Here is a 230,686-nt window from a genome sequence, read left to right on the forward strand (position 1 = left end):
GGAGGTGAAGGACGTTTTCTGTACCCCGGAGTCAATATCCACCGTCGAAGGGAAAGGCTTTAATCCAAAGAATATCCATTCCTCAGAATTGGCGGATTTAAAGAAGATCTCACAGCTAAAATCGTCACCGGATATTATCGCAACAGTGCACATTCCCGAACATTCACTGTCGTGGGAAGAAATTGCCGGCGATTTGTGCCTGGCTCTCGACGGCGTTCAGGATCCGGGCAACCTGGGAACCATCATTCGACTGGCCGACTGGTTTGGTATCCGGAATATTCTCTGCTCGGAGGATACGGTTGATTTATATAATCCGAAAACCGTTCAGGCGACCATGGGCGCGATTGCCCGCATCAGGCTGCACTACGGAAATCTGCCCGATTATCTTCAACGCGCCAATGAAATGGAAATTCCGGTATACGGCACATTTCTCGAAGGCGAAAACATTTATTCCGCGCCTCTTTCCCCTAACGGGATTATTGTGATGGGCAACGAAGGAAAAGGTATTTCAGAAAGTGTCGAGCCACTGATTCGGCAGAAGATTCACATCCCTAATTTTCCGGCTAACCGGGAAACGTCCGAATCACTAAACGTGGCCATGGCTACTTCCATTACCTGTTCCGAGTTCAGACGCCGGATGATGTCCCGCAAATCTTAAGCACCGCTTCGGCACATCGTTCTCCGTCAATGGCGGACGAAACAATCCCTCCGGCGTAACCCGCACCTTCACCGCAAGGAAAGAGTCTTGGAACCTGTATGTGTTCCAGCGAAATTTTGTCTCGGGGAATTCGTACCGGCGATGATGTGCGCGATTCCACACCCAGGATGAGCGCATCATTTGTGAGGAATCCGTTGGCCTTTCGCCCGATTTGAGCAAATCCCTTTTGCAGTTTTTCACGAATGACTCCGGGCAACCAATCATGCATCGGCGACGACTGAATTCCCGGTCGGTAAGATGTCTCCGGTAAACCCGATGACAGTCTTCCTTTCACAAAATCATCCAACCGCTGGGCCGGTGCCAATTGCGAACGGCTAGCCTGCCGGAAACACTTCTGCTCCAAATCGGATTGAAAATGCAGGCCGGCCAGTTGTTCAAAACGCTTGTAATTTTTTGGAATGTCTTCCAATCGAATCTCCACGACAATTCCCGAGTTGGCATACCTTCCACCCCTTCCCGAAGGCGACATACCATTCACTACCAACTCTCCGGGAGCGGTCGCTGCGGGAACAATCACTCCGCCGGGACACATGCAAAAAGAGTAGACACCACGCTGTTCTACCTGCTCAACGAAAGAATAGCTGGCAGCCGGAAGAAATTCCCCCCTGGGCCTTCCATGATACTGAATCGAATCAATCAACTCCTGTGGATGTTCCACCCTTACGCCCATGGCAAAAGGCTTGCCTTCAATTGTAAGATGCTTGTCATGCAGCATTTGATATACATCGCGAGCCGAATGACCAGTAGCCAGGATAACCGCTTTCCCCGAAAGGGTTCGCCCATCCGCAAGCTTTACCCCGGTAGCCTTTCCGTTCTGCACCGTAATATCGGTTACACGGGAATGAAAATGAACTTCGCCACCAGCTTCGATGATGGCTTCGCGCATTGCGGTTACGACCCGGGGTAATACATTGGTTCCGATGTGCGGATGAGCATCAATCAGAATATCGTCCTGAGCACCGTGAAAATGTAAAATTTCCAGAATACGATTGACATCTCCGCGTTTTTTCGAGCGGGTGTACAGTTTTCCGTCAGAAAAAGTTCCGGCTCCACCTTCTCCAAATCCGTAATTGGAATCCGGATCGACTTGCTGATCGCGATGAATAGCGGCAATATCCCGTTTCCGTTCGCTGACACTTTTTCCCCGCTCCAGAATAACCGGCTTCATCCCCAGCTCAATGAGCCGAAGTGCGGCAAACAATCCGGCCGGACCGGCACCGACAATAATGACCGGTTCTGCTTTCGAAACATCAGGATAGATTTTTTCGGATGGCTTCAGGGGTTTCGGTTCTTCATCGACGAAAGCCAGGATGCCCAAATTGATGCGAATATCGCGACGGCGCGCATCTACCGAACGACGACGGATAACGATACCGCGAACGCGTTCCTCCTTCATTCGCAATTGCGAAGCCACGATTCGTGACAACTGCTTTTCATCCGCGGCCTGCTTTGGGCTAACGGAGATGTTGATCTCTTTCTGCAACTTACTTCTTTATATAAAGACTTACTATTCCTGAAAAAGGAATTTTCCGTTACAAAAATACAAACATTCGAGCCTTGCCTGACGAGGAATTATTCAAAATAGAAGATAAGGGAAAAGACATTGGAAGTTAGCCGCTCGACGGCAAATCCGTAGTAAGGAATGCGATTTTCATCCGTACCGATACTGTGATCGATTAAGTTATCGACGCCCAACGAAACGCGGAATTCAGTAGATAAACGGAAAAACTGCAGATAGGAATCCAGCCCCATTGCAAAATCGACGTACGCGCCGGTTTTGTACATATGCAACACGCGCTCGGCTGCACGTTTATTTTCGAGGTCGATACGATAGGTTCCGCCCAGGTAGATGTATGGGCGCAGGTTGCCATAGCGTTTTCCTTTCAGTCGCACTCCTACCGGGATGTCAATATAAGTAGAAGGAATATTGAGGTACGATTTCTCATCCAGACCATTTGTTCCCAAACCATTCAATATTTCCTGGTTGATGGTATCGTTGTAAACCAGCTGCCGGCTTCCAAAACTCATTCCCGGTGTAATGCGCAAATCGGCAAATTCGGTCAAACGAAAATTGGATACAATTCCTACGGAGAATCCGGGAGAAATCGGATCGACATCAGCGCGGATGGAACGCCCTCTGTAGTATTGTTCTGTCTTACTCTTAACTCCAGCATTTTCGGGAAGTTGTAGTACCGGATTCTGTGCAATCGGATCGGGATAAAACCGAAAACCAAAATCCATCGCGTTTACGCCCAGAAAGAAACCAAAATGAATGGGTCGATCATCAAAGCTTGATAAACTCTGCACTCTCCCAAACTGGGCATAAGTTATATTACCTGCCAGCATGAAGGCAAGTAAAAGAAGTAAATATCTGGAATTTTGGTAAATCATCTGTTTCCCGTTAAGGTATACCTTTTTTCTATGATCAATAACACGATTTTTAAGCGTTTATTGTTCACTCCGCTAAAATGTATTCCCAATTTGCTTTCAGGAATACTCCTGTTATTTATCGCCAAGATATATGGTCGCAATACCGAAAGTCAACCGGTACTCGCGCGTATTTTTAAAGCCGGCATTTCGCATGATGGCCAAAAAATCGGAACCATCGGGGAAAGCCTGCACCGATTCAGGCAAATAGCTGTAGGCCGTTTTGTCTTTCGAAAAAAAGCGCCCCCAGAAAGGAAGAATCCGGAACGAATAAAAATGGTACAGCTGCTTCATCGGAAAACTTCGCGGCTGCGAAAACTCCAGAACACATGTAACGCCACCGGGTTTCAAAACGCGATGCATTTCTTCCAGGCCTTTGCTTAGGTTCTCAAAGTTTCGAACACCAAATGCTACCGTGATGGCTTCAAAAGTTTCCTCTTCGAACGGGAGGTTTTCAGAATCGCCCTCCAGCAACTCAATTGTTCCATTGAGTCCCAAGCGCTCCATTTTTTTCCTTCCTTCGGCCAGCATCCCGGTCGAGATATCAACTCCGGTAACTTTATCCGGACTCAGCTTCAACGCTTCGATGGCAAAATCACCGGTCCCGGTAGCAATATCCAGCATCTGTTTCGGCTGATACGGCTTCAGTAACTTGATGGCTTTTCGCCGCCATCCTCTGTCAATACCAAATGAGAGGAAGTGATTCAAAAAATCATATCGGGCTGCTATACTATCGAACATAGCTGCCACCTGCACCTTTTTACTGGTGTCAGAATCTTTATAAGGAGTTACCACAAATTTCAGGTTTATTCCGTCTCTACATTTTCTGTCATCTTGTCCACAAACCCGTAGGAAGTGTCATCGATGCGAATCTCTCCGCGCGTAACGTGTCCTAACGTGAAAAAGGGCAATTTATGCTCACGAAGGTAGTCGACCAGTTCATCTTCTTTATCTTGCGAAACACAGGCGATTACACGTCCCATCGATTCACCGAACAGGAAAGCATCCTGACGGATTTCTGCATCGGTGGTGATATCAAAGCCCAGATCGTTGGGAAGCGAGGCTCTCAGCAACGTGAAGAACAAACCTCCGATTCCTACCGGACTCAATGACTCCACCAGGTTGCGTTCGGCCAGACCTTTTACCAAATTCATCAGCTGTTTCTCCAGATCGAGATTGAACTGCATCAACGGCCACTCTTTTATTTCGTGATAATGGTCGAGGTATTCCGATGCATTCACATCATCATACGATTTCCCGATGAGGAAAATATTGTTTCCCTTCTTTTTGAACTTTGGCGTAATTAACTGCGCATCCTTCTTCATTTTTCCCACCATGCTCACAATAAGCGTTGGCGGAATATTGGCTCGCTCGCGGGCATAATCGTAGAAGATTTTCCGATGCGAAATCTGCAAACCAAATGCTTCAGCCGCTTTCTCCAAACCACTCCGGGCCTCCTGAACCAACTGCTGATCCATCGGGTCCGACAGTTCCACATGGTTGAGCATCACACTCATGGCCACAGGCTCTGCGCCGTAACACACCAATCGTCTGACGGCTTTGGCTACCAGAATTTGAGAAGCGACTTCCGGTTCAACAATCATCCGCCGATGATCGGCATAAATGGTTAACGAGAACATCCGGTTTTCTCCGTCAATCTCAAAAATTCCCGCTTCACTGGTGTCATCTTTTCCCAATTGAGAAGGATCATCCACCATGGCAGAAAAATCGTTGAAGAAGTTCACCGGCGAAAGATGCGGTATGGCCACCATGGAATAAATAACACTTTGCAAGTTGTCCGGCTCGGGAACCAGATCAATGCTAAACGGCTTTTTTTCTTTTTCGTACATGTGCTTTGAAGGTTTGGTTATAGCCAAAGATTCTTCCTCAAAATTAGCGAACCGATCATTTTATCCTAAAAAATCGTCGTTATTTTTTAATTTCGGCACTAAAACTGAACATTATGAGAAAGATTGCCATCGTAACCGGAGCTACTTCCGGCATTGGTGAAGCAACAGCCAAAATACTGGCCCAAAATGGCTTTAACCTGATTATTACCGGCCGGAGAAGCGAAAAACTGAAAGCTGTTGAAGAAGAGTTGCTGAAGATTGACGATACGAAAGTCCTCAGCCTTGTCTTCGATGTACGAAATAACGATGAAGTGCAAAAAGCACTCTGCAACCTTCCGGCAGAATGGAGCAACGTTGATGTGTTGGTCAACAACGCAGGACTTGCGGTGGGTACCGAACCGGCACACGAAGCCGTTGTCGACGATTGGGAACGCATGATAGACACCAACGTGAAAGGCCTGTTGTATGTCAGCCGTTGTCTGACTCCGGGAATGGTAGAGCGCAAAAAAGGACACATTATTAATATATCTTCCATTGCCGGAAAAGAAGCGTATCCCGGAGGTTCGGTTTACTGCGGAACCAAGCATGCAGTAGGCGCTATTTCAAAAGCCATGCGAATCGAATTGGTACAACATGGAGTTAAGGTCAGTACGATAAGTCCCGGAATGGTGGAAACCGAGTTCTCCCTCGTTCGCTTCAAGGGTGATGAAAGCAAAGCTGACAATGTTTACAAAGGACTTACTCCTTTATACGCGCAGGATATCGCCGAAACCATCCTGTTCATGGTAACCCGTCCGGCCCACGTTAACCTCGACGATGTGTTGATTATGCCGACTGACCAGGCCAGTGCCCGCGATGCACGACGCGACCAATAAGCGGTAGCAATTTGTTGTTCAGAAAAATGCAGACGCCAGGAGCAAAATTCCGGCAAAAACATTTTTCGAGGTAAAGAAGATTAAATCCCGTACATTTGTCGGGTATAAAACATTCAATATTTAGATAATGAAAATTGAGGTTTCCAACGGAGAGATTGCAGATAAACTGACCATCATCGAAATTAAACTGGAACGAATTTCGGATGAAGCCAAACTGGTGAACCTGAGAAAAGAGTACGAAGTACTGGATGAAGCTGTTTCTCAAATCATCGACAAAAAAGACGCATTGTACAAGGAATTGTATGACATCAATTGTCAGCTTTGGGACATTGAAGATCGAATCCGCGACCTGGAGCGCAACAAGGATTTCGGGCAGGATTTCATCGAAACAGCGCGTGCCGTTTATTTCACCAACGACAAACGTTCGGACGTAAAAAGGCGCATCAACGAAAAAACAGGTTCCAACCTGATCGAAGAAAAAAGCTACGAAGACTATCAATAGTTTTTGTCCTGAAAATATCTCCCCGGCTTCATTCGTGTTGCAGGGGATTAAATTTATATGCCGGTGCAACGTATTTTAGTTTTCCGACTTTCCGCCATGGGTGATGTAGCCCTCACGGTTCCCGTTATTCGGGGAATGCTTGAGGAAAATCCGAACCTGTCCATCACTTTTGTTACCCGCCCGTTTTTTGCTCCCTTCTTTGAAGGAATTCCCAGACTTCAGCTCTACTTTCCCGACCTGAAAGGAAGACACAAAGGTTTTGGCGGTTTGTTCCGGCTTTTTCTCGACTTGCGGAAAGAAGGCCGGTTTGAAACGGTTATCGACCTGCACAATGTTCTTCGGACCAAACTGGTGAGAAGTTATTTTCGCGCGGCCGGTACGTCTGTTTTCCATATCGACAAAGGCAGAGAAGAAAAGAAAGAGCTGCTGAAAACAAAAGAGATCAAACAGCTAAAACACTCTTCGGAACGTTATTGCGATGTTTTCAGAAAAGCCGGCTTCAATGTTCAGATGTCACCAGTTCCTGCCATTGCATCTTCCGCGAAAGCGAGCGAAAAAATTCAGGAATACCTGAAAAGTCAAAAATTACCGGAACAAACGCTGAAGATCGGCTTTGCACCTTTCGCCACTCATGCAACAAAAATATGGGGATTGGAAAATGCCCGGCAATTGATGCATCTGATTAATGAAAAGTATCAGGCTCAGTTTTACTTGTTTGGCGGAGGACAAGAAGAAATAGAAAAATTACAAGCATTGTCAACCGACAATGACCACATTACATTGGTAGCCGGCCAAATGAACCTTTCGGAAGAAATTGCACTAATTAGCCGAATGGATTTCATGCTGTCGATGGACTCTTCCAATATGCACATTTCAGCGCTGACCGGAACCAAAACAATTTCCATTTGGGGAGCAACGCATCCGGCATTTGGATTTTATGCACTGGGACAACCGGAGGAATATAGCTTGCAAACTCCTGCAGACGAACTGGCATGCCGTCCCTGTTCGGTTTTCGGAAATAGACCATGTATTCACGAAACCATAAAATGCATGGAAATGCTAACTCCCAACATTGTGTTCCGTAAAATGGAACAACTTAATCTTTTTCAAATTCAGTAGCGGTGGCTATCTTTCTCACCAACGACCTCGACATGAAGAAGCTAATTATTATTACTCCAATAAAAGACTCGCTGGAAACGCTCCGTCATACTGTCAAAACATTGCGCTCCGGAGCGAACACCACACCTTATTATATATTCGATGATTTCAGTAATGAAGAAACCATTGGATGGCTGAACGAGAACCAGGAAAAGTACCAACTAAAAATCGTCCATCTCAGCGATCATACCAGTCACCCCTCTCCCAATTATCGGCTGACACTGAACATGGCCCGAAAAATGGCTATTGAAGAGGATGCTCATCTGGCTATTATCGAATCGGACGTGATTGCTCAGCCGGAAACGCTGGAAGCATTAGTTGAGTTGACGGAACAACTCCCGGATGCTGGTTTGGTTGGTTCGGTAACAACCGACAGTTACGGGAATATCAATTTCCCTTACAGTTACGTGAAGAAAAGCATGCCCGAAGTGTACCAGACACCGAGAAGTATGAGTTTCTGTTGCACGGTTCTGTCCAATGATTTGATGAAAGCTTTCGACTTTGCGGAATTAGATAGTAGCCGCGACTGGTACGATGTGTATATCACGAAAAGAGCCCGTCAATTGGGGTTCAACAATTACATCAGCCTGAAAAACCCGGTGATTCATAAACCACACGGAAGCCGTCCGTGGAAAATGCTGAAATACAAAAATCCGATTTTGTACTATCTCAAGAAATTTACTCAGAAGCGCGACCGAATTTGAACAGTTTCCGGAAAGTGCTTTTCCATTTCATTTTCCGGTGGCGGTAATTTTTGTTTTTCTGGTCTAAAGTCAACAGCTTTTTCATTGCCAAACCCGGATCTTTTTCGTTCAGCAGCGCATATTCAGTCGCCAATAATTCCAATGTTTGCCGGTCGGTATCGAGCTGCCGGAAATTCTGCAGGCCTTTTTCAAAATCGATTTTACCAAAATTCATCCGGTTCAAATCGATAAGGCTGAAGAAATATTCATCGCCATCGTGACGAATCAAGGTATTTCCGGGAGAATAGTCGAGGTGGAAAATGCCGTTCTTATGCAGTTTTTCATACGTGAAAGCCACCCACTGACGCAAAATCCGGTCACGTTCGCTGACCTGGTAATTCAGCACTTCCCGTAAGGTAAAATCGTATTTAAAGTGAAGCGAAACGTAAAAGCTCTCCTTTAACACACCGCCGCGAATGTACTCGGCATAAGCAACCGGTTGTGGAGTCGGAACACCCAGTTTCAGGAGTTTTTCCGCGTAAGCGAATGAACGGGCTGCTTTTGAACCTCTGAAATATACGTAGACAAACCGGTTGACCAGGTTGGGGAACTTAAACGACTTCACATTCAAAATCCTGTCGCCCTTCTCATATATCTTCACCTCGTTCCTCGACTTGAAAATCGTCTGCCCGGTTTGGGCAAACTCTTCCCGCAGGTTAGCAACCCAATTTTCAAGTTCCCGAAATTCCGGAGCTATCTGGTAATTGTTCTTTTCTTTCATGATGTTGGCGGAAGCTTTAACTTCCTTCACAACTGATTACTGATTCATAAAACCCTGCTCGCGGAGTACCTCCAGCAGCATATTAGAGAACGTTACATTGTCGGCTTTCTTGTATCGGATGTCTGTAAAAACCTGTGCCAACGATTCTTTATCGTTCTCAGTTACAAATCCTTTCGAATCTTCGCGCGCTTCCTTCTCTGCATACATCCGGTCGATATCTTCATCAGAGTAGTCGTGATACGTCTCATTATGAACAACGCTTTCCAGCGGAAGACGGTCTATCTGTTCCGGATCTTCAGCGGGCCAGCCAAGCGTAACCGTCGTGATTGGGACAACGCCTTTCGGAAGCTTCAGCACGTCGATGATATTTTTGGCCAGATACGTGGTGGTTCCGAGGTAACAAATTCCCATTCCCTCACTTTCGGCAGCAACGCAAACATTCTGGGCCACCAGCAACGCATCGATAGCCGCCGTAACAAAGGACAAGAAATTATCGTATCCCGGTTCAGCGTTTCTCAGCTCGCACCACCTATTAAACCGGTTGAAGTCCGCACAAAAGGTCAACACCACCGGAGCCTCTTTAATCATGGGCTGATTGAAGTGACATGGCGCCAGCTTGTCCTTCATTTTTTGGTCCTTCGACACAATAATACTGTAAACCTGCATGTTTCCAGTAGTAGAGGCCCGCGTTCCGGCTTCCAGTATTTTATTCAGCATCGGTTCATCTACCGGTTCTGAAGTATATTTTCGAATGGTACGATGGTTTAATAATGTATCTAAGAGTGCCATAACGTCAAAAGATAATGATTTTGAGATGCAAAGATAGGAAAAACGAAAGGGCAAAAATAATGACCAATTAAAGGTATCGCCGAAAATTAGCACTATTTTGCCGCAACGAAGCTTTTTCGCTACCTCCTGATAATAAACACGGAAAGTGACAGAGGGAGAGAATTATAAAGTAGAATGACAACAGAATTCAGACAAAAAACCATCTTAAACGACTCAATATGAAGAAAAAAAGCCTCCTCTTTATTGTGATTCTGGCAAGCGCCTTTTTATTCACTCAGTGTCGCTCATGTGGGTGTACCGGCTACACTGCAAAATCAAATAAACGGGTCGCCAAACAGGACCGTTCAATGTGGTATAAAAAGTAGTAAAAACTGTCAGATTTTCGGACATCTATATCCTCATTTTCAGACATAAACACATAGAACCGGGTAATATCAGAATTAACAAAAAGGTAAACAACAAAAATTTGATGTTTTTGAATATATATTGTTTCTTTGTGGGACTATTTAATTAGAGGTTCTAATTCATCCTATAAAACTTTAAAAGAATCAATTATGTCTAAAGTTAAGATTGGTATTAACGGTTTCGGTCGTATCGGACGTTTGGTTTTCCGTGCCGCCGCAAAAAGTAATGATGTTGAAGTTGTCGGTATCAACGACTTGATTGATGTTGATTACATGGCATATATGCTCAAATATGATTCTACTCACGGTCGTTTCGATGGCACTGTAGAAGTAAAAGACGGTAAACTGGTTGTTAACGGTAACGCAATCCGTGTTACTTCCGAGAGAAACCCTGCAGATCTGAAATGGGATGAAATTGGTGCAGAATATGTTGTTGAGTCAACTGGTCTGTTCCTGACCAAAGAAAAAGCTCAGGGCCACATCGACGCAGGTGCCAAGAAAGTTGTAATGTCAGCTCCTTCAAAAGACGATACTCCTATGTTCGTTATGGGTGTTAACCACAAAAAATACACCTCTGACATGACTTTCGTTTCTAACGCATCTTGTACTACCAACTGTCTGGCTCCTGTAACCAAAGTATTGAACGACAAGTTCGGCGTTGTTGAAGGTTTGATGACTACCGTTCACGCAACTACTGCTACTCAGAAAACTGTTGACGGTCCTTCACTGAAAGACTGGCGTGGTGGCCGTGGTGCTGGTCAGAACATTATCCCTTCTTCTACCGGTGCTGCTAAAGCTGTAGGTAAAGTAATTCCTGAGCTGAACGGAAAACTGACTGGTATGTCACTGCGTGTTCCTACTCCTGACGTATCTGTAGTTGACCTGACTTGCCGTCTGGAAAAAGCTGCTTCTTACGAAGCGATTTGCGCTGCCATGAAAGAAGCTTCAGAAGGCGAACTGAAAGGTATTCTGGGTTACACCGAAGATGCAGTTGTTTCAACTGACTTCGTTGGCGAAACCTGTACTTCAGTATTCGACGCTGGTGCTGGTATCGGCCTGAACGACAACTTCGTAAAAGTTGTTAGCTGGTACGATAACGAAATGGGTTACTCAACCAAGGTTGTTGAACTCATCAACCACATGGCAACTGTTGATCACAAGTAATCAATCAACGGTCATCGACCAAATCACAATATTGAACCCGGGTTTTGCCCGGGTTTTTTTATTTTCTTTCGCTGGGGTTCGCTTTCGCGGATAGCCAATCCATTTCTGCTTCCCAAAAACCACTGGTAAACCGTTTTTCAATCCGCTGCGCAGAAAAAAAAATTCCCTGCGCACTGCTTCAGCAACGGATGCGCACCCGAGCAAATTTTCCTGCGCAGGAAATGAAAAAGCAATGCGCACCCGATTGAAAGCAAATTCTTCTAAATCATTTCCCTTTTTGGAGAAACCAGAATAAAAATAGTTCTGGTCCACTGAAGTCACTGGGAACGAGGTTTAAGAATTTCCTCCTTCCAGCCATTGTTTAAACGACGAAACTTTCTCGCGACTGACCAGCACCGGTTCATCCGGTTCTTTTGCCAACTTCAGCCGAAGGCGGTTACCCGAATAAATCAGCACATCGCGGATGGCACTCAAGCTGACCAAAGCTCCCCGGTTGACCCGGAAAAATTGCTTCGGATCGAGTTCCTGCTCCAGTTGGTCGAGGGTGAAATCCAAATCGTAGCTTTTTCCTTCACGTGTTAACAGGAAAGTGGCCCGTTGTTGTGAATAAAAATAAACCACATCGGCAATGTCCAGTGGACGAAGATGCTCCCCTACCCTGATCAAAAAACGGTTCCGGTAGTTCTTCGTCATCATCCGGTAGATTTTGTCAATCGCCTCAACCGACACCTTTTCCTGGTTGCCGGTCTGCCTGAAAAGACGCTCATATTTTTCCACCGCCGAGTGAAGCTCCTCTTTCCCGATGGGCTTCAGCAGGTAATCGATGCTGTTTACTTTGAAAGCTTTCAACGCGTATTCATCGAATGCTGTGGTAAAAATCACCGGGCAGGAGACGTCGGCTTGTTCGAAAATCTCAAAACTCAATCCGTCGGCAAGCTGAATGTCGAAAAAGCCCAACTCCGGAGCACCATTCTTTTTCAGCCAGGCGACCGTCTGACGAATACTGTCGAACGGACCCGCCACATCGACTTCCGAAAGGTATTCCCGAATCAACGTTTCCAGCCTTTCAGCAGCCAGCGGCTCATCTTCCACGATCAGTATCTTCATGATAATTGCTTTTCTTCATTCCTGAACAAAGGGATACAGGCTACATAAAATTCTCCTTCCTGGCCAAACTCCGGGACTCGTTCTCCCATCAAACGATAACGTTCCTGTAAATTCTTCTGTCCCATCCGGGCTGACACCGGCAAGATTGACTTTAGTTGCAGATTATTCTTCACCACTACAAAATCATCTTCCCGCTTTACTTCAATATGCAATGGCTTTTCGTTGGATATTTCGTTGTGCTTAATGGCATTTTCCAGCATCAGCTGAAGCCCCATTCGCAGAATCTTCTCCGATTCGCTTCCGCTGAGAAGAAAATCCACCTTCAGCTTTTCACCGAACCGAAACTGCTCCAGCACCAGGTACGACCGGCAAAAGGCAACTTCTTCCGCAAGGGTAACCACATCGTCTTGCTCCAGCACGTAACGGTACACTTTCGAGAGATCACCAATAAACCGACTGGCCTTTCCGGCATCCACATAAACCAACGAATTGAGCGTATTCAGGCAATTGAAAAGAAAGTGCGGATTGACCTGATTTTGCAAAGCCGTAAGTTTTGATTCGATGTTGGCCTTTTCCATTTCGGCATGCTCCTGCAATAAGTTTCTCCAGTTTTTGAAGAAGATGGAGGTATAAATTATTCCGGCGATACCAATAGAAATAAGGAACTCAATCACGATAGTGAACTTGTAATATTTCATGAATTCGTAAGCCGGAATGTGATTCATGAGAATGGCCCAGAGAAAATTGAACAGAAATACAAAGAAAAGTGAGTACACAACAATCCCGGTCCACATCAATAAGTAGGTCCGCGAACGGTTGATTCTCCAGGGATACCAATGCTGTACCAGCGAAGTAACCCACTCGTTTCCTTTCCACAGGCCCATCCCAATAATTGTGTTATATAATAATATGTTCCAAAACGAATGAATCACTGAATTCAAATCATTCATGGTAAGGGTTACTCCAAACCCTACGCACAATACAATTATCAGATCGCGCAGATGTCTTTTCCAGGAGGTTGCTATCTTTTCCATTAGGTTAAAAGTAATGAAAAGCGTTGAAACATAATATTCGTACTACTTTTTGCACTCTTCCAGGAAATGCTCGTTGGTTTCTTTTCCCCATGCCGGTGCAAATGGCGACGACATCTTCTGTTTGGCAAATAGCTTTTCCGCTTTCTCGAACAATGGTAAAGCGTTGTCTTTTCCGCCGCCCCAAAACACAGGTGTGTGGTAAACATTCATGGCCATCAGGAACGTGGCGCGCGGATTATTGGCATCGACCGAAAGCGCTTTTTTAAGGGCACCGGCCGCTTTCTGCGAGAATTCCTGCCCTCTCGAACCATCAACACCAATACGTGCCTGGTACAAATAGCCCTGTAAAGCCATCACCTCGCTGTTTTCCGGTGAGCGTTCCAGTGCAGTATCAATAAACTTCTGCGCCTGGTCGAGCATCTGGTCGCGTTTTTCCTTCTCTTTTCCGGTGTAACTTCCGTTGATGAGTGACAAAGCGCCGTAGTATGCCGGTATCCATTTCGATGTTTCCACCTGGCTGACACGCTCGAAAATTTGTGATGCAGCGACATATTCAGAAGGTGTTTTTGCTGCGCCCATTTTAGCAAGAGCGTTCTGCATGGCACCCGCATAATTCTGGGCCCAAAGACTCGTCTCTGCAAAAACCATAACGACGATAATAGAAACTACTTTTTTCATGATGTTGCTTTTTTAGTTGTTATTTAATTTGAATGAAGACACCGAGGATGATGCTACGCAGCGTTTCGGCCTGCACGGGAATCCGCTCATATACACCGGAACTATTCGGCTTATCGGAATAACGGTAGGTGTAGGGCTTGTCTCGTCCCAACACATTACCGACAGAGCAGTAAAAAATGGTGTAGTTACCAAACAGGTAGGCCAGATGGGCGGCATTCAGACTAAAGTTGGAATAGGCCGGGGCTTTTCGATCCATAAATTCCGGCGTGTTCGGGTCGTCATACGGCCTTCCGCTGGCAGCTGTCAAGCTGAATCCAAACTGAGTATTCCAACCGGCAATCCAGTATTTTCCTACGATTGACAACGTATTCTTAGCCGCAAATCCGGGAGTTGCTTTCGACGGAAAATCGCGGTAGTCGCGTTTGGTATCGAGGTACGACCAGGCAATCCAATAATCGAGCAGTGGAATGCTTTTCCGATCACGGAAGAAAAGGTCGACTCCTTTTGAATAACCAGTTCCTGATGACGTATAGTGAGAAGGAGTATATTCGTTGGAAGTCTGGTTGAATTTCACCAGGTTATGGTAATCCTTGTAGTAGGTCTCAATCCGGAAATCCCGTTTATCGTAAGAATATTGGTAGTTCAGAATGAAATGCTTTGCTTCTTCGGCTTTCAGTTGGTGGTTGAACGCCAAAAATTCATCGGGCGCATTTTGGTAAAAGGTTCCGTAAGCCAGCGAGAGCTGACTGTGCTCACCTGTTTTTCGGGCCAACGAAAGTCTCGGAGCTACTTTTATCTTTTGCAGGAGATCGAAATATTCTGGTCGCAAGCCTAAACGAACAGCCCAGTTGTCGCCCAACTGAAACTCTCCCTCAGCATAGGTAGCGAGTGTTCGTTGTGTGAAGCCAGCTTTTTGTCCGGCCACATTCTCGTTGGAGCGTTCATTGTCGTGCCAGTTAGCATCCAACCCCATGTTGATTTTCACCTTTTCGGAAGGCAAGTATTTGAAACCGGCACGTCCCTGGGAATAGTGATCCACGATATGATAATTGCCTTCCTCCATTTTGATGTGAGCGTCGTAGTAATCGCCAGATATACCACCATAAACCATCCAGGCATCCGACAACATATTCCGGTAGGTACTATTCACATATTGGTTGGTAGAATTCAATGCCACATTCTCCCAATTCGTCGACGAAGTGGCGTACGGTGCAATCAGCTTGTGATGATTAAATGAGTAAAGAGTCTTCCACATTCCCTGCTTTCCCGACTTTACCTGTGCATGTACCAGGCCATTCATCTGAACCGGGTCTTCAGCGAAAGCTTTACGGGGCGGATTAATTTTGTTATTGAGGCCGAGGTTGTAATATTCTCCGGAAGCACTGACAGATGCCCGTTCGAAGCTCTTTGTGTAACCTCCCTGAAAGCCCACGTTCAACAAGCCGATGGACGTGAAAGATTCCTCCGGCAAATCGATGGTGCGCAAAATGAGCGCAGACGAAAGAGCCTGTCCATATTCAGCCGAATAACCTCCGGTACTGAACAGTGTTCCTTTGAACAGCTCGGGCGAAAACCGTCCGCGTGAAGGCAAATCGGGTGTGGAGCTACTGTACGGTTGCTGCATTTCCATACCATCGATGAACGTTTTGGTTTCGTAAGCTTCGCCTCCACGTACGAAAAGTCGTCCGTCTTCAGCTACTTGCTGTGTTCCAGGCAAGGTTCGCAAAGCGCCGTATACATCGCCTTCCGACGTGGGCGTAGTTAAAATATCGATGGCCTTCAGGGTGACCGTCTGTTCGTCATCGGCCGTGCCAAATGTACCCGCGGTAATAACCACCTCATCGACCTTGTTATTTTCAGGTTGCAGTTTAATCACCAGAGCGGTGTCGGCTTTCGCCGGAATGGCAACTGTGTAAGGAATGTATCCCAGGAAGGTCACTTTCAATCTCTGAGCCCCCGTCAATTCAGAAGTCAACTGAAAGACTCCGTCACTATCAGAGGTCGTTCCTTCATAAGTATTTTCAAAATAGATATTGGCACCCGGCAATGGATGATTTTGTGTGTCGACCACTTTCCCATGAATGGAAATCTGACCGAAGGTCGTAACCGAAAGCAAGGCAAACAGGAATATGAGCTGAATTTTTTTCATCGCAATTTTGGATATTGTGTACCCCAAAGTTGCGGTGTGTCAGAAAGAAAGGAAAAATGAACCGGATGAACTGTCAAATAATGCCGACGAATGGTTGTTGGGCAGGATGAATTGTAGACAGCATTTGGGAATAAATCTTATTCGTAGCGAAGTGATTCGATGGGATCGAGTTTAGCGGCCTGCATGGCGGGCATCAGTCCGGAAACCAAACTAACCAAAAGGCACAGGGCTACCCCGGAGAAAATCCAAAGCCACGGAACGATAAACGAACTTCCCACCAAAGCTGAAACACCATTACCGGCCAGAATTCCCAGGACAATTCCCAGCAATCCTCCCAGCTGTCCAATCACGATGGATTCAATCAGGAACTGTTGCCGGATGGTTCGGGAGTTGGCCCCCATCGCTTTCCGGACACCAATCTCGCGGGTTCGTTCCGAAACGGTGACCAGCATAATGTTCATCAAACCAACCGCCGCTCCCAGCAGTGTGATGAAACCAATAATCGTGGCAGCCAATGTAATATACTTGATATTCTCCAACAGAATATTCACGAGGTTATCGCTTTTCACAATATTGAAATCGGATTCGTCAGTCACGCTGAGGCCACGAACAACACGAAATACTCCTTCGGCCTCGCCCACCGCAATATCGAGCAACTGCGGTGATTTGGGCATTACCTCGATTTGAAAATTCATCTGCGGACGCGAGAAAACCTGGCGCACATTGGAATAGGGCAACAGTACTAACCGATCGCCGGATGCACCGAAACCGCTTCCTTTCTCGGCAAGAACACCCACCACGCGGTAACGCGCCGTTCCAATGGAAATAATCCGGCCGGTAGGATTGACAATCCCCGGAAAGAGTTTGCGAGCCAGGCCATTTCCCAATAAGGCAACATTGCTCCCCGAGTGTATTTCCTGCGAAGCAAAATTTCGCCCCTTACTAATATCATAACCGGCAGTTTGCAGATAATTGCCATCTACACCAATCACTCTCACATTGGGATTGCTTTTTTGCGATTCGTACCGAATCGTTGCGGTTCCTGTGGCAAAAACAGAAATGGACACATCAGCCGGAAAATTGAACTGGTTCTTGAATTCCCGCGCCTGGAAATAACTGATGTAACTGTAATTCTTACTGCGATACCGGTTTCCGCCCACCTGTACCCGCATGCCGCGACTCTGAATAGTGAAGGTGTTGGCGCCAAGCCGCGTAAATTCAGCCGTGATGGAGTTTTTGATAGAATCAATCGCCGTGAGGATACCCACCAACGCTGTAATTCCAACCGCAATAATCAGAATTGTCAAGACTGACCGCACCCAGTTTCCCCGGATGGATTGGATAGCCATAAAGACATTTTCGGTGGTAAGCGGATTGAACAGCATGAGCGATTTGGTTTGCTTCTCCAAGGTAGAAATATTTCAAACATTTTGAAACAATTCCCCCCTTACAAACCTTTAGGATTTGTATTCGTTTATGATTAATAAATGTTATTTTGCGACATATCTAAATAAATCGATTAAAAAATGGCATACGATGTTGAAATGATTCGTCAGGTGTACGAACGTTATCCTGAAAGAATCGCGCAAGCCCGTAAACTTCTTGGGCGTCCCATGACCCTTAGTGAAAAAATTCTTTACACTCACCTTTCCGGTGATCTTCCTAACGAACCGTTTAAACGTGGTGATTCTTACGTCAACTTTTCACCCGACCGCGTCGCTATGCAGGATGCCACTGCACAGATGGCCGTTCTCCAGTTTATGCAAGCCGGAAAAGATCAGGTATCTGTCCCTTCGACCGTTCACTGTGACCACCTGATCCTGGCAAAGGAAGGAGCAAAAGAGGACCTCACGAAAGCTGAACAGAACAACAAAGAAGTATACGATTTTCTGGCATCGGCCTCGAAAAAATATGGAATCGGTTTTTGGAAACCGGGAGCAGGAATTATCCACCAGGTGGTACTGGAAAATTACGCTTTCCCGGGTGGAATGATGATTGGAACCGACTCGCATACCCCGAATGCCGGCGGTATGGGAATGGTTGCCATTGGTGTAGGTGGAGCTGATGCCGTAGATGTAATGGCCGGACTGCCCTGGGAGCTGAAATTCCCGAAGCTGATTGGTGTGAAGCTGACCGGAAAACTCAGCGGATGGACCTCTCCGAAAGATGTGATTTTGAAAGTGGCCGGAATACTGAGTGTAAAAGGTGGAACCGGAGCCATCGTTGAATATTTTGGCCCCGGAGCTGAATCGATTTCCGGAACCGGAAAAGGTACCATCTGTAATATGGGTGCTGAAATCGGAGCGACAACCTCCACTTTCCCGTTCGACGAATCGATGAAAAAATACTTGCAAGCAACCGGTCGCACCGACGTGGCTGAGATGGCTTCCAAAATAGAAGAACACCTTCGCCCTGACGCGGAAGTAATGGAAAATCCGGAAGCTTATTACGATCAAATTATTGAAATCAACCTTTCGGAACTGGAACCGCATATCAATGGTCCGTTCACTCCGGATTTGGCAACTCCCGTTTCACAATTCGGTAAAGTAGCCAAAGAAAACGGCTGGCCGTTGAAAATGGAAGTTGGTTTGATTGGTTCGTGTACCAACTCATCGTACGAAGATATCAGCCGGGCTGCATCAGTAGCTAAACAGGCTCTCGATAAAGATTTGAAAGTAAAAGCGGAATTCACCGTTACTCCGGGTTCCGAGCAGGTTCGCTACACGGTTGACCGCGACGGTTACCTCGATACATTCGAGAAAATTGGTGGTGTGGTTCTGGCCAATGCTTGCGGACCCTGTATCGGACAATGGGCACGTCACAATGCCGAAAACCTGGATGAGAACTCCATCATGACTTCGTTCAACCGGAACTTCTCCAAGCGTAACGACGGTAACCCGAAAACTCACGGTTTTGTGGCTTCTCCCGAAATCGTAACAGCATTCTCGATTGCCGGTACACTCGATTTCAACCCGGCGACCGACTACCTGGAAAATGCCAAAGGAGAAAAGGTTAAACTGGAAGAACCGAAAGGTGACGATCTGCCAACCAAAGGTTTCGATGTGAAAGACCCGGGCTTCATTCCGCCTTCGTCTGAAAACAAAAATGTAGACGTCGTCGTGAAACCGGATTCAGAACGTCTCCAGCTGTTGACTCCGTTCGAGCCCTGGGATGGCAAAAACCTGACCGGCATGAAACTGCTGATTAAAGCAAAAGGAAAATGTACCACCGACCATATTTCGATGGCCGGACCTTGGCTCCGTTTCCGTGGACACCTCGACAACATTTCCAACAACATGTTGATTGGTGGCGTCAACTACTTTAACGAGCGCACGAATGCAGTGAAAAACCAGCTGACCGGTGAAATCGGTGAAGTGCCTGCAACTGCACGTGATTACAAGGCCAAAGGAATCGGCTCGGTTATCGTTGGCGACGAAAACTACGGCGAAGGTTCTTCCCGTGAGCACGCAGCTATGGAACCGCGTCATCTCGGCGTTCGGGTTGTACTCGTTCGTTCATTTGCCCGCATCCATGAAACGAACCTGAAAAAACAGGGTATGCTGGCATTGACATTCGACAATCCTGCCGATTACGACAAAGTACAGGAAGACGATACCATCGATGTATTGAAACTGACAGAATTTGCTCCAGGAAGTTCACTGATCGTTGTCCTCCATCATGCTGATGGCACAACCGACGAAATTGTTGCCAATCATACTTACAATGAAGCACAGATTGAATGGTTCAAAGCCGGTTCATGTCTCAATTTCATTAAAGAAAATCAATAAGCTTTCCATAAATGATAAAAAAAGCCGGTAGCAACCGGCTTTTTTTATACAATTTAAACTTTCCATCCTATTATTCTAAAATTTGTATATTATCAATCTCATTCCTTATATTTACACCAACTAACATTCAGAAAAACAAAGGTATGGAATCAGAAAACACGCAAAATGAGCAGACCAATCAAACAGGAGCTCCACACTCCTTTCAACATGAAATTCCTAATGCATCGGTCGTATTAATTCTCGGAATTATCGCCCTGATTATTTCATTTTTCAACAGTCTTGTAGGTATCGTTGCCGGCGTTGTCAGCCTGGTAATGGCCCGCAACGCGGAGCGCCTATACAACGAAACGCCAAGGCTTTACACTCTATCCTCTTTTTCTAATATCCGTAGCGGAAAGACCTGTGCCATCATTGGAATCGTCATCGCCGTTTTAAAAATTATTCTTATCGGAATCATCCTCGGATTGCTTGGAGCATTCATCCCGTGGGATCAAATTACACATGGAAGTATCCAATTATAAAAATAGTTTGATTCTACATTTTTTAACATTTTTTAATACAATTTCTAACCGATTTTAGAATTTCATCTTTTACTTTGAAATGCTGTTTATGAAAATAGTTCTTAAAAGAAAGTTTTAAACGAGTTTTAGTTTTTCTTTTTCAAGGACTTAAAAAACAGATCGCAAATTTGACAGTTGGGTTACTAGCCATCAGGTCATACTATAAAAAATAATCAGCCTTGTCGGAGGCGGCATCAGAAAATGAAAGCTGTCTGATGTTTTGAAAAGGATTGTGCTTAAAAAATAAAAACAGAAAACATTTTCCGATTAGATCTTAATTTATTGAACTAAATACGATTATCATGGAAAAGAACCTTAATGCACCGGAGGTTACCTTTAAGAAAAGCGTAGCCCCGTCTCAGTTCCTTGACGTCAAAACCAGAGAAAACGATTTACTTATGGAAACGGAATGGGATAACTTGGACGAGTACTCTGATTTCGGTGAATTGGAGGATCTGAATCAAATCTACGGAGACATCGACGAGATCTTATAACTGAAGGGGCTTTGGCCCCTTTTTTATTTCCGGCCCCCCTTACTACCTTTGCACAAAACCCGTGCAACCCATTCATGAAAAATACCCTTATTGTTTTGCTTGGTCCTACTGGTGTAGGAAAAACAGAGCTCAGCATTGAAATTGCCAAGCACCTCCACACCGAAATCATCTCCTGCGACTCTCGTCAGCTTTACAAAGAAATCAGAATTGGAACTGCTGTTCCGGAAGAAAAATACCTGCAGCAGGTTCCCCATCACATGATTCAAAACCTTTCTGTGGAAGATGAATATAACGCGGGCAAATTCGAATACGATGTGCTGAATGTGCTGGATAAGTTGTTCCAAAAACATCAAGCTGTTCTTATGACCGGCGGCTCCATGCTGTACATCGACGCGGTGTGCAAGGGAATCGATGACCTACCGACGGTCGATAAGGAACTGCGTCAAAAACTTCTCGACCGGTTCGATAAAGAAGGACTGGAACCTTTACGCACAGAATTGAAAAAGCTCGACCCGGACTATTATGAGCAGGTCGACCTGAAAAATCCCAAACGCATTCTCCATGCACTGGAGATTTATTACATGACCGGAAAACCTTATTCTTCCTTGCGGAGAGAAGAAGCCAAAAAACGACATTTCGATATCATCAAAATAGGGTTGAACCGCGACCGCACCGAATTGTACGACCGAATTAACCAGCGCGTGGAGCTGATGATTGAAGAAGGTTTAGTAGAAGAAGCCCGCGGTGTTTACAACAAGCGCCACCTGAACCCGTTGAATACTGTTGGCTACAAGGAACTCTTTGCCCATTTCGACGGAGATTTCACGCTGGAACATGCCATCGAACGAATCCAGGCGAATTCCAGGAAATATGCACGAAAACAGCTTACCTGGTTTCGGCGTGATAAAAACATTCGCTGGTTTCACCCTGATGAGGAAGAAAAGGTATTACAATATATTGACGAACAACTTTCGCAGAACGAGAAAGCATGAAAGGGGACTTCACCATACGGGTTTATGGATTGATTTTAAAAGGACGAAATGTGCTGCTGACCGACGAATTCCAGTTAGGACAACCAATGACCAAATTTCCCGGTGGTGGACTCGAATACGGCGAAGGAACCATCGAATGTCTGCGGCGGGAATTCAGGGAAGAAATGCAGCAGGAGATTAAAAACATTCAACACTTTTACACCACCGACTTTTTCCAACAAGCAAAGTTCTTCGAGGAAACTCAACTGATGAGCATCTATTACCGGGCTGACTTTGCCAACGAACTCTTCACCGATTTTCCGGTTTCCGCGGAACGAGATTATTCTAACCTGAATAAAAACGGCGATATGCATTTCCGGTGGTGTCCCATCGAAAATATCGGGCAACAGCTCAGTTTTCCGGTTGACAAAAAAGTAGGTGACATGTTGCAGCAAATGGACGATTCCTATTAACATAAAAAAGCAAAAACATCGATATGTGCTTCCGCTCAACTCATTATTTTCCTAAATCCGGTTGTATAATAATCGGAACTAATTATCAGCAGACTTCCGGGATGAATTAATAATCGTCTTCATCCTCTTCTTCATCACTCTCTTCGTCTGTTACGTCCTCAATTTCGTCAACGTCCTCGTCCGTTTCTTCCAGACCTTCCATCACGAAATCATCACGCAACGTTCCGTCATCATCATAGTCGTCGTCGTTTTCGATAATTTCGTACGCCTCATCACGAGTCATTCGGACCAGGTAGTAATATTCTTCCGCTTCAAAAGGCAAAGCCGAAACGATCTCACCCTTCGAATTGGTGTAGGTTACCAGATTGTCTGCAAATCCAAAGGGATACTGGATTTTTATCTGCGTCTGCGTATCGGTGGGTAGTTTATCGTAATCCTTTACAACCCGGGGTTTAGTTATTCTATCCATCTGCAAATCAATTTAGGTCTGAAATAATTCCGTTCGTTTTTTCCAATCTTGACTGCCAAACTGTTTCCGGCAGCATTTACTTCGTTTATATGGTCGAAAAATAGTAATTCAGGACATCTAAAAAACAACTTTGAGAAATTTATGAAAAAAAAATTTCCTAAATCCCGTTTTTGCTTTCAATCACCTGTTCTTCAACATATATCCTTCATGCTATATAACTGTTTTTCTTCCGAAAAATTGCCAAATCTCTTCGCGAACAAAGGGTTTGGGCTTTGGGGTGAAATTCTCTACATTTGTTGATTCTGAAAATAAGCTGAATTAAACATCGAAAAATGAAGCTATCATACACCTGGTTAAAGGATTATATTGACCTGGATTTAACTCCCGGGGAAGTGGCCGAAACCCTGACCCAACTTGGCCTCGAGGTAGGCAGCGTAGATGAGGTAGAAACCGTAAAAGGAGGTTTGAAAGGGATCGTCATTGGTGAAGTGAAAACCTGCGTTCCCCACCCCAATTCCGATCACCTGAGTTTGACTACGGTCGATTTAGGCAACGGAATAGAAAGTCCCATTGTTTGTGGTGCTCCCAATGTGGCGCAGGGACAAAAAGTAGTCGTAGCAACTGTTGGAACTACACTTTATGACGGAGATAAAGAATTTCTGATCAAGAAAGCGAAAATACGGGGCGAAGTTTCGGAAGGGATGATTTGCGCCGAAGACGAAATTGGCCTCGGAACCGACCACGCCGGTATTATGGTATTACCTTCCGAAGCAAAAGTTGGTATGCCCGCCAGTGACTATTTCAATGTAAAAAGTGATTATGTCATTGAGATTGATCTGACTCCAAACCGTATCGATGGTGCTTCACACATTGGTGTGGCCCGCGACCTGGCTGCTTATTTGAAACAGACCCGGAATATTGACTATCATATTCCCTCGGTAGAGCATTTTTCAGTGGACAATCATGACCTGCCAATTCCGGTAACGATTGAAAACAAAGAAGCCTGCCCACGTTATTCAGGTGTGACCATTTCCGGCATTACCGTGAAGGAATCACCCGAATGGCTCCAAAACCGACTGCGTTTAATTGGACTGAGTCCGATCAATAATATTGTCGATATTACCAACTACGTGTTGTTTGAAACCGGTCAGCCACTGCATGCTTTTGATGCAGCTGAAATCGCCGGCAATCAGGTGATCGTCAAAACGCTTTCGGCCGGGACGAAGTTCGTTACGCTCGACGAAGAAGAGCGCGAGCTCGATGCCAACGACCTGATGATTTGCAACGAATCGGAAGGAATGTGTATCGGTGGTGTTTTCGGTGGAATCAAATCAGGTGTTAAAGATTCAACCACTTCCATTTTCCTGGAAAGTGCGTATTTCAACCCGGTTTATATCCGGAAAACGGCCCGTCGCCACGGACTGAATACCGATGCTTCGTTCCGTTTTGAGCGTGGCGTCGATCCGAACAATGTGATTTACGCACTGAAAAGGGCAGCGCTGTTGATTAAAGAATTGGCCGGCGGAACCATCTCATCCGACATTGTCGATGTAGTAGCCGATTCTTCCATTCTAGATTATTTCCCGGTAACGGTTTCATATCAGCATATCAACCGCCTTATCGGGAAAGATATTCCGGCCGAAACCGTGAAAAGTATTCTTACGGCTCTCGAAATAAAAATTGAAGCAGACACTCCGGATAACCTCGATTTGCTGGTTCCACCATACCGTGTAGATGTACGCCGGGAAGCCGATGTGATTGAGGAAATTTTGCGGGTATACGGTTACAATAATGTAGAGCCCGAAAGTGCCGTAAAATCAACTATCCAGAATGCAGAGTTTCCTGATAAGATGAAACTCCAGAATTTGCTTTCGGAAATGTTGACAGCTAACGGATTCAACGAAATCATGTCGAACTCGCTGACCAAAGCCGGTTACTATGAAGAGCTCGAGAGTTTCAAAGCTGAAAATACCGTTGAGTTATATAATCCGCTGAGTTCCGATTTGAACGGTATGCGCCAAACCTTGATTTTTGGCGGCATGGAGGCAGTTGCCCGGAATACCAACTACCGGAATCCGGATTTGAAACTGTATGAATTCGGTAATGTATACAAGTTCAAAGGAAAGAAGTCGAACGATAATCCCGTAAAGAATTTCGCCGAGGAAGAGCACATTGGATTGTGGATTACCGGCGAAGATGAACCGGAGAACTGGACCACTCAGAGTCGTCCGACCACATTCTTTACCCTGAAAGCTTTCGTGGAAAATATGTTAACGCGACTGGGACTGGATGTGATGCAAGCCCAGGTAGACACGGTTGACGCTGATATTTTCTCTTCCGGACTGAAATACAAGTTCAATAACCAGTTGGTAGCACAAATCGGTTATGTCAGTTCGAAGGTGAAAAAGACAACCGATGTGGAAGCTGACGTTTTCTACGGCGACCTGAACTGGACCGCCATTCTGAAACTTTTGGACAAGAATGGTGTTTCTTATACTCCGCTTCCCAAATATCCGGAAGTGCGCCGCGACCTGGCTCTGTTACTCAACAGCGATGTAAAATTCAGCAGTGTAAAAGAAATTGCCTACAAGACGGAACGGAAACTATTGCGCAACGTCAGCATTTTTGACGTTTACGAAGGGAAAAACATTCCGGAAGGAAAGAAATCATACGCGGTGAGTTTCTTCCTGCGCGACGAGGAAAAAACACTGAAAGATAAGCAGATTGACAAAGTGATGAAAAAGTTGCTGAGTGCATTCGAACGTGAATTGAATGCTCAGTTACGATAAACATCATTAATAAAATAATTCGGGGCCAATTCGGATGTTCGGGTTGGCCCTTTCTTGATTGAAAACGCTAATGACGCCCAATACAACCAAAGGGGTTTTGCTGGCTATGACCACAGCCTTTTTATGGGGATTTCTGGCCATTGCACTGAAAGTAGCCTCAACCATGGTCGACTCGTACACCATCGTCTGGTTTCGTTTTACCATCGCTTTCCTGGCTTTGTTCTCCTTTTTTCTCTTCCGGAAACGGGAAATGTTGCGCATCCTCATCAAACCACCGTTTATTCTGGTGGTCGCAGCGCTGGCCCTTGGATGGAATTACCTCGGATTCATGCAGGGAGTTAGTTACACTTCGCCGGGAAACGCGCAGGTCATTATCCAGCTGGGACCGGTTTTGCTGGCGTTAGCCGGCATCATCATCTACAAAGAGAAACTTTCCAAAAGGCAAATTATCGGTTTTGTAGTTGCCTCGGTAGGATTTTTACTCTTCTATCGCCAGCAATTAATCACTATGCTGGGCAAAGAAGCCGATTTCAACACGGGCGTACTTTGGATTGTATCAGGAGCTTTTGCCTGGAGCATTTACGCTGTGTTTCAGAAAAAGCTGGTACAAACCCACAATGCGCAAGCGATGAACATGTTCATATACGGTTTGCCGGCCCTTCTGTTCATGCCCGCAGCCAAATTTGACCATTTGGCCACACTCACGCCTGGTTGGTGGTTTCTCCTAATTTTTCTTGCTGCCAACACATTAATCGCATATGGGACGCTGGGAGCTGCCTTCAAATATATCGAAGCGAACAAGATCAGCATTATTGTTGCGATGAATCCCATCATCACCTTCATTACCATGGCCATCCTATCGGAACAACATGTTTCCTGGATTCCACCGGAAAATATTTCCCCACAGGGTTATCTGGCTGCCATTCTTGTGCTTACCGGCGCGGTACTAGTCGTCAAGAGAAAACGAATAAAAGATTGATGACCATTCGTTGAGTTTAGGTGGCTAATTTTTTTTATTTTTTGCCAACCTAAACAAAACGAACTTATGAATCTTAGCTTTGCCAGACTAAACCGGGTCATGCTCGTGCTCATGGCCGCATCCTTATTTTCCTGTCAACACGACAAATCCAAAATAATGACCGTGACCGGCGAAATCCCGGCTTCGCAAATGGGTGTCACGCTTTCGCATGAACATATTCTGGTCGATTTTATCGGTGCCGACAGCATCAGCCCCGACCGGTACAATCGCGAAGAAGTCGTAAAACGGGTTCTTCCCTACCTGGAAGCGCTGAAACAGTACAATGTAAATACGTTTGTCGACGGAACGCCTCAGTTTCTGGGCCGTGACCCGGAATTGCTAAAAGAGTTGTCGGAAAAAACAGGCATGAATTTCATTACCAATACCGGCTGGTACGCTACCGGGAATTACAAGTATTTACCTCAGGAAGCTTTTGATTTAAGTGCCGAAGAAATTGCCGCACGCTGGATTGATGAAGCAAAAAACGGGATTGGGGACACCGGTATAAAACCCGGATTTATTAAGATTGGCGTGAATGATCCGATGACAGAGATGGATGTGAAAATTGTGAAAGCGGCCTGCATCACGCACCTGGCAACCGGACTGACTATCATGTCGCATACGGGACTGGCCGGACCGGCCTTTTCGCAGTTGAAAATTCTGGATGAATACGGAGTTGCACCGTCAGCTTTTATCTGGACACACGCCATGATAGAGCCGAAAATGGACAAGATCCTCACCGCTGCCGATATGGGCACCTGGGTTGCCTTCGACAATCTTACTCCCGAGTACAAAATGGTTAGCCGGATGTTGGATCTTCTCAAATACTTTAAGGCTGCCAGACGACTTGATCGGGTTCTGATTTCTCAGGATGCAGGTTGGTATTCTCCGGGTGAACCCAATGGAGGCGATTTCAGAGAATACTCCACCATTTTCGATACGTTGATGATATTGCTCGACAGAGGAGGTTATACCATGGATGAAATTAACCAAATCCTGGTGACCAATCCGGAAAACGCTTTCACTATCCGCGTAAGGAAACTACAGAAAGAGACTGACGAAACTTCGGATTAATCATTTCCGGCCAGTTCCTGTTCCTATTTTTGTAACTTCGTTATTGAATAAAAAAAGGGAACAGTTATGACGGATATTCGGGTTACCAAAGGAGATATCACGCAACTGAAGGTAGATGCGATTGTGAACGCGGCCAATAATTCATTGCTAGGCGGCGGTGGCGTCGATGGTGCCATTCACCGGGCAGCCGGCTCCGAACTGTTGGACGAATGTCTTACCCTGAACGGATGTGCGACAGGCGATGCAAAAATCACGAAAGGTTATCGTTTGCCGGCCAAACATGTGATTCATACAGTCGGCCCCGTTTGGTCGGGAGGTGGTTACAAAGAGAAAGAGCTGTTGGCATCGTGCTACCGACGCAGCCTGGAAATTGCGGTCGAGCATAAATTGAAATCCATTGCCTTTCCCAACATCAGCACTGGAGTATATCATTTTCCAAAAGAAGAGGCTGCCCGCATCGCTGTGGCGGAAGTGAAACAGTTTGTAGAAAATTCGCCATTACCTGAGGAAATCATCTTTTGCTGCTTCGACGACGAGAACTATTCGCTTTACCAGGAAGCTTTGCGTTGATCAGACCAAACAATTTTTTCTCTTTTTGCTATTTTCGTCACCATGAAAATTACCATGAAACCGGTCACCAGCCCCGACTCCATCGAATTAGTCGCCCGGCTGGCCGAAGAAATCTGGAACGAGCATTACGTGCCCATCATCGGGCAGGAACAAGTCGATTACATGATTGGGAAATACCAGTCGGTTCCGGCAATTACCGACCAGATTGACAGCGAAGGTTATATCTATTTCCTCATATATGCCCAAGAAAAAGCAGTAGGATACGTCGGAATACAAATCAGGGACGAGGAGTTGTTCCTGAGCAAATACTATGTGCACAGCTCGCAACGAGGGAAAGGTTACGGAAAAAAAGCGCTGGAATTCATCCGCCAGTATGCCGTCGAGCGAGAGTTGAAAGGTATTTCCCTTACGGTGAATAAATTCAACTCGAACAGCATTGCTGCCTACGAAAGAATGGGATTTCTCAATCTTGGGCCAACCGTCGCCGATATTGGCAACGGCTTCATCATGGATGACTACAAAATGCGCCTTCCGCTGGATAAATCCGGGAAACCGGATTAGGTAAACAGTTCGGCCAGACTACCGTAATAGTCTTCTTCCCAACCACTTTTCATGTTATCGAAAGCTTCGTCGGGAATGTTGGTCTGATGAACCTCCATGCTGGTTCCATGCTTGTCGGGATGCAGTTTAATGGTGACGACCGAATCTTCATCCTCCCCGAAATACCACTTCTGAACAATTTTTTTATCCTGTTCGAACTCTACATTCTCGCCCGAAATAGCTCCATCCCAAATGCTGAACTTCGAGCCCGGTTCGGTACTCATCACCGCCGGTTCTCCTGTCCAGATTTCCAGCATAACCGGGTTGACCAACGCATTATACACATCGGCTGGCGATGCTTTCAGCTTAAAATATTTCTTGAACTCTTTCATCGAAATTTCTTTTTTATTGGGATTATTCGGTCCAAAAATACGGAGAATATCCGGTGTGCATCATTTATCAGGCTCAATATAAAGCAAACTTTCTATTTTTGTCCATCGATTAATAAGAGAGTAACGATATTATGATAACGAAAGTACGAGATTACGCCAACCTGGTTAAATTCGAACATACCATTTTTGCCTTACCATTTGCACTTGTCGGTTTCACACTGGCTATTACCCAAACAGCATCTGTTTTTCGCTGGGAAGAATTGATTGCGGTTCTGCTTTGTATGGTTTTTGCCAGGAACACCGCCATGGGTTTCAACCGGTATCTCGATCGCGAAATTGATGCGGAAAATCCTCGCACAGCCCAGCGCGAAATTCCTGCCGGTATTGTTACCGCTCGCAATGCTGCCGTTTTTGTGGCCATCAACGCGATTCTGTTCATCGCCACAACGTGGTTTATTAATCAGCTGGTCTTTTTCCTTTCGCCAATCGCGTTGATTGTTGTGATGGGCTACAGTTACATGAAGCGTGTCACTCCGCTTTGCCATTTTGTGCTGAGTGCCGGACTAGCTTTGGCTCCCATCGGAGCGTATCTGGCGGTAACCGGAAAATTCGCACTGGTTCCTATCCTGTTTTCATTCATTGTTTTTTTCTGGGTTAGCGGATTCGACATTATTTATGCTTCGCAGGATGTGGAGTTCGACCGAAACAAAGGACTGAACAGTGTTCCGGTTTTACTGGGCGTGAAGAAAGCACTGCGTTTTTCAGCACTCGTGCACGTGCTGGCCGCCATTATGGTTGTATGGGCCGGCATCGATTTACATGCCAACTGGCTGTACTGGACCGGCGCCGCTATTTTCATCGGATTGCTTACGTACCAGCAAAGCATTGTAAAGCACGATGATTTGAGCAAAGTGGGACTGGCATTTGGTACCACCAACGGTGTCGCCAGTGTGATTTTCGCTATCTTCGTGATTACCTCACTTTACATCTAAACTCCGGAACTATTAGAATTGGTACGTAAATCCAATGGTGAAGAGTTCCTGGAACTGCCACTTTGCCCTCTTGCCAATTTGGTTTCCGGCAGCATCATACACCGGGAATTTGGTGTCATCGTCGTAAATCAGGTGTGTCATGACCCTAGTATTGATTGAACGCGTCACTTTCATGACCAGCGTTTGTTCCCAGTCGAAATCGAATTTGGTAAACGGATAGCGGTAGTTGACAAACATCTGACCGGCTGTTTCGTAGTGAATATTTTCAATGATATCCTTCTTGAACGTTGTTTTAACAATGAAACCTGGTTCCCATAATTTCTTTTCTCCGGGTTTCAATCCATAGTTTGTTGGATCGATCTCAGTTGTATCCCGAACATAGGTGGTTTTCGATGTCAGAGGCGAGATAAACAGCGAGAAATCGGCGTTCGGCTTGTAATCCAAACCGATGGAAAAAGTCACATAGCCCGGAGCCATGAAGGCAGAAATAGGCTTTTGATGGTCGGGGTCGGAATATCCTTTGGTCATCTGGGTCTTAAAGTCAAAATCTGCCGAATAATACCACCGGTTAAATGCTGAATATCCCAAACGTGATTGATATTCAATTTTATCATCGTTCTTCTGTAGCCCTTTGGTATCAGTCCGGTTCATCCCGTAACGAAGCTCAAAGTTGTTCTCCCATTTCATTTTCTTTTTCGAATAATTGACATGGTATTTGGCCACAGCCAAAGCAGACAGAGAGCTTTCACCTCCCTTGGCCCAGTTTTTCAACGTTGTTTGTGTGAATCCCAGCGACCCGTCGCCCCCCATTTCCCATGGTGATAACTTGGGGGTGATGGTCGGCATGGCTAGCAAATTGTCATCGGGCTGTTCCCGCTTGATGGTTATTTCCCGACGGTCGGTAGTTGTAAAGCGTTGGATCTGGACTCCATCATCAATAATGACGTCCACTTTCCCCTTGCCCCGGTTTTTCATGATAACGCCCAGTGAATCGTTCTGAGCATTTTTCAGATAAAACCGAATGGGCGGCATCGGGTGATTGGCGGTCCACATCGACTTTTGCTCCCCTGCCAGATTGGTAAAGCTCAACTTTACCGAATCGGCCGCGGCATATTGTGTCAGAAAACGCAGTGCCATCCGAAGCGAGTCATTCGTGGCGGCTACTGCTCCGTCATTGTAGTATGATAATTTATCGTAGTTGCTTTGCTCTACTTTCTTCCGGTAGGCCTGAGCTGCCGAATCGATATACTGTTGTATATATTTCGAACGATAATGAGCGATGACTGAATCGCGATAGCTGGTTAAAACCGAATCGTTGTAACGCAACCGGCACGATTCGACCACACTGCTCCGAATAGAATCGAAGGCCGCCGGTGAAATTGAATCGGTTACTCCGAGATTGGTAAAATGCCGGGTAAGACAGCGCCTAAAAGCTGCCGGCATTTGCTTCAGCGAGTCGCTCAGCAATCGCTGTGGATCCATTGCAGGAATGAGCCGTACCTCTTTCTCGACATTTTCCAGCAACGATTCCGGAACTTCAATCATACTGTTCTTCAGGCTGTCGGTCCACTGCTTCTGCAACGATTTTACCTGGCCATCCAGCTGAGCAGATGTTACATATCCGGGCACATTCTCCGGATGAGGAATATCCTGAGGTCTCCGATCGTAAATGTACACCACACCGTAATCGGCTAACAGCTTTTTCATCTCCACCACCGATGTATCAATAGGCTGATTTTCGGCGTAGTTTAATACACCTTTGATGGCTTTCTGGTATGTACGATCGGTCAGATACCACTCTCCTCCCGAGTACATGATCCGGTTCAAATAATTCACACTCCACTTTAACGTATCCATCGGATTTTCCGGCTGATCACGACGTTGATCCTTTTTCACAGAAGCAGAACCTTCTGTTTTGGCCCATACAGGACCGGCCAACATCGTAACGAATGCCAGCAATAAGACCGGAAATATTTTTGACATAATTACGTCCCCTGGTTTGGTTTGACACAAAAATAACGATTCAGGTCAGATTTATAAAAAGATTTAAAATCATTCCTCCCAACTTTATGTATATCCATTTTCGTGCCATTTTATTCCGGAAACCAAATAAAATCTTCATCTCAATTATCATTTCGAAATATTATATACAAAAAACCTTCCGGGAATAAGCTATCGGAATGACAACTCATCCGCCGGAAGGCGTTCGAAACATATGAAGGTATTCTATTTTATGCAGTTTTCCGGTAACGCATCACGGCCAGCGAGAACATAACGACGCCATATCCCAGCATGGAAAGAAACTCGTACTTCAGGTCGAAAAATCCAGAGCCTTTCAACACCACATTCCGAATCACTTTCATCATGTAATACAACGGATTCAGATGGTCGAGCAACTGGGCCCACTTCGGCATACTTTCCACGGGTGTAAACAATCCGCTCATCAGGATAAAAATCAACAGGAAAAAATAACTCAGGAAGAACACCTGTTGCTGCGTATCGGAAACAACCGAGATGAACAGCCCAAGCCCCATGACACCCAACAGGAAGACTGTTGTAAATCCGTAAAGAACCAGCAGATTTCCATGGAAAGGCAGGTTAAATACCAGTTTGGCTATCAGCAGTCCAAATGACAATACTACCAGTGCAATCACCAGGAAAGGAATCATCTTGGCTGCAATAAACTGGTACTTTTTAATGGGCGTTACATTGAGCTGCTCCATGGTGCCAATCTCCTTTTCCCGAACCAGGTTAACCGCCGACAGGAACATCCCGATTAGCGTCACCAGAATCACCAACACACCGGGTGCCATATAGAACGCATAAATCAGCGTGGGGTTATACCAGTACCGCGACGAAACATCGATTTTCTGCGGAGGATCGAATTTGGAAACTCCTATCCAACTCGCCCGGAGATTGTTGTTGTAATCCCTGATCAGTGAGTTCATATACGACCAGGTCAGCTCGGCGGACATGCTATTAATGGCGTCTACCCGCAACTGCAGCGATACTTTGTTATCCCGTCTCAAATCACGCTCAAAATTCTGAGGAATGTCGAGCACAACATTTGCCTTACCTTTTAATAATTGATCATCTGCATCGAAATCAGCATCGTTTACCCGGATTACCTTGAAAAACGGATTTCCTTCGAGCTTATTCACCAGCCGGCGCGATGCATCACTCATATCCTGATCGACCACCAAAACATCCGACTTTTTCAGTTCCAATGTGGCTGCATTCACCAGAATAAGCATCTGCACAATGGGCATCACAAAAATGATGGGCCACATCGATTTGTTCCGAATAATCTGGATGAATTCTTTTTGAAGAAGATATCGTAGTATTTTCATTTCTCGTTCTGTTTAAATTCGTTCTTCTACTCCAAACGCAGTTTGAACTTCTTCATACTGATGACCAAGAAAACGGCTGTCATCCCTGTCATTATCAGCAGTTGCTTCCAGATATAGCCGGCTCCAACTCCCTTCAGCATCACAGCCTTTACCGCTTCAATAAACCAACGGGCCGGCATAATATTCGACAGCACCTGCAGCACCACCGGCATATTATCGATTGGGTAAATAAAACCCGACAACAACATGGTCGGCAGCATTAGCGCCATAATGGAAACGAACATGGCCGAAAACTGACTGGCCGCAATGGTCGAGATTAAAATGCCCAGCGAGAGTGCCAGCATGATATACAGGATGACCACAAACATCAACAGTATCAGGCTACCCCTGACAGGAACACCGAAAACCAGGTTTCCCAGCACCACAATCGTTATTGCATTAATGACTGAAAGAATCAGGTACGGCGTGACTTTTCCAATAATGATATGATGCGATTTCAATGGCGAAACCAATAGTATCTCCATCGTTCCCATCTCCTTTTCCCGCACAATGGTAATCGAGGTCATCATAGCGGAGATGATGATCAGAATCAGCGCCATGGTTCCCGGAACATACATAAATGCGCCTTTCAAACTTTCGTTGAATAGCATCCGGACCTGTGGCTTTATCTCGTATAGAACCTGGTAATTGATAAATTTCTTCTGCAGGTAATCCTGTACAATAGCGTTTGTGTAATTGGAAAGCAACTGGGCGGTATTGGGATCCGATGCATCGGCAATTACCTGCACATCGGCCTTTCCGTCTCTTTCCAGTTTCTTACCGAAATCCTGTTGAAACACCACCACCTCCTTGATATTTCCCTGGCGAAAAATATTGTCAATCTGCCCGTCGTTGTCCAGCATGGCATCCAGCTTGAAGTAGCCCGACGACAGCAATTTATGGGTGATTTCCCGGGTCACTTCGTCGTTCGATTTATCCAGGATGGCAATGTGGGCATCCTTAATCTCGGTGGTAATTACGTAACCGAATAACAGGAGCTGCACGATCGGGATGCCGAACAGGATGATCATCGTTCGCGGATCACGAAAGATGTGGCGAAACTCTTTTTGTATAAAACCAAGTAATTGTTTCATCTCTTTTTGTATCTATCGAAATTCGTGAATGAACGGCTACTCATTCGAGCGGGCCAGTTTCAGGAATACGCCGTCCATGCTGGTGGCATCCCATTCCTTCTTCAGTGCTTCCGGCGTATCGAGTGCGACTATTTTTCCTGCCGACATGATGGCCACCCGGTCGCAATATTCCGCCTCATCCATATAGTGCGTTGTCACAAATACAGTGATTCCGTCGTGCGCTGCCTCGTAAATCAAATCCCAAAAACGGCGGCGGGTTACCGGGTCGACACCTCCCGACGGCTCGTCGAGAAAAACGATGGACGGGTCGTGAATAATGGCCAACGAAAAAGCCAGCTTCTGTTTCCATCCCAGCGGTAAATCGCGCACCAGTTTTTTTCGTGCCGAAGTGAGTTCCAGCTTTTCCAGCAACTCTTCCGTTTTTTCTCTCCGGACACGGGTTGGAATGCCGTAAATGCCCGCAAACAACCGGATGTTTTCATGCACCGTTAAATCTTCGTACAGCGAAAACTTCTGTGACATGTAACCGATGCGGCGTTTAATTGCCTCCCGTTGTTTGAATCCATCCAGACCTGCAACCGTCAACTCTCCCGATGTGGGTTCCAACAGTCCGCACAACATCCGGATGGCGGTGGTTTTTCCAGCTCCGTTGGCACCCAGAAAACCGAAAATCTCGCCTTTATAGACATCGAAACTCAGATGATCATCGGCCACAAAATGCCCGAACTTCTTCACCAAATCGCGTACCCGAATGACTGTATTTTCTTTTTCCATATCAGCTATCATGTTTTTGCATCAGGTCCATAAACACATCCTCGATGCCCGGTTCCGTCTCTTTTACTTCTACGCTGGCGTGTCCCAAATCGCTCAGGTATTTCTCCATTTCATCCGCCTGCATTTCCTGATTCTTCCATGTAACGTGCAGATATTCTCCAAAACCGAAAACGGATTCGGCTTCCGGATGCTCCCGCAAATGCCGGATACACAAGTACATGTTATCGGAGCGAATAGCCCACAGCTTATGAGCAAAACTCTGCGTCACCTTGTCCGGTGTATCGATGGTCAGAATATTTCCGTCCTGAATCAAGGCTACCCGATCACAAAGATTGGCTTCATCCATGTAGGGGGTCGAAACAAGAATGGTGATGCCCATTTTCTGCAACCGTTTCAACATTTCCCAGAACTCCTTCCGGGAAACCGCATCCACTCCGGTGGTTGGCTCATCGAGTATCAGCACTTTCGGGGCATGAATCAAGGCACAGGAAAGCGCCAGTTTTTGCTTCATTCCGCCAGACAATCTTCCTGCCAACCGCTCCTTGAAAGGTTCTATCTGTTGGTAAATGTCCTTCACCAAATCGTAATTCTCCTCGATGGTTGTGCCGAAAACCGTGGCAAAAAAGTTCATGTTTTCCTCAACGGACAGGTCGGGATAAAGAGAGAAACGTCCCGGCATATAACCGAGTTGCTTTCTCAGTTTCCTGAAATCGTCCACCACATCGAGTTGATTCAGGGTTGCACTTCCGGCATCGGGCTTCAGCAAAGTGACCAGTATCCTTATCAGCGAAGTTTTTCCGGCGCCGTCGGGACCAATCAGGCCAAACAGCTCTCCTTCCTTCACGTCAAGTGATACACCACGCAACGCCTTTACCTCACCGTAATTTTTTTCGATATTTTCGACTGATATCATCATCTCTTCAGTCATTTATGATTCGTAAGTTCCGGATATCTCCTCAGTAAATGTCGCCTTTACAGGGGGAAGTCGGATTTTTCCAACTTCCCCTCTTCATGGCTATTTTTGAGAATATAATAAAGGCCCGCGGGCTCGTGGAGACTTCCGGTTTTACTCGTTAATATCAGTTTTTATGATTGAAGCGAACCTCGCCCGGCATACCAATCTTCAGGCTGCCGTCGTTCGGAACTCTCACTTTCACGGCGTAAACCAACTTCACCCGTTCTTCTTTGGTCTGAATGATTTTCGGTGTAAACTCGGCCTGCGATGAAATCCAGGTAATGGTACCGGTCAATTTGGTATCGGTTGTCTTCGAGTCATCAATAAGTACCGTTACCTTCTCGCCCAGTTTTACGTGTGCCAACTGAGCGCCGCTGATATAAATCTTGAGATTCAGGTAGGACAAATCGGCAATTTTAAAGAGCGATTGTCCCGGCGTTACCAACTCTCCCATCTCTTTGTATTTCTCCAGTACGGTACCCGAAATAGGCGCCGTGATATGGCATTTCCCCAACTGGTCTTCTATTTGTGCCACCTGTGCATTCACCACATCAATCTCTTTTTTTAGGGAAACTTCCTGAGTACGGATGTTGGCAATTTGCCTGTTAAATACATCAATCTGCCCCGTAATGTCATCCATCTGTTTTTGCGTCGCTGCACTATCGGCCAGCATTTGGGTGATACGGTGTTTGTCAACTTCAGCGTTTGCTTTCTGCTGCTTAACGACTGCAATTTGAGTTTGCACACTGGCCATTTTCGAACGGATGGATGCTTTTTGTGCTTCGAGTTGTTCCTTTTTCAGGTACAGCTGGGTCGTGTCCACCAGGCCAACCTGCTCTCCGACTTTCAGCAGATCACCTTCACTCAGATTGAACTGAAGCAAATTTCCAGTCACCTGGGATGAGACAATTACATCGTCCACTTCAAAGTTGCCATAAGCATCCGAGAGTTTATCGTTCCGGTTACAGCTCATCAGCAGAACGCCCGCTGCGAAGGCAAAAAGATATTTTAGTTTCGTTATGCGTTTCATGACGTTATCAGTTATTTGAGAGATTTCCTGTTAATGTATTGTAATTGGCAACTGCTTGTAAATATTGAACTTTCCTTGATTCTAAATTGATTCGCGCCTGGATTTCGGCATTCAAATCGGTCACGTAATCAGCTGAAGTTATCACCCCGTTCTCGAGCTGTGAAGCCGATTGGGCCGCTACCTTGTCTCGGATACTGACCAATTTTTGATCGGTATTGATAAGAGATTCCAGCTTCTGAATATTTTCAGACGATTGAACCAGGGCCATATTGACGTTCTGCTTAAAGGTTGCCCTGGAAGAATTGACCATCTGTTTCTGAATATCCAGCACTTCGCGCTTCCGGCGACTCTGTTTCCAGTCGAAGATGTTCCACTTGAAACCAACCCCAACCAGATAATAAGAACTGAACTCGGACTTCAGCATATTCAGCCCCGGTTTACCATAACCGACCTGACCAAATCCAAACACTTTTGGATTCCTTGTTTTGGAAATCAGTTCAGCACTTTTATCAATGGTATTCTCCATCCGGTTGTAGAGTTTCAATTCCGGGCGTTGCCACTCTTCATTCTTCTGTGCAATCGCCGGCGCCTGGAACTGTGTATTTCCATCAATCGATAATCCGGTCAACACCGCCAGGGACTTAACGGCTGCCATCCGGTTTGCATCCACTTCCTCGATTTGCTGGTCAGTGAGGATTTTCTCGGCGCGCAACGTTTCCACATTCCTGGCCTGAATCATCCCATTTTTCAGTCCCGACTCAAGTACCCGCAATCGCTCGGAGATGTTCTCCTTTTTCAGCTCCAAAACCTTGTGGCTTTTTTGCATCAGGATGATTCCGAAGTAAAGCTGATTTACCCGGTCGTTCAGCGAATACATCTCCACTTCCAGCTTTTGCTGATCGGCAGCCAGGTTGGCTTCATCCACTTCTTTCTGCGCTTTCGTCAATCCTCCGTCATAAATATTCTGATGCAAATCGATATAAACCTTATACTGGTCCTTTGAGGGAGTCGGAATATTGATTCCCGGAAGGGATACCGGCACGCTGGTCACATCGCTCTGATAGGTAGCCTGACCGTTCAAATTCACTGTCGGCAACCAGTTTGCATCCAGATTCTTTGTCTTCAGATCATTCATCTGCTGCTCCCGATCCAGGTCACTCAATTTCGGATAATTCTCCCGGGCTTGCTTGTAACATTCCTCAAGAGTTACCTGCCCTGCCTGGCCAAACGCCATCTGAACCGGTAAAATGAGTAAGATTAATAATCGTTTCATGTGATAATCGTTTGTTCATTTTTGTCAATACACACCTATTTCACCCCGAACTCTGCCGGGCTCTCATTCTGCACCCCGTTCATCCGAACAGGATATGTTATGGTTACAGTGAATTGCCTGTTCATATGTTGAAGGAAATGGCCGGTTTCCATAAAACTTCAGGCAAATCAGAAAGTATAATTATCTCTTGTTCCATTCAATTGCCAAATCCAACGCTTCAGTGGCAACAGTTTCCACTTCATCCACCATCGCCACTCGAACCACCGATCATACTCATGGCATTTCTTTCCACACCGATGGCAATATTCATCTTCATTTGAACAAGCTCTGATGGGATCAAAATCGTGACCGAACAGTAAGCAGACCAAATGAGTTCTGCCTTTGTCTTTTGTGATTGAATTTCTGTTTTTCATGTGGCTCGTAATTTCTGTCTTTCTGCAGGGACGAACTATATTTCAGTTTGTGTAAAACAACGCTGCCATCGCTTGCCAGTCGTCTTATCTTTGGAAAACGGGACCTATCGACAACGGCCATCTCCGAAGCACTTCCTCCAACTGATTTCTATTTCTTTACTAATGCCTGTTTAATAAAAGCACTGATGGTCTTACGCCTTTCATTCAGATATTCATCATATATCTCCCGGTTACCCTGGAAGAAAATTGTCTGGAACAACGGACGTGCAGCAAAAGGTATAATCACCATTCCAATCATGTTCGGGATCAAGTCTGCTGCTTGAATCGGGTTGATAGTTCCAGCTTCTACTTCCTTGTCAATTACTTCTTGTAAAAACGTTGGATTAATTCCACTATCCTTTACCACCTTAATAAATTTATCCGGGTCACGATTGATTTCGCCAATCAGGAACTGAGGCAAAAACGGATTATTACCAATAACCGTAATATACCGGTCAACAACGAGGTCAATCTTATCCAGCAAAGGCCCCTCTTCCCTAAATATTCGCATCAATTCAGGAATTAACAGGCCAAATGCGTCCTGAAAAATGGCTTCGAACAATTTCTGTTTCGAGCGAAAGTAGTAGTGGAGCAACGACTTGTTAATTCCTGCTTCATCGGCTATTTCCTGCATTCTGGCACCGTCCATTCCCTTCCTGATAAAAACGTCGCGGGCAGCATTCAGTATCTTTTTCTCTGTTGATTCGCTTGTCATTTCTGATTTATCACTTGGTTTAACCACATGGTCAAAAGTAGATCATATTTATGAACCACCAAACAATTTGGCTAAAAAATTTAACCATGCGGTCAAACTAAAAAGTTTAACTGCAATAAATCAGGCTTTTACCGATTATTTTTTTTTCGGTTCAGGTAATTCAGAAGGAATAGAGAACTGCCGGTAATGATCATTCCTGTAATGGAAAGAACATCGGGATGCTCATCAGGTAGTAAAATCCAGGCGAAGATGGCTCCAAAAACCGGGATAATGAATTTCCACATGTTCAGGTCCGAAACTTTTACCCCGGGACGTTTTAATAGCGTAAACCAAATGGAAAAAGCAGCAGCCGAAAGAAAACTGAGCCAGCCTAACGCGGCATAATACTCAAAAGGCTTTGGCGAAAAATGAAGTCCTTCAACAGGGATAGAAAACAAGAAAAGCATCACACCCCCCACAATCATACTGGCTGAACTAAGAACCAGCGGCGGCACTTTATCTTTGTCCTTTGCAACAATAATATTGGTAAATCCGGAATTAATATTGGTCAGTATCAATAACGCAATACCTACCAGAATCAGTTTTCCTTCTCCGGAAAGGCTTCCCCGTTCAAGGCTAACCAAAACAACTCCAGCCAGTCCCAGCAGAATCACGCCCACTTTCTTCAAACTCATTTTATCATCGGGCATACTAAAATGAGCCACAATAGCCACAAACACAGGTCCCGACCCAACCACAATGGCACCCAACGCTCCCGGAACCATTGATATTCCGGTATAAAAGAGTGAGTAATGTACAAACGTCTGCAGTAGTGTAATTACCAACACTACTTTCCAGTTCTTCAGAATAATACGGAGATAATCCTTTCGTTGAGAGCAAAACGGCAGAATAATCAGACCGGAGATGAAAAAGCGGATTCCGGCAAACTGAAGGGGCGTAGTATATGGCAAGCCAATTTTAATTCCAACAAAAGCCGAAGCCCATAACAGACAAGCTAAAATGGCCAGGAAAATCGTACTGCTGAGTTTGGTGCGCATGAATCAGGTTTCAATTGTTTAAAAAGTTGCAAAACTATGCCTAAAATTCTTATCAGCCAAAGAAACAATTATTACCAGGAAAATGATTCTGAAAATAATTAAATACCGAACTTTTCACTATCAACCAAAACCACTGAACAGATGAACAAACGAAAAAGAAATAAAACTCTACCGCGAATAATCATCATCACAGGAGGAGCCAACGGGATTGGTTATTTTCTGGCAAAAGCCCTGTTGGAACAAGGTGACCGAGTCGCTATTCTTGATATCTACACCGGTGAAACGAACCTGCTGGAAATGCATTTTCCCGAGACTTTTCTGTTTTTATTTTGCAATGTAACTGCGGATGAAGATGTGCAAAAGAGTGTACAAAAAGTGTTAGACAAATGGGGTATTATAGATATTCTTATTAATAATGCCTGCTCCGCGATTTTTATGAAATTCGGAGAGCGAACAATCCAGTCAATTCAGCAAGAATTGGATGTTAATCTGTTGGGCTACATTCGAACTATTCAGTCCGTATTACCTGTCATGCGAAAACAAGGAAGCGGGATTATTCATAATTTCACATCTGGTGTCGGAATAACCGGTTTCTCCGAACTGAGTGGTTACACTGCCTCTAAAGGAGCCATTGAAGCGTTAACCAAAACACTGGCACTTGAACTGGCTGCCGATTCCATTTCGGTCAATCTGATTCACCCGCCATTAACACGAACAAGGTCTTCCGCGCCACTTGGCATTCCGCCAGAGATGATGGAAACTCCTGAAAATGTAGGATACCGGCTCGCAAAAAGAATTGGCTCGAAGAAAAAAATAATCACTCCCGATTTTAAATCAACAGTTTTCGTCTGGCTCTCTTATCGCTTTCCTTACGCAATTGGAAAGTTTCTGTCAGGAATGACACAAAAGGCGAGAAACAGTCAGGCTAAAAATAGCTCTGTATCAGCCTGACGGCTTGACCATAGTAACTGTTTCCAAAGAGGTTCAGGTGATTCATTACGTGATAGAGCAGGTAAATATTTTCGCGGTATTCAGAACCATCGGGCAATGGATTTTCTTTGCGATAAGCCGAGTAAAACTCAGATGAAAACCCACCAAACAATTTGGTCATCGCCAAGTCGGCTTCGCGGTGACCATAATACACCGCAGGATCGATGATAACCGGCTCACCGTTTTCATCACTCATGTAATTGCCGCTCCATAAATCGCCGTGCAATAGTGCCGGTGGTTCTTCACTTCCCGAAAGGATATCTTCTATTTTCTCTTCCAGCTTGCGGAAACCGGAACGGAGTTTCTCATCGGAATATCCGTTACGCTCTGCCAGGCGGAGCTGAAAAAGTAAGCGCTTGTTCAGGTAAAAAGCGGTCCACTCATCAGCTTCTTCCCCTTTCGGGATATTCATCTGCGGGGTCGCCCCGATGTAATTGTCTTCATAAAAACCAAACTGGTCAGCCTGGTAACGGTGCATTTGAGCAAACTGTCGCCCGAAATCTTCAAAGAAATTTTTCTTTCTTCCGCCTAAAGGGATAAATTCCAGCAACAGAAAATCATCACCCTGCAGCAACACTTCCGGCACACGAACAGCTTCTGCCTTCGCCAATTCTTTCAGTCCGTTGGCTTCGTTCCTGAACATGGAGTTATCGAATCCCGACTTCAGGAAAAACGAACGTCCCGATTCTGTTTTCACACGACGGGAATTGGCAATGCAACCACCACCGACGAATTGTGTTCCAGTGATTTTCTCTCCGGCCCAATCTTCAATTCTGGCAATTATTTCCGCTTCACTTCCCATTTTGAATATGCTTTAGTAAACCATTGCAGGCGTCTTCAAGCAGATCCAAAACCAATTCAAATCCTTCTTCCCCGCCGTAATACGGATCGGGAACCGATGTGTAGCCAAACTCCTCGAGGAAGTCGGTCATCTTATATATTTTCTTTCTATCGGATTCATTTCGTGCCAGCGACTGTAAATCGCGAATATTCTGATCATCCATCCCGATAATCATGTCAAACCGGTCGAAATCAACATCCGGATTGACCGGACGCGAAATGCTGGTCAGGTTGTACCCACGCTTAATGGCATGCGATTGCATCCGCTGATCGGCCGGTTCGCCTTCGTGGTAACCGATAATGCCCGCCGAATCGCATTCAATTTCATTCTCCAGGTTTTTTCTGTCGATGTATGCGTTCATCACTGCTTCGGCACTGGGAGACCGGCAAATATTTCCCAAACAAACAAATAGGATCTGCTTCTTCATACGAGTTAAATTTCAAACCCGAATATCGCAAGTTTTTTCAGGCCTCGCAACTCGGATGAATTGTCTTCTCTGTTTCTTGTTTCCAAAAATGACTTAATTTTGACTCCGAAAAATTCATGACCATGAGAAAGATTTTCTTAGCAATTTTGCTTATCGTCGGTACATTCGGCTTGGCCAATGCACAGATTAATCACCAACATGCATTGGGGTTACGACTGGGTGACAACGCCAACTTCGGAACGGAAATCAGTTACCAGTATACGCTTACCCCGATGACTCGCCTGGAAGCTGATTTGGGTGTTCGTTCCGGAAGCAGCTGGAACAGCTGGGCCATTACCGGTGTTCACCAATGGGTTTGGCATATCGACGGAGGTTTCAATTGGTATGCAGGAGCAGGTGCCGGAATCGGTTCGTGGAGTTACCGGAATAATTACACCGACTACGGCGACAGCGGCCTGTTTCTGACCATCGCCGGAACAGCCGGAGTTGAATACAATTTTGAGATTCCGCTGCAAGTTGCCATCGATACCCGTCCGCAAATCGGATTCATCAATCCGCAAGGAGATAACCTCAACTTCGATCTGGCCCTTTCCGTTCGGTACTGTTTTTAATCCCATCTTTGATTTTTAAAAGATAAAACATCGATACAACAGATTTCCCTGATTTATTGACAAATTGGGGAAATTGTTTTTTTAATACCGCAATGAGAGATTTGACGACAGGAAATGAGACGAGATTAATCGTCAGGTTTGCCCTGCCCATGCTTGCCGGTAATGTTTTCCAAAATCTGTACAACATTGTCGACAGCGTGATTGTAGGAAACTACCTGGGCAAGGAAGCCCTGGCTGCCGTTGGTGCGTCGTTTCCCGTCATTTTCACGCTCATTGCACTGGTTATCGGTGTCGGCTCCGGTGCCTCTATTGTTATTTCTCAATTTTTTGGTGCCAAAAAAACAGATGAAGTCCGGCGAACCATCGATACCATTTTCATCTTTTTTATCGGAGCAGCCATTATTTTAGCTGCTTTAGGCATCACTTTTTCCGAGCCGATTTTCAGGTTACTGCAACTGCCCGAAGAAATTTTACCGCAGGCACAAACGTATCTTCACATTTACCTAATCGGACTGTTTGCTTTTTTCGGTTTCAATGGCATAGCCTCCATTCTGCGTGGTTTGGGTGACTCGAAAACACCACTCTATTTCATGATCATTGCCACACTGGCCAATATCGCGTTGGATTTACTGTTTGTCGTGGTCTTTAAATTGGGAGTCGGCAGTGTTGCCCTGGCTACCGTTATTTCACAGGCCGGAGCGTTTGTTACGGCAATTATCTATTTGAACCGGACACATGCTTTGGTCAAAATTACGCTCACCCGTCTTCAGTTCGACAGATCGATATTTAAGAGCTGTGTGAAAATTGGCTTGCCTACCGGATTTCAACAGTCGTTTGTAGCCGTTGGAGCCATGGCCATCATGGGAATTGTGAATGGATTTGGGACCAATGCTGTAGCTGCTTACACTGTTGCCCTTCGCATCGACTCGCTGGCAAAAATGCCGGCTATGAATTTTGCTTCGGCTCTCTCCTCTTTTGTCGGCCAAAATCTCGGAGCCAACAAAGAACAGCGCGCCCGAAACGGTTTTCGATCCACGCTCGTCATTTCGGTAATTTACAGCATCATCATCTCCCTGTTAATTGTCTTCTTTGGAGAATTCCTGATGCGAATGTTTACCGATGACCCGGCGGTAATTCATATCGGCGAAAAATACCTGGTTATCGTCAGTTCGTTTTATCTCGCTTTTGCAGCCATGTTCTCGGTGATTGGTATGCTGCGCGGTGCAGGCGATACTCTTATTCCCATGTACATCACCGTTGTCACGTTATGGATTATCCGGCTTCCCCTTTCCTGGTTTCTTTCCCGGGGACCACTTGGTGTCAGTGGAATCTGGTGGGCGATTCCGATTGCCTGGATTGTGGGAGCCATCGGATCTTATATCTATTACCTGTCGGGAAGATGGCGCGGCAAAACCGTTTTTCATCACCAGAATTTTTCATCAGAGCAGCCGGCTCCCAAACCTGCTGTAAAACAGTAAAAAAGCTCCGTTACCGCAAACGGGCAAAAAGAAGATGCTATACAACATAATTATAAAACATCCTTATTCCTTTTAAATATCTATTTTCATTTCCGAAACTGGAAAGAATTTGTTGGCCTAACCTGCCATCTCGTTTCAAATAACCAAAAAATCAAAGCAGGGAAATTTTGCCCTGATCAAACCAATAATCACTAAAGCGTCTGTTATGATTCATTCCATTTTCTGGCTTATTCCGGCCGCCTCATTATTTGCCCTTTTGTTTGCGTGGATATTCTTTAAGAATATGATGACCAATTCGGAAGGGACCCCTACAATGATAGAAATTGCCCAGCACGTACGTGAAGGTGCCCTGGCTTATCTCACCCGACAATACAAAGTGGTGGGACAGGTTTTTGTGGTGCTCGTTGTCCTGCTTGGGATACTTGCTTATCTGGGAGTTCAAAACCCGTTCGTTCCCGTGGCTTTCCTCACCGGAGGTTTTTTCTCCGGATTAGCGGGCTTTCTGGGCATGCGAACAGCAACCTATGCTTCTGCCCGTACGGCTCACGGAGCTTCTGCATCGTTGAATAAAGGCTTGAAAATTGCCTTCCGAAGCGGAGCCGTTATGGGACTTGTTGTCGTCGGATTCGGTTTGCTCGACATTTCCATCTGGTACATGATTCTGAACAAACTGGTGTATACCGCGACAAACATGCATGAAGGACTTTCATGGATTGGGCTCACCTTTGTTCATGCCGGAACTACAGAACATGAAAAACTAATTGAAATTACCGCTACCATGCTGACATTCGGTATGGGAGCTTCTACACAGGCACTGTTTGCCCGTGTCGGAGGTGGAATTTACACCAAAGCTGCTGACGTAGGTGCCGACCTCGTAGGTAAAGTGGAAGCCGGTATCCCGGAAGATGATCCGAGAAACCCGGCCACTATTGCCGACAATGTAGGCGACAATGTGGGTGATGTAGCCGGTATGGGAGCCGATCTATACGAATCGTATTGCGGCTCGATTCTGGCAACAGCTGCACTTGGAGCCGCTCTTCCCGGTCTCACCGGAGAAGATCAGACCAAAGCAGTGATTGCGCCGATGCTCGTTGCAGCTATCGGTATTCTCCTTTCGGTCGCCGGTATTTTCCTGGTAAGAACCAAAGAATCGGCTACACAGAAAAACCTGTTGAACGCCTTACTCCTGGGAACCGGTGGAAGTTCGTTCTTCATTCTGGTCGTTCTTGGATTCATGGTATACTTTGACTGGATTAGCTGGGGAATTTTTGGAGCGGTTGTTTCCGGACTTCTTGCCGGCGTTATCATCGGACAGGGAACTGAATATTTTACTTCCGATGAATATAAACCAACCAAGGGCATTGCTAAACAAGGGCTCCAGGGGCCAGCCACCACCATCATCGAAGGAATGGCAGTGGGTATGTACTCAACCTGGATTCCGGTTATAACTATTGTTATTGGCATTATTGCAGCTTACGGATTCGGTGGTGGTTTCCACAGCTTTGCCGATGGTGTTTATGGTATTGGCTTTGCCGCTGTTGGTATGCTTTCCACATTAGGAATCACACTGGCAACCGACGCATTTGGGCCGATTGCCGACAACGCTGGTGGAAACGCTGAAATGGCAGAACTGCCGCCGGAAGTACGTCAACGCACCGATGCACTCGATATGTTGGGAAATACCACGGCTGCTACCGGAAAAGGCTTTGCGATTGGCTCAGCAGCTTTGACAGCCATGGCACTTTTGGCTGCTTACATGGAAGAAATTCGCTTATGGCTGGGAAAACTGGCCGGCGACGGCGTCAGAGAAGTTGGCAACGTGTTGTTCTATAATGATCATATGCCAATGGTAACAGCCGGACAAAGGGCTGTGGAAATTGCAACGGCCAATATTCAGGACTTTGCCGATGCCTACAATCTGACACTTTTCAACCCGCTTCTGCTGGGAGGTATTTTTATTGGTGCCATGATGGCCTTTGTTTTCAGTGCGATGACCATGAAAGCTGTCGGACGATCTGCCGGAGCCATGGTAGATGAAGTTCGCCGTCAGTTCCGCGAAATTCCCGGCATTATGGAAAGGAAACAGAAACCGGACTATGCCCGCTGTGTTGAGATTTCGACCAAGGGCGCACAACGCGAGATGATTCTTCCCTCATTACTGGCGATTATCGTCCCTGTTGCCGTAGGTATTCTTTTGGGTGTAGCAGGCGTTGTAGGACTATTAGTCGGCGGTCTGACCACTGGTTTCACGCTGGCAGTGATGCTCAATAATGCTGGTGGTGCCTGGGACAATGCCAAAAAATTCATCGAAAAAGGTGAATACGGCGGAAAAGGCAGTGAAGCTCATAAGGCTGGTGTTGTAGGCGATACCGTGGGTGATCCGTTTAAAGATACATCCGGCCCGTCATTAAATATCCTGATTAAGCTGATGACGATGGCGTCCATCGTAATGGCAGGTGTTACAGTGGCGTATCATATTCTATAATCCAACTCACACGTAATATTTAAAAGGAGGTGACCGAAATGGACACCTCCTTTTTTTTGTTAAAAAGCAATTATTCTATAACTTTCTAAGGAGAAAGTAAATCCTATCAAATCATTTAGAATTATTAAAAATACCTAAAAACATTTGCCCTAACCCACCAGCAGTGAACGATTTGATAATATAATATGTTACATATAAATAAAACTAAATTAAATAGAACATGGCGGATCTCAAAACAACGTACATGGGGGTGCAGCTGAAAAACCCCATCATTCTTGGAGCCAGCAGTATTGTTGACAAGCTCGAAACCGTGAAAAAGATTGAACGGGCCGGAGTCGGCGCCATTGTTTACCGCTCGCTTTTCGAGGAGCAGATTCACCTCGAAGAAGCTCAGCTGGACGACATGCTCGGAGAATACGATGAAAGACATGCAGAGATGATCGACATTTTCCCGAACATTAAACATGCAGGGGCCAAAGAACATCTGTACCAGTTGAAGAAAACTGTAGACAATGTGGATGTTCCTGTTTTTGCCAGCTTGAATGCCATCTATGATTCTACCTGGGTAGAATATGCCAAACAACTGGAAGAAACCGGAATCGCTGGTTTGGAACTGAACTTTTACAGTGTACCAGTTGAGTTGGAAAAAGCCGGAGCGAGTATTGAAGAACATCAGCTGGCCATTCTGAAAAAAGTAAAAAAAGCGGTGAAGATTCCGGTCAGTGTGAAAATCTCATCGTTCTACAGCAATCCGCTGAACTTTGTACAGCAGCTTGACAAAGCAAAAACCGATGCCGTAGTTCTTTTCAACCGCTTCTTCCAACCGGAAATTGACATTGAGACCGAAGAGTTCTATTACCCGTTCGATCTGACACACGAAAAAGACTACCAGATTACTTTACGTTTCGCTGGTCTGCTTTACGGACAAATTAAAAGTGACATTTGCGCCAGCCGTGGTATTTCCGACGGAAAAGATCTGATTAAGATGCTTCTGGCAGGTGCGACCTCCGTACAGGTTGTCAGTACAATATTCCGGAACAAAGCCGGAGCCATTACCAAAATGCTCGATACGCTCGAACAATGGATGGACGAAAAAGGCTATAAATCGGTTGACGAATTCCGCGGAAAGCTCGCCATGAAAAATCTGCAGGATCCTTACGCATACAAGCGGGCTCAGTACGTCGACATCCTGATGAACTCGACAGAGATAATCAAAAAATATCCAATGATTTAATTCCTCATTTTCAACCCGGCAAACGCCGGGTTTTTTATTCTCCAATTTTGCCTTCCTTTTAGATTCGTTTTTACTTTTCTCCCCTCCTTGTTTAGAACTGATTAAAATCAGTGTATCAGCGTGTAAAAGTTTATGAAAGTCATGTATTAGCCACTTCCTCTTTCCTATTTTTACCGTCAGGAAAACCAAACCTTAATAACCGACTATGGAGCTTGCCCGTATAGTTGAGATAGTTAACGGCAGAGTCATCTGTGGAGAGGAAAAACTCAGACGAACCGTCAAGTATGGCTTCAGTTCTGACCTGATGAGTGATGTTCTGACCATCAACATCGAGAACTTGCTGTTGATGACCGGCCTCGCTAATCCTCAAACCATACGAACAGCCGAGATGGCCGATATTGAATTTATTCTGTTTGTCAGGAATAAGAAAATCACCATGGAGATGATAAAACTGGCCAGGGAGAATGATATCGTACTCATTACAACCGGGTATTCACTCTTTCGGACCTCAGGTTTATTATTTAATGCAGGTTTAAAACCGGTGTACTGATGAAACTGAATTTTCAGGTAGATGGAGGCAATTTTGCCAAGGCGGGCGTCGCATCCAGTGAGGTAAAAAAGGTACTGAAGAAACTGGGAGTTCCACCGATGATTATCCGGCGCATTGTTGTCGCGTTGTATGAAGCAGAAGTAAATATTGTCGCTCATGCACAACAGGGCTTCATTAGTGTCGACGTACATCACGATAAGGTGGAAATCGAGTTGCGGGACAAAGGACCGGGAATTGGAGATATCTCCCAGGCAATGCAGGAAGGTTTTTCGACAGCATCGGAAGAAGTACGCGCCATGGGATTTGGTGCAGGAATGGGATTACCCAACATTAAGAAAAATGCAGATGAACTGAATATAGAGAGCAAGGTCGGTGAAGGAACCACGGTACACATTACTAATTATTTTGCCAAACCATGAATCAATCGAACCAATTGGAACTACACCACGCTATCAAAATCGACCCGGATAAATGCCGGGCGTGCACTCACTGCCTGCAGGTGTGTCCTACCGAAGCCATCCGGATTCGGAACGGGAAGGCCACCATTATTCCGGGCCGGTGTGTCGATTGCGGCGAGTGTCACCGAGCTTGTCCTTACCATGCTTTTTATGTGGAACAGGACGACCTTTCACGCATTTTCGATTACAAATACCGGGTGGCACTTTTCCCGGCCGTTTTCGTAAGTCAGTTTCCTGAGAATATTTCAGAAGAACAAATATATGGTGTACTGAAGCAAATTGGATTTACTCACACCTGCGAAGTGGAACAGCCCATCTCGGTACTCATCGATTCCATTAAAGACTTTGCACAGAATGAATACGACAGCGAAAGTCCCATCATTTCTTCATTCTGTCCGGCAACAGTCCGCCTGATTCAGGTGAAATATCCGGCACTAACCGATCATCTGGTTTTGCGGAACGCGCCGCATGATTTGGCGGCCTGGTACGTCAGACAACGGTTAGCCGAAGAAGGAATCGACCCATCGGATGCCGGCATTTTCTATATCACGCCGTGTGCCGCCAAAATTGCAGCAGTGAAAAGTCCCGTAGGTGAGAAAAAATCAATTGTTGATGGCATTATCAACATGAGCGAGATTTACAACCAGGTAATGGCAAAAGCAACCGGAGTCACCGGAAACTTTCATTCCTGCGATTGCCGCAATGAAATTTCCCGCGAAGGAATCCTCTGGAGTCTCCCGGAAGGAGAAAAAGCAGCTTTCGATGGCAAGTCACTTTCGGTTGATGGGATGCACAATGTTATTCGCATTCTGGAACGTTTGGAAGACGGTGATCTCCAGGATATCGACTTTCTGGAGCTGCGGGCTTGCGACGAAGGCTGCGCCGGTGGTATTATGATGACCAGTAACCGCTTCCTGACAGCCGATCGTCAACACAAACGGGCCGAAAAATTTCCGGAAGCCAAATCATCCGCAGGCATGGAAGAACTAGCAGAGAAACTGCGTATCGCTTCGGTTCAGCCACGCCCGATGGTTCATCTTGACACCGACATGGAGAAAGCTTTCGCGAAAATGAAGAAAGCCCGTTCCATCATGTGTCACCTACCGGGAATTGATTGCGGTGCTTGTGGTGCTCCGTCCTGTTTGGCTTTGGCCGAAGATATGGTGCGGCACGAAGCCCGAATGACCGATTGCATTTATATACAGCAGTTGTGGCAGAAGGAAGGAAAAATATCAGCTGAAAAAGCTTTCCGTAATCTGGAAAAGAGATGGGGAGAAAACCGTTTCGATGTGGATTGCTCGAAACGAGGTGCAAAGAATGATAACGGATTTGGATTAATGAACGAAGGAGAAGATGCCGACTTGTACTAGTTTTTATTGCAGAGTAAGATATGAGCTGATGCGGCAGGAAGCCGCCGAGAAAAGAAATCAAACCCAAAATAACCTGGATAGAATGACAGTAAAAGATGTACAACAGGCCCTCGAACTAAAAGTCTTTGGCGGCGAAAAGGGTCTCGATCGTGAAGTAACCGGAGGCTATGTTTCCGACTTGTTGAGCGACGTGATGGGAAACGCCACCGAAGGATTGGCCTGGATAACCCTCCAAACTCACCTGAATGTAATGGCGATTGCATCGCTGAAGGATTTATCCACAGTCATTCTGGTTAATGGAAACAAGCCGGAAGAAGATATGCTGGAGAAAGCCAACGAAGAGAATATTCCGATGCTCGGAACAAAACTGAGCACGTTCGAAATCGCCGGAAAATTGTATCAACTGTTAAATTCCTGAGCCATGAAATCATACCGGGCCGACCTGCATATTCATTCTCTTCTTTCGCCTTGCGGAAGTCTGGACATGAGTCCTGCCCGGATTATTCGCGAAGCAAAGGAACGGAAGATTGATATCATCGCGGTAGCCGACCATAACTCAACGCGGCAAGCCGGGTTGATAAAAAAGTTGGGACAGGAAGCGGGAATAACCGTGTTAACCGGTGCGGAAGTCAATACACGCGAAGAAGTGCATTGTCTTTGCCTTTTCGGCGATGATGAGACAACCCGAACTTTTCAGGACTTCCTGGATGCCCGTTTACCGGAAGAGGAAAACGATGTGGTCATTTTCGGCGACCAGGTGGTAGTCGATGAAGACGAACAAATCGTTTACACGGAAGATCGTTTGCTGATTTCTGCTCTTCGTGCTGGCATCAAAGAGATTGAAACGCTGGTGCACAAGCTGAATGGAATTTTCATCCCGGCGCACATCGATCGACCGTACAGTGGCATTCTCGACCGTTTGGGATTCATTCCCGAAAATCTGGAATACGATGCACTGGAACTCTCCTACCGGATGCCGGAAACAGAAATTTGCGGACAGCATCCCGAATTGTGTGGAAAATATTTCCTCCGCTCATCGGATGCACATTATCCGAAAGACATCGGGAGGGCAACCACAACATTTGAGTTGGAAGAGAATTCATTTGAGGCCGTCAGGGCTTATTTGCGAAGCAAGTTAAACCAGTAGCGATGAAAGAGCTTTCGTTACACATTCTCGATATCGTCCAGAATTCCATTCGCGCCGAGTCGACGCGAATCGAAATTACTATTGAGGATTTTGCACAGAAGAACGAATTCCGGATTCTTATCTGTGACAACGGGAAAGGAATGACATCGCAGGAAATGGAAAAAGCACTTGATCCGTTCTACACATCGCGTACAACCAGAAAAGTAGGTCTTGGTCTCCCGCTACTGAAACAGAATGCGGAACAAACCGGCGGGAAACTAATCCTCAGTTCATCGGTAGGAAATGGTTGCCGCGTGGAAGCTGTTTTAGTTAACAACCATATCGATCGCCAGCCGTTGGGCGATATCGCTGAAACACTGGTTCAGCTGTTTGCCTCGTATCCAACCATCCGGTTCAAATTTAATTATCTCACCGACCGCGGAGAGTTCAACATTGATACGGACGAAGTAAAACAAATACTGGAAGACGTTCCGATAACCAATAGTGAAGTAAGAGAATTCTTAATCAATCATATTAGAGAAAACCTGAAAACGATTCAGGATCATAACCAATAGATCAATTATGAGCAAAATCAAATCGTTAGAAGAGCTGCGTAAGTTGCGTGAAGAGGTGCAAACCCGGATGAAACTTCGCGAAAACAGCGACAAATCAGATGACCTGGTGCGCATCAAGGTGGCCATGGCAACCTGCGGAATCGCTTCGGGCGCCCGCGAAACCATGCGTGTGCTGATTGAGCAACTCGATCAACGTGGAGTAGATGCTGTCGTTACGCAAACCGGATGTATGGGCTATTGCTATGCCGAACCCACCGTGGAAGTTACCCTTCCGGGGAAAGAACCCATTGTGTTTGGCGAAGTGAAAGAAGAACGTGCCCGGGAAATTATCGACAAGTATGTCGTGAATCAGGAATTAATCGACGGTATTATTCCAGTCAATCATCAATCAATTTAAACGTTTAATCGCTTTTCCAAAAACCTTGTTATGACAGATTACAGAATGAACATCCTGGTATGTGGCGGAACAGGCTGCCGCTCATCCGAAGGTGCCACCCTTTACGATGAGTTGGTCTCGCTTCTCGCGGATAAAGGCCTCGAAAAAGAAATCCAGGTCGTTTCCACCGGTTGTTTCGGATTTTGTGAAAAAGGTCCGGTGGTGAAAATACTTCCCGACAATACTTTCTATGTTCAGGTACAGGCTGCCGACGCCCGGGAAATTATCGAGGAGCACATCATCAAAGGACGGAAAGTAGAGCATCTGCTTTACACTGCCCCCGAAACCGGGAAAAAGGTATCCGATTCCAAGCACATGGATTTCTATAAAAAGCAGGTTCGAATCGCCCTTCGGAACTGCGGCTTCATCAACCCGGAAAACATCGACGAGTACGTTGCCCGCGAAGGCTACGCCGCCATGGCCAAATGCCTTGGCGAAATGACTCCGGAACAGGTAATCAAAGAAATCAAAAAGGCAGGCTTGCGCGGACGCGGTGGTGCAGGTTTCCCTACCGGGACGAAATGGGAATTGACCCGCAAAAGTGAGGCAGACCAGAAATACGTGGTTTGTAACGCCGACGAAGGTGACCCGGGAGCTTTCATGGACCGCTCTATCCTCGAAGGCGATCCCCACTCGGTTATCGAAGCCATGGCCATTTGTGGCTACTGCATTGGCGCCGACAAAGGATTGGTATACATCCGGGCTGAATATCCTCTGGCCATCAAACGCCTGAAGATTGCCCTGGAACAGGCACGCAACTACGGCCTTCTCGGAGAGAATGTCCTGGATACCGGTTTCAATTTTGATATTGAACTTCGTTACGGAGCCGGAGCATTCGTATGTGGTGAGGAAACCGCTCTCATCCACTCCATGGAAGGAAAACGAGGCGAGCCAACTTTCAAACCACCGTTCCCGGCTGAAAAAGGATATCTCGGCAAACCGACCAACGTGAACAACGTAGAAACCTACGCCAACATCCCTCCGATTATCAATAAAGGAGCCAAATGGTTTAGCAACATTGGTACCGAAAAATCCAAAGGAACCAAGGTTTTCGCCTTAGCAGGAAAAATCAACAACGTTGGTTTGATTGAGGTCCCGATGGGAACTACCCTTCGTGAGGTGATTTACGATATCGGTGGTGGTATCAAAGGTGGAAAAGAGTTCAAGGCCGTACAAACCGGAGGTCCTTCGGGCGGCTGCCTGACCAAAAACTTCCTCGATACGCCTATCGACTACGAAAGTCTGACTGAAGCAGGCTCCATGATGGGTTCCGGTGGTATGATTGTGATGGACGAAGATGATTGTATGGTTTCCATCGCCAAATTCTACCTCGAATTTACGCTTGACGAATCGTGCGGAAAATGTAATCCGTGCCGAATCGGAAACAAACGGTTGTGGGAAATTCTGGATAAAATTTCCAAAGGAAATGGAACGAAGGAAGATCTGAACCGGTTGAAACTCCTCAGCAATGTGGTGAAAGACGCGTCGCTTTGTGGACTGGGACAAACCTCTCCCAACCCGATTTTGTCAACCATGGACAACTTCTGGGACGAGTACCTGGCCCACGTCGAAGACAAACGCTGCCCTGCCGGTCAATGTAAGGCCATGATGCAATATGTCATCGATCCAAACAAATGTACCGGCTGTACACTCTGCTCGCGCATTTGTCCGGTTGCTGCAATTGAAGGTGAGCGCAAACAAGCGCACGAAATCGATCCGGAAAAGTGTATCAAGTGCGGTGCCTGTATGGAGAAATGCAAATTCGAAGCCATCTCGGTGGCCTGATTGACCAATCCGTAAATCATCTGAAAAATGAAAATGGTAACATTAACCATCGATAATAAAACCGTTGAAGTTCCTAAAGGAACAACTGTTTTAGAGGCAGCAGCCAAAGTGGGCGTCGAAATTCCCACGCTCTGCCACATGAAACTGGACAACCTGGAAATTGAAAATAAACCCGGTGGCTGTCGCGTGTGTCTCGTCGAAATACAGGGCAGGAAAAACCTCGCACCTTCGTGTGTAACTGAGGCAACCGACGGAATGATTGTCAAATCATCCTCTATTCGCGTAATGAATACCCGCCGGACCATTGTCGAACTGATTCTAAGCGATCACCCGGCCGAATGTCTGACTTGTGCCAAATCGGGGAACTGCGATTTGCAGAGCCTGGCCATTAAAATGGGTATCCGTGAACTGCATTTCTCCGGAGAGAAATCGGTACACCGCGAAGACAAGTCTCCGGCCATTATCCGCGACATGGATAAGTGCATCATGTGTCGCCGATGCGAAACCATGTGTAACGAAGTACAAACCGTAGGTGTGCTTTCAGCAGTCAACCGTGGATTTAACTCAGTGGTATCTCCGGCTTTTGAACAGGACTTGCAGGATTCAGCCTGCACTTATTGCGGACAGTGTGTAGCCGTTTGCCCCGTCGGTGCGCTTACCGAGCGTGACCAGACCGGAGCTGTTATCCGGGCGTTGTCTAATCCCGACAAGACCGTCGTAGTTCAAACCGCACCTGCGGTACGTGCTGCATTGGGCGAAGAATTCGGACAAGAAGCGGGTACGCTGGTAACCGGAAAAATGGCGGCTGCGCTGCGTCGTTTGGGCTTCGATTATGTATTCGATACCGACTTTGCTGCCGACCTCACCATCATGGAGGAAGGAACTGAATTACTCGACCGGTTAACCCGCCACCTCAACGGCGATTCTACCGTGAAGCTTCCAATCCTGACTTCTTGTTGTCCGGCTTGGGTGAAATTCATCGAACATAACTTCCCGTCACTGCTCGACGTACCGTCATCAGCCAAATCACCGCAACAGATGTTTGGTGCCGTAGCGAAGAATTACTTCGCTGAAAAGCTGAATGTCGACCGGAAAAAACTGGTCGTAGTGTCCATCATGCCGTGTGTGGCCAAGAAGTACGAGCGTGGCCGCGATGAGTTTGCTGTTGACGGAAATTCCGATGTGGATTTTGTACTCACAACCCGCGAACTTTCACACCTGATTAAGTTGGCCAACATCGACTTCCACACACTTCCCGACGAAGAATTCGATCAGCCAATGGGTATGTCGACCGGAGCTTCCGTCATTTTCGGAACGACCGGTGGTGTAATCGAAGCAGCTGTTCGTACGGCATATGAACTTTATACCAAAAAACCGCTTCCAAAAGTAGAATTTGAGGAATTGCGCGGTATGGAAGGTTTGCGTCATGCCACCATTGATTTTGCCGGTTTGCCTTTACACATTGGTATTGCACATGGTTTGGGAAATGCCCGTAAACTGCTTGAAGAAATCGCTGCCGGAAGAAGTCAGTTCCATGCTATCGAGATTATGTCGTGTCCCGGCGGTTGTATCGGTGGTGGAGGACAACCATTCCACCACGGAAAATCGGATATCCTGAAAAAACGCCAGCAGGCCATCTATCAGGAAGATCGCAATAAACCGATTCGGAAATCGCACGAGAATCCTTTCATCTACCAACTCTACGAAGAGTATCTCGGTGAACCGATGAGTGAAAAAGCGCATCACCTGCTGCATACCAAATATTTCGACCGCTCCACCGTGTTTGAACAGGACGGCAATGCTTCTGAAACTGATGATAAAAAATAATTTGTCATGGAAATAACCAGAGATTTGAAAAACCATAAAGTGCAGTTGTCGGAAAATGCGATTGCACTGGTCAAAAAAATATGTCGCCGGTTCAATTACGAGGAAGGCGAACTCATTAACATCCTTCACGCCGTGCAAAGCCAGTTTGGTTACCTACCGGCAGAAATTCAGGAATTGATTGCCAAGGAGCTAGATGTTTCAGTGGCCAAGGTGTATGGTGTCGTGACGTTCTACTCGTTCTTCACGATGAAACCCAAAGGTAAATATCCGATCTCCCTTTGCATGGGAACCGCTTGCTATGTTCGGGGTGCTGAAAATATCCTGAATGAAATCAAAAGGCAACTCAACATTGATGAAGGAGAAACCACTCCGGACGGACTGTTTTCGCTCTCCAGTCTGCGCTGCGTTGGTGCCTGCGGACTTGCTCCGGTACTAATGGTTGGCGAAAAAGTATATGGCCGTGTTGCTCAGGCAGATGTACGAAAAATCATTTCGGAATACAAAGCCGGTTGCCCGACACATCCTACAAAAGAGTAAATACACATATGTTAAGGTCTGTATATCAGACAGAACGGGTCTATTTAGACCCGTTTTTTTTTATGATTTTTGCTATATATTTCTTTAACTTTTCACTATTTTAAGGATACTACATATTGTTTTAACTCTTATTTCATACCATATTTTAAAATATGACTTTTACACATATAGTATTTCATCCGAATTCTATATAAATTCGAAAAGGAGGTAGATGATAAAGGAGAGAGAGCCTATTACGCAGACATCATTTTTTCTTCACTATAAATCATCAAACTATGGATCCAATCCAATCCTTAATTAAAGAGCTGGCGGTGAAACACGGCCGCAAGCGCGAAAGTCTGCTACCTGTACTTCAAGGAGTTGTAGAACAGGAACGTTACCTTTCGGAACATTCCATGATTGAGATCGCGCGGGAACTTGACCTGCCGGCAGCGGAAGTCTATGGAACAGCCACTTTTTATTCTTTCCTCGAACACCGGAAAATGGGCCGTTTCATCATCAGGATTTGCAAAACTATTTCCTGCTCGATGAAAGGGAAAAACCAGGTGCTTCTGGCCATTCAGGATATGCTCAAAATATCGACAGGTGAAACCACACCTGACGGCCGATTCTCCCTGGTTGAAACCAACTGCCTCGGACTTTGTCACAAAGCCCCGGCCATGCTGATCAACGAGGAAGTGTATACCGACCTGACTCCGGAAAAAGTCCGCGAGATTCTGTCGGACTACATGAAGAAGTAACTTTTTCAAACCAAACCAAAAAATCAATCCAAATGGCTGAATCATATCATCTGTTGAAACGAGCCGATTTCATTTTCCGGAATGAAAATGACTGGGAAGAAATTCTCACCAAAACCATTAAGCGCACACCTCAGGATATCATCAATGAGCTGATTAGTTCGGAACTGAAGGGACGTGGCGGCGCTGGTTTCCCAACCGGCTTAAAATGGAAAATTACAGCTGAAGCCAAATCAGCTGAAAAATATGTCATCTGTAACGCCGATGAAGGAGAACCGGGAACTTTTAAGGACCGGGAAATACTCTCCCGTGTGCCCTACAAAGTACTAACAGCGATGGCTGTTTGTGGACACATTATCGGTGCCAAGAAAGGCATCATCTACCTCCGTGGTGAATATTATTCGCTAAAAGAGGCACTGGAAAAAACCATTTCCGAATTTGAATACTATTGCAAGAAAATCAAACTCGATTTCTCGATTGAAGTATTCATGGGAAGCGGAGCCTACATTTGTGGCGAAGAAACCGCCTTGTTCGAATCACTTGAAGGACATCGCGGGGAACCACGAAATAAGCCTCCCTACCCGACCATCAAAGGGTATATGGACAAGCCGACCGTCATCAACAATGTTGAGACACTGGCTCATACTTTTACCATCTTTAAATACGGCGCCAAGAAGTTCTACGATTTGGGCGTTCAATTCTCACGCGGGACCAAACTCTTCTCGGTTTCCGGCGATACCCCAAAACCAGGCATTTACGAGCTGGAACTCGGAATGAGCCTACAGGATTTCGTCAACGAATTCGGTGATGGCGATACCAAAGCCGTTCAGGTCGGTGGAGCTTCCGGATTTTTGGTACCCCGAAAAAAATTCCAGGAAACTGCTATCGGTTACCAGGGAAAACTGACGGGAATTTCCCTCCCGACCGGTGGATCGATGATGATCTACAATAGTTCTCGATCCATGTTTAATGTACTGGATAATTACCTTGAATTTTTCCGCGAAGAATCGTGCGGACAGTGCACGCCATGCCGTGTAGGTTGTCAGCAACTCCTTATCGGAATTAAAGCGGTGAAACGCGGAGAGCGGCCGGCACAATACCTCGACAAATTGCTGAAGCTGACTGAAACCATGCAGTTGACAGCCAAATGTGGCTTAGGTCAATCGGTAGCTAACTCGTTTGCATCTATTGTCGAGAACTTCCGGGAAGAGATGATCTACTAATCGTGAACCAATCAAACCGTACATCATGACTCAAAAAGTTCAAATAAATATCAATGGTTTCCCGGTAACAGTAAAACCCGGAACCACCATTTTGGAGGCTGCACGGAAAGCGAATGTCACCATTCCTACCTTGTGCTACCATAAAGACTTATGTGTGGCAGGTAACTGCCGTGTTTGCGTGGTAGAAGTGGCCGGTCAGAAACGTCTGTCAGCAGCCTGCGCCACCCCTTGTGAAGATGGGATGGATATTCTGACCAATAGTCTGAAAGTAAGGAATTCCAGGAAACACATCATCGAGCTCCTGCTTTCGGAACACAACGCCGATTGTACCAAGTGTTACAAAAATGGCAAATGCGAGCTGCAATCACTAGCATCGGAATACAAGATCATGACGCAGGACTTTATCGAACTCCTGCCCTGGAAAAACTACACCATCGACATGATCTCGCCCAGTATCATCAAAGATGATAGTAAGTGTATCCGCTGTCAGCGCTGCGTGCGGACCTGTGCCGAACTTCAGGGCGTAAATGCATTGACCGTTGCTTACAAAGGCGATCATATGAAAATCTCTACGTTCTTCGAAAAACCAATGAACGATGTGGTTTGTACCAACTGCGGACAATGTGTGAACCGTTGTCCTACCGGTGCCCTGGTTGAAAAGAACTACGTGGAAGAAGTTTGGGATGCCATTTCTGATCCTAAAAAGCATGTGGTTGTTCAAACTGCCCCGGCTGTTCGTGTCGGATTGGGTGAAGACCTGGGATTCGAACCGGGTAGTCGTGTTACTGGCAAAATGGTCGCGGCCCTCAAACGTTTGGGCTTTGACTCGGTACTCGATACCGATTTTACCGCCGACCTGACCATCATGGAAGAAGGTACCGAGCTGCTTACCCGACTGAAGAAAGCGCTTGTGGATAATGATAAGGAAGTGAAACTTCCGATGGCTACTTCCTGTTCACCGGGATGGATCAAATACATCGAGCACATGTATCCCGAGTATTTGCCCAACCTTTCTACCTGTAAGTCGCCTCAACAGATGTTCGGAGCATTGGCTAAAACCTATTATGCCAAAGCACGCAATCTCGATCCGGACAAGATCGTTTCAGTTTCCATCATGCCGTGTACAGCCAAGAAATTCGAAGCTGCCCGTTCGGAAATGCACGACAGCGGCTACCGCGATGTGGACTACGTTCTCACGACCCGTGAGCTATCCATCATGATCAAACAGGCTGGCATCGATTTCATGCAGTTGGACGACATGGAGTTCGACCGTTTAATGGGCGAATCGACCGGTGCCGGCGCTATCTTCGGTGTAACCGGTGGTGTAATGGAAGCTGCTCTTCGTACCGCTTATGAACTAGTCACCGGACGACCGGTACCTTTCGAGAACCTGAACATTACCCCGGTCAGGGGCATGGATGGTGTCAGGGAAGCCACGGTAAAAATTGAGAAACCGTTGAAAGAATGGAAATTCCTCGATGGTGTTGAACTGCGTTGTGCTATTGCTCATGGTCTCATCAATGCCAAAACGGTGATGGATGCCGTAAAAGCAGGAAAAGCCAATTTCCACTTCCTGGAAGTGATGGCCTGTCCGGGCGGTTGCCTCGGCGGCGGTGGCCAGCCCATACCAACTAACTCTGAGATCAGGGAAAAACGCGCGAAAGCCATTTATGCAGAAGACTCAGGCAAACCGATCAGGAAATCGCACGAAAATCCGGAAGTACAAAAAATCTATAAGGATTTCCTTGGCGAACCACTTGGTGAAGTCTCTCATCATCTGCTTCATACCACTTACACGCCGCGGGAGCGTTTCTAATCTCGTGTCATTGATTTAACATCTAAAACCCCGGTTGTCGTCCGACCGGGGTTTTTACTTCTGTAAACAACCATTTCCGGATGATTCGAAAACCTGTCAAAAATCTTATAATGAGACCGCTTTTCGTGATTCCGGTCATGCTGTTCTCATCGGGGAAATATATACCTTTGTCTTATAAAACCAACCAATCATGCAGTATCAGACAGCGGCAGAGTGGAAGAAAGAAGTTATTGTCAGGGACGAAATTGATAAGTACCTGATTGACGGGAAAGATTTTATTGATGAGGAAAAAATTCATGCACAAATCGCGAATGGCAAAAATCCTGATCCGGAATACATTCGGCAGATTTTGCAGAAATCACTCTCAATAAAAACACTTGCCCCGGAGGAAACTGCCGCCCTCCTCAATGTCGAATCGCCCGAGTTATGGGACGAAATCAATGAAGCAGCGCTCCAGGTAAAGAAAAAAGTTTACGATAACCGCATCGTATTTTTTGCACCACTCTATTGTTCCAACCTTTGTGTGAACAATTGCGAATATTGTGGTTTCCGGGAAGAAAACTGCGATGAAAAAAGGCGCATCCTTACCCAGGACGAAATCCGCAAGGAAACGGAATCCGTCATCGACGAAGGCCACAAACGATTAATCCTGGTCTTCGGTGAACATCCTCGTTCGGATGTCGACTATATGGTCGATACCATCAATACGGTTTATTCCGTTTACCGCGATGCCCCGGTTTCGGGCCGGGAAGCCAATATACGCCGGGTCAATATCAATGCGGCTCCGATGAGTTCAGCCAAGCTGAAAAGATTGAAGGACGCGGGAATCGGTACTTACCAGGTTTTCCAGGAAACGTATCACCACGAAACATACAGCAAAGTCCATCCGACGAATACGCTGAAAGGCGATTACCGCTGGCGACTTTATGCGCTTCACCGAGCTATGGATGCAGGCCTCGATGATGTGGCTATTGGCGCGTTATTCGGACTGTACGACTGGCGTTTCGAGGTAATGGGATTGCTTTACCACACCATCGATTTGGAAAACCGTTTCGGTGTAGGACCGCATACCATTTCGTTCCCGAGAATTACACCGGCATCCGGTTCTTCATTGAGCAATAACCTGCCACATCAGGTTTCGGATGAAGATTTCAAAAAACTGGTAGCTGTTTTAAGGTTATCGGTTCCGACTGCCGGTTTAATCGTTACCGCCCGCGAACAACCCGAACTGAAGAAAGAGGTTATCAACCTGGGCTGTACCCAGACCGATGCTTCCACCCGGATTGGAATCGGCGCCTATTCCGACCAGAAAACAGAAGAGGATCTGGATAAGAAGCAATTCACGATTGGTGACCCACGCGACTTGGACGATGTGATATGCGAGGTAGCGGAAATGGGATATATTTCTTCGTTCTGCACGGCAGGTTACCGTTGTGGAAGAACCGGTGAAACCATTATGGGGATGCTCAGTCACTGCGTGGAAGGAAAGTTCTGCAAATTGAATGCGGTATTAACCTTCCGGGAATATCTGAACGATTATGCTTCGCCGAAAACCAAAGCCATAGGTGAAGAACTGATTTTAAAAGAGATTGCTGAAATTGAATCAGAGCCATACTTCAGCAGTCGTCCGCACCTAATGGAGAAATTCAGGGCAGAATATAAAGATATTCTGTTAGGAAAAAGAGATTTGTATCTCTGACATTTTGGAATTAACATTTCAACCTGATATCAGCCGCCGGACCATGTTTCGGCGGCTTTCTTTTTTTCATGTAAAGGGTAAAAACACGGACTGTTCAGCTTATTTTGCCATCTGCTTTTTGTTATCCTTACAATCTCAAGACACTGGTTTCAAAGCTCATATCGCAGACAAAATTTTATTTTACTCAACATAAAGTCAAGATTTTATCATTGATTAATGTAAATTTGTTAGAAGTACATTATCAACTAAAAATTATGAACAAAGGAACAGTTAAGTTCTTTAACAGGACCAAAGGCTTTGGTTTTATTAAAGACGCAGAATCAGACAATGAGTATTTTGTCCATGTAACCGGATTGATCGACGAAATACAAGAAAACGATGAAGTTACTTTCGAACTGAAAGAAGGTAAAAAAGGTTTGAATGCGGTAAATGTTAAACTACTATAGTTTATTTCATTTCAGAACAACTTCAATGCCCCTGCTCAAAAAGCGGGGCTTTCTTTTGTAAAAAAAACAGCCCCACTTTCACCAAAAGGGGCTGCTCTGTTTCAGACTAACTTTGCTGTTACGGCAAAACTACAAACCTATTTTGAATTTATGCTTTCCACCTCCTCCTGAGAGTGGAATAGTCGGGGATTTATCTTACAATCACAACTATATCAGTTTTTATTGAATTAGTCACAAGTCTGACCTACCCGTTTACTTAACGGGCAAGCCGGACCCGTTTCAATCTGAACCTTCACTTCGCCTCTTTATGATGTAAGGTTCTGAAAACCTGGAAAATGAACATCGATGCAGCTATAATTCCCACCAATAAGGCAATCCTGCAATATGTGCCACAGAAATAATCATATCCCGCTCCACACATTGATGAAATGCATCCAATCAGGACCATTGCTACATAATAAACGAAGGCCAAAGTCCCCAATCCAAATAATATGGTTAGAAGTTTGTTCATAAACTTTGTTCTTACTATAAATTTATGACCTTACGTTTAATGATACAGCATTGACTTTGTGAGAGTTCTCCCGTAACTTTGTGAAATATTTCACAGCTTATGCGAAAGTCCGCCTTCTCTACCCAATTATTACGCAACTGCACTCTTTGCAGTGAAAAGTCTTGTGCAGCCATGGCCTTGGGGGAAGATGAACTACAGCTTCTGGGAGAGAATTGCAGTGAAGGCATCTTCCGAAAAGGCGAGGAAATACTGTCAGAAGGCTCACTTACCTCACACATTATTTATTTGCAATCTGGCTTAGTGAAAGAATACATTAAAAGCGGCGATCAGCCGGAATGCATCGTCCAGATTATACAGAATCACGCCTATCTCGGGTTACCTTCCCTATTTGGCGACCGCGTGAACCATTATTCTTATGCAGCTTTAACGGATGTGGCTGTTTGCTTTATCGACGTAGCTATTTTCAAACAATTTATCCTCGACAACGGAAAATTTGCTTTCGAAATACTCTCGACGGTGAGCCGGGACAGCCTAACCAACTATCATCGATTCATTAGTCAGGGACAGAAAAAGATCTATGGGAAACTGGCCGATACTTTGCTCTATTTCTCAAAAGCTATATTCCGCTCCAACCGCTTTCGACTACCACTAAACCAAAATGAAATTTCCTACCTCATCGGGACTAGTCGAGAGAGTGTTTCCAAACAATTGAACAGTTTTATTCGTGATGGCATCATCAGCCTTCGCCGAAGAGAGATCGTTATTAATGAACCCGAAAAACTGGAACAAATCAGCCGATTAGGATAGTCGTCCCCATCCCCACTTCTTTGTAATCATTCTACTTTAATGTATCTTATGCAGGAATTTCAATATGACAGACCTGAGTGACATTTCGTATAAATCTCAACCACACTAATTTGCACAAATGAAAAGAAGAAGTTTTTTCAAAACAGCTGCCATTGGCGGGGCAGCGTTCACACTTTCTCCATTGGCTGCCTGCGATGAAAAAAACAACCAGGTAGCGGCATCAAAAGCCGATTACACTCAGTTCGATCTGAACGAAGTTACCGTAGCGGAACTCCAGCAAAAAATGAAAAATGGAGAACTCACGTCCGAACAAGTGACAACCAAGTATCTGAAACGAATCAAAGAAGTCGACCAAAATGGCCCGACACTTCGCACCGTTATTGAATTGAATCCCGATGCTGTTGCTATCGCACGGAAAATGGATGAAGAGCGGAAAGCCGGAAAATTGAGAGGCCCGTTACATGGTATCCCGATTCTGATTAAAGACAATATCGATACCGGCGATAAAATGCAAACAACGGCTGGTTCGTTGGCACTGGAAGGCAATCGTCCCAAAAACGACGCGTTCATTGTTTCGAAGCTTCGTGAAGCCGGTGCTGTATTGTTGGGAAAAACCAACCTGAGTGAATGGGCCAACTTCCGTTCAAATCACTCATCAAGTGGATGGAGTGGACGCGGCAGACAAACTTGTAACCCTTACGTGACCGACCGTTCTCCCTGTGGTTCCAGTTCCGGTTCCGGTGCAGGGGTTTCGGCTAACTTTAGTGCCATCGCCATTGGAACCGAAACCGATGGATCCATTGTTTGCCCTTCCGGAATAAACGGTGTGGTGGGTATCAAGCCAACAGTTGGTCTTTGGTCACGCCATGGCATCATTCCCATTTCGCACAGTCAGGATACGGCTGGTCCAATGGCTCGCACCGTTACCGACGCTGCCACTCTGCTGGGACCATTAGTTGGTGACGATGCTAACGACAGAGCCACCATGAGCGCTTCCAAATGGAAAGGAACCGATTACACCCAGTTTCTCGATAAGAATGGCTTAAATGGGGCAAGAATCGGTATTGTAAAAGATTATTTCGGTTTTAACGCCGATGTGGACGCACTGATGAAAAAGGCCATGGACGCCATGAAGCAGCAGGGTGCCGAACTGGTGGAATTGGATCCGATGAAAGATCACGATCAGTGGTCGAAAGCCGAATGGACGGTTCTGGTGTATGAGTTCAAAAACGATATGAACAAATACCTGGCTGAACATCCGGAAGCTCCGAGGAAGAATCTGAAAGAGCTGATTGAATTCAATAAGAAAAACAGCAGCAAAGAGCTGCAGTGGTTTGACCAGAGTATATTCATCACAGCGGAAGAGAAAACTCCTTCGGAAGAAGAATACATGAATGCGCTCAAACTGACCAAAACGCTCCCGGCAAAATATATCGACGGTGCCATGAAAGAGCATAATCTGAATGCATTGATTGCTCCGACCAACGGACCGTCGTGGACCATCGACCGGGTAAATGGCGACCATTTTGGCGGAGGGAGCTCCGATTTGGCGGCCGTTTCAGGTTACCCGAGCATTACCGTTCCTGCCGGATTTGTGCACGAGTTGCCTATCGGCTTATCCTTTATCGGAACAGCGTGGTCGGAACCACAGTTGATAAAACTGGCCTACTCTTTCGAACAGGCGACCAAATTACGACAAGCGCCTAAGTTTATTCCGTCACTTTTAACGACACAAGCTTAGCAGTTAATTTGAATCGATAAAAAAACTCCCGACCATAACGGTTCGGGAGTTTTCTGTTTTTATGAAACTTGATTTACTAATAGAGCTTCTCAGCCTGAGCAATCGATTTTACCGGACAAATGGTAAAGCTATACTGGTAGTTTTTCGCCGACAGGCGATAAGGTTTATGAGCGATTGCCTGCGCACTCCAGGTATCGTCACCACCAACGCCTAACTGCTTGTAGTCGATGTGTACCGTATAAAAATCACGGACTGGTACCTCATCAATATGTTTGGCCTGCTCCAGATCGGCTGCAGTATAAGGCCATACACTGAAATCAACTTTTGGTTCGCCACGGACCATCAAACCACCGTTTTTCCCGGCAAGGGCAAACCAGCGAACATCGCTCCGGTTACCGTTCTCCTGAGGACGAACGTATTTGTACTGCAAATCGCTAGTCGGCGTTTGATACAATGCAAGCTTGGCGCCCGATTTCCTGTCCCAGTAATTCTCCCACGGACCTTTTCCGTAATAAGCCGTTTCAGTCAATGTTGCCGGAACTTCCATCGTAAAACCGAAGCGTGGCAAATCCGGAGCATTATCTCCTTTGATAATCTCGGCTAATACCTGCAATGTTCCATCGTCTTCGGCAGAATAATGCACTTTCAGTGTCGATGCGTCAACAGGTAATGTGTAAGTACAAACAACGCCCGATTGATTATCGTCGATTTTGGCTGACTGGAAAATCATATTGGCAACCGCCTCTTTCCAAACACGCATATCGCGGAAGATGTGGTTACCACCCGCCTCGTCATTGTCGGTCGGTACCCGCCAGAAATTAGGCTTCAGCGGACTAACAAATTGTTCTTTGCCATTCACTTTATAAGACGAAATTTCGCCCTTCTGTTTGTTCACCACTACCGTGAAATGTTTTCCCGATAAGGTGACATCGTTATCACTTCCGGTGGCCGTTACCTTGCCGGAAGCTATTGCGGCCGGTTTCACCTCATGTCCCGGAAGGATGAATTCGTTCCAGGCAATCTCGAATCCAGCATCGGCCCATAGGTTCTTCTTCGCCAAATCCCAACTGACATTCAGCACATATTCTGCGTCCTTTTTCAGCTTAACTTGATCAACCGGAATATGGAAGCGAGCATTTTCACCCGGAGCACATGCCGGCGTTGGAATTGTGCCATGCTGCGCCTCAACGCCGTTATCCAGCAATGACCACCTGAGCGAATAAGGCTCCAGCCCGGTAAAATCCTGCCGGTTCACTACCGTGAAATCGAAATTCTTCAAATCAACCGGACTAACACTGATGGGCTGAAAAACATGCTTGCATTCCCATAATGCCGGTTTCGCTGTACGATCGGGGGCTACAATTCCGTTGATACAGAAATTGCCATCGTTGGGCTTATCACCGAAGTCACCACCGTAAGCCCAGTACGGTTTTCCACTTTTGTCTTTTTCCAGGATACCCTGATCAATCCAATCCCAAATGAATCCACCCATCAGATTGGGATGAGAGCGAATAACTTCCCAGTATTTTTTCAAATCACCGGTGGAGTTACCCATCGAGTGCGCATATTCACACATGACAATCGGGCGGTGAATCCATGGACTCTCAGCCAGTCCTTCCAGCACTGTTGGCGACGGATACATCCGACTGATGACATCTACCCACTGCCGATCTGTTGGATTGGCATCGTAGGGCTTTTTCCAATAATCCTTGCTGGTAACCGGGATATAATTCGGACTGGTCGGATCGCCCTGTGCCCCTTCGTAGTGAATTAACCGGGTCGGGTCGTAACTCCGAATCCAACCTGCCATTGCCGCATGGTTGGGGCCGACTCCTGACTCATTTCCGAGAGACCAACCTATGATAGCCGCGTGGTTCTTATCGCGCTCGACCATCCTGACTGCACGATCAACAAATGCATACGTCCAGGCCGTATTATTCGTGAAATAACCGGTGAGACCATGCGTTTCCAAATCGGTTTCATCAAGCACATAAATACCGTACTTATCACACATGTCGTAGAAATAAGGATCGTTCGGATAGTGTGAGGTACGAACAGCGTTCAGGTTAAAGCGTTTCATCAGAAGAACATCCTCCAGCATCTCCTTCCTGGTAACGGCTTTTCCGTTCACTTCGCTGTGGTCGTGACGATTCACGCCATACAGCTTCACCGGACGGCCATTCACTTTGAATACGCCGTGGTTCCACTCTATTTTCCGGAAACCAACATGGGTACTGGTAGCATCCACCACATTTCCGCTGGCATCCTTTACGGTAACCACCAATGTGTAGAGATACGGATTTTCAGCCGACCATTTCACCGGATTGGTAATATGCGCTTTCAACAATGCAAATGGTACGTTATCGCGCTGCGGCAGCCGCTCGTGGATAATATGATTGACCGATATGCTCATGGTATCGGTTTTCACTTCTGTTCCCTGTTCATCGTACAATTGGGCATTGAACGTCCAGCCTTTCGTGTTTGTGTCATCCATGACTTTGACGCGAGGCCGGATCTGCAATTCAGCATTTTTATACGCCGCATCCAAATCGGTACGAACAGCCAGGTCGTATATATTCACTTTCGGTTGCGCCACGAGGTATACTTCCCGGTGAATACCGCTCATCCGCCAGTGGTCCTGATCTTCCAGGTAACTGCCATCACTCCAGCGATACACCTGAACCGCCACACGGTTCTTTCCGGGTAGGAGGTAATCGGTAATATCGAATTCAGCCGGGAGCCGGCTTCCCTGACTATACCCTACTTTTTGTCCATTCACCCACACATACATGGCCGACGAAACGCCGCCAAAATGCAAAATCACTTCCCGGTTCTTCCAGTTATCCGGAAGGTTAAAGTCGCGAATGTAAGAGCCCACCGGATCGTCGCGCAAAATGTATGGCGGCTTTGCCGGGAACGGATAGGTAATGTTGGTATAAATCGGGGTACCATATCCTTTCATTTCCCAATTTGACGGCACCGAAATATTGTCCCAGCCCGAAGCGTCAAATCCTTTTTGAGCAAAATCGGTGGTGGCATCTTCCGCTTTCGGAACAAAATCAAACTTCCAGGTTCCGTCCAACGATTGGTACCAGGGACTCTTCTCCCGGTCCATCGTCAGGGCTGTTTGAATATCCTGAAACGGGTAAAGCGTGGCATGCGCCTCTAGTTTATTCCGCTCAATCATCCGCGGATTTTCCCAGTCTTTCGGATATTTTTGCCCGAAAGCTGCTAACGACAAAGTCGCTAACACAAATGCAATCAATGACTTTTTTCTCATGATAAGTTTGGATTAACAGATCAAATTCAAGGGATTAAAATAAGAAGTTTGCCCCAGACATCCAACCAGTACCCACCAGTTGTTTTTTAACTCTTTTTTCACCTGAATTAACGATAAAAAGGATACAACTTTTCCTCTCTTAACAAAAATCGCAAAGAGTGACATAATATATTGCTAATAATGGATACTTTCAACGGCCAAAAGAAGAGATGCCGTAATTATATGAGGCAGTAGAAAAAAACTAACCGACCAACTAGTCGTCTGATTGACGTTTCTTTCTTCTTCTATCGAGAAATATCAAGAATCCTCCCACCAGAATAGCCAGTGCAGCAATCATTTCTGAATCCATATCGAGTTTTTATCGTTGCCAACAATACGACAAAGAAATTGTTTATCAGTCCAGTTTTACTTCAGTTTATCTAACGCCTGCTGAATATCCGTTTTCAAGTCTTCGATATCTTCCAGACCAACGCCAAGGCGAATCAGGGTATCCGGGATCTTAAATGACTCTTTTGCCTCGTCTGACAGATCGCAGTAGATAGTGGAGGAAGGATGGATAATCATCGATTTATTGTCGCAGAAGTTGGTGCCGCGCCGGATTACCTTCAGGGCATCCATGAAATCGAAGCACTGCTTTTTACTTTTCAGCTCAATGGCGATCAGGCAACCCACCTTCGAGGTGAAATATTTTTCCGACAGTTGATAATAGGGAGACTTCTCCAGTGACGAGTATTCCACGCGTTGAACCTTGTCCTGCTCCGAAAGCCATGAAGCCAGGTTATGGGCATTTTCACAAATCCGGTCGACTCGCAATGTCAGTGTTTCCAGCCCCAGCATTTGCAGCCATGCATTTTGCGGCGATAAACAACATCCCAGGTTACTGAATAGCTCTTTCCGCAGTTTCTTCTCGAAAGCTGCGTTCCCATACAACTGGTAATTTTCCTGCAGCTTCGGGATATACTGCCACTTATCCGACGGGTAAGTAAAAACTGCACCGCCTATCGATGTGGCGCCACCTGAGATGAACTTGGTGGTCGATAAGACCTCAATGTCGACGCCGTATTGATGACTTTGGAAAAGATAAGGAGTCAGCAAACTGTTATCGAGAATCAACAGCACCTTCTTCTCTTTAGCGATTTGCGAGATCCGTTCAAAATCGAAAACAATCAGCTGCGGATTGGTGATGACCTCCAAAAAAATGGCACGCGTTTGCGCGTCGATGCTTAGTTCCACTTCATCAGGATTCTCCGGGTCGACAAATTTGACTTGAATGCCGAATGAGCTGAGTGTCTTTGTAAAGAAGGAATACGTATTGCCAAACAGGTACTTGCTCGCCACGATGTTGTCGCCGGTGTCGCAAATTGAAAGGATGGTTGATGAGATGGCCGCCATGCCCGAGCTCACGCTCAGGCTGCTTTGGGCATTGGCCAGCGACTTCAGCCGAGCTTCCAGTTGCCGTACAGTCGGATTTGAAATTCGCGAATAAACGAAGGCATCACTTTCTCCCCGGAAAGCTCTTTCTACCGATGCTGAATCTTCAAAATCATAAGCTGCCGTTTGAAAAACAGGCGTTTTCAAACTTCTCACATCACTATGGTACGAATCCTTTTCGTCGCCATGAATCAACCGCGTATTTAATCCTTTCATAAGTCTGTTTATTCGTTCATCAATTGCTTTTCCAAACTATTCACCTAACGGTTGAAGGGAGTTTTTGTTGGATTTTAGGAGTAATTTTCATGGGGAAGAACTACAAAAACCAAATAAAAATAAATCTCTTTGCCTGTCTTTCCTATTCAAACAAACGAACATTTTCGAACGAAGGAGTGTATTTTCCGGCTTCGATACCGTGAATGATTTCCACCACCTTATCATTGTAGGGGGTAGCGACATGATACTCTTTCCCATATTGGGAGACCACTCCGTTAATGGCATCTACCTCTGTCGGCTTACCTTTTTCCAGATCCTGAAGCATACTGGCCTTCAGCCTGGCATGTTTTCTCATCGCGATAGGAATAATCATGAAAGAAAACAGTTGTTTCAGCCGATTGGTATAATCCAGCAACTTTCTCAAATCTCGCCCCTGGATAGGTTCCATTTGAATGCCTGCCGCATCAGCTACAGCAAAGCACTCCTTCATGACTGCCTGGATAAACTTCCTCGACTCGTTGTTTTGGGCAGCCTCTCCAATCGTGCAGCCCAGAACAGTCGACACACCACTAAAAGCGCTGTTAATAGCCAACTTCGACCATCGTGCTCCAACAAAATTGCGTTCGATATCCACCGTCCCCATCACCTCCAGTATCTCTTTTATTTGATGCAATTTCTTATCGTTTTGATGGGACAAAGCGCCAATACTAAACGTGAGACTATCGGGGCTAGAGGTTAGTTCACTCACCCCATTTCCAAGCAGAGTTGCGCCCCAGGCAATGGTACAGCCAAAGGTCTTTTCTTTACCAATCACTTCGGCCACGGATAATTCGGGGAAACCATTTTGCGCAGTACAGATAATGCCATCGTCGCTGAGATAGCGGGCGATTTGACGCACCACCTTTTTATTCTCCTGCTGTTTGGTGAGCAGAAAAATGATATCGTATTTTTCAAACATTTCTTCCGGCAGCAAAGCTTTGACCCGAACCGTCAGGTCAATGGTTCCGGTAATATGAGCGCCGTTGGTCTTCATCCCTTCCACATGCGCCCGGTTCCGGTTGATCAAATCCACATCCAGATCGGCCTTAGTCAAATAAGCCCCTATGACGGTTCCCAGCGAACCGGCTCCATATATCGCTATTTTCATGTTCGTTTCAATTTTAACGAGGAGTTTGCTTTCTGCAAATTAGTTAAAATCAACTTGAAAACACGGTTGCATAAGGTGTGAGATTTCCTTTTTGAAAATTCTAACAGGCGTTACTAAGGCTGTCTCCATTTGACCAGAGTTGCAATTGTTCTTTTAATAAGTGATTAATATGAAAATATTTCCTAAGATATATTGTAGCTTTACTTCCACTGATTAGTTTTGTTGACATAGCATTAGATATTACCAGCCAATGAAAAAGCGATATTCTATTATTAAAGGGTCAGGATGTTACATACCTGAAAAAAGAGTCGTAAATGAAGATTTTCTGAATAATGATTTTTACGATTCTGAGGGAAATAAAATCAATACCCCGAACGAAGAGATAATTAAAAAATTCGAGAAAATCACCGAAATCAAAGAGAGAAGGTATGTTACAGACGACCTGCAAACTTCTGATATTGCTTATTTTGCTGCGAAAGATGCTATCGTAACTTCGGGCATTGACAAAGAAAGCCTTGACTATATTATTGTCGCGCATAATTTCGGAGATGTACAAAGTAATAACCGAAAGTCGGATCTGGTTCCTAGTCTCGCAGCCCGGGTTAAAAACAAATTAGGAATTGAGAACCCGAGAACCATATCATTTGATGTGCCTTTTGGCTGTCCCGGATGGCTTATGGGTATGATACAGGCTGATTATTTCCTGAGATCGGGTGACGCAAAAAGGGCTTTGATAATCGGGGCAGAAACTCTCTCCAGGGTATCCGATCCCCACGACAGGGACAGTATGATTTATTCCGACGGTGCTGGTGCGACCATTTTGGAAGCGATTGAGAGTGATGAGCCTGTTGGAATTCTGGCCCATAGTTCCCGTTCCGATACACTAAATCATGCTTTTCTGCTTTGGATGGGCAAATCAAACAACCCGGATTACGAAGGAGACCAATTGTTCCTAAAAATGCACGGACGTAAATTATATGAATACGCACTGAATACGGTTCCTTCGGTTGTGAAAGAAAGCCTGGAAAAAGCAAAAATTGAGTTGGAACAAGTAGATAAGGTGCTAATTCACCAGGCCAATGCCAAAATGGATGATGCCATACTGGCGCGGTTGTTTAAGCTCTTTCATAAAAAAGATATTCCCAAAGACATTATGCCAATGACCATTGCTGAACTTGGAAATAGTTCGGTGGCAACTGTTCCCACATTACTGAACTTACTACTCAACAATAAATTACCGAACCAGAAGGTGACGAGTGGAAATATATTGGTGTTTGCCTCTGTTGGAGCGGGAATGAATATCAATTCGATGATCTACAAAATGCCATAGGCATTGCGTTTTTCGGTCTTCGGGGTTTCTTCCCGAATCTCAAGTCAACGGTAAATTGAGTTACTTTCTACCGCTGATATACATCGCTTTCGACTTTGTTCCCAGGAGCAGACTTTTCTGGATTTCAAAGCCATTGTCGATAAGCAACTGTTCTACACTTTTTCGGGTTGTTTTTTCCTTTGTTGCTTCCGCAGAAGGTTTACCAAATGTTTTTAGGTAACGGATCCCCATGGCCAGCTTGTTAAAAAAACTCATGTCATCGATAGCAAAAGAGTTAATAATTAATAGTCCACCGTCTTTCAGCACCCGCTTACTCTCCTGAATAGCCCGTCCCGCATTTCCTACAACATGAATCAGATTCGCCATGAAAACCGTGTCGAATAGTCCGTCTTCAAATTCAAGATTAAGGGCATCCGCTTTCCGGAACTCAACATTCTCCAAATTACCTCTTTTTTTCTTTGCAAAAGCGAGCATCTCATCCGACAAATCGGTCGCAACAACATGCTCTGCGTTTTTTTGCAGCGTTTCCGTATATAATCCGGTTCCGCATCCCAGTTCCAACACTTTTACGAGATTAGCCTCTCTCAATAGTTCTTCGTGAGCCAGAAGAAGAACCTCGTCACCAACCACGTGACTTTGCATCTCTTCAAAATCTTCGGTAAACCGGCTCCAATAAGTTTCTTTGTTTTCCGTTTCCATCATCCCTAATGTTGGTTAGTGTATAAAACAACGATATCCGCTCCGACCCGGGTTCTGTTAGTCTGTACAACGAATTTTCGGCTTAGTAATTTCAGAGGGCAGTGACCGTGTGTACAAGTTACGGAAAGTGTATACAAACTAAAAGAGCGTCCCGGGCGGGACGCTCTTTTGAGAACCAATCTTAAAACCTAATAATTATCTTTCAGCCACGACCAAATACTTGGAAGCTTTCCAGAACTCTTCAGGATTTGTAATCGTGATGGCTTCAACTTCGTTGTCTTTCTGCTCGATTTTGTACGAATCAGCAGGATGTGCTGTTACCATGTTGATTTTTCTCCCACTCACCGGAATCGTAGTCGTCTTGGTGATGTCGATGGCCGTGAATTTCGACGGATCGACCTGGTCGCTTAATTTGTCCGTCCTTCCGATTCCCAGTAAGCCTCCTGTGGCTGAAATGACATGCTGATCCCTCAGCTCCTTTGTCGTACCGGTTACATAGTAAGCGGTATGAAGTTTATCTGTCTTTTCGTTCAATAATTTCTCTTGCATCGAATTCTGAGTCGACAGCGTGCTGACAGTGTCGTTCAACTGTGCTACCTGTCCGTTCAGATTGTCAACTTTTCCATTCAGTTCAGTAACCTGAGCAGTCAAATTAGCAATCGACTCCTCTTTTTCCTGAATCTGCTTCTGCAGACTTGCGGTCAATTTTTTCAGTTTCGAGTTACGGTACCAACTGTTTTTCAGTTTCTTGTTCAGGTCGGCCAACTCTGCCTTGTTTTTGTCCAGCAGATTTTTCACCAAACTCAAATCGTTCATTACCTGAGTCTTTGAATCAGCCGTCTGCTCCCCTGCAGCTTGTACCGAAATCAACTTTTCTTTAACTTTGATGGAATCGAGGTTGGCTGCAATAGACTGAAATGACTCAACAAAATCGTTGATGGTGGAGTCACGTTTCTGTGCTATTTGGGTCAATTGTGCATTCTCTTCCTTCAACTTCTTTAGCTCCTTCTGATTACATGCCGTAAAAAAAGGCAACACGAGCAAAATAATAGCTAACTTTCTCATTTCTCTTTTCTCTTTCGTTTTCGTCCAATAATTAATTTCAAATCACCTGCTAACTAATAAGGGAATACTGTGCCAAAACTCTTTGACCGAATTTTCAACACAGACTGCGAGTCGCAAATCACTAAAAATCAATAGAGAAAGAGAAAGAAAAATTTTATCAGAAAAAATCCGTGTTTACCACGTTCTACAAGGGCTGTGGGATAGATTCCACACTTTGTGGAATGGAATTCCACAGATCTGTTGCCCTTCCACAGTTTGCCACACTTAATGAAAATAATGGAATATTAACGGGAGGAAGCTTTTACCCGCTTATGGAAATGTTTGGAGTCGCCCCATTTGCCATAGCCGATTTCACCTTCTGCCAATGCGATGCGGGCATCGAGACATCCCTTACACTTTTCGGGCTCTTCGTCAACGCAGGGTTTGTTTTGGTACAGAGCGTAATCGTTTCGATACAACCCGGGCGTAATGTTCGGCATGATGACATTGGCACCTACCTTCACCGCTTTTTCGCGCCCCAGCGGATCGATGGCCTGCAATGCTGTTGCCGCCGCAATATTGATGTCGGGCATGAGTAACCGCAAAACGGCAATCATCTTCAACGATAAATCGAAGCGTTGCTGCAATGGCATGAGTGTTTCCCAGTAGGAATACAAGGGGGTTTTGGCATGCTCGAGATATGGTCCCATTCCTACCATGTCAATATCGAAGGCTTTGAAGAAAAGCAGATCATCAGCCAGGTTTTCGAGCGTTTGGAAAGGGAGTCCAATCATAACGCCGGTTCCGGTTTGGTATCCGATTTCCTGCAACGAACGCAGGCAAGCTATCCGGGTATCGAAATCGTGCAACTTGTCGTTCGGATGTATTTTCCGGTACAGTTCTGGTGTTGATGATTCGATTCGCAACAGGTAGCGGTGTGCACCGGCTTCAAACCAGCGACGATACACTTCAGGTGACTGTTCGCCTAACGATATGGTAATCCCCAACTCACCGTTGCTTAGTTTTTTGATTTCCCGTAACAGGTTTTCCACCCGGTCAGCGAAAGCCGGAGAAGCCAGTTCGCCCGACTGCAATACCAGCGAGCCATATTGGTTTTCCCAGGCAAAACGGGCCGCAGCCAGAATCTCTTCATCCGACAAATTGTAACGTTTTACCTCATCGTTGTCCTTGCGAATACCACAATAGTAGCAGTTCTTGCCACACACATTCGAGAACTCGACCAAGCCGCGGAAATATACTTCTGAGCCTGTATTCACGGCTTTCACTTCGGCCGCTCTTCGAAAAAGCAGGACCTTCTCCTCTCCTTCCAGCGAAAGCAGGCGGACAATATTCTCCCGGGAAAATTCGGACTGTGCTAATATGTTGTTAATATCATTCATGGTTACGGTGCGGTAAAAATACCATATTCTTTGATATCAAGATATGATTTTCTTCCGGCAAGTTCATGAGAAGAAATCATACGTTCTGCTCACCACAGTGCACCTCATTGAACTACCTGAGAGTCTGAATTGTTGATAAGGCGTGACAAATGCAAAAACCATCCCCCATGAAGAATGCATTGTACTACGATAGGGTCGGGCAGAATATTGTCCGGTGTAAACTGTGTCCTCACTACTGTGTCATCAACGAGGGAAAGCGCGGGGCCTGCCGGGTACGGAAAAACGTGGGCGGAGACTTGTATACCGAAATTTTTGAAAAGGTAGCCGCCTACGGCTCCGATCCCATCGAAAAGAAACCTCTTTATCACTTTTATCCCGGAAGCAAAATACTCTCCATTGGCACCATTGGATGTAATTTGAAATGCTCGTTTTGCCAAAATTACCGCATCTCGCAGGTATCGCCCGACGAGTTCGACAACTTTAAATTATTCTCTACCGAAGAATTGGTGCAAATTGCGTTAAATGACGAGAATAATTTAGGGGTTGCTTTTACCTACAGTGAGCCTGGAATTGCCTATGAGTACATGTATGAAATCGCCAAACGGGCGTTGAATACCCGGCTGAAAACAGTGATGGTGACCAATGGTTACATTAACAAGGCTCCGCTTCTGAGACTCTTGCCTTATATCGATGCCTTCAATGTCGACCTGAAAGCCTTCTCGGAGAATTTCTATCACAAAATGACGCATGCAAAACTCGAGCCGGTTAAAAACAGTATCCGCATTATTGCGCAATCCGATGGCCACCTGGAGTTGACCAACCTGGTGATTCCCGGCATGAATGACGATTACGAAGAATTTGAAGAAATGGTGCGCTGGATAGCCGACGAAACCGGTAAAGATACACCTCTGCATCTCTCCCGTTATTTCCCGGCATTCAAACAGAACATCGCTGCTACACCGGTTAATACGTTGCTCGATTTGTTCGAGATTGCCGTTCGGCATTTGAATTACGTCTACCTGGGAAATCTCGCCGATACCCGGCGCAGCTCTACCTTTTGCAGTAAGTGTCACCAGCGGGTCATCGACCGTTCCGGATACTACACCGAGATTTCCGGGCTGGACAAAAAGGGAAATTGCACCAACTGCCATCATCACATCCTCGATCACATTTAGGCTAAGCACCAGGCAGGTCCATTTTCATTCGTTGTTCAATTCTTTTAAAAAGAATACCTTTGCGCTGATTTTTATTACGCATGAAGGAAAAAGTAGTAGTCGGATTATCGGGCGGCGTCGATTCGAGCGTTGCCGCATACCTCCTCAAACAGCAGGGGTACGAAGTGATTGGTGTGTTCATGATTAACTGGAAAGAACGCACCGGAACCCTTACATCAAGTTGTACCTGGGAAGATGATATCACCTTTGCAGAAATGATTGCCAAGAAGCTGGATATTCCCTTCCATGTAGTCGATTTGTCGGATTTCTACCGGAAACGGGTGGTTGATTATATGTTCGAAGAGTACGGGAAAGGCCACACGCCCAACCCCGATGTTCTTTGCAACCGCGAGATCAAGTTCGACATGTTCATGGAGAAAGCGCTGGAGCTCGGTGCCGACTATGTAGCTACCGGACATTACTGCCGTAAAGCGGAAGTGGAGAAAGACGGAAAAACGTATTATCGTTTGCTCGCCGGTTCGGATCCAAACAAAGATCAGAGTTATTTCCTGTGTCAGCTCAACCAGGAGCAGCTGGCTAAATCGATGTTCCCGATAGGACATTTGATGAAACCGGAAGTGCGTGAAATTGCCCGTGAACAGGGGTTGATAACGGCCGAGCGCAAAGATTCTCAGGGAATTTGCTTTGTGGGAAAAGTGGACTTACCTGTTTTTCTTCAGCAAAAGCTGGAACCGAAAAAAGGCAATGTGATTGAAATCCCGGCCGACTTTATGGCCCGGAAGAAAGATGTGGGAAAAACGCCGGACAACTTTAAAAAGCTGTGCTATGCTTTTCCTTACAAACCCTGGAACGGAAAAGTGATTGGCGAGCATAACGGTGCCCAGTTTTATACCATCGGGCAACGAAAAGGCCTGAATATTGGCGGCTATACTGAACCACTATTCGTGTTGGCTACTGACATTAACCGGAATATTATATATGTAGGTGAAGGAAAATCGCATCCCGGACTTTACCGCCCCGGATTATTCGTTCCCAAAGAAGATATCCACTGGATCAGGCCCGATTTGGAAATTCCCGTCGGGGAAGAAAAAGATTTCCTTTTCCGGATACGCTATCGTCAGCCGCTCGAAAAAGGACGAATGTACATGCGCGAGGAAGGCCTCTACGTACTTTTCGAAGAGGAACAACGCGGCATCACCGCCGGTCAGTTTGTGGCCTGGTACACCAGTGACGAGCAAATCGGTTCAGGGGTCATCTACTGATCTCAATTCCAAAAATCAGTCTTGTTTTTCTTCGGCGATAGCTCCCACTCCTTTCTGAATGGGAATATAACGCAATGATGGCGACTCGATGAGTTCACCCAAGCCTAACTTGGGCCACATCTCATCCACTTTCCGGATGGTTTCCATGGAAGAGACCACCGGATTGGGCCAGTCGCGCTTGAAATTATCCAGTGAGCCGGATTTCCGGGTTCCGTCAAGTACCAGATGAGAAACTTCGCCTTCGTTTTCGGCTTCAAAAATCTGTGAGTCGCGTTTGGGATCGATATTTCCGGTAACATACCATCCCACAGAATTCATGTCGCGGATATCAAGCTCTTCATCAACAATGGCAATGAATTTAACGCCTTTAAAGGCAGCATGTGCAGCCAGCTTTTTGCCGAGCGATTTGACCAAACCCGGTTCATTTTTCTTCACCGATACCACAACGAACGAAATGCCTACATCAAGCAAGTTGGCATTGATATCGTGTACTTCCGGAATCTCCTTTTTTATGTTTTCCACAGAAATTTCGGAACTCTTCGGGACCTGGTAATTGGTCAGTTCGGTGTACAGCTCCTCTTCGTATTTATGAGTGGCATCGAGACCCATTTTGGAGCCGTAAGCGAATTTGGACGATGAATGGTCCAGCACGTCCATTGGTCCTTGCGTGAAATAAATGTCGTGCGCCGGATCGACAACCTGAGATACCATCCGGGCAATTTCGGGATAATTGTGAATATCGGTTTGCCCGTCGGCTACAATCATCACTTTGTTGAACATCATCTGACCGGCACCCCACATGGCATTCATTACTTTGGCTGCCTGCCCGGCAAATGTCTTGTCAATTTTTGAAATGGTCAGGTTATGCGCTACTCCGGCCGGAGGCAATTCCATGTCTTCCATTTCCGGAATCATGGTAAGTTTCATCGGGCTCAGGAAAATTCGTTCGGTTGCCCGACCAATGTAAGCATCTTCCTGTGGCGGAATTCCCACAATCGTGGCCGGGTAAACCGCATCTTTACGATGAGTGATACACGTTACATGAAACCTCGGATACCAATCAGCCAATGAATAAAAACCTGTATGGTCACCAAACGGACCTTCCCAGATAAAGTCTTCTTCCGGATCGACATACCCCTCGATGACGAAATCGGCGTTAGAAGGAACTTCCAGGTCGTTGGTAATACATTTTACCAGTTCTACCCTTTTCTTCCTTAAAAAGCCCGCTAACAGGTACTCATCGATGTTATCGGGCAGCGGAGCCGTGGCAGCATAGGTATAAGCAGGATCACCGCCCAAAACAACCGAAATGGGCATGCGTTCGCCCCGTTTCTTGTATTCGTTGAAATGACGCGCCCCTGTTTTGTGCTTGTGCCAATGCATACCGGTCAGTTCCGAACCAAAGACCTGCATGCGGTACATCCCCACATTGCGAACACCTGTTTCCGGATCGCGGGTCACAACACAGGGCAAGGTCAAAAACGGACCACCGTCAGCCGGCCAACACGTCAGTACAGGCAATTTGCCCATATCCGGCTCTTTCATTACCACCTCCTGGCATTTCCCTTTTCCGGATACGGATTTGGGCATCCATGAAGAAATCTGGCCCAGCATGGGAAGCATTCGCAATTTCTCCATCAAGCCGGCTTTGGGACTTACCAGCTTCTTAAAGAGGTCTTCGATTTCGTCTCCGATAGCATTCAGGTTATCGGCACCCAATGCCAGGGCCATTCGCTCGTTCGAACCAAAAGCGTTAATCAAAACCGGGAAATCGGTTCCTGTTTTTTCAAACAGCAGTGCCTTTCCGCCTCCGGGAGACTTAGACACCCGGTCAACAATCTCGGGTATTTCCAATACCGGATCTACAAACTCACTGATTCTGATTAACTCTCCCTTTTGCTCTAAAAGCTCGATATACTCACGAATTCCCTGAAATGCCATTCTCAAAAATTTTGATACAAAAATAGGGGATTTTAGCCATCCCCCATCTTTTCGTTTGAATAATCAATATTATCAAATTCCCGCCTGGTCTTTGAACCACTGCAGCGGTTGCGATTTCGGACGTTCGATGGGTAATCCGTACATACGGTCCCAAACGAGTTGTGCCAGTACACCTAAAGCACGGCTGACACCAAACATCACGGTATAAAAGAAATATTCATCGATACCGTAATGCTGCAGAAGTGAACCAGAATAGGCATCTACGTTTGGCCATGGATTCTTCACTTTACCCAGTGACTGCAATACCGGAGGCACGACTTCGTAGAGGCAGTTCACCACATCAACCATGTGGTCATCTTTCACATATTTCTCAGCGAATTTCTTCTGTGCTACATAACGGGGATCGGTTACCCGAAGCACAGCGTGTCCAAATCCGGGAATTACTTTTCCTTCCGAGATGTAGTTTTTCACATAGTTCGCGATTTTCTCTTTTTCTTCGTCAGCACATCCGCATGGGCCAATTTCTTCGAGCATGCCTTTTATCCAGCGAATCACTTCCTGATTAGCATACCCATGAAGCGGTCCAGCCAATCCTGTCATACCAGCAGCATACGCATAAAATGGATTACTTAATGCAGATGATACCAGGTGCGTGGTGTGCGCCGAAACATTTCCTCCTTCATGGTCAGCGTGAAGGAACAAATACATACGGAACAAGCGATACACTTCTTCACTGTCGTATCCCATCATATGGGCAAAATTGGCAGCCCAATCGAGTTTCGGATTTGGCGGGATGATGTCACCTCCCTGGAAGTTGCGGCGATAAATATAGGCTGCAATCGTCGGAAGCTGTGCAATCAGGTTCATCACGTCTTCATAGGTCGTATCCCAGTATTCATCTTTCGGGACGCCTTCGCGATAAGCTTTCTGGAACAGTGACTCTGTGGCCATAGCCATAATACCCGTACTGAATTGCGTCATCGGCTTGCTGGTCGGAGGCAAAGCATTGATCACATCAAAAACATGTCCGGGAACTTTATTCCGCTTCGTCCATTCGTTTGTCAAATACTGGACATCTTCAACAGTCGGCAGCTCATCCAGCAACATTAAATAAAATAAGCCCTCGGGCAAAGGTTCTCCTTCCGGATTTAGTTTGGGAAGCTTCTCCTGCAATTCGGGGATCGAATAGCCCCGGAAACGAATACCGCTTTCCGGATCCAGCTTCGAAGTAACAGTGAGCAAACTTGTAACGCCTTTCATGCCCGTCAGCACCTGGCCCATCGAAACAGTGTCGAGCTGCAGATCACCGTACTCTTTTACCAGCTTTTTTACAATTTGTCTCTCCTGCTCCCCCTTCTTCAGGAGTTTTTCCTTGATATAGTCCATAGTAATAGGTGTTGAGTTGTTCTCAAATCTAATTAATTTATTTAAATATTCTCATATTTCAAACCCTGTCAATTCAATATCATAACAAAAAAAAACGTTAAAAGGTTGATAGATTTGGCGCGCATTCTAACATAAATCTACCCGTATAAAACAAAAAAAGGGGAAGCAAAAATGCCTCCCCTTTTTTGAGTGTAGAATGTTGTATCGATTATTCAGCCTTTTCTTCGTTTTCGTCAGACTGATCATCAGATTTATCTTCAGCTTTCGGCTCTTCAACTGCCTTTTCTTCCGATACCTCATCAGCCTTAACAGCTTCTTCTTTGGTATCGGCTTCCGGTGCAGCTTTGGTCTCTTCCTTAGCAGCAGGTTTCTCTGCGGCAGGTGTTTCACTGCTCTTCTTTTTGGAACCGCCCCTTCTCGAACGAGTTTTCTTAGGAGCTTCTTCCTTAGCAGCCAACATGTTTTCGTTGTAGTCCACCAGCTCGATGATACACATCTCTGCGTTATCACCCAAACGGTTACCGGTTTTCAGAATGCGGGTATATCCTCCCGGACGCTCGCCCACTTTTACGATAACTTCGCGGAACAACTCATTAACAGCTGTTTTACTGCGCAATGAACGGAATGCCATACGACGGTTGTGTGTCGTATCGTTTTTCGCCTTCGTGATGATAGGCTCAACGAACGAACGCAACGACTTAGCCTTAGCAACAGTAGTACTGATTCGTTTGTGCAAGATCAGGGAGTTGGCCATGTTAGACAACATCGCTTTCCTGTGAGAGCTAGTCCTGCCTAAATGATTGAATCCTTTATTATGTCTCATTGTTTATTATTCCTTGTCTAATTTATACTTACCGATGTCCATCCCGAAGTTCAGACTCATACCAACAAGTAAATCATCAAGTTCGGTAAGCGACTTTTTACCAAAGTTGCGGAACTTGAGCAAATCATTCCGGTTGTACTGAACCAGATCGCCTAAGGTATCTACATCAGCTGCTTTCAAACAGTTGAGTGCACGTACCGACAGATCCAGGTCGACGAGTTTGGTCTTCAGGAGCTGACGCATGTGAAGTACTTCTTCATCGAATTCTTCATTCGCAAATTTCTCATCAGAGTCGAGGGTAATCTTCTCGTCGGAGAACAGCATGAAATGGTAAATCAGAATTTTAGCAGCTTCCTTCAGTGCATCTTTGGGATGAATTGAACCATCGGTTTTGATATCAAGAACCAATTTCTCATAGTCGGTCTTCTGCTCTACACGGTAGTTCTCAACCGAATATTTTACATTCTTGATAGGAGTAAAGATGGAATCGATAGGAATCACACCGAATTCTTCTTCAACGGGTTTGTTCTCAACACTCGGAACATATCCGCGTCCCTTTTCGATGGTCAGTTCAATCTGGAGCTTTACTTCAGGCTCCATATTGCAAATAACCAACTCGGGATTCAGCACGCGGAAGCCGGTGATAAAGTTGTTGATATCACCTGCCTTGAATTGCTCCTGGCCGAACAAGGTAACCGTTACCTTCTCCGTTTCGAAGTCTTCCACTTCCTTTTTGAACCGAATTTGCTTCAGGTTCAGGATCATCTCAGTTACATCTTCGATGACTCCGGGAATGGTAGAAAATTCGTGCTCTACCCCTTCGATTTTGATTGTGGTAATAGCGTATCCTTCCAAAGATGATAACAGAATCCTCCGCAATGCGTTACCGATGGTAATACCATAACCAGGTTCCAACGGACGAAATTCGAACTTGCCGAATTTGTCATCGGATTCAACCATTATCACTTTATCGGGCTTCTGGAAAGCTAAAATTGCCATAAACCTTAAATTAATTTTTATTTCGAATACAACTCTACGATAAGCTGCTCCTTGATATTTTCAGGAATTTCTTCCCGTTCGGGAACATTCAGGAACTTACCAGTCTTAGCTTCCCCATCCCACTCAATCCAGGGATATTTGTTATGACGTTGCGAAGACAATGAATCGGTAACTACTTCAAGCGATTTCGATTTTTCGCGAACACCGATAACATCACCCGGACGTACACTGTACGACGGGATATTTACCACACTGTTGTTCACCACGATGTGTTTGTGGCCTACCAACTGACGTGCAGCTGCACGAGTGGGAGCAATTCCTAAACGGAATACTACGTTATCGAGACGACTCTCGAGAAGCTGAAGTAATACGGTACCGGTAACTCCTTTATGTGACGCCGCCTTCTTGAAAAGGTTGCGGAACTGTTTCTCAAGGACACCGTAAGTATACTTAACTTTTTGTTTTTCTTTAAGCTGGGTTCCGTATTCGGACACCTTCCGGCGACGACGGTTGTTACCGTGCATACCCGGAGGATAATTCTTGTGCTCAAATGCTTTATCTGGCCCAAAAATGGGTTCGCCAAATTTTCTTGCGATCTTAGTTTGTGGTCCTCTATATCTTGCCATTATTTTCTTCTTTTAAATCATCAAAAATTAGACACGACGACGTTTCGGAGGCCGGCAACCATTGTGTGGCAGCGGAGTAACGTCAACAATCTCGGTAACCTGGATACCTACGTTCGCGATAGCACGAATAGCTGATTCGCGTCCGTTACCCGGTCCCTTAACGTATACCTTTACCTTCCGTAATCCAAGATCATAAGCAGTTTTTGCGCACTCTTCCGATGCAGTCTGTGCTGCATAAGGTGTATTTTTCTTTGATCCGCGGAATCCTTTCTTTCCAGCCGAAGACCAGCTAATAACCTCTCCGTTATTATTGGTCATCGAAATGATGATGTTATTGAAAGAAGAGTGTACGTGAGCCTGTCCTACAGCCTCTACGTTTACTACTCTTTTTTTCGAACTTCCAGACTTCTTTGCCATATCTACTTAAAATTATTTAGTAGCTTTCTTCTTGTTAGCAACCGTTTTTCTTTTTCCTTTACGGGTTCTGGCGTTGTTTTTGGTGCTCTGACCACGTACCGGAAGGCCAATACGGTGGCGAATGCCACGATAGCAACCGATATCCATCAGTCGTTTAATGTTCAGCTGATATTCGGAGCGCAGTTCACCTTCAACTTTGTATTTTTCATTGATCACTTTGCGAATAGCAGCGAACTGGCTATCGTCCCAGTCCTTTACCTTGACCTCTTTGTCAACTCCAGCCTGCTCGAGAATCTGCTGTGCACGGCTGCGACCGATACCAAAGATATAGGTCAGGGCAATTTCACCTCTTTTATTGTTCGGTATATCTACACCAACTATACGAGCCATATTATTAACGAATTAAAAAATCCTTACAAAATTAATACATTATCCCTGACGTTGCTTGAACTTCGGGTTTTTTTTGTTAATAACGTAGAGACGACCTTTACGCCGAACGATTTTGCAATCGGCACTACGTTTTTTGATAGATACTCTTACTTTCATTTTTCTGCGCTTTAATTTTTATATCTGAAAGTGATCCTTCCCTTAGTAAGGTCGTATGGAGACATCTCAACTTTTACTTTGTCACCAGGTAAAATCTTTATATAGTGCATCCGCATCTTGCCCGAAATGTGAGCTGTGATTACGTGACCATTTTGTAATTCTACCCTAAACATCGCGTTTGACAATGCTTCGATAATGGTTCCATCTTGTTCTATAGAAGGCTGTTTTGCCATAAAAAGTTGTTTTTTTTAATTGCTTCTTCTATAAAGTTAAAAGTTGAAAGTTTTTCAGCTTTCCCATCCCGTACCACAAGGGTATGTTCATAGTGAGCTGACGATTCTCCATCTACTGTTTTAACGGTCCAACCATCGTCTTCGGTTACGACTCCGGGCTTACCCGAATTCAGCATCGGTTCGATAGCCAACACTATCCCACGCCTGAGCTTCACTCCACGCCCCTGTTTGCCGTAATTGGCAACCGCTGGTTCCTCGTGAAGATTCCGCCCAATGCCATGCCCAACCAAATCTTTCACTATCGTAAAGTCATGTAGTTCGGCATGACGCTGGACAGCATGTCCTATATCTCCGAGCCGGTTTCCTTCAATTGCCGCGGTTATGGCGTCCTCGAGCGAACGATAAGTTGCCCGGCATAAGGTTGTTTCACGTTCCGGAACATTTCCGACCATAAAGGTATAACATGAATCACCGTACCAGCCGTTTAAGAGTACACCACAATCTATGGAAACAATATCGCCGTCCTTTATTTTATATCCGGACGGAATACCGTGCACTACCGTGTTGTTCACAGAAGTGCAAAGGGTATTGGGATATCCCTGATACCCCAGAAAACCAGGCTTTCCGTTATTATTTCGAATGAACGTTTCAGCTATCCGGTCCAACTCATTCGTTGTGATACCGGGTTGAATATATAGTGCTATTTCAGCTAATGTGCGACTTACAAGTAAGCAGCTTTCACGAATGAGGTCGATTTCTTCATTGGTTTTGAAGTAAATCATTCCCCTCCGCCTTATATTACAGAAGGACCGCCACCGGTACGTCCCTTGATACGACCACCTTTCAACAGGCCATCGTAGTGACGCATGAGCAGGTGACTTTCAATCTGCTGCAAGGTATCCAGAATAACTCCTACAAGAATCAACAGTGATGTACCGCCATAGAAGTGCGCAAACTGAGAGTTCACTCCCATCATCATTGCAAATGCAGGCAGAATCGTTACCAGTCCCAAAAAGATGGAACCCGGCAGTGTAATTCTTGACATGATGGTATCCAAATATTCAGCCGTTCGTTTACCCGGTTTTACTCCCGGAATAAACCCGCCATTCTTTTTCATGTCCTCAGCCATTTGGACCGGATTAATGGTAATAGCGGTGTAGAAATAGGTGAATATGATTACCAGCATGAACTGGGTAAAATTATACCAGAATCCGGTATAGTTCGAGAATGCAGACACGAAGCCACTCATTGATTCCGAACCGGAAAATCCGGCAATACTCATCGGTACGAACATGATCGCCTGGGCAAAGATGATAGGCATTACACCAGCAGCATTCACCTTCAGGGGAATGTACTGACGAACACCGCCGTACTGACGGTTACCTACAATCCGCTTTGCATACTGCACCGGTACTTTCCGGGTACCCTGTACCAACAGGATAGTCACCATAAATACCAGGAACAACAATACAAACTCGACCAGGAACATCACCAGTCCTCCTCCCTGCTCTTCTAACCGGCTAACAAACTCGGCGAAGAGTGCGAAAGGCAGACGGGCAATAATACCAATCATGATAATCAGCGAAATACCATTACCAATTCCCTTATCGGTAATTCGTTCACCCAGCCACATGATAAACATGGAACCGGCCGTCAGAATCACCGTCGAGGCAACGGTAAATGCAGCCCCTTTGATAGCGAAAGCTGTCTCGGGAAGCTGGTAGTGCAGGTTAGTCAGGTAAGCCGGAGCCTGAAACAACAGAATACCCACTGTCAAATAGCGGGTAATCTGATTAATTTTATTACGTCCGGATTCTCCTTCCTTCTGCAACTTCTGAAAATAAGGAACTGCGATACCCAAAAGCTGCACTACAATTGAAGCACTAATGTAAGGCATAATTCCCAATGCGAATACCGATGCATTGGAGAATGCCCCCCCGGAAAACATGTTCAACAATCCTAACAGTCCTTCTGATGATTGCGCCTTCAGTGCACCAAGCTGCGCGGGGTCAATCCCCGGCAACGAGACGTATGAACCGAGTCGGTAAACCAACAGAAACAGAAAGGTAACAGTCAACCGGGATCTTAGATCCTCAATTTTGTAGATGTTCTTAAGGGTCTCGAATAACTTTTTCATTAGGTTCAGAGTATTTCAGTAGTTCCTTCTAATTTTTCGATTGCCTCTTTAGCGCTCTTTGAGAAAGCATGGGCTTTTACGTTGAGTTTTTTACTCAATTCACCGTTTCCGAGAATTTTCACCTTATCGTTTTTAGAGATAAATCCTGCGGCGATGAGCGTGTCAACGTCGATTGCTTCCAGGCCTTTATCGTCGGCTAATTTCTGCAAAACACTCAGGTTGATAGCTTTGTATTCAACCCGGTTCACATTTTTGAAACCGAACTTAGGCACAAGGCGCTGCAAAGGCATCTGTCCACCCTGGAATCCGATTTTACGTGAGTAACCGGAACGGGATTTGGCACCTTTGTGACCACGGGTTGATGTACCTCCTTTACCGGAGCCCTGACCACGGCCAATCCGCTTTTCGCTTTTGGTGGAACCATTTGCAGGCTGTATGTTATGCAATTCCATATCTGAAAAAAAGTTTTTTGTCGTTAAACTTCTTCAACCTTAACAAGGTGTTTCAGTTTGTTAACCATTCCCTGAATTTGCGGGGTAGCCTCATGCTCGATGGTCTGGTTGAGTTTTCTCAGTCCCAGGGCCACCAGGGTTTTCTTCTGAACCTTTGAAGCACCGATTCCGCTTTTCACCTGTGTAATTCGAATTTTTGCCATTTCTCTAGGTGTCTTTCTTAACCGTTAAACACTTTATCGAGGGTTACGCCACGATGTTCAGCAACTGTGTAAGCATCGCGCATTTCGAGCAATGCATTGAACGTTGCTTTCACCAGATTGTGCGGGTTAGACGATCCTTTGGACTTAGCCAGGATGTCGTGTACTCCAACACTCTCCAGTACGGCGCGCATAGCACCCCCTGCTTTTACCCCGGTACCCGAAGATGCCGGTTTCAGGAAAATTCGTGCACCACCATACTTGGCGATTTGCTCGTGTGGAATGGTTCCGTTGATAACCGGAACCTTAACGAGATTTTTCTTTGCTGCATCAACACCTTTCGCGATGGCGGTGGTTACTTCACTGGCTTTACCAAGACCCCAGCCTACAATTCCGTCTTCGTTGCCAACAACGACGATAGCTGAAAAGCTGAATGTTCTACCACCTTTGGTGACTTTGGTGACACGGTTAATTGCTACTAACCGGTCTTTAAGGTCGAGATCGCTGGTTTTTACTTTTTTAATGTTCTTTGCCATAATGCTTAGAATTTAAGACCTCCTTCGCGAGCAGCTTCTGCAACTGCTTTTACACGTCCGTGATACAAATATCCCCCTCTATCGAATTTAACGGTACTGATACCTGCAGCTACTGCTTTCTCAGCAGCCAGTTTCCCAACTTTTGCTGCAATCTCGATTTTCGTACCCTTTTCAGAGGCGATTTCTTTATTCAGTGAAGATACGGCAACCAAGGTATTACCCGCTACATCATCGATCAGCTGCACATAAATCTGCTTGTTGCTGCGATATATACTCATGCGAGGAGCCTCGGCAGAACCAGAAATTTTAGTCCTGATTCTTTTACGAATTCTATCTCTTCTTTCTTGCTTTGTAAGAGCCATAACTCAAAAGTCAAATTATTTAACATTGGCCGATTTACCAGCTTTACGACGCAGCTGCTCTCCAACAAACTTGATACCTTTTCCTTTGTAAGGTTCGGGCATACGGAAGGAACGAATTTTAGCAGCAACCTGGCCGATGAGCTGTTTGTCAGCACTCTTAAGTGTTACGATTGGATTGCTTCGCTTGTCGGTCACGGCTTCTACCTTCACTTCGTCAGGAAGCTGAATGTAGGTATGGTGAGAATATCCCAGAACCAGATCAAGAATCTGTCCTTTGTTCTCGGCACGGTAACCAACACCAACCAATTCCAATTTAATTTCATAACCCTTGGAAACGCCTTCAACCATGTTGTTAATTAATGAACGGTACAAACCGTGCATCGCTTTATGACGCTTCTGCTCAGTAGGACGCTTCACCTCAATGGTGTTTCCTTCTACAGAAACCTCCATTTCGGGATCGACCTTTTGGGAGAGTTCCCCCTGGGGACCTTTTACGGTAACGATATTTTCGTCGCTTACGTTTACGGTCACTCCGGCAGGGACTTCAATGGGCAGTTTTCCTATCCTTGACATTGTAATTCCTCCTTTATTAATAAACGTAGCACAAAATCTCTCCACCTACTTTCAGGTCCGTTGCTTCTTTATCGGTGATAACCCCTTTCGATGTGGAAAGAATGGCTACACCCAGACCGTTCAGTACACGCGGAATTGAATCGGTGTTACAGTAACGGCGAAGTCCGGGTTTGGAGATACGTTTCAGCGTTTTGATCGCTGGTGTACCGTCTACCGGATGGTACTTGAGAGCGATTTTAATGCTTCCCTGGTAGTTTTTCTCTTCATCAATTTTGTAATTCAAAATGTAACCTTTCTCCTTCAGGATTTTGGTCATTTCGATTTTCAGGTTTGATGCAGGAATCTCTACTACTTTATGTTTTGCCTTAAGGGCATTTCTCAGTCGAGTCAGATAATCTGCAATCGGATCAGTCATCTTTGCAATAATTTAAATGATTACCAACTTGCTTTTTTTACTCCGGGAATCAGGCCGGCCGAAGCCATTTCACGGAACTGAATCCTGGAGATGCCGAACTGACGCATGTACCCTTTCGGACGACCAGTGAGTTTGCAACGGTTGTGCATACGTACGCGTGATGAGTTACGCGGCAGTTTGCTCAGTGCAATATAATCACCTTCTTCTTTCAGGCGTGCCCTTTTTTCGGCATATCTTTCAACGAGTTTCGCACGTTTTACTTCGCGTGCTTTCATTGATTCCTTAGCCATATCCTTTAATTCTTTTTAGCGTTTTTAAACGGAATACCAAATGCGCGAAGCAATGCATATCCCTCTTCATCGGTGTCAGCCGAGGTTACGAACGTAATATTATACCCGTTAATTTTCGTCACTTTATCGAGAACGATTTCGGGGAAAATAATCTGTTCGGTAACTCCCAGTGTATAGTTTCCACGTCCGTCGAATTTGTCGTTAACTCCTTTGAAGTCGCGAATACGCGGCAGAGCAACGCTAATCAGACGATCGAGAAATTCATACATTCTTTCACGACGAAGTGTTACGCGAACTCCAATCGGCATTTTTTTACGCAACTTGAAGTTCGAGATATCTTTCCGTGAAGTAGTGGTAACGGCTTTCTGACCAGTAATTGCAGTCAACTCTTCTACTGCAATCTCGATAAGCTTCTTATCGGCGATAGCGGCACCAACTCCCTGGTTGATAATAATTTTCTCGAGTTTCGGAACCTGCATGATGGAGTTATAACCAAACTCCTTCTGTAACGCAGGAATAATCTCATCTCGGTACTTGTTCTTTAGTGTAGGTACGTAATCCATTACTTAATCTCCTCTCCTGATTTTTTCGAATAACGTACTAATTTTCCTTTGTCGTTCAGGCGACGGCCAATGCGAGTCCGCTTACCGCTTGCAGGATCAACCAACATCAGGTTGGAAATATGCACCGGGGCTTCTTGTTTCAAGATACCACCCTGTGGGTTTTCTGCATTGGGTTTGGTGTGCTTTGACACCAGATTGACTCCCTCGACGATGGCGCGGTCTTTTTCCCGGATTACCTCGAGCACTTTTCCTTGTTGCCCTTTTGAGTTACCGGATATAACCACTACGCTATCCCCTTTTTTGATATGTAACTTTTTCTGCATTGTTCTGAATCTTTTTAAAGTACTTCAGGTGCCAAAGAGACAATTTTCATATGGCTGTCACGCAGTTCACGGGCGACGGGACCGAAAATACGGGTTCCACGCATTTCGCCGGTTGCATTAAGCAACACCACTGCATTGTCGTCGAAGCGAATGTATGAACCATCCTGACGGCGCACTTCTTTCCGCGTACGAACAACAACAGCCTTCGAAACAGTCCCTTTTTTCAAGTCGCTGCCAGGAAGAGCGTTCTTAACCGTTACCACCACTTTGTCACCCAAAGAGGCATAACGCTTGCGGGTACCGCCTAAAACGCGAATGACCAAAGCTTCCTTTGCTCCGCTGTTGTCGGCAACTGTACAACGTGTTTCTTGCTGTATCATGGTTACTTAGCTCTTTCTAAAATTTCAACTAGTCTCCATCCTTTGTTTTTCGACAGAGGACGGGTTTCCATAATTTTTACGGTATCGCCAATGTTGCAGGTATTAGCTTCGTCGTGTGCATAAAATTTGCTGGTTTTATTCACAAACTTCCCGTACATAGGATGTTTAACCTTACGCTTTTCTGCAACGACAATGGTTTTATCCATCTTATTGCTAACGACAACGCCGATACGCTCTTTCCGAAGATTTCTTGTTTCCATTGTCTTAATTATTTTTCTTCAAGTTGACGTTTCCGCAGTTCCGTTTGCAAACGAGCAATATCTCTGCGGGTATGGCGAATTCTCAACGGATTATCAAGCGGGCTCACGGCATGATTCATTTTCATCCGAACCAGCTCTTCATTCGCGTTATCGATCTTCTCAACGATTTCCGCTGTGGTTAACTCTCTGATTTCAGAAGTTTTCATTACTCATTAATTGAAGATTCTACAAAATCGCGTCGAACAACAAATTTGGTCGTTACGGGCAACTTCTGCGCTGCCAAACGTAATGCCTCCTTCGCCAGTTCGAACGGAACGCCGTCAACTTCAATCAGGATTCTTCCTGGAGTAACGGGTGCGACAAATGCTTCAGGAGCTCCTTTACCTTTACCCATACGTACCTCTGCAGGCTTCTTGGTAATCGGTTTATCTGGAAATATTCGGATCCAAATCTGTCCCTGACGTTGCATGTGGCGGGTTACCGCTACCCTGGCTGCCTCAATCTGGCGGCCGGTAATCCATGTTGTTTCCAGGGATTTAATACCAAAGGTTCCGAATGCCAGTTGATTGCCACGTTGGGCATTCCCCTTCATCCGTCCCTTTTGTACTCTTCTGAACTTTACTTTTTTTGGCTGTAACATCTTTTCTAACTTTCTCGATGGTTAACAGACTAAATTATTTCCTACGCTTCTTGGCTCCGCCACCTTGTTTGCCTCCGCGTCCAGGTCCTTTTTGTGTACCTACGTTTGGTGACAGGTCGCGTTTACCATAGATTTCTCCTTTGCAGATCCAAACCTTTACACCGATTAAACCGGTTTTGGTCAGGGCCTCTCCAAGGGCGTAGTCAATGTCGGCACGAAGGGTGTGCAACGGGGTACGGCCATCTTTATACATTTCTGAACGAGCCATTTCAGCTCCGTTCAAACGACCGGAAACCTGCACTTTAATACCCTCTGCTCCCATTCGCATAGCGGAAGCAATGGCCATTTTAACGGCGCGGCGGTAGGCAATTTTGCCTTCTACCTGGCGTGCGATATTATTAGCGACGATGCGAGCGTCGAGTTCAGGACGTTTAATCTCGAAGATGTTGATCTGAACTTCTTTCTTGGTGATCTTCTTCAACTCCTCTTTCAACTTGTCAACTTCCTGACCACCTTTACCAATAATAATACCGGGCCTTGAGGTATGGATGGTGATAGTGATAAGCTTCAGCGTACGCTCGATGATAATCTTCGAGATGCTTGCTTTAGCCAAACGTGCAGAAAGATATTCCCGCAGCTTGTGGTCTTCGACCAGTTTATCACCATAATTGTCACCTCCGAACCAGTTGGAATCCCATCCTTTGATGATTCCAAGCCTATTAGATATCGGATTTACTTTTTGTCCCATGTATTATTATTTAGAAATTTCTTCAACAACATTCTTACTGGCCAGACGGATGGTTACATGGTTCGAACGTTTCCGAATACGGTGTGCACGACCCTGGGGTGCCGGGCGCAGACGTTTCAGAATACGTGCCGAATCAACGAACACCTCTGACACGTAAAGATCACTTTCCTCAATCCTTACGCCTTCGTTTTTGGATTGCCAGTTCGCAATAGCTGAAAGCAAAAGCTTTTCAACTGCGCGAGAGGCTTCCTTTGACGAGAACTTCAGGACGTCCAGAGCTTGATTCACCTCCATGCCGCGGATCATATCAGCGACAAGACGCATTTTACGCGGCGAAGTGGGACAGTTGCGCAGAACGGCCTGATATTGTTGTTTTTTTGCTTCTTTGAGCAATTCAGCGCTCTTTCTTTTTCTAGAACCCATCGTTAGTACTTTTTACTACATTTTAACATTACCGCGGGTATGGCTTATTTCTTTTTGTTTCCACCATGACCCCGGAAGGTACGTGTAGGTGCAAATTCTCCCAATTTGTGACCAACCATGTTCTCAGTTACATAAACAGGGATAAACTTGTTTCCGTTGTGAACAGCGATGGTATGGCCTACAAAATCAGGTGAAATCATGGAATGTCTGGCCCACGTTTTGATTACCGACTTCTTCCCACCTTCATTCATGGTGAGAACCTTTTTTTCCAATTTAAAGTCGATAAAAGGGCCTTTTTTAAGCGAACGGCTCATAATCGATGATTACTTTTTCCTACGTTCAACAATGTACTTATTCGAAGCCTTCTTCTTAGCGCGGGTTTTATAACCCTTAGCCAGAACGCCTTTACGCGATCTTGGGTGTCCACCCGAAGAGCGTCCTTCTCCACCACCCATTGGGTGATCGACTGGGTTCATAGCTACTCCGCGAACTCGCGGACGACGACCAAGCCAGCGGCTTCGACCGGCTTTACCTGATCTTTCAAGCGCATGATCGGTGTTTCCAACTGTACCTACCGTTGCACGGCAAGCAGTAAGAACCATACGGGATTCGCCTGAAGGTAATTTGACAATCACGTACCTTCCTTCACGAGAAGTAAGCTGCGCATACGAACCAGCCGAACGAGCCATGACGCCGCCTTGTCCGGGATGCAACTCAATGTTGTGAACGATGGTACCCAAAGGTATATTGGCTAACGGAAGGGAGTTTCCAACTTCCGGAGCAACGTTTTCTCCCGAAATAACGGATTGGCCTTCACGAAGACCGTTCGGGGCGAGGATGTAACGTTTTTCTCCATCAGCGTAAACCAAAAGAGCAATACGTGCGGTACGATTCGGATCGTACTGTACAGATTGCACTTTAGCGGGAATACCATCCTTATCGCGCTTAAAGTCGATAACACGGTACTTCCGCTTATGCCCGCCACCTATATACCTCATTGTCATCTTACCGGTGTTATTACGCCCACCGGTTTTTTTAATGGGCTTCAACAATGATTTCTCAGGTGTGTCTGTCGTAACGGTATCAAAGGCACCAATGATTTTGTGCCTTTGACCCGGTGTTACAGGTTTTAATTTTCTAACTGCCATCTCTTAATTTAGATATTGCTGTAAAAATCAATAGTGTCACCTTCTACCAAAGTAACGATTGCCTTTTTATACGAGTTGGTCTTACCAGTCAGAACACCACTTTTAGTATAGCGTGATTTGGCTTTACCTGGATAGACCATGGTATTCAAGGAGGCAACCTTAACGCCATAGAGATCTTCTACAGCCTTTTTAATCTGCTGTTTATTTGCCCTGCGATCAACAACAAAACCGAAGCGGTTTAACGTTTCCGCCTGGTCTGTCAGTTTTTCGGTTACAATGGGGCGAATCAGAATATCAACCATCATTTTTAGCGTTAAATCTTAAACATTTCCTCCATTGCCTTCACAGAACTCTCCACTAAAACCACTTTTTTAGCATGCATAATTTTATATGTGCTTAATTCAGAAGCGGTTACAACTTCGGCATTCTGTAAATTTCTGGATGACAAATATATGTTTTTATTTGCTTCAGATAAAACAATCAGCGACTTTTTATCAGCCACCGCCAGATTGTTCTGAATAGCAACAAACTCCTTGGTTTTTGGCGCTTCGAAATTGAAGTCTTCCATTACCACGATATCGTTGCTTTTGGCTTTATAGGTCAGAGCCGATTTCCGGGCCAATGCTTTCAGCTTTTTGTTCAGCTTGAAACCATAGTTGCGCGGTTGCGGTCCAAATGCACGACCTCCACCACGGAAAATAGGCGACTTGATACTACCCGCACGGGCTGTACCAGTACCTTTCTGACGCTTTAATTTACGGGTCGAACCGGTAATCTCACCACGTTCCTTCGACTTGTGGGTACCCTGACGCTGGTTGGCCAGGTACTGTTTTACATCAAGGTAAATGGCGTGATCGCTAGGTTCAACAGCATAGATAGAATCAACCAACTCTATGCTTCTTCCGGTTTCTTTTCCTGCTGTATTTAAGATTGCAATTTCCATTACTGTGCAATGATTAAGTATGAACCTTTGGCTCCGGGTACGGAACCTTTAACAATCAAGAGATTTTTCTCTGGGATAACCTTCAGCACTTTCAGGTTCTCTACTGTTACTGTCTTACCTCCATCGCGTCCGGCCATACGCAGACCTTTGAATACACGAGCAGGATAAGAAGCAGCTCCGATAGAACCCGGTGCACGCAGACGGTTATGCTGACCGTGTGTGGATTGTCCAACACCGCCAAAACCATGACGCTTAACTACCCCTTGAAAACCTTTACCTTTTGAGATACCCTGAATATCGACCCAGCTTTCTTCCTGGATAATGTCAACAGTTACGGTATCGCCAAGCTTGAGATCTTCATCGAATCCATTGAATTCGACTACTTTGCGTTTAGGACTGGTACCGGCCTTTTTATAATGGCCAAGTTCAGCTTTTGTGCTGTGCTTTTCCTTTTTGTCTTGAAAACCCAGCTGAATTGCTTCGTAACCATCAGTATCGATGGTTTTAACCTGGGTAACAACACAGGGACCAGCCTCAATCACAGTGCATGGGATGTTTTTCCCCTCAACACTGAATACGGAAGTCATTCCGATTTTCTTTCCAATTAATCCTGGCATTTCTACTTACTTTAAGCAGTTTATCAAACTTTAATTTCAACCTCAACACCGCTGGGAAGCTCGAGCTTCATCAGGGCATCGATTGTCTTCGCAGTTGAACTGTAAATGTCGATCAATCGCTTGTACGACGACAATTCAAACTGCTCCCTCGATTTTTTATTTACGAAGGTTGACCGCAATACAGTAAAAACGCGACGATGAGTAGGAAGCGGTATAGGACCGCTCACTACTGCACCGGTAGTCTTCACTGTTTTTACGATCTTTTCTGCTGATTTGTCGACCAAGTTATGATCGTAAGATTTCAGCTTTATCCGAATTTTTTGACTCATGATAAGAACGTATTACAGCAATTATATTATAACAGATCAGTTCTTCCTTTAACATTTTCCAGAACCTCAAGTGCGATGTTCTTCGGAACCTCAGCGTAATGCGAGAATTCCATCGAAGAAGTTGCGCGACCAGAAGACAAAGTACGGAGTACGGTAACGTATCCGAATTGTTCTGAAAGCGGAACAGATGCTTTCACCACGCGGGCACCCAGTTTAGAGTCCATGCTCTCAACCTGACCACGACGACGGTTCATATCGGAAACAATGTCACCCATATATTCGTCCGGTGTAACAACCTCTACCTTCATAATCGGCTCAAGCAATACTGGTTTCGCTTTCGAAGCAGCATTTTTGAATGCCTGACGACCGGCAACCTCAAACGACAACTGGTCGGAGTCAACCGGGTGGAACGAACCATCGAGCAAGGTAACTTTCAAATTCTCTACCGGGAAACCAGCCAACGGACCGTTCACCATAGCATCTTTGAAACCCTTCTCAACAGACGGGATAAATTCCTTCGGAATGTTTCCACCTTTTACTGCGTTCTCGAACTGCAGACCTGAGTGACCTTCATCAACCGGGCCAACTTTAACAATAACGTCCGCAAATTTACCACGACCACCAGTCTGCTTCTTGTAGGTCTCACGCAACTCGACAGTTTCGGTAATCGCTTCCTTGTAAGCAACCTGAGGTGCTCCCTGGTTACACTCAACCTTGAATTCGCGTTTCAGACGATCGACGATAATTTCCAGGTGAAGCTCACCCATACCGCGAATAACTGTCTGTCCGCTGTCTTCGTCAGTTTGTACAACGAAAGTCGGGTCTTCTTCAGCCAGCTTAGCCAAACCGTTAGACAGTTTGTCCAAATCCTTCTGAGTCTTCGGCTCAACAGCCACACCAATAACCGGTTCCGGGAAGGTGATAGACTCAAGCTGAATAGGCTTATCAACAGCACACAGGGTATCTCCGGTGCGAATATCTTTGAAACCAACGGCTGCACAAATATCTCCGGCCTCAACGGCGTCACGCGGTTGCTGCTTGTTGGAGTGCATCTGGTACAGACGAGAGATACGCTCTTTTTTACCGGTACGGGTGTTCATTACATACGAACCGGCATCCAGCGTTCCTGAATATACGCGGATAAAGCAAAGACGACCTACGTACGGGTCAGTAGCAATTTTAAACGCAAGTGCGGTCAGCGGCTCATCAGCTTTCGGCTCACGCAAAATTTCTTCCTCAGTACCCGGCTTGTAACCTTTTACAGCACCAACATCGATTGGACTGGGCAGGTAAGCACAAACAGCGTTCAGCAACGTCTGAATACCTTTGTTTTTAAAAGCTGAACCACAAAGCATCGGAACGATATCGCCAGCGATAGTCGCTTTACGGATAACACCCTTCATCTCCTCAACAGAAATACTGTCCGGATCTTCGAAGAATTTTTCCATCAGCTCCTCGTCCTGCTCGGCAACTGCTTCTACCAGCTTCTCACGATATTCGTTTGCCTGGTCAACCAGGTCAGCCGGAATCTCTTCAATATCGTATGCTGCACCCATGGTTTCGTCGTGCCATACAATGGCTTTCATCGAAATCAGGTCAACAACACCTTTGAATGTTTCTTCGGAACCAATCGGAATCTGAAGTGGAACCGGATTTGCACCCAGTTTCTCTTTCACCTCACCAACCACTTTGAAGAAGTCGGCTCCCGAACGGTCCATCTTGTTAACAAATCCCATACGCGGAACGCCGTATTTTACAGCCTGACGCCATACAGTTTCCGACTGGGCTTCCACACCACCTACGGCGCAGAAAGTTGCAATAGCACCATCGAGTACACGCAACGAACGCTCAACCTCTACAGTGAAGTCAACGTGTCCGGGAGTATCGATAATGTTAATCTGATGAATAATATCATTATACTTCCACTCGGTAAATGTTGCAGCCGAAGTAATGGTAATACCACGCTCCTGTTCCTGCTCCATCCAGTCCATTGTAGCTGCACCGTCGTGAACCTCACCAATTCGGTGAGTACGACCGGTATAGAACAAAATCCTTTCGGTGGCAGTGGTTTTGCCGGCATCAATGTGGGCCATGATGCCTATATTTCTCGTATTTTTTAAATCCCTTGCCATGTGAATAATTATACTCTATTCGTGAATCCTTTTACTAATAACCTAACAACACATACGATTAGAAACGGAAGTGTGCAAATGCACGGTTCGCTTCTGCCATACGGTGGGTATCTTCTTTCCTTTTGAAAGCTCCACCTTCTTCGTTAAATGCTGCCATGATTTCTGCAGACAATTTCTCTGCCATCGACTTACCTGAGCGTTTGCGTGCGAAAAGAATCAGGTTACGGATTGAAATCGCGGTTTTACGTTCGCCACGGATTTCCATCGGCACCTGGAAGGTTGCCCCTCCTACTCGCCTACTTTTTACCTCTACCTGAGGGGTAATGTTCTGAAGGGCTTTTTTGAAAATATCGAGAGACGAAAGCTCGTTGTCTTTCATCCGCTCATCTACTATCGCCAAGGCATCGTAGAAAATTTTGAATGCGGTGGTTTTTTTACCATCACGCATCAAGTCATTTACAAACCGGGTTACCAGTGTGTCATTGAATTTCGGATCTGGCAACAGAATCCTCTTCTTTGGTTTTGACTTCCTCATTTTAGTTACTCTTGTTAAGTGTTATTCGAATCAGCTGTTGTTCAGTCTTCAGTTTGATAGCCTGCATGCACAGACCCTTACTCAACTAAACCACTACACAAATAACTAAATTGTACTAATTTCATTAACTGCAATAAATCGCTTATTTCTTCGGACGTTTAGCACCGTATTTCGAACGACGCTGCGTACGACCTTCTACTCCGGCTGTATCGAGCGCACCACGAATCAAGTGGTAACGTACACCAGGAAGGTCTTTTACACGACCACCACGCACCAGCACGATGGAGTGCTCCTGCAGGTTGTGTCCTTCACCCGGGATGTAAGCGTTTACTTCTTTACCATTGGTCAACCTAACCCTGGCAACTTTACGCATTGCTGAGTTCGGCTTCTTCGGCGTAGTCGTGTACACACGCACACAAACGCCACGACGTTGCGGACAAGCGTCCAGCGCGGGAGACTTACTCTTCTCGTTAATCTGCTTTCTCCCTTTACGTACTAACTGTTGAATAGTAGGCATAAAAGTTTAAAATTTGAACATTAATATATTTACGCACACAAAATGGTTCGCAAAGGTACATTATTTTTCGGAGAATCAGCACTGTTTATTACTCAACAGCGGCAGATCCTGCCTAAAATCGGTTTGCAAAATTACACATTTTCAAGACAAAACCTCATTATCAATAAAAAAAAAATAGTGCTATCTCCTCGATTTTGAGGAATTTTTGAGTTTTGGGAAGGATTTTTCACTAGCGTGCCACGCGTTCGCGGAAGATGGATTTGATAGGATCGAAGAGTCGTTGTATCAAACGACGATCTTCAGTAATAATCTCGGCTGTGCCGGAAATTTCGTGGTTAAAATCGAGTTTCGTTCCATAGTTGGTCACCAGCCCATTGGGCAAGTTCACCTCACATGAATAGTAGTTATCATTCGGGACTTCCGAAATTTTATCGACCCGGCCTTCAACCATACCGTATTCCATGTACGGATAATTAGCAAATTTAATGTTGACTTTTTGCCCAACTTTCACTTTTCCCGATCCCTGGATCTGCAATTTTACTTTACCAATAATGCGACTGGGTTTGTCGGGAACTATCGTAAACACATTCTCGCCCTTCGTCACATTCTGGTTCACACTCCAGAATTTAGTGAACGTCACATTGCCATCGATGGGCGCTTTCATCAGGTAATTCAACTCCCATACACCAATTTCGCCCCGGAGATTATTGTAGGCTTCTTCCAGCGAAAGCTGCAACCCTTTTTTCTCCTGGTCGTATTTGTTTTGCATATCGATGACCGACTGCTGCAAATCCAGAATTTTCATCTGGGTTTCGGCCAGGGTTGTCCGAACACCTTCAAAATCGTATTGCTTATTCAGCAACGTTTGTTTGGAGGTTTGATATTCGGCCAGCGACAATACACCTTTATTATATAGTAGTGAATCGCGCTTAAACTTCTGCTTCGCCAGCCCCAAATCTTCCGCAACCACTTTCCGACGACTCCACTGCCGGTCGTAGTACATCCGGTAAACTCCTACCTGGTCCTGCAGTGCTTTAATCTTTTCGGGATAATAATTACGCTCGGAGAAATGGAGGTAATCATTATACAACTTCAGAAAGGCCGTATACTTCGGTTGAATGGTGCCAAGCGTATAACTATCCTTGAAAATGGTTTGCTTATTCAAATCGAAGTCGATGAAAAATGGCGACAACCAACGCAAGTGTTTCTCCAAATCCAGCACATCGTCAAAATTGGCCGGGTTTTCCAACAATGCAATCCGCTGCCCTTTTTCAACATGCTCCTTATCCTTCACGTACAGCTGTGTGATTTTCCCATCGACACGAGCCACTATATTAGCCGGCGGATTTTCGGTGGTAACCACAATGGGAGAGGTAATAATATCGGGATATTTGAAGAACCAGCTACCAACAAAAAGCAACACAACAACCACAAAAACCAGCGTTGTGCCGTTTCGCGTAATCCACGCAGGCATCCGTCCAAGAATATCCTGAACTTCCTCGCTTCTGATTTCCAAGTGTCTCTTTTTTTCCATAAAACCGGTCGCGGTTACTTATTATATATGGTATCCCGAAAAATCAGGCTCCCAACTCCAACTGGTTTTTCACCAGATGGAAATATTGTCCTTTTTTAGCAATCAATTCATTGTGCGTACCCCGCTCTACAATCGCACCTTTTTCAAGCACGACAATCTGATCGGCGTTCTTCACCGTGCTTAACCGGTGAGCCACGACAACCACTGTTCTTCCTTTATAGAACTCCTCCATGTTTTCCATGATGATTTTTTCGTTGTTGGCATCCAACGCATTGGTTGCCTCATCGAGGAAAATAAAATCGGGGTCTTTGTATATGGCACGGGCCAGCAAAATACGCTGTTTCTGTCCCTGCGACAATCCTACACCTTCCTGTCCAATCTTGGTATTGTAACCAAGCGGCAGCGACTCGATGTAGTCCTGAATGTTGGCCATTCGTACAGCATGAAGCATACGCTCCCTGTCGATAATATCCTGACCGACGGCTATATTATTAATAATGGTATCCGAAAAAATAAATCCGTCCTGCATGACCACTCCACACTTGTCACGCCACAAGCGGCTGGAGAAGTTTCGCAGCTGAATATCGCCTAAATGAATGTCGCCTTTTACCGGCTGATAAAAACCCAACATTAACTTGATAAGCGTCGTTTTTCCACTTCCGCTCATCCCCACGATTGCTGTCGTTTTTTCGGCTGGCACATGCAAACTAATATCCTTAAGCACCATGGGCGAATGTGGTCCTTCGTACTGGAAGTGAACACCATTGATGGTGATCTCTTTGTTCTCCGGGAAAACCGTAATCTTGGGGTCTTCAGCTTTTTCCTCATCTTCCTTTTCGTGAATTTCACCCAACCGCTCCAGCGAAATCTTCGCATCCTGTGCTGTCTGGAAGAAATTCATCAATCCTTCAATCGGGGCGTTCATCTGTCCAATGATATACGATACCGCCACCATGGCACCGAGTGTCATCTGACCATCAATAACCAACTTAGCCGAAAGGAACGAAACCAGAATATTCTTCAACTGGTTGACAAATCCCGAGCCAATCGTCTGCGTCTGCGTAAGCGATAACCGCTGTACATTTACGCGAAATAACCGTGCCTGAATGCGTTCCCACTCCCAGCGCTTCTGCTTTTCGCTATTATTGAGTTTGATTTCCTGCATTCCGGTTATCAACTCAATCAACTTGCTCTGGTTGTCGGCCAACTGCGAAAAACGACGAAAATCGAGCTCCCGGCGCTTTTTCATGAAAAAGAGAATCCAGACTACGTATAGGATACTTCCGATAAGGAAAATAGCGAGAATCTGCCAGCTATAAATGGCCAGCACGATGGAGAAAACCACCAGGTTGAACATGGAGAAAAGGACGTTCAGCGACTGATTGGTCAGGAATTGTTCTATCCTGACATGATCACCGATACGCTGCATCATATCCCCTATCATTTTCGTGTCGAAAAAGCCAATAGGCAACCGCATCAGTTTCACCAAAAAATCGGATATCAGTGAAATATTGATACGTGTCGTGAGGTGCAGTAATATCCAGTTACGGATAAATTCTACGGTAGTTTGCGATATAAACAAAACGAGCTGGGCGACCAGAACCAGGGTAACAAATCCCATGTTCCGGTTATTGATACCCACGTCGACCATTGATTGGGTCAGGAACGGGAAAATCAACTGGAAGACACTTCCCAGGAATAACCCCAGCGCCAGCTGTACCAGGTATTTCTTATAGGGCTTCAGATAGGCAAACAGGAACCGGAACGAAGATTTGTCTTTCTTCTCGTCTTCGATATTATAAAAATCGGGAGTCGGTTCCAGCAGCAGGCAAAGACCTTTGGCATTCTCGGTGTCTGTCGAGCCGGTCCATCCTTTCATAAACTCGTTTACCGAATATTTCAGCAAACCGTAAGCCGGATCGGCTACATAAATCTTTCCTTTTTTGATTTTATATACAACGACAAAATGCTCCTGCTTCCAATGAACAATACAAGGCAACGGAACCTGCTCCGTCAACTGCTCAAAGGAGACACGCGCCCCGATAGAACGCATACCAATCGATTCGGCCGCATCCGATATTCCCAGCATGGATACGCCTTCGCGAGTCAGGTAACTTCGGTCCCTCAGGGTTTGAAGTGAAAAATTTTTCCCGTAATGTTTGGCAATCATCCGGAGGCACGACGGACCGCAGTCCATGGCATCCAATTGCTTAAAGAAGGGAAATCGCTGCATGTACAGATAGTTTAGTCCCTGGAAATGTTTAAGAACAAATATAGCGGGATTCAATTATATTCAAAACAAAATGGTTTTTTATGTATAGTTCGAAGGCCATATTCGATAAAATATATTCTAAAACATATTTCCAAACCCTGATTTCAGGTCATTTCAACCTCCATTTTTCCAGAAAAAATCCTGATAAATCTGATTGACAAGTTATTTACCCGAAAAAATCAATATTTCCGTCAGAAAAAAGCCATCAATCTATTACCATAAAAGGGTTGTGTCTTGTTAAATAATTTTTAATTTTGGTAGACTCGTTTGGCACCTGTCTGAAAAAAACAGGTGCCGTTTTACTATTCAAAACCTTTAAACATTTTTTTCCATCCTAAAAACTTTGACTGCACATGAAAGTATACCAAACCAATGAAATTAGGAATCTGACGTTACTGGGTAATGCCGGCGCCGGGAAAACCACCCTCGCGGAGACGATGCTCTACGAGGGTGGTGTTGTCAACCGCATGGGTGAAGTAGAAAACAAAAACACCGCTTCTGACTATCACCAGGTTGAACAGGAGTACGGAAACTCCGTTCATCCAACCGTTCTCTATACCGAATACAACGGTTGCAAGCTGAACATCATCGATACTCCCGGAATGGACGATTTTGTCGGTGGTGTCATTCCCGCCCTCAGCGTAGCTGCCACCGGACTCATGGTCTTCAATACCGTGAACGGCGTGGAAGTCGGAACCGAAATTGCCAACCGTAACGCTGAAAAATTTCACACTCCGCTTATTTTCGTGATGAACCACCTGAATCACGAAAACACTAACTGGGATATGTCCATCGATTCGGCGAAAGCCGCTTTCGGAAACAAACTGGCCATCGTACAGTATCCGGTCAATCCAGGTGTTGGATTCAACAAAGTGGTCGACGTACTGAAAATGAAAATGTACGAATGGCCTGCTAATGGTGGAAAAGCTCAGATTGTTGATATTCCGGAAGAGGAAAAGGAAAAAGCTGAGCAAATGCATAACGAACTCGTGGAGATGGCCGCTGAGAATGACGAGGACCTGATGGAACTCTTCTTCGAAAAAGGCGAGCTTACCGAGGACGAGATGCGCACTGGTTTGAAATTAGGAATGCTCGACCGCAGTGTTTTTCCGGTATTCTGTACCTGTGCCTCCTGCGATATGGGAAGTCGCCGTTTAATGGAGTTCATCATTAATGTGGCTCCGCATCCCGGAGAACTTGCGCCGAAAAAAACGGTCAATGACAAAGAAGTCAAAGCCGATGCCAACGGCCCGACTTCACTCTTCGTTTTCAAAACTTCCGTAGAACAACACGTTGGTGAAATCACTTACTTCAAAGTGATGTCAGGAACTGTAAAAGAAGGTATGGACCTGATAAACACGACCCGCGACGCCAAAGAACGTATTTCGCAGATTTATGCCGTAGCCGGAAAAACCCGGACAAAAGTTACCGAAATGGTTGCCGGAGATATCGGTGCTACCGTAAAACTGAAAGAAACCAAGCACAATCATACCCTGTCCGACAAGGATGCAAATTATAAATTCCCGCCGTTGCAATACCCGGAACCACGGTACCGGACGGCCATTAAAGCAGTAAACGAAGCCGATGAAGAAAAGATGGGTGAATACCTGCACCGGATGTCCGAAGAAGACCCGACTTATGTAGTTGAGTACTCGAAGGAATTGAAACAGGTAATTGTGCACGGTCAGGGAGAATATCACCTCAACACGCTGAAGTGGTACTTTAACAATATCTTTAAAATTGATATTGAATATCTCAAACCGAAAATTCCCTATCGGGAAACCATTACAAAAGCAGCTCAGGCCGACTACCGTCACAAAAAGCAGAGTGGTGGTGCCGGACAATTTGGCGAGGTGCATATGATTATCGAACCTTATGAGGAAGGAATGCCCGCCCCATCTGCCTATAAAATTGATGGTAAAGAATGGAAGGTCAGCCTTCGTGGTACTGAAGAGCACAAACTTTCGTGGGGTGGTAAACTGGTATTCTGCAACTGTATTGTTGGTGGTTCCATCGACGCCCGCTTCCATCCGGCTATTCTGAAAGGAATTATGGAAAAAATGGAAGAAGGTCCGTTAACCGGTTCATACGCCCGTGACATCCGCGTTTGTATTTACGATGGTAAAATGCACCCGGTTGACTCCAACGAGATTTCGTTCAAACTGGCCGGACGTAATGCCTTTAGCCAGGCGTTTAAGAAAGCCGGAGCAAAAATCCTCGAACCCATTTATGATGTAGAGGTACTTGTACCATCCGATCGCATGGGTGATGTGATGAGTGATCTCCAGGGACGTCGCGCCCTCATCATGGGAATGAGCTCCGAAAAAGGATTTGAGAAAATTGTAGCTAAAGTTCCATTAAAAGAGATGGATCGCTATTCGACTGCTTTAAGTTCGCTGACGCAAGGACGCGCTATGTTCACGATGAAATTTGCCGGTTACGAGAAAGTTCCGGGAGAAATTCAGGAAGAACTGCTTGCTGCTTACGAAGCGGAACAAAACGAAGAATAAACTGTCTTTTCCAACCTATGATTAACTTAAAACCCCTGCATCCATCACCGGAAGCAGGGGTTTTTCATGTTTTATTCTTTACATATCCTGAAGGTGTCACCTCAACAGGTGAATAAATCCTTTTCGTCGTCGTCGTGTTCCGTCACGACCTTTCGCGTCCACCACATAAAAATAAACGCCCGCTGAAGCCGGTTTCCCGCCAATCTTACCATCCCATGCTGCCAATTCGGAGTCTGCAGGAATATAGCCGCTCTTTTTGTAGTGATGCACCGTTCTGCCCCAGCGATTCAAAATCTGAAAATCGAGCGATTCCAGCGAACGCGTTTTGATTTTCAACACATCGTTCATTCCGTCACCATTGGGCGTAAATACAGGCGGAACCAATACCAGGGCGGTATCGGCCACAATATAATCACCCAGGTAAAATGTGTCACGACAGGTAAAATTCGGATTCTCTTTTGCTGCCACCAGCTTCACCATATAGCGTCCCGAGTTTTCGTAAGTATAAACGGGATTCACACCGGTCAGTGTTTCCATAATCGAATCGACCGGTTGCGTTGCCGTGGAAGCTTCTTCCCTGATAGCTGTAATATCTTTGAACAGAAACCATTCGTATTTATCGTCGTCCGCATTAACCGACTCGTTATTAAACTGCACCTCCAACGGCGCCTGGTAATTCGGGTACTGCGGATCACTTTCCTGGGGGGTTGTCCACGAAAATTTGGCTTCCGGCACTACCGATTGATAGGTTACCTTGGCAGTTGCCGAACAGCCCGCCCGATTGGTTACTTCCAGTCGGTAATCCGTATTTTGTGCCGGGACATCGTACATGGTAAAGACTGGCTGTGTAGACAAACGCACGTCGCCATCGTACCAGGCATACGTGTCGTTCGATGCCACCGTGACCTGCTGATTCGAAGTAATATCATAATAGGCAAAAGTCGAACCGGTTACCGCCGATTCAAGTTGAAATGACGTACAGGTTGATGCAGACACCGCGGCTGTTGCCTGCAACCAGCTATTGAAAACCCACGCCCGGAACGAGTAATTGGTACCACCATCGGTGAACGAAACCTGGTAACAGCCATCTGCCAGATTCTGTATAACAGATGACGCCCCACTTTCGGTTGTATACGCATCGAAAGTGCCGGTGGAGCTGTCGTATTTTGTCCAGTTGAATGTTACGACACCACCAGCCGACTCTGCCTGCAGTTCGGCAATCTGCTGTCCCTGCTGCGTGCAGAAATAATAAATCATATCGTTATTCGGGGTAACCGGATAACTCGTACTTTCCGAAAAATCAGATGCCGGCGCAGTAAGTTGCTGCGCATTCGAATGAAGAGTTATTCCGGATACGAGAAAAACAACAAGCCAGACTTTAGCAACCAGTGGGTTAATTTGCATGCAGGTAATTCTTTGCGGTTAAACCTGAATACAAGTATAAAAATAATCGACGGGAATTAATTTGAATTCGTTGACAGACCATTGAAATTTTTCCTGTCAGGCAGTTATATTTGCAATTGGTTGCTGAAAAGAAACTGTTATTTTTTAACCGATTAATCCACTCCCGGCGTGAACAACTACCTCGAGGAATTAAATGAAGCCCAACGCGATGCCGTTATCAATACCGAAGGACCTTCGCTGGTGATTGCCGGTGCCGGTTCCGGGAAAACACGCGTACTTACCTACCGAATTGCCCACCTGCTGAAGAATGGCGTTCCACCTTCATCTGTGCTGGCGCTCACCTTCACCAACAAGGCTGCACGTGAAATGAAAGAGCGGATCGCGAAGATTGTTGGCTCCCAAACAGCGCGCTACCTCTGGATGGGAACATTTCACTCCATCTTTGCCCGCATCCTGCGAAGCGAAGCAGAGATTATCGGTTACCCGTCCAACTTCACGATTTACGACACGCAGGACACCAAAAGTTTGTTGAAGACCATCATCAAGAGCATGAAGCTCGACGATAAAACGTACAAGCCGGGCTTGGTTTACAATCGGATTTCGGCAGCCAAGAACAACCTGATTACGCCGGTTGCTTACCAGCAGAACACACAAATTCGAGAAGCAGACCAGGCCGCGCGCCTTCCCCGCCTGGCCGAAGTGTATAAAGAATACGCACGACGTTGTAAAAATGCAGGAGCAATGGATTTTGACGATCTGCTGCTCCAAACGAACCTGCTGTTCAAGAACCACGAAGATATTCTGAAGAAATACCAGGAGCGTTTCAAATACATTCTGGTCGACGAGTACCAGGATACCAACTTCTCGCAATACCTGATTGTGAAAAAACTGGCGCAGAACCACGAAAACATCTGCGTGGTGGGCGACGATGCCCAAAGTATTTATTCGTTCCGGGGAGCGAAAATTGAAAATATTCTGAACTTCCGTAAAGATTATCCCGAATTCAACACCTATAAACTGGAGCAGAATTACCGTTCGACACAAACCATTGTCGATGCAGCCAACAGCCTCATCGAAAAAAACAAACGACAGCTACCCAAACGGGTATTCAGCGAAAACGCCACAGGAGAAAAGATTCAGGTAATCGGTGCGCTGACAGACAACGAAGAGGGATACCTGGTGGCGAACGAAATCATCGACATGCGGATGAACAACCAGCACCGGTATGCCGATTTTGCCATCCTCTATCGGACCAATGCCCAATCGCGTATTTTCGAGGAAGCGCTGCGAAAAAGAAATATTCCGTACAAAATCTACGGGGGACTTTCGTTCTACCAGCGTAAGGAAATTAAAGATCTGCTGGCCTATTACCGGTTGACCATCAACGTGAAGGACGACGAAGCGTTCAAGCGGATCATCAATTATCCGGCACGTGGCATCGGTAACACGACCATGACGCGCCTGGAGACCTACGCAGTTCAGAACAATCAAAGTATCTGGGAAATTGCTTCGAATCCGGATGAGTGCCAAATGGCCGGGCTGAATGCCGGAACACAGCGTAAAGTGGCTGAGTTCATTCATATGATCGAAGGTTTTGCCGGTCAGCTCGCTTCGACAGAATCCTATGAGCTGGCCATGCAGATTGCTTCCGACAGCGGCATGCTGAAAGAATTTTACAAGGATAAAACTCCGGAAAACCTTAGTCGGTACGAAAACGTGCAGGAGTTGCTGAATGCCATCCAGGATTTTTCGCTGAACGCGAAAGAGGAAGGTCGTCCCAACCAGCTCAACCACTTCATGGAAGAAGTCGCCCTACTGACCGACCAGGATACTGACAAAGAAGAAGATTTTGATAAGGTGACCCTGATGACGGTCCACTCATCCAAAGGCCTCGAATTTAAAAATGTATTTATCGTTGGCCTGGAAGAGAACCTCTTTCCTTCGGGATTTTCGGGTACGTTGACCGCGCCGGAACTGGAAGAGGAACGGCGCCTGTTTTACGTAGCGCTTACCCGGGCCGAGCAAAATGCGTGGCTGTCTTTTGCCAAACAACGCTATCGCTGGGGAAATCTCGAATTTTGTAATCCCAGCCGTTTCATCGGCGAGATTGACGAGCAATTCCTCTATTTCAAATCCGGTGGACTGCAAGCTCATATTCCCAGACGGGAATCGGTGCCTACCGCGAAAGAAGAAACGAGAGGTGCCAGACGAAGCCCAATGGGCATTCGCAGTCAACAAGGAAACGAACAACTCGGTAAACGCCTCACCCGACTAAATGAAGCCAGCAGACAAAACGCCGCAGCCTTTACGGGAAGTGATCCGGAAGAAATACAGGCCGGCATGTTTGTGGAACATCAACGTTTCGGACGGGGAAAGGTGATAGCTATCGAAGGAACGATGCCCGACAGGAAGGCCAAGGTATTTTTTCCAAATGCCGGAGAAAAACACCTGCTGTTGAAATTTGCCAAACTAAAAATCGTGGAATAATATCCGGTAGTTGAGAAATTCATTTTTGATACCCCGAAAACCTTAACTTTTTGTATTATGCGGCAAAAGGATTAGATTTGTGATCGAAATCCTTCGTGCTTTTGCCTGATACTCCCGCATTATGCAAAATGCCACTTAACCGAAGATACTTTTCAATGGATTATAACTCGAATCGAAAAAAACTGAAACTTCCTGAATACGGAAGGAATATTCACAAGATGGTTGACTACGTGGTTTCTATCGAAGACCGCGAAGAGAGAAACCGTGCGGCCAATCAAATCATCGAAATCATGGGGAACATGTATCCCTATCTTCGTGATGTCAGCGATTTCCGGCACAAATTGTGGGATCATATCGCCATTATGTCCGATTTCAAACTGGACATTGACTACCCTTACGATCCTCCCCGTCCGGAAACCTTCCTCGAAAAACCCAAGCCGGTACCATACACTAATGCTCCGATCAAATATCGGCACTACGGAAAACTCATCGAAAAGATGATCGAGCAAGCCGCTCAGTACGACGATGACAGTCCGGAGAAAAAACAACTTACCCAGATGCTGGCCAACCAGATGAAGAAATCGTTTGTCGTTTGGAACAAGGAAACGGTAAACGACGATAAAATTTTAAAAGATCTGGAGGAATTATCGGAAGGTGACCTGAAAACCGAAGAAATTTCAAGACTTGCCGATACCCGCGATATTCTCAAAAGTGGCGGAAGCAGCAATAAAAAGAAAAGCAAAGGAGCTAACCGGAAACATAAGTAATTAGCCACTTATATGGCACGGTTTATCATAGAAGGTGGACGCTCACTCACCGGAGAACTGATTCCACAGGGAGCCAAAAACGAAGCTTTACAGGTAATTTGTGCAGTCTTACTCACCGACGAAGAGGTAAATATCGCCAACATCCCCGAAATCAGCGATGTGCTAAAACTCATCGAAATGCTGAAAGGGTTTGGGGTGAAAGTAAACCGCAAAGCAAAAGGCGATTATAGCTTTCAAGCCAACCAGGTTGACATCGATTATCTCAATACTGAAGAATTTCGGAAGCTGGCAAGTGGCTTGCGCGGTTCGATCATGATCATCGGTCCGCTGCTGGCCCGCTTTGGGAGAGGAATAATTCCACAACCCGGAGGCGATAAAATAGGGCGCCGCAGACTGGACACCCACTTTATCGGTCTTGAGAAAATGGGGGCCGATTTTCATTACGATGCAGATAACGGCCAATACCAAATAAAAGCCAACCGACTTTCCGGCACCTATATGCTTCTCGATGAAGCTTCGGTTACCGGTACCGCCAACCTGGTGATGGCCGCGACACTCGCCAAAGGAACCACAACCATTTATAACGCAGCGTGTGAGCCCTATGTACAGCAACTGTGCAGAATGCTTAATTCGATGGGTGCCAATATCAGTGGAATTGGCTCGAACTTACTCACTATCGATGGAGTCACATCGCTAAGCGGATGCAAACATACCCTCCTACCCGACATGATTGAGGTAGGAAGTTTCATTGGCCTCGCAGCCATGACCTCTTCTGCCCTCACGATTAAGAATGTTTCGTTACAGAATCTGGGTATCATTCCCGATGCTTTTCGCCGGTTAGGTATACAACTCGAAAACCGGGGTGACGATCTCTTTATTCCTTCCCAGGAACATTACGAAGTGGAATCGTTCATCGATGGTTCCATCATGTCCATTGCCGATGCGCCCTGGCCGGGACTAACACCCGACTTACTTAGTGTTTTCCTGGTAGTAGCAACACAGGCCCGCGGCAGTGTTTTGATTCACCAGAAGATGTTTGAGAGCCGTTTGTTCTTCGTCGACCGGTTGATTGACATGGGGGCTAAAATCATTCTTTGCGATCCGCACCGCGCAACGGTTATCGGTCTCGACCGGGCCCTTCAGTTACGGGGAACACATATGACCTCACCCGACATCCGTGCAGGAGTTGCTCTGCTTATCGCTGCCCTATCCGCTTCAGGCACTTCTACCATTGATCACATTGAGCAGATCGACCGGGGATACGAAGCAATCGACGTTCGGTTAAACAGTCTTGGCGCGAAGATTGTAAGAGAATCATAACAGATTCAATCTCTGAATGTCGAACTTAAAAACATGATCATGAAATATCGCATCCTCACCTCGCTGCTTGCTATCGCTTTTATTGCGTTTACGGCAAACGCAAGCCTTGCTAAAAACCACAAAAACAAAAGCACAGGCCCGCCGGTGGGAACATCCGTTGGAAAAACAGCACCCAACATTATCGAGACCGGCATCAATGGCGACACCCTTAAACTTTCCGCTTTGCGCGGAAAAATGGTGTTAATCGATTTCTGGGCATCGTGGTGCGGACCATGCCGCCGCGAAAATCCCAACGTGGTAAAAGCTTACGATGAGTTTAAGGATAAAAATTTTCAGGAAGGAAAAGGCTTTACCGTATTTAGCGTCTCGCTCGATCAAAGCCATACTGCATGGGAACATGCAGTCAAAATGGATAACCTGTCATGGCCCTGGCACGTCAGCGATTTGAAAGGATGGATGTCAAAATACGCAGGAGTTTACGGCGTGCGCGGAATTCCCTCCAACTTTCTTATCAACGGAAAAGGAGTCATTGTTGCACGCAATCTTCGTGGCAATCAACTTATAGAGACCCTTTCCACATTACAGAAATAATTTGTTAACAGTCCGGTAGGAATCCTTACTTTTGCGGACAATTACTTTTCGGTTCAACCGCTTTGACAGTCGGTCGGGGCGAAAAATGTCAATTTGTCCGAATTAGGCAATTGGCAAAAGTTTTGTTGAACAGTGACGAAATCGATTAGAAAACTTCAATCGTATGAGCAAAGAAAAAAAACAACAGGAGGAACAAAAAGAAATGAATACCAACGAAATGGAAGAAAAAGAAGTAACAATTGACAGCTCCTCCGACAGTGACGAAGTTTCAACAGCAGATAAAGAAAAACAATCAGAAGAGAAACACGACGATAAGAAAGACAAGAAAAAGTCGAAAAAGGACAAGGACGCGGACAAAGTAGCAGAATTGGAAAAGCAGGTCGAAGCAATGAATGACAAATATCTGCGCCTTTCTGCTGAATTCGATAATTACCGCAGAAGAACATTGAAGGAGAAAATGGAACTGACCAAAACAGCTGGAGAGAGCATTCTGGTCAATATTCTCCCGGTTATCGATGATTTTGAACGCGCAATTAGTTCTATGGAACAGGGACTAGAATCAGCCGCCGTGAAAGACGGTGTTGAGCTGATCTACGGCAAGTTTAAAGAATTTCTGAACCAGAATGGTGTCAAGGAAATTGAGGCCAACGGTACAGAGTTCGATACCGATCTGCATGAAGCCCTGACAAAAATTCCGGCACCATCCGACGATCTGAAAGGCAAAGTAGTCGATGTTATCCAAAAAGGATACGTATTGAATGACAAAGTGATTCGATTTGCCAAAGTGGTAGTTGGAGAGTAAAACGGAAATATTAACTGACAGGAAAGAAATCGGATAATGGCAAAAAGAGATTATTATGAAGTTTTGGGGGTTAGCAAAAGTGCCAGCCCGGAAGAGATAAAAAAAGCCTACCGAAAAAAGGCGATTCAGTTCCACCCCGACAAAAACCCGGGTGACAAAACGGCTGAAGAGAATTTTAAAGAGGCTGCCGAGGCTTACGAGGTACTAAGCAACCCCGAAAAACGTCAGAGATATGACCAATTTGGACACTCCGGACTTGGCGGTGGTCAGGGCGGATTCAGTGGCCACGACATGTCCATGGACGATATCTTCTCCATGTTTGGTGATATTTTTGGTGGTGGATTTGGCGGTTTTGGCGGATTCGGCTCCGGAGGCGGACGCACGCACCGTCGTGCCAACCGTGGCTCTAACCTTCGGGTGAAAGCCAGCCTGACGCTGAAAGAAATAGCACACGGCACAGAGAAAAAAATCAAGGTCAAGAAATACGTCACCTGTGACAGTTGTCACGGTAGTGGAGCAAAAGGCAGCGATGGTTACAGTAATTGTTCCACCTGTCATGGTTCAGGCCAGGTAACCCGTATCAGCAACACCTTCCTCGGCCAAATGCAAACCACTTCCACTTGTCCGACGTGTGGTGGCGAAGGCCAGATTATTACACACAAATGTGATAAGTGCCACGGCGAAGGAATTGTCAGAGGTGAAGAGGTTATTAACATTAAAATACCCGCAGGCGTGGCCGAAGGAATGCAGCTTTCCGTTAGCGGAAAAGGAAACGCGGCCCGTCGTGGTGGTGTTCCCGGAGACTTGCTGGTACTTATCAACGAAGTGAAACATCCGGAACTGATTCGGGATGAAAATGATTTGATTTACAACCTGTATTTGTCATTCCCCGATTTGGCTTTGGGAACAACATCCGAAATTCCAACGGTTGATAACAAGGTGAAGGTGAAAGTTGACGCCGGAACACAACCGGAAAAAATACTTCGCTTACGCGGAAAAGGATTACCCGATCTGAACGGCTATGGCAAGGGCGATTTGCTGGTTCGCATTCACGTTTGGGTTCCGAAAAAACTGAGCAACGACGAAAAGAAACAACTGGAAAAACTCCAGGAATCGGATAATTTCAGTGCGAAAAATGCCGCTTCGGAGGACCGGAATTTCTTTGACAAGGTAAAAGATATGTTCTGATAAGAGAAGGCAACTGAATGGTTGCCTTTTCTTTTTGAATAAGAGTAATGTTTATGATTAATACTCCATCGTTATTTTTTCGCATTAATTAAACATTAAAATACCTCCATTATTTTCGTTTGCTGTTGTACCGTTTTTATAAAATACGTATCATTGCAGCAACAATAAGATTATGAACAACGCAATCTTCCATTACGGACATCATCATTTCCTGCTAAAAGGTAGGCCGTAATTGGAATGTCAAAAAATATTCATTAAAATTAACAGGCTTACCTTGAATGAGGTAAGCCTTTTTTTTACATCTAAAAAATCGACATGGACTCAACATTACGCATCGCGATTCAGACCAAAGGCCGATTGAATGAAGACTCAGTCGGTCTGATTAAAGAAACCGGTATTGACCTGATCTCCGGCAAGAGAAGACTCATCTCGGCAGCTAAAAATTTTCCCATGGAAGTTTTGTACCTTCGGGACGATGATATCCCACAGTCAGTTGCTGACGGCGTGGCTGACATCGGAATCGTTGGATTGAACGAAGTGGCTGAAAAAAAGCAGCAGGTGGATATCATCAAGCATTTGGGGTTCAGCAAGTGCCGCCTTTCACTGGCCATCCCTCAATCGCAGGTGAACGAGTACGAAGGTCCGGAATGGTTCAACGGAAAGAAAATTGCAACTTCCTATCCGGAAATCCTCAAGGATTTTTTGGCTGAGAAGAAAATTGATGCTGAGATTCATGTCATTACCGGTTCCGTGGAAATCGCACCCGGCATTGGCCTGGCTGACGCCATTTTCGATATTGTCAGTTCTGGAAGTACATTGGTAAGTAACCGCCTGAAAGAGGTCGAAGCGGTGATGAAATCCGAAGCTGTTTTGGTGGCTAACCCACAACTTTCCAAAGAGAAACAAGGTATACTCGATGAATTGATTTTCAGAATCGAGTCGGTGGAAATGGGTAAAGGCAAAAAATATATCCTGCTAAATGCCCCGAACCACAAAATAGATAAGATTGTTGAAGTGCTGCCCGGAACAACTTCACCAACTGTGATGCCCCTGGCGATTGAAGGCTGGAGTTCACTGCACTCGGTAATCGATGATAACGAGTTTTGGGAAGTCATCGGTAACCTGAAGAAAAACGGGGCAGAAGGCATCCTGGTGGTACCAATTGAGAAAATGATATTATAAAAATTCTTTCGATGCAGATTTACAATTATCCTCTTTTTAATACGTGGCCCAAAATTCTCTCGCGCCCGGCTAACAACTATTCTTCGATCAACAGCACGGTCAGGATGATTCTTGACAACGTGAAAAAGAAAGGTGATGCTGCTGTTCGTGATTATACACGACGTTTCGACGGAGCCGACCTCGAAGAATTCAGGGTGAGCAAGGATGAAATGGAGAAGGCTGCAGGTTTGATTGAGCCTGAACTGAAAGAGGCTATTCAGAAAGCGGCGAAGAATATTCTCGCTTTTCACGAGATACAAAAGCCGCCTATGCGGATGATTGAAACAGCACCCGGTGTGAAGTGCTGGCAGAAATCTGTGCCGATCGACAAGGTTGGACTCTATATTCCCGGCGGATCAGCACCGCTGTTCTCAACCGTTCTGATGCTCGGAATTCCGGCCCAGATTGCCGGTTGCAAGGAAATCGTTCTTTGCACACCTCCCAACGAAAAAGGTGAAATTCACCCGGCCATCCTGTTTGCTGCCGGTCTGGTCGAGGTTTCCAGAATTTATAAAATCGGTGGTGTACAGGCTATCGGTGCGATGGCTTACGGAACTGAAACGGTTCCCCGCGTCTTCAAAATATTCGGTCCGGGCAACTCCTGGGTGACGGCTGCCAAACAGATTGTCTCTGTAAATGACTGTGCGATTGACATGCCGGCTGGTCCTTCGGAACTGGCTGTAATGGCTGATGAGTCGGCGGACCCGGAATTCATTGCTGCCGATTTGCTATCACAGGCTGAGCACGGCCCCGATAGCCAGGTTGTTCTGGTTACCACAGAAGAACCGCTAATCAGCAAAGTCATGCAGGCCATCGACCGGCAACTTTCGGAACTACCACGCGCGGCTATCGCCACCAAAGCGTTGGAAAACAGCCGGGCTATTTTGGTAAACGACGAAGAGCAGATGATTGAGCTAATCAACTTCTACGCACCGGAGCACTTAATCATTGCGACCCGGAATACAACGAACCACGCCGACCGGATAACGAATGCCGGTTCCGTATTCCTGGGTAATTTCACTCCCGAAAGTGCCGGCGATTATGCTTCCGGAACGAACCACACGCTCCCAACACAAGGATGGGCACGCTCATTCAGTGGATTGAACCTTGAGAGTTTCTGTAAGAAGATTACTTTCCAGGAAATATCGAGAGACGGCATCCAACAGCTGGGACCTATCATCGAAGCAATGGCCGAAGGAGAATTGCTCTATGCCCATAAGAATGCAGCAACCTTGCGTATCAACTCCAGTGAATCATAGAAAATGACATTCGATATACAAAATCTGTTGCGGGACAACATTCGGAAATTGAAACCTTATTCATCTGCTCGCGATGAATTTTCGGGCGAGGCAGCCGTATTCCTCGACGCCAACGAGAATCCATTTAATGCTCCGTACAATCGGTACCCCGATCCACGGCAAACGGAACTAAAAAGCAAAATTGCTCCGGTAAAAAAAGTGCCAGCTGAAAACATCTTCCTCGGTAACGGAAGCGACGAACCCATCGATTTGCTAATTCGGGCGTTTTGTACTCCCGGGAAAGACAATATTGTTGCCATCGCTCCCACTTACGGCATGTATCGCGTGGCTGCCGATGTAAACGATGTGAAAGTTATCGAAGCACCGCTGAATACGGACTATACACTTTCGCCGAAGACGGTATTGGGCACGGTTACAGCCGATACAAAAATGATTTTCCTCTGCTCCCCCAACAATCCTACCGGGAATGCATTGGAGAAAGAGGCCATGCTGGAAATCTTGAATAACTTCAATGGTCTGGTCATTGTCGACGAAGCGTACATTGATTTTTGTCCGGAAAAATCGCTGCTTCCCGAGTTGCCGGAACATCCTAACCTGGTTGTATTGCAAACCTTCTCCAAAGCATGGGGAATGGCAGGTATCCGGTTGGGTATGGCATTCGCCAGTAAGGAAATTATCGACGTACTCAATCGCATTAAATATCCGTACAACATCAACATTCTGACCCAGTTAAAAGCAATCGAGCTGATTGAGCTGGAGAAAGAAAAATCGGATTGGGTTAAAATCCTGGTTTCCGAAAGGGAAAAGCTGGCTGAAAAGCTACGGGAGTTCCCGTTTGTGGTGAAGGTTTATCCCAGCGATGCCAATTTTCTATTGATAAAAACACACGATCCACGCGGAATTTATGATTACCTCGTTGAAGAGAAAATCATTGTGCGCGATCGCTCCGGAGTTGCGCTTTGCGAAGGTAGCCTGCGCATCAGTGTTGGTTCAGAAATGGAAAACCAACGACTAATTGAAGCACTGGAAGCGTTAGTTTGAAAAGCTTTCAATATCATCTGAAAATGAAAAAGAAAAAAGTACTATTCATAGACAGGGACGGAACGCTGGTAGTTGAACCGCCGGAGGATTACCAGTTGGATTCGTTGGAAAAGCTGGAATTCGTACCGGGCGTTTTTCGCAACCTGTATAATATCCGGAACCTACTCGACTTCGAATTGGTGATGGTCACCAATCAAGATGGTTTGGGAACGGATTCATTTCCGGAAGAAACATTCCATCCGGCTCACAATAAAATGTTGAAGGCTTTTGAAAACGAGGGCATCACATTCGACGAAATTCATATCGACCGGACTTTCCCGGAAGAAAATGCGCCTACAAGGAAGCCGGGAACAGCCCTGCTGCAGAAATACTTTAGCGAAGAATATGATCTGCCCGGCTCTTTTGTCATCGGCGACCGGCTAACCGACGTAGAATTAGCCAAAAACCTTGGAGCCAAGGCTATCTTCTTCTCCGATAAGGAAATCGATGATGAAGTGTTGAAAGCTCATTGTGCATTGACCACCAATAGCTGGGCGAAAGTTTTCCAGTTCCTGGCAACAGGTGAACGAACAGCTACCATTGAACGGGAAACCGCCGAAACGAAAATCAGTATTACCGTCGACCTCGACGGCTCCGGCAAAGGAAATATCTCAACGGGTCTGGGATTTTTCGATCACATGCTCGACCAGATCGCCCGCCATTCCGGTTGCGATTTGACAATACATGTGAACGGTGATCTCGAAGTAGACGAACATCATACCATCGAAGATACCGGCATTGCTTTGGGAAATGCCTTCCGGCAAGCACTGGGAGATAAGCGTGGAATAGAACGTTACGGTTTTTGTCTTCCGATGGACGATTGCCTTGCCCAGGTTGCACTTGACTTTGGTGGCCGATCTTGGCTCTTATGGGATGCTGAATTCAAGCGGGAGATGATTGGTGATGTTCCCACAGAGATGTTCTTCCACTTTTTTAAATCATTTTCCGATGCTGCCCTGTGCAATTTGAATATTAAAGCGGAAGGAACAAATGAACATCATAAAATAGAAGGAATTTTTAAAGCATTTGCCAAATCAATCCGGATGGCCATACGAAAAGATCCAATGAAAAATTCATTGCCATCGACAAAAGGGATGCTTTAGGTTTTCGTTTTTTATGTTAACATAAAAATACTTCATCCCAAAGAAAGGCACATTCACCACATAAAAACGGTCGTTCATCAAAAAATTTTGTTCAAAAGGAAAAGGATCGCTTAATTCGGTCTCAGAACCAAAACCAGTTAAGATAACGGAGTTGACGAGTTCGCTTTCGCACAGAAACTGAAAAGCTCGTCGACACAATCCGTAACAAAAACATCCATTTATGGTAGTTACCGCCCAACTAGCCGGCGGTCCTACCATCCGGATGCGAAAAGATTCTGAAACCACCATAGCTGGTTGTTTACGATACAAACACTCAGATTCGCATTTAATATATCCTTTTCCACCATTTTACAAAAGCTTCCTGAAAAACAGGAAGCCTTTTGTTGTGCCCGTTTCGTTTTAAATTGGGGTTAAATTTTGGATGTAAAACTCTTAAAATTTCTATCTACCCTTGGTTTTTCTTTATTTTAATAGGTACAAAACAAACTTAGCTTTCGTGGAAAGTATCAAATCAATACACACCGAGAAAAACACCGCAATTCTTCTCATCCACTGCCCTGACCAACAAGGCATTTTGGCTGCGGTTACTGAATTCCTGAACCGGAATAAGGGTAATATTATCTACCTCGACCAGCACGTCGACAGGCAGGAGAAGTTATTCTACATGCGGGTTGAGTGGGAACTCGACGGATTTGTGATTCCTCGCGAGAAGATTGCCGAATACTTTGGAACGCTGGTAGCCGGCCGTTTTGACATCACTTTCTGGCTCCACTTCTCGGACAAACCTCCGCGAATGGCTGTTTTTGTGTCCAAGCTTTCTCACTGTTTGTTCGATATCCTCGCCCGGTATACTGCCGGTGAATGGGACGTTGAAATTCCACTCATCATCAGCAACCATGAAAAGCTGGCCCCGGTCGCTCAACGATTTGGGATTGATTTCGAATGTCTTCCGATTACGAAAGAAAATAAAGCCGAGCAGGAACAGAAAGAGTTGCAACTGCTGAAGGACTACGACATTGACTTTGTGGTATTGGCCAGGTATATGCAGGTGTTATCTGATGAATTTGTCAAACACTACCCCAACAAGATCATCAACATTCACCACTCGTTTTTGCCGGCATTTGCAGGTGCGAAGCCTTATCACGCGGCTCACGCCCGCGGTGTCAAAATTATTGGAGCGACCAGCCATTATGTAACCCCGGAGCTGGATGCAGGCCCAATAATAGCTCAGGACGTGGCGCGTATTTCTCACATCGACACCGTGAATAGCCTGATGAGGAAAGGACGTGACCTGGAAAAAATTATTCTGAGCGAAGCTGTCTACAAACATCTCGAACGAAAGATTCTTGTATATAATAACAGAACAGTAGTATTTAACTAACATCCTCCTACAATGAAACACATTTCAAACCAATTTCGATTAACTTTTTTAGTTCTCTTAATTTCTTTGACGTCCAAAGTTCAATGTGCTACCACAATAGCGCAACACAAGCAAAAAGTTCCAGCTGCCTATGGTTACATTCTTCAGCCTGGCGATCAAGCTCCTATATTTTCAATGACGCTGACCGATGGTACCAAAGTTTCCACGAACGACTGGAAAGGCAAAGTGGTGATGCTCCAGTTTACAGCGAGTTGGTGCGGTGTTTGCCGTCGCGAAATGCCCCACATTGAGAAGGAAATCTGGGAAAAACACAAAGATAACCCCGATTTTGTCCTTATCGGAGTGGATAGAGACGAACCGCTGAATGTTGTCAAAAGGTATGCTTCCGACATGAAAATCACCTATCCGTTAGGACTGGATCCCGGTGCTGATATTTTCGGACTATTCGCAGACAAAGATGCGGGTGTCACCCGGAATGTCATCATTGGAAAAGATGGAAAAATAGCTTACATGACCCGTCTTTTCAAAATGGATGAGTTCAATCAGATGAAAGAAGTCATCGACTCGTTACTGAAACAATAAGTCTGTTATTTGACAAAACTATACTCTTTAAATGGACGTAGCCATTATAAAATACAATGCCGGAAACATCATGTCGGTTGAGCTGGCGCTGAAACGACTGGGCGTAAATGCAACCATTACGGCCGATCCGGATTTCATCCGCAAAGCCGATCGGGTTATTTTCCCCGGGGTTGGCGAAGCGTCGACCACCATGGCCTATTTGCGGGAACATAACCTGGATCGTCTCATCACCAGTCTGAAACAGCCTGTACTGGGCATCTGCCTCGGCCTTCAACTCATGTGCTCACACAGCGAGGAAGGCGATGTGGATTGTCTCGGTATTTTTCCCGAAAACGTGAAAAAATTTATTCCGGCTCCCGGGCAAGAATATGTTACCAAAGTCCCGCATATGGGATGGAACAGCATCAGTAACCTGAAAAGCGACTTGTTCGATGCTTCGTTGGAAAATCAATATGTCTACTTTGTCCATTCGTATTATGCAGCTGCCGGCGACGATACCGCGGCAACCTGTAATTACATTACACCGTTCAGTGCCGCTTTGCAGCGCGACAATTTTTATGCAACCCAGTTTCACCCCGAGAAAAGCGGACCAATCGGTGCCCGGATTCTCGAGAATTTTATCAACCTCAAAGCCCATTAAGGAGATAGTACCATGATTGAAATTATTCCGGCAATCGATATTATCGATGGGAAATGTGTCCGTCTGAACCAAGGCGATTATGCACAAAAGAAGGTGTACAACGAAAATCCGCTGGAAGTGGCACGTTCGTTTGAAGATGCCGGATTGAAACGACTTCACCTGGTTGATTTGGACGGCGCCAAAGCCAGTCACATTGTCAACCATCAGATCCTGGAAAGCATTGCCACAAATACATCACTAACCATTGATTTCGGCGGTGGGCTCAAATCAGACGAAGACCTGCGGATTGCTTTCGAGTCCGGCGCTGCGATGGTGACCGGTGGCAGCATTGCCATTAAGTCACCCGAAGTATTCCAGTCGTGGCTGGAAAAATACGGCAACGAACGAATTATTCTGGGTGCCGATGCGCACAATCGGAAAATTGCTGTCTCGGGCTGGCAGGAAACCACCGATGCCAATATTCTGGATTTCATCGCCCTTTGGCAGGAAAAAGGAGTAACTCAGGTCATCAGTACAGACATCAGCCGCGACGGTATGCTTTCCGGACCGGCTATCGATCTTTATCGCGATATTTTGAACCGAATACCGGAATTGTACCTGATTGCCAGTGGCGGCATCAGCTCGATGCAGGATATTCTGGATTTGGATGAAGCCGGAATTCCCGCTGTAATTACCGGGAAAGCGATTTATGAAAACCGGATTTCGCTGAAGGAAATCGGGCAATATTATGCGAAAAACAGCTAATGCATGCTTGCAAAACGAATTATACCATGCCTCGATATCAAAGACGGACAAACCGTTAAAGGTGTCAATTTTGTCAACATCCGCAACGTAGGCGACCCGGTGGAACTGGGTGCTTTGTATGCCGAACAGGGTGCTGACGAACTGGTTTTTCTGGATATAACAGCAACCCACGAAGGCCGAAAGACCTTTGTCGACCTGGTGAAACGGATTGCCCGCGAAATCAATATTCCCTTCACGGTAGGTGGAGGAATCAGCGAACTGGAGGACGCCGACAAACTGCTGGCAGCAGGTGCCGACAAGATTTCCATCAATTCCTCAGCTGTACGAAATCCCTCATTAATTGATGACCTGGCAAAGAACTTTGGAAGCCAGTTTGTCGTTGTAGCTATTGATGCACGGAAGAAGCCGGAGCATTGGGCTGTCACCGTGAATGGTGGGCGCATTGAAACCGACAAAGAGCTTTTTAGCTGGGCTAAAGAAGCCGAAAGCCGTGGAGCCGGAGAGATTCTCTTTACCTCGATGGACCACGACGGCACGAAAAACGGATTTGCTAACGAGGAGCTGGCCCAATTGTCCGAAAGTCTTTCTATCCCAATTATTGCATCGGGCGGCGCGGGGAACATGGAGCACTTCGTCGATGTGTTTACCAAAGGAAAAGCCGATGCAGGACTGGCGGCCAGCATTTTTCACTTCCGTGAAATTGCCATCCCCAACCTGAAAAGCTACCTGCGTCAACAAGGGATTGTTGTCCGGTAACACCGGGAAATAAATGAATTAATTCTACTTCGAAAATAAGGAACAACAAAATGGAACTTGATTTTGAAAAAGCCGGAAACGGATTGATACCGGCGATAATACAGGATAATGTGACCAACAAAGTTTTGATGTTGGGATTCATGAATAAAGAGGCCTACGACAAAACGGTAGCCGAAAACAAAGTCACTTTTTTCAGCCGCACTAAAAACCGACTGTGGACCAAAGGGGAAGAATCAGGCAATTTCCTGCACGTGGTTTCCATCCAGTCCGATTGTGATGATGACACACTGCTCATCAAAGTGAATCCGGCCGGACCGGTTTGTCACACCGGAACCGACACTTGCTGGGGCGAAGTGAACCGCAGCGACGACTTCATGTTCCTGAAAGAGTTGCAGGATTTCATCGACAAACGCAAAGAAGAGATGCCCGAAGGTTCGTATACCACTTCTCTCTTCCAGAAAGGGACTGCAAAAATTTCGCAAAAAGTGGGCGAAGAAGCCGTTGAAACGGTGATTGAGGCCATGGCGAACAACGATGAACGTCTGTTGTACGAGTCAGCCGACCTGATGTATCACCTGATTGTCTTGCTAACTTACAAAGGCTACCGCCTGGAAGACATCGCCCGGGAATTGAAAAAGCGGCATAAATAACGAAGACTGCTTTAAATAAGACATACAGTTCGTCGCCAGCACATACCATGAAAGTGTTTAATTTTCATGGTATTTTGTTTTCCGTTAACCGGAAATAACCTTTCGCTTTCATCAAATTGCGAAAGAGTGGTTGTTTTCATCATCATGTTCATTAACTTCAACGAATGTTTTCGTTTACTGAAGATCCTCAAGCTAAAACAATACGTATGAAACGGTCTCTTAAGTATTTGCTGCTAATTGCCGTGCTGGCAGTTCCTTTTGTTACCAAAGCAGCTTCCCCTAAAGACACGACGAATCCCACATCGGACGTGATTTATTCTGACCAGGATAAAGTGATTCTCGACCGGATTTTTCATGACCTGGAGCCCAAAAAAGATTCCTCGATGGGACAGTTGATGGTAATGGTCGGAAAAGAATTTCTGGGCACGCCGTACGTTGCCCACACACTGGATAACCGCGATAAAGAAGAGTTGATTGTCAACCTGCGGGAACTCGATTGTACCACTTTCGTGGAAAACTGCCTGGCGATTGCCCGGACCATCAAGAGTGGAAAACCAACATTCAGAAAGTTTACACGCGAACTGGAAAATGTCCGTTACCGCAATGGCAAACTGGACGGTTATCTCAGCCGGTTGCACTACTTCAGCGATTGGATTGCCAATAACGAGAAAAAAGGATTGGTAGAAGATGTAACCTACCAACTTGGCGGAACACCCGACCCGCTCAATCTCAACTTCATGAGCACGCACGCCAACCTTTATCCACAACTAAAGAAACATCCGGAGTGGGTTCCGCAAATGGCCGAACGGGAAAAAGAAATTTCAGCCCATTCATTCTACCTGATTAAAAAACAGGATTTGGAAGAAGCCGAATCGGGAATTCAGGACGGTGATATTGCTGCCCTTACCACAAATATCAAAGGGCTCGACATCTCCCACGTAGGCATCATGGTGAAAGAGAACGGAAGAGTGCATCTTTTACAGGCCTCTTCACTCGCCAAAAAAGTAATCATCGACCCAACACCGCTGGCCGACTATCTGGCCCCCCGAAAAAGTGCTTCGGGCATTATGGTGGTCAGGCCGCTGTCGCCAAAAGATTGACAATATTGAGAAGCAACAGGAAATCCCGGGAAAAACTTCCGGGATTTTTTGATGACCACCGTTCTTCTTTTTTTCACTCACCCAAGCCATCGGTACCAAGAACATCAGAACATCCCGAAAAATCGTCAAGACTTTATTTTAATACATCAAAATATTTTTCTAAAACGTCAAGACATTTCTGACAAAAGATCTAAGCATTTCTGCAAAAATGTCAAGACATTATTTGAAAAGATCAAGACATAATTTTAGGAGGTCCGTATTTTTTTAAATAAAGTCCGGACTTTTTAAAAAAAGATAAGGACCTTCTTTCCATCAGATCGGGATTTTCTTTCGATCAGGTCCGGACATGGTTGGAAAAAGATCGGGACTTTATTACAAAAAGATACGGACCTGTTTAAAACGAGACCCGGACTTTCTTAAGAACAAGCTATTTCATACAAAAAAACTGAGGCCGCCTCTTTTGAGACAGCCTCGTTTTTTACTAATTCAAAATTCAACAAGTCAATCAATAAATCTGATTAATACATATATTCTTTTTGCATTAGGGTGCTTAATCCTGCATGAGGTATTCGTTAATCTTTCCGGCAGCATCGCGACCCGAACGAATGGCGTGAACAACCAGGCTGGCTCCACGGGCTACATCGCCTGCGGCAAACACTTTGTCAACCGAAGTGGTGTTGGTTACCGCTTTCACGTTTCCACGTTCGTCATATTCAACACCCAATCCGTCCAGCAAACCTTCGTGAACCGGAGATACAAATCCCATTGACAGCAATACCAAATCGGCTTCAATTAATTCTTCCGTACCCGGAATTTCTTTCATCTGGAAACGGCCGTCGATTTTTTCCCAAACCACTTCCACGACTTCTGCTCCGGTTACCCGGCCTTCTTTACCAATCAAACGTTTGGTGGCCAATGCCCAGCGCCGCTCGCACCCTTCGAGGTGCGAACTCGACGTACGAAGGGTATTCGGCCAGTAAGGCCATGGGTTGGTGTCGGCACGCTTTTCAGGCGGCTTTGGCAAAATCTCGATTTGTGTTACCGACGCAGCCTTTTGGCGAATGGAAGTTCCCACACAGTCGGAACCGGTATCACCACCTCCGATAACGAGCACTTTCTTATCCTTGGCAAGAATGCGTTCCTCGTCAGAGAATACTTCCCCACGATTGACTTTATTCTGCTGCTTCAGAAAGTCCATCGCAAAGTGAACACCTTCCAAATCACGTCCCTCTACAACCAAATCGCGGGGCTGCATAGCTCCCACTGCCAGACAAACGGCATCGTAGTCCTTCAGTAGTTGCTCGGGGGTAATGTCTTTTCCAACTGTTGTGTTGGTTTTGAAGTCGATTCCTTCGGTAACGAAAAGATCCAACCGTCGATCGATAACGTTCTTGTTCAGTTTGAAGTCCGGAATACCATAACGAAGCAATCCTCCAATAGCATCGTCCTGCTCGAAAACGGTAACAGAGTGACCGGCCTGATTCAATACATCAGCTGCAGACATTCCTGCAGGGCCGGAACCAATTACGGCAACTTTCTTGCCGGTGCGTACTTCCGGAACACGAGCCTGCACATATCCCCGATCGAACGCCTGTTCTACTACCGAAGCCTCGTTTTCCCGAATCGTAACCGATTCTTCATGAATGGCCAACACACAGGATTTTTCGCAGGGTGCCGGACAAACGCGACCGGTAAACTCAGGGAAGCTGTTGGTTGACGAAAGGATATCGTAAGCCTCTTCCCATTTCCCCAGGTAGATGGCATCCTGCCACTCAGGAATTTTACTGGTTACCGGGCAAGCCCAGTGGCAAAACGGAATGCCACAATCCATACACCGGGAGGCCTGATCTTTCCTATCCTTTTCGTTCAGGGTCTGTTCAACCTCGCCAAAATCGTATATTCTTTCTTTAACGGGACGGTACCCGCTCTCTTTTTTCGGTATCTCAATAAAACCTTTTGGATTTCCCATGATGAAGATTTTTTTTATTAAACGTGCTGAATTACCTTTCTCTCTTCTCTTCCGGCTTATTCGTGTCGGGCCGGATCATCTTCCGTTAACTGAAGTTTCTTCTTCAATTCCTTCAATTTAAGCTCTTCAAGCACTTTCTTGTATTCGAATGGGATCACCTTAACAAATTTGGGAAGGTACTCATCCCAGTTAGTCAGAATTCGCTGGGCCAGGGAACTCTGTGTATGCAGCAAGTGGTTACTAATCATCTCCTGCAGTTCCTGAATATCGGATCTGTCCTCAACAGGTGTCAGTTCAACCAACCCTTTGTTACAGTAGTAATCGAAGTCGCCCTTCTCATCAAGCACGTAAGCGATTCCACCACTCATACCCGCTGCAAAGTTCCGCCCGGTTGTACCGAGAACGACGGTCCGTCCACCGGTCATGTACTCGCAGCAGTGATCTCCGGTTCCTTCCACTACAGCTATCGCACCAGAGTTCCGAACGCAGAAACGCTCACCGGCAACTCCCCGGATATACACTTCGCCACTGGTTGCACCATATAACGTTGTGTTACCCACAATGATGTTTTCTTCCGGGACGAAATTCGCTCCCTGCGGCGGAACAACCGTTATTTTCCCTCCGGAAAGTCCTTTACCAAGGTAGTCGTTTGAATCGCCTTCCAGGCGGAAAGTGCTGCCTTTGGTCAGGAATGCACCGAAACTCTGGCCGGCCGAACCTCTAAAGGTACAGTTGATAGTATCTTCCGGAAGACCTTCTTCCCCGTATCGCTTGGAAACTTCACCCGAAAGCATGGCTCCGACAGTCCGCATCACATTGTTGATATCATGCGCAATCCAAACTTTTTCTCCGCTCTTAATGGCTTTATTAGCCTCACGGATGAGGGTCCGGTCAATCACATCGTCCAGATTCTTGGTGTTGGGCTGAACGTTGTGAAGCGGATACTGGGCTGCTTCCTTCGGTACATACAGCAATTTCGAGAAGTCAACCGTCTTCATCTTCCAGTTCATCACATCGGGATTCGGCTCCAGCAGATCGGCACGTCCAACGAGTTCATCGAAGGTGCGGACACCAATCTCAGCCATGTATTCCCGGATTTCCCGGGCAATGAATTGGAAATAGTTGATAACGTATTCTGAGCGTCCAATGAAACGCTTCCGTAATTTCTTATTCTGAGTTGCAATTCCTGCCGGACAGGTATTCAGGTGACACTTACGCATCATCACACATCCCATCACAATCAGTGACGCGGTAGCGATACCAAATTCCTCGGCTCCCAACAGTCCCATGATGACAACATCACGACCATTTTTCAGCTGCCCGTCGGTCTGCAGCTTCACGCGACCACGCAGGTTATTCATAACCAACGTTTGCTGTGCTTCCGAGATTCCGAGTTCAGCCGGCAGTCCGGCATGCTTGATGGAACTGGCCGGAGAAGCTCCTGTTCCTCCTTCGGTTCCACTAATAATAATGATATCAGAGAATCCCTTGGCTACACCAGCAGCTACCGTTCCTACACCGGTTTCAGAAACCAGCTTCACGGAAACTTTAGCGGCGGGATTTACATTTTTCAGGTCGTAAATCAGCTGTGCCAGGTCCTCAATCGAATAAATATCGTGGTGCGGAGGTGGCGAAATCAGCGTAATCCCCGGTGTTGATTTACGGGTTTTTGCGATGATCTTGTTCACCTTATATCCCGGAAGCTGTCCACCTTCTCCGGGTTTTGCACCCTGAGCAATTTTAATCTGTATCTCCTGAGCATTCATCAGGTAGTTGTTGGTCACGCCAAAACGACCCGATGCGATTTGCTTGATTTTGGAGTTTCTGTCAGTACCGAACCGGTCCGGATCTTCTCCTCCTTCACCGGTATTGCTTCGTCCGCCAATGGCGTTCATAGCAATCGCTAACGCTTCGTGTGCTTCTTTCGAAATGGAACCGTACGACATGGCTCCGGTCACGAAACGCTTCATGATATTTTCTTCCGACTCTACCTCATCTACCGGAATCGGATTCTTCTTCCACTGCAAAGCACCGCGAATGAAAGCCGGCTTCTGATTTTCCTTGTCAACCAGCTGGCTGAACTTCTTGTACACATCGTAATCGTTGGTTTTGGTTGCCCATTGCAACAACCCGATGGTTTCGGGGTTCCAGGCGTGATGCTCACCATCTTGCCGGTAATGATATTCACCGGTATTCTTCAGCATAAACTTATGTTGACCGTTGGGAGCAAATGCCTGAGCATGGAACATCATCGTTTCACGGTAAATCTCTTCGAGACCGATACCGCTAATACGCGACGCTGTTCCTTTGAAATATTTCTCAATCAGTTCCTGGCTTACGCCGATGGCTTCAAAAATCTGGGCGCCGTGGTACGAACGTAACGTGGAAATACCCATTTTCGACAGAATCTTCAGCAGGCCTTTATCAATGGCTTTGATGTAGTTCTTCCGGGCATCCTTATATTCCATTGAGATCTCGCCTTCGCGAACCTGCTTATTCAAAGCAGCAAAAGCCAGATACGGATTCACAACGCTGGCACCAAATCCCAGTAGCAGCGCAAAGTGCATTACTTCGCGTGGTTCGGCTGACTCGACGATGATACCAATCTGCATCCGCTTTTTCTTCTGGATGAGATGGTGATGAACTGCGGAAACACAAAGCAACGAAGGAATCGGAGCCTGTTCTGCAGAAATACCGCGGTCGGTTAATATGATTAAGTTCTTTTTGTCGTCAACGGCCTTTTCGGCCTGAGCCAACATATTATTGAACGATTTCTTAAATCCTTCCACACCATCTTTCACAGGGAAAAGCATGGGAATGGTGGCATGATTGAATGCCTCGTGCTTCAAATCCTTGATTTTTCCCAAATCGGTGTTGGTGATAATCGGACTGTCGAATTTGATCAACTTGCAGTGCTCCGGGCTCTCTTCCAACATATTCCCCGAAAGGGAACCGATGTAGTTGGTGAGTGACATCACCAGTCCTTCCCTGATGGGGTCGATCGCCGGATTCGTTACCTGGGCAAACATCTGACGGAAGTAACTGAAGAACCGCTTTGGTTTTTCAGAGAAAACCGCAATCGGTGTGTCGTTACCCATGGAACTGGTGGGCTCGGCACCGGTTTCAGCCATCGGCTTCAACAACATGTTGATGTCTTCTTTCGAGTAACCAAATACTTTCGCATACGCCGGGAAGTCCTCTCCCATGTTCGAAGAAACACGCTGCTTGACAACAATGTCTTCCATTAACAGGCGATTTTCTTTCAGCCAGTTGATATACGGATTTCTGCGCGAAAGCTGTGCCTTTACTTCCTTATCGGGAATCAGAATACCTAATTTCGTATCGACCAGCAACAGTTTTCCCGGACGCAAACGCCCTTTTTCTTTAATCTCATCTGCCGGAAAAGTTTGCACTCCAACTTCCGAACCCATCACAATCAAATCGTTGTTGGTAATCACGTAACGTGACGGACGCAAACCATTCCTATCGAGTGTTCCACCGATATAACGGCCATCGGAGAAAACCATCGATGCAGGTCCGTCCCATGGCTCCATCAAGGTGGAGTTGTATTCGTAAAATGCTTTCAGGCTTTCCGGAATCGGGTTCTTTTCATTGAACGACTCGGGAATCATCATACACAATGAGTGCGGCATGTCGCGGCCTGTCATGTGCAGGAACTCGAGTACGTTGTCAAACGAAGACGAGTCTGACTTTCCGGGTTCGACCACCGGGAAGAGTTTTTCGAGCTCGTCGCCGAATAAATCGGACTGAAGCAGCGCTTCGCGGGCATGCATCCACAGGCGGTTTCCTTTAACCGTATTAATTTCACCGTTGTGTGCCACCATGCGAAACGGCTGCGCCAGATCCCAGGTTGGAAAAGTATTGGTACTAAAACGGGAATGAACCAGTGCAATCGCACTCTTCATCTCCGGATGAGTTAAATCTTTATAGTAGCTACGCAACTGATCCGGCGTAAGCATACCTTTATAGATAATTACCTTCGTTGAGAAACTGGGCAGGTAAAACGATTCTTTCTCATTCAGATGAGATTCGCGAATCTCTCTCTCAGCCTGCTTTCGAACCAGATACATTTTCCGCTCCAGCGCATCCTGCTCCATGTGAGCTGTAACGAAAACCTGTTTCACGCTGGGTTCGGTCCGTCGTGCAATCTCACCTACGACAGAGCTGTCAACCGGAACATCTCTCCATGCAATTAAACGCAATCCTTCCAGTTCGATATAACGATTCATTACCTCCTGACACACGGCGGCCTCTTCTTCGTCTACCGGAAGAAAAACCAGGCCTGTTCCGTAATGACCTGCTGAAGGCAAATCTATTTTCTGTGAGATGAAAAAGTCGTGCGGAATCTGTAGCAATATGCCTGCTCCGTCACCGGTTTGATTGTCGGCGCTGGTCGCACCCCGGTGGTCCATGTTCCGCAAGACAGTCAGTCCTCGCTCTACTATATCATGCGACTGCTGCCCCTTGATGTGCGCAACAAACCCAATACCACAGGCATCGTGCTCGTTTGCAGGGTCATACATCCCCTGCGGTTGTGGAAATCTTTTCTGCACCATATCTGAAAAATTTAATAGACTAAACTCAGGAAAGTCAGGAAGTGACAACTAATACTTCCGTAAATCTTTCACAAAAAAAAGCTACCAGGTGGAAAACTGTAAGCAAAAAACAGTCTATTTTTTTAGACTGAAAGCAAAAATAGCTTTTAAATCTTATAATTCCAATAATTAAGACGATACCCGGGGGTACGGAATACACTGAATTGGGGGTTGTTAGCGCTACCACAAATATGCAACAGGGTGATTTATAAGCGCATAATCGAACGTATTAAGTTTTCGTTAATAGAAACACCTAATATTATTATAATATGAAGGATTAAGTGCAGAAAAAAAGCCTTTCCGTTATCGAAAAGGCTTTTTTAAGAGCAATTTGTTCAAACCAATCATCATTACTGCCCCAACAGCTTCTGAAAGGCTAATTCGACTCTCTCAAAAGAAAAGCCCTTCAGTACTTCTTCCATTTTTTGATCAATTTCATTCAGACACAAATTCCCAATACTCCCTTCATGTGTATGGTTTACCGCCATATCGGGCTGAAATTCACCTCTGTTTATTTCCTCTCCCACTTCCCGGTAGGCATCACGAAAGGGTACTCCGGAAAGCACCCGGCGGTTTACCTCTTCCACGCTATACATATATTTATAACGTTCATCATCCAAAATGGACTGGTTCACCTCCAGGTTGGCAATTGCAAAATCGGCAATGTCCAAACAGTCATTCAACTCGGCAAAAGCCGGAATGAAAACCTCCTTCACCAGCTGCAAATCCCTAAAATAACCACTGGGCAGGTTATTAATCATTAAGGTAATTTGATTGGGCAGCGCCTGCATTTTATTGCAGTGCGAACGCAACAGCTCGAAAACGTCCGGATTCTTCTTGTGTGGCATGATACTGGAACCCGTGGTCAACTCTTTGGGCAATGACACAAAGTTGAAATTCTGACTCATATACAAACACACGTCCATGGCCAGCCTTGCCAACGTAGCCGCCACCGACGACAATGCAAAGGCTACGACCTTTTCCGTCTTTCCTCTTCCCATCTGCGCGTATACCACATTGTAATTCATGGTATCGAATCCCAAAAGATCAGTTGTCATTTGCCGGTTCAGAGGGAATGACGAACCATAGCCAGCAGCCGAGCCCAGCGGATTCTGGTCGGCTACCCGGTATGCAGCCTGAACCAGCAACAAATCGTCAATCAAACTCTCCGCGTAAGCACCAAACCACAAACCAAACGACGAAGGCATTGCTACCTGAAAGTGCGTATATCCGGGCATCAGCACTTCTTTATATTTTTCACTTTGGGCAACAAGCGTGCGATACAACGACTCAACCTTCTCTACTAATACTTTTAATTCATTACGAGTAAAGAGCTTCAAGTCGACCAGAACCTGGTCATTCCTGGAGCGACCGCTATGGATTTTCTTCCCAACATCCCCCAGCCGCTGAATCAACAGCATCTCAACCTGGGAATGCACATCTTCGACGCCATCTTCAATAACGAAATCACCGTTTTTGATCTCCTTATATATATTACGTAGTTCATTGGTCAAAACCGTGAGCTCATCTTTCTCAAGCAGATGAATAGACTCGAGCATATGAATATGTGCCAACGAACCTAGCACATCAAATTCAGCAAGCGAATAATCCATCTCCACATCTTTACCGACTGTGAATCTTTCGATTAGTGAATCTACTTTATATCCCTTGTCCCAAAGTTTCATGATATTTATTATTAGGATTTGCCAAACAAAGTTAATTGAAGTTTGCACAAAGGACTATTCATGACTGCATATTGAGCTGCAAACACGGAAAATTTGATAATCCCTTAATTATTCCTACCCGATTTTGTCATCATCTATAAAATTTCATCGCCCCCCTCTAAAACCAGCCTACTTTTTCAAAAATTGCACTCTTCTCAAATCCGACTTCATTCTATTCAAACAACCAATAACTTAACATCTACCCCAAACAGAATTTATTTTACAATCATTTTGTCATTAATATCCCATTTTACCTACCAATTTGGAATTATCTTTTAAATTTTTGTTAATTAATGACACTACCCCCTATTTTTACGAGGTGCAAATGAAAAATAAATATACTTTTGAAGTCGTTACCCCATTCATAAAAGGGGTTGAACCTAATTTTTTATTATTTTTATAATTTATACCCTATAAAATTAGCACTAACACGAAAAATAAAGACAACTCAGGAAGAAAACTTAAAATGCATGTTTAACCCTAAAAATTGCTCAAAATGAAAAAACTTGTTACTGTATTCTTCTCATCCTTACTGTTGCTTTCTGCAACTGTAACCATGGCTCAGGATTCAAAAGGCTCCTGGAATGTTGGAGCAGACCTCTATAACCGTTATGTATGGAGGGGAACTGACTTTGGCAACTCACCTGTTGTTCAGCCCACCATTGAATACTCGGTTGGTGGTTTTGCTATCGGCGCATGGGGAAGCTACTCACTGAGTGCCAACACAGGCGGCACCGAAGCAGACCTCTACATGAGTTATGCTTTCGATTCCGGATTGAGCTTCACATTTACCAACTACTATTTCCCGGTTGAACCCGGAAGCAGTGGTAACTATTTTGACTTCAGCAACACATACCACACTTACGAAATTGGTGCGTCGCAAGCCTTAGGTAATTTCTCCCTTTCGGGATATTACTACCTGAATCAAAACAACGACCTGTACTTCGAAGCTGGTTATTCTTTCAAAAAGGTAGATCTGTTTGTAGGAGCCGGAAATGAAAGCTACACCACCGACACCAACTTCAATGTAGTCAACATTGGCCTTTCTACATCAAAAGAAATTCCGATTACCGACAAGTTCTCGCTGCCTGTTACCGGTAGTGTCATTGTCAACCCCGATAAAGATCAAATATTCTTTGTCGTAGGTATTTCTCTCTAGTCCATCATCAAGAAAAAAATCACATACACATGAAAAAAATTGAAGCGATTATCCGAAAAACAAAATTCGATGAGGTAACAGAAGCCCTCAAAGAAGTAGGGATTGATTTCTTCTCGTACTGGGATGTCCGGGGTATCGGACAAGCCCGCCAGGAAAGAGTCTATCGTGGAGTGGTATACGACACGAGTTCCATTGAGCGTACTAAACTCTCCATCATTGTGCGTGACAAAAATCTGGACAAAACGATAAAAGCCATTCTGGACACGGCCCGGACCGGTGAAATTGGTGACGGAAAAATCTTCGTTGTTGATATTCAGCAGTCCTACCGTATCAGGACCGGTGAGTCTGGTGATGAAGCCTTGTTTATTAAAGGTTTGGAGGAGTAAATCAAAACATTCAAAATATTAAATTATGCAAGATACTTCGAAATTAACAGATATTGCGTCGGCGGTTAGTTCCAACGCAACCTCACTCGATACCGTCTGGGTACTTGTAGCAGCCGTTTTGGTGATGTTCATGCAGCCTGGCTTTGCAATGGTGGAAGCCGGTTTTACCCGGGCAAAAAATACAGCCAATATCCTGATGAAAAACCTGATGGATTTCAGTGTCGGTTCATTAGCTTTTTGGCTGGTTGGATTTAGTCTGATGTTTGGCAGCGACATCGGTAGTTTTATAGGTAAACCGAATCTCTTCTTTACCGCAAGTTACGGGAATGACATTCCGGATTTAGCCATCCTGTTTTTCCAAACCGTATTTGCGGCAACTGCGGCAACAATTGTTTCCGGTGCCGTTGCTGAACGGACTAAATTTAGTTCGTACCTAATTTTCAGTGTCGTTATAACCCTTTTTATTTATCCAGTTTCAGGCCATTGGGTCTGGGGCGGAGGTTGGCTTTCGGAACTTGGCTTTCATGATTTTGCCGGCTCGACCGTAGTTCACTCTGTAGGTGCCTGGTTAGGTCTGGTAGGTGCCATTATGGTAGGACCCCGTATCGGGAAATACAACGGCAAGTCAAAGGCCATTCCGGGCCATAACCTCACCTTTGGCGCTCTTGGCGTATTTATTCTGTGGTTTGGATGGTTTGGTTTTAACCCTGGCTCACAGCTGGCAGCTGCCGGAGCAGATAATTCTCATGCCATCTCATTAATATTTATTACAACTAACCTGGCAGCAGCTGCGGGGGCTTTAACCTCCATGTTTGTATCGTGGGGACGCTATAAATTCCCGTCGCTGTCACTGACACTGAACGGTGCTTTAGCAGGATTAGTGGCCATTACAGCTGGATGTGACACGGTTACTCCCGGTGGCGCGATCATTATTGGCGCTGTTGCCGGAATCATCCTGGTATTCGGTGTTGAATTTATCGACCAGAAGCTGCGTATAGACGACCCGGTGGGTGCAGTATCGGTTCACGGATTGGGTGGAGCCGCCGGAACCTTGATGGTTGGTCTGTTCTCTACCGATGGAGGTTTGTTCTATGGCGGTGGAGCGAAACTTCTGGGTATCCAGGCAATCGGTGTACTGGCAGTCATGGCCTGGACTTTAGGTACCGGCTATATCCTGTTCAAGGTTTTGAAATCAACTATTGGCCTGCGTGTTTCGCGCCGGATCGAAGAGGAAGGTCTGGATGTTTACGAACACGGAGAATCAGCTTACAACTAACAGCCATAGGTTAGTTATAAGACGAGGGGGAGTTGTTTATTCGACTCCCCTTTTTGCGTTCTTACATTCCGTTTTCTTTTCCGAATCTGCGGGGCTTGTTCGTTTTTCAGATTTCCCTAACTTAGGAAACCTGAATCGTAAAGCATAAAGAATGGTAAAAGAACCTCAGCAAGTCCCTTTGCTAAAAAACCCCAACCTCCATATTATTTTTTCAATTACGCTGATTGCTGTAATGGGCGTAGCCAGTATTACGCCGGCCTTTCCCGACGTGATGCACTACTTTAAAATCACCCCCGTTGAAGTTGGATACCTCATCACGGCTTTTACCTTACCCGGAGTACTGCTCACCCCTGTCGCCGGGATTTTGGGCGACCGACTGGGACGCAAAAACATCCTGATTCCTTCCCTTCTCCTCTTCGGAGCGGCAGGTCTGGCCTGCATGTTCACCCGCTCGTTTCACATACTGTTGGTCTTCCGCCTCCTGCAGGGAATCGGAGCAGCCTCTCTGGGAAGTCTGAACATTACCCTAATCGGCGACCTCTTCTCTGGACAACGCCGGGCGGCTGCCATGGGATACAATGCCAGCGTACTCAGTATCGGAACCGCGTCCTATCCGGCTGTTGGTGGTATGCTTGCCATGTACGGATGGCAATATCCTTTCATTTTGCCAATTCTCGCAGTCCCGGTTGCCATTTGGGCGTTAACCCGTCTGAATAACCCGGAACCGGACGAACAACCCGACCTAAAGACTTACCTAAAACGAGCGTGGAATAATATTAATCAACGCGATGTTTGGGGATTATTCGTGATAAACATCTTCATCTTTGTCATCCTTTATGGTGCTTATCTCTCCTATTTCCCGCTATTGCTTGAAAACCGGCTACACGCCAACTCCCTGCAAATAGGACTCATGATGTCCGGTTTCTCAGTTGTTACCGCCATTACCTCCTCGCAACTAAAGAATATCAACCGATGGTTGAAGCCACGAACTCAGCTGATTTTCAGCTTCAGCTTTTACCTGATTACGATGGTCGTTATGTCATTCGCTTCTTCATGGGTCGTGCTTTTCATTCCGCTCATCACCTTCGGACTGGGACACGGCATGGCGATTCCGGGAATTCAGAATCTCCTGGTGGGTTTTGCTCCGATGAAGGAGCGAGCCGCTTTTATGTCAATCAATAGTATGGTATTACGTTTGGGACAAACAATCGGTCCAGTTTTTATCGGTTTCTTCTACGGTCTGGGTGGAATTTCCACCGCTTTTATTGCGGGAGCCGGCGTAGCCCTCACAATGATATTGCTAGCTGTCTTTTTCATCCAGTTAAAAACAGACACAAACGCAAACCACATAAGGAACCTTTCATCGACCTGATTTGTATTATTACTAACAGAAATAATTATCTCGACACATGCGCAAAGACGATATCAAACTCGGAGAAGCCGTCTCAATGGGAATTGGTGGAATGGTCGGAGGCGGAATATTTGCCGTTCTCGGACTGGCCATTTCCTTAAGCAAAGGAGGAACACCGGTTGCTTTTATGCTGGCCGGAATCATTACTTTGTTAACGGCATATGCCTACTCCAAGCTTTCGCTGAAATATCCGAGCAAAGGAGGAACTGTCAACTTTATTAACCAGGCATTTGGCAAAACCATCTTCAGCGGAGGCACCAACAACTTACTGTGGATTAGCTACATCATAATGCTTTCGCTATATTCGTCGGCTTTTGGCAGTTATGCCGGAAACCTTTTCCATGTCGTCAGTGACCCAACGCTCAACAAGCACCTGTTCATTTCGGGAATTATCATTTTCTCGACCATATTGAATTACCTCAGTGTTCGCGTTGTGGCCGAAGCGGAATCAGTTGCCGTATACATCAAGATGACGATTCTGACGCTATTCATTATTATTGGCGGTTACGGCCTTTTCCATGCTAATCATCTTACCCAGTTTGAATTCAGTAACTGGACCGGACCGATTAAATTGTTCAGCGGCGGAATGGTTATTTTCGTGGCTTACGAAGGTTTTGAGCTAATTGCCAATGCCTCATCAGATATTGTCAACCCCAAAAGAAATATTCCACGAGCTTATTTTATTGCCATTTCCATCGTCATTTTACTCTATGTGCTTATCTCATTTGTGACGGTCGCGTCCCTTTCGTTTGATAAGATTCAGAAAGCCCAGGAATATGTACTGGCCGAAGCCGCCAAACCGGAACTGGGACATGTTGGGTTTACCATCATTACGCTGGCAGCCATGATTTCCACGTTCACTGCCATTAATTCAACACTTTTCGGCGGAAGCCGTGTGAACTATGAATTGGGAATCGACGATGAACTGCCACACGAGTTCACCAAGCATTTCTGGAACCAGCCGGTGGGACTTCTTTTTACTTCGGCTTTTACGTTGCTTATCGCGAATACGCTTGACCTGGAAAGCATTTCTACATCCGGAAGTGCCGGCTTTCTCATCATTTTTGCGATTGTCAACCTGGCCAACGTCCGACTGTACAAAGAAACCGCCTCCAAACGGTACATTTCGATTGCCGGTTTTGTGATGTGCTCTGTGGCTTTTCTCTTCCTGTTAAAGAATCAACTGACAAACAATTTCTGGGGAATGATAATTTCACTGGGAATTATTGCGGCCTCGTTTGCCATGGAGTATATTTACAAAGCTACCGAGAAGAAGAAAAAAACCGAATCGGCTTACTCAAAAGACTGACAAAAAAATTCACGATTCAGAATCCGGGAAAATCAAACCTCCGGCCGATTTGACTGTTTTATGGAAAGAATACCCTAAAAACAAATCAAAATGAACCTGGAAGATATTACCCAATTAATCAAAGAAAGAAGAACACACCCCACTCGTTTTTTTAACGACAAGGAAGTTCCGAAAGACCTCATCAAACAGCTGCTTGAAAATGGCAACTGGGCTCCGAATCACAAGAAAACAGAACCTTGGCGGTTTGTTGTCATCAGTGGCGAAGGCAGGGAGAAATTTGTTTCGGAAGTGAAAACCGAACTGGAAGAAGCACAAAAAGACGGGGCTGACATTCCTGGTGATAAGGTCAACAAGTTTGCACTGCACTTCCGGAAGGCACCAGTAGCAGTTGCCATCGTGGCCAATATCGATGAAGAACACCGTCTTCCCGAATGGGAGGAAATGGCTGCCGTTTCCATGGCAGTGCAAAATATCTGGTTATCAGCTACCGCTGCAGGATTGAGTGCTTTTTGGGCGACGCCTCCGTTTATTAGCCAATTAGGTAGCTGTCTCGATTTGAAACCGAACCAAAAGTCGATGGGATTTCTATTCCTGGGCTACGCGAACCGACCATTCCCAGCCAATGGAAGAGAGCCCATTGAAGACAAAATTACCTGGAAGGAATAAGTCGCATACCCGTATTTTTTAGTGTATCCAAACAAAAACCACTAGTATGACCTCTTCTGAAGAAACAAAGCTGGCTATATTGATTGACGGAGATAACGTTCCGGGTAAAATGGTCAAAGAGATGATGCTGGAGATTGCCAAGTATGGTAATGCAACCATCAAACGAATTTATGGCGACTGGACCCGTCCGAACCTCAACAGCTGGAAGAATGTTCTGCTCGAAAATGCCATTACACCTGTTCAGCAGTATAGCTATACAACCGGGAAAAATGCCACCGACTCGGCAATGATCATCGATGCCATGGACATTCTCTATTCCAAAAAAGTCGATGGTTTTTTTCTTGTTTCCAGCGACAGTGATTTCACCAGGCTGGCAACCCGTCTGCGGGAGGCAGGGATGAAAGTGTATGGCTTAGGCGAGAAGAAAACGCCTGATCCATTCATTGCCTCCTGCGATAAATTCATCTATATCGAAATCCTGCAGGAAGATTCGGATACCGATTCCAAAACCGAAGGAGCATCCGGCACAAAAGGAAAGGCCAAACGGAAAAAGACGTTTGACAGAATTACCGGAAAAGTAATTCGCTTAATCGAATCAACCATTAATGACACGGCAGATGAAGACGGTTGGGCATTTATGGGTGACGTTGGGACGCTCTTATTGAAAAAACAACCCAACTTCGACCCGCGAAATTTCGGATATCCCAAACTGACTCCGCTCATCGACTCTATTGATAAATTTGAAATTGAGCCAAGAGCCAGCCAGCGAGGAAAATCTAACCTTATTTATGTTCGAAACAAGGAATAATACTTGTAAAAGTGATTAAAATGCTAGAGCGAATCCACTTTTAATATCTATTCTCCATATAACCACAAGGCAATATAAAGCTGAAATACAGTGATCTAACAAACTGTTTTCGCACACGGTGAATACACGGTTTTTTATTGTTTTATTAATAAAAGTCATATATTTACCCCTACGAACCATGTATTTCTCTCAATGACAGATGATCAGAAAATATGGAATGATTTCAAATCGAATAAAGACTATGCTCTTTCCCATATTTATCATCACCACATTGATTTGCTCTTTCGTTATGGTAGAAAGTTTACCAAGGATGACGATCTGATTAAAGACGCTATCCAGGAACTCTTTTTCGATTTAATCCGGAACAGAGAAAATTTGGGTGATACGGATAATATCCGGTTTTATCTTCTCAAGTCACTAAAGAACAAACTAATCAGGATACTCCAGAAAGACCAGAAATACGTACATCAAGAGACAGAAAAAAACGAGCCTGAATTTTCATCTGTCTATTCGTACGAGGAAGACCTAATTGAACGTGAAAACAGGGAACGAAACGAACAATTACTTTTAAAAGGACTAAATGAACTCTCTCCGAGGCAACGTGAAATCCTTTTTTACCGTTTTACCTGTGAACTTGACTATCCGGAAATCTGCGACATCATGTCTATCAGGTATGACTCAGCTAGAAAAATGGTTTTCAGAGCATTGAATGCACTCAGGAAGGTAATCAGCTCAAGCGATATTATGCTGTTTTTCCTGCAAAAATCAATTCAATGTTAATTTAGTTTAATTTTTTCTAAAATTTTCTGTCCACAAACTGCCCCCTCGTGTCTTTACTACTTAAAAGCATAACTGTAAAGACACCAGCAATTGAAAGTTAAGTACCTAAAATACACGACAGAGGAGCTGATTGACAACAAAAACTTCAGGGCCTGGATATTACACGGCAAAAAGAATAAACAGTGGAGTGAGTTTATCAATCTGTTTCCGGAATTTGAGGAGAAAGCGCAGACTGCCCGGAAAATCATCCTCTTTTTACACGAAAACGGAACAAGTTCGCAATCCGCTACGGTACATGAACTTTGGAACGAGATTCAGGAATTTGACAAGAAGATAAATCGGCGCAAGCAGTTTATTCGTTTCGGAGGATATCTGAAATATGCTGCCATCGTTGTCTTCGCTCTGCTGATTGCGGGCGTCGGATACCGGGTAATACGGAACAACGAAGGCCCTTATCAGTTTTCACAGAATCCGGCAGCCCAAGGCAACGACGATGCACGGCTGGTTCTTTCGAACGGACAGCACATTGCGCTTCGCAAAAACAAATCTTCTATTCGGGTCGACAACACCGACGACGCAATCAAAATCGATAACGACAGTGTCATCAATATGGCTCAACTCGACGCACATAACAATGGCCAGGGATTGAATGAGGTTACGATTCCTTACGGGAAAAATAGTTATATCGAACTGACTGACGGGACCAAAGTGTGGTTGAATGCTGGGAGTAAATTCGCTTTTCCTACCCGCTTTACAGGAAAAAAACGCATTGTTTACTTAACAGGAGAAGCCTATTTTGAAGTAAAACATAACGACAAGCAGCCGTTCGAGGTGAGTGTTCAGGGAATCATCGTCAAGGACATCGGAACCCGCTTTAACATCTCTGCTTATGAGTCCGATAAAAACATCGAAACCGTATTGCTGGATGGAGAGGTCGAATTGAAAGAAGCCGGTGGAATTGGTCTGCTGAACAAAGAAGTTGTGATGAAGCCTGACCATAAAGCTTCGTTCAATAAATCGGAAAAGGTTTTCAAAGTGGTTCCGGAACCCAATGCCGATCAGTACATCACGTGGATCAACGGATGGTATCAGTTCTCCGGGCAACGAATTGATGACGTATTCAAACGGCTGGAAAGATATTACAATGTCCGGTTTATTTATCGCCGGCCATTCCCTTCGTCGGAGTTAATTGCCGGCAAACTTGACTTGAAAGATTCTCTAAAACAGGTATTAACAACCTTGTCAGATATTGTTCCAATTGATTACCGGATTTCGGGCAATCAGGTAATCGTAAACCAGAGAGTAAATGAATTAAATCCGAGAAATTAAAAACGATGAAGGCCGGGAGTCTGCCAACTCCCAGCCTTCTGAAAATCAATGTAACATAAGTTTCACATTAACAGTCCAAATGTATGAAAAAAATTTGTAGGAAATTGTACCCTTCATCCGGGGGTACATCTAATCTCTTGCTTAAAATGAAGCTATTATTTGTCTTCGTTTTTGCCGCTTTTTCAACCTACGCGGCAACAAGTTACTCACAGGAAGTGATGTTTAACTTCAACCTGCGATCTGTCACTGTTAAACAAGTATTTGATCAAATCGAAAACAACAGTGACTTTATTCTGATTTACAACGAAAATGCTGTCGATTTGAACCGGACAGTTTCCGTTCGCGCAAGGAACGAATCTGTTCAGGATGTTCTCGACCAGGTTTTCAGGAATACCGGAAATACATATAAAATCTACGATCGCCAGATCGTGGTTAAAGCTCCGGTAGAATCTCCGAAAATGCCGAAAGTTTCCACTTCCGGTCAACAGCAGAAAACCATTTCAGGTACGGTAACCGATGAGGACGGAACACCGCTACCGGGAGTAACCGTCGTTATTCCGGGTACGACAACCGGTACCGTAACCGATATCGATGGTAAATTCTCGCTCGATATTCCGGCGGATGCCAAAAATCTTTCGTTCTCGTTCATTGGCTATTCCACCCAGGTGGTGCCGATTGGAGAACTGACTACATTCAATATCACCCTGAAGCCCGAAACTACTCAGCTGGGTGAAGTGGTGGCTGTTGGTTACGGTGTTCAGCGCAAAAGCGACCTGACAGGTGCCACCGACCGCTTAACCGCGGAAAATATGAATAAAAGTGTGGCCACTTCTCCGGTCGAAATGATGCAGGGACGCGTTTCGGGTGTGAACATTACCCAAAACAGTGGTGAGCCGGGGACCGGAATGACGGTACGTATCCGTGGTTCCAACTCGATCCGTTCAGGTCAGACACCTTTGTATGTTGTCGATGGCGTGCCGTTGGACAATGCCAATATTACTCCTGACGGTGGAACAGCGGCCGGTATCAACCAAAGTTCCAAACTTAATCCTATCAGCTTCCTTAATCCTGACGATATCGAATCAATCGACATTCTGAAGGATGCGTCCTCAACCGCAATTTATGGTGCACGAGGTGCCAATGGTGTTATCATCATCACCACCAAAAAAGGAAAACAAGGAAAAGGTAGCATTTCATATGACGGCTACATGGGAGTTTCACAAATCCGCCAAAAGATGGATATCCTAAGCGCCAGCCAATTCCGCAGCTACACCAAAGCTGACGGCAGTAAACTGCTCGATTTGGGAGCAAATACCGACTGGCAGGACGAAATCTTCACGACGGCCATTACACAAAGTCATAACCTTAGCTATGGGGGTGGTACCGAAAACTTTACCTACCGTTCGTCATTCGGTTATCTTGATCAGGAAGGTATTGTTAATGGTACCGGAATGAAGAAAATAAACGGTAGCATTAAAGTATCGCAAAAAGCCTTCAACGGGAAGCTGAAACTGGATGGAAACCTCACTGTTTCTCACATCGAAGATATGCGTGCTCCCATTTCGGAAACAGGTGGTTTTGAGGGTGACTTGATTCTCACCTCTCTGAAACTGAATCCCACTTATCCGATCTACAATCAGGACGGAAGTTACTATCAGCATTCCATCGACCAACGTAACCCGGTAGCGATGCTCAACCTGGTTGACGACCGGACGCAAACCGATCGCATCCTGGCCAACATGTCTGCGGAATACGAAATCATCAAGAATTTGAAATACAAAATTAATGTTGGTTTTGACCGCACCAATGCCGAGCGTCGGGTTAACCAGAATAAAAAGCTGACTTACCTGTCGAATAAAGGTGAAGCTGACATTAACAACATCACTGCCAATAACCGGATGGTCAATAACTATTTGACTTACCTGACGAAAATCGGCGATGATCATTCCTTCAACTTCCTGTTAGGTCAGGAATACCAATATGTGAAAGCCACCCGACACAATACCAATGTAAACGGCTTCCAGGTAGAAGACATCAAGTATACCAACAACCTGGGCTACGGTGATTTCTCCAATGCTGATGTTTCCTCGTCAGCCTACGAACGGGAACTTCAGTCGTTCTTTGGAAGGATTAACTATAACTACAAGCAAAAATACCTGGTAACTTTTACCGGACGTTATGATGGTTCATCCAAATTCGGTAAGAATAAAAAATATGGTTTCTTCCCTTCTGCTGCTCTGGCATGGAGAATTTCACAGGAAGATTTTCTGAGTAATTCGACAACCATCAGTAACCTGAAGCTCCGCTTAGGTTGGGGACGCACGGGTAACCAGGAAATTCCGGATAAAATTTCGTTGATGGCCGTAGGTACGACTGCCGACGCCAATGGGTATATAAATGGTGCACTGTCTCCCGGGATTACTTTCATCAGGACTCCGAATCCCGATATCCAATGGGAAACGACCGAGCAGACTGACCTGGGTCTCGACTTTGGCTTCTGGGACAACCGCCTGTCGGGTTCTATCGATTATTTCCATAAGAAAACCTATAATGTCTTATTGGAGCTTAACTCTTTGAAACCTGCAGCAACAGGTACACAATGGCAGAACGTACCCAATCTGAATATTTTAAACGATGGTATTGAGCTTTCATTGAATGGCCTGCTCGTTCAGAAGAAAGATTTCTCCTTTGAATTAGGAGGTAATTTCTCCTACATTAAAAATGAGGTAAAAAACCTTCCGGTTCAAAGAATAACAACAGGAGTTGCCAGCGGACAAGGACTGAGTGGTACATTGGTACAGGTTATTACCAATGGTGAACCTATCGGAACGTTCTACGGTATGGTATTCCAGGGATTCGATGCAAACGGAATCAGTACCTATAAAACCGATGCTGACGGCAATCCGGTAAAAGAATACTTAGGCTCAGCGCTACCCGACTTCACTTATAGCATGACCACTAAGATTCAATATAAAGGATTTGACTTTAGCATGTTCTGGTATGGATCTCATGGAAACAAGGTCTACAACAATACCGCGAACGCACTTTTCACCAAAGGTTCACTCGACAAAGGCTACAACGTAACCCAGGAAGTGTTCAACTCAAATGAAAGTCCGTCCAACTCCAATGCATACTCTTCTCGATTCATTGAGGACGCATCATTCCTGAGATTTTCAAATGTAACATTGGGATATACGTTCGATACCAAAAAGATCAGTTGGTTAGGAAATGCACGGGTATACGTAACCGGAAACAACCTGGCGCTTTTTACCAACTACTCTGGTTTCGACCCGGAAGTAAACGTGGATGCACAGTCAAACGGAATACCTTCTCTGGGAATCGATTACACCCAGTACCCGAAACCACGTACATTTACCTTTGGTGTAAACCTCAAGTTTTAATGCTTAAAAATGAGACAAATGAAAAAGCTTAAATTAATTAAATATAGTGCAGTGCTTTTCTTATTGGGAACGATGGCCTGTACCAATCTCCAGGAAAACGTGCTGGATGAACAATTGGGTACCAACCTGGTAAACGACCCTTCCAACGTTCAGGCATTAATCAATCCTCCATATGCAAGCTTAAGACATACAATCGAATGGTTTGACTACTGGGCTCTTCAGGAAATGTCAACGGACGAAGTTATTGTCCCTACCCGTGGTTCCGACTGGTATGATAACGGAGCGTGGCAGCAACTACACCTGCAAACCTGGACGCCTGATCATATCCGTGTTAGTAATGTTTGGAATGCTTTAACCCAGGGTGTCTCCCGTGCCAATACGGCAATTCATTACATCGGTCAGTTCCCTCAGGATGAGACTACGAAGTTGGATATCAATGAAGCAAGATTCTTGCGTGCTTACTATATGTACCTGATTGATGACCTTTACGGACAAGTTCCGTTCCGTCAGGCCGATGACCTTGATTTTTCGGCTGTTCCTGAAGTACTCAACCGTAAACAAGCAGTTAATTACATCGTCTCGGAACTGAAAGCAATATTGCCCAATCTGAAAACCAAATCAGACGTTGGATCTGCCAGGGTTACCCAGGGTGCGGCAGAGGCACTTCTGGCCAAAGTGTATCTGAACTACGAAGTTTATACCGGTGAGGCAAAATGGGATAGCTGCAAGTATTATTGCGATCAACTGATCAATGACCCGGATTATGCCGTAGCAGATGACTACTGGACCATGTTCCAAAAGGATGTTACCGAGAATCCTGAAATCATTCTTCGCGTCCCGATGGATGACAATGTTGACATGGGAAGTGGTAGTGTTTGGGTTAACTTCACCCTGCACTACAGCCAGACCTTTGGCAACATTACCAGTACATGGAACGGCCCATCAACAACGTCAACTTTCTTCGATACCTGGGATAAACAAAATGATGCTCGTTTTTACGATGACAGGATCAAAAGTGAAACCGGTTTCAATCAGGGATTTTTGGTTGGACAACAGTATGGACTGGATGGAACTGCTTTAAAGCAGCGTAATGGTGACCCGTTGGTCTTCGTTCCGGAAATCAACCTGCAAAGTTCGCCTGAAAACGCAGGTATTCGGGTGGTAAAATTTGCTCCGAATCCTGACACGCAAAATCAATTTTCTTCGCCAAACGATGTTCCGATCATGCGTATCTCGGACATCTATCTCATGAGAGCTGAAGTAGAATTGAGAATGGGTGACGAAGCTTCAGCTTTGGCCGATGTGAATTATCTCCGTTCAAAAAGAAGCGCCCAGGGCAAAACCTTACCGCAGTATACATCACTCACGCTTGATGACATTCTAAAAGAACGTGGTTACGAGCTGTATTGGGAAGGCTTACGTCGTCAGGACCTGATCCGCTTTGGCAAATTCACTGATGCATGGCAGGAAAAACCTGTAACAGATGCATCGAAAGAAATCTACCCGATTCCACAATCGGAAGTGGATATCAATCCAAATCTGACTCAAAATCCTGGTTATTAATCCGGGACAATTTCATAAGTGGATTAATAGAAAGATGCTGCCCCGAGATGGGGCAGCTCTTGTTTTGACCTGAGCCTTTCATGGCCGATTAGGAATAGCCAACAAGTACGGCGCTGACCTTTTTGGGTTCACTGCCCACAAACGAAATCTTACTTCCATCATGAAATATGTTCTTCTGTCGCTTCTCATTCTGGTAATCGGAAGCAATGTATCTAAAGCATCAAACGAACAGCAGGAAGGTTGGCAGATTACCGCAACCGATACTACCAATTATGTTGGCATATCCTTGGCCAACGGCCGAATCGGACTTGTACCATCTGCTGCACCATTCAGCGTAAAGTCGATCGTCCTGAACAACGTGTTCGATGAGTACATGTACAACAAAAAGGATCGCCTCATCACCAGCCGGGTGTTGCTGGGAATCAACTTTGCCAACTTAAATATGGTGATTGACGGCGATACAGTCACTGCAAAAAACATCTCTCGTTGGAAACAGGTCCTGAATATGAAAGATGCAAAGCTGACCACCTCTTTTCAATTCAAGGACAAAGCAACCATTTCTTACACCATTTACGCTTTACGCGGAATGCCATACGCCGGTATGATGGACGTCAACGTACAGGCACTGAAAAAAGACATCAAAATCTCGGTATCCGGACAAATCACTTGTCCGAAGGATTATAATCATGTGGTACAAGTTTTTAAAACGCCTCAGGACAATGAAATCCGGATGCCTTTATTGCAGACTGTGGCACTAAGTCCTACCGGGAAACAAAAACTGGCCACCACCGCGACGTTCGTTTTCAACGACAACGAGGAACCCGCGTTGACAGAATCGGTTCAATCGCCATTTGAGCATTCTCTCACTTTCTCCCGGGAACTAAAAAGCGGCAAAACTTTGAATTTTGCCTGGGCCGGTGCTGTTTGTACGTCGAAAAACTTCAGTGATCCGCAAAGCGAGTCAGAACGAATGGCTATCTACATCATGCGGGGAAACAAACAAGCAGCCATCGACCAACACATCCACCTGTGGCATCAACTCTGGCAGGGAGATATTCAGGTGGAGGGCGACCTGGAATCGCAGCGCGACATCCGTTTGGCCCTCTACCATTTGTATGCTTTTTCCCGTGATGATTCCAATCTCAGCCTGTCGCCAATGGGACTCTCATCGCAAGGTTACAACGGTCACGTATTCTGGGACACCGAAATATGGATGTATCCGCCGTTGCTGGTATTCAATCAGGGAATTGCCCGTTCCCTCCTGAACTACCGGGCTGCTCGTCTGGACAAAGCCAAACAAAAAGCATCTGACTATGGATACAAAGGCGCAATGTTCCCCTGGGAATCGGATGATACCGGAGAAGAGGCCACACCAACTTTTGCTTTAACCGGGGCTTTCGAGCAACACATCACAGCTGATGTAGGAATTGCCTTCTGGAACTATTTCCGGGTCACCCGAAATAAAGAATGGCTAAAAGATACCGGCTACCCGGTTATCAAAGCGACAGCCGATTTCTGGGCCAGTCGTGCGGTTAAAAACTCTGATGGCTCCTACTCCATCAACAACGTGGTGGGAGCAGATGAATTTGCGCCTAACGTGGATGACAACGCCTTTACCAATGGCTCGGCACAAACGGTGATGCGTTATGCAGAGAAAGCAGCTGAGTTACTCGATGAAAAGCCCAATTCTCAATGGGAAAAAGTGGCTTCCAATCTACGTTTCTACTATTTCCCGGATGGTGTCACCAAAGAACACAAAACTTACAACGGGGAGATCATCAAACAGGCCGATGTTAATTTGCTCGCGTATCCGCTTCAAATTGAAACCGACACTGCAGCCATTCGCCGTGACCTGGCTTACTACGAACCGAAAATGGCAAAAGAGGGACCGGCCATGGGACATTCAATCGTGTCGATTCTCTATTCCCGCCTGGGAAATGCCAAAGAGGCTTTCCGGATGTTCAAGAAGGCCTATGTTCCCAACAAGCGACCTCCGTTTGGCGCTCTGGCTGAATCAGCGACCAGCGACAACCCATATTTTGCTACGGGTGCCGGGGGAATGCTTCAGGCTGTCATCTTCGGCTTTGCCGGATTGGAAATCACCAGACAGGGCATTGTCCAACATACGCCATGCCTGCCTTTGCAATGGAAAAAGCTGACCATCACAGGTGTTGGTCCCGAGAAGAAAACCTTTACCATCGTTCATCACAAATAGTTTAGCTAGCACTTGTTCTTATGTTAATTTAAATCATTTTTTTATGAAAGTCAGAAAATATTTTGCTCTGCTGACGGTGGCCATTTTAACAGCCATGGCAGCATGCCAGTCACCCACGAAAAAGGATGACCAATCCATTCCAAACCGCAAATGGTGGAAAGAGGCCGTTGTTTACCAGATTTATCCGCGAAGTTTCAAGGACAGTAATGGAGACGGCGTTGGTGATCTAAAGGGAATTATCTCCAAGCTCGATTACATCAAAAGTCTGGGCGTTGATGTTATTTGGCTGAACCCAATTTACGCCTCTCCCAACAATGACAATGGTTACGACATCAGCGATTACCGAAAAATTATGAAAGAATTCGGGACGATGGCCGATTTCGATAGTTTGCTGAACGGCATGCACCGTCGTGGCCTGAAACTCGTACTCGACCTGGTTGTCAATCATACCAGTAGCGAACACGAATGGTTCAAACAATCACGCAGTTCGCGCACCAATCCTTACCGGAATTTCTACCACTGGTGGCCGGCCGAAAAGGGAAAACCTGCCAAACGGTACAGCTATTTCGATGTTGACAACAATGCGTGGAAATACGATTCGACCACCAATGCCTATTATCTGCACTACTTCGCTCGTTCACAACCCGATTTGAATTGGGAAAATCCTGAGGTGCGTAAGAAAATATACAGCATGATGCGCTATTGGTTCGACAAAGGAATCGACGGTTTCCGCATGGATGTGATTCCGTTTATTTCAAAGGATACGACCTTCCCTCCACTTCCGAAAAAATACCACGGTAACTTCCTGCATTACTACGCTAACGGACCACATCTGCACCAGTATTTGCATGAAATGAACCAGAAAGTGCTGAGTCACTACGATATCATGACGGTAGCCGAAGGTGCTGGCGTCACCAGCGACGAAGCCATGAATTTCGTCGATCCGAAGCGTCAGGAGCTGAACATGCTGTACAACTTTGAAGTGATGGGACTTGGTTTAAAAGGTGGAGAGTACCGCGACCTGGATTCCAACGGAGTCAGCCTGGTACAGTTCAAAAAGATTTACACCAAATGGGATAGCGTTTACGGTGAAAGAGGCTGGGGCACCATTTTCCTGGGTAATCACGATATGCCCAGAATGGTTACCCGCTGGGGAAATGATTCACCGGAATACCGCGAGCTCTCTTCAAAGATGCTGACAACTTTTCTGTTGACAATGCACGGAACTCCTTACTACTATTTTGGTGATGAACTGGGAATGGACAACATCAAATTCGACAGCATCAGCGATTACCGGGACATCGAAACCCTGCATATTTATGAGCACATCAAGGAAACCGGTGGTGACTTGCAGCGTTTCCTGAACAACGAAAAGATGATTGCGCGTGATAACGGCCGGACGCCTTTCCAATGGGATACAACAGCCAATGCTGGTTTTACTTCCGGGACACCGTGGATAAAAGTAAACCCGAATTACAAAACGGTGAATGAAGCAGTGGAAGAAAAAGATCCCAATTCTACCCTCAACTATTTCCGCAAAATGGTTCAGTTCCGGAAAAACAACCTCATAATGGTTTACGGAAAATATGAATTACTCGATCAGGACAATCCCAACGTGTATGCATATACCCGTGAACTCAACGGCCGGAAAATGTTGATTCTGCTCAACTTCACTGACCACCAGGCAGAAGCTCATATTCCGGTAAACATGAAGAATGCCAAACAACTAATTGGCAACTACTCGGGAACAGCTGAAAATGAAAATCCATTATCGTTGAGACCTTACGAAGCCAAAGTTTACCAACTCTGATTTGAGGATTTTACCTCGACACCAAAGCTGACATGTTTTCCACCACAAGGGCTCCTGCATTTGGAGCCCTTTTTTGTTTATAATGATTCCAAAATTCAATTAACTTAAATTGATATAATCCAGCAGTAATTTTTTTAAATATTTTTATTGTGTTAATTAAACACAATGAGAATATCATAGTCTAACAGAAAATTATCTGAGACACATGATTACTAACGAGACTAACCAAACCATTTATTATCAGTTTTTGATAAGCGATCTCTCCGATTTCGTCACTCCGGACATAATTGTCCTCACCCCTGTATTTGTCCCTTTATCAAATAAATCTAATTCATAAATAAATACTCAACCTAATCATGAAACAAATGAGAAACCAACTTTTTCTATTCCTGATTACTTTGCTCCTGATGAGTTTTTCATCCATGGCGCAACAAGCGTTGTGGGGAGGCCCCAACATCGTATCTCCTGAAATCAATAAAGACCACACCGTTACATTTCGTATTCAGGCTCCCGATGCCAAAGACGTTAAATTATCAGGCGACTGGATGCCCCGACAGGGATGGATTCCGGGGTCGGCCGATATGACCAAAGACACTGCCGGAATATGGACATACACTACGGATGTTTTATCTCCTGAATTATATAGCTACAACGCCATTATCGACGGCGTAAAAACAACCGACCCAAACAATGTTTACCTGATTCGCGATGTGGCATCGGTATTCAATGTTTTTCTGATTGACGGCGGTCAGGCCGATTTGTACAAAATCAATGATGTCCCGCACGGAAGGGTAGCCAGATGTTGGTATGATTCGCCAGGAAATAATACGACCCGCCGGATGACCATCTATACGCCTCCGGGCTACGAAAACAGCAAAGAGAAATACCCTGTTTTATACCTGCTTCACGGCATGGGTGGCGATGAGGAAGCCTGGATTGCACTGGGAAGAACCGCGCAAATCATGGACAACCTGATTTCCCAGGGAAAAGCCAAACCAATGATTGTGGTGATGCCTAACGGGAATGTGGCCCAGCAAGCGGCTCCGGGCGAGTCGCCTAAAGGATTTTATAAACCAACAATGCAACTGCCACACACCATGGATGGCCAATACGAAGCAACGTTCAAGGACATCATTAACTTTGTCGAAAGCAACTACCGCGTGCAGGCCAACAAAGCCGGACGTGCTATTGCCGGACTTTCCATGGGCGGTTTTCATTCGCTGCATATTTCCCGCTATTATCCGAACACATTCGACTATGTCGGACTTTTCTCCCCGGCCATCATGCCCGATCCAAAAGTTCAGTCAAAAGTGTATGCCGATTTTGACGCGACATTGAAGAAACAGATGGAAAACGGTTATAAACTCTACTGGATTGGTATCGGGAAAGAGGACTTCCTATACAAGTATGTAAAGGAATACAGAGAAAAACTGGATGCAATGGGAATGTCATACGTCTACCGCGAAAGCGATGGAGGCCATATCTGGAAAAACTGGCGCATTTATCTCTCTGAGTTTGCTCCCAAACTATTCAACTAAACACCTAATTCGCAATCTCATTATTGTGAAAAACATAAGAAATACCACACTGGATTATAGTTTACCAATATAGTCTCTCAACCCATGCTTCTTTGCCTGTGCTGAAATCGATCAGCATTCTGGCAAAGAAGCATTGATTTATCGGCAACACCTAAAACCAAACTAACTGAACTTAAGATGGACGACCTTACCAGAAGAGAATTTTTCCGTCGAACAGCATTTGGAATTCTTCCGGCACTCGCTTTGCCTCCTCTCGCTTATTCTTCATTGTCTTTTTCGTATACCGATGTAGAAGTTGAAACGGCTTATGGAAAACTTCTCGGAAGCAGAACGGAAGGCGTAAATATTTTCAAAGGCGTCCCTTACGCAGGAAGTGTCTCCGGAGAACGGCGTTTTTTAACGCCAGCCCCGTTAAAAGCATGGACCGGAGTGAGAGAAGCTAAACGACTGGGACCTCCTTCTATTCAGAGTCCTAACCAAACGTACGGCATCGATGAACCAGATCCGGCAGAGGATTGCCTGACACTCAATATCTGGACTCCCGCCAACGATAACAAGAAGCGGCCGGTAATGGTATACAGTCACGGAGGTGGTTATACGCACGGCTCCGCCGGAAGTGTGGCTCAGGATGGTTCTAACCTCGCCAGAATGTACGATGTCGTGGTGGTTGCCACTAATCACCGGCTGGGTTTGCTCGGATATCTTTACCTCGACCAAATTGCCGGTGATGAATATGCCGGTTCCGGAAATCGCGGTGTTCAGGATATCGCTATCGCGCTGAAATGGGTGAATGAGAATATTTCTGCGTTTGGAGGCGATCCGAACAATGTCATGATCTTCGGTGAATCAGGTGGCGGATTGAAAACATCCTGTCTCTATGCCATGCCCGAAGCGGCTCCCTATTTTCATAAAGCCTCCATCGAAAGCGGACCGGGTGTAATGATGAAAACAGCTGATGTCGCAGCTGAAACCACCGAGTTGTTACTGAAACAACTGGGAATAGCACGTAACGACTGGAGAAAACTCCTAAAACTTCCTCCTTCGGTACTTCTCGATGCGCAAGAGCAACTGCAAAAGATGGGAGACCTCTCTCAAATAGCGGGTTTCCATGGCATTGGTGCAGCCGGCAAAGGTGGGTTCGGTCCGGTGGTGGACGGAGTGGTCCTACCTACTCATCCGTTTGATCCGGTAGCCCCTTCCCTTTCGAAAGAAAAACCGTTGTTGGTCGGTTGGAACGAAGATGAATTTATCTTTTTTGCCATGTTCTCTGGCGACACAGAAGCCTTCCAACTAACGGAGGAAAAATTGTATCAACGAATTGAGTCCATTCTGGGAGATAAAGCACGATTGGTTGTCGACACCTACCGGGAAGCTTATCCCAAAGCCACACCAACTCAACTTTTCATTGCCATTCGCTCCATCCTGATAATGGGATTGGGCTCCATTACCATCGCCGAAAGGAAAACACAACAGGAAGGTGCGCCGGCGTATCTCTACAACTTCGGGTACAAATCGGATCTGAAGGTTCCGGGTACGGATTATGAATTTGGATCGATGCACGCGATGGACATTCCTTTTAAGTTTCACAACATCGATAATGTGCTGGATAAATCGGGTCACCGAAGTTCCGGTATGGCTGGAAATCGGGCTGAGCGTTTTGCTGCTTCGGACAACATGTGCCAACTGTGGACTTCCTTCGCCCGGACGAGTGTCCCTTCAGCAAAAGGACAACCAGCCTGGCCTGCTTATAATCTGAGCACCCGCCCGCTCATGAGAATCGATACCCAATGTTCAGTGATAAACGACCGCTACAAAACGGTGCTTAAAATGTGGAGAGAAATTCTAAACTAAAATGATGATGAAAATGAATGTCAAAAATGTTTTATGTGTTGCAATCCTTATTGCAATCTCGTCGGTAAATTGTTTAGGCAAAAGCGTTCATCAATCAGCTTTATTAAAATACGATAAGCAGATTGACGGCATTATCAAACAAATGACGTTGGAAGAAAAAATAAACATGCTGCATGCCAAGCACATGTTTGTTTCGGCTGGTGTAGAGCGTTTGGGAATAGCCGACATGATATATGCCGACGGACCGTTTGGTATCCGCGAAGAAATGCAGCCCGATGGTTGGATGCCCTTAGGATGGGAAAAGGACAAAGCTACTTTTTTCCCGACCGGATCGGCACTGGCCGCAACCTGGAGCCCGGAACTAGCTTATGCTTATGGCACCGGAATGGCCAGGGAAGCACGCTTGCGCGGAAAAGATATGATTCTTGGACCGGCCATCAATATTCAACGTATCCCAACCGGAGGGCGCACTTATGAATATTTGAGTGAAGACCCTTTTTTAAGCTCAAGACTATCGGTTGGTTATACCGAAGGAGTTCAGGATAACGGCGTCGCAGCCTGCTTAAAACACTATGCGCTGAACAACCAGGAAAACAACCGGGGAACCGTAAATGTAATTGTCGGTGAACGTGCCATGCGCGAAATCTACCTGCCTCCGTTTAAAGCGGCAGTTGAAGAGGCTGATGCATATGGCATTATGGCCGCTTACAACAAAGTGAACGGCTGGTGGTGTGCCGAAAATGATATATTACTGAATAAGATTTTACGTGACCAATGGGGCTTTGCCGGCATGGTAATCTCCGACTGGAATGGTACACACAGCACTGTTGATGCCATTACCAACGGTCTTAATGTTGAAATGCCCACTCAAAAATACCTTGGCAAGGCTTTGCTTGATTCTGTAAAGACAGGATTGGTATCGGAGGACATAATTGATCAGCGTGTTCGCGAAATACTCAGGGTCAGACTGGCCATTAAGCCAATCCCGAAAGAAGAAGCCAACCAGGAAATGACTTCTCAACCGGCACAGCAGAAAATTGCTTACGATGTAGCCTGCAAATCAATTGTATTGTTGAAGAATGACGGTTCACTTCCGTTAGATCTTAGCAAAAAACCTGTAATTGCAGTTATTGGAGCCAACGCCAAACAAACCATGGGACTTGGCGGAATGGGGGCAGGTGTTAAAACCTTGTATGAAGTAACACCGTTTGAGGGCCTGCAAAACAAAATTGGAGATAAAGCCGAATTGATTTATGCAAAAGGATACGAACCGATTGTTTTCAATTTCGCTGATTTTTTCAAGAAAAAAACACCTGAGGAACTTGAAAAAGAAGCCCGCGAAAAAGAAATCACAGCCAAAAAATTAGCCGCAGAAGCCGTAGATGTAGCATCAAAAGCTGATATTGTGTTATTCATCGGTGGGGACAACAGGGCCGTGGAAAGTGAAGGAAGAGACAGGAAAGACATTAAACTTCCGTCAGGACAGGATAATTTAATTCAGGCAATTGCCAAGGTAAACCCCAATATTATTACGGTACTCACAAGTGGCGCACCTAACGACCTCAATGTTGTAAAACCTGTTTCTAAAGCATTGCTTATTTCATGGTTTAACGGCACGGAAGGTGGAAATGCGTTGGCCGATGTGTTGGTAGGAAATATTTCGCCGAGTGGTCGTTTGCCATTTACCCTTCCCATTAAGCTCGAAGATTCGCCGGCTTATGCCTTAGGTAATTATCCGCAAGGGAAAAAAGGTGCCGATATCTTTGCCGATCTGGTTTCACAAACTGAGAAAGTGGAAAAATCGAAAGGCGCTGCATCGGAAGAAGACTTAAAAAACGATCCGAATACGGCCATCTATTCAGAAGAATCGCTGGTAGGTTACCGCTGGTTCGACACAAAGAATATTCCTGTAATGTATCCTTTTGGTTACGGTCTTACCTACACAAATTTTGAGTACACAGATTTGAAAACCACCAAGGATACCTACGGAAAGGATGATGTTATAACTGTTTCATTCAAAATGAAGAATAGCGGTTCGGTAGCAGCCGACGAAGTTGCTCAGGCATATGTCCATCGTATCAATCCATCCGTCGAATGGCCGAATAAAGAGCTTAAAGCATTCTCTAGAGTGACTTTAAAACCGGGAGAAAGTAAAACAGTTAAGCTGAATATACCGGTAAAAAGCCTTCAATATTGGAATGAAGCTAAACAGACCTGGGCCGACGACCTTTGTAATATCGAATTACAGGTTGGCGCCAATGTGTCCGATATTAAACTTCAAAAAAAGATTGCCTTAATGTAAACCTATATACTCCGGACCATTAATAATCAACCAGATACTGAACCCTAATTGTATTAGAAGAAGTGGTATTGATTATTAATGGTTTACAAAATGAACCTGAAAAACATTAAAACTAACCAGTTCATGAAAACAAACCGACGTAGTTTTTTCAAAACATTAGGTGCCGGAGCAGCCGGTGCCAGCCTGGCGTCTCTTCCTTTTTCAGGAATGGCAACCGAACAACCTTCAGTGAACGACGATGACCAGCAACTCTTTATTGGCGACGATATCGCGATAGCAGAAACAGAATACGGTAAGGTTAGAGGCTTTATTCTTCGTGGAATACACCAATTTCGTGGAATTCCGTACGGAGCCGATACAGGTGGAAAGAACCGCTTTATGCCGCCACAAAAACCGGAACCATGGAAAGAAATTCTGCCTGCCGTTTGGTGGGGAAATACGGCTCCGCAAATCATGGATGGCCGGTATGCGAACGCTTATGCTTCGTTTGTCGACCACTGGAATTACGATGATGTGAGTGAAGATTGCCTCAAGTTGAACATCTGGACTCCAGCCATCGATAAAAAGAAACGGCCGGTATTGGTTTGGTTACACGGAGGAGGTTACACCAACGGTAACGGTATTGAGCAGGATGGCTACGACGGCGAAAATTTCAGTCGCAAAGGCGATACTGTTTTTGTATCGATAAATCATCGCCTTGGTCCCATCGGTTTCTCTGATTTGTCTGGTGTAGGTGGAGAAAAATATGCCGATTCGGGTAACGTGGGCGCGCTCGATATGGTCGCCGCACTGAAATGGGTACAAAATAACATCGCCAATTTTGGCGGAGATCCTCGTAGTGTAACGATCATGGGACAATCCGGCGGAGGTGCTAAAGTTTGTATTCTCACTGCGATGCCCGATGCAAAAGGTACGTTCCACAAAGCAGTTCCCCTGAGTGGCTCGACCACCGAGGCGATGGACCAAAACTATTCCAGGAAACTGGGAGAATACGTTTTGAAAGAAGCCAATCTGACATCTTCCGAAATAGACAAATTACAGGAGATGCCCTGGAAGGACTATATTATTCTCGCCAACAAGGCTCTTAAAAAAATGAGGGAAGATACGGGTGAAAACAGAGGATTCAGAGGCGGTTTCGCGCCCGTAGCCGATGGAAAAAATATTCCGAAAGGAAAATTCTATACCGAAGCAAACGGACTTTCTTCGGATGTGCCGATGCTTATTAGCAGTACGTTCCATGAGTGGGCCATGAGCCGGACCAATCCGGAGCTGGAAAAAATGACAGCCGACAAAGCCATTGAAATGCTGAAAGAATGGGCTGGGTTTGGCGGTGGATTGGGTGATAAAGCCCCGGAAGTGTATGCTGCTTACGCCAAAGCGTTCCCGGATGCCAAACCGGTAGAACTGGCCATCATGATTAGCAGCAACCGCAAAGGGGTCATCGAGACGGCTAATGCCAAGGCCAATCAAAAAGCGCCGGTTTACGTAGCCTGGTTTGGTTGGCAACCGCCACTGTTCGATAACCGCATGCGGGCTTTCCATTGTCTCGATATCTCGTTCTGGTTCGCGAACACCGACCTCATGCTAACGCACAGCGGAGGTGGAAAACGCCCGAGAATGTTGTCGGATAAGATGTCCGGAACATTGCTTCAGTTCATGAAAACCGGAAATCCCAATGGTGGAGGACTGCCCGAATGGCCACGCTATACGGTCGAAAAAGGCGAAACCATGATTTTGAACGACCGCTCCGAGGTAAAAGATGACCCGGATCGGGAAGCCAGAAATCTAATCTAACGAATTAAAATGACCGGAAGCCACTTTTTCATTTTGATTAGTTCCAGTTAAACTCAGGCATTTTCCGGTCATTTTTCTTTTATTTTCCAGAATGTTAAATTATTACTGCGTCATTCAGACGCATTGATATTTAATACCTGATGAATTACTAACTAACACCATTTGCAAACACAACAATAACTTGTTTTTCAACTAACCTAAACTAAAAATACCATGACAACAAAACGCGAGTTTCTAAAAAAGCTTTCGCTGATTACTGTTGGAGGAATGTTGGGCGGAAGTGCTGCTCCCGCATTCGCATCCAAAACATTGAGTAAGATGGCCGGCCCTTCCAAGAAAGTTGGCTTGCAGATCTATTCGCTGGGAAAAGAGCTGACCGATGATGTTCCTAAGGGAATGAAAAAAATAGCCGATATGGGCTACAGTTACATCGAGCTGGCCGGCTACCGCGACAGAAAAATGGGGCAATACGGCATGGATGAGTATCGCAAGATTGTGGAGGATGCCGGTCTGGAAATCCGTAGTTCTCACGTTAATCCAACAACCCGCGAGTACAATAAAGGAAACGTCGGTCAGGTAGCCGATTTCTGGAAGAAAACCGTGGAAGACCATGTGAAACTGGGAGCCACTACACTGGTTCAACCCGGAATGCCCAAAATCGAAAATCATGACGATGCCGCCCTGGTTTGTGACGTTTTCAACCAGGCTGGAGAAATCGCCAAAGATGCCGGTATAAAATGGGGTTATCACAACCACCACATGGAATTCAAGCGTATTCTTACGGAAGAAGACAAAAAGAAAAATGCTCCGTGGTGGATGCCGGTCGGCGATGTCATTTATGACCTGATGCTGAACGGGACCAATCCGGATTTGGTGTTCTTTGAAATGGACGTGTACTGGACCGTAATGGGACAAAACGATCCGTTGGAATATTTCGAAAAATATCCGGACCGTTTCCCGGTATTACATATCAAAGATCGGGAAGTCCTGGGCCAGTCGGGGATGATGAACTTCGAAAATATCTTCAACAAGGCTTACGAAAACGGTTTGAATTCATATTACGTAGAACTGGAGAAAGTGAAAAAAGGCATGACCCAGTTTGAAGGAGTAAAACAATGCTTCGACTACCTGGCCAATGCTTCATTTGTTAGAAACAGTTAACAGCCCGTAAGCAATCAACTTTAACATTATGAAATCTTTCACGAAAATAGTCTCGCTTTCCCTGTTTGTACTCACTATCGGTATCTCAGGATGTAGCCCAAAATACACCACTGAAGACAAAGGTGATTTTGTGCTCGTCCATAATCAGGAAGGAGCTACCGTTGGCTATTCTCCCAGTTCCGGCATTCAACTACTCACTGTTGATCGATTGGGTTTCAAGGATCTCAATAAAAACGGTCAGCTCGACAAATATGAAGATTGGCGACTTCCGGTTGACGAGCGGGCGAAAGATCTGGCCGAAAAAATGTCCATAGAACAAATCGCAGGGCTAATGCTTTATAGCGCTCACCAGGCAATTCCCGGACGACCGGGTGGCTTTTTCACATCGACTTATAACGGTAAATCATTCGACGAGAGCGGTGCCAAACCCAGCGATTTATCTGATGAACAGAAAAAATTCCTGACGGATGATAACCTACGGCATGTTCTTATTACTACCGTGGAAAGTCCGGGCGTAGCGGCCCAGTGGAACAATAATGCCCAGGCGCTGGTCGAAGGTATTGGCATGGGAATTCCCATAAACAACAGTTCTGATCCGCGTCACACCAGTGTTTCAAACGCCGAATACAATGCTGGCTCCGGAGGAAAAATCTCCATGTGGCCGGGGACTGTCGGCATTGCTGCTTCGTTCGACCCAGGTTTGATGAAACAGTTTGGTGAAATCGCTTCCGCGGAATATCGCGCGTTGGGAATTGCGACAGCTCTTTCGCCGCAAATCGACCTGGGAACAGAACCTCGCTGGAGCGGCTTTGACGGAACCATGGGAGGAGATCCCGATTTGACAACCGATATGGCCCGGGCTTATGTCGATGGTTTCCAAACTTCCACTGGCAAAGATGAAATTGCCAACGGATGGGGTTACAAGAGCGTGAATGCGATGGTAAAACACTGGCCGGGCGGTGGTCCGGAAGAAGGTGGCCGCGATGCACATTTTGGCTATGGTGAATATGCCGTTTATCCGGGAAACAACCTGAAAGATCACTTGAAGCCTTTTACCGAAGGCGCTTTCAAACTGAATGGACCGACCGAAATGGCGTCAGCCGTAATGCCTTACTACACTATTTCCTTTAATCAGGATACGGTCAATGGAGAAAATGTAGGAAACAGCTACAGTAAATACCTGATTACCGATCTGCTTCGTGGCAAATACGGCTACGATGGTGTGGTTTGTACTGACTGGATGATCACCAAAGATGTGCAGGCTGTCGACCTGTTTCAGGGGAAATGTTGGGGCGTTGAAAATCTGAGCGAAGCACAACGTCATTACAAAGCCATCGAGGCCGGGGTCGACCAGTTTGGCGGGAACAACGAAATGGGTCCCGTCATCGAAGCATATAAAATGGGCGTCGCCGAACATGGTGAAGAATACATGCGAAAACGTTTCGAACAGTCGGCCGTACGCCTGCTACGAAATATTTTCCGGGTAGGCTTGTTCGAAAATCCTTATCTGAACGTAGCCGAAACTGAAAAAATCGTCGGTAATCCGGAATTCATGAAGGCTGGTTATGATGCTCAGCTTCGTTCCATTATCCTGCTGAAAAACCAGAATCACATCCTTCCGGTGAAAAAGCAACTGAAAGTGTATGTACCGATTCGTTACACACCTGCGGGTAAAAACTGGTTTGGCTTTTCAACACCCGAGAAAAAGGAATATCCGTTCAATATGGATATTGTCAATAAATATTTCGAGGTGGTTGACAATCCTGAAGAAGCAGACTTCGCGCTCGTCGGCATCGAAAGCCCCGACGGCGGAGTTGGCTACGATCGTGAGGATTTGAAAAAAGGCGGAAACGGGTACCTGCCCATCAGCCTGAAGTATGGAGAATACACAGCCGAATATGCACGCGACCCGAGTATTGCCGGCGGCAGTCCGTTCGAGGATTTCACGAACCGGACCTATAAAGGGAAAACCGTCACCACCCACAATCAATTCGATATGGGAATGGTGAACGACACCAAAGCCAAAATGGGTGTCAAGCCGGTTGTGGTTGTTATCAAAGTTTCCAAGCCGATGGTTTTCTCGGAAATCGAAAAGAATTCGAATGCCATCCTCATTCACATGGGAGTACAGGACCAGGCGATCATGGATATTCTGTCCGGAGCCGCAGAGCCTTCAGCTTTGCTGCCTTTCCAAATGCCGGCCAATATGAAAACTGTGGAAGAGCAAAAGGAAGATGTTCCGCGCGACATGGAATGCTATGTTGATTCGGAAGGTCACACGTACGATTTTGCCTATGGCATGAACTGGAGCGGAGTAATCGACGACGAACGGATAACCAAATACAAATAAGCTACCGCGAACCTTGTCCCTAACCATAAACATTTCTGATAGCTAAAAACAGAAAGGCCTGTAAGTCGTGAGATTTACAGGCTTTTCATTTTTGTGTCGGTCTGCAGGGATTCGAACCCTGGACCCGCTGATTAAGAGTCAGCTGCTCTGCCAGCTGAGCTACAGACCGTTTATCCAAACCTCAAAATTACGAAATATCCGGTGCCGTTGTTCTCTGTGAGGCCGTTTAATTCAAGGTATCGTCGCTGGTTTCTTGCGGATTTATTTGTCGACGACGCAAACAATTTTCTACTTTGATGGTATGTATGGAGTGATGAATGAAAAAGAACAAAATCGCTCACTCCGGGATATTGAATACCTGATTGTTGGCCAGGGACTGGCCGGAACCATGCTTGCATTTGAATTGCACCGACGCGGAAAAGATTTCGTGGTAGTTGATTCTCCTTCCGGTGAAAAAGCCAGTCGCGTAGCTGCCGGAATCATCAATCCGGTTGTTTTTCGCCGCCTGACAAAATCATGGTTGGTGGATGATCTTTTTCCAGTCCTGAAAGAAACCTACCGCGAACTGGAGCAACTCCTCTCCTGCCAACTGCTGCATCCGTTGAAGATTGACAAAATTTTAGGCAAGGAAGAAGGTTCGTTCTGGCTAACTAAATCTATTGAAAACAATTTGAAGTCCTACATTCATTCCGAACCGGATATCACTTTTCAGAAAGACGGCATAGAAGCTCCTTATGGAATTGGCAAAGTTTTTAACGCCTTCCGGGCCGATTTGCCATTACTAATCGACCGTTTCCGGGAATTTCTGATTCAGGAGAATCACTTTATCAGTGAAAAACTGGACACCGATGACGTTATCCGGGAAACCGGAAAGGTGCAATGGAAAAACATCACGGCGCAGAAAATCATCTTCTGCCAGGGATTCCGCGCCAGCGACAATCCATTCTTTCAGGCTGTTAAATTTAAACACACCAAAGGTCAGGTGCTGGATTTGAATATTCCCGATCTGGAACTTACCAACATGGTCAATAAGGGAATGTTTGTGTTGCCGCTGGGTGAAAATCGTTTTCGGGCTGGCGCTACTTACCGCTGGGATTTTCAAGATACAAATCCCGACGACGAAGCGACAACTGAGCTAACCGAAAAGATGGAGAAGATTGTCAAAGTTCCTTATTCCATAACCGGGAAACGAGCCGGCATTCGGCCAACAACACACGACCGACGGCCCGTTGTTGGTTTGCATCCAGATACTCCGGAAATCGGTATTTTTAATGGATTAGGCTCAAAAGGTGCTATGCTGACCCCCTTTTTCGCGCGCGAATTTGCACGTCTCCTTTGCGGAGAATCTGATACTATCCATCCGGAAGTTGATCTTCTCCGGTATTACCGAAAAAAATAGCCGGCTTAGGAACCGGTTTTAAATAAATTTGGCGGATTCTTCCACTTGATGCCGCATCCGGCTGAAGGCTTCTGATCTTCCGAAACCGGCTTTCCATTAAGAACTGCATCGAGCGCTGCTCTCAAATCTTCTCCGGTTACGGGTACATCATTCTTCGGACGAGCTTCGTCCATCTGTCCGCGATATACACATTTTAAATCCTTGTCAAACACGTAAAAATCGGGAGTGCAAGCTGCCATGTAAGCCTTAGCTACTTCCTGCGATTCATCGTACAGATACGGGAATGGGTAACCTTCTTTCGCGGCTGTCTCCTTCATCAATTCCGGCGCATCATCGGGATAGTTATCCACATCGTTGGAGCTGATACCAACAAAGCTAATACCTTTAGCTCCGTATTCGTTGGCGATGGCCGTGATTTCGTGGTTCACGTGCTTTACATACGGACAGTGATTGCAAATAAACATCACAACCGTAGCTATATCAGATTGGATTTCGTCTAGTGAAATATTCTTACCCGAAACGGTATCAGGCAACTCAAATGCCGGCGCTTTCCCGCCCAGCGGAAACATTCTTGAAAAAGTAAGTGACATAATGATCTTCTTCTTTCGTTCACTCCGTTTAACGAAAAGAATCCATCATGGTTTACGAAAAACAGGAGAAAGTCTGAATCAGGTAAGTTTTAAATCTTCCAGTAACCGGATGTAAATATCGATTCCATTCCGAATCTCTTCTTCCAGAATGTATTCATCGGGCGTGTGCGAACGAGCCGAATCGCCTGGACCAACTTTCACGGTAGTGTAGGGAATAACCGCCTGATCGGACGTTGTTGGAGAACCGTAGGTTTCCAGTCCCAGCTCAACACCGCGTTTCACCAATGGATGATCGAGTGGAATGCCCGAAGAGTTGAGTCGGTAAGAACGAGCCGTTAGTTTGCTTTCGAGCAGACCGGAAAGCTTATCGAAAACTTCTTCATTGGAGTAACATTCGTTGGTCCGAACATCGATGACGAACTTACAACTATCGGGAACAACATTGTGCTGATGACCGGCTTCGATTTGGGTTACGGTCGTCTTCACCGGTCCCAAAACGGGTGATTCTTCCGGAAATTTAAAATCCAAAAGATGCTGAATATCGTCCAGCGCTTTGTAGATGGCATTCACACCTTCGTTGCGGGCAGCATGCCCGGTCTTGCCAACCGCTTCCGCATCGATGACCAGTAACCCTTTTTCGGCGATGGCCAGATTCATCCCGGTAGGTTCGCCCACCAATCCCAAATCGATCGGTCCCAGCTCGTCTAAAATAGAAGCGACGCCATTGGTTCCGGAAATTTCCTCTTCCGCAGTAGCGCTCCAAATCAGGTTGAACGGCAATTCCGATAGCTCGTCGAAATAGCGGAAAGCTGCTAATTGTGCAACTACTGAAGCGCCGGCATCATTGCTGCCCAGGCCGGTCAGCTTACCATTTTGTACCACCGGAGTGAAGGGATCATTCGTCCAACCATTGGCCGGCTTCACCGTATCGATATGTGAATTGAACAACACAACGGGCTTCCCCTCCTGCCAGTTCCTGTTTTTCAGCCAAAGGTTATTTCCCTGACGGAAAGGAGAAAATCCCCAATCCTTTAACTGATTTTCCAGAAACGTAGCAACCGCATCCTCATCGCGACTTAACGACGGAATACCAATCATATCCTGCAGCAACCCAAAAGCGTCGCTGTGTAGTTTTTCAATCGAAAGATTCATAGTATAAGTAAACAGCTGCCTCCCGGACGGGAAGCAGCGTCAAATGAGTGTATTTGTTTATTCTTCCTCTTCTTCGTGGAAAAGTGCCAGGCGGGTTCCGCCTTTCGAACCGGAAAGGGCTGATGCGTTGGTTACAACAACCGAATTTACCCCCTTTTTCATGGCGTTAAAACCAGTCATTAATTTCGGAATCATCCCTCCATTCACCGCTCCGGTCGATTTCATCTCTTCGAATTCGGCCATGGTAATTTCATCAATCACCGAATCTTCATCTGATTCGTCCATCAGCACGCCACGTTTATCGAAGCAATATATCAGTGTGACCCGATAACTGGAGCTCAACGCAATAGCCAGTTCCGAAGCAATGGTGTCGGCATTGGTATTGAATAACTGACCATCGCCGTCATGCGTAATGGGTGCTACCACCGGAACCGCTCCGTTCTCCAGCAATTCGCGGAGCATGCGATTATTCACATTGACCACATCGCCCACAAAGCCGTAATCAACCTCGGCAACGGGACGTTTTTTGGCACGGACAATATCCAAATCGGCACCAGTCAATCCAAGAGCGTTGGTTCCCAAAGCCTGTAGCTTCGCAACCAGGTTTTTATTGACCAGGCCGGCATATACCATGGTAACCACCTCCAGGGTTTCTTCATCCGTGACGCGGCGACCTTCCACCATTTTCGGTTTAACGCCCAACTTTTCGCCAATGGCTGTCGCCTTGGTGCCTCCACCATGTACCAGAATCTTATTTCCGGCAATGCGCGAAAAATCACGAAGCAGACTTTGAAGCGATTCTTCTTCCTCAACTACCTTTCCGCCCACTTTGATGATGGTCAGATGTTCGATCATTTTAGTTCCTCCAGTATCATTTTTAGCACAGCCTGTGCCGATACTTCGCGGTTGGCAGCCTCCTGAATGACGATGGAATCCGGACTATCAATTACACCATCGGAGACAACCATATTCCGGCGAACCGGCAGGCAATGCATGAATTTTGCCTGATTGGTCAGAGCCATTTTTCCCTCGTCAACCGTCCAATTTCGGTCTCGGGAAAGGACCTGTCCATAACTACTGTAAGATGCCCAATTTTTTGCATAAATAAAATCAGCATTGGAAAAAGCTTTCTTCTGATCGTATTCAACCTTCATATCGCCCATAAATTCAGGCGCTAATTCATATCCTTCGGGATGGGTAACCACCAGTTCATAATCGGTTTGACGCATCCATTCCACAAACGAATTGGGAACGGCCTGCGGTAAAGCTTTTGGATGTGGAGCCCAGGTCAGCACCACTTTAGGCTTCTCTTTCGTTTTAAATTCCTCGATGGTTACATGATCGGCAAACGACTGCAGCGGGTGCCGTGTGGCGGCTTCCATACTGACGACGGGAACGCCGGAATATTCGATAAACTGGTTGATGATTTTTTCCTGGTAATCATCTTCTTTGCTTTTGAACTGCGCAAACGACCGCACTCCAATGATATCGCAGTATGAACCAATTACCGGAATCGCTTCCCGCAAATGTTCAGGTTTGTCTCCATCCATGATGATGCCCAACTCTGATTCGAGCTGCCAACCATCCTGATTCACGTTCAACACCATCGTGTTCATGCCCAGATTCATTGCTGCCTTTTGAGTACTGAGGCGCGTACGCAAACTCGAGTTGAAGAAAATCAGCACCATGGTTTTGTTTTTGCCCAGATGCTGATAAGCAAAAGGATTCTTTTTCATTTCGAAAGCGATTTTCAGCGCTTCGTTCAGGTCGGGTAAATCGTGTACGGATGTAAAATGCCTCATGATATATTTTTTCAGCTCGTTATATATTCTTGATAATTGATGAGATTATTTCGGACGGATTTGTCCGTCGCCTTCTATCAGCCACTTGTAGCTGGTGAGTTCTTCGAGAGCCATCGGGCCCCGGGCATGCAGCTTTTGTGTACTGATACCAATCTCGGCGCCCAATCCAAATTGAGCTCCATCGGTAAAAGCCGTACTGGCGTTTGTATACACTGATGAAGCATCGACCAATTTGCGGAACAAATCGAGATGCTCCTGATTTTCGGAAATAATGGCTTCGCTGTGCTTTGAACTATATTCGGCAATGTGATCGAGCGCCTCCCCGAAAGACGCTACGGTTTTGATGGCCATCTTATAATCGAGAAACTCGGTTCCGAAAGATTCTTCGGTTGCCGGCTTCAATAAATCTTCCGGATAATGCTCTTCCAATGCTTCCATTGCCTGTTCGTCGGCGAAAATTTCCACCTGACTTTCCGGCAGTAATTCCGCGAGGTAAGGCAAATCGCTCAAACGTGATTCATGGATAATCAGGCAATCGAGCGCATTACAAACACTCGGACGACGCGTTTTCGCATTGTTGATGATCTCGCGCCCTTTCTCTTCATCACCGAACTCATCGAAATACGTATGGCAAATTCCCGCACCCGTTTCGATGACCGGAATGGTTGCATTTTCACGGACGTAATTGATGAGTCCCTGACTCCCGCGGGGAATCAGCAAATCAACATAGCCTTGTGCATTGAGCAATTCACCCGTCGCTTCCCTTCCGGGAGGAAGTAAAGTCAATATATGAGTATCGAGGTTGAACGATTCCAATACGCGGTGAATAATGGACACGATAGCTTCATTTGAATCCGCTGCATCGCTTCCGCCTTTCAGCACACAAACGTTTCCAGACTTCAGGCATAGCGAGAAAACGTCGAAGGTTACATTCGGACGGGCCTCGTAAATGATCCCGATGACGCCAAAAGGCACACTGACTCGTTTGATTTGCAATCCATTCGGTCGCGTTGTTTCCGACAACACTTTTCCTAACGGTGATGACATGGAAGCCACACTTCGCATATCGGATGCAATTCCTTCGATTCGTTCCGCGGTCAGCTTCAGACGATCATATTTCGGATCGAATGGCGCCATCCGCTGCAGATCTTTTTCGTTCTCCTTCAGGATAAAATCCGTTTCCTTTACAGCTTCGTCGGCAACAGCCATCAACACCTGATTGATGGTCTCTTCCGTCACCAGATTCAGTTTCCGACTCGCCTGAAGCGCCTGCTCAAATTGTTCTCGATACTGCATGTCCGGTTGGTTTTATTTTTCCTTGTGTTTTTATAGTTCTTTGCAGGAATGATTCTTATCCCAGATAGAGATAATCGTAGTGGATAAATGGCTTTTCATATTTTGACCCCATCTCACGCTCCACAATTTTAGATGAAAAGCCGGCTTTCCCCAGTCCCAACAACTTTCCACCAGCATCTTTCACCCGCACAATGTCGCCGGTTCTAAATTGTCCCTGAACACCGGTAATTCCGATGGTGAGCAAACTGGTTGCTCGTTCGGAAAGCAGTGCATCGCGGGCACCGTCGTTCACAAACACTTCGCCGCGGGCAAAATCGTCGGAGTGTGCCAGCCATTTTTTTACTGTATTCGATTTCCGTTTTTCCGGCTCGAACCAGGTGTGTGGTAAATCCGAGTTCAGCTCCATCAAATCAGTCAGAATATTTAAATGAACACCGTTCGCAATATGAACGGCTACGCCCTGCCCTGCCAACTTCGAGGCGATAGAACTTTTGGTTAACATGCCTCCCCGGCCGAAATTCGACTTCTGAGTAGAAATTAATTCTTCAGAAACCGTTTCGCCAACAGCAATATGCCGAATCAATTCACTGTCCGGTTCGCCCGGGTTTCCACGGTATACTCCATCCACATTGGTCAGCAAAAACAGCGCCTCCACATCCATCATGGAAGCAATGAGGCCGGAAAGTTCGTCGTTATCGGTAAACATCAATTCCGTAACCGAAATGGCATCGTTCTCATTGATAACCGGCACGACGCCACTTTCGAGCAACGTGTTGATGCAATTACGCATGTTCAGGTAATGTTGCCGGTCGCTGAAGTTCTCCTTGGTGGTTAAAACCTGGGCACACGTCAGTCCGTGCTCCCTGAACAGGTCGGCATACCGGTTGATGAGCTTTACCTGCCCTACGGCGGACCACAACTGCCTCCTTGAAACCGTATCGTGCTTTTTCTGGGGCTCTACCTCAGCCCGACCTGCAGCTACCGCACCCGATGAAACGAGAATCACCCTGACACCTTTTTTTTGCAACGCAGCAATCTGATCGACAAAGTGCGCCATACGCGCAACATTCAGCATACCGTCTTCGCGGGTAAGCAGATTGCTTCCAATTTTTACCACAATGCTGGAGTAGCGGTTTGCCATGAGATAAATGCCTTTTTTCCTGAAAAGTAAATTTCAGGCGAATGGGGGTTTTACATTTCCGGAGACGGATACTTAACCGTTGTTAATTTTATTGTATGATACCAGTAATCCCTGAATCAACGCCGACGAAAATCCCTGATGTTCCATCGCGTTCAATCCTGAGATGGTAATTCCTTTCGGTGTGGTTACCTTGTCTATTTCCCTTTCGGGATGATGTCCGGTTTGCAGAATGAGTTCGGTAGCACCCTTCACCGTCTGAGCAACAATTTCCTGCGCTACTTCTGCGCCAAAGCCAATCTCAATTCCACCTTGCGTAGCCGCACGAATGAATCGAAGAGCAAACGCAATCCCACAGGCTCCCAGGACAGTAGCGGCTGCCATCAGCTCTTCATTGATGTAGATAACTTTTCCAAGCGTTTCGAAAAGCTCCTGAATCACCTCTTTTTGCTCATCGTTGCAATCAGGTGCCGAAATACACGTCATCGACTCCTGCAGCGCTATCGCTGTATTTGGCATTACCCGGAACGGAATCACGGTTTCGGGCAACCACGATTTCAGACTCTCGATACTTACGCCTGTCATTAGCGAAGCCACCATCTGCCCGGTAACAAGCGCGCTACTAATTCCCTGAAGGACACCTTCGGCCTGGTAAGGTTTCACCGCTACAATAACCAAATCGGCTCCTTTCACCGCAGCGGCGTTGTCTGCAGTAACACGAACACCTTGCTTTGCCAGGTCGTCGAGCAAATGCGGTCGCCGACGGGTAATCACCAGTTGCTTCGCAGGTAAACCGGCTTTCAAAAAGCCCTCGGCCATGGCCCGTCCCAGGTTTCCTCCTCCAATGATGCAAATATTCAGGTTCTTCATAGCTTTTCTCATTTTTGTCCTATTCTGCGTTACCACAAACCTAAAGCAGAACACAAATAAGACAATCAATTTAATACATTTTGCCGGTATTTTTAACCAATTATTAACCCAATACCCTTTTCAGCGACAATAAAAACCGCTCGGCTTGTTCACGGGTAACGGCTAAAGGTGGCAACAAACGGATGGTGTGAGTTCCGGTTACACCGGTAAATATCTTTTCTTCGAAGAGCAGCTTCTTTCGGATTTCTGCAATAGGCTCATCGAACTCCAATCCGAGCATCAGACCGCGGCCACGGACTTCCTTGATTTTGTCAATGCCAGTCAGCGACGCCATCAGGTAGTTGCCTACAACTTCAGCGTTTTCGATTAACTGCTCATTCTGCATAATGTCTAACACAGCAATGCTGGCAGCACAGGCAAGATAGTTGCCACCAAAAGTTGTTCCCAGCATTCCTTTGCGGGCTTCAAACTCCGGACTAATCAAAACGCCTCCTACCGGGAAACCGTTTCCCATTCCTTTCGCTATGGTGATGAGATCGGGCTTCACATTGGCATATTGATGCGCAAAGAATTTTCCGCTTCGCCCGTAACCCGATTGGATTTCATCCAGAATCAGGACAGTTCCGTACCGATGACAAAGTTTTCCGGCTTCTTCCAGGAAAGAAGGTTCCGGCACACGGCAACCCCCAATGCCCTGAATGCCTTCCACTATGACCGCCGCCACATCGCCTTCCATTAGTTCGCTTTCTAAGGCTTCTACATCATTCAATGGAAGAAAAGTCCGCTCCACGGTATCGTTCAAAGGTGACACAATGGAAGGGTTATCGGTTACAGCTACGGCTGCAGAAGTACGGCCATGAAACGACTTCTCGAAAGAAACAATGCGGGCTCTTTCTGTATGAAAGGAAGCCAGCTTCAATGCATTTTCGTTGGCTTCGGCACCCGAGTTGCACAGGAAAAGAGAATAATCTTCGTAACCGGAAAGTGCTCCCAGCTTATGAGCGAGTTCGCGCTGTAATGGATTCTGGACTGAGTTGGAATAGAATCCCATTTTCTTCAGCTGTTCGCTCAACATTTGAACATAATAAGGATGCGAATGCCCAACAGAAATCACGGCGTGTCCGCCGTATAAATCGAGGTATTCGACGCCATTTTTATCGGTGATGGTACACCCTTTGGCCGCCACCGGTTCTACATCGAACAGCGGATATACATCGAAAAGTTCCATGTTTTTTCGAATTTATTTTTGGGATTAAAATGCGACCGGCTTCAGGTTGAGCCCGGCGGTTTCCTTCAATCCGAACATCAGGTTCATGTTCTGTACAGCCTGCCCTGACGCACCTTTCAAAAGGTTATCGGTGCAGGAAAGAATAAGCAGTTTGTCGTCATGTTTTTCAAGGTAAAGCAGCGCTTTATTGGTATTCACCACCTGCTTCAGATCCGGATTTACCGGCGACAAATGCACAAACGGATGCCCTTCGTAGTAGCGCTGATACAGTTCGCGGGCTTCTTCCACTGTTCCTTCAAAATCGGTGTAAACCGAAGCGAAAATACCACGTGTATGATTTCCCCTTACGGGAATGAAGTTCAGCGGTTGCTCAAACTGCCCTTGCAACTGTGCTAAGCTTTGACAGATTTCGCCGAGGTGTTGATGTTGAAACGCTTTGTAAACTGACACATTGCTGTTGCGCCAGCTAAAATGCGAAGTTCCGGAAGGCGATTGCCCGGCTCCGGTTGAACCGGTAATGGCATGAACATGCACTTCTTTAGTAAGCAGACCAGCTGAAGCCAAAGGCAACAGAGCCAACTGAATACCGGTAGCAAAACACCCCGGATTGGCAATGCGTTTCGCGGTGCGAATCTCTTCGCGGTTCAATTCAGGTAAACCGTATACGAAGCCGTTTCCTTCCCGCTTTAGGCGGAAATCGTGACTCAGATCGATAATTTTTACGCGCTGCGGGACATCATTCTTCTCAAGATATTCGGCTGACTTTCCGTGTCCCATGCAGAGAAAAATCACATCAACAGCATCAAAGTCAATGTCTGAAAACACCAAATCGGTCTCCCCGATTAAATCTTTGTGCACCGAAGTAACCGGTTGCCCATTGTTACTGGAACTTTGTATACAGGAAACATCGGCAGCCGGATGATTTAACAGGATGCGCAAAAGCTCACCCGCCGTATAACCCGCACCGCCAACGATCCCCGTGCTTACTGTAGCCATTGAATGTGTTTATTTCTTATTGACTGAATAGAAAATCTTCAACTGGTTGCCCAGAATTTTGGTAAATCCTTTGGCGTCATCTGCTGTCCAGCCCTTGTTCATCTCGCCGTATTCACCGAATTCCGACTTCATCAAATCGTGCTCCGATTCAATTCCCACTAACTGGAAGGTGTACGGACGCAGTTTGATAATCACCTTTCCGGTAACATTCTCTTGTGTACTTTCCAGGAATTTTTCGATATCGCGCATCACCGGCTCCAGGTACATTGCTTCGTGGAGAAACATTCCATACCAGTTGCCCAACTGATCTTTCCAGTACTGCTGCCATTTGGTCAGCGTATGTTTTTCCAGCATCTGGTGTGCTTTGATAATAAGCATCGGAGCAGCTGCTTCGAATCCTACCCGACCTTTGATACCGATGATGGTATCGCCGATGTGCATGTCGCGGCCAACAGCCCACGCCGAACCAATTTCTTCCACCTCACGGATGGCATCTATCGTGCTGAAATGCTTGTTACCGTTCACACCTTTCAACTGACCTTTCACAAAATCGAGGGTCAATGTCTCCTCACCTTCCTTGGTCAGCTGGCTTGGATACGCCTCTTCCGGCAATGTCTGATTACTGGTCAGCGTTTCCTTACCTCCGATACTGGTTCCCCAAAGTCCGGCATTGATGGAGTAAGCCATCTTCGTATAATCGGCCTGCACACCGTGATCTTTCAGATAATTGATTTCAAACTCACGGGTCAACTCCATATCACGCGTAGGCGTAATAATTTCGATTTCCGGCGCCAAAACCTGAAAAGCCAAATCGAACCGAATCTGGTCGTTTCCGGCTCCGGTACTTCCGTGCGCCACATATTTGGCACCAATTTTTTTCGCATATTCAATGATGGCGATGGCTTGAAAAATACGCTCGGAGCTGACCGAAATGGGATAGGTGTTGTTTCGCAATACATTACCATACACCATGTATTTTATACCTTTCTGGTAATATTCTTCCGTTACATCGAGGGTTTTATGACTCTTCACACCCAACGCGTACGCACGTTTTTCAATATCGGTCAGTTCATCGGGCGAAAAACCTCCCGTGTTGGCAATAGCCGTATGAACTTCCAGATCCTTTTCTTTCGACAGGTAGATGGCACAATACGATGTATCCAAACCTCCGCTAAATGCCAGAACTACTTTTTCACTCATAACTGTTTATGCTTTTTTCCGTTAACCGGATAAGATGATTACTCTGGTTTTTTTCCGTTTTTGTTTTCGGCCAGTGCCTGTTTTTCGGCTTTGCGTTTATCGACCCATTCGCGAAATACCTGAAACGGAGTTTTTCCTTTTTTTCCGTTGCCATTTTTCCAGGCCGGATCGTAAAGCATTCCGGTACACAGGCATTTGCTCCGACCAGTTCGTTGCAGAATGTCGTAGTTCACACAGCTCTGACAGCCTTTCCAGAATTGCTCGTCATCCGTCAATTCCGAGAAAGTGACCGGCTTGTACCCCAAATCGGAGTTGATTTTCATCACCGCTAATCCGGTCGTCAGACCGAAGATTTTAGCTTCGGGGAATTTGCTGCGTGACAGTTCGAACGCGCGCTGCTTGATGCGGCGGGCCAAACCATGGCCACGATATTCTCGGGGAACAATCAGTCCCGAGTTGGCTACAAACTTGTTAGTGCCAAATGTTTCGATGTAACAAAAGCCGGCAAACTTATCGCCGTCGATGGCAATAATGGCTTTCCCTTCTTTTATCTTCGATTCAATGTATTCATGTGTCCGGCGCGCGATACCCGTACCGCGCTCCTTCGAAGCCAGGTCGATGGCATCGTTCACCTCGTCCACATACTTGATGTGTTCCTCTCCGGCCACTACGACCTTGATGGCAGCTTTTTCGTCTTTGTTATTCTTCTTTAACGGAAACATGTTTTTCCTTATTAATCAATTTTACCTTCCAGTTTGGGCATGGTCATGATTAACGCGTTGATGACATCATTACGGCCAACTCCCTCTCTGACAATGAGCAGAATGGTATCGTCACCTGCCACTGTTCCTAATATTTCAAATAAGTTCGCTTTGTCAATTACCGATGCAATGCTACTGGCATACCCCGGAAGCGTTGTCACAACCCCCAGATTTCCTGAAAATTCTACTTTTAAAAAACCGTCGGCCAAAAAGTTGGCATGCGAAATATCCGGCACCGACTCATCAGTATTCGCCAGATTTTCACGCAAACGGTATATATATCCATGTTGTGAATCGCTGATTTTCATCACTTGAAGCGATTTCAAATCTCGCGAAAGCGTCGCCTGCGTCACCTCGTATCCCTCTTTATTCAACAGATTCAGCAGCTCATCCTGGCTGCTGATTCGGTCACCTGAGATAATTTTTTTGATGGCCAACAGGCGTTGTGTCCGATTCTTCATTATGAATATTTATTTATTCTGATTGCAATTTTATGCATTAAAATCGAATAATTATGCATTTAAATGTAAATTTATTCATAATTTTGACCCATTCTCGAAAGCGAGGTGAATAATTATTAATTATTTTACATTGAAATTTTGGACATCAAGCAGGAAATAACCTATTTTTGTGCCGTGCAACATGTCTTTAGAATATTAGACAGACACGCTGAGAAATGCGTTTTTGCTGCCGAGTACAAGGCAGTGGGAACGCATTTTTTTTGTCCACACGTTTCGAAAAATCATATAAAATCAGCAATAAAATCAACCGGAAATGCAAAACGTGCAGAAAGCAAAATTGATTCTTGAGGACGGGACCGTATTCGAAGGGAAATCTTTCGGATACGAGAAGTCGATAGCCGGAGAAGTGGTGTTTTACACGGCAATGACGGGTTACCCCGAAAGCCTCACCGATCCTTCCTACACCGGGCAAATCCTGGTATCGACTTACCCGATGATTGGAAACTACGGCGTTCCCAACGACGTGGAAGAAGATGGTATTTTCAGGTACTTTGAGTCGGACAAAATTCATGTGAGCGCGCTCATTATATCTGATTATTCATTCGAGTACAGTCACTGGAACGCGATGAAAAGCCTGGGAGACTGGCTGAAGGAAAATGAAGTTCCCGGTCTGTTTGATATCGACACCCGCGCCCTGACCAAAATCCTCAGGGAAAAAGGTTCGATGTTGGGAAAAATCGTTTTCGAAGGAAACGAGATCGATTTTTATGACCCGAATGAAGAAAACCTCGTTTCCCGGGTAAGCGTCGACGATATTCAGACATACGGAAACGGCGACCACAAAGTAGTGCTGGTCGACTGCGGAGTGAAAAACAACATTATCCGGTGTTTATTGCGACGAAACACGACCGTCATCCGCGTGCCGTGGGATTACGATTTCAATACAATTGAGTGTGACGGAATTTTCCTTTCCAACGGACCGGGTGACCCGGCGATGGTGCAGGAAACCGTTGAAAATGTCGGCAAAGCGTTGGACGATGTGAAGCCCATCATGGGTATCTGCCTGGGAAACCAGCTGCTGGGACGTGCCGCCGGAGGTGATACTTACAAACTAAAATATGGTCACCGGAGCCATAATCAGCCGGTGCTGATGACCGGCACGGACAAATGCTACATTACTTCACAAAACCACGGTTACGCCATCGACGACAAAACCCTGCCGGAAGATTGGGAACCGATGTTTGTGAATGTGAACGACCAGACCAACGAAGGAATTCGGCACAAAACCAAGCCTTTCTTCTCTACCCAGTTCCACCCCGAGGCCTCATCGGGTCCGGTGGATACGGAATTCCTCTTCGATGATTTCATCACCAACATCAAGAAGTACAAAAAGCAATGAACCGGCCGAATGATACAGGCAACGCAACTTGTTCATTCATCATGCAAAACGATTGAAAACCATGCTCAATAAAGATATCAAGAAAGTGATTGTCCTCGGTTCGGGGGCACTGAAAATCGGAGAAGCCGGCGAATTTGACTATTCCGGTTCGCAGGCACTCAAAGCGCTGAAAGAGGAAGGCGTCGAGACTGTTCTGATTAACCCGAATATTGCCACCATCCAAACATCGGAGAATATCGCCGACAAGGTGTATTTCCTCCCGGTGACGGCAAAATTTGTGGAAGAAGTGATTAAGAAGGAGAAGCCGGACGGCATTCTGCTGGCCTTTGGTGGACAGACTGCCCTCAACTGCGGGGTTGATTTGTACCGTGGCGGCATTCTCGAAAAATATAATGTGCAGGTGGTGGGTACTCCGGTACAGTCTATCATCAACACCGAAGACCGGGAAATTTTTGCCGGCATTTTGGGCGAAATCAATGTGCGAACGCCGCGAAGCATCGCCTGTTCTTCCATCGAGGAAGCGAGGGCAGCTGCCGAAAAACTGGGCTTCCCGCTCATCATTCGTGCCGCCTATACCTTAGGAGGTATGGGTTCCGGCTTTAGCTCCAACATGGACGAGCTGAACAAACTGGCCGATAACGCCTTCTCCTACTCACCTCAAATTCTGGTGGAAGAGTCGCTGAAAGGCTGGAAAGAGGTAGAGTACGAAGTGGTGCGCGACCGCTTCGACAACTGTATCACGGTGTGTAATATGGAAAACTTCGACCCGCTGGGCATACACACTGGTGAGTCGATTGTGGTGGCTCCGTCGCAAACGCTTTCCAATGCCGAGTACCACAAGCTGCGGGAACTCTCCATCAAAATCATCCGCAAAATCGGTGTGGTAGGGGAATGTAATGTGCAGTTCGCCCTCGACCCGAATTCCGAAGATTACCGGGTGATTGAGGTGAACGCCCGTCTGTCTCGCTCGTCAGCGCTGGCTTCCAAGGCTACCGGTTATCCGCTGGCTTTTGTGGCCGCTAAACTGGGACTCGGCTACGGTTTGCACGAGCTGAAAAATGCAGTGACCAAAGTAACCACTGCCGCTTTTGAGCCAGCGCTCGATTACGTGGTGGTGAAGATTCCCCGTTGGGACCTCACTAAATTTACTGGTGTTTCGAAGAACCTCGGCTCGAGCATGAAATCGGTGGGTGAGATTATGGCCATCGGCCGCTCGTTCGAAGAAGCCATCCAGAAAGGTATCCGGATGGTCGGCTTGGGCATGCACGGATTTGTGGCCAACAGCGGGCAAGCAAAAATCGACGATGTGGAAGAAGAGCTTCAGCAGCCAACCGACCGTCGTATTTTCGCTATCGCGGAAGCCTTCCATCACGGCCATTCAGTAGAAAAAGTGTGGGAAATGACCCGCATCGATAAGTGGTTCCTGCAAAAGCTGAATAATATTTATATTCTGCGCAACGAACTGGAGAAACTCAGCAAACTGGAAGATATTCCTTACGAAATGCTCTTGCTCGCGAAAAAGCAAGGTTATTCCGATTTCCAAATTGCGCGTTTGGTTCTCAAGAGCGCCGATGAAAAGATCAACGGTGACCTGATTAAGGTGCGTGAATACCGGAAGAAACTGGGCATTTTGCCTTACGTGAAACAAATCGATACGCTGGCGGGAGAATATCCGGCGCAGACCAATTACCTCTACCTGACCTACAACGGTTCGGAGCACGATATCGAATTCCAGCACGACAATCAATCGGTAATTGTGTTGGGTTCGGGAGCCTACCGGATCGGTTCGTCGGTAGAGTTCGACTGGTGTTCGGTAAATGCCATTAACACCATCCGGCAGCAGAAGTACCGCGCCATCATGATCAACTACAACCCGGAAACGGTTTCGACCGATTATGATACGTGTGACCGGCTCTATTTCGACGAGCTCACCTTCGAGCGCGTGATGGACATCGTGGATTTGGAACAGCCCAAAGGAACGATTCTTTCCACGGGTGGTCAGATTCCGAACAACCTCGCCATGCGCCTGCACCGTCAACATGTCCCGATTTTGGGAACCTCGGCCGAGAAAATTGACAACGCCGAAGACCGGAATAAATTCTCGGCCATGCTCGATCGTCTGGGAGTCGACCAGCCACGCTGGAGCCAGCTGACGACCATTGAGGACATCTACAAATTTGTGGATGAAGTCGGTTTCCCGGTGCTGATTCGTCCTTCGTACGTACTGTCGGGAGCAGCCATGAACGTGGTTTCGAACCGCGACCAGCTGCAGCATTTCCTCGAACTGGCCGCTCACGTTTCCAAAGAGCATCCGGTAGTCGTTTCCGAGTTCATCGAAAATGCCAAGGAGATTGAAATCGATGCGGTAGCCAAGAATGGCGAAGTGGTGGCTTACGCGATTTCAGAACACGTGGAGTTTGCCGGAGTGCACTCCGGCGACGCAACCATCGTTTTCCCGCCGCAGAAACTGTATGTGGAAACCATCCGCCGTATCAAGAAGATTTCGCGGCAGGTTGCCCAGGCGCTGGAAATCACCGGCCCGTTCAACATGCAGTTCCTGGCCAAAGACAACGACATCAAGGTTATCGAGTGTAACCTGAGGGCTTCCCGCTCCTTCCCGTTTGTTTCCAAGGTATTGAAGACAAACCTGATTGAAATCGCCACGAAGGCAATGCTGGATGTTCCATTCGAGAAGCCGGACAAATCGGCATTCGAGCTCGATTACGTGGGTGTGAAAGCGCCGCAGTTCTCCTTCCACCGTCTGCTAAATGCCGACCCGGTGCTGGGTGTGGATATGGCTTCGACCGGTGAGGTGGCCTGTATCGGTGAAAATTTCTACGAAGCGTTGCTGAAGTCGATGCTTTCGGTGGGGTACCGCATTCCGAAGAAGAGCATCCTGATTTCGTCGGGACCGACCCGCGGAAAAGTGGAAATGCTAAACAGCGCCCGCATGCTGAAGGAGCGCGGCTTTACGATTTACGCAACCGGTGGAACGCACAAGTTCTTCCTCGACAACGGCATCCAAACGGAATTGGCCTACTGGCCCGATGAGGAAGACCAGAGCCCGAACACCCTGGAACTGATTCGCGACAAGAAAGTAGAAATGGTGATTAACATTCCGAAAAACCACACCAAACGTGAGTTGTCGAACGGCTACCAAATCCGGAGAAACGCTGTCGATTTCAATATTCCGCTCCTGACCAACGCACGTGTGGCCAGTGCATACATCTACGCCATTACCAAAATGAGTGAGGAGGATATTGTTATCAAATCGTGGAACGAATACAAGTAAAGCAAAACTCCATAAAATAAACAAAGGCTGTCTCAAACGTGCATCGCACAATTGAGGCAGCCTTGTTGGTTATTTAAAAAATATCTACTGTTCGTAGATCAGATTGATTTCTGACAACTCCTGCCCAATCTGATGAATCCCATTTAATATTTTCTCCGCCTGCTTGGCTGAAGGTTTCTTATGTCCCTGAATGTATTGAGAAAGGAGCGTTGGGTTCATTCCAATCTTGTCAGCCAGAAATTTGGCATTTAATACTTTGTAGTACTGAAAGAATTGATTGAAATCAATTTCGAACTTCAGATTCTCGTGCGTTAGCAGAATATCTTCATCTTCGAAATACAAACCGGCAGCTTCGTGCGCATTATTCATCAGCTCGGGAACGGTCCGACCGGTAGTAAAAATTGGATAATCATTGCTATACGCTGAAAATCCGGTATCGGTCTTTTCAACGATTATTGTTATTTTTTTCTTCATTGTTTTCATCGCCTTCATCCTTTTTTAATCCATCACTTTTTTATCCCTGCATCTCTAAGGATTTTCTTTTCGAGTCCTTTACCTACTTCCTGACTCCCGTGATTCGGAAAAATAATCACTCCTGTTTTGGTGGCATGCTTCATCTTTACATGCGACCCTTTCTGAGAAATCGGATACCATCCATCTTTGATTAATATTCGGTAAAGCTCAGAACATTTCATGAACTAAAGGTAAATTATTATTTACTTTTTGACAAATAAAACACAACTCCAACAAGTGAAACAAAGGCTGTCTCAAACGTGCATCGCACAATTGGGGCAGCCTTGTTGTGGTTATTAGGTTTCTCTAATTCATCCAAGGGGCGATAGCCCTTTAATCTTCGTAGCATCGTTGATTTGGTGATAATCTAGGGACGTAGCCCTGACATCTATCCATTTTCATACCATTCAAATAGATATTTCGGGTCATAATCCACATCAAATTTTTTCAAAAACGACAAATATTCGTCCTGAAATGATTGTTTCTTATGATGTTCAGGTTGGTTTAACACATATTTTACAACCCTGTCGATATGAGATCTGGAATAGGAAAATGCCCCATAACCATCTTGCCACGCAAATTTTCCTGGAATAAGATTCCTATCGTTTAACCAATTTGACGAACCCGATTTTACCTGTTCCATTAATTTGGATGGAGATATCGTGGGATGCATTCCTACAAAAACATGGGAATGATCGGGGTTACAATATATCGCATAGGTTTTACAATGGTGGTTGGTAATAATGCCACACATGACCTTTTCCAGTTCCTCCCTGAATTTTTCTTTTATAAAATTTCTCCTGCCTTTTACCGAGAATACATATTGGATATATAGCTGGGTGTAGGTATTTGCCATGTCTCTAATTGTTTGAGATTTTAGGGCTACGCCTAGGAGTGTTCGAAACATGAAAATCTTTAAAATTCTAAATTACCCCGTCGTTTTTCAACATTCTATTAACATGTCATCATAAGCAAATATCAAAACTTAAAGTTTAGTCATAAACATGTTGATATATTGGTAATTACTATTGTGGTAATGGTTGTGCAAACAATGGAGTTACAACTATCTTTACTACTATTAACGGGTATTTATCTTGACCAAAAGCACTTCAAATAAGCTTACTGCGGAGGAGCTATTAAAAATGATCCCCGATTCTCTTCTTGAAGATTTGAGCGATGCTACAGGAGTCGATCATCAGGTAAAAAAGATGTTCGGCAAAAATATGTTCTACCTGTTATTGTATGGTTACCTTGAAAGTACCAAAATAAGCCTTCGAGAGCTGGAAGATATATATAACTCCCAAAAGTTTAAATTCCTCTTCAATATTGATCAACAAAGTCAAACGCACTACAATTCTCTTTCAGACAGACTAGCCACAATGAATCCTGAGTACTTCAAGAAGATTTATGAATTTGTTTATGCCACCTTTGCAAAACGTTTTACCCCGGAAGAATCAGAAAGTCACTCAATTGTCCGGGTTGATTCTACGCTGGTAACCGAAACAGCAAATAAGCTTAGAGAAGGAATGATTGTCGGCAATCAGTACCATAAGAAGAAACAGGTAAAATATACCTTATTAATGACCGATATTTTTCCTTGTGGAGCAGAAATATTTACCAGTCAGGAAGAACATAATGAAAACAAAACCATTCCTTTAGCTATTTTCAATCATGCAGATAAATCCGGTATCTTTGTTTTCGATCGAGGGGTGAACAAACGGGATATTTTTACAGACTTTTGTGAGCAGGGGATACAATTTGTCACCAGAATAAACCCAAAAGCCAGATATGAGCTCATCAGTTCCGCCGAAATTAAAGTCCCAAAATGTAATAACCTGGTTATTATTAGCGATCAATTTATTCGTCTGTATAACCAACAAAGTAAACTAAGTGCCCCTTACCGACTAATTAGGACCCAAAGGGAGAAACAGGGAAAAGAAGAAATATGCTTTTTGACTAATTGTTTTGATTTGAATATTGAGGAGATAATAGCCATCTATCATAAAAGATGGGATATTGAAGTATTCTTTCGTTTTATCAAACAGGAATTAAACTTTTCTCATTTTGTATCGACAACGCTCAATGGAATCAAAATTGTATTGTACCTAACCCTGATTCTGGCTATTTTAATTCTGATGTATAAGAAAAGTAATGACCTCGGGTACAAAACTGCAGTGAGACGCTTCCGAATTGAACTTGATGAATTAATTACTAAAATGCTGATAACCTTCGCGGGGGGAGACCCAAGCCTGGTTTTTCGATAACTTCTTACAAGGTTTCGAACACTCGTAGGCTACGCCCCTCCTGTTTTATTTCGATTCATTTTTCTAAGAAGATTTGAGGGCTAGCGCCCCCTTTTCCTATAAGAAGGAACAGATTGCTACTCAACGGAAATTGTTTTCATCAACTAAAAGGTAGTCTATTATTTGCTTGCTGACAAGTAAAACACAACTCTTATAAATGAAACAAAGGCTTATGTTTTTCATCCAAGGGGCGTTAGCCCTTTAATCTTCGTAGCATCGTTGATTTAGTGATAATTTAGGGGCGTAGCCCTGACATCTATCTTTTTTCAAACCATTAAATACAGTATTCAAGTTTATTTTTTGGCTGGTACCGGAAGCCAGTTATCTATTTCAGTTTTCATATTTTCAATAATATGATCCACCAACATTTGTACCTCAACAATTAGCTCATCTATCATTTTATGATCAACCTTTATATATTCTGATTTTTTACTTGGATAACCATTTCTGTGTACTAAATTATGTCTGGTTAGTATCTTCTTTTCAAGTTTCTCGAAAGAAGGAAACTCCAAACCGAGGGCTTTCTTGTAGATTTTAGCAACCTCACCCAACCGATGATAATTAGTTTCCAATATTGCCTTACTAACCCCATCTTGGATTTTCCATCTTTTATTAGAGATTTCCTTTAGGCTAAATGTCCGTGAACTACTTTCACAAAATCTATTATAATATTTTCTATACCCGAGAACCATACAGAATAAGAAATCAGACAGAAACAATTCCATTGTACCTACCACTCCAATATAAATTTGTCTATTTAATACCGGCATCAGTTCACTGATTATATTTTGCTCTTTAAGTCGTTTCAGATAGTTAATCTCTTCTTTAAAAATTCTTAGTACATCTTCAGGACGTTGTAATACAAAATCAAATAATAAAAATTCTTCGAATGTCATATTCTCGTGTATGACATCCTCTGATGCGCAATAAATCGTGTATGGCATCAATAGATTTTTTTCGGTGATAATTAAGTCACCATTAATCACTTGTTCAGCAGCTCTTTCCCATTCATCAGTAGCATATGCGATCTCTTCCTTAACCAAATGAACTCCTGATTTGTAAATGATTTTCCCTTTAACAAATACAATGTCTTTCATTTTCTATTTTTTAAACTTAATTACACGAGATCAGGAGTTAGCCTAAATATACTCAATAAACTCAACATAAATATTTTACTTGTTTCAAGATTTACCCTTTGGAGGTTTGTGAAAACCTTTGGGTCCAAAAATTCGGACCATTCACGTTAGTGAATGACATGGGCGGAGAAAAGTGAAGGCTCGCACATTTATTAATGGCTTCCCTGACGAAAAGTGGAGGCTTGCACGTTTGTTAACGGCTTCGCCGGGGAAAAGTCGGGCTTTGCGCATTTGTTAACAGCGCCACCGGAGAAAATTACTCGTGGAATTCGACCTTCACGGTTTCGCGGAGGTCGTACAGCAGCCACTGCTTTTTCATCACAGCGGTGCGGTCGGCCTGCAGGAGTTTCAGGAAGTCCTTCACCCCCACCGGTTCGTTGCCGTTGCCGTGAATGAGCACAATGCTTCCGGCCGCTGCCGGTTGTCCCTTGGCCAGCCACGCATCGCTGCCAATGGGAATCAGGCCATAGCCGAGTACATTGTCCACCACCCGGTGTTCCGACACCAATCCGGGAAACCGGAAGAACACGGAAAAGAGCAATCCTTTTTGCAACATCGCGATTTCGGTTTGCAACACCTCGAATTTGAGATTGGTGTTGGGCTCCAACAGGAAATTCCGGTTGAGCGGCGCGTGCGGATTGTAGCGATGGTTGTAAGTATGGTTAATCCACGTGACAGCAATCTTGCCATCGGTATTCAGCTCTTTCAGCCAGGCGATATCTGCCGGATGCGTCAGCATGAAGCGGCCGGTAACCGACAAAGCCACCGGAACCGGTTTTTCGGTTTTGCCAAATTCCGAAATTAGTGAGGTAAAAATAACCCGGTCGAGCGGGCGGTGCGACGGACACAAATCGACGGTTAGCGTGATTCCCTTTTCTTTCGGGAAACCGTGAACAATACCGGCATCCTGCAAAGTAAAAGAGCGTTTTTCGGCGGTTTGAATGGCCCTGATGTAAGGCGTGTTTTTATAATCAGCTCGTATCTGCTGCCAGGTAAGCGGCCTGACCACGATATGCCGGGCCGGAATATTCATAGTCTGGAGGCTGTTCGGATCAACCCCGATGTAAAACAGTTCTCCCGACTCATCGTATCTCCGGATGATCAGTACTTGTTTTTGCAGGTAATCGCCTGTTCCAAACCAAACCTTGTAGTTGCTGATTTTTGTCTGAACTGCTGCGTCGGCATTGCCATGCACGAACACCATCATAACCATCACTCCTGAGAAAAGGAAGGACCTGGATTTTTTGTAAAAGCCTTGCACCATATGTTGTCCTGAAAGACCTGTCTGTTTCTTTGTTGATTTGTCTCCCGGGCGGTTGAAGGCTCGCTGCGGGTGGCTAAATATAGTGAATTAGCCGATCGGAAATTCTTTGACAACTTTTTTTAACAGGGCTTTCAGCACATACAACTTTCCCCCTGACGAACCGCCTTCCCTACTTTAAATTTCCCGGTAGGAAAACATCAATCGATGCGGTTGCGTTTTAGTGTTCGCTCAGGCAGAAAGGCCGGCGGTTGGATTTAAATATGTAAAACAATCGATAATATGTCCGGCTCAATTATTGAACATCCGGGTTAATTTTCCTAAAATTGCAGGCAAAACTAACCTGTCGGACAAACAAATGACTGTGACGGGAATAAGTACTGAACCGAAAAAACATGTATCTATGAAGATCTGGTATTCCTTATTCGCTATATTGATTCTCTTTTCGGCCTGTAGCCATAAAAAATCAAACAAGCTGAAGCACATCCCGTCGTTGCAAACCATTGACAAGCCTTACGGTCAGTTGACGAAACTGGAAGCAGACACAACGAAAGTAAGAGACTGGCCATTCCTGATTTACACCCCCTCGGAAGAGCGCATTAAGCACGAAACACCTGTTATTTTGTTTGTCCCGAACAACACAGGAAAAGCCACCGACAATTTCGATTGGGAAGCCAAGCAGGCCATCAAGGATGCCCGGGCCATGGCTCCGGAGCTGACCGAACAACTGCCGGTGATTTATGTAACGTCGATTTTTCCGCGCCCGCTGCAATACGAGCAGTGGAGAATCTATACGCACGCACTCGACCGCGACGTGATGACTACTTCGCACAAAGCATTGGCACGACTGGATTTGCAGGCCATCGAAGCCTTCAACGAAATTAAAGAGATACTGAAAGAGCGCTGGGGCATCGAAACCGACCCGAAGATTGCCGTCATGGGCTTCTCGGCTGCTGGTATGTTTGCCAACCGCTTCACAGCTCTGCACCCCGAAATGGTAAAAGCATCCGTGGTGGGCTCGCCCGGAGGCTGGCCCATTGCCCCGCAAGGAGAATGGGAAGGACGAACCTTGCGCTACCCGGTTGGTACCGGCGATTTCAAGGAATTGATTGGTAAGCCGTTTAATTTGCAGGCGTTCCGGCAAATCCCCATGTTCTTTTTCATTGGCAGCGACGACACGAATGACTCAGTGCCGTATGACGATGGTTACGACAAGGCCGACCAGGAGCTGATTTATAACCTTTTCGGGAAAGATATGCAGCAACGCTGGACCGAAGCAGAGAAGCTCTATAAGGCAGACAGCATCAATGCCACTTATGAAACCTATGACGGTGTGGCTCATAAAGTGACCGACCAAATGAAAGAAGATGCCATTTTATTCCTAAAGAAAAATCTTCAGTAGATTGTTATATTTGAAAAACCTGACTTTTCCGGCTACAACCTAACATCGGAGCGGTTCCAGAAAACGCCGCTCCCATTAATGTTTAGATAAAAAGTACAGGTTATGGCATTCAACAGACGTAATTTCCTCAAAACCTCAGCCCTTGTAATCGGGCTACTGACCATCGTTCCATCGATGCAGTCGTGCAGTTCAGGCCGCCGGCCCGAGCATGTTTCATTTGCCGTATGCTCGGATGTCAATGCCGATGTCATTCCGGATGCAGCCAGAAGGCTAAAAGATTTCGTTAAAGCTGCAGAGAAGAATAACGTCGACTTCATTATCTCACTGGGTGCCTTTTGCCCGCCCAAGCCGGAATACAAAGAATTCATCAACATCTGGAATAGCTTTGACGGCGATACGTACCAGGTCCTCGGGGAACATGACCTGGACGAAGCGTCCAAGAATGATTTCCTCCGCTTCACCGATATGCCATCGAACTATTACGCGTTCAAGAAAGGGAATGTCCATTTCATCGTGCTCGATACCAACTACCTTTTTTTCCGGAACGAATACATCGATTATGACCACGGCAACTTTTACGACGAGGTGAAAAAAGGCGTAAATTACGTTTCCCCGAAAGAACTGGATTGGCTGAAGAAAGAGCTGAAAAGATCGAATTTAACCACCATCATTTTCTCTCACCAAAGCCTGGAAAATCCCCAGGGTTGCGCCAATGGTGCCGACGTGCGGAAGATTCTGGAAGAAGCCAACAAAGAGGCCGGATACAATAAGGTGGTAGCTTGTTTCAGCGGACACGACGGTACAGATGTTGAAAAAACCATCAACGGCATTCATTACATTCGTATCAACAGTTTGTCGTACCGTTGGGTGGGCGAAGATTACCAGAGCGATAAGCACTACCCTGCCGCTATCGATCATAATTTCCCGCTGGCGAAGTTTACGCTTCCTTATAAAGATCCGTTGTATGGTATCGTGAAAATTACGCCTGGAAAACTGACGTTAACCGGCAAGCAGACGAGCTTCATTCCGCCCGAGCCTGCCAACCTGGGTGTTCCATACAACCTCAACGGCTCGCCCGTAACTCCGGAGATTTCGAATCGCCAGTTTACGTGGGAAAAACAGGAAAAATAACTTCACGTTGTACAGAATTCGGAAAATAATTTCGTTTTTTCAGTAAAATTCCATGTAAGATCTGTAACTATTCGGAAGGTGAATGAACCAATGTAAGTGAAGTTGCATTCACTAAACTTAATGAACGTGGAGTTTTTTAGTTACGCTTTCCAGGGAAAAACCAAATTCCGCTACTGGCTGCTCATGTTTTTACTGCTGTTTATTTTCGCGGAGATGTTGGGTTCTCTCCCGTTTATTGCAGTCATGGCCATCCAGGCAACGCGCGGTGTCGATTTACACTACTCTGCCAGTAACCCGATGGATCTGACCGGCATGGGAATTCCCCCGAGCGTCGGAATTATCCTGGCGATGATGCCGTTTGTACTGGGCTTTGTCGCTTTCGTAATTTTCATGAAACCCGTTCATCAGCGGCCTTTCAAAACGCTGCTGACGGGTGCGCGCCGCTTTCGCTGGAAACGTTTCTTCTGGGCTGCATCCGTTTGGCTCGTTCTGCTGGCGGCTTATTCGCTGGTAGCTCACCTTACGGGAATTGAGACCTTTCACTGGAGTTTCGATCCCTCCGGCTTTATCGGCCTCATTCTCGTGGCCATTTTCATTATCCCGCTGCAAACCGGTTTCGAGGAAATACTTTTCCGCGGCTACCTGATGCAGGGATTTGCCCGGTTGACGCTTACCCGTTGGGTTCCGCTAATTGTGACGACGCTGATATTCGGAAGTCTTCACTTTGCCAATCCGGAAGTACAGGAATACGGCGCGTGGATGGTGATGCCGCAGTATTTATGGTTCGGATTATTCTTTGGCATTTGCACCATTATGGATGACGGTCTGGAACTGGCCTGGGGCGCCCACGCCATTAATAATATTTTCGGCACGCTGTTCGTCACGCAGGAAGCGAGCGCCATTCCTACCAAGGCCTTTTTCATGATAACGAAATACAATCCATCGTTCGATATTCTGGCGCTTGTAGCCATTTCGCTGGTTTTCATCTGGCTCGCCGCAAAGCGGTTCCGATGGAGAAATTTTTCACTTCTCTTTAAAAGAATTCATTTACCTTTAACTGAATATAATCAAAACGAAATCATAGCCGAACCTGAAATTCAGCCGGCCAAATCAATTGACAATTCATCTTATTAACCTTAAAACCATGGAATTATTTTCAGCGCAAAATGTTGTAAAAAACTACAACAAGTTCCGGGCTCTGTCGGAGGTGAGCATTTCGGTAGCCGAAGGAAGCATCTTCGGGTTACTGGGTCCCAACGGAGCCGGAAAAACAACACTGATACGCATTATTAACCAGATTACCGCGCCCGATAGTGGTAAGCTGGAATTTAAAGGACACCCGCTCAAGTCGGAAGATGTTTACCGGATTGGTTACCTGCCGGAAGAACGCGGTCTGTATAAAAAAATGAAAGTTGGCGAACAGGCACTTTACCTGGCCCAGCTGAAAGGCATGAGCCGCCGCGATGCCATGAAGCAGCTCAAATACTGGTTCGAGAAATTCGAGATTACTCCCTGGTGGGACAAGAAAGTGATGGAGCTCTCCAAAGGGATGCAACAGAAAGTGCAGTTTATCTGTACGGTGCTGCACCAGCCCGAGCTGCTCATTTTCGATGAACCGTTCAGCGGCTTCGACCCCATCAACGCCGACTTACTGAAGAATGAGATCCTGCAATTGCGCGATAAAGGAGCCACCATTATTTTCTCTACACACAACATGGCTTCGGTCGAAGAGCTGTGCGATCACATTGCGTTGATCGATAAATCGAAAAAGATTCTTGACGGACCGACCCAGGAAATACGCCAGCAATACAAGTCAAACATTTTTGAAGTGGAATACCGGGGCGATTACGACAAGCTCACAAGGAATTTGGGCAACGCTTTCCAGATTCTTCATAACGAGCCGGCGGAAACAGCCCACAAACTCGCGGTGCAATTTGTCAATGGCAGCTCGCCCAATGAATTGCTTCGCAACCTGCTCGAGCATGTGGAAATTCTTTCGTTCAACGAAATTATTCCCAGCATGAATGATGTCTTTATTAAAGTCGTCACCGAGAATAAGCAAAACTAATTCAGGTGTCTGCAAAACCGTTCCACAAATTTCAATCACAGAAAAACATTGACTATGAAAAAAGTTGGTATCATCATAAAAAGAGAATACAACACGCGGGTTAAAAAGAAATCATTCATTATTCTAACCCTGCTGATGCCGGTCCTATTTGCCGCCGTCACCATTTTGCCGACCTACCTGGCTACCATGAACGATACGGAAGAGCGCACGGTAGCTGTTTACGACGGCTCGGGCATTTTTCTCGGAAGGCTGGAAAGTACGGAATACACCAAATTCCATTTCATTCCGAAAGAAGATTACGATAAACTGCGCGACAACCTGAAAGGCTCGAAATATTATGCTTTGTTGTCTATTCCGCCCAATGTCGTTACCACGAATAACGTTGAGCTCTTTTCAGAGAAGAACGTTCCCTTCGATTTGAAGAACAAGATTGATAACAACCTCTCCAGTATTCTGGAAAACGATAAACGATCGGCTTTACTGAAAGAAGCTGCCGTGCCCGATTTGGAACAGAAGCTGGAAGCTGCTCGGACCAATATCCATGTGAATACCATCCGCGTAGGCGACAAAGGCGAAGAGCATAAAAGCTCTACGGAAATCGCCATGGTCCTCGGCTACATCTTTGGCTTCATGATTTACATTTTCATTTTCATATATGGCACCATGGTCATGCGTGGCGTGATGGAAGAGAAGCAAAACCGAATCGTCGAAGTGATTGTCTCCAGCGTGAAACCCTTCGAGCTGATGATGGGAAAAATCGTTGGTATCGCTTTGGTCGGACTCACACAGTTTGCCATTTGGGTGACGTTATTTATTGGAATTTTCCAGGTAGCTAAAGGCTTCATTCCCGATATGTCGCCTGAGCAGACACAAAACCTCATGGCACAAAGTCAGATGAGCGGACAAATGGAAAGTGTTGCCCAAAGCAGTCAGGTGCAGGAAATCTTTTCCATGATGAGCAGCATCAACTTCCCGTTGATAATTGGTTGCTTCTTTTTCTTCTTCATCGGCGGTTATCTGCTTTACAGTTCGCTGTTTGGTGCTGTTGGTTCCGCCATCGATGCTGAAGAAGATGCACAACAGTTTACGTTGCCGGTCACCATTCCGCTTATCATCGCCATCATTGTCATGATGAACGCTATTACCAACCCGGAAGGACCGATTGCATTCTGGTTTAGCCTGATACCGTTTACTTCTCCGGTTGTGATGATGGTGCGAATACCGTTTGGTGTCCCTGTTTGGGAACTCATCCTTTCGATGGTTTTACTGGTCGCCACATTTATTGGAACCGTTTGGGTAGCTGGTAAAATTTACCGCACCGGAATCCTGATGTACGGTAAGAAACCAACCTGGAAAGAGCTGGGCAAATGGCTCACCTACCGGAGTTAAACCGGAGTGGTGAATTTTCATAATAATTAATATAAAATTGACTTGATTCATTCGGACAATTTTATCCGAAATATCGTATATTTGTCATAGCATGAATATCCTAAGAAGCCATATGTGCAATTGTTGTACCTGTTATACCGCTAACAGGAAGGATATTCTATGCGCAAGCTGATTCTGATTTTTTAGTTCCATAGAAAAACCTTCCCGAACCGGGGAGGTTTTTTTTTGTTCAATTATACTGTTACATCATAACCAATTATCAGACGAATTATGAAAGTTAAAACTATTCTGGAAACCATTGGTAATACGCCGCATGTACGTATTAACCACCTTTATCCCGACGATTACGAGGTATATGCCAAAGTGGAAAAAACCAACCCGGGAGGCAGTATCAAAGATCGTATTGCACTGCAAATGATTAATGATGCGGAAGAAAGAGGATTACTAAATCCCGATAGTATTATCATCGAGCCAACTTCCGGGAACACCGGTATTGGACTGGCTCTGGTGGCTGCTGTAAAAAAGTACAAGCTCATCCTGGTCATGCCCGAGTCAATGTCCGTTGAGCGCCGTCGTATTTTAAAGGCGTACGGTGCCCAACTCGAACTGACCCCGAAGGAACAAGGAATGAAAGGAGCCATCAATCGTGCGAAAGAGCTCGCAGAACAAAATCCCGGTTCGTTCATCCCATCCCAGTTCGATAATCCGGCCAACATCCAGGCACATGCTGAATTTACAGCAAAAGAAATTTTATCTGATTTCCCGGAAGGAATTGATTACCTGATTACCGGCGTAGGAACGGGCGGACACATTTCCGGTGTTTCGATGGAGTTGAAAAAACGCTTCCCCGATATGAAAACATTTGCCGTTGAACCGGAAACTTCACCCGTGATTGGTGGCGGAGCCCCGGGACCTCACCCGATCCAGGGAATTGGTGCCGGCTTTATCCCGGAAAACCTGAAAACGGAAACGCTGGACGGAACCATTCAGGTATCAAAAGATGAGGCGTTTGAATTTGCTCAGAAAGCGGCAGCAGAGGAAGGATTACTGGTTGGAATTTCATCCGGTGCATCGCTGGCCGCGGTGAACAAGAAAATCAAAGAGCTTCCGAAAGGCAGCCGTATTCTGACTTTCTCCTACGATACCGGAGAACGTTACCTGTCTGTTGACGGACTATTTTAATACACGATATTTTACATCGAAAAGGAGGATGGCAACACGCTGTCCTCTTTGTATTTGCTCTTCACTCCCACTCGAATTGCACTTCGCTTTCACCAATCCCCCAATAACAACATTGCGATTTTTCAGTTATCTTTCCCTCCCGTAACCGGATGAACCGGCAGATAAATAGATTTTCTGTAATTAACAGCCAAGCAAAAGATAACCGCAATGAGCCGCAAAGCCATAATCGATTTAGGCACCAATACCTGCAACCTTTTAATAGCAGAGTCACTCGCCAATGGTGAATTTGTCACGTTGTACGAAGGCAAGGAAGCTGTTAAGCTCGGCTTGGGTGGTATCCACAAACAGCTGCTACTGGCCGACGCCATTGAACGGGGATTGAACGCGCTGCACAAACATGCCCGTACCATCGACGAACACCAGGTGGAAGAGGTAAAAATATTTGCCACATCGGCGTTACGCGGAGCGGAAAACCGGGATATCTTTCTCGATGCTGTGCGCACCAACCTGGGCTGGGAAATCGAAATTATTGACGGCGATCGCGAAGCGGAACTCATTTTCAAGGGAGTTAATCTTTCGCTTCCGGTAAACGGCCAAACCATTCTGATTCTCGACATCGGTGGCGGAAGCAACGAGTTTATCCTTTCGCAGGGCGACAACATTATCTGGAAGCAAAGTTTTAATATCGGGATGGCCCGGGTGTTGGAAATCTTCCAACCTTCAGACCCGCTGCACCCGGATGAAATTCTCAAAATGGAACAGTGGTTCGAAGATGAGCTCGAAATGCTCTGGAAGATATGCGAAAACCACCGTCCCGGAATCCTGGTAGGTTGTTCGGGTGCTTTCGACACATTCACCGATTTGTACGAAGAAGTAGAGCCGGAAAGCAACTACCGAACCGCTTCACTTTTACCGGTGGGCGCCTTCCAAAAAATTCATGATACACTCAAAGGTTCAACCTTGCAGGAGCGCCAGAAAATGAAAGGAATGGACCCAATGCGGGTTGAAATGATTGTGGTTGCCTCGGTATTCGTTAACTTTGTGCTGCGCAAACTGGACATCGGTCAGATGTACCAGTCGCATTTCGCTCTGAAAGAAGGCGCGATGCATGAATTTATGTCCAACAAATCTGAATCCTGAAAATATTATGTCTAAAATCCTGGTCATCGACGACGAACGAAGCATCCGCAATACCATGAAAGATATCCTCGGCTTTGAAGGATATACTGTTGATTTGGCCGAAAATGGCCCTGAAGGTCTCGAACTGGTAAAAGCCAATGAGTACGACACCATTTTCTGCGACATTAAAATGCCCGAAATGGACGGCATTGAAGTGTTGCAACGCATCATGGAGATGCGGTCGGATGCTACGGTAGTCATGATTTCAGGACATGGCAACATCGACACAGCTGTCGATTCCATCAAAAAAGGAGCTTACGATTTCATCGAAAAGCCGCTCGACCTCAACCGGCTGTTGATTACCATCCGCAACGCCAGCGACAAGACCAACCTCGTTCAGGAGACCAAAGTCCTGAAACAGAAAGTCGATAAACAGTACGAGATTGTTGGGGAATCGGAGGCTATCTCACGGGTTATCGACATGACCGACCGGGTAGCTCCTACTGAAGCCCGTGTATTGATTACCGGAAGCAACGGAACCGGGAAGGAATTGGTTGCCCGTCGTTTGCACGAGAATTCTGCTCGTGTACAGGGCCCCTTTGTGGAAGTGAACTGCGCCGCTATTCCATCAGAACTGATTGAGAGTGAATTGTTCGGACATGAAAAAGGAGCCTTTACTTCGGCCAACAAACAGCGGAAAGGAAAATTTGAACAAGCTAACGGCGGAACACTGTTTCTTGACGAGATTGGCGACATGAGTCTTTCAGCGCAAGCGAAAGTTTTAAGGGCTTTGCAGGAAAATATTATTTCCCGCGTAGGCGGCGACAAACAGATTAAGGTGGACGTCCGCGTGGTGGCTGCGACGAACAAAAATCTACAGGAAGAAATCGAGAAAGGCAACTTCCGTGAAGACTTGTACCACCGCATCAGCGTTATTCTCATCCATGTTCCTGCACTTGAAGAGCGGAAAGAGGACATACCGTTACTGGCTGAACATTTCAACAAGCAGATTTGCACCGAATACGGTCAACAGCCAAAAGAAATTACCGAAGAAGCTATCAAGGAACTGAAAAATAAGAAGTGGACCGGCAATATTCGGGAATTCCGGAATGTTATCGAACGGTTGATTATCCTTTGCGACAAGGTTATTACCGACGAAGACGTTCGCATGTACGGAGGGAATTGATTTTTTCGTTAAATTCAATTGATGATTAGTTCATCACTAACCAATTAATCAATTGACTTATGAAACGAATGCTTTTCGCCATCGTCGTCCTGTTGGCCGGAATCCCTAACCTATTCAGTCAGGATATCCAGCTTCCCGAGCCCGACAAAACCGGCGGCATGCCTTTAATGGAAGCGCTCGCCAACCGACACTCTACCCGCGAATTTACCAATGACAGCATCCAGCCACAGACGATGTCAGACCTGCTGTGGGCCGCATGGGGAATCAATCGCAGAAACGGTAAACGAACAGCTCCCTCAGCCATGAACCGACAGGAAATTGACGTTTATGTGGCAACTCCCGAAGCGCTTTATGTGTACAATGCAACGACCAATCGGTTAAAGAGAGTGCTGAGCGGAGACATCAGAGCATTGTGTGGTTTGCAGCCCTATGTCGCAACCGCTCCGCTGAATCTCATTTACGTCGCCGACCTCGACAGGCTGCAACTGATCGAAAATTTCGATGACGCACCTTCGGACACGTATGCCAATAGCGGATTCATCGCTCAGAATGTTTATCTCTTCTGTGCCTCGAAAGGACTGGGATGTGTGGTCCGCAGCTCCATCGACAAAGAATCGCTGGGAAAGAAGATGAAACTGAGGCCGCATCAAAAAATACTGTTGGGCCAGACCATCGGGTATCCGGGCGCTGAAGAAGAGTAGCTTTATCTCTCTTTAGAATTTCATCAGTTTATCCAGTGAAAGTCGGGCCAGCAAGCTTTCGGTTGGCTCTGGGACCAGTATGTTCAATGATTTATTTTCGACCGAAAGGTGAAGTGGTTCATTATTAACGAAAGGTTCGCCATCCACCTGGTATCCCAATGTTTCGCCTTCAATCTGAATATCTTTTCCCTGGAAATATTCGCAGTACTTCGAACCATCGAGCTGACGGTTGAATAAACGTAGCGCTAAATCGGGTGCCATGCCTACCGGGAAAGGTTTGAGGATGCAGATATCAAGTAAGCCGTCGTCGACTTTGGCCCGCGGTGCAATAAACGCGTTGTTCCCAAACTGCGAAGTATTGGCCACCGTTACCACGAAAGCTTTCCGGCGAAATGTCTTCCCATCGATGGTAATCCGGTACGAATGCGGTTGGTATGTCACAAAATCGCGCAGTACATGAGCTACATAGGGAAGCGGCCCGCGTAATTTGCTTTTCGCAAAACGACCGGCAATGTGGGCATCAAACCCGACGCCGCAGACATTCACGAATCGGCGACCGTTAACCGTTCCGGTATCGATTACCTTCGGCTGACTGGTCACCATCTCTTTTAGTGCCCGGGCAGGCCACATCGACAGTCCCAACTCACGGCCAAGTGCATTGCCCGACCCCGCTGGTATCAAACTGAAAAACTTCTCACTTCCCGCTACCGCCGAGATAACCTCGTTGACTGTTCCGTCTCCTCCAACCGCTACAAAAACATCAAACCGGTCCCAATTTTCCCTGACCAGGTGCAACGCATTTCCTTTTCCGGTTGTAAAACAGGTCTCGACAGCAACAGCTGTCTCGCCAAATACGCGCGTTATCATTTCCGGGAAATGCTTCTTCCCGCTAATGCCAGCCACCGGATTGATTATAAACAGGTAACGATATGTTGGATTCCCAGTCATACGCTTCTTTTCAGGAACAAAAGTAACCTTTTCGTTTTTCCGGCAGACCGCGCGCCTTTCATTTCTTTCCGATTTATTTTGTGTCGTTGGGCAGTTCGTATTGCTTTTCAGCCGCCAAATCTTATTTTTATCTAGCTAATTTAACCAGATTATATGTCTAACGGTCTCGTCAATCCTAAAGCCAGTTTCGGAACTATGCCGGTATTCCTGACGGCATTATCCACCATTCTCGGAGCCATTCTGTTCCTTCGTTTTGGATGGGCTGTCGGTCAGGTCGGCTTTTATGGTGTCATCGGTATCATCATCATTGGTCATTTGGTAACCATTCCTACAGCTATGGCTGTCGCTGAAATCGCCACAAACCAGCGGGTGCAGGGAGGAGGAGCCTACTTCATCATCTCCCGGTCATTCGGACTGAATATTGGTGCCGCTGTTGGATTGGCGCTTTATCTTTCACAGGCCATCAGTGTGGCTTTTTATGTGATTGCATTTGGCGAGGCTTTTGAACCGGTTTTCGACTGGATTAGGGTAAACTACGATATTGTTCTGGCCGACCGAAGAATCATCACCGTACCGTTAATGCTTATCCTTTCGGTATTGATGCTGGTGCGCGGTGCCAACATGGGTGTAAAAGCGCTTTACTGGGTGGTAGCCATTTTGCTTACATCGCTCGGCTTTTTCTTCTTCGGCGATTCCCCCATCAAACCGGAAGTGATTAACCTGAGCAGCCGGATTCCGAATGGCAATAGCTTCTTCTATGTGTTCACCATTATATTCCCGGCTTTTACCGGATTAGCAGCTGGTCTGGGCCTTTCTGGCGACCTGAAACATCCGGACACTTCGATCCCGCGGGGAACCATTTGGGCTACCCTGGCAGGATTGATCGTCTATTTTTTGGCGGCCTACAAATTTGCTGTTTCTGCGTCGCCCGAAGATTTGGTTGGTGACCAGTTGATTATGCAACGCATTGCTGCCTGGGGGCCCATTATCCCGATAGGACTGGCTGCAGCTTCGCTATCATCAGCGCTTGGCTCTATTATGATTGCTCCGCGAACACTACAGGCCATTGGTGCCGACGATATTTTTCCGCAATTTAAACTCAACCAGTGGCTGGCAAGAGGCAAAAAAGCCGACAATGAACCCATCAATGCATCGACCATCACGATTATCATAGCCTTTGTCTTTGTTTTCGTCGGCGATGTCAACTTCGTGGCGCAAATCATCTCCATGTTTTTCATGATTACTTATGGAGCTATCTGCTTGATTTCACTGCTCGAACATTTTGCCGCCGATCCGGCTTATCGTCCGACTTTCCGCTCACACTGGAGCATTTCATTGATTGGTACATTGGCCTCCTTCTGGGTGATGTTCAAAATGAACATGCCTTATGCCGCATTTTCACTGCTGATCATGACGTTGCTTTATGTGTTCATTACGAAAAGCAAGCATGAGAGACGCGGGTTTAACAAGCTATTCCGAGGCGTAATTTTCCAATTGAGCCGCGAACTACAGATATTTGCCCAACGGGCAGACCGTGAAGACCGCGAATTGAGTTGGCGTCCATTTGCCATCTGCATTTCATGTGACACCTTTAGAAGGAAATCGGCATTCGATTTTATGCGTTGGATTTCACACCGCTATGGTTTCGGAACATACATCCATTTCATCAAAGGCATGTTGAACCGTTCAACAACCGCTGAATCGAAGATAGCTCTCGAGCGCTTACTTAAACTGGCAGCCAGCTTCCCCAACCGGGTTTACCTCGACACTATTATATCGCCGTCTTACACCTCGGCTATCGCACAGGTTGTGCAGCTTTCCGGAATTTCCGGACGGGGAAATAATTTGATTCTTTTCGAATTCTCCCGAACGGATCCGCATTCCATTACCGACGCCATCCAGAATTATCCTATGCTTGAGTCGGCCGGGTTTGACATTTGTATCCTGAATACCGGCTACCGTGGATTCGGTTACAAAAAAGAAATTCATATCTGGATTAAACCGGAAGACTACAAGAATGCGAATCTTATGATTCTTCTGGGATACATCACGTTGGGACATCCTGAATGGAAACGCGGTTTCATTAAAATATTCGCCATCGTTCCACACGCTGAGATGCAGGAGGAACGAAACCGACTAATTCGTCTGATCAAACAAGGACGAATTCCCATCAGCCAGTCGAACGTTGAGATGATACCGCTGGAAGAGGGTGAAGACCGGAAAGAGATCATTTCCCGTTTCTCTGTCGACGCTGACCTGACCATTATCGGTTTTAAAACTGAAAAACTGAAAAATGGTATCGAATTGTTTGACGGGTACGGCGATTTGGGCAATATTTTGTTCGTATCATCTAACCAACACAAAAGCATTGAATAGAAAAGCAGGAGAAATTGCTTGCTCCTGCTCAAATATTCTCTCAATATCTACCATTATCTCCACGGAACCATCACCCGGTCCAGACTTTTCCGTCCCTGAATATAGGAAAGGAAAATTCCGTAGTTGGTGAATGGAATACCGATGGCTTCCAAATCACGGATGCGTGCCTGCATTTTTTGGCCACTAATCATGCAGCCTCCACAATGAATAACCAGACTGTATTTCTCCAACTCTTTGTTTTCCTGGAACTCCCGGCCAAAGTTGTGCTCAACTTCTACTCCCGGAAAATGTTGCTGAATGTATCTTGGAATTTGCACAATCCCGATGTCCTCTTTGATCCGGGAATGGTTACAGGCCTCGGCAATTAATATCCGGTCACCTGCTTTGATGTGCTCCAGCGCATTGATTCCTTCGTGAAATCCATTTAGTTTGCCCCGACTAACATAGTTTATCATCATGATGGAGAAAGTGGTCAGCAGCATGTCATCCGGCGCCCAATCCTTCATGATGTCCATTGCCTGTGAATCGGTGACAATGGCTTTTGGACGACGTTGCAAACTGGCCAGGAAATCATCCCAGCGTTTTCGCTCAGAAGGATCGCCGCTGCGCGCTTTTCCTAAATCCATCCGGAAGGAAACCGGAAAGGCCCAGTGCCGGGTGATGTATTCTTCGGCCATTGCCTGCGGACGCAAATATCGCCCGGGCGGTGTTTCCTCATCCATCGGAATATTCAATATGTAAAACTGGTCTTTCTCGACAAAAGGAAGGAGCTCCAGTTGCTGATTCTTTGATTCGAAATTACCAAGAATAAACTCCAGCAACGGTTGGCGAGAGGCCGGGTTGTTGGCTGTTATTCTCAGTTTATGATGAAACTGAATGTAGGGCAACTCCCTCTCTACGTTGGCAATTCTCTCCTCATCGACAGCCTGAAACAGGTTGTAAATGACCAACAGCTGTTTGTCCAGCTGGCGTGCTTCTTCCAACACCAGCGCCTCTGTTTCAAATTCATCGGTAGATGGATCAATGATCAAAAGAACAAGGTCACATTCCTTTAGCGTGGATAAAACTTTCTTCTTCTTCTTTTCGCCAAGTCCGGTTCCTTCATCCAAACCGGCCGTATCGAAGAGTTTTACCGGCCCCATTCCGTGAATTTCCTGCAACGTTATTTTGGTATCGGCGGTAGTTCCCGGTGTTGAATCGACAATCGAGGTTTCCTGTTGCGTCAACAGGTTCATCAGGGTACTTTTCCCCGAATTCATCTTACCGAAAATGCCAATGTGATCGCGTTCGACAAGCATGGTTATTGATTTCTATTTGGTTACGATTATTTTCTCTTCCCGCCAATTTAGGAAACTTTTTTCTTGTGATTCAGGAAAACAGACAGGAAAACTGAAATAAGCCACCTTTCCCATAAAATGAAGGCTTTCCCGAAATTCTTTTTAGTTTTGCAATACTCAAACAGCAATCAATGGAAAGAATCGCAATTTTCCCGGGCTCTTTCGACCCTTTTACCATTGGGCACGAATCCATCGTCAGACGTGCCATTCCGCTTTTCGATCAAATCATTATCATGATTGGTTATAACTCGAATAAAAAGCCGTTCTATCCGCTGACCAAGCGGAAAGAGTGGATTAAGAAGGTTTTTGAAAATGAGCCGAAAGTCAGTGTTGGAAAATTCGAAGGCCTGACTGTTGATTACTGCCGGAAAGTTCATGCCCAGTACATTTTGCGTGGCTTACGTACCGCTGCCGACTTTGAGTACGAACGTGCCATTGCACAGGTCAACAAGAAGATGCATCCGGAAATTGAAACCGTTTTCCTCTTAACCACTCCGGAGCATACGCCAATCACTTCGACCATTGTGCGCGATATTCTCCGCCATGGTGGAGACGCCAGCATGTTCCTTCCCAAACAATTGGATATTCAGGAATTTTACACCGAACAGGAAGAATCGTGAGTTGATGATTAAAAGATTGTTTTTTATCGTTCTGTCCGGACTTAGTCTGGCCTTGCAAGTCAATGCATCGGAAGTAAATATCAACGGGGTTGCCCCGGTTTATGCCGGGAAGAAGGTTACGTTTTACTATCACCCCGATCCGGTTTTGTACCAGGATGTACCACTGGCTTCCACAACGATTAACAAGGATGGGAGCTTTTCGCTTTCGTTCTCCCTTTCCCAAACACGGCAGGTTTATTGTAATCTCGATAAATACCAGGGAGTTTTAGTCGCAGAACCCGGCCAGGAGTATCAAATCATCCTTCCCAAATATGTTCCTCTGACTGACGCGCAAAAGAAAAGCCCGTATTTTAAACCCATTCCTTATTGGTTGGGCCTGAAAAACCGGCCGAAAAACGATATCAATTTCAGGATACGGGAATTTGTCGAAGAGCTCACCCACGAAATCAACCAAAATGTAAACGACATATATCACAACGGGTCGCAACGGGTTGCCGGCGAAATCATCGCCAAATTAGAAAAGGCTTTTCCGGATACGAAATCTTCTTACTTTAATGTAACGAAAGAGTACTACTACGCCGGGCTCGAATATGATGCCAGCCAACGGAACCCGGATGCCGTCGTCATGAAATATTTTGCCACGCGACCGGTGGAATTGGGAAATGCCAAATACCAGGAGTTGTTCCGGACGATGTTTACCAATTTCCTGAAAAAGAAAGCTCAGTCGGTCGATTTTGAAAAGGTAACACCATTGGTAGACAGCGGCAACTGGAAAGGCCTGCTGGATTTCTTCACAGGAAAAGGATACCATACATCGTTTGCTGAACTGGCGATTCTGAAAGGTCTGAACGACGGTTTTTATTCTTCGTTTTTCGAAAAGGAAGGTGTTTTACTAACGTTGAAACACGCCGAAACGGAAGCGACGAATGCCGAATACCGGAACCTGGCCAAAGGCATCACGAAACACCTGACAGAAACGATGACCGGAAGTGAAGCTCCTTCGTTTAACCTAAAAAATAATACTGGAAAGGAAACCGCGTTGAGTTCTTTTCACGGTAGGTATGTGTACCTTAACTTCTTCAGCACCGATAACAACGAAAGCCTGCAGGATCTGAAATTGCTGAAAAATGTTCAGCAGCGTTTTCATCAGGTCCTCACGGTAGTTTCGGTTTCCATGGGCGACAATTTCGACACCGCCAAACAGTTGTGGGAAAAGAATGGTTACACCTGGCCTTTGTTGGATGCCTCAGGCAACCAAAAGCTTGCTGACGCTTATCGCGTAAAAGACGTCCCAACCTTTTACCTGGTAGGTCCCGATGGAAAATTACTGTTGTCGCCGGCACCGGCGGTATCCAGAGGTTTTCAGGCCGCTTTTGTCAGGGTTTTCCGGAGCACCGAGAATCAGCGAAAAAGAGCTGCTTCTTCCCCTTCCAATAAGTAGTGTTAGGGAAACACTTATGCAAGATGATCGTTTTCTTAAGTTGATTTCGTCCAGCACTTTTAATCGGTCTACTTAAAAAATCTTGTTAATTTTGCATGAAAACAAAAATCAACTACCGCTATGGAAGCTCTACAAATCGAGGTCGCCAAACGATTACTCGCAATAAACACCATTAAAATATCTCCGGAAACACCTTTCACATGGGCATCGGGCTGGAAAGCGCCGATTTATTGTGACAACCGCAAAGTGTTGTCTTATCCGGAAACCCGCAAATTTATTTATCAGCAGTTTGCCAAACTCATTAAAGAGAAATATCCCGAAGCTGAAGTAGTCGCCGGTGTGGCTACGGGAGCGATTGCTCACGGAGCGTTGGTTGCCGAAGAATTGGGCTTGCCATTTGTATATGTTCGCTCGAAGCCGAAAGACCACGGTCTGGAAAACCTCATCGAAGGCGATCTGCAGCCAAGCAAGAAAGTTATTGTCATCGAGGATTTGGTTTCCACTGGATTAAGTTCCCTGAATGCCGTAGCCGCTTTGCGCAACTATGGCGCCGACGTACTGGGAATGCTGTCCATCTTTTCATACAACTTCTCGATTGCCGCTGATAAATTCAAAGAAGCCAACGTTGAACTGACTCCGCTCAGCAATTACAACCTGCTGCTGAAAGTAGCACACGAATCGGGCGAAATTACCGACAGTCAACTGGAAAATCTGAACCGCTGGAGACAAGATCCGGCTCACTGGGGACGATAATCAAACGATATAATTCTATTTTTGCAGCCGGGCACTCGTTATCAATGCCCGGCTTTTTATTTAACCAAGACAAATACCATGGGAACAGAAAAATATGTGAGCGAGGTAAAAACCGTTGCGTATGAGCAAGGAGTTGTTTACCAGAAACTCTCGAATCTGGAGAATCTGAAACCACTGCTAAAACCTGAAAACATTGAAAAAGTACGCGAGCAGATACCCAATGCTCCGGAAATTAACATCGAGGATTTTGAGGCAACCCCCGATAATTGTTCTTTTAAAATCAGTCCTATCGGGAAAGTGGGAATGAAAATTGTCGAGCGCGAACCGGAAAAGAGTATCAAACTAACGGGCGACGGAACCGTTCCTTTCCAGTTTTATTTCTGGATTCAACTTGTCCCGGTCGATGATAGCTCTTGTAAGCTACGGCTTACGCTCCATGCCGATCTGAACCCGATGATTAAGATGATGGTGAACAAACATCTAAAAGACGGCATCGATAAAATGGCGGAAGCTATCAGCCGCATACCGTTTGATTTGAACGGAGACTCGTCGGGCGAAATCGAATCGTAATCAAATGATAAATTCCACCTCCTTCAGGTGGAATTGTTGTTTGGTCCCGTCGCGTCTTTCAACAACCAAACGCCCGATTTCGTCTACACCGGTAATTCTACCTTCGAACTCTTCGTCTCCGGCATGGTAAGGCGCCCACTCGTTCATCCGGAATAACCGCTCCTCATACGCTCTGTTGATTTTCTGTACCTCACCAGTCTTCAACTGCATATACCAGTCGTCCAACCGATCGCAGAGTTCTTCCAGACATTCATCCAATAAAAATTCTTTATCTGTCAACAATGATAAGGAAACCGGATTAGGCGCATCGCTGAGAAACTCCCGCTGGTTAATGTTTAACCCGATGCCTACAATGCTCGAAGCGATAGTTCCTTCGCGCAATGAATTTTCGATCAGAATTCCGGCAATTTTCTTTTTCCCTACGTAAATATCGTTGGGCCATTTAATGTGCACATCGGATACGTAAGCGCTCACAAAATCGGAAACAGCGAGCGCAACGGCTTTTGAGATGAGAAACTGGCTAAGGATGGGGACAAAATCCGGGTAAAGCACAACACTCATGGTGATGTTTTTTCCAGGCTCGCTTTCCCAATGCTGATTTACCTGTCCTCTTCCCTTTTCCTGGGCCGAAGTTGAGTAAACAATTCCTTCCGGCAGACGTTTTGTCATGAGTTGCCTGCTGGCATAGTTATTGGTCGAGTCTGTCCGGCTCAGATGTTCCATCTGATTGCCAATGATTGTGCGCATATCGTAATTACATTTTGAGTGTAAAGATGGCAACCAATTTTTCAATAACTTAACAAAATCGCAATTTTACAGCGATCTGGTTAAAAAAATTATCTTTGTAATTTTAAATTCAATACATGGTGAATAAGACCCGGAACAGCGATTCCGAACATCTTATCGAGGCAATTGTTGAAGGAATACGCCGCAAGAAAGGCCTCGATATCATAAATATTGACATGAAAAAATTGGGTAATACGGAATGTGACAATTTCATTATTTGCCACGGTAATTCCAATACCCACACCGATTCGATTGCCCACTCAGTTGAAGAAACCGTCGAGGAAATTGAAAATACCAGGGTTTGGCATAAGGACGGATATCAAAATGCTCAATGGATACTCCTCGATTATGGCGATGTAATGGTGCATGTTTTCCAGGAGCAGTACCGAAGGTTTTACGACCTGGAAGAACTATGGGCCGATGCCCAAATTATACAAATTGAATCAGAAAGTTGAACTCTATATGGCTGATAACAACATTAAAAATAATAACGGATCGGGCATGCCTAATAACAATAAAAAGCCTCAGGGCAATGGCAATAAAGGTCGCTTTAATCCCAAGTTTAATCCCATCTATGTTTATGGGATTATCATCTTGATCTTTATCGCTCTTCAGTATTTTGGCTCAGGCGGCTCACCCGTCGAAACCAACTGGCGCGAAGTAAAAAACACCATGCTGAAAAATGGTGACATCAAGAAAATCGTGGTTGTCAACCGCGAGCGTGCCGAAATATTTTTGAAAGACAGTGCTTACGCAAAATATAAATCGAAATTCGATCAGGGATTTGGTACGCCATCGAAAGCCGGACCACAATTTTATTTTATCATCGGTTCCGTCGACACGTTCGAGCAAAATCTGAAACAAGCACAGTCTGATGTTCCCGAAAAAAATCAGGTAATCCTCACATACGAAACAAGACGGGATATTTTCATGGAAGTGCTAAGCTGGATACTACCTATTTTATTGCTGGTGGGTATCTGGTGGTGGATTTTCCGCCGGATGAGCCGTGGTGCCGGAGGCGGAGGAGGAGCCAATATCTTCAATGTTGGAAAGTCGCAGGCGAAAGTTTTCGATAAAGACTCCCGTGTCAGCACAACTTTTAAAGATGTGGCCGGATTATCTGAAGCAAAACAGGAAATCGAAGAAATTGTAGAGTTCCTGAAGAACCCCGGACGCTACACCAAACTGGGAGGAAAAATCCCGAAAGGTGCTTTGCTTGTCGGACCTCCGGGAACCGGTAAAACATTGCTAGCCCGTGCTGTAGCAGGCGAGGCCAATGTGCCGTTCTTCTCCATGTCAGGTTCCGACTTTGTCGAAATGTTTGTCGGTGTTGGTGCATCGCGTGTGCGTGACCTCTTCAAACAAGCAAAAGAAAAAGCTCCGTGTATTGTCTTCATCGATGAGATTGACGCAATAGGACGTGCCCGTGGACGGAATCCTAATATGGGCTCCAACGACGAGCGCGAAAACACGTTGAACCAGTTGCTCACCGAAATGGATGGTTTTGACACCAACTCGGGAGTTATCATTCTGGCAGCAACCAACCGTGCCGATATTCTCGACCGTGCACTGATGCGTGCCGGACGTTTTGACCGCCAGATTCACGTAGAATTGCCGGATATTAACGAACGGGGCGAAATATTCCAGGTACACCTGAAACCTTTACGGAAAGGCGAAGATGTAGACGTTAGTTTCCTCGCCAAGCAAACTCCCGGATTCTCGGGTGCCGATATTGCCAACGTGTGTAACGAGGCCGCTTTGATTGCAGCACGCCGTAAGAAGGAGACCGTACAGAAACAAGATTTCCTCGATGCTGTTGACCGGATTATCGGCGGACTGGAGAAAAAGAATAAAATTATATCGCCCAGCGAAAAGGCAACGATTGCATACCACGAAGCGGGACACGCTACCGTTAGTTGGTTACTGGAACACGCGCATCCGCTCGTGAAAGTAACCATTGTACCCCGTGGAAAAGCATTAGGTGCAGCATGGTATCTCCCGGAAGAAAGACAAATTACGACCCGCGAACAGATGCTGGACGAAGTTTGTGCGACACTAGGTGGCCGGGCTGCAGAAGAAAACGTATTTGGTACTATCTCCTCCGGTGCACAAAATGACCTGGAGAAAGTCTACAAAACGACGTACGCCATGGTCTGCTATTTCGGAATGAGTGATGCAGTAGGAAATGTAAGCTTCTATGACTCTACAGGTCAATCGGATTACAGTTTCAACAAACCTTATAGCGAACATACTGCAGAACTGATTGATCATGAGATAAAAGATCTGATCGATGTTCAATATCAGCGAGCGCGGAAGATTCTAGCCGACAACGCTGAAGGACATAAGCAACTAGCTGAAAAATTACTGGAACGTGAGGTTATCTTTTCGGAAGATTTGGAAGCGATTTTTGGACCCCGTCCGTGGGACCCGCAGAAGGGACCGGAAAAAAAGATCGAAGTTCCTATGGCAGACAACAGCGAAAATAAGCCGCTGACTTCGCCTCCAACTACTTCGCCGAAAGATTCGCCAAAGGATAACAAAGAATCAGCATAACATGAAAAATCCCGGTGCCAGGGAACAAATACTCGACCGGATAAAAAATTCTGCCTTCAGGCAGAAAAGCAAACAAAACGGAATAACCGGAAAGGCGCAGGAAGAGCCCTCTCCGGTTTTTCCCGTTTCTAACCTGCATTTATCGGAACAGTTTCAGCAAGAACTGGAAAAAATACAAGGCCATTTTCATCTGGCAAAAAGCCGTGACGAACTGCTTGCCCAACTAAAAGGGCTTAAGGAAGAATACCGTTGGCCGTTTGTTTTTTGCCGCGATAAAGGCCTCCGGGAAATTTTGAAAGATGCCGGTTTAGAAGTATCTTCCGAAATGCAGCGTTTTCCGGAAACGAAGGCAGCTTTAACCGGTTGCGAATGGTTGATTGCCGAAACCGGAGGAGTACTGGTTCACTCGGGTAGCACCAGCGGGCGAAAGCTCCACTTTTTCCCGGAAGTGCACATGGTAGTAGCCGGTTCCAATCAGTTGGTCCGGACACTGGAAGAAGCGCTTGTCAGGCTGGAAGAGAAATATCGCGATGATCTTCCTTCACAAATTACACACATTGCAGGTCCCAGCCGGACAGCCGACATTGAGAAAACACTGGTAATGGGAGCTCACGGACCCAAAGCGCTGCACGTTTTTCTAACAGAATATGAATAAATAAGAAAGGGAATGTTATGGAAAAAGGTTGGAAACAAATTTTCATGACCGGACAAGACTTTAAGGCCCAGATGGCCAAAGACTTGCTTGAAGAGAACGGAATTGAAGCCCTTATCATGAATCATAAAGATTCAACTTTTACTACTTTTGGCGACATAGAAGTTTATGTCCGCGAAGAAGTAGAAGAAAAAGCGCTGGACATATTAAAAAATCTGAAAAGCGGGGAAAATTGAACGATCTGAAAGTCCGTACTCTTTGGGGAACTTTGTTTGTAGCTGTGCTTATCGGGGCCACCTGGATAAGCCCTTATACCTTTTCCCTGTTATTTGTCTTCATCAGTAGTTTTACGCTGAAAGAATTCTACGATTTACTGGCGAAATCGGGTGCGGTTCCTCAGCAAAAACTGGGAATATTTGCCGGGATTGTTCTTTTTCTGGTATCCTTTTTTATAGCCCGGGGAGCCTTGTCGGAAGCCTGGCTTCTGACGCTCATTCCATTGATGCTTTCCCTGTTTGTTGCCGAACTCTATCGCAATAAAACACTGGAAATGCCATTCCGGAATATCGCTTACACCACGATTGGTGTTATTTATATTTCGGTTCCTTTCGCACTGCTCAACTTTTTTGTCTATCCCAGAGAGTTAGGATATATGTATGAACCTAAAATATTACTCAGTCTGCTGTTTTTCATTTGGGCCAGCGATTCGGGTGCATACCTGATTGGTTCGAAGTTTGGAAAACACCGGCTGTTCGAACGTATTTCACCTAAAAAATCGTGGGAAGGTTTCTTCGGCGGACTGGCAGCGGCCATCATCGTAGCTGCAATCCTGGCTCAATTCTGGGACCAGTACAGCTTCGTCCCGTTGGCCATTATTGCGGCCATTACCGTGATTGCAGGAACCTTCGGCGACCTGATTGAATCCATGTTTAAAAGGAGCCTGGGAGTGAAGGATTCGGGAAATTTTATGCCGGGGCACGGCGGACTACTCGACCGCTTTGATAGCATTCTCATCGCTATTCCGATGGTATATTTTATCCTTGCATTTCTTCGCTGAACATTATTTACGTAAATTTGCCCAGCATTTTTAAGACCAACAATGAGAATACACAAAGAAGGCTATGCCATTATTGCAGTTGCCATACTGATTTGGGCACTACTGAACGGACTGGTATGGGAAACCCGTGAACCTTATTTCTTCGTGTTCATGCTGCTGATTTCAACACCGGTACTGGCATTAACCATTCGTTTTTTCCGGTACCCCGAAAGGGAAATCAATTCCGGGGAGAAAACAATTCTGGCACCGGCTGACGGGCAGATTGTTACCATTGAAGAGACAACCGAAACGGAGTATTTTCAGGATCGCAGATTGCAGGTTTCCGTTTTTATGTCGCTGTTCAATGTGCATGTTAACTGGTTACCCGTTGCCGGGAAGATCAAATACGTTAAACACCACAACGGGCGATATATGTCGGCTTACCTGCCAAAATCATCTACCGATAACGAACGGACTACAACCGTTGTCGAAATGGAAGATGGTACCGAAATTCTGGTACGGCAAATTGCGGGTGCAATGGCTAAACGCGTGGTTACGTACGCCAACGAAGGAGACACAATGGAACAAGGCGGTGAACTAGGCTTCATCAAATTCGGTTCCCGCGTAGACGTATTCCTTCCGGTTGGTACTGAAGTAACAGCCGACATGTGCGAAGCCGTTACCGGACGACAAACTATCCTGGCCCGACTGAAATAAAGCATCAAAAGCTTAGGCAATCATGCGCAAACACATTCCGAATTTTCTTACATCACTCAATATTGTCAGTGGTAGTCTTTCTGTCACCTTTGCTCTCGAAGGTCATATTAACCTGGCGGTGTTAACGATGTTTTTAGCGTCTCTATTTGATTTTTTCGACGGGATGAGTGCTCGTTTGCTGGAAGCTTATTCTCCTATCGGGAAAGAGCTGGATTCGCTGGCAGATATGATTTCATTCGGACTGGCTCCGGGAATGATTGTACTGACACTTCAGAAATATGCGCTTTTCGGCGATGTTCGCTCATTGGTAGGTACCACCGGTGGATGGCTCACCTGGGTTTTCCTGTTGAGTGCTTTCTTTATTCCGGTGATGTCCGGATTGCGGTTAGCTAAATTCAACATCGATGAACGGCAGGCTACTTCCTTTATCGGGTTACCTACTCCGGCCAATGCCATCTTCTTTGCGTCGCTGGCGCTAATTGCCGAAAACGGAAACATGCCGGCGCTGGACACGATTCTGCTCAATCCTTACAGCCTGCTCTTTTTCACGATAGTGATGTCACTGCTGTTGGTTTCTGAGATTCCGATGTTCTCTCTGAAGATTAAACACCTGAAATGGCGTGGTAACCAGGTTCGCTACCTGTTCCTCTTGACAACGCTTGTGCTTATCTATTTCTTCAGCTTTTACGGCATTACACTCTCCATCTTGCTTTATATTCTTATCTCATTCACATTGAGCCTGAAAAAGACGGTTTAAGCTTTTTTACCTGAAATTGATTTCGTCAGGCTAACTATTTCTTTTACCGAAAAACTTTGATGACGCCTTCTCCGCGAAAAGCGATAAAACGCAACGCACAGTTTCTCAATACAATATTCATCGATAAAAAAAGGGCCGCCTTTCAAAAGACAGCCCTCGATTCGTTTCAAACAAACGGATTATTCTTCTTCCAGTTTGTGTTCGTATTTTTTGAGCGCATACTGCACTGCTTTTAAGCTGATGTAGATAAGTATCGGCCAGCTTAACAACCATAATATCGATTCCAAATACATAGACTAAAGTTTTTTCGGTTTAATAAACGTGACCTTCACCCTCACCGCTAATTTCCGATTCGGTGATTTTCTCCCGGTTAATGGACTTCCATGCGTACCAGATATAGGCCAGTACGAAGGGAACCATCAACGATACGTAACTCATCACTGTCAAGGTAAATTTCGATGATGAACTATTCACAATGTTCAGCGACGACTGCAAATCGAAATTCGAGGGATAGTAGCAGGTGTTATTGTAACCGGCAACCAGCATCAGGGCAAATACGGTGAGTACCGTTCCGATTCCGGCATACCAAATTCCGTTGGTTTTGTCTTTCAACAGCGAACTGATGATTCCCCAAAGAACGCCAACAACACCAACCAGGAAGATGATCAATACCAGCGGCATTTGCAGGAAGTTGTGCAAGTACTTATAAGGTTCCATCGATACATCGAGAGTTTTCGGATCGTAAGCAAATCCTTTGATAAGCAACAGACGAATCACGAAATAGAGGAAGAATACCAGGAACGGAATGGTATTATACAGCAATTGTTTCTTCGCATTCTTAAAAATGGGCTCGTGATCGATGCTGTTCATGAAATACAATAATGCCAGAACGCGGGCCAGGAAAAAAATCGCCAGGCCCATCGCTACGTTACTGAATGTCAAAACAGCTTCTAATCCGTGTGCTGGATTTTCCCACTGCGAAAGGTTCATGTTGCTAACGGAAAAGTTCGCGCCGTTGAAAAATGTTCCAACCACAACGCCAAGGAGAACTGTTCCCAGCAATCCGTTGACAAACAGGAATGCGTCGAAAGTGCGCTTGCCCAGGAAATTACTCGGCCGGCTGCGATATTCGTACGAAACGGCCTGAATAATAAAGGCAAACAACAAGGCCATCCAGGCCCAGTAGGCTCCACCAAAGCTGGTGGAATAGAAAAGCGGGAAAGAAGCGAAAAATGCTCCACCAAAAGTTACCAGCGTGGTAAAGGTAAATTCCCACTTGCGACCAAGTGCATTGACAATCATGGTGCGCTCGTTACTGGTTTTTCCCAGTCGGTAAATCAGCGTCTGACCTCCCTGAACAAACATCAGGAAAACAAGTAACGCTGCTAAAAGTGATATGATGGCCCACCAATAGTGTTGGAGGGTTAAATGACTCATTGATCCAAACATGGTTAGTGTCCTCCGTCTTTAGGTCCGATTTTAACTTGTTTCGTCATGATTTTCACCTCGGCAATCAACAGCAGGGTGAAGATGAAGGCAAACATCCAGAAAGTTACCTGAACGGCGCTCGCATCGATGTGAGATACGGCTGCCACTGTTGGTAACAGATCCTGAATTACCCAGGGCTGACGGCCAACTTCGGCCAGTGTCCAACCTGACATCGAGGCAACGTAAGCCAGCGGCATGGTAATAATTGCCAATCGCAGGAACCATTTTTTCTTTTCCATCGTGCCTCTGGTCACCCAAAGAAGAGCGAACAAGAAGAAGAACACAAAATAGGTTCCGAGCATAACCATAATACGGAAGCTATAAAATACAAGAGGTATATCGGGGATCAAATCGGTCGGATTCTTGATGTATCCATATCCGAAATACTTGAAGTAATCTTTCTGGAAACTGTCGGACATGAACTTGGCACGCAAAGTAGCGGCTTCGTCTGTGTTTCCGTTATCCTTGGCCGTCTTGTAATCTTTCAATAGTTGAATGGCCTCTTTCCCCCGGGCAATCTTCTCCGGAGCCGACAGGATGTTGTGTTCACTGTTTCCATTCAGCATATCTTTTATCCCGGGCATAAACTGGGTGGTATTGAGATAAGCGAGAACGGACAAGCCTTTGGGAATCTCGACCCTGAAAAGGAAATTCTTCAGTTGCTTATACTCCGGATCAGATTGTTTGGTAGAAAGTACGCCCATGGCTATCAAACCCGGACCATTCTGACCTTCGTAAAGACCTTCCATGGCAGCCAGTTTCATTGGCTGATGGTAAGCCACCTGCTGCGTTGATGCGTGACCGAAGCCGATAACAAAAATCGAGCTGATCAGACCAAAAACAGCTGAAACCAGGATACTTTTCCGGGCAAAAACAATCTCCCGCTTTTTCAGAAGATACCAGGCCGAAATACCAATAACGAAGATGGCCGCTAACTCAAATCCTGAGAAAATTGTGTGGAGAAACTTGCTTGTCGCTACCGGCGATAGAAATACATCCCAGAAATTAACCATTTCATTCCTGGCCGTATCCGGGTTGAACTGCATCCCTACCGGGAATTGCATCCAGCCGTTGGCCACCAATATCCACAATGCCGAGAGGTTTGCTCCCAGCGCTGTCAGCCACGTGGATGCCAGGTGAAAACGCTTGCTCACCTTCCCCCATCCAAAGAACATTACAGCAATGAAGGTGGACTCCATAAAGAAAGCCATGATACCTTCGATAGCCAGCGGTGCACCAAAGATGTCACCTACAAACCAGGAATAGTTAGACCAGTTGGTTCCAAATTCAAATTCCAGGATAATTCCGGTAGCTACACCAATTGCGAAATTAATCCCGAACACTTTCATCCAGAACTTGGTAATTTTTTTCCACTCAGGATTTCCGGTCTTCACATAGATGGTCTCCATGATTGCCAGAATAAACGTAATCCCAAGTGTCAGTGGGACGAATAACCAATGGTACATCGCGGTGAGTGCAAATTGAGCCCTCGACCAGTCTACCAAGGATAGATCAAGTAATTCATTCATGTTTTACGATTATTTGATTAATTGATTATTTGATATTGGTCAGATTCTCGATGACGTGCTCTCCCCTTTCCTTATCGGTCTTAAAATTCTGCTTTAGCAAATCGGGAAAGAAAAACAGTTTGAGCACAAAAAACATCACAAACAGTTTCACTAAAATGATTACCCAGAGACTTTTTCCCCACGTCATCTGTCGGAAGCCTTCATAATAGAAGTGGACGATTTTCTTCAATATTCTCATTCCGTGTAAACATTATGTGCATTAAACAACTAAACCACTTAACAAAAGAAATTCCGAGTTGTTTACTTAGTTTCATTCTGAATAAGCGTGTCTACAATGAACTCCTTCGTCATTAAAATGTATGGAGGTTCATGTTAAGAATCTGAATGGCAAATTTTAATATTATGTAATGCTGTATTTCGTTTAGGTACAGTAATGTCCGCCAACATTTACTAATTGGAGCTCAAGATAAAATCATCGGAATAATATCCGTTCTCAGGCGATCATGTTTTACGACAGCTTTACACGAAACACAAAGCCCTAACCGACTCTGTTTCTGCAAGAAGAAAGTCCATATGACAAGCATGAAAATCATGACAAAAATTAGCTTTTACACCGAAAAGACTAATCATCTGTCATTTTAGAGGTAAGTTCCCGTACCAAACGGAACTGCGAAAGGAACTCGCGGGCAATGACGCGAAGAACGGTATAAACCGGTATAGCCAATATCATTCCGGCAATTCCGGCAAAACTTCCTGCCATAAGAATAACCAGGAAGATCTCAAGCGGATGCGCCCTGACACTGTTGGAATAGATAACCGGCTGGAATACCACGTTATCGATTACCTGAACAATAACAACCACTAACAACACCAGCAATATCAGTGGCAAAGTTACATCCGGGAAACTGTCGCCGAGGTGGGTTGCAATAGCCACCAATACACCAAAGGCTCCTCCGATCCACGGGCCAATGTACGGGATTACATTCATGACTCCGGCAAATACGGCCACGACCAGACCATGATTAAAGCCCAGACCGATGACGGAAAATCCGATGGTATCCAATATCATAACTCCTAACACCTCGAATATGATACCGATGAAATATCGTTTCAGCAGATGGTTGATAGAAGTCATCACGTGCCTGGCTTTCGTCTCATATTTGCTGGAAACAAAAACCAGAATAATGTGGCTGAACAACTGCTCTTCCTTCAAAAAGAAAAACAGAATGAAGGATACCGAGAAAAACATGAGAAACAGGTTGCCCAAAGTACCGGCAACCGAAGAGAACAAATTGGTGACCTGTCCCAGGTTCAACATGTTCGCCAGTTGCTCCTGTATGTACTCTTGCATTCCCGAATCGGCCCCGCTGTAGGCTATAAAATGCGGAAGTTTGTTTGAAAGATGAGCAAAAGCCACATCGAGGTAATCGACTACCGAAGTGACGTCGATGGCTGACAAATCCTTTATTTCCATTGCAACCAACGGAATTAACGCCGCCAAAAAACCAATGGTGGCAGCCAGCATGAGGAGAAGTGTAATCAGTGCGCTACCCGTTTTCCCGAGATGCTTCTTCTTAATTGAGATACGCTGGATAGCCCGCATTAAAGGTCTTCCGATGAGCGAAAGCACAGCTGCAATCAGGATGTAGGCTACAATATTTCTAAAATAGAATAACAGGAAAATCAGGATACTAATCCCGACGAACAGGATGACATTGCGGGTTCGCTGGTTCATATATTTAGCATTTCGGATAAACAAAAATACAAATTAGTTCCTCGTTTTTCATCAGTAATTCAATTTATCCCAATTCGCTGTTATCATTCCGGATACCGCGCGGACACCAACCACCTAACACAAAAAAAAGAACTGCCCCAAACGGACAGTTCCTTTTCTTTTCAATCGAACAAAGAATTTACAGGAATCGCTTCCCGTTTTCACTATCTAATTCTTAGTGGATTATTCACTTTTTGTTTTAATAATGCGATATCCAGAACATCCAGCACTGTGTCGACGAAATGGAACTTCAATCCCTTAATGTAAATGGGCTTGATCTCTTCCAGATCCTTCTCATTCTGTCGCGACAAGATGATTTCCTTTATACCGGCCCTTTTCGCTGCCAGTATTTTTTCTTTAATACCGCCTACCGGCAATACTTTTCCACGCAAAGTAATCTCGCCGGTCATGGCCAGGTTTCGTTTTACCTTCCGCTGCGTAAAAGCTGATGCCAGCGACGTAGCCATGGTAACTCCGGCCGACGGACCATCTTTGGGAATTGCGCCTTCCGGAACATGAACATGAACGTCCCACTTTTCGAAAGCCTGCGATGTCATGCCCAATTCAGGTGCATGCGAACGAAGATATTCCAGCGCGATGGTAGCCGACTCCTTCATTACTTCACCAAGGTTTCCGGTTAACGTGAAGCGCCCCTTCCCTTTACTTAAGCTGGTTTCGACATAGAGAATTTCACCTCCGACAGCCGTCCAGGCTAAACCGGTAACTACTCCCGCAAACTCGTTTCCTTCGTATGTTTCGCGGGTATAAATTGGTACCCCAAGATATTCCCTGACATCCTCAACTTTGAGTTTCTTGTTATATTTTTCACCAAAAGCTTCTTTCCGTGCTATGCGACGAACGATTTTAGCTAACTGCTTATCGAGCTCGCGAACGCCGGACTCGCGGGTATAATTTTCAATCACCTTCGCCAACACTTCTTTCGGGAACGTCAGGCTTCCCTTTTTCATTCCATGATTTTTCAGCTGACGCGGAACAAGGTGCCTTTTGGCAATTTCGGTCTTTTCCTCAACCAGGTAACCGCTCACATCAATCAACTCCATCCGGTCGCGAAGTGCGGGCTGAATCGTGCTCAGTGTATTTGCGGTAGCAATAAACATCACACGCGAAAGGTCGAAGTCAACGTCCAGGTAGTTGTCGTGAAACTCAGAATTTTGTTCCGGGTCCAAAACTTCCAGCAATGCGGAAGCCGGGTCGCCGTGAAAATCCTGGGAGACTTTATCAATCTCATCCAAAATAAAAACAGGATTGGCGGAACCGGCTTTTTTCAGATTCTGAATAATACGGCCAGGCATAGCGCCGATGTATGTTTTCCGGTGACCACGAATTTCTGCTTCATCATGAAGACCTCCTAAACTCATCCGGATGTATTTCCGCCCCAGCGAACGAGCGATAGACTTACCCAACGACGTTTTACCTACCCCGGGAGGCCCGTAAAGACAAACGATCGGCGATTTCATGTCGCCCTTCAATTTAAGAACGGCGAGATGCTCCAGAATACGTTCCTTCACTTTCTCCAGACCATAGTGATCTTCATCCAGGACTTTCTCAGCGTGCTGTAAGTCGAAGTTGTCTTCGGTGTATTCGTTCCAGGGAAGGTCGAGCAATGTTTCGAGGTAACCAACCTGGATGGAATATTCTCCGGCGGCCGGATTCATCCGATTCAGTTTCTCCACCTCTTTTTCGAAGAAGCCTGCCATTTCTTCATCCCACTTCATCTCGGCGCCCCGCTTCTTCAACTCCTCAATCTCTTTTTCAATGGGATTGCCGCCAAGTTCATCCTGGATGGTCTTTATTTGCTGATGAAGCAGATACTCCCGCTGCTGTTGATCCAAATCAACTTTTACTTTACGTTGAATATCCTTCTTCAACTCCATCACCTGAACCTCACGAACCAACAGCCCCATCAATTGATTTCCACGACTGCGAATGTCATTTTCTTCCAGGAGATCCTGCTTTTCGTGCGCTTCCAGCTCAACATTGTTACAAATGAAGTTGATCAGAAAGGTCGGACTTTCGATGTTCTTGATGGCAAACTGCGCTTCCGGCGGCACATTGCCGGTATATTTCATCAACTTGAGTGACAAATCCTTCAGCGATTCGAGCACCACTGCGAATTCAGAGTCATCACTCTCCAGCTCATATTCGTCGTGAGGATGAACCAACGCTTTCAGGTACGGCAGTTGCTCTGTAACACCGGCGACCTTAATTCGTCTCTTTCCCTGGATGATAATGGAAGTAGTACCATCGGGCATCTCCAGAATTTTCAGAATTTCCGCCATGGTACCTACCGGATATAAATCTTCTGTCTGCGGCTCTTCTACTTTGCCGTCTTTCTGGGTAACCGTTCCCAGCAATTTATCGCCGGCATACACATCGCGGATGAGTTTCAGCGACTTCTGGCGTCCAACGGTGATGGGCATCACTACGCCCGGAAACAAAACGGCATTTCGTAGCGGTAATATTGGCAGACTTTCCGGCACCTCCACCGATTTAAAGTCTGACTCGTCACCATCGGCAATAATTGGTATGAATTCTCCCTGGTCCTCCATCAAACTGCTAAATACGAACTTATGTTTTTGATTATTTCGTTTCATGTATGATCTCTCTAATGACATTTTGTCGTTGTTTTTCGTTTTCACAAGCTGTGGGTTAACAGGTCAATTCCTATGCCAAACCCCCGTTTTTTGCTTCGTTGCCAATTTCTCCAGCCGAATTACAGAGGGAAAGTGATTATTACAACAAAAAAAGCCCCGTAATGATTTACGAGGCTTCCTTCATATACTAAAAGTAGATTACTTTTTTCTCTTATCCATGTGCTTCTGGTAACGGTTCATGAACTTATCAACACGTCCAGCCGTGTCGACCAATTTCATTTTACCAGTATAGAAAGGGTGAGAGGTACTAGAGATTTCCAATTTGATCAATGGATACTCTACACCGTCAACTTCAATATTTTCCCGTGAAGGGGCAGCCGATTTGGTGATGAATGTATGTCCGTTAGACATATCCTTGAAGACCACCATTCGATAATTTTCCGGATGTATTCCCTTTTTCATTTTTTCCTCGTTTAATATCTTATTCTGAATTTCTTACTTTCCCAAACGGTTTGCAAAGATATATATAGTTCAGAAATCTGCAAAAGAATTCAACAAAAGATTTGTCTAAATAATATACTGAAACTGAACTGAAATCAATCTTCTTTTTCGGTTTCAGTTGTGTTAGTTTTTTCTTTGTTTTTGCGTTCCTCCCTCAAAAGACGCACATCTTTCATTAATTTAGGTGCACGCTCGAATGGTTGATTCGGATCGAACAGGTAACGCATCGTGTAATGGGTCTTGGCATGTACTCCACCCACCGATTTATACATGGCCACCATTTTCGGATTGAAATCGCCAACCCACGACATTTCAATTTCGTTGTACCAATGCTTCCGCTTCATCACTTTGTCGAGGTGCCAGAAGATGGCTGACTCCAAACCGGAACCCTGGAATTTCGGGACAACTCCCATAATAAGAATCCGGGTACGGGTAATCGTTTTCTTCTTTTTGTAATACCAGAATTTCAGCACGTTCTTCAAATTGACTTTGCCGTCGAGCTTGACGAGAATCTGGTTCCAGTCGGGAATCATACCAAAGAAAGCAACCGGCTCATCGTTGTGGTAAGCAAACCACAGAAATTCTTCGTCGGCGATGAACTTAGCCAACCTGACCATTCCGCGGATATCATCCAAATCAACCGACTGGTGATTATCGTGACGCGCCCAGGCCTGATCGTATATTTTTACAAAATCCTGGATGTATTTCTCAATCTTGCTGAACCGGACATGCTCGAAATGAAAGTTTGGTTTCTGAGCTACCCAGCCGGCAATTTTCCAAAACCTTTCGGGGAACGGATCTTTATGATTGAGGTGATAGCTGTATTGTTCGAAGTAAACCTTAAAGCCATAAGCTTCGAAAAAATCACGGTAGTAAGGCTTGTGGTAAGGCATACCGAACGCCTGCGGCTTAAATCCGTCAACCAGCAATCCCCAGTTCATCAGGTTTTCGCCAAAATTAACCGGTCCGTCCATGGCTTCCATTCCGCGTTCCTTCAACCAGTTTTTAGCTGTTTCGAATAACAAAAACGCGGCCTCCTGGTCCTCGACACACTCAAAGTATCCCATTCCACCGGTGGGTTGCTGAAAAGTGTACGCTTTGTTTCCGTTGATGAAAGCTCCTACCCGGCCGAGTAATCTGCCGTCGTCATCTGTCAGAACCCACCGGGTGCCATCGCCATTTTTATAAAAGGCATTTTTCTCCGGATCGAAGGTGTTATCAATCATCACCTCCAATGGTGGCGCCCAGTTTTCATCGCCACGATACACTTCGTGTGCTACCTGGTGAAAAAGCTTGCGTGTTTGTTTATCCTTTACTTCCCTGACTTGCATATTCCTTGACTTGGTATTTTCTCCGCTAAATTAGAGTAAAAATTGAAATTGACAGTATCAATATTTTGATTAGCTGAATAGCTCTCTGAATGACTCATCCTTTATCGTTCAGCATTTCCTGAACATATTCAGATTCCAGTTCATCAATAATTTCTTCCGCCACCATTTGTGACACAGGCGAATCGATGGTTTGCAGTGTGCGAGCGAGCATAATGGCCAGCTTGTTTAGGTTTTTATTTCTTCGTCCGAGATGCGTAAACGACCGAATGAAGATGCTCGATAGCTCCGGATCTTTCGACAAAGGCGGCAACACCTCGAAGAATGATTCGAATTCCTCATCAGCGGTTGTTTTATCTGTCATGGCCAGCCGTCCCATCATCAGTAAACCGGTCATTTTCACCAGGTTTTTCTTTTCCAGACACCACTCTTTTGCCTTCTGAAAAGCGAAAGGTGTATAGACAAACAAGTTCATCGACGCCTGCTCCGCCATCTCAATATTCGGAAAACTCTTTACCCAGTAATCCAGTTGTTCCTCAGTTACCTGCTCAGGTTCATCGAGCAGCGTAGCCAGTATCATTGTTTCCCGCCACTGTTTGTTCCACAGTTTCAGCGCCAGTAAATGATTCCTGTCGTAAACCGACGCCAATTGCCGCAACGAAACCACCGATGCTCCCAGGTTGACTTTATATTCCAGTCCACGCTTAGTCATCATTTCTGCAACAGCGCCATTTTGGATAGGGCGGAGTTTCCGGATGATTTCCTGGTAAGTATTTTCGATTTTCGGATTATCAAGCAGGTATTCCATTATTTCAATAAATGACGGTTTCTATCAGAACAAACAAAGTTAATATTCCTGCAGAAAACAACAGGTGCCTTTTCCCATCGAGGTAATCGGTCAACGATACGCCTTCGCGTCGGTAAAGCCTGTAAGCAAGATAGTATTTTTCGAACAGATAGGCGATAACGGTCGCAACAGCAATGCCTTCCAAACCAAGCGGGAAGGAAAGCAGTACGCTCAATCCGACATTGATGAGAATCTCGTAAAACGAAGCTTGGCTGATGAGCTTTGTCTGCCCTATTCCGTTCAGAATGGTTTGTGGAAAAACGAGTCGGGGAATAATGAGCAGCAAATAAATATTGAAGATAGAAGCCGATTCGGCGAAAGCCTGGTTAAAAATAACAGGGAAAAACCAGGGCGAGGAAATCATCAATACAGCGGTGAGCGGAAACATCCAGTTCATCATTTTGGCCGACCGTTCCCGGATTTCCTTCAAATGATCTTCAAAGCCCGAAGATTTTCCAAACTTAGGCAACATGGAATTACTGAATGCATTTGCAATGAGAACAACAAAAGGTAGCTCGCGGGCACCGAACCGGAAAATGGCAAATGCCGCTGAATCGAAACGAATAGTTACCAGCCAGCCGTCGATGTATTGTGCAGAGCCGCTAAGCAACGTCGCCAAAATGAGGGGCCACGAACGCAACAATAATTTCCGCGCCAGTTCTCGTGAGAAAACAACCGATGAATGTCGGAAAATCAACTTTACCAGCCAAACGAACCGGAGCAAAGCAACCAGTCCGAGTATCTTCAAGATTGTTTCAATACTTCCGCCATAAAGCAATGCAAACAGAATAAGAAAAAACTGAAGTCCAACTGTACCGGCACCGTAAAGGAGCAACTCCACCGAACGGTTCTTAATTAAATAAATATACACCGTCAGGTTAGCTGGTATCCCGAAAACCACGAAAAGAAGAAACCAGTACCAGGCGTGCCCCGAAAGAAATGCCAGCAGTCCGGCTTTGTAAAGAATGGTAAATACCAGGGCGGTTGCCGTCGAAAATACCAGGAGCACAAAAAATGCGGTAAAGAGAAATGGTGATTTTTCTCGTCCGCCATTTGACACTTCGGCTCCGGCCATGGGCAGCGCTCCTTGTATCAAGCCGTTCACCCAGAAAAAACTGGCCAATCCGGCCCAAAAGAGGAAAGACTCGTATTGACCAATGTTGCCGACACTTAGTTTGGAGTGGGTCAGCAAAACACCAATCGAAACAAGCATCCCGAAGCGGAGCAATTGAAAAACCTGCAACGATTTTCCGCTATTCCAACTCTCTTTTCGTATCAAATTTTAATTTTATTGTTTACCCGAAAGACCAAACTTAATGATTCTCTGCCGGATGAAAAATTATCATTTCCGTCCTACTTCATTCTGTCACAAAATCATCCTGCCGGCCTTGGATTATTTGACCATGCAATGAAATCGAAAGATGAGATTTTTTCCAATATTTTTTGTCCGATGATTTGTAGCAATCAAAAAACATTATCTATATTTGCATCCGCAATCGCGAAAAATGGTGGATGTAGCTCAGTTGGTTAGAGCACTGGATTGTGGTTCCAGGGGTCGTGGGTTCAAATCCCATCTTCCACCCTACTTCGACCGGTTTCTGAAAATTCAGAAGCCGGTTTTTTTGTTTTAATACTTCTCCTTTTTTCCAACCTCCATTTCTCCTTCTTTTCATTCCGAATTTAACATTTTTCTCTATTGTATTTTCTACAATAAGCAAATTGTCAATTTTCCGTTCACCACTCAAAATTGAACGTTCACCACTCAAAATCGACCGTTCGTCAAAAAAAGTTGTTCATTTGAGTACAATAGTTTTAATTTATCACTAACAGTTACCCAAAGCTATTAATCAACCACATAAAACCGTTCATCTATGAAAGTCAAAATGTTTAATATCGATGGTGAAGTTCTATTCCTGAAAAAGATTTCCACAAGGAATTTGGAAAGGCGTCGCTCCCCGGAAGATAATAAAATGAAAAACCTCAAAAAAGGCATCTATTTTCTTCATTACGACTTTGAGACCAGTCAATTCACAAAAAAAGTCGTAATCAGTTAAAACTTTCCACCAGAGCCGGGCAGTAGCCCGGTTTTTTTATCTCCTTTCTTTTGCCAGTATTTCCCCAATTCGTGGATTTCTCCTGAAAAAGTCCTAAATTTCATCTACATATGATTTGGATGTCCACCCGGACAAAAACTAACCCACAACCTGCTATCCGATGAAAAAAGTGACCTTCCTGGTTTTGTTGTTCATCACGCTGCCCCTCATCTCTCCGGCGCAGGAGCAAGAGAGTAGAGTGCTTTCGAATAAAGTGAGAACCATTGTTGCCCGCGACCGTTTGGACGGCTGGTACGCCGCTTTTAACCTGGGATACTCGCCCATCGATGAGCGCAATTCGGTTATTTTTGGTCTTCGTGGTGGCTGGGTGATGGGACATTCGTTTACCCTCGGCTTAGCCGGAAATGCTTTTATCTCTCAAAAGAACTCGTTGAGCAATATTCCTGAACTAAACCGTTACCTCGCCGGCGGATATGGCGGACTTTTGCTGGAACCCATTTTAATGCCGCGGTCACCCGTTCATTTATCTTTCCCCGTGATTGTCGGAGCCGGAGCGATTAATTACTGGGAAGGCTATGATACCCTATCGGGAAGCGCCTCAGTTGTTCCGGCCAATTACCACGATTTAAGTCCTTTTTTTGTTGTAGAACCCGGATTAGAAATCGAATTCAACGTCTCCCGATTCTTCAGACTCGATCTGGGCGGAACTTATCGGTTCACCAACAAAATCAAGTCGAGTAATTTCGCGCCCGATGTACTCCAAACCTGGACCGCTTATCTCAATTTCAAATTCGGCCGGTTTTAATAGAAACGACTTCGGTTTGGTCCCTCTAACTCTCCAATCTTCAATAAACTGATCCTCGTCTTGGTTCGCATCTAAAAATATGGATACATTTGCGGTTCAAAACGCAAGAACTGTGAAAAACAAAATATCAGTATATCTGGCCGTTACCATGGCAATGGCTTTTTGGGCCATCTCATTTGTATGGGTCAAAATTGTGTACCAGGCCTATGGTCCGCTAACCACCGTATTTTTCAGGCTGGTAATAGCCACCATACTGTTGTTTGCATACACAAAAATCACGGGCAGACTGATGAAACCGGATCGGAAAGACTGGAAAGCATTTATCCTGCTGGCCTTTTTCGAACCTTTTCTCTATTTCATGGGCGAAAGCTTCAGTCTGAAATATGCTTCAAGCACCGTAGCAGCAGTCATTGTGGCTACCATTCCTCTTTTTTCGCCACTAGCTGCATCCCGTTTTCACGGAGAAAAAGTATCGCCCCGAACCATTTTAGGAATCATTCTCTCGTTTGTCGGGGTAACCGTGGTTGTTCTGGATACTTCCGAAAACCTGTCTGCTTCGATATTGGGAATTACACTGGAGTTTGTCGCCGTGGCCGCCACCGTTGGTTATACCGTTGTTCTGAAAGGTTTGACAAAAAAATATAATACGACCAGCATTGTTGCCTATCAAAGCTTCATCGGCATTTTTTACTTCCTGCCGTTTTGGATGACATTTGAGATGAACAGCTTTATCCATACGCCGGTCAATGTCGATTCGCTTGTCGCAATTTTAAAACTAGCCATCTTCGCTTCCGGATTTGCTTTCCTGTTTTTCACATACAGTGTAGGTAAATTGGGCATTAACAAAGCCAATATTTTCATGAATAGCATTCCAGTATTTACAGCCATTTTTGCCTGGCTGATTTTGGGAGAAACACTTTCGCTCCAGAAATTAACCGGAATCTCGATTGTAATTGCCGGACTATTCCTGGCGCAGATGAGAATCAGAAAAAAAGCCCTCAATAATACTCAGGATGAAGTACATCGAAGTGAATGCGAAGAACGTCCGGGAACTATCTCAGCGCAATGAAGACGAAACCCGCAAATTCTTCGCTCAGTTAAAGAAAAAGAAACCCAAACAACTCGATAGTGTTGTCGCCCGTTTGCACGACGAGGCTTTTCAGGAATTCGACTGCCTCGATTGTGCCAACTGCTGCAGCAACTTCAGCCCGATTATCACCGAAAAGGACATCGACCGGCTGGCGAAACATATGAAGATGAAACCGCCGGCTTTCATTGACCAATATTTGCATGTTGATAACGAAGGTGATTACGTTTTCAACCAAACGCCTTGTCCTTTTTTGATGCCGGATAACTATTGCATGGTGTATGAAAATCGGCCAAAAGCTTGCCGAGAATATCCGCATACCAACCGCCGCAAGTTCGTTCAGATTCTGAACCTGACACAAAAAAACCGCGAAGCCTGCCCCATCGTCTATAAAATCGTAGAGAACCTGAAAGAGGAAAACTGGTAAACCACGTTTCTACACTATTCAGCAAAAAACATATCTTAGCATAATCATTGCGGTTTCCCGGAAGGGAACAAAAGGCACGAATAATTCAGGCTTACGTGAAAACCAGACTAATTATTGCATTATCGCTTCTAGTATCTCAAATGGCATTCGGTCAGGTTGGCGGTGAAGGAACGTACCGGTTCCTCGATCTGACCACCTCGGCACGCGTGGCCGCATTAGGTGGCAACCAGGTAGCGTTGGATGATAACGATTTGGATCTTGTTTTTCACAATCCGGCTTTGCTGCGTGACACGATGCGCAATCAGCTTGTGCTGAATTACGTCGATTATTTTTCCGATATCAAATTTGGTTATGCTTCTTACGCCTGGCGCCTCGATAAAATAGGGACGGTTGCCACGGGTATTCATTTTATCGATTACGGAAAATTTATCGAAGCACGCGAAGACGGCACGATTACCGGCACTTTCCGGGCAGCCGAATACGCTTTGAACATTTACTGGGCCAAACAGATAACGCCTCGCTTACGCGGAGGAGTCAACATCAAACCCATTTACTCTGTTCTCGAAACATATCACTCGTTTGGATTGGCCGTGGATGCCGGTCTTATTCTTTCGGGACGCGACAACCAATCCACTATCGCGCTCGTGGCAAAAAATATTGGCACACAAATTACCACTTACTACCAGAATGGCGATTACGAAAAACTGCCGTTCGATTTGCAATTCGGTTTTTCCAAGCGACTGGAACACGCACCACTCCGACTCATGGTTACCGCTCATCATCTTACCAATTGGGACTTAGCCTATAACGAAACGACCTCCGGAACAATGACTTCGACACTAACAGGAATGACATCCGAAAGTGGTTTTTCCAAAGCGATGCGGCATCTCATTTTCGGTGTAGAATTACTACCCAGTAAGAATTTCACGATTCGGGTGGGCTATAATCATCAACGCAGGAAAGAGCTATCGGTCGAATCCCGTCCGGGAATGGTTGGCTTCTCTGCTGGTTTTGGCGTTCGCATTTCCAGGTTCAACCTGAGCTACGGACTCGCATCTTATCATATTGCCGGTGCATCACATCATTTCTCTATCAGCACGAACCTTTCCCAATTCCTCCCCTGATTCAGCGGATATTCCATTCCTTTTCTTCAGTAAGAAACTTATCTTTGCCCTGCAAACTGAGAATAACATGTCTGAAAATAAAAAAATAGTCATCGCTGTCGATGGCCACTCCTCCTGTGGAAAAAGTACGCTGGCCAAAGCGCTGGCATCCCTTTTAAACTACGCTTATATCGACACCGGCGCGATGTACCGTGCTGTGACCCTTTACGCCCTGCGGAATGGATTGATCAATGACAGCAAGGTTGACGAAACCGGTTTAATCGCTCAACTCAATCAGATTAAAATTACATTTCGATATAACGAGACAATCTCGAAAAGTGAAACGTACCTCAACGATGAAAACGTAGAAGAAGAAATCAGGCAGTTGCCGGTTTCCCGGAATGTCAGTCCGGTGGCAACTATCGGTGAAGTGCGGAAACATTTGGTGGCGCTTCAGCAGGAAATGGGAAAAGACAAGGGTATTGTGATGGACGGAAGAGACATTGGAACAGTGGTTTTTCCGGACGCGGAATTAAAGATATACATGACGGCTTCGCCGGAAGTAAGAGCTCAGCGCCGCTATGACGAGCTGAAAGCCAAAGGGGACGATGTTTCTTTTGAAGAAATCAAAGCCAACGTTGTGGAGCGGGATTACATCGATGAGAACCGCGACGAGAGTCCACTCCGAAAAGCAGATGACGCCATTGTTCTCGACAATAGTCACCTCACTCCTGAAGAACAGTTAGCGTGGGCTAACAAAAAAGTTATGGAAAGATTAAATCGCAATGGAAATTGAGATTGACAGCAAATCGGGATTTTGCTTCGGCGTAGTGAACGCGATTCAGAAGGCTGAAAAAACGCTCGAAACTGAGGACAGTCTTTATTGCCTGGGAGATATTGTTCACAACAATACCGAAGTGGAACGTCTGTCCCGAAAAGGGCTAAAAACCATCGATCATAAACAGTTCTTTCAGCTGAAAGACTGCACCGTACTACTACGCGCTCACGGCGAACCACCTTCCACATATGAGCATGCCCGTAAAAACAACATCACACTACTCGACGCCACCTGCCCTGTGGTTCTGAAACTTCAGGAGAGAGTTCGTAAAGGTCAGAGCCAACAGGAAGCGCGTAACGGACAAGTCGTTATTTACGGGAAAAAAGGCCATGCCGAAGTAAATGGTTTGGTCGGTCAAACTAACGACAAAGCGATTGTCATCCAATCACCAGATGATTTGGAGCAAATCGATTTCGACCGGCCGGTGGAACTGTTTTCTCAGACGACGAAAGACATGGAAGGCTTCTATCAGCTGGCCGAAGCGATAAAACAGCGTGGTACCGAGGTTATCATTCATGATACACTTTGCCGGCAGGTTTCCAACCGCGTTCCTCGTATCAGGGAGTTTGCCCGTCGTTTTGATTTGGTGCTGTTCGTTAGCGGGAAAAAAAGCTCTAACGGAAAAATGTTGTTTGGAATCAGCAAGGAAACCAATCCCAACTCCAAATTCATCTCCTCACCGGATGAAGTCGAAGCGGAATGGCTTGAAAATATTCAAAAAGTCGGTATTTGCGGAGCAACCTCCACTCCCTGGCATTTGATGGAAGACGTGGCTGAGAAGGTCAGAATACTGACGAAATAATCAAATAATTTTATAATTAATTAACGGTAGTGGTTGTTGTTAAGAAAACATCGGCGCTACTTTTGACCCGGATTCAAATTTTTCAGAAAATGAAGGAGAATGTTCTTAACATGCCTGATCCCAATGTGTACAGCGACTGTCGCATTAAAAAAATAGCCGTTTTAACATCGGGAGGTGATGCGCCCGGCATGAATGCAGCCATTCGGGCCGTTACCAGAACGGCTATTTACTTTGGCCGGGAAGTGGTCGGAATTTACTACGGCTACAAAGGAATGATCAACAAAAACTTCCAGACCATGAAATCCGGTGATGTCAGTAATATCATCCAGTCGGGCGGAACGATTTTAAAATCTGCCCGGAGCAAGGAGTTCATGACGAAAGAAGGCCGTGAGAAAGCATATCAAAACCTGAAGGAAGAAAACATTGATGCTTTGGTGGTCATTGGCGGTGACGGAACTTTTACCGGTGCACGTATTTTTGCCCAGGAATTTAATTTCCCCATCGTCGGTGTTCCGGGAACCATCGATAACGATTTGTTTGGAACCGACTTTACCGTTGGTTACGATACCGCTCTCAATACCATTGTCCAGGCTGTTGACAAGATTCGTGATACCGCAACGGCTCACGAGCGTCTGTTCTTCATCGAAGTAATGGGCCGCGATGCCGGTTTCCTGGCGTTGAACGGTGGAATTGCAGCCGGCTCCGAAGCGGTTCTGATTCCTGAGTTCGATACGGATATAGGAACACTCGAAACTTACATCGAAACGGGATACCGAAAAAATAAAAAGTCATCTATCGTTTTGGTGGCTGAAGGCGATAAAGCCGGCGGCGCTTTTAACATTGCTTCCAAAATTGAAAAAGAATACCCACAATACGACGTTCGGGTAACCGTATTGGGACACGTACAACGTGGTGGTTCGCCAACTGCATCCGACCGGATTTTGGCAGGTCGTTTAGGGGTTGCTGCGGTAGAGGCATTGCTGGATGACCAAAAGAGTGTGATGGTAGGAATCGAGTTCGATGAAATTGTGCACGTACCGTTCAACAAAGCCATCAAAAATGAGAAAGCGGTCAATCAACACTTGTTAAGAGTACTGCGCATGCTGTCAATATAATTCTGTCAGAAACCGAAAATATTTGCACGTTAGCCGGAGTTTTCTCCGGCTTTTTTGTTCTTTAGGGAAATCAATTAGTTTTGCTTGAAACTGTTTTTACATCAATGATACACCACCCACAGCGCTTTGTCGATGTTATTCTGCCACTTCCGTTGCCGGGAAAATTTACCTATTCGGTGCCGGAAGAGATGAATGGAGAATTGCAGCCGGGCGTGCGGGTCATTGTGCAGTTTGGAAAGAAAAAGTTCTATTCAGCATTGGTTCACCGAATCCACAACGATGAGCCCACCGGGTACGAAATCAAGTCCGTAGAAACGATACTGGATAAGCAACCCGTCGTTCATCCCGAGTTGTTTGAATTTTGGGAGTGGATTGCCTCGTACTACCACTGCTCACTGGGCGAAGTGATGAAAGCAGCTCTCCCATCCGGACTAAAACTGGAAAGCGAAACCCGGGTGATTTTCAACCCGGAATACGAGACTGACAAAGATGAACTGTCTTCCCGGGAAAACCTTCTGTTGACTTTTCTCCGTAACCGAAAAATATCGTCAGTTTCCGATTTGAACCGTGCCGACCAGAAAGGCAACGCCTATTCAGTCATCAAATCGCTGTTGAACCGGGGTGCCATTTCGGTAGAAGAATCGCTTCGCCCCGGTTACAAACCAAGGACAGAGACATACGTCCGCC

The 230,686-nt window shown here is 45.7% G+C and carries 215 protein-coding genes and 2 tRNA genes (2 of these 217 only partly in view); 114 read left to right on the forward strand and 103 right to left on the reverse strand.

Going from position 1 to position 230,686, the window contains the following annotated elements; genetic code table 11:
• Nucleotides 1–658: the 3' portion of a TrmH family RNA methyltransferase gene (locus tag AC060N_RS16355; RefSeq protein ID WP_153640086.1), read on the forward strand. It extends 122 nt beyond the left edge of the window; 658 of the gene's 780 nt are visible here — the last part of the coding sequence; its start codon lies off the left edge, out of view; its stop codon occupies nt 656–658.
• Here the strand turns inward: AC060N_RS16355 and AC060N_RS16360 are convergent.
• From AC060N_RS16360 to AC060N_RS16375, 4 genes are all read right to left on the reverse strand, one after another.
• Nucleotides 627–2,201: an NAD(P)/FAD-dependent oxidoreductase gene (locus tag AC060N_RS16360; protein ID WP_479524738.1), complete on the reverse strand. Its 1,575-nt coding sequence runs from the start codon at nt 2,199–2,201 to the stop codon at nt 627–629. The genes AC060N_RS16355 and AC060N_RS16360 overlap by 32 nt on opposite strands.
• A gap of 89 nt (nt 2,202–2,290) precedes the next feature.
• Nucleotides 2,291–3,109 carry a type IX secretion/gliding motility protein PorT/SprT gene (porT, locus tag AC060N_RS16365; protein WP_479524739.1) on the reverse strand — a complete coding sequence of 273 codons (819 nt, stop codon included), beginning with the start codon at nt 3,107–3,109 and terminating at the stop codon, nt 2,291–2,293.
• A 111-nt stretch (nt 3,110–3,220) separates the two neighbouring features.
• The gene (ubiE, locus tag AC060N_RS16370; protein WP_479524740.1) at nt 3,221–3,940 is read right to left on the reverse strand and encodes a bifunctional demethylmenaquinone methyltransferase/2-methoxy-6-polyprenyl-1,4-benzoquinol methylase UbiE; all 720 of its coding nucleotides are present in this window, start codon (nt 3,938–3,940) and stop codon (nt 3,221–3,223) included.
• Between the two features lie 11 nt (nt 3,941–3,951).
• Nucleotides 3,952–4,995: an AIR synthase-related protein gene (locus AC060N_RS16375; protein WP_106540166.1), complete on the reverse strand. Its 1,044-nt coding sequence runs from the start codon at nt 4,993–4,995 to the stop codon at nt 3,952–3,954.
• Nucleotides 4,996–5,108: 113 nt separating this feature from the next.
• On the opposite strand from AC060N_RS16375, the gene AC060N_RS16380 reads away from it, so the two are divergent.
• From AC060N_RS16380 to AC060N_RS16395, 4 genes are all read left to right on the forward strand, one after another.
• Nucleotides 5,109–5,870, forward strand: coding sequence for an SDR family oxidoreductase (locus AC060N_RS16380; RefSeq protein ID WP_106540167.1), 762 nt, complete (start codon nt 5,109–5,111; stop codon nt 5,868–5,870).
• 127 nt (nt 5,871–5,997) lie between these two features.
• Nucleotides 5,998–6,372 carry a DUF6165 family protein gene (locus AC060N_RS16385; RefSeq protein ID WP_479524741.1) on the forward strand — a complete coding sequence of 125 codons (375 nt, stop codon included), beginning with the start codon at nt 5,998–6,000 and terminating at the stop codon, nt 6,370–6,372.
• A gap of 63 nt (nt 6,373–6,435) precedes the next feature.
• Entirely contained in the window at nt 6,436–7,491 is a 1,056-nt protein-coding gene (locus AC060N_RS16390) for a glycosyltransferase family 9 protein (protein WP_479524742.1), read from the forward strand.
• A gap of 2 nt (nt 7,492–7,493) precedes the next feature.
• A complete protein-coding gene (locus tag AC060N_RS16395; protein WP_479524743.1) occupies nt 7,494–8,234 on the forward strand; it encodes a glycosyltransferase in 741 nt (246 codons plus the stop codon).
• Here AC060N_RS16395 and AC060N_RS16400 read toward each other — a convergent pair.
• Both AC060N_RS16400 and AC060N_RS16405 read right to left on the reverse strand, forming a co-directional pair.
• Complete coding sequence (locus AC060N_RS16400; RefSeq protein ID WP_479524744.1) at nt 8,209–9,024, reverse strand: lipopolysaccharide kinase InaA family protein; 816 nt, start codon at nt 9,022–9,024, stop codon at nt 8,209–8,211. The genes AC060N_RS16395 and AC060N_RS16400 overlap by 26 nt on opposite strands.
• Nucleotides 9,025–9,030: 6 nt before the next feature.
• Nucleotides 9,031–9,783: an NADPH-dependent oxidoreductase gene (locus AC060N_RS16405; RefSeq protein ID WP_479524745.1), complete on the reverse strand. Its 753-nt coding sequence runs from the start codon at nt 9,781–9,783 to the stop codon at nt 9,031–9,033.
• Nucleotides 9,784–10,337: 554 nt separating this feature from the next.
• On the opposite strand from AC060N_RS16405, the gene gap reads away from it, so the two are divergent.
• Nucleotides 10,338–11,351, forward strand: coding sequence for a type I glyceraldehyde-3-phosphate dehydrogenase (gene gap / locus AC060N_RS16410; RefSeq protein WP_106540173.1), 1,014 nt, complete (start codon nt 10,338–10,340; stop codon nt 11,349–11,351).
• Between the two features lie 333 nt (nt 11,352–11,684).
• Here gap and AC060N_RS16415 read toward each other — a convergent pair whose 3' ends face one another.
• From AC060N_RS16415 to AC060N_RS16435, 5 genes are all read right to left on the reverse strand, one after another.
• Nucleotides 11,685–12,458, reverse strand: coding sequence for a LytR/AlgR family response regulator transcription factor (locus AC060N_RS16415; protein ID WP_479524746.1), 774 nt, complete (start codon nt 12,456–12,458; stop codon nt 11,685–11,687).
• On the reverse strand, nt 12,455–13,492 hold the full coding sequence (locus AC060N_RS16420; RefSeq protein WP_479524747.1) for a sensor histidine kinase: 1,038 nt from the start codon (nt 13,490–13,492) through the stop codon (nt 12,455–12,457). Before AC060N_RS16420 ends, AC060N_RS16415 begins: the two co-directional genes overlap by 4 nt.
• A gap of 42 nt (nt 13,493–13,534) precedes the next feature.
• A complete protein-coding gene (locus AC060N_RS16425) occupies nt 13,535–14,170 on the reverse strand; it encodes a tetratricopeptide repeat protein (RefSeq protein WP_479524748.1) in 636 nt (211 codons plus the stop codon).
• Nucleotides 14,171–14,189: 19 nt separating this feature from the next.
• The gene (locus AC060N_RS16430; protein WP_479524749.1) at nt 14,190–16,319 is read right to left on the reverse strand and encodes a TonB-dependent receptor; all 2,130 of its coding nucleotides are present in this window, start codon (nt 16,317–16,319) and stop codon (nt 14,190–14,192) included.
• A gap of 137 nt (nt 16,320–16,456) precedes the next feature.
• A complete protein-coding gene (locus tag AC060N_RS16435; RefSeq protein WP_479524750.1) occupies nt 16,457–17,728 on the reverse strand; it encodes an ABC transporter permease in 1,272 nt (423 codons plus the stop codon).
• Between the two features lie 117 nt (nt 17,729–17,845).
• On the opposite strand from AC060N_RS16435, the gene AC060N_RS16440 reads away from it, so the two are divergent.
• The 5 genes from AC060N_RS16440 (at nt 17,846) to AC060N_RS16460 (ending at nt 22,605) form a co-directional block, all read left to right on the forward strand.
• Nucleotides 17,846–20,107 carry an aconitate hydratase gene (locus AC060N_RS16440; protein ID WP_479524751.1) on the forward strand — a complete coding sequence of 754 codons (2,262 nt, stop codon included), beginning with the start codon at nt 17,846–17,848 and terminating at the stop codon, nt 20,105–20,107.
• Nucleotides 20,108–20,250: 143 nt separating this feature from the next.
• Nucleotides 20,251–20,628 carry a CCC motif membrane protein gene (locus AC060N_RS16445; protein ID WP_153640102.1) on the forward strand — a complete coding sequence of 126 codons (378 nt, stop codon included), beginning with the start codon at nt 20,251–20,253 and terminating at the stop codon, nt 20,626–20,628.
• Between the two features lie 341 nt (nt 20,629–20,969).
• Nucleotides 20,970–21,161 (forward strand): hypothetical protein, encoded by a 192-nt coding sequence (locus AC060N_RS16450; protein WP_106540182.1) that lies wholly within the window; start codon nt 20,970–20,972, stop codon nt 21,159–21,161.
• 74 nt (nt 21,162–21,235) lie between these two features.
• Complete coding sequence (gene miaA, locus AC060N_RS16455) at nt 21,236–22,153, forward strand: tRNA (adenosine(37)-N6)-dimethylallyltransferase MiaA (RefSeq protein ID WP_479524752.1); 918 nt, start codon at nt 21,236–21,238, stop codon at nt 22,151–22,153.
• Nucleotides 22,150–22,605: an NUDIX domain-containing protein gene (locus AC060N_RS16460; RefSeq protein WP_153640104.1), complete on the forward strand. Its 456-nt coding sequence runs from the start codon at nt 22,150–22,152 to the stop codon at nt 22,603–22,605. Before miaA ends, AC060N_RS16460 begins: the two co-directional genes overlap by 4 nt.
• Nucleotides 22,606–22,711: 106 nt before the next feature.
• Here the strand turns inward: AC060N_RS16460 and AC060N_RS16465 are convergent, their stop codons facing one another.
• Nucleotides 22,712–23,074: a hypothetical protein gene (locus AC060N_RS16465; RefSeq protein WP_479524753.1), complete on the reverse strand. Its 363-nt coding sequence runs from the start codon at nt 23,072–23,074 to the stop codon at nt 22,712–22,714.
• Between the two features lie 332 nt (nt 23,075–23,406).
• Here AC060N_RS16465 and pheT point away from each other — a divergent pair, with 332 nt between their 5' ends.
• The 5 genes from pheT to AC060N_RS16490 all read left to right on the forward strand — a co-directional run bounded on the left by pheT (nt 23,407) and on the right by AC060N_RS16490 (nt 29,086).
• The gene (gene pheT, locus AC060N_RS16470; protein WP_479524754.1) at nt 23,407–25,863 is read left to right on the forward strand and encodes a phenylalanine--tRNA ligase subunit beta; all 2,457 of its coding nucleotides are present in this window, start codon (nt 23,407–23,409) and stop codon (nt 25,861–25,863) included.
• A 70-nt stretch (nt 25,864–25,933) separates the two neighbouring features.
• A complete protein-coding gene (locus AC060N_RS16475) occupies nt 25,934–26,842 on the forward strand; it encodes a DMT family transporter (RefSeq protein WP_479524755.1) in 909 nt (302 codons plus the stop codon).
• A gap of 66 nt (nt 26,843–26,908) precedes the next feature.
• Entirely contained in the window at nt 26,909–27,955 is a 1,047-nt protein-coding gene (locus AC060N_RS16480) for a phosphotriesterase family protein (protein ID WP_463233212.1), read from the forward strand.
• Between the two features lie 66 nt (nt 27,956–28,021).
• A complete protein-coding gene (locus AC060N_RS16485; protein WP_479524756.1) occupies nt 28,022–28,525 on the forward strand; it encodes an O-acetyl-ADP-ribose deacetylase in 504 nt (167 codons plus the stop codon).
• Between the two features lie 42 nt (nt 28,526–28,567).
• Nucleotides 28,568–29,086, forward strand: a complete 519-nt coding sequence (locus AC060N_RS16490; protein WP_479524757.1) for a GNAT family N-acetyltransferase — start codon at nt 28,568–28,570, stop codon at nt 29,084–29,086.
• Here the strand turns inward: AC060N_RS16490 and AC060N_RS16495 are convergent.
• Nucleotides 29,083–29,457: an SRPBCC domain-containing protein gene (locus tag AC060N_RS16495; RefSeq protein ID WP_479524758.1), complete on the reverse strand. Its 375-nt coding sequence runs from the start codon at nt 29,455–29,457 to the stop codon at nt 29,083–29,085. The genes AC060N_RS16490 and AC060N_RS16495 overlap by 4 nt on opposite strands.
• Before the next feature lie 131 nt (nt 29,458–29,588).
• Between AC060N_RS16495 and AC060N_RS16500 the strand changes: the two genes are divergently transcribed.
• The gene (locus tag AC060N_RS16500) at nt 29,589–30,449 is read left to right on the forward strand and encodes a UbiA-like polyprenyltransferase (protein WP_479524759.1); all 861 of its coding nucleotides are present in this window, start codon (nt 29,589–29,591) and stop codon (nt 30,447–30,449) included.
• Nucleotides 30,450–30,461: 12 nt separating this feature from the next.
• Here the strand turns inward: AC060N_RS16500 and AC060N_RS16505 are convergent, their stop codons facing one another.
• The 10 genes from AC060N_RS16505 to AC060N_RS16550 all read right to left on the reverse strand — a co-directional run bounded on the left by AC060N_RS16505 (nt 30,462) and on the right by AC060N_RS16550 (nt 41,168).
• On the reverse strand, nt 30,462–32,432 hold the full coding sequence (locus AC060N_RS16505) for a DUF3078 domain-containing protein (protein WP_479524760.1): 1,971 nt from the start codon (nt 32,430–32,432) through the stop codon (nt 30,462–30,464).
• Nucleotides 32,433–32,680: 248 nt separating this feature from the next.
• A complete protein-coding gene (locus tag AC060N_RS16510) occupies nt 32,681–33,799 on the reverse strand; it encodes an ABC transporter permease (RefSeq protein ID WP_479524761.1) in 1,119 nt (372 codons plus the stop codon).
• Between the two features lie 26 nt (nt 33,800–33,825).
• The gene (locus tag AC060N_RS16515) at nt 33,826–34,932 is read right to left on the reverse strand and encodes an ABC transporter permease (RefSeq protein WP_479524762.1); all 1,107 of its coding nucleotides are present in this window, start codon (nt 34,930–34,932) and stop codon (nt 33,826–33,828) included.
• A gap of 36 nt (nt 34,933–34,968) precedes the next feature.
• Entirely contained in the window at nt 34,969–35,706 is a 738-nt protein-coding gene (locus AC060N_RS16520) for an ABC transporter ATP-binding protein (protein WP_479524763.1), read from the reverse strand.
• A gap of 1 nt (nt 35,707) precedes the next feature.
• Entirely contained in the window at nt 35,708–36,622 is a 915-nt protein-coding gene (locus AC060N_RS16525; RefSeq protein ID WP_479524764.1) for an ABC transporter ATP-binding protein, read from the reverse strand.
• A gap of 163 nt (nt 36,623–36,785) precedes the next feature.
• Nucleotides 36,786–37,691 carry an HlyD family secretion protein gene (locus tag AC060N_RS16530; RefSeq protein WP_479524765.1) on the reverse strand — a complete coding sequence of 302 codons (906 nt, stop codon included), beginning with the start codon at nt 37,689–37,691 and terminating at the stop codon, nt 36,786–36,788.
• A gap of 7 nt (nt 37,692–37,698) precedes the next feature.
• A complete protein-coding gene (locus AC060N_RS16535; protein WP_479524766.1) occupies nt 37,699–38,964 on the reverse strand; it encodes a TolC family protein in 1,266 nt (421 codons plus the stop codon).
• 167 nt (nt 38,965–39,131) lie between these two features.
• Nucleotides 39,132–39,377, reverse strand: a complete 246-nt coding sequence (locus AC060N_RS16540; RefSeq protein WP_479524767.1) for a DUF1660 family phage protein — start codon at nt 39,375–39,377, stop codon at nt 39,132–39,134.
• A gap of 148 nt (nt 39,378–39,525) precedes the next feature.
• Nucleotides 39,526–40,131, reverse strand: a complete 606-nt coding sequence (locus AC060N_RS16545) for a TetR/AcrR family transcriptional regulator (RefSeq protein ID WP_479524768.1) — start codon at nt 40,129–40,131, stop codon at nt 39,526–39,528.
• Nucleotides 40,132–40,259: 128 nt separating this feature from the next.
• Entirely contained in the window at nt 40,260–41,168 is a 909-nt protein-coding gene (locus AC060N_RS16550; RefSeq protein ID WP_479524769.1) for a DMT family transporter, read from the reverse strand.
• Between the two features lie 141 nt (nt 41,169–41,309).
• Here AC060N_RS16550 and AC060N_RS16555 point away from each other — a divergent pair, with 141 nt between their 5' ends.
• On the forward strand, nt 41,310–42,119 hold the full coding sequence (locus AC060N_RS16555; protein WP_479524770.1) for an SDR family NAD(P)-dependent oxidoreductase: 810 nt from the start codon (nt 41,310–41,312) through the stop codon (nt 42,117–42,119).
• Here the strand turns inward: AC060N_RS16555 and AC060N_RS16560 are convergent.
• Entirely contained in the window at nt 42,094–42,960 is an 867-nt protein-coding gene (locus AC060N_RS16560; RefSeq protein ID WP_479524771.1) for a fructosamine kinase family protein, read from the reverse strand. The genes AC060N_RS16555 and AC060N_RS16560 overlap by 26 nt on opposite strands.
• A complete protein-coding gene (locus AC060N_RS16565; protein ID WP_463228085.1) occupies nt 42,950–43,426 on the reverse strand; it encodes a low molecular weight protein-tyrosine-phosphatase in 477 nt (158 codons plus the stop codon). Before AC060N_RS16565 ends, AC060N_RS16560 begins: the two co-directional genes overlap by 11 nt.
• 122 nt (nt 43,427–43,548) lie before the next feature.
• Here AC060N_RS16565 and AC060N_RS16570 point away from each other — a divergent pair, with 122 nt between their 5' ends.
• From AC060N_RS16570 to AC060N_RS16670, 21 genes are all read left to right on the forward strand, one after another.
• Nucleotides 43,549–44,037 carry a hypothetical protein gene (locus AC060N_RS16570; protein ID WP_479524772.1) on the forward strand — a complete coding sequence of 163 codons (489 nt, stop codon included), beginning with the start codon at nt 43,549–43,551 and terminating at the stop codon, nt 44,035–44,037.
• A gap of 92 nt (nt 44,038–44,129) precedes the next feature.
• The gene (locus AC060N_RS16575) at nt 44,130–45,515 is read left to right on the forward strand and encodes an MATE family efflux transporter (RefSeq protein WP_479524773.1); all 1,386 of its coding nucleotides are present in this window, start codon (nt 44,130–44,132) and stop codon (nt 45,513–45,515) included.
• A gap of 205 nt (nt 45,516–45,720) precedes the next feature.
• Complete coding sequence (locus tag AC060N_RS16580; RefSeq protein WP_479524774.1) at nt 45,721–48,000, forward strand: sodium-translocating pyrophosphatase; 2,280 nt, start codon at nt 45,721–45,723, stop codon at nt 47,998–48,000.
• Nucleotides 48,001–48,220: 220 nt separating this feature from the next.
• Nucleotides 48,221–49,234, forward strand: coding sequence for a dihydroorotate dehydrogenase-like protein (locus tag AC060N_RS16585; protein WP_479524775.1), 1,014 nt, complete (start codon nt 48,221–48,223; stop codon nt 49,232–49,234).
• Nucleotides 49,235–49,439: 205 nt separating this feature from the next.
• A complete protein-coding gene (locus AC060N_RS16590) occupies nt 49,440–49,784 on the forward strand; it encodes a DRTGG domain-containing protein (protein ID WP_153640142.1) in 345 nt (114 codons plus the stop codon).
• Complete coding sequence (locus AC060N_RS16595) at nt 49,784–50,203, forward strand: ATP-binding protein (RefSeq protein ID WP_463228095.1); 420 nt, start codon at nt 49,784–49,786, stop codon at nt 50,201–50,203. Before AC060N_RS16590 ends, AC060N_RS16595 begins: the two co-directional genes overlap by 1 nt.
• Entirely contained in the window at nt 50,200–51,612 is a 1,413-nt protein-coding gene (locus tag AC060N_RS16600) for a [Fe-Fe] hydrogenase large subunit C-terminal domain-containing protein (protein WP_479524776.1), read from the forward strand. The genes AC060N_RS16595 and AC060N_RS16600 overlap by 4 nt, the downstream gene beginning before the upstream one ends.
• A gap of 82 nt (nt 51,613–51,694) precedes the next feature.
• The gene (locus AC060N_RS16605) at nt 51,695–52,030 is read left to right on the forward strand and encodes a DRTGG domain-containing protein (protein ID WP_479524777.1); all 336 of its coding nucleotides are present in this window, start codon (nt 51,695–51,697) and stop codon (nt 52,028–52,030) included.
• 3 nt (nt 52,031–52,033) lie between these two features.
• Nucleotides 52,034–52,759, forward strand: a complete 726-nt coding sequence (locus AC060N_RS16610) for a PHP domain-containing protein (protein WP_479524778.1) — start codon at nt 52,034–52,036, stop codon at nt 52,757–52,759.
• Nucleotides 52,760–52,761: 2 nt separating this feature from the next.
• Nucleotides 52,762–53,313 (forward strand): ATP-binding protein, encoded by a 552-nt coding sequence (locus tag AC060N_RS16615; RefSeq protein ID WP_479524779.1) that lies wholly within the window; start codon nt 52,762–52,764, stop codon nt 53,311–53,313.
• Nucleotides 53,314–53,320: 7 nt separating this feature from the next.
• Nucleotides 53,321–53,710 (forward strand): (2Fe-2S) ferredoxin domain-containing protein, encoded by a 390-nt coding sequence (locus AC060N_RS16620; RefSeq protein WP_106540213.1) that lies wholly within the window; start codon nt 53,321–53,323, stop codon nt 53,708–53,710.
• Between the two features lie 30 nt (nt 53,711–53,740).
• Complete coding sequence (locus AC060N_RS16625; RefSeq protein WP_479524780.1) at nt 53,741–55,534, forward strand: NADH-ubiquinone oxidoreductase-F iron-sulfur binding region domain-containing protein; 1,794 nt, start codon at nt 53,741–53,743, stop codon at nt 55,532–55,534.
• 27 nt (nt 55,535–55,561) lie between these two features.
• The gene (locus AC060N_RS16630; RefSeq protein WP_479524781.1) at nt 55,562–57,361 is read left to right on the forward strand and encodes an NADH-dependent [FeFe] hydrogenase, group A6; all 1,800 of its coding nucleotides are present in this window, start codon (nt 55,562–55,564) and stop codon (nt 57,359–57,361) included.
• 6 nt (nt 57,362–57,367) lie between these two features.
• Nucleotides 57,368–57,898 (forward strand): NADH-quinone oxidoreductase subunit NuoE, encoded by a 531-nt coding sequence (gene nuoE, locus AC060N_RS16635; RefSeq protein WP_463232774.1) that lies wholly within the window; start codon nt 57,368–57,370, stop codon nt 57,896–57,898.
• 275 nt (nt 57,899–58,173) lie between these two features.
• Nucleotides 58,174–58,638, forward strand: coding sequence for an NADH-quinone oxidoreductase subunit NuoE family protein (locus tag AC060N_RS16640; RefSeq protein ID WP_106540217.1), 465 nt, complete (start codon nt 58,174–58,176; stop codon nt 58,636–58,638).
• 32 nt (nt 58,639–58,670) lie between these two features.
• Nucleotides 58,671–59,858, forward strand: coding sequence for an NADH-ubiquinone oxidoreductase-F iron-sulfur binding region domain-containing protein (locus AC060N_RS16645; protein WP_479524782.1), 1,188 nt, complete (start codon nt 58,671–58,673; stop codon nt 59,856–59,858).
• Nucleotides 59,859–59,883: 25 nt separating this feature from the next.
• Complete coding sequence (locus tag AC060N_RS16650) at nt 59,884–61,674, forward strand: NADH-dependent [FeFe] hydrogenase, group A6 (RefSeq protein ID WP_463232231.1); 1,791 nt, start codon at nt 59,884–59,886, stop codon at nt 61,672–61,674.
• A gap of 190 nt (nt 61,675–61,864) precedes the next feature.
• Nucleotides 61,865–63,373 (forward strand): [FeFe] hydrogenase H-cluster radical SAM maturase HydG, encoded by a 1,509-nt coding sequence (hydG, locus tag AC060N_RS16655; protein ID WP_479524783.1) that lies wholly within the window; start codon nt 61,865–61,867, stop codon nt 63,371–63,373.
• Between the two features lie 254 nt (nt 63,374–63,627).
• A complete protein-coding gene (locus AC060N_RS16660; protein WP_106540221.1) occupies nt 63,628–63,819 on the forward strand; it encodes a cold-shock protein in 192 nt (63 codons plus the stop codon).
• Nucleotides 63,820–64,429: 610 nt separating this feature from the next.
• The gene (locus AC060N_RS16665; protein WP_479524784.1) at nt 64,430–65,137 is read left to right on the forward strand and encodes a Crp/Fnr family transcriptional regulator; all 708 of its coding nucleotides are present in this window, start codon (nt 64,430–64,432) and stop codon (nt 65,135–65,137) included.
• Between the two features lie 118 nt (nt 65,138–65,255).
• On the forward strand, nt 65,256–66,878 hold the full coding sequence (locus tag AC060N_RS16670; RefSeq protein ID WP_479524785.1) for an amidase: 1,623 nt from the start codon (nt 65,256–65,258) through the stop codon (nt 66,876–66,878).
• A 76-nt stretch (nt 66,879–66,954) separates the two neighbouring features.
• Here AC060N_RS16670 and lacZ read toward each other — a convergent pair whose 3' ends face one another.
• From lacZ to AC060N_RS16690, 4 genes are all read right to left on the reverse strand, one after another.
• Entirely contained in the window at nt 66,955–70,158 is a 3,204-nt protein-coding gene (gene lacZ, locus AC060N_RS16675) for a beta-galactosidase, LacZ type (RefSeq protein ID WP_479524786.1), read from the reverse strand.
• 253 nt (nt 70,159–70,411) lie between these two features.
• Nucleotides 70,412–70,507 carry an LPXTG cell wall anchor domain-containing protein gene (locus tag AC060N_RS16680; protein WP_153640157.1) on the reverse strand — a complete coding sequence of 32 codons (96 nt, stop codon included), beginning with the start codon at nt 70,505–70,507 and terminating at the stop codon, nt 70,412–70,414.
• Nucleotides 70,508–70,563: 56 nt separating this feature from the next.
• Nucleotides 70,564–71,805 carry an aminotransferase class I/II-fold pyridoxal phosphate-dependent enzyme gene (locus tag AC060N_RS16685; RefSeq protein ID WP_479524787.1) on the reverse strand — a complete coding sequence of 414 codons (1,242 nt, stop codon included), beginning with the start codon at nt 71,803–71,805 and terminating at the stop codon, nt 70,564–70,566.
• Between the two features lie 142 nt (nt 71,806–71,947).
• On the reverse strand, nt 71,948–72,952 hold the full coding sequence (locus AC060N_RS16690; RefSeq protein ID WP_479524788.1) for a ketopantoate reductase family protein: 1,005 nt from the start codon (nt 72,950–72,952) through the stop codon (nt 71,948–71,950).
• Between the two features lie 250 nt (nt 72,953–73,202).
• Here AC060N_RS16690 and AC060N_RS16695 point away from each other — a divergent pair, with 250 nt between their 5' ends.
• On the forward strand, nt 73,203–74,282 hold the full coding sequence (locus tag AC060N_RS16695; RefSeq protein ID WP_479524789.1) for a 3-oxoacyl-ACP synthase III family protein: 1,080 nt from the start codon (nt 73,203–73,205) through the stop codon (nt 74,280–74,282).
• A 60-nt stretch (nt 74,283–74,342) separates the two neighbouring features.
• Here AC060N_RS16695 and AC060N_RS16700 read toward each other — a convergent pair whose 3' ends face one another.
• The 3 genes from AC060N_RS16700 to hydE all read right to left on the reverse strand — a co-directional run bounded on the left by AC060N_RS16700 (nt 74,343) and on the right by hydE (nt 77,425).
• On the reverse strand, nt 74,343–74,984 hold the full coding sequence (locus AC060N_RS16700; RefSeq protein ID WP_479524790.1) for a class I SAM-dependent methyltransferase: 642 nt from the start codon (nt 74,982–74,984) through the stop codon (nt 74,343–74,345).
• A gap of 192 nt (nt 74,985–75,176) precedes the next feature.
• Entirely contained in the window at nt 75,177–76,046 is an 870-nt protein-coding gene (locus AC060N_RS16705; RefSeq protein ID WP_479524791.1) for a Cbp1 family collagen-binding glycoprotein adhesin, read from the reverse strand.
• Between the two features lie 284 nt (nt 76,047–76,330).
• Nucleotides 76,331–77,425 carry a [FeFe] hydrogenase H-cluster radical SAM maturase HydE gene (gene hydE / locus AC060N_RS16710; RefSeq protein WP_479524792.1) on the reverse strand — a complete coding sequence of 365 codons (1,095 nt, stop codon included), beginning with the start codon at nt 77,423–77,425 and terminating at the stop codon, nt 76,331–76,333.
• Nucleotides 77,426–77,592: 167 nt separating this feature from the next.
• On the opposite strand from hydE, the gene amrS reads away from it, so the two are divergent.
• Both amrS and mnmA read left to right on the forward strand, forming a co-directional pair.
• Nucleotides 77,593–78,600, forward strand: a complete 1,008-nt coding sequence (amrS, locus tag AC060N_RS16715) for an AmmeMemoRadiSam system radical SAM enzyme (protein ID WP_479524793.1) — start codon at nt 77,593–77,595, stop codon at nt 78,598–78,600.
• An 80-nt stretch (nt 78,601–78,680) separates the two neighbouring features.
• Entirely contained in the window at nt 78,681–79,862 is a 1,182-nt protein-coding gene (mnmA, locus tag AC060N_RS16720; RefSeq protein ID WP_479524794.1) for a tRNA 2-thiouridine(34) synthase MnmA, read from the forward strand.
• 15 nt (nt 79,863–79,877) lie between these two features.
• On the opposite strand, the gene AC060N_RS16725 is transcribed toward mnmA, so the two are convergent.
• From AC060N_RS16725 to AC060N_RS16905, 37 genes are all read right to left on the reverse strand, one after another.
• Nucleotides 79,878–81,803: a menaquinone biosynthesis decarboxylase gene (locus tag AC060N_RS16725; RefSeq protein WP_479524795.1), complete on the reverse strand. Its 1,926-nt coding sequence runs from the start codon at nt 81,801–81,803 to the stop codon at nt 79,878–79,880.
• Nucleotides 81,804–81,875: 72 nt separating this feature from the next.
• On the reverse strand, nt 81,876–83,189 hold the full coding sequence (locus AC060N_RS16730; protein ID WP_106540239.1) for a citrate (Si)-synthase: 1,314 nt from the start codon (nt 83,187–83,189) through the stop codon (nt 81,876–81,878).
• Nucleotides 83,190–83,397: 208 nt separating this feature from the next.
• Nucleotides 83,398–84,012 carry a 50S ribosomal protein L17 gene (gene rplQ, locus AC060N_RS16735; RefSeq protein ID WP_463228125.1) on the reverse strand — a complete coding sequence of 205 codons (615 nt, stop codon included), beginning with the start codon at nt 84,010–84,012 and terminating at the stop codon, nt 83,398–83,400.
• Nucleotides 84,013–84,018: 6 nt separating this feature from the next.
• Complete coding sequence (locus AC060N_RS16740) at nt 84,019–85,011, reverse strand: DNA-directed RNA polymerase subunit alpha (protein ID WP_153640170.1); 993 nt, start codon at nt 85,009–85,011, stop codon at nt 84,019–84,021.
• Between the two features lie 17 nt (nt 85,012–85,028).
• Entirely contained in the window at nt 85,029–85,637 is a 609-nt protein-coding gene (gene rpsD / locus AC060N_RS16745) for a 30S ribosomal protein S4 (RefSeq protein WP_479524796.1), read from the reverse strand.
• A 27-nt stretch (nt 85,638–85,664) separates the two neighbouring features.
• Nucleotides 85,665–86,054 carry a 30S ribosomal protein S11 gene (gene rpsK / locus AC060N_RS16750; protein ID WP_106540243.1) on the reverse strand — a complete coding sequence of 130 codons (390 nt, stop codon included), beginning with the start codon at nt 86,052–86,054 and terminating at the stop codon, nt 85,665–85,667.
• A gap of 12 nt (nt 86,055–86,066) precedes the next feature.
• Nucleotides 86,067–86,444, reverse strand: a complete 378-nt coding sequence (rpsM, locus tag AC060N_RS16755; protein ID WP_106540244.1) for a 30S ribosomal protein S13 — start codon at nt 86,442–86,444, stop codon at nt 86,067–86,069.
• A 39-nt stretch (nt 86,445–86,483) separates the two neighbouring features.
• Complete coding sequence (gene ykgO / locus AC060N_RS16760) at nt 86,484–86,600, reverse strand: type B 50S ribosomal protein L36 (RefSeq protein WP_081782363.1); 117 nt, start codon at nt 86,598–86,600, stop codon at nt 86,484–86,486.
• Between the two features lie 11 nt (nt 86,601–86,611).
• Complete coding sequence (gene infA / locus AC060N_RS16765; protein WP_027585466.1) at nt 86,612–86,833, reverse strand: translation initiation factor IF-1; 222 nt, start codon at nt 86,831–86,833, stop codon at nt 86,612–86,614.
• Complete coding sequence (map, locus tag AC060N_RS16770) at nt 86,812–87,615, reverse strand: type I methionyl aminopeptidase (protein ID WP_479524797.1); 804 nt, start codon at nt 87,613–87,615, stop codon at nt 86,812–86,814. The genes infA and map overlap by 22 nt, the downstream gene beginning before the upstream one ends.
• Before the next feature lie 11 nt (nt 87,616–87,626).
• On the reverse strand, nt 87,627–88,970 hold the full coding sequence (gene secY, locus AC060N_RS16775) for a preprotein translocase subunit SecY (RefSeq protein WP_106540246.1): 1,344 nt from the start codon (nt 88,968–88,970) through the stop codon (nt 87,627–87,629).
• 5 nt (nt 88,971–88,975) lie between these two features.
• Nucleotides 88,976–89,422: a 50S ribosomal protein L15 gene (rplO, locus tag AC060N_RS16780; protein WP_479524798.1), complete on the reverse strand. Its 447-nt coding sequence runs from the start codon at nt 89,420–89,422 to the stop codon at nt 88,976–88,978.
• Between the two features lie 23 nt (nt 89,423–89,445).
• Complete coding sequence (rpmD, locus tag AC060N_RS16785; protein WP_106540248.1) at nt 89,446–89,625, reverse strand: 50S ribosomal protein L30; 180 nt, start codon at nt 89,623–89,625, stop codon at nt 89,446–89,448.
• 17 nt (nt 89,626–89,642) lie between these two features.
• A complete protein-coding gene (gene rpsE, locus AC060N_RS16790; RefSeq protein WP_106540249.1) occupies nt 89,643–90,158 on the reverse strand; it encodes a 30S ribosomal protein S5 in 516 nt (171 codons plus the stop codon).
• 5 nt (nt 90,159–90,163) lie between these two features.
• Nucleotides 90,164–90,520 (reverse strand): 50S ribosomal protein L18, encoded by a 357-nt coding sequence (rplR, locus tag AC060N_RS16795; protein ID WP_106540250.1) that lies wholly within the window; start codon nt 90,518–90,520, stop codon nt 90,164–90,166.
• Between the two features lie 15 nt (nt 90,521–90,535).
• Entirely contained in the window at nt 90,536–91,093 is a 558-nt protein-coding gene (gene rplF / locus AC060N_RS16800; protein ID WP_106540251.1) for a 50S ribosomal protein L6, read from the reverse strand.
• Nucleotides 91,094–91,109: 16 nt separating this feature from the next.
• Nucleotides 91,110–91,508 carry a 30S ribosomal protein S8 gene (gene rpsH, locus AC060N_RS16805; protein WP_106540252.1) on the reverse strand — a complete coding sequence of 133 codons (399 nt, stop codon included), beginning with the start codon at nt 91,506–91,508 and terminating at the stop codon, nt 91,110–91,112.
• A 20-nt stretch (nt 91,509–91,528) separates the two neighbouring features.
• On the reverse strand, nt 91,529–91,798 hold the full coding sequence (gene rpsN / locus AC060N_RS16810) for a 30S ribosomal protein S14 (protein WP_106540253.1): 270 nt from the start codon (nt 91,796–91,798) through the stop codon (nt 91,529–91,531).
• Between the two features lie 5 nt (nt 91,799–91,803).
• Nucleotides 91,804–92,361: a 50S ribosomal protein L5 gene (rplE, locus tag AC060N_RS16815; protein ID WP_106540254.1), complete on the reverse strand. Its 558-nt coding sequence runs from the start codon at nt 92,359–92,361 to the stop codon at nt 91,804–91,806.
• Nucleotides 92,361–92,684 carry a 50S ribosomal protein L24 gene (rplX, locus tag AC060N_RS16820; RefSeq protein ID WP_106540255.1) on the reverse strand — a complete coding sequence of 108 codons (324 nt, stop codon included), beginning with the start codon at nt 92,682–92,684 and terminating at the stop codon, nt 92,361–92,363. Before rplX ends, rplE begins: the two co-directional genes overlap by 1 nt.
• Nucleotides 92,685–92,698: 14 nt before the next feature.
• Complete coding sequence (rplN, locus tag AC060N_RS16825; RefSeq protein ID WP_106540256.1) at nt 92,699–93,064, reverse strand: 50S ribosomal protein L14; 366 nt, start codon at nt 93,062–93,064, stop codon at nt 92,699–92,701.
• Nucleotides 93,065–93,066: 2 nt separating this feature from the next.
• Complete coding sequence (gene rpsQ / locus AC060N_RS16830; RefSeq protein ID WP_027585463.1) at nt 93,067–93,324, reverse strand: 30S ribosomal protein S17; 258 nt, start codon at nt 93,322–93,324, stop codon at nt 93,067–93,069.
• A gap of 8 nt (nt 93,325–93,332) precedes the next feature.
• On the reverse strand, nt 93,333–93,530 hold the full coding sequence (gene rpmC / locus AC060N_RS16835) for a 50S ribosomal protein L29 (RefSeq protein WP_025863441.1): 198 nt from the start codon (nt 93,528–93,530) through the stop codon (nt 93,333–93,335).
• Nucleotides 93,530–93,964 carry a 50S ribosomal protein L16 gene (gene rplP, locus AC060N_RS16840; protein WP_106540257.1) on the reverse strand — a complete coding sequence of 145 codons (435 nt, stop codon included), beginning with the start codon at nt 93,962–93,964 and terminating at the stop codon, nt 93,530–93,532. The genes rpmC and rplP overlap by 1 nt, the downstream gene beginning before the upstream one ends.
• Before the next feature lie 34 nt (nt 93,965–93,998).
• Entirely contained in the window at nt 93,999–94,712 is a 714-nt protein-coding gene (rpsC, locus tag AC060N_RS16845) for a 30S ribosomal protein S3 (RefSeq protein WP_153640176.1), read from the reverse strand.
• Nucleotides 94,713–94,718: 6 nt separating this feature from the next.
• A complete protein-coding gene (rplV, locus tag AC060N_RS16850) occupies nt 94,719–95,135 on the reverse strand; it encodes a 50S ribosomal protein L22 (RefSeq protein WP_106540259.1) in 417 nt (138 codons plus the stop codon).
• Nucleotides 95,136–95,179: 44 nt separating this feature from the next.
• On the reverse strand, nt 95,180–95,449 hold the full coding sequence (rpsS, locus tag AC060N_RS16855) for a 30S ribosomal protein S19 (protein WP_106540260.1): 270 nt from the start codon (nt 95,447–95,449) through the stop codon (nt 95,180–95,182).
• Between the two features lie 9 nt (nt 95,450–95,458).
• Complete coding sequence (gene rplB / locus AC060N_RS16860) at nt 95,459–96,283, reverse strand: 50S ribosomal protein L2 (RefSeq protein WP_106540261.1); 825 nt, start codon at nt 96,281–96,283, stop codon at nt 95,459–95,461.
• Between the two features lie 8 nt (nt 96,284–96,291).
• On the reverse strand, nt 96,292–96,588 hold the full coding sequence (rplW, locus tag AC060N_RS16865; RefSeq protein WP_371864360.1) for a 50S ribosomal protein L23: 297 nt from the start codon (nt 96,586–96,588) through the stop codon (nt 96,292–96,294).
• An 8-nt stretch (nt 96,589–96,596) separates the two neighbouring features.
• Nucleotides 96,597–97,226, reverse strand: a complete 630-nt coding sequence (gene rplD / locus AC060N_RS16870) for a 50S ribosomal protein L4 (RefSeq protein WP_106540262.1) — start codon at nt 97,224–97,226, stop codon at nt 96,597–96,599.
• Nucleotides 97,226–97,843 carry a 50S ribosomal protein L3 gene (gene rplC / locus AC060N_RS16875; protein ID WP_479524799.1) on the reverse strand — a complete coding sequence of 206 codons (618 nt, stop codon included), beginning with the start codon at nt 97,841–97,843 and terminating at the stop codon, nt 97,226–97,228. The genes rplD and rplC overlap by 1 nt, the downstream gene beginning before the upstream one ends.
• 23 nt (nt 97,844–97,866) lie before the next feature.
• Nucleotides 97,867–98,172 carry a 30S ribosomal protein S10 gene (rpsJ, locus tag AC060N_RS16880; protein ID WP_025863432.1) on the reverse strand — a complete coding sequence of 102 codons (306 nt, stop codon included), beginning with the start codon at nt 98,170–98,172 and terminating at the stop codon, nt 97,867–97,869.
• 26 nt (nt 98,173–98,198) lie between these two features.
• Nucleotides 98,199–100,265: an elongation factor G gene (gene fusA / locus AC060N_RS16885; protein ID WP_479524800.1), complete on the reverse strand. Its 2,067-nt coding sequence runs from the start codon at nt 100,263–100,265 to the stop codon at nt 98,199–98,201.
• 97 nt (nt 100,266–100,362) lie between these two features.
• Nucleotides 100,363–100,839, reverse strand: coding sequence for a 30S ribosomal protein S7 (rpsG, locus tag AC060N_RS16890; protein WP_106540265.1), 477 nt, complete (start codon nt 100,837–100,839; stop codon nt 100,363–100,365).
• Between the two features lie 142 nt (nt 100,840–100,981).
• Complete coding sequence (gene rpsL, locus AC060N_RS16895) at nt 100,982–101,356, reverse strand: 30S ribosomal protein S12 (protein WP_106540266.1); 375 nt, start codon at nt 101,354–101,356, stop codon at nt 100,982–100,984.
• Between the two features lie 229 nt (nt 101,357–101,585).
• Entirely contained in the window at nt 101,586–102,890 is a 1,305-nt protein-coding gene (locus tag AC060N_RS16900; protein WP_479524801.1) for an HlyD family secretion protein, read from the reverse strand.
• A gap of 43 nt (nt 102,891–102,933) precedes the next feature.
• Nucleotides 102,934–105,123 (reverse strand): peptidase domain-containing ABC transporter, encoded by a 2,190-nt coding sequence (locus AC060N_RS16905; protein ID WP_479524802.1) that lies wholly within the window; start codon nt 105,121–105,123, stop codon nt 102,934–102,936.
• Between the two features lie 392 nt (nt 105,124–105,515).
• Here AC060N_RS16905 and AC060N_RS16910 point away from each other — a divergent pair, with 392 nt between their 5' ends.
• On the forward strand, nt 105,516–107,672 hold the full coding sequence (locus tag AC060N_RS16910) for an elongation factor G (RefSeq protein ID WP_479524803.1): 2,157 nt from the start codon (nt 105,516–105,518) through the stop codon (nt 107,670–107,672).
• A gap of 96 nt (nt 107,673–107,768) precedes the next feature.
• On the opposite strand, the gene AC060N_RS16915 is transcribed toward AC060N_RS16910, so the two are convergent.
• Nucleotides 107,769–109,076 (reverse strand): gliding motility-associated C-terminal domain-containing protein, encoded by a 1,308-nt coding sequence (locus AC060N_RS16915; RefSeq protein WP_479524804.1) that lies wholly within the window; start codon nt 109,074–109,076, stop codon nt 107,769–107,771.
• Nucleotides 109,077–109,244: 168 nt separating this feature from the next.
• Between AC060N_RS16915 and AC060N_RS16920 the strand changes: the two genes are divergently transcribed.
• From AC060N_RS16920 to AC060N_RS17000, 17 genes are all read left to right on the forward strand, one after another.
• Nucleotides 109,245–111,563: an ATP-dependent helicase gene (locus AC060N_RS16920; RefSeq protein WP_479524805.1), complete on the forward strand. Its 2,319-nt coding sequence runs from the start codon at nt 109,245–109,247 to the stop codon at nt 111,561–111,563.
• Between the two features lie 155 nt (nt 111,564–111,718).
• Nucleotides 111,719–112,330 carry a DUF4290 domain-containing protein gene (locus AC060N_RS16925; protein ID WP_153640186.1) on the forward strand — a complete coding sequence of 204 codons (612 nt, stop codon included), beginning with the start codon at nt 111,719–111,721 and terminating at the stop codon, nt 112,328–112,330.
• 12 nt (nt 112,331–112,342) lie between these two features.
• Nucleotides 112,343–113,650: a UDP-N-acetylglucosamine 1-carboxyvinyltransferase gene (gene murA / locus AC060N_RS16930; RefSeq protein ID WP_479524806.1), complete on the forward strand. Its 1,308-nt coding sequence runs from the start codon at nt 112,343–112,345 to the stop codon at nt 113,648–113,650.
• 39 nt (nt 113,651–113,689) lie between these two features.
• Nucleotides 113,690–114,241 carry a TlpA family protein disulfide reductase gene (locus AC060N_RS16935; protein ID WP_479524807.1) on the forward strand — a complete coding sequence of 184 codons (552 nt, stop codon included), beginning with the start codon at nt 113,690–113,692 and terminating at the stop codon, nt 114,239–114,241.
• 163 nt (nt 114,242–114,404) lie between these two features.
• Nucleotides 114,405–115,043, forward strand: a complete 639-nt coding sequence (locus AC060N_RS16940) for a nucleotide exchange factor GrpE (protein ID WP_479524808.1) — start codon at nt 114,405–114,407, stop codon at nt 115,041–115,043.
• A gap of 36 nt (nt 115,044–115,079) precedes the next feature.
• Complete coding sequence (gene dnaJ, locus AC060N_RS16945) at nt 115,080–116,231, forward strand: molecular chaperone DnaJ (RefSeq protein ID WP_479524809.1); 1,152 nt, start codon at nt 115,080–115,082, stop codon at nt 116,229–116,231.
• 315 nt (nt 116,232–116,546) lie between these two features.
• On the forward strand, nt 116,547–117,413 hold the full coding sequence (gene hisG / locus AC060N_RS16950) for an ATP phosphoribosyltransferase (protein ID WP_479524810.1): 867 nt from the start codon (nt 116,547–116,549) through the stop codon (nt 117,411–117,413).
• A gap of 11 nt (nt 117,414–117,424) precedes the next feature.
• A complete protein-coding gene (gene hisD / locus AC060N_RS16955; protein ID WP_106540279.1) occupies nt 117,425–118,711 on the forward strand; it encodes a histidinol dehydrogenase in 1,287 nt (428 codons plus the stop codon).
• Nucleotides 118,712–118,714: 3 nt separating this feature from the next.
• Complete coding sequence (gene hisC / locus AC060N_RS16960; RefSeq protein ID WP_479524811.1) at nt 118,715–119,752, forward strand: histidinol-phosphate transaminase; 1,038 nt, start codon at nt 118,715–118,717, stop codon at nt 119,750–119,752.
• Between the two features lie 23 nt (nt 119,753–119,775).
• Nucleotides 119,776–120,894 (forward strand): bifunctional histidinol-phosphatase/imidazoleglycerol-phosphate dehydratase HisB, encoded by a 1,119-nt coding sequence (hisB, locus tag AC060N_RS16965; RefSeq protein ID WP_479524812.1) that lies wholly within the window; start codon nt 119,776–119,778, stop codon nt 120,892–120,894.
• A gap of 496 nt (nt 120,895–121,390) precedes the next feature.
• A complete protein-coding gene (gene purU, locus AC060N_RS16970; protein WP_479524813.1) occupies nt 121,391–122,275 on the forward strand; it encodes a formyltetrahydrofolate deformylase in 885 nt (294 codons plus the stop codon).
• 138 nt (nt 122,276–122,413) lie between these two features.
• Nucleotides 122,414–122,857, forward strand: a complete 444-nt coding sequence (locus AC060N_RS16975; protein ID WP_281351397.1) for a TlpA family protein disulfide reductase — start codon at nt 122,414–122,416, stop codon at nt 122,855–122,857.
• 31 nt (nt 122,858–122,888) lie between these two features.
• Complete coding sequence (gene hisH / locus AC060N_RS16980) at nt 122,889–123,497, forward strand: imidazole glycerol phosphate synthase subunit HisH (RefSeq protein ID WP_479524814.1); 609 nt, start codon at nt 122,889–122,891, stop codon at nt 123,495–123,497.
• A 12-nt stretch (nt 123,498–123,509) separates the two neighbouring features.
• Nucleotides 123,510–124,241, forward strand: coding sequence for a 1-(5-phosphoribosyl)-5-[(5-phosphoribosylamino)methylideneamino]imidazole-4-carboxamide isomerase (hisA, locus tag AC060N_RS16985; protein ID WP_479524815.1), 732 nt, complete (start codon nt 123,510–123,512; stop codon nt 124,239–124,241).
• A 3-nt stretch (nt 124,242–124,244) separates the two neighbouring features.
• Nucleotides 124,245–124,997 carry an imidazole glycerol phosphate synthase subunit HisF gene (gene hisF, locus AC060N_RS16990; protein ID WP_479524816.1) on the forward strand — a complete coding sequence of 251 codons (753 nt, stop codon included), beginning with the start codon at nt 124,245–124,247 and terminating at the stop codon, nt 124,995–124,997.
• Nucleotides 124,998–125,047: 50 nt separating this feature from the next.
• Entirely contained in the window at nt 125,048–125,647 is a 600-nt protein-coding gene (hisIE, locus tag AC060N_RS16995; RefSeq protein ID WP_479524817.1) for a bifunctional phosphoribosyl-AMP cyclohydrolase/phosphoribosyl-ATP diphosphatase HisIE, read from the forward strand.
• 206 nt (nt 125,648–125,853) lie between these two features.
• Nucleotides 125,854–126,747 carry an N-acetylmuramoyl-L-alanine amidase-like domain-containing protein gene (locus tag AC060N_RS17000; protein ID WP_479524818.1) on the forward strand — a complete coding sequence of 298 codons (894 nt, stop codon included), beginning with the start codon at nt 125,854–125,856 and terminating at the stop codon, nt 126,745–126,747.
• Between the two features lie 550 nt (nt 126,748–127,297).
• Here AC060N_RS17000 and AC060N_RS17005 read toward each other — a convergent pair.
• The 3 genes from AC060N_RS17005 to argH all read right to left on the reverse strand — a co-directional run bounded on the left by AC060N_RS17005 (nt 127,298) and on the right by argH (nt 135,017).
• On the reverse strand, nt 127,298–128,716 hold the full coding sequence (locus tag AC060N_RS17005) for a glutamate synthase subunit beta (protein ID WP_479524819.1): 1,419 nt from the start codon (nt 128,714–128,716) through the stop codon (nt 127,298–127,300).
• 56 nt (nt 128,717–128,772) lie between these two features.
• Nucleotides 128,773–133,293 carry a glutamate synthase large subunit gene (gltB, locus tag AC060N_RS17010; protein WP_479524820.1) on the reverse strand — a complete coding sequence of 1,507 codons (4,521 nt, stop codon included), beginning with the start codon at nt 133,291–133,293 and terminating at the stop codon, nt 128,773–128,775.
• A 389-nt stretch (nt 133,294–133,682) separates the two neighbouring features.
• The gene (gene argH / locus AC060N_RS17015) at nt 133,683–135,017 is read right to left on the reverse strand and encodes an argininosuccinate lyase (RefSeq protein WP_479524821.1); all 1,335 of its coding nucleotides are present in this window, start codon (nt 135,015–135,017) and stop codon (nt 133,683–133,685) included.
• 535 nt (nt 135,018–135,552) lie between these two features.
• On the opposite strand from argH, the gene AC060N_RS17020 reads away from it, so the two are divergent.
• The 19 genes from AC060N_RS17020 to AC060N_RS17110 all read left to right on the forward strand — a co-directional run bounded on the left by AC060N_RS17020 (nt 135,553) and on the right by AC060N_RS17110 (nt 164,165).
• The gene (locus AC060N_RS17020) at nt 135,553–136,215 is read left to right on the forward strand and encodes a TorF family putative porin (protein WP_106540291.1); all 663 of its coding nucleotides are present in this window, start codon (nt 135,553–135,555) and stop codon (nt 136,213–136,215) included.
• Nucleotides 136,216–136,244: 29 nt separating this feature from the next.
• Entirely contained in the window at nt 136,245–136,601 is a 357-nt protein-coding gene (locus AC060N_RS17025) for a P-II family nitrogen regulator (RefSeq protein WP_463228181.1), read from the forward strand.
• 25 nt (nt 136,602–136,626) lie between these two features.
• The gene (locus tag AC060N_RS17030; RefSeq protein ID WP_479524822.1) at nt 136,627–137,877 is read left to right on the forward strand and encodes an ammonium transporter; all 1,251 of its coding nucleotides are present in this window, start codon (nt 136,627–136,629) and stop codon (nt 137,875–137,877) included.
• Nucleotides 137,878–138,028: 151 nt separating this feature from the next.
• Entirely contained in the window at nt 138,029–139,249 is a 1,221-nt protein-coding gene (locus tag AC060N_RS17035) for an MFS transporter (RefSeq protein ID WP_479524823.1), read from the forward strand.
• A gap of 37 nt (nt 139,250–139,286) precedes the next feature.
• Nucleotides 139,287–140,597, forward strand: coding sequence for an APC family permease (locus tag AC060N_RS17040; protein ID WP_479524824.1), 1,311 nt, complete (start codon nt 139,287–139,289; stop codon nt 140,595–140,597).
• Between the two features lie 90 nt (nt 140,598–140,687).
• Nucleotides 140,688–141,263 carry a nitroreductase family protein gene (locus tag AC060N_RS17045; protein WP_479524825.1) on the forward strand — a complete coding sequence of 192 codons (576 nt, stop codon included), beginning with the start codon at nt 140,688–140,690 and terminating at the stop codon, nt 141,261–141,263.
• 46 nt (nt 141,264–141,309) lie between these two features.
• Entirely contained in the window at nt 141,310–142,071 is a 762-nt protein-coding gene (locus tag AC060N_RS17050; protein WP_106540297.1) for an NYN domain-containing protein, read from the forward strand.
• Nucleotides 142,072–142,263: 192 nt separating this feature from the next.
• Nucleotides 142,264–142,851 carry an RNA polymerase sigma factor gene (locus tag AC060N_RS17055; RefSeq protein WP_479524826.1) on the forward strand — a complete coding sequence of 196 codons (588 nt, stop codon included), beginning with the start codon at nt 142,264–142,266 and terminating at the stop codon, nt 142,849–142,851.
• Nucleotides 142,852–142,941: 90 nt separating this feature from the next.
• A complete protein-coding gene (locus AC060N_RS17060) occupies nt 142,942–144,180 on the forward strand; it encodes a FecR family protein (protein ID WP_479524827.1) in 1,239 nt (412 codons plus the stop codon).
• A gap of 146 nt (nt 144,181–144,326) precedes the next feature.
• A complete protein-coding gene (locus tag AC060N_RS17065; RefSeq protein WP_479524828.1) occupies nt 144,327–147,581 on the forward strand; it encodes a TonB-dependent receptor in 3,255 nt (1,084 codons plus the stop codon).
• Between the two features lie 18 nt (nt 147,582–147,599).
• Nucleotides 147,600–149,144, forward strand: coding sequence for a RagB/SusD family nutrient uptake outer membrane protein (locus tag AC060N_RS17070; protein ID WP_479524829.1), 1,545 nt, complete (start codon nt 147,600–147,602; stop codon nt 149,142–149,144).
• Between the two features lie 160 nt (nt 149,145–149,304).
• Complete coding sequence (locus tag AC060N_RS17075) at nt 149,305–151,359, forward strand: glycoside hydrolase family 65 protein (RefSeq protein ID WP_479524830.1); 2,055 nt, start codon at nt 149,305–149,307, stop codon at nt 151,357–151,359.
• 43 nt (nt 151,360–151,402) lie between these two features.
• Entirely contained in the window at nt 151,403–153,169 is a 1,767-nt protein-coding gene (locus tag AC060N_RS17080) for a glycoside hydrolase family 13 protein (protein ID WP_479524831.1), read from the forward strand.
• 365 nt (nt 153,170–153,534) lie between these two features.
• Nucleotides 153,535–154,707 carry an esterase gene (locus tag AC060N_RS17085; protein WP_479524832.1) on the forward strand — a complete coding sequence of 391 codons (1,173 nt, stop codon included), beginning with the start codon at nt 153,535–153,537 and terminating at the stop codon, nt 154,705–154,707.
• A 177-nt stretch (nt 154,708–154,884) separates the two neighbouring features.
• Nucleotides 154,885–156,558 (forward strand): carboxylesterase/lipase family protein, encoded by a 1,674-nt coding sequence (locus AC060N_RS17090; RefSeq protein WP_479524833.1) that lies wholly within the window; start codon nt 154,885–154,887, stop codon nt 156,556–156,558.
• A 148-nt stretch (nt 156,559–156,706) separates the two neighbouring features.
• Complete coding sequence (locus AC060N_RS17095) at nt 156,707–158,860, forward strand: glycoside hydrolase family 3 C-terminal domain-containing protein (protein WP_479524834.1); 2,154 nt, start codon at nt 156,707–156,709, stop codon at nt 158,858–158,860.
• A 123-nt stretch (nt 158,861–158,983) separates the two neighbouring features.
• On the forward strand, nt 158,984–160,654 hold the full coding sequence (locus AC060N_RS17100) for a carboxylesterase/lipase family protein (protein ID WP_479524835.1): 1,671 nt from the start codon (nt 158,984–158,986) through the stop codon (nt 160,652–160,654).
• 213 nt (nt 160,655–160,867) lie between these two features.
• Nucleotides 160,868–161,815 carry a sugar phosphate isomerase/epimerase family protein gene (locus AC060N_RS17105; RefSeq protein WP_479524836.1) on the forward strand — a complete coding sequence of 316 codons (948 nt, stop codon included), beginning with the start codon at nt 160,868–160,870 and terminating at the stop codon, nt 161,813–161,815.
• Between the two features lie 28 nt (nt 161,816–161,843).
• Nucleotides 161,844–164,165 (forward strand): glycoside hydrolase family 3 protein, encoded by a 2,322-nt coding sequence (locus tag AC060N_RS17110; RefSeq protein WP_479524837.1) that lies wholly within the window; start codon nt 161,844–161,846, stop codon nt 164,163–164,165.
• 96 nt (nt 164,166–164,261) lie between these two features.
• Here AC060N_RS17110 and AC060N_RS17115 read toward each other — a convergent pair.
• Nucleotides 164,262–164,334, reverse strand: a tRNA-Lys gene (locus AC060N_RS17115).
• Between the two features lie 144 nt (nt 164,335–164,478).
• Between AC060N_RS17115 and AC060N_RS17120 the strand changes: the two genes are divergently transcribed.
• Nucleotides 164,479–165,564, forward strand: a complete 1,086-nt coding sequence (locus AC060N_RS17120; RefSeq protein ID WP_479524838.1) for an NAD(P)/FAD-dependent oxidoreductase — start codon at nt 164,479–164,481, stop codon at nt 165,562–165,564.
• Nucleotides 165,565–165,569: 5 nt separating this feature from the next.
• On the opposite strand, the gene AC060N_RS17125 is transcribed toward AC060N_RS17120, so the two are convergent.
• From AC060N_RS17125 to AC060N_RS17180, 12 genes are all read right to left on the reverse strand, one after another.
• Nucleotides 165,570–166,154, reverse strand: a complete 585-nt coding sequence (locus AC060N_RS17125; protein WP_479524839.1) for a thioredoxin family protein — start codon at nt 166,152–166,154, stop codon at nt 165,570–165,572.
• 78 nt (nt 166,155–166,232) lie between these two features.
• Nucleotides 166,233–167,306, reverse strand: coding sequence for a M20 family metallo-hydrolase (locus AC060N_RS17130; protein WP_479524840.1), 1,074 nt, complete (start codon nt 167,304–167,306; stop codon nt 166,233–166,235).
• Between the two features lie 57 nt (nt 167,307–167,363).
• Nucleotides 167,364–168,161: an acetylglutamate kinase gene (gene argB / locus AC060N_RS17135; protein ID WP_479524841.1), complete on the reverse strand. Its 798-nt coding sequence runs from the start codon at nt 168,159–168,161 to the stop codon at nt 167,364–167,366.
• Entirely contained in the window at nt 168,158–169,108 is a 951-nt protein-coding gene (locus tag AC060N_RS17140) for an N-acetylornithine carbamoyltransferase (RefSeq protein WP_479524842.1), read from the reverse strand. The genes argB and AC060N_RS17140 overlap by 4 nt, the downstream gene beginning before the upstream one ends.
• A 45-nt stretch (nt 169,109–169,153) precedes the next feature.
• Nucleotides 169,154–170,404 carry a glutamate-5-semialdehyde dehydrogenase gene (locus AC060N_RS17145; RefSeq protein ID WP_479524843.1) on the reverse strand — a complete coding sequence of 417 codons (1,251 nt, stop codon included), beginning with the start codon at nt 170,402–170,404 and terminating at the stop codon, nt 169,154–169,156.
• 55 nt (nt 170,405–170,459) lie between these two features.
• Complete coding sequence (gene proB, locus AC060N_RS17150) at nt 170,460–171,545, reverse strand: glutamate 5-kinase (RefSeq protein WP_479524844.1); 1,086 nt, start codon at nt 171,543–171,545, stop codon at nt 170,460–170,462.
• 72 nt (nt 171,546–171,617) lie between these two features.
• Nucleotides 171,618–172,412, reverse strand: coding sequence for a pyrroline-5-carboxylate reductase (gene proC / locus AC060N_RS17155; protein WP_479524845.1), 795 nt, complete (start codon nt 172,410–172,412; stop codon nt 171,618–171,620).
• A 103-nt stretch (nt 172,413–172,515) separates the two neighbouring features.
• The gene (locus AC060N_RS17160; protein WP_153640228.1) at nt 172,516–173,640 is read right to left on the reverse strand and encodes an aspartate aminotransferase family protein; all 1,125 of its coding nucleotides are present in this window, start codon (nt 173,638–173,640) and stop codon (nt 172,516–172,518) included.
• 24 nt (nt 173,641–173,664) lie between these two features.
• Nucleotides 173,665–174,636 (reverse strand): N-acetyl-gamma-glutamyl-phosphate reductase, encoded by a 972-nt coding sequence (gene argC, locus AC060N_RS17165; RefSeq protein ID WP_479524846.1) that lies wholly within the window; start codon nt 174,634–174,636, stop codon nt 173,665–173,667.
• A gap of 9 nt (nt 174,637–174,645) precedes the next feature.
• Nucleotides 174,646–175,836: an argininosuccinate synthase gene (locus tag AC060N_RS17170; protein ID WP_479524847.1), complete on the reverse strand. Its 1,191-nt coding sequence runs from the start codon at nt 175,834–175,836 to the stop codon at nt 174,646–174,648.
• Between the two features lie 38 nt (nt 175,837–175,874).
• Nucleotides 175,875–176,558 (reverse strand): GNAT family N-acetyltransferase, encoded by a 684-nt coding sequence (locus AC060N_RS17175; RefSeq protein ID WP_479524848.1) that lies wholly within the window; start codon nt 176,556–176,558, stop codon nt 175,875–175,877.
• 11 nt (nt 176,559–176,569) lie between these two features.
• Complete coding sequence (locus tag AC060N_RS17180; RefSeq protein WP_153640232.1) at nt 176,570–177,058, reverse strand: arginine repressor; 489 nt, start codon at nt 177,056–177,058, stop codon at nt 176,570–176,572.
• Nucleotides 177,059–177,371: 313 nt separating this feature from the next.
• On the opposite strand from AC060N_RS17180, the gene carA reads away from it, so the two are divergent.
• Complete coding sequence (gene carA, locus AC060N_RS17185) at nt 177,372–178,457, forward strand: glutamine-hydrolyzing carbamoyl-phosphate synthase small subunit (protein WP_479524849.1); 1,086 nt, start codon at nt 177,372–177,374, stop codon at nt 178,455–178,457.
• A gap of 61 nt (nt 178,458–178,518) precedes the next feature.
• Entirely contained in the window at nt 178,519–181,749 is a 3,231-nt protein-coding gene (gene carB, locus AC060N_RS17190; protein ID WP_479524850.1) for a carbamoyl-phosphate synthase (glutamine-hydrolyzing) large subunit, read from the forward strand.
• Nucleotides 181,750–181,833: 84 nt separating this feature from the next.
• Here carB and AC060N_RS17195 read toward each other — a convergent pair whose 3' ends face one another.
• From AC060N_RS17195 to tnpA, 3 genes are all read right to left on the reverse strand, one after another.
• Entirely contained in the window at nt 181,834–182,223 is a 390-nt protein-coding gene (locus AC060N_RS17195; RefSeq protein ID WP_479524851.1) for a helix-turn-helix domain-containing protein, read from the reverse strand.
• Nucleotides 182,224–182,255: 32 nt separating this feature from the next.
• Nucleotides 182,256–182,444 (reverse strand): type II toxin-antitoxin system HicA family toxin, encoded by a 189-nt coding sequence (locus tag AC060N_RS17200; RefSeq protein WP_479524852.1) that lies wholly within the window; start codon nt 182,442–182,444, stop codon nt 182,256–182,258.
• Between the two features lie 206 nt (nt 182,445–182,650).
• Nucleotides 182,651–183,118, reverse strand: a complete 468-nt coding sequence (gene tnpA, locus AC060N_RS17205; RefSeq protein ID WP_479524853.1) for an IS200/IS605 family transposase — start codon at nt 183,116–183,118, stop codon at nt 182,651–182,653.
• Between the two features lie 238 nt (nt 183,119–183,356).
• On the opposite strand from tnpA, the gene AC060N_RS17210 reads away from it, so the two are divergent.
• A complete protein-coding gene (locus tag AC060N_RS17210) occupies nt 183,357–184,526 on the forward strand; it encodes an IS4 family transposase (protein WP_479524028.1) in 1,170 nt (389 codons plus the stop codon).
• A 332-nt stretch (nt 184,527–184,858) separates the two neighbouring features.
• Here the strand turns inward: AC060N_RS17210 and AC060N_RS17215 are convergent, their stop codons facing one another.
• Nucleotides 184,859–185,662 carry a hypothetical protein gene (locus AC060N_RS17215; protein ID WP_479524854.1) on the reverse strand — a complete coding sequence of 268 codons (804 nt, stop codon included), beginning with the start codon at nt 185,660–185,662 and terminating at the stop codon, nt 184,859–184,861.
• 295 nt (nt 185,663–185,957) lie between these two features.
• Entirely contained in the window at nt 185,958–186,908 is a 951-nt protein-coding gene (locus AC060N_RS17220) for a polysaccharide deacetylase family protein (RefSeq protein ID WP_479524855.1), read from the reverse strand.
• 457 nt (nt 186,909–187,365) lie between these two features.
• On the opposite strand from AC060N_RS17220, the gene AC060N_RS17225 reads away from it, so the two are divergent.
• The 9 genes from AC060N_RS17225 to AC060N_RS17265 all read left to right on the forward strand — a co-directional run bounded on the left by AC060N_RS17225 (nt 187,366) and on the right by AC060N_RS17265 (nt 197,140).
• Entirely contained in the window at nt 187,366–188,364 is a 999-nt protein-coding gene (locus tag AC060N_RS17225) for a hypothetical protein (RefSeq protein ID WP_479524856.1), read from the forward strand.
• A gap of 102 nt (nt 188,365–188,466) precedes the next feature.
• Nucleotides 188,467–189,495: a metallophosphoesterase family protein gene (locus tag AC060N_RS17230; RefSeq protein WP_479524857.1), complete on the forward strand. Its 1,029-nt coding sequence runs from the start codon at nt 188,467–188,469 to the stop codon at nt 189,493–189,495.
• 126 nt (nt 189,496–189,621) lie between these two features.
• A complete protein-coding gene (locus AC060N_RS17235; protein WP_479524858.1) occupies nt 189,622–190,629 on the forward strand; it encodes a lysostaphin resistance A-like protein in 1,008 nt (335 codons plus the stop codon).
• Nucleotides 190,630–190,639: 10 nt separating this feature from the next.
• Nucleotides 190,640–191,563, forward strand: a complete 924-nt coding sequence (locus tag AC060N_RS17240) for an ABC transporter ATP-binding protein (protein WP_479524859.1) — start codon at nt 190,640–190,642, stop codon at nt 191,561–191,563.
• Between the two features lie 54 nt (nt 191,564–191,617).
• Entirely contained in the window at nt 191,618–192,952 is a 1,335-nt protein-coding gene (locus AC060N_RS17245) for an ABC transporter permease (protein WP_479524860.1), read from the forward strand.
• Nucleotides 192,953–193,222: 270 nt separating this feature from the next.
• Nucleotides 193,223–194,134, forward strand: coding sequence for a cysteine synthase A (gene cysK, locus AC060N_RS17250; RefSeq protein ID WP_479524861.1), 912 nt, complete (start codon nt 193,223–193,225; stop codon nt 194,132–194,134).
• Between the two features lie 207 nt (nt 194,135–194,341).
• Entirely contained in the window at nt 194,342–195,274 is a 933-nt protein-coding gene (locus tag AC060N_RS17255; RefSeq protein ID WP_479524862.1) for a Ppx/GppA phosphatase family protein, read from the forward strand.
• 7 nt (nt 195,275–195,281) lie between these two features.
• A complete protein-coding gene (locus AC060N_RS17260) occupies nt 195,282–196,439 on the forward strand; it encodes a sigma-54-dependent transcriptional regulator (protein WP_479524863.1) in 1,158 nt (385 codons plus the stop codon).
• A 59-nt stretch (nt 196,440–196,498) separates the two neighbouring features.
• On the forward strand, nt 196,499–197,140 hold the full coding sequence (locus tag AC060N_RS17265; protein WP_479524864.1) for a nitroreductase family protein: 642 nt from the start codon (nt 196,499–196,501) through the stop codon (nt 197,138–197,140).
• A gap of 12 nt (nt 197,141–197,152) precedes the next feature.
• Here AC060N_RS17265 and AC060N_RS17270 read toward each other — a convergent pair whose 3' ends face one another.
• Nucleotides 197,153–198,088 carry a diacylglycerol/lipid kinase family protein gene (locus tag AC060N_RS17270; RefSeq protein ID WP_479524865.1) on the reverse strand — a complete coding sequence of 312 codons (936 nt, stop codon included), beginning with the start codon at nt 198,086–198,088 and terminating at the stop codon, nt 197,153–197,155.
• Nucleotides 198,089–198,241: 153 nt separating this feature from the next.
• On the opposite strand from AC060N_RS17270, the gene AC060N_RS17275 reads away from it, so the two are divergent.
• Complete coding sequence (locus AC060N_RS17275) at nt 198,242–200,464, forward strand: APC family permease (RefSeq protein ID WP_479524866.1); 2,223 nt, start codon at nt 198,242–198,244, stop codon at nt 200,462–200,464.
• Nucleotides 200,465–200,517: 53 nt separating this feature from the next.
• Here AC060N_RS17275 and AC060N_RS17280 read toward each other — a convergent pair whose 3' ends face one another.
• Nucleotides 200,518–201,762 carry a GTPase gene (locus tag AC060N_RS17280; protein ID WP_479524867.1) on the reverse strand — a complete coding sequence of 415 codons (1,245 nt, stop codon included), beginning with the start codon at nt 201,760–201,762 and terminating at the stop codon, nt 200,518–200,520.
• Nucleotides 201,763–201,932: 170 nt separating this feature from the next.
• On the opposite strand from AC060N_RS17280, the gene coaD reads away from it, so the two are divergent.
• From coaD to AC060N_RS17300, 4 genes are all read left to right on the forward strand, one after another.
• A complete protein-coding gene (gene coaD / locus AC060N_RS17285; RefSeq protein WP_153640250.1) occupies nt 201,933–202,421 on the forward strand; it encodes a pantetheine-phosphate adenylyltransferase in 489 nt (162 codons plus the stop codon).
• Between the two features lie 4 nt (nt 202,422–202,425).
• The gene (locus AC060N_RS17290) at nt 202,426–203,862 is read left to right on the forward strand and encodes a TlpA family protein disulfide reductase (RefSeq protein WP_479524868.1); all 1,437 of its coding nucleotides are present in this window, start codon (nt 202,426–202,428) and stop codon (nt 203,860–203,862) included.
• Nucleotides 203,863–203,982: 120 nt separating this feature from the next.
• Nucleotides 203,983–204,615: an orotate phosphoribosyltransferase gene (gene pyrE, locus AC060N_RS17295; protein WP_106540353.1), complete on the forward strand. Its 633-nt coding sequence runs from the start codon at nt 203,983–203,985 to the stop codon at nt 204,613–204,615.
• A 78-nt stretch (nt 204,616–204,693) separates the two neighbouring features.
• Nucleotides 204,694–205,185 carry a polyketide cyclase gene (locus tag AC060N_RS17300; RefSeq protein ID WP_106540354.1) on the forward strand — a complete coding sequence of 164 codons (492 nt, stop codon included), beginning with the start codon at nt 204,694–204,696 and terminating at the stop codon, nt 205,183–205,185.
• Here the strand turns inward: AC060N_RS17300 and AC060N_RS17305 are convergent, their stop codons facing one another.
• Nucleotides 205,186–205,932, reverse strand: coding sequence for a biotin--[acetyl-CoA-carboxylase] ligase (locus AC060N_RS17305; RefSeq protein WP_479524869.1), 747 nt, complete (start codon nt 205,930–205,932; stop codon nt 205,186–205,188).
• 116 nt (nt 205,933–206,048) lie between these two features.
• Between AC060N_RS17305 and rsfS the strand changes: the two genes are divergently transcribed.
• Genes rsfS through pssA form a run of 7 tightly spaced genes read left to right on the forward strand, consistent with a single transcriptional unit; the run spans nt 206,049 to nt 211,686 of the window.
• Entirely contained in the window at nt 206,049–206,426 is a 378-nt protein-coding gene (gene rsfS / locus AC060N_RS17310) for a ribosome silencing factor (protein WP_463236966.1), read from the forward strand.
• Entirely contained in the window at nt 206,410–208,524 is a 2,115-nt protein-coding gene (ftsH, locus tag AC060N_RS17315) for an ATP-dependent zinc metalloprotease FtsH (protein WP_228492008.1), read from the forward strand. Before rsfS ends, ftsH begins: the two co-directional genes overlap by 17 nt.
• A gap of 1 nt (nt 208,525) precedes the next feature.
• Nucleotides 208,526–209,179: a LutC/YkgG family protein gene (locus tag AC060N_RS17320; RefSeq protein ID WP_479524870.1), complete on the forward strand. Its 654-nt coding sequence runs from the start codon at nt 208,526–208,528 to the stop codon at nt 209,177–209,179.
• Nucleotides 209,180–209,196: 17 nt separating this feature from the next.
• Nucleotides 209,197–209,412 carry a putative signal transducing protein gene (locus tag AC060N_RS17325; RefSeq protein ID WP_153640257.1) on the forward strand — a complete coding sequence of 72 codons (216 nt, stop codon included), beginning with the start codon at nt 209,197–209,199 and terminating at the stop codon, nt 209,410–209,412.
• Entirely contained in the window at nt 209,409–210,233 is an 825-nt protein-coding gene (locus AC060N_RS17330; protein WP_479524871.1) for a phosphatidate cytidylyltransferase, read from the forward strand. Before AC060N_RS17325 ends, AC060N_RS17330 begins: the two co-directional genes overlap by 4 nt.
• Nucleotides 210,234–210,275: 42 nt before the next feature.
• Nucleotides 210,276–210,929: a phosphatidylserine decarboxylase family protein gene (locus AC060N_RS17335; RefSeq protein ID WP_479524872.1), complete on the forward strand. Its 654-nt coding sequence runs from the start codon at nt 210,276–210,278 to the stop codon at nt 210,927–210,929.
• A gap of 22 nt (nt 210,930–210,951) precedes the next feature.
• Nucleotides 210,952–211,686: a CDP-diacylglycerol--serine O-phosphatidyltransferase gene (gene pssA / locus AC060N_RS17340; protein ID WP_479524873.1), complete on the forward strand. Its 735-nt coding sequence runs from the start codon at nt 210,952–210,954 to the stop codon at nt 211,684–211,686.
• Nucleotides 211,687–211,998: 312 nt separating this feature from the next.
• Here the strand turns inward: pssA and AC060N_RS17345 are convergent, their stop codons facing one another.
• From AC060N_RS17345 to AC060N_RS17385, 9 genes are all read right to left on the reverse strand, one after another.
• The gene (locus AC060N_RS17345) at nt 211,999–213,123 is read right to left on the reverse strand and encodes a cytochrome d ubiquinol oxidase subunit II (protein WP_479524874.1); all 1,125 of its coding nucleotides are present in this window, start codon (nt 213,121–213,123) and stop codon (nt 211,999–212,001) included.
• Nucleotides 213,124–213,137: 14 nt separating this feature from the next.
• Nucleotides 213,138–214,703, reverse strand: coding sequence for a cytochrome ubiquinol oxidase subunit I (locus AC060N_RS17350; RefSeq protein WP_479524875.1), 1,566 nt, complete (start codon nt 214,701–214,703; stop codon nt 213,138–213,140).
• Between the two features lie 25 nt (nt 214,704–214,728).
• On the reverse strand, nt 214,729–214,941 hold the full coding sequence (locus tag AC060N_RS17355; protein WP_479524876.1) for a DUF4492 domain-containing protein: 213 nt from the start codon (nt 214,939–214,941) through the stop codon (nt 214,729–214,731).
• 384 nt (nt 214,942–215,325) lie between these two features.
• On the reverse strand, nt 215,326–216,438 hold the full coding sequence (locus AC060N_RS17360) for an AI-2E family transporter (protein WP_479524877.1): 1,113 nt from the start codon (nt 216,436–216,438) through the stop codon (nt 215,326–215,328).
• Nucleotides 216,439–216,641: 203 nt separating this feature from the next.
• Nucleotides 216,642–219,113, reverse strand: coding sequence for an endopeptidase La (lon, locus tag AC060N_RS17365; RefSeq protein WP_479524878.1), 2,472 nt, complete (start codon nt 219,111–219,113; stop codon nt 216,642–216,644).
• Nucleotides 219,114–219,290: 177 nt separating this feature from the next.
• Nucleotides 219,291–219,554: a type B 50S ribosomal protein L31 gene (locus tag AC060N_RS17370; protein WP_153640265.1), complete on the reverse strand. Its 264-nt coding sequence runs from the start codon at nt 219,552–219,554 to the stop codon at nt 219,291–219,293.
• Nucleotides 219,555–219,688: 134 nt separating this feature from the next.
• A complete protein-coding gene (locus tag AC060N_RS17375; RefSeq protein WP_479524879.1) occupies nt 219,689–220,924 on the reverse strand; it encodes a GNAT family N-acetyltransferase in 1,236 nt (411 codons plus the stop codon).
• 94 nt (nt 220,925–221,018) lie between these two features.
• The gene (locus tag AC060N_RS17380) at nt 221,019–221,729 is read right to left on the reverse strand and encodes a DNA alkylation repair protein (protein WP_153640267.1); all 711 of its coding nucleotides are present in this window, start codon (nt 221,727–221,729) and stop codon (nt 221,019–221,021) included.
• A gap of 4 nt (nt 221,730–221,733) precedes the next feature.
• Nucleotides 221,734–223,047, reverse strand: coding sequence for an MATE family efflux transporter (locus tag AC060N_RS17385; protein ID WP_153640268.1), 1,314 nt, complete (start codon nt 223,045–223,047; stop codon nt 221,734–221,736).
• A gap of 228 nt (nt 223,048–223,275) precedes the next feature.
• Here AC060N_RS17385 and AC060N_RS17390 point away from each other — a divergent pair.
• The 10 genes from AC060N_RS17390 to priA form a co-directional block, all read left to right on the forward strand.
• A tRNA-His gene (locus AC060N_RS17390) sits at nt 223,276–223,351 on the forward strand.
• A gap of 288 nt (nt 223,352–223,639) precedes the next feature.
• A complete protein-coding gene (locus tag AC060N_RS17395; RefSeq protein ID WP_153640269.1) occupies nt 223,640–223,822 on the forward strand; it encodes a T9SS type A sorting domain-containing protein in 183 nt (60 codons plus the stop codon).
• 160 nt (nt 223,823–223,982) lie between these two features.
• A complete protein-coding gene (locus tag AC060N_RS17400; protein ID WP_153640270.1) occupies nt 223,983–224,627 on the forward strand; it encodes a hypothetical protein in 645 nt (214 codons plus the stop codon).
• 112 nt (nt 224,628–224,739) lie between these two features.
• Entirely contained in the window at nt 224,740–225,696 is a 957-nt protein-coding gene (locus AC060N_RS17405) for a DMT family transporter (protein WP_194831549.1), read from the forward strand.
• The gene (locus AC060N_RS17410) at nt 225,641–226,141 is read left to right on the forward strand and encodes a YkgJ family cysteine cluster protein (protein WP_106540374.1); all 501 of its coding nucleotides are present in this window, start codon (nt 225,641–225,643) and stop codon (nt 226,139–226,141) included. The genes AC060N_RS17405 and AC060N_RS17410 overlap by 56 nt, the downstream gene beginning before the upstream one ends.
• 95 nt (nt 226,142–226,236) lie before the next feature.
• Nucleotides 226,237–227,265 carry a type IX secretion system protein PorQ gene (porQ, locus tag AC060N_RS17415; protein ID WP_153640272.1) on the forward strand — a complete coding sequence of 343 codons (1,029 nt, stop codon included), beginning with the start codon at nt 226,237–226,239 and terminating at the stop codon, nt 227,263–227,265.
• 67 nt (nt 227,266–227,332) lie between these two features.
• Entirely contained in the window at nt 227,333–228,040 is a 708-nt protein-coding gene (cmk, locus tag AC060N_RS17420; RefSeq protein ID WP_153640273.1) for a (d)CMP kinase, read from the forward strand.
• Nucleotides 228,030–228,884, forward strand: coding sequence for a 4-hydroxy-3-methylbut-2-enyl diphosphate reductase (locus AC060N_RS17425; protein ID WP_153640274.1), 855 nt, complete (start codon nt 228,030–228,032; stop codon nt 228,882–228,884). Before cmk ends, AC060N_RS17425 begins: the two co-directional genes overlap by 11 nt.
• 89 nt (nt 228,885–228,973) lie before the next feature.
• A complete protein-coding gene (gene pfkA, locus AC060N_RS17430; RefSeq protein ID WP_228492011.1) occupies nt 228,974–229,999 on the forward strand; it encodes a 6-phosphofructokinase in 1,026 nt (341 codons plus the stop codon).
• 104 nt (nt 230,000–230,103) lie between these two features.
• On the forward strand, nt 230,104–230,686 hold the 5' end (the start) of the coding sequence (gene priA / locus AC060N_RS17435; RefSeq protein WP_153640275.1) for a replication restart helicase PriA. The gene runs 1,910 nt beyond the window's last position; only the first 583 of its 2,493 coding nucleotides appear in the window; its start codon is at nt 230,104–230,106; its stop codon lies off the right edge, out of view.

The sequence above is a fragment of the Prolixibacter sp. DSM 2831 genome (genome assembly GCF_056493735.1).

Bases quoted from the DNA above. Each gene is read 5' to 3' on its own strand.
- rplP (WP_106540257.1), bottom strand. From the start codon at position 93,964: ATGTTACAGCCAAAAAAAGTAAAGTTCAGAAGAGTACAAAAGGGACGG.
- AC060N_RS17130 (WP_479524840.1), bottom strand. From the start codon at position 167,306: ATGAATCTTTCGATTGAAAAACTACACAGCGACGCTTTTGGGTTGCTG.
- AC060N_RS17300 (WP_106540354.1), top strand. From the start codon at position 204,694: ATGGGAACAGAAAAATATGTGAGCGAGGTAAAAACCGTTGCGTATGAG.
- AC060N_RS17220 (WP_479524855.1), bottom strand. From the start codon at position 186,908: ATGATGGTGTTCGTGCATGGCAATGCCGACGCAGCAGTTCAGACAAAA.
- rplV (WP_106540259.1), bottom strand. From the start codon at position 95,135: ATGGGTTCTAGAAAAAGAAAGAGCGCTGAATTGCTCAAAGAAGCAAAA.
- AC060N_RS17160 (WP_153640228.1), bottom strand. From the start codon at position 173,640: ATGGAACTTTTCGATGTATATCCGCTGTTCGATGTAGAACCGGTGGCG.
- AC060N_RS17005 (WP_479524819.1), bottom strand. From the start codon at position 128,716: ATGGGAAATCCAAAAGGTTTTATTGAGATACCGAAAAAAGAGAGCGGG.
- rpsM (WP_106540244.1), bottom strand. From the start codon at position 86,444: ATGGCTCGTATAGTTGGTGTAGATATACCGAACAATAAAAGAGGTGAA.
- AC060N_RS16600 (WP_479524776.1), top strand. From the start codon at position 50,200: ATGAATCAATCGAACCAATTGGAACTACACCACGCTATCAAAATCGAC.
- pssA (WP_479524873.1), top strand. From the start codon at position 210,952: ATGCGCAAACACATTCCGAATTTTCTTACATCACTCAATATTGTCAGT.
- rplC (WP_479524799.1), bottom strand. From the start codon at position 97,843: ATGCCAGGATTAATTGGAAAGAAAATCGGAATGACTTCCGTATTCAGT.
- hisB (WP_479524812.1), top strand. From the start codon at position 119,776: ATGAAAAAGAAAAAAGTACTATTCATAGACAGGGACGGAACGCTGGTA.
- AC060N_RS16615 (WP_479524779.1), top strand. From the start codon at position 52,762: ATGAAAGAGCTTTCGTTACACATTCTCGATATCGTCCAGAATTCCATT.
- cysK (WP_479524861.1), top strand. From the start codon at position 193,223: ATGAAAGTTAAAACTATTCTGGAAACCATTGGTAATACGCCGCATGTA.
- amrS (WP_479524793.1), top strand. From the start codon at position 77,593: ATGAAGAATGCATTGTACTACGATAGGGTCGGGCAGAATATTGTCCGG.
- AC060N_RS16620 (WP_106540213.1), top strand. From the start codon at position 53,321: ATGAGCAAAATCAAATCGTTAGAAGAGCTGCGTAAGTTGCGTGAAGAG.
- argC (WP_479524846.1), bottom strand. From the start codon at position 174,636: ATGGCTACAGTAAGCACGGGGATCGTTGGCGGTGCGGGTTATACGGCG.
- carA (WP_479524849.1), top strand. From the start codon at position 177,372: ATGCAAAACGTGCAGAAAGCAAAATTGATTCTTGAGGACGGGACCGTA.
- AC060N_RS17355 (WP_479524876.1), bottom strand. From the start codon at position 214,941: ATGAGAATATTGAAGAAAATCGTCCACTTCTATTATGAAGGCTTCCGA.
- rpsG (WP_106540265.1), bottom strand. From the start codon at position 100,839: ATGAGGAAGTCAAAACCAAAGAAGAGGATTCTGTTGCCAGATCCGAAA.
- AC060N_RS17170 (WP_479524847.1), bottom strand. From the start codon at position 175,836: ATGAGTGAAAAAGTAGTTCTGGCATTTAGCGGAGGTTTGGATACATCG.
- AC060N_RS16405 (WP_479524745.1), bottom strand. From the start codon at position 9,783: ATGGCACTCTTAGATACATTATTAAACCATCGTACCATTCGAAAATAT.
- rplX (WP_106540255.1), bottom strand. From the start codon at position 92,684: ATGCAGAAAAAGTTACATATCAAAAAAGGGGATAGCGTAGTGGTTATA.
- AC060N_RS17410 (WP_106540374.1), top strand. From the start codon at position 225,641: ATGAAGTACATCGAAGTGAATGCGAAGAACGTCCGGGAACTATCTCAG.
- AC060N_RS16445 (WP_153640102.1), top strand. From the start codon at position 20,251: ATGGAATCAGAAAACACGCAAAATGAGCAGACCAATCAAACAGGAGCT.
- AC060N_RS17230 (WP_479524857.1), top strand. From the start codon at position 188,467: ATGGCATTCAACAGACGTAATTTCCTCAAAACCTCAGCCCTTGTAATC.
- AC060N_RS17380 (WP_153640267.1), bottom strand. From the start codon at position 221,729: ATGGAATACCTGCTTGATAATCCGAAAATCGAAAATACTTACCAGGAA.
- AC060N_RS16570 (WP_479524772.1), top strand. From the start codon at position 43,549: ATGAGAAAGATTTTCTTAGCAATTTTGCTTATCGTCGGTACATTCGGC.
- coaD (WP_153640250.1), top strand. From the start codon at position 201,933: ATGGAAAGAATCGCAATTTTCCCGGGCTCTTTCGACCCTTTTACCATT.
- AC060N_RS17020 (WP_106540291.1), top strand. From the start codon at position 135,553: ATGAAAAAACTTGTTACTGTATTCTTCTCATCCTTACTGTTGCTTTCT.
- AC060N_RS17045 (WP_479524825.1), top strand. From the start codon at position 140,688: ATGAACCTGGAAGATATTACCCAATTAATCAAAGAAAGAAGAACACAC.
- AC060N_RS17180 (WP_153640232.1), bottom strand. From the start codon at position 177,058: ATGAAGAATCGGACACAACGCCTGTTGGCCATCAAAAAAATTATCTCA.
- AC060N_RS16590 (WP_153640142.1), top strand. From the start codon at position 49,440: ATGGAGCTTGCCCGTATAGTTGAGATAGTTAACGGCAGAGTCATCTGT.
- AC060N_RS17400 (WP_153640270.1), top strand. From the start codon at position 223,983: ATGAAAAAAGTGACCTTCCTGGTTTTGTTGTTCATCACGCTGCCCCTC.
- AC060N_RS16700 (WP_479524790.1), bottom strand. From the start codon at position 74,984: ATGATGGAAACGGAAAACAAAGAAACTTATTGGAGCCGGTTTACCGAA.
- AC060N_RS16550 (WP_479524769.1), bottom strand. From the start codon at position 41,168: ATGCGCACCAAACTCAGCAGTACGATTTTCCTGGCCATTTTAGCTTGT.
- AC060N_RS16520 (WP_479524763.1), bottom strand. From the start codon at position 35,706: ATGGAAAAAGAAAATACAGTCATTCGGGTACGCGATTTGGTGAAGAAG.
- AC060N_RS17280 (WP_479524867.1), bottom strand. From the start codon at position 201,762: ATGCTTGTCGAACGCGATCACATTGGCATTTTCGGTAAGATGAATTCG.
- argH (WP_479524821.1), bottom strand. From the start codon at position 135,017: ATGAAACTTTGGGACAAGGGATATAAAGTAGATTCACTAATCGAAAGA.
- AC060N_RS17255 (WP_479524862.1), top strand. From the start codon at position 194,342: ATGAGCCGCAAAGCCATAATCGATTTAGGCACCAATACCTGCAACCTT.
- AC060N_RS16730 (WP_106540239.1), bottom strand. From the start codon at position 83,189: ATGGACTATATCAAGGAAAAACTCCTGAAGAAGGGGGAGCAGGAGAGA.
- AC060N_RS16670 (WP_479524785.1), top strand. From the start codon at position 65,256: ATGAAAAGAAGAAGTTTTTTCAAAACAGCTGCCATTGGCGGGGCAGCG.
- AC060N_RS17325 (WP_153640257.1), top strand. From the start codon at position 209,197: ATGGAAAAAGGTTGGAAACAAATTTTCATGACCGGACAAGACTTTAAG.
- AC060N_RS17345 (WP_479524874.1), bottom strand. From the start codon at position 213,123: ATGAGTCATTTAACCCTCCAACACTATTGGTGGGCCATCATATCACTT.
- AC060N_RS17030 (WP_479524822.1), top strand. From the start codon at position 136,627: ATGCAAGATACTTCGAAATTAACAGATATTGCGTCGGCGGTTAGTTCC.
- AC060N_RS16905 (WP_479524802.1), bottom strand. From the start codon at position 105,123: ATGCAGCGATTTCCCTTCTTTAAGCAATTGGATGCCATGGACTGCGGT.
- AC060N_RS16535 (WP_479524766.1), bottom strand. From the start codon at position 38,964: ATGAAACGATTATTAATCTTACTCATTTTACCGGTTCAGATGGCGTTT.
- AC060N_RS16510 (WP_479524761.1), bottom strand. From the start codon at position 33,799: ATGAAAATACTACGATATCTTCTTCAAAAAGAATTCATCCAGATTATT.
- rplD (WP_106540262.1), bottom strand. From the start codon at position 97,226: ATGGAAATTGCAATCTTAAATACAGCAGGAAAAGAAACCGGAAGAAGC.
- AC060N_RS16910 (WP_479524803.1), top strand. From the start codon at position 105,516: ATGAAAGTATACCAAACCAATGAAATTAGGAATCTGACGTTACTGGGT.
- AC060N_RS17215 (WP_479524854.1), bottom strand. From the start codon at position 185,662: ATGAAAGACATTGTATTTGTTAAAGGGAAAATCATTTACAAATCAGGA.
- rplR (WP_106540250.1), bottom strand. From the start codon at position 90,520: ATGGCTCTTACAAAGCAAGAAAGAAGAGATAGAATTCGTAAAAGAATC.
- AC060N_RS17125 (WP_479524839.1), bottom strand. From the start codon at position 166,154: ATGTCACTTACTTTTTCAAGAATGTTTCCGCTGGGCGGGAAAGCGCCG.
- AC060N_RS16565 (WP_463228085.1), bottom strand. From the start codon at position 43,426: ATGAAGAAGCAGATCCTATTTGTTTGTTTGGGAAATATTTGCCGGTCT.
- AC060N_RS17320 (WP_479524870.1), top strand. From the start codon at position 208,526: ATGAAAAATCCCGGTGCCAGGGAACAAATACTCGACCGGATAAAAAAT.
- AC060N_RS16585 (WP_479524775.1), top strand. From the start codon at position 48,221: ATGGCGGATCTCAAAACAACGTACATGGGGGTGCAGCTGAAAAACCCC.
- AC060N_RS17090 (WP_479524833.1), top strand. From the start codon at position 154,885: ATGGACGACCTTACCAGAAGAGAATTTTTCCGTCGAACAGCATTTGGA.
- AC060N_RS16915 (WP_479524804.1), bottom strand. From the start codon at position 109,076: ATGCAAATTAACCCACTGGTTGCTAAAGTCTGGCTTGTTGTTTTTCTC.
- AC060N_RS16475 (WP_479524755.1), top strand. From the start codon at position 25,934: ATGACGCCCAATACAACCAAAGGGGTTTTGCTGGCTATGACCACAGCC.
- AC060N_RS16380 (WP_106540167.1), top strand. From the start codon at position 5,109: ATGAGAAAGATTGCCATCGTAACCGGAGCTACTTCCGGCATTGGTGAA.
- AC060N_RS16540 (WP_479524767.1), bottom strand. From the start codon at position 39,377: ATGAAAAACAGAAATTCAATCACAAAAGACAAAGGCAGAACTCATTTG.
- fusA (WP_479524800.1), bottom strand. From the start codon at position 100,265: ATGGCCCACATTGATGCCGGCAAAACCACTGCCACCGAAAGGATTTTG.
- AC060N_RS16680 (WP_153640157.1), bottom strand. From the start codon at position 70,507: ATGGATTCAGAAATGATTGCTGCACTGGCTATTCTGGTGGGAGGATTC.
- rpmC (WP_025863441.1), bottom strand. From the start codon at position 93,530: ATGAAAACTTCTGAAATCAGAGAGTTAACCACAGCGGAAATCGTTGAG.
- AC060N_RS17120 (WP_479524838.1), top strand. From the start codon at position 164,479: ATGAATGAAAAAGAACAAAATCGCTCACTCCGGGATATTGAATACCTG.
- hisH (WP_479524814.1), top strand. From the start codon at position 122,889: ATGGACGTAGCCATTATAAAATACAATGCCGGAAACATCATGTCGGTT.
- AC060N_RS17240 (WP_479524859.1), top strand. From the start codon at position 190,640: ATGGAATTATTTTCAGCGCAAAATGTTGTAAAAAACTACAACAAGTTC.
- AC060N_RS16595 (WP_463228095.1), top strand. From the start codon at position 49,784: ATGAAACTGAATTTTCAGGTAGATGGAGGCAATTTTGCCAAGGCGGGC.
- AC060N_RS16690 (WP_479524788.1), bottom strand. From the start codon at position 72,952: ATGAAAATAGCGATATATGGAGCCGGTTCGCTGGGAACCGTCATAGGG.
- AC060N_RS17105 (WP_479524836.1), top strand. From the start codon at position 160,868: ATGACAACAAAACGCGAGTTTCTAAAAAAGCTTTCGCTGATTACTGTT.
- rpsD (WP_479524796.1), bottom strand. From the start codon at position 85,637: ATGGCAAGATATAGAGGACCACAAACTAAGATCGCAAGAAAATTTGGC.
- AC060N_RS17025 (WP_463228181.1), top strand. From the start codon at position 136,245: ATGAAAAAAATTGAAGCGATTATCCGAAAAACAAAATTCGATGAGGTA.
- AC060N_RS17245 (WP_479524860.1), top strand. From the start codon at position 191,618: ATGAAAAAAGTTGGTATCATCATAAAAAGAGAATACAACACGCGGGTT.
- AC060N_RS16605 (WP_479524777.1), top strand. From the start codon at position 51,695: ATGACAGTAAAAGATGTACAACAGGCCCTCGAACTAAAAGTCTTTGGC.
- AC060N_RS17080 (WP_479524831.1), top strand. From the start codon at position 151,403: ATGAAAGTCAGAAAATATTTTGCTCTGCTGACGGTGGCCATTTTAACA.
- AC060N_RS16580 (WP_479524774.1), top strand. From the start codon at position 45,721: ATGATTCATTCCATTTTCTGGCTTATTCCGGCCGCCTCATTATTTGCC.
- hisD (WP_106540279.1), top strand. From the start codon at position 117,425: ATGCAGATTTACAATTATCCTCTTTTTAATACGTGGCCCAAAATTCTC.
- hisIE (WP_479524817.1), top strand. From the start codon at position 125,048: ATGGAACTTGATTTTGAAAAAGCCGGAAACGGATTGATACCGGCGATA.
- AC060N_RS16645 (WP_479524782.1), top strand. From the start codon at position 58,671: ATGGCTGAATCATATCATCTGTTGAAACGAGCCGATTTCATTTTCCGG.
- proB (WP_479524844.1), bottom strand. From the start codon at position 171,545: ATGGCAAACCGCTACTCCAGCATTGTGGTAAAAATTGGAAGCAATCTG.
- carB (WP_479524850.1), top strand. From the start codon at position 178,519: ATGCTCAATAAAGATATCAAGAAAGTGATTGTCCTCGGTTCGGGGGCA.
- AC060N_RS16740 (WP_153640170.1), bottom strand. From the start codon at position 85,011: ATGGCAATTTTAGCTTTCCAGAAGCCCGATAAAGTGATAATGGTTGAA.
- hisF (WP_479524816.1), top strand. From the start codon at position 124,245: ATGCTTGCAAAACGAATTATACCATGCCTCGATATCAAAGACGGACAA.
- dnaJ (WP_479524809.1), top strand. From the start codon at position 115,080: ATGGCAAAAAGAGATTATTATGAAGTTTTGGGGGTTAGCAAAAGTGCC.
- hydE (WP_479524792.1), bottom strand. From the start codon at position 77,425: ATGAATGATATTAACAACATATTAGCACAGTCCGAATTTTCCCGGGAG.
- AC060N_RS17085 (WP_479524832.1), top strand. From the start codon at position 153,535: ATGAGAAACCAACTTTTTCTATTCCTGATTACTTTGCTCCTGATGAGT.
- AC060N_RS16575 (WP_479524773.1), top strand. From the start codon at position 44,130: ATGAGAGATTTGACGACAGGAAATGAGACGAGATTAATCGTCAGGTTT.
- AC060N_RS17350 (WP_479524875.1), bottom strand. From the start codon at position 214,703: ATGAATGAATTACTTGATCTATCCTTGGTAGACTGGTCGAGGGCTCAA.
- rpsN (WP_106540253.1), bottom strand. From the start codon at position 91,798: ATGGCTAAGGAATCAATGAAAGCACGCGAAGTAAAACGTGCGAAACTC.
- AC060N_RS16695 (WP_479524789.1), top strand. From the start codon at position 73,203: ATGAAAAAGCGATATTCTATTATTAAAGGGTCAGGATGTTACATACCT.
- AC060N_RS16530 (WP_479524765.1), bottom strand. From the start codon at position 37,691: ATGAAACGCATAACGAAACTAAAATATCTTTTTGCCTTCGCAGCGGGC.
- rplN (WP_106540256.1), bottom strand. From the start codon at position 93,064: ATGATACAGCAAGAAACACGTTGTACAGTTGCCGACAACAGCGGAGCA.
- AC060N_RS16610 (WP_479524778.1), top strand. From the start codon at position 52,034: ATGAAATCATACCGGGCCGACCTGCATATTCATTCTCTTCTTTCGCCT.
- rpsJ (WP_025863432.1), bottom strand. From the start codon at position 98,172: ATGAGTCAAAAAATTCGGATAAAGCTGAAATCTTACGATCATAACTTG.
- AC060N_RS16500 (WP_479524759.1), top strand. From the start codon at position 29,589: ATGATAACGAAAGTACGAGATTACGCCAACCTGGTTAAATTCGAACAT.
- AC060N_RS16425 (WP_479524748.1), bottom strand. From the start codon at position 14,170: ATGAAAAAAGTAGTTTCTATTATCGTCGTTATGGTTTTTGCAGAGACG.
- lacZ (WP_479524786.1), bottom strand. From the start codon at position 70,158: ATGAGAAAAAAGTCATTGATTGCATTTGTGTTAGCGACTTTGTCGTTA.
- AC060N_RS16560 (WP_479524771.1), bottom strand. From the start codon at position 42,960: ATGGGAAGTGAAGCGGAAATAATTGCCAGAATTGAAGATTGGGCCGGA.
- AC060N_RS16440 (WP_479524751.1), top strand. From the start codon at position 17,846: ATGGCATACGATGTTGAAATGATTCGTCAGGTGTACGAACGTTATCCT.
- AC060N_RS17175 (WP_479524848.1), bottom strand. From the start codon at position 176,558: ATGTTTCCGTTAAAGAAGAATAACAAAGACGAAAAAGCTGCCATCAAG.
- infA (WP_027585466.1), bottom strand. From the start codon at position 86,833: ATGGCAAAACAGCCTTCTATAGAACAAGATGGAACCATTATCGAAGCA.
- rplE (WP_106540254.1), bottom strand. From the start codon at position 92,361: ATGGATTACGTACCTACACTAAAGAACAAGTACCGAGATGAGATTATT.
- AC060N_RS17200 (WP_479524852.1), bottom strand. From the start codon at position 182,444: ATGAAATGTTCTGAGCTTTACCGAATATTAATCAAAGATGGATGGTAT.
- AC060N_RS17265 (WP_479524864.1), top strand. From the start codon at position 196,499: ATGAAACGAATGCTTTTCGCCATCGTCGTCCTGTTGGCCGGAATCCCT.
- AC060N_RS16465 (WP_479524753.1), bottom strand. From the start codon at position 23,074: ATGGATAGAATAACTAAACCCCGGGTTGTAAAGGATTACGATAAACTA.
- rplF (WP_106540251.1), bottom strand. From the start codon at position 91,093: ATGTCAAGGATAGGAAAACTGCCCATTGAAGTCCCTGCCGGAGTGACC.
- AC060N_RS17270 (WP_479524865.1), bottom strand. From the start codon at position 198,088: ATGACTGGGAATCCAACATATCGTTACCTGTTTATAATCAATCCGGTG.
- lon (WP_479524878.1), bottom strand. From the start codon at position 219,113: ATGTCATTAGAGAGATCATACATGAAACGAAATAATCAAAAACATAAG.
- rplQ (WP_463228125.1), bottom strand. From the start codon at position 84,012: ATGAGACATAATAAAGGATTCAATCATTTAGGCAGGACTAGCTCTCAC.
- AC060N_RS16900 (WP_479524801.1), bottom strand. From the start codon at position 102,890: ATGGAAAAAAAGAGACACTTGGAAATCAGAAGCGAGGAAGTTCAGGAT.
- proC (WP_479524845.1), bottom strand. From the start codon at position 172,412: ATGAAGAACCTGAATATTTGCATCATTGGAGGAGGAAACCTGGGACGG.
- AC060N_RS16420 (WP_479524747.1), bottom strand. From the start codon at position 13,492: ATGGAAAAGATAGCAACCTCCTGGAAAAGACATCTGCGCGATCTGATA.
- AC060N_RS16385 (WP_479524741.1), top strand. From the start codon at position 5,998: ATGAAAATTGAGGTTTCCAACGGAGAGATTGCAGATAAACTGACCATC.
- AC060N_RS16725 (WP_479524795.1), bottom strand. From the start codon at position 81,803: ATGGCATTTCAGGGAATTCGTGAGTATATCGAGCTTTTAGAGCAAAAG.
- rpsC (WP_153640176.1), bottom strand. From the start codon at position 94,712: ATGGGACAAAAAGTAAATCCGATATCTAATAGGCTTGGAATCATCAAA.
- tnpA (WP_479524853.1), bottom strand. From the start codon at position 183,118: ATGGCAAATACCTACACCCAGCTATATATCCAATATGTATTCTCGGTA.
- AC060N_RS16685 (WP_479524787.1), bottom strand. From the start codon at position 71,805: ATGAAAGGATTAAATACGCGGTTGATTCATGGCGACGAAAAGGATTCG.
- AC060N_RS17225 (WP_479524856.1), top strand. From the start codon at position 187,366: ATGAAGATCTGGTATTCCTTATTCGCTATATTGATTCTCTTTTCGGCC.
- pyrE (WP_106540353.1), top strand. From the start codon at position 203,983: ATGGAAGCTCTACAAATCGAGGTCGCCAAACGATTACTCGCAATAAAC.
- porT (WP_479524739.1), bottom strand. From the start codon at position 3,109: ATGATTTACCAAAATTCCAGATATTTACTTCTTTTACTTGCCTTCATG.
- AC060N_RS16490 (WP_479524757.1), top strand. From the start codon at position 28,568: ATGAAAATTACCATGAAACCGGTCACCAGCCCCGACTCCATCGAATTA.
- AC060N_RS16705 (WP_479524791.1), bottom strand. From the start codon at position 76,046: ATGAGAAAGTTAGCTATTATTTTGCTCGTGTTGCCTTTTTTTACGGCA.
- rpsH (WP_106540252.1), bottom strand. From the start codon at position 91,508: ATGACTGATCCGATTGCAGATTATCTGACTCGACTGAGAAATGCCCTT.
- AC060N_RS17335 (WP_479524872.1), top strand. From the start codon at position 210,276: ATGAGAATACACAAAGAAGGCTATGCCATTATTGCAGTTGCCATACTG.
- AC060N_RS17000 (WP_479524818.1), top strand. From the start codon at position 125,854: ATGAAACGGTCTCTTAAGTATTTGCTGCTAATTGCCGTGCTGGCAGTT.
- hisG (WP_479524810.1), top strand. From the start codon at position 116,547: ATGGACTCAACATTACGCATCGCGATTCAGACCAAAGGCCGATTGAAT.
- hisC (WP_479524811.1), top strand. From the start codon at position 118,715: ATGACATTCGATATACAAAATCTGTTGCGGGACAACATTCGGAAATTG.
- AC060N_RS16650 (WP_463232231.1), top strand. From the start codon at position 59,884: ATGACTCAAAAAGTTCAAATAAATATCAATGGTTTCCCGGTAACAGTA.
- AC060N_RS17370 (WP_153640265.1), bottom strand. From the start codon at position 219,554: ATGAAAAAGGGAATACATCCGGAAAATTATCGAATGGTGGTCTTCAAG.
- AC060N_RS17275 (WP_479524866.1), top strand. From the start codon at position 198,242: ATGTCTAACGGTCTCGTCAATCCTAAAGCCAGTTTCGGAACTATGCCG.
- rpsQ (WP_027585463.1), bottom strand. From the start codon at position 93,324: ATGGAAACAAGAAATCTTCGGAAAGAGCGTATCGGCGTTGTCGTTAGC.
- gltB (WP_479524820.1), bottom strand. From the start codon at position 133,293: ATGGTGCAGAAAAGATTTCCACAACCGCAGGGGATGTATGACCCTGCA.
- AC060N_RS16555 (WP_479524770.1), top strand. From the start codon at position 41,310: ATGAACAAACGAAAAAGAAATAAAACTCTACCGCGAATAATCATCATC.
- AC060N_RS17070 (WP_479524829.1), top strand. From the start codon at position 147,600: ATGAAAAAGCTTAAATTAATTAAATATAGTGCAGTGCTTTTCTTATTG.
- map (WP_479524797.1), bottom strand. From the start codon at position 87,615: ATGATTTACTTCAAAACCAATGAAGAAATCGACCTCATTCGTGAAAGC.
- AC060N_RS16935 (WP_479524807.1), top strand. From the start codon at position 113,690: ATGAAATATCGCATCCTCACCTCGCTGCTTGCTATCGCTTTTATTGCG.
- rpmD (WP_106540248.1), bottom strand. From the start codon at position 89,625: ATGGCAAAAATTCGAATTACACAGGTGAAAAGCGGAATCGGTGCTTCA.
- AC060N_RS16430 (WP_479524749.1), bottom strand. From the start codon at position 16,319: ATGAAAAAAATTCAGCTCATATTCCTGTTTGCCTTGCTTTCGGTTACG.
- AC060N_RS16640 (WP_106540217.1), top strand. From the start codon at position 58,174: ATGGATCCAATCCAATCCTTAATTAAAGAGCTGGCGGTGAAACACGGC.
- ykgO (WP_081782363.1), bottom strand. From the start codon at position 86,600: ATGAAAGTAAGAGTATCTATCAAAAAACGTAGTGCCGATTGCAAAATC.
- AC060N_RS16545 (WP_479524768.1), bottom strand. From the start codon at position 40,131: ATGACAAGCGAATCAACAGAGAAAAAGATACTGAATGCTGCCCGCGAC.
- AC060N_RS17110 (WP_479524837.1), top strand. From the start codon at position 161,844: ATGAAATCTTTCACGAAAATAGTCTCGCTTTCCCTGTTTGTACTCACT.
- AC060N_RS16450 (WP_106540182.1), top strand. From the start codon at position 20,970: ATGGAAAAGAACCTTAATGCACCGGAGGTTACCTTTAAGAAAAGCGTA.
- AC060N_RS16625 (WP_479524780.1), top strand. From the start codon at position 53,741: ATGACAGATTACAGAATGAACATCCTGGTATGTGGCGGAACAGGCTGC.
- murA (WP_479524806.1), top strand. From the start codon at position 112,343: ATGGCACGGTTTATCATAGAAGGTGGACGCTCACTCACCGGAGAACTG.
- AC060N_RS17100 (WP_479524835.1), top strand. From the start codon at position 158,984: ATGAAAACAAACCGACGTAGTTTTTTCAAAACATTAGGTGCCGGAGCA.
- rplW (WP_371864360.1), bottom strand. From the start codon at position 96,588: ATGATGGTTGATATTCTGATTCGCCCCATTGTAACCGAAAAACTGACA.
- AC060N_RS16505 (WP_479524760.1), bottom strand. From the start codon at position 32,432: ATGTCAAAAATATTTCCGGTCTTATTGCTGGCATTCGTTACGATGTTG.
- mnmA (WP_479524794.1), top strand. From the start codon at position 78,681: ATGAAGGAAAAAGTAGTAGTCGGATTATCGGGCGGCGTCGATTCGAGC.
- AC060N_RS16375 (WP_106540166.1), bottom strand. From the start codon at position 4,995: ATGTACGAAAAAGAAAAAAAGCCGTTTAGCATTGATCTGGTTCCCGAG.
- AC060N_RS16940 (WP_479524808.1), top strand. From the start codon at position 114,405: ATGAGCAAAGAAAAAAAACAACAGGAGGAACAAAAAGAAATGAATACC.
- miaA (WP_479524752.1), top strand. From the start codon at position 21,236: ATGAAAAATACCCTTATTGTTTTGCTTGGTCCTACTGGTGTAGGAAAA.
- rpsS (WP_106540260.1), bottom strand. From the start codon at position 95,449: ATGAGCCGTTCGCTTAAAAAAGGCCCTTTTATCGACTTTAAATTGGAA.
- AC060N_RS16480 (WP_463233212.1), top strand. From the start codon at position 26,909: ATGAATCTTAGCTTTGCCAGACTAAACCGGGTCATGCTCGTGCTCATG.
- AC060N_RS17055 (WP_479524826.1), top strand. From the start codon at position 142,264: ATGACAGATGATCAGAAAATATGGAATGATTTCAAATCGAATAAAGAC.
- cmk (WP_153640273.1), top strand. From the start codon at position 227,333: ATGTCTGAAAATAAAAAAATAGTCATCGCTGTCGATGGCCACTCCTCC.
- AC060N_RS16495 (WP_479524758.1), bottom strand. From the start codon at position 29,457: ATGAAAGAGTTCAAGAAATATTTTAAGCTGAAAGCATCGCCAGCCGAT.
- AC060N_RS17260 (WP_479524863.1), top strand. From the start codon at position 195,282: ATGTCTAAAATCCTGGTCATCGACGACGAACGAAGCATCCGCAATACC.
- AC060N_RS17035 (WP_479524823.1), top strand. From the start codon at position 138,029: ATGGTAAAAGAACCTCAGCAAGTCCCTTTGCTAAAAAACCCCAACCTC.
- hydG (WP_479524783.1), top strand. From the start codon at position 61,865: ATGCAGTATCAGACAGCGGCAGAGTGGAAGAAAGAAGTTATTGTCAGG.
- AC060N_RS17290 (WP_479524868.1), top strand. From the start codon at position 202,426: ATGATTAAAAGATTGTTTTTTATCGTTCTGTCCGGACTTAGTCTGGCC.
- AC060N_RS17395 (WP_153640269.1), top strand. From the start codon at position 223,640: ATGAAAGTCAAAATGTTTAATATCGATGGTGAAGTTCTATTCCTGAAA.
- rplB (WP_106540261.1), bottom strand. From the start codon at position 96,283: ATGGCAGTTAGAAAATTAAAACCTGTAACACCGGGTCAAAGGCACAAA.
- pheT (WP_479524754.1), top strand. From the start codon at position 23,407: ATGAAGCTATCATACACCTGGTTAAAGGATTATATTGACCTGGATTTA.
- pfkA (WP_228492011.1), top strand. From the start codon at position 228,974: ATGAAGGAGAATGTTCTTAACATGCCTGATCCCAATGTGTACAGCGAC.
- hisA (WP_479524815.1), top strand. From the start codon at position 123,510: ATGATTGAAATTATTCCGGCAATCGATATTATCGATGGGAAATGTGTC.
- AC060N_RS17195 (WP_479524851.1), bottom strand. From the start codon at position 182,223: ATGAAGAAAAAAATAACAATAATCGTTGAAAAGACCGATACCGGATTT.
- AC060N_RS16415 (WP_479524746.1), bottom strand. From the start codon at position 12,458: ATGAAGATACTGATCGTGGAAGATGAGCCGCTGGCTGCTGAAAGGCTG.
- AC060N_RS16460 (WP_153640104.1), top strand. From the start codon at position 22,150: ATGAAAGGGGACTTCACCATACGGGTTTATGGATTGATTTTAAAAGGA.
- nuoE (WP_463232774.1), top strand. From the start codon at position 57,368: ATGGAAATAACCAGAGATTTGAAAAACCATAAAGTGCAGTTGTCGGAA.
- AC060N_RS17140 (WP_479524842.1), bottom strand. From the start codon at position 169,108: ATGAGGCATTTTACATCCGTACACGATTTACCCGACCTGAACGAAGCG.
- AC060N_RS16665 (WP_479524784.1), top strand. From the start codon at position 64,430: ATGCGAAAGTCCGCCTTCTCTACCCAATTATTACGCAACTGCACTCTT.
- rpsK (WP_106540243.1), bottom strand. From the start codon at position 86,054: ATGGCAAAGAAGTCTGGAAGTTCGAAAAAAAGAGTAGTAAACGTAGAG.
- AC060N_RS16485 (WP_479524756.1), top strand. From the start codon at position 28,022: ATGACGGATATTCGGGTTACCAAAGGAGATATCACGCAACTGAAGGTA.
- AC060N_RS17065 (WP_479524828.1), top strand. From the start codon at position 144,327: ATGAAGCTATTATTTGTCTTCGTTTTTGCCGCTTTTTCAACCTACGCG.
- gap (WP_106540173.1), top strand. From the start codon at position 10,338: ATGTCTAAAGTTAAGATTGGTATTAACGGTTTCGGTCGTATCGGACGT.
- AC060N_RS17375 (WP_479524879.1), bottom strand. From the start codon at position 220,924: ATGCAAGTCAGGGAAGTAAAGGATAAACAAACACGCAAGCTTTTTCAC.
- AC060N_RS16525 (WP_479524764.1), bottom strand. From the start codon at position 36,622: ATGATGATATCAGTCGAAAATATCGAAAAAAATTACGGTGAGGTAAAG.
- argB (WP_479524841.1), bottom strand. From the start codon at position 168,161: ATGATCGAACATCTGACCATCATCAAAGTGGGCGGAAAGGTAGTTGAG.
- AC060N_RS16630 (WP_479524781.1), top strand. From the start codon at position 55,562: ATGAAAATGGTAACATTAACCATCGATAATAAAACCGTTGAAGTTCCT.
- AC060N_RS17425 (WP_153640274.1), top strand. From the start codon at position 228,030: ATGGAAATTGAGATTGACAGCAAATCGGGATTTTGCTTCGGCGTAGTG.
- AC060N_RS17360 (WP_479524877.1), bottom strand. From the start codon at position 216,438: ATGAACCAGCGAACCCGCAATGTCATCCTGTTCGTCGGGATTAGTATC.
- rsfS (WP_463236966.1), top strand. From the start codon at position 206,049: ATGGTGAATAAGACCCGGAACAGCGATTCCGAACATCTTATCGAGGCA.
- AC060N_RS17305 (WP_479524869.1), bottom strand. From the start codon at position 205,932: ATGCGCACAATCATTGGCAATCAGATGGAACATCTGAGCCGGACAGAC.
- AC060N_RS17075 (WP_479524830.1), top strand. From the start codon at position 149,305: ATGAAATATGTTCTTCTGTCGCTTCTCATTCTGGTAATCGGAAGCAAT.
- rplO (WP_479524798.1), bottom strand. From the start codon at position 89,422: ATGGAATTGCATAACATACAGCCTGCAAATGGTTCCACCAAAAGCGAA.
- rpsL (WP_106540266.1), bottom strand. From the start codon at position 101,356: ATGCCTACTATTCAACAGTTAGTACGTAAAGGGAGAAAGCAGATTAAC.
- AC060N_RS17040 (WP_479524824.1), top strand. From the start codon at position 139,287: ATGCGCAAAGACGATATCAAACTCGGAGAAGCCGTCTCAATGGGAATT.
- AC060N_RS17050 (WP_106540297.1), top strand. From the start codon at position 141,310: ATGACCTCTTCTGAAGAAACAAAGCTGGCTATATTGATTGACGGAGAT.
- secY (WP_106540246.1), bottom strand. From the start codon at position 88,970: ATGAAAAAGTTATTCGAGACCCTTAAGAACATCTACAAAATTGAGGAT.
- AC060N_RS17145 (WP_479524843.1), bottom strand. From the start codon at position 170,404: ATGCAGTATCGAGAACAATTTGAGCAGGCGCTTCAGGCGAGTCGGAAA.
- AC060N_RS16925 (WP_153640186.1), top strand. From the start codon at position 111,719: ATGGATTATAACTCGAATCGAAAAAAACTGAAACTTCCTGAATACGGA.
- rpsE (WP_106540249.1), bottom strand. From the start codon at position 90,158: ATGGCAAAGAACATTAAAAAAGTAAAAACCAGCGATCTCGACCTTAAA.
- AC060N_RS16515 (WP_479524762.1), bottom strand. From the start codon at position 34,932: ATGAAACAATTACTTGGTTTTATACAAAAAGAGTTTCGCCACATCTTT.
- AC060N_RS16660 (WP_106540221.1), top strand. From the start codon at position 63,628: ATGAACAAAGGAACAGTTAAGTTCTTTAACAGGACCAAAGGCTTTGGT.